General features: G+C 41.0%; 151 protein-coding genes, 1 rRNA gene and 1 pseudogene (1 of these 153 running past the window's edge). 107 read left to right on the top strand and 46 right to left on the bottom strand.

Annotation, left to right across the window (positions count from 1 at the left end):
- The 8 genes from rrf to hisC form a co-directional block, all read left to right on the top strand.
- Positions 1–107 (top strand): 5S ribosomal RNA (gene rrf, locus FTU77_RS09035); the annotation flags it as partial.
- Between the two features lie 276 nt (positions 108–383).
- Positions 384–1,838 (top strand): RNA polymerase factor sigma-54, encoded by a 1,455-nt coding sequence (locus FTU77_RS09030; protein WP_180055596.1) that lies wholly within the window; start codon positions 384–386, stop codon positions 1,836–1,838.
- A 168-nt stretch (positions 1,839–2,006) separates the two neighbouring features.
- Positions 2,007–2,339 carry a ribosome hibernation-promoting factor, HPF/YfiA family gene (hpf, locus tag FTU77_RS09025; protein WP_078191195.1) on the top strand — a complete coding sequence of 111 codons (333 nt, stop codon included), beginning with the start codon at positions 2,007–2,009 and terminating at the stop codon, positions 2,337–2,339.
- Positions 2,340–2,474: 135 nt separating this feature from the next.
- Positions 2,475–2,726, top strand: a complete 252-nt coding sequence (gene ibaG, locus FTU77_RS09020; RefSeq protein WP_078191194.1) for a BolA family iron metabolism protein IbaG — start codon at positions 2,475–2,477, stop codon at positions 2,724–2,726.
- A 6-nt stretch (positions 2,727–2,732) separates the two neighbouring features.
- Positions 2,733–3,989, top strand: coding sequence for a UDP-N-acetylglucosamine 1-carboxyvinyltransferase (murA, locus tag FTU77_RS09015; protein ID WP_078191193.1), 1,257 nt, complete (start codon positions 2,733–2,735; stop codon positions 3,987–3,989).
- Entirely contained in the window at positions 3,989–4,690 is a 702-nt protein-coding gene (gene hisG, locus FTU77_RS09010) for an ATP phosphoribosyltransferase (RefSeq protein ID WP_180021457.1), read from the top strand. Before murA ends, hisG begins: the two co-directional genes overlap by 1 nt.
- Before the next feature lie 201 nt (positions 4,691–4,891).
- Positions 4,892–6,193 (top strand): histidinol dehydrogenase, encoded by a 1,302-nt coding sequence (hisD, locus tag FTU77_RS09005; protein ID WP_180008575.1) that lies wholly within the window; start codon positions 4,892–4,894, stop codon positions 6,191–6,193.
- 181 nt (positions 6,194–6,374) lie between these two features.
- Positions 6,375–7,472 (top strand): histidinol-phosphate transaminase, encoded by a 1,098-nt coding sequence (gene hisC, locus FTU77_RS09000; protein ID WP_180055595.1) that lies wholly within the window; start codon positions 6,375–6,377, stop codon positions 7,470–7,472.
- A gap of 117 nt (positions 7,473–7,589) precedes the next feature.
- Here hisC and pabB read toward each other — a convergent pair whose 3' ends face one another.
- Complete coding sequence (pabB, locus tag FTU77_RS08995; protein WP_180055594.1) at positions 7,590–8,930, bottom strand: aminodeoxychorismate synthase component I; 1,341 nt, start codon at positions 8,928–8,930, stop codon at positions 7,590–7,592.
- A 256-nt stretch (positions 8,931–9,186) separates the two neighbouring features.
- Here pabB and FTU77_RS08990 point away from each other — a divergent pair, with 256 nt between their 5' ends.
- The 6 genes from FTU77_RS08990 to FTU77_RS08965 all read left to right on the top strand — a co-directional run bounded on the left by FTU77_RS08990 (position 9,187) and on the right by FTU77_RS08965 (position 17,567).
- The gene (locus tag FTU77_RS08990) at positions 9,187–10,197 is read left to right on the top strand and encodes a DUF6160 family protein (protein WP_180055593.1); all 1,011 of its coding nucleotides are present in this window, start codon (positions 9,187–9,189) and stop codon (positions 10,195–10,197) included.
- 197 nt (positions 10,198–10,394) lie between these two features.
- Positions 10,395–11,228 (top strand): C39 family peptidase, encoded by an 834-nt coding sequence (locus tag FTU77_RS08985; RefSeq protein WP_180021447.1) that lies wholly within the window; start codon positions 10,395–10,397, stop codon positions 11,226–11,228.
- Between the two features lie 60 nt (positions 11,229–11,288).
- Entirely contained in the window at positions 11,289–12,488 is a 1,200-nt protein-coding gene (locus tag FTU77_RS08980; RefSeq protein ID WP_180055592.1) for a hypothetical protein, read from the top strand.
- 12 nt (positions 12,489–12,500) lie between these two features.
- Complete coding sequence (locus FTU77_RS08975) at positions 12,501–14,165, top strand: OmpP1/FadL family transporter (RefSeq protein ID WP_078192369.1); 1,665 nt, start codon at positions 12,501–12,503, stop codon at positions 14,163–14,165.
- Positions 14,166–14,179: 14 nt separating this feature from the next.
- Positions 14,180–15,529, top strand: coding sequence for a putative pilus assembly protein FilE (filE, locus tag FTU77_RS08970; protein ID WP_180055591.1), 1,350 nt, complete (start codon positions 14,180–14,182; stop codon positions 15,527–15,529).
- Positions 15,530–15,551: 22 nt separating this feature from the next.
- Positions 15,552–17,567 (top strand): hypothetical protein, encoded by a 2,016-nt coding sequence (locus tag FTU77_RS08965; RefSeq protein WP_180055590.1) that lies wholly within the window; start codon positions 15,552–15,554, stop codon positions 17,565–17,567.
- Positions 17,568–17,632: 65 nt separating this feature from the next.
- On the opposite strand, the gene FTU77_RS08960 is transcribed toward FTU77_RS08965, so the two are convergent.
- Positions 17,633–18,181, bottom strand: a complete 549-nt coding sequence (locus tag FTU77_RS08960; RefSeq protein ID WP_180009934.1) for an NUDIX hydrolase — start codon at positions 18,179–18,181, stop codon at positions 17,633–17,635.
- 126 nt (positions 18,182–18,307) lie between these two features.
- On the opposite strand from FTU77_RS08960, the gene FTU77_RS08955 reads away from it, so the two are divergent.
- The 9 genes from FTU77_RS08955 to FTU77_RS08915 all read left to right on the top strand — a co-directional run bounded on the left by FTU77_RS08955 (position 18,308) and on the right by FTU77_RS08915 (position 26,667).
- A complete protein-coding gene (locus FTU77_RS08955) occupies positions 18,308–18,916 on the top strand; it encodes a CoA pyrophosphatase (RefSeq protein ID WP_078192365.1) in 609 nt (202 codons plus the stop codon).
- A gap of 36 nt (positions 18,917–18,952) precedes the next feature.
- On the top strand, positions 18,953–19,483 hold the full coding sequence (locus FTU77_RS08950) for a gamma carbonic anhydrase family protein (RefSeq protein ID WP_078192364.1): 531 nt from the start codon (positions 18,953–18,955) through the stop codon (positions 19,481–19,483).
- A 166-nt stretch (positions 19,484–19,649) separates the two neighbouring features.
- Entirely contained in the window at positions 19,650–20,315 is a 666-nt protein-coding gene (tsaB, locus tag FTU77_RS08945; RefSeq protein ID WP_180055589.1) for a tRNA (adenosine(37)-N6)-threonylcarbamoyltransferase complex dimerization subunit type 1 TsaB, read from the top strand.
- A gap of 12 nt (positions 20,316–20,327) precedes the next feature.
- Positions 20,328–21,152: an undecaprenyl-diphosphate phosphatase gene (locus FTU77_RS08940; protein ID WP_180008558.1), complete on the top strand. Its 825-nt coding sequence runs from the start codon at positions 20,328–20,330 to the stop codon at positions 21,150–21,152.
- Entirely contained in the window at positions 21,146–21,964 is an 819-nt protein-coding gene (locus FTU77_RS08935; RefSeq protein ID WP_218947269.1) for a class I SAM-dependent methyltransferase, read from the top strand. The genes FTU77_RS08940 and FTU77_RS08935 overlap by 7 nt, the downstream gene beginning before the upstream one ends.
- Positions 21,965–22,089: 125 nt before the next feature.
- Positions 22,090–23,481 carry a C13 family peptidase gene (locus tag FTU77_RS08930; protein WP_180055588.1) on the top strand — a complete coding sequence of 464 codons (1,392 nt, stop codon included), beginning with the start codon at positions 22,090–22,092 and terminating at the stop codon, positions 23,479–23,481.
- Positions 23,482–23,508: 27 nt separating this feature from the next.
- Positions 23,509–24,354 carry an S-formylglutathione hydrolase gene (gene fghA / locus FTU77_RS08925; protein WP_180055587.1) on the top strand — a complete coding sequence of 282 codons (846 nt, stop codon included), beginning with the start codon at positions 23,509–23,511 and terminating at the stop codon, positions 24,352–24,354.
- Between the two features lie 130 nt (positions 24,355–24,484).
- Positions 24,485–25,591 carry a YjgN family protein gene (locus FTU77_RS08920; RefSeq protein ID WP_180055586.1) on the top strand — a complete coding sequence of 369 codons (1,107 nt, stop codon included), beginning with the start codon at positions 24,485–24,487 and terminating at the stop codon, positions 25,589–25,591.
- A gap of 14 nt (positions 25,592–25,605) precedes the next feature.
- Positions 25,606–26,667 (top strand): M48 family metallopeptidase, encoded by a 1,062-nt coding sequence (locus FTU77_RS08915; protein ID WP_180055585.1) that lies wholly within the window; start codon positions 25,606–25,608, stop codon positions 26,665–26,667.
- 31 nt (positions 26,668–26,698) lie between these two features.
- Here the strand turns inward: FTU77_RS08915 and FTU77_RS08910 are convergent, their stop codons facing one another.
- A complete protein-coding gene (locus FTU77_RS08910) occupies positions 26,699–26,995 on the bottom strand; it encodes a DUF2218 domain-containing protein (protein WP_180055584.1) in 297 nt (98 codons plus the stop codon).
- A gap of 602 nt (positions 26,996–27,597) precedes the next feature.
- On the opposite strand from FTU77_RS08910, the gene rpe reads away from it, so the two are divergent.
- The 9 genes from rpe to FTU77_RS08865 all read left to right on the top strand — a co-directional run bounded on the left by rpe (position 27,598) and on the right by FTU77_RS08865 (position 35,093).
- Complete coding sequence (gene rpe / locus FTU77_RS08905; protein ID WP_078192356.1) at positions 27,598–28,284, top strand: ribulose-phosphate 3-epimerase; 687 nt, start codon at positions 27,598–27,600, stop codon at positions 28,282–28,284.
- Positions 28,285–28,952: 668 nt separating this feature from the next.
- Positions 28,953–29,414, top strand: a complete 462-nt coding sequence (locus tag FTU77_RS08900; RefSeq protein ID WP_180055583.1) for a hypothetical protein — start codon at positions 28,953–28,955, stop codon at positions 29,412–29,414.
- Positions 29,415–29,460: 46 nt separating this feature from the next.
- On the top strand, positions 29,461–31,443 hold the full coding sequence (locus tag FTU77_RS08895; RefSeq protein WP_180055582.1) for a multicopper oxidase domain-containing protein: 1,983 nt from the start codon (positions 29,461–29,463) through the stop codon (positions 31,441–31,443).
- Positions 31,430–32,458, top strand: a complete 1,029-nt coding sequence (locus FTU77_RS08890; RefSeq protein WP_180055581.1) for a copper resistance protein B — start codon at positions 31,430–31,432, stop codon at positions 32,456–32,458. Before FTU77_RS08895 ends, FTU77_RS08890 begins: the two co-directional genes overlap by 14 nt.
- 300 nt (positions 32,459–32,758) lie before the next feature.
- The gene (locus tag FTU77_RS08885; RefSeq protein ID WP_180055580.1) at positions 32,759–33,076 is read left to right on the top strand and encodes a multidrug efflux SMR transporter; all 318 of its coding nucleotides are present in this window, start codon (positions 32,759–32,761) and stop codon (positions 33,074–33,076) included.
- Positions 33,077–33,131: 55 nt separating this feature from the next.
- Complete coding sequence (gene sugE, locus FTU77_RS08880; RefSeq protein ID WP_111884830.1) at positions 33,132–33,449, top strand: quaternary ammonium compound efflux SMR transporter SugE; 318 nt, start codon at positions 33,132–33,134, stop codon at positions 33,447–33,449.
- Between the two features lie 37 nt (positions 33,450–33,486).
- Positions 33,487–33,969, top strand: a complete 483-nt coding sequence (locus FTU77_RS08875) for a methylated-DNA--[protein]-cysteine S-methyltransferase (RefSeq protein WP_180055579.1) — start codon at positions 33,487–33,489, stop codon at positions 33,967–33,969.
- A gap of 39 nt (positions 33,970–34,008) precedes the next feature.
- On the top strand, positions 34,009–34,662 hold the full coding sequence (locus FTU77_RS08870; protein ID WP_180055578.1) for a nuclease-related domain-containing protein: 654 nt from the start codon (positions 34,009–34,011) through the stop codon (positions 34,660–34,662).
- Between the two features lie 62 nt (positions 34,663–34,724).
- Positions 34,725–35,093: an SseB family protein gene (locus FTU77_RS08865; RefSeq protein ID WP_180055577.1), complete on the top strand. Its 369-nt coding sequence runs from the start codon at positions 34,725–34,727 to the stop codon at positions 35,091–35,093.
- Positions 35,094–35,185: 92 nt separating this feature from the next.
- On the opposite strand, the gene FTU77_RS08860 is transcribed toward FTU77_RS08865, so the two are convergent.
- A complete protein-coding gene (locus FTU77_RS08860) occupies positions 35,186–36,118 on the bottom strand; it encodes a tRNA-dihydrouridine synthase (protein WP_180055576.1) in 933 nt (310 codons plus the stop codon).
- A gap of 449 nt (positions 36,119–36,567) precedes the next feature.
- Here FTU77_RS08860 and FTU77_RS08855 point away from each other — a divergent pair, with 449 nt between their 5' ends.
- Complete coding sequence (locus tag FTU77_RS08855) at positions 36,568–36,777, top strand: cold-shock protein (RefSeq protein ID WP_067761877.1); 210 nt, start codon at positions 36,568–36,570, stop codon at positions 36,775–36,777.
- Between the two features lie 150 nt (positions 36,778–36,927).
- Here the strand turns inward: FTU77_RS08855 and FTU77_RS08850 are convergent, their stop codons facing one another.
- Positions 36,928–37,737: an inner membrane protein YpjD gene (locus tag FTU77_RS08850; RefSeq protein ID WP_078191164.1), complete on the bottom strand. Its 810-nt coding sequence runs from the start codon at positions 37,735–37,737 to the stop codon at positions 36,928–36,930.
- A gap of 138 nt (positions 37,738–37,875) precedes the next feature.
- On the opposite strand from FTU77_RS08850, the gene ffh reads away from it, so the two are divergent.
- Positions 37,876–39,279, top strand: coding sequence for a signal recognition particle protein (gene ffh, locus FTU77_RS08845; RefSeq protein WP_078191163.1), 1,404 nt, complete (start codon positions 37,876–37,878; stop codon positions 39,277–39,279).
- A 283-nt stretch (positions 39,280–39,562) separates the two neighbouring features.
- The gene (locus FTU77_RS08840; RefSeq protein ID WP_180055575.1) at positions 39,563–40,156 is read left to right on the top strand and encodes an alpha/beta hydrolase; all 594 of its coding nucleotides are present in this window, start codon (positions 39,563–39,565) and stop codon (positions 40,154–40,156) included.
- A gap of 147 nt (positions 40,157–40,303) precedes the next feature.
- Here FTU77_RS08840 and FTU77_RS08835 read toward each other — a convergent pair whose 3' ends face one another.
- The 3 genes from FTU77_RS08835 to FTU77_RS08825 form a co-directional block, all read right to left on the bottom strand.
- Positions 40,304–40,981, bottom strand: a complete 678-nt coding sequence (locus FTU77_RS08835; RefSeq protein ID WP_180055574.1) for a hypothetical protein — start codon at positions 40,979–40,981, stop codon at positions 40,304–40,306.
- Between the two features lie 225 nt (positions 40,982–41,206).
- Positions 41,207–41,935: a type III pantothenate kinase gene (locus FTU77_RS08830; protein WP_180040873.1), complete on the bottom strand. Its 729-nt coding sequence runs from the start codon at positions 41,933–41,935 to the stop codon at positions 41,207–41,209.
- A 22-nt stretch (positions 41,936–41,957) separates the two neighbouring features.
- Positions 41,958–42,713, bottom strand: a complete 756-nt coding sequence (locus tag FTU77_RS08825) for a biotin--[acetyl-CoA-carboxylase] ligase (protein WP_180055573.1) — start codon at positions 42,711–42,713, stop codon at positions 41,958–41,960.
- A gap of 29 nt (positions 42,714–42,742) precedes the next feature.
- On the opposite strand from FTU77_RS08825, the gene FTU77_RS08820 reads away from it, so the two are divergent.
- The 5 genes from FTU77_RS08820 (at position 42,743) to ligA (ending at position 51,014) form a co-directional block, all read left to right on the top strand.
- A complete protein-coding gene (locus tag FTU77_RS08820; RefSeq protein ID WP_180008514.1) occupies positions 42,743–43,555 on the top strand; it encodes a sulfite exporter TauE/SafE family protein in 813 nt (270 codons plus the stop codon).
- 147 nt (positions 43,556–43,702) lie between these two features.
- Positions 43,703–44,398: a GntR family transcriptional regulator gene (locus FTU77_RS08815; RefSeq protein WP_180021411.1), complete on the top strand. Its 696-nt coding sequence runs from the start codon at positions 43,703–43,705 to the stop codon at positions 44,396–44,398.
- A gap of 10 nt (positions 44,399–44,408) precedes the next feature.
- Entirely contained in the window at positions 44,409–47,858 is a 3,450-nt protein-coding gene (smc, locus tag FTU77_RS08810; RefSeq protein WP_180055572.1) for a chromosome segregation protein SMC, read from the top strand.
- A gap of 1 nt (position 47,859) precedes the next feature.
- Positions 47,860–48,882, top strand: a complete 1,023-nt coding sequence (locus FTU77_RS08805; protein ID WP_180055571.1) for a cell division protein ZipA C-terminal FtsZ-binding domain-containing protein — start codon at positions 47,860–47,862, stop codon at positions 48,880–48,882.
- A gap of 98 nt (positions 48,883–48,980) precedes the next feature.
- Entirely contained in the window at positions 48,981–51,014 is a 2,034-nt protein-coding gene (gene ligA, locus FTU77_RS08800) for an NAD-dependent DNA ligase LigA (RefSeq protein ID WP_180055570.1), read from the top strand.
- Positions 51,015–51,255: 241 nt separating this feature from the next.
- On the opposite strand, the gene FTU77_RS08795 is transcribed toward ligA, so the two are convergent.
- The 3 genes from FTU77_RS08795 to FTU77_RS08785 form a co-directional block, all read right to left on the bottom strand.
- The gene (locus FTU77_RS08795; protein ID WP_180021403.1) at positions 51,256–52,719 is read right to left on the bottom strand and encodes an amino acid permease; all 1,464 of its coding nucleotides are present in this window, start codon (positions 52,717–52,719) and stop codon (positions 51,256–51,258) included.
- Positions 52,719–53,753 (bottom strand): methyltransferase, encoded by a 1,035-nt coding sequence (locus FTU77_RS08790; protein WP_180055569.1) that lies wholly within the window; start codon positions 53,751–53,753, stop codon positions 52,719–52,721. The genes FTU77_RS08795 and FTU77_RS08790 overlap by 1 nt, the downstream gene beginning before the upstream one ends.
- 66 nt (positions 53,754–53,819) lie before the next feature.
- Positions 53,820–55,190 carry a uracil-xanthine permease family protein gene (locus FTU77_RS08785; protein WP_180055568.1) on the bottom strand — a complete coding sequence of 457 codons (1,371 nt, stop codon included), beginning with the start codon at positions 55,188–55,190 and terminating at the stop codon, positions 53,820–53,822.
- Positions 55,191–55,363: 173 nt separating this feature from the next.
- Here FTU77_RS08785 and typA point away from each other — a divergent pair, with 173 nt between their 5' ends.
- On the top strand, positions 55,364–57,199 hold the full coding sequence (typA, locus tag FTU77_RS08780; RefSeq protein ID WP_180055567.1) for a translational GTPase TypA: 1,836 nt from the start codon (positions 55,364–55,366) through the stop codon (positions 57,197–57,199).
- 290 nt (positions 57,200–57,489) lie between these two features.
- The gene (mscL, locus tag FTU77_RS08775; protein ID WP_078192339.1) at positions 57,490–57,921 is read left to right on the top strand and encodes a large conductance mechanosensitive channel protein MscL; all 432 of its coding nucleotides are present in this window, start codon (positions 57,490–57,492) and stop codon (positions 57,919–57,921) included.
- Positions 57,922–58,034: 113 nt separating this feature from the next.
- On the opposite strand, the gene FTU77_RS08770 is transcribed toward mscL, so the two are convergent.
- Together FTU77_RS08770 and mutM are read right to left on the bottom strand one after the other, a co-directional pair.
- On the bottom strand, positions 58,035–58,319 hold the full coding sequence (locus FTU77_RS08770) for a peptidylprolyl isomerase (RefSeq protein ID WP_086198859.1): 285 nt from the start codon (positions 58,317–58,319) through the stop codon (positions 58,035–58,037).
- Positions 58,316–59,170 (bottom strand): bifunctional DNA-formamidopyrimidine glycosylase/DNA-(apurinic or apyrimidinic site) lyase, encoded by an 855-nt coding sequence (gene mutM, locus FTU77_RS08765; RefSeq protein ID WP_180055566.1) that lies wholly within the window; start codon positions 59,168–59,170, stop codon positions 58,316–58,318. Before mutM ends, FTU77_RS08770 begins: the two co-directional genes overlap by 4 nt.
- A gap of 389 nt (positions 59,171–59,559) precedes the next feature.
- Between mutM and FTU77_RS08760 the strand changes: the two genes are divergently transcribed.
- From FTU77_RS08760 to FTU77_RS08745, 4 genes are all read left to right on the top strand, one after another.
- Positions 59,560–60,822 carry a carbohydrate porin gene (locus FTU77_RS08760; protein ID WP_180055565.1) on the top strand — a complete coding sequence of 421 codons (1,263 nt, stop codon included), beginning with the start codon at positions 59,560–59,562 and terminating at the stop codon, positions 60,820–60,822.
- An 18-nt stretch (positions 60,823–60,840) separates the two neighbouring features.
- On the top strand, positions 60,841–63,009 hold the full coding sequence (locus FTU77_RS08755) for a TonB-dependent receptor (protein WP_180055564.1): 2,169 nt from the start codon (positions 60,841–60,843) through the stop codon (positions 63,007–63,009).
- Between the two features lie 12 nt (positions 63,010–63,021).
- Positions 63,022–64,137: an NADH:flavin oxidoreductase/NADH oxidase gene (locus FTU77_RS08750; protein ID WP_180055563.1), complete on the top strand. Its 1,116-nt coding sequence runs from the start codon at positions 63,022–63,024 to the stop codon at positions 64,135–64,137.
- An 81-nt stretch (positions 64,138–64,218) separates the two neighbouring features.
- Positions 64,219–65,148: an AEC family transporter gene (locus FTU77_RS08745; protein ID WP_180055562.1), complete on the top strand. Its 930-nt coding sequence runs from the start codon at positions 64,219–64,221 to the stop codon at positions 65,146–65,148.
- A gap of 72 nt (positions 65,149–65,220) precedes the next feature.
- On the opposite strand, the gene FTU77_RS08740 is transcribed toward FTU77_RS08745, so the two are convergent.
- The gene (locus FTU77_RS08740; protein ID WP_078191142.1) at positions 65,221–66,027 is read right to left on the bottom strand and encodes a tetratricopeptide repeat protein; all 807 of its coding nucleotides are present in this window, start codon (positions 66,025–66,027) and stop codon (positions 65,221–65,223) included.
- Positions 66,028–66,276: 249 nt separating this feature from the next.
- Here FTU77_RS08740 and FTU77_RS08735 point away from each other — a divergent pair, with 249 nt between their 5' ends.
- Positions 66,277–66,522 carry a hypothetical protein gene (locus tag FTU77_RS08735; protein WP_180055561.1) on the top strand — a complete coding sequence of 82 codons (246 nt, stop codon included), beginning with the start codon at positions 66,277–66,279 and terminating at the stop codon, positions 66,520–66,522.
- Positions 66,523–66,729: 207 nt separating this feature from the next.
- A complete protein-coding gene (locus FTU77_RS08730; protein ID WP_180055560.1) occupies positions 66,730–67,911 on the top strand; it encodes a sorbosone dehydrogenase family protein in 1,182 nt (393 codons plus the stop codon).
- Positions 67,912–67,995: 84 nt separating this feature from the next.
- Here the strand turns inward: FTU77_RS08730 and FTU77_RS08725 are convergent, their stop codons facing one another.
- From FTU77_RS08725 to FTU77_RS08715, 3 genes are all read right to left on the bottom strand, one after another.
- Positions 67,996–69,246, bottom strand: coding sequence for a YgcG family protein (locus FTU77_RS08725; RefSeq protein WP_180055559.1), 1,251 nt, complete (start codon positions 69,244–69,246; stop codon positions 67,996–67,998).
- Between the two features lie 99 nt (positions 69,247–69,345).
- Positions 69,346–70,071, bottom strand: coding sequence for a folate-binding protein YgfZ (locus FTU77_RS08720; RefSeq protein WP_111884809.1), 726 nt, complete (start codon positions 70,069–70,071; stop codon positions 69,346–69,348).
- Positions 70,072–70,188: 117 nt separating this feature from the next.
- A complete protein-coding gene (locus tag FTU77_RS08715; RefSeq protein ID WP_180055558.1) occupies positions 70,189–72,288 on the bottom strand; it encodes a multicopper oxidase family protein in 2,100 nt (699 codons plus the stop codon).
- A gap of 590 nt (positions 72,289–72,878) precedes the next feature.
- Between FTU77_RS08715 and acnD the strand changes: the two genes are divergently transcribed.
- The 22 genes from acnD (at position 72,879) to FTU77_RS08605 (ending at position 92,092) form a co-directional block, all read left to right on the top strand.
- Positions 72,879–75,497 (top strand): Fe/S-dependent 2-methylisocitrate dehydratase AcnD, encoded by a 2,619-nt coding sequence (gene acnD / locus FTU77_RS08710; RefSeq protein ID WP_180055557.1) that lies wholly within the window; start codon positions 72,879–72,881, stop codon positions 75,495–75,497.
- Positions 75,498–75,579: 82 nt separating this feature from the next.
- Positions 75,580–76,488, top strand: a complete 909-nt coding sequence (locus FTU77_RS08705; protein ID WP_180055556.1) for a hypothetical protein — start codon at positions 75,580–75,582, stop codon at positions 76,486–76,488.
- A 67-nt stretch (positions 76,489–76,555) separates the two neighbouring features.
- Positions 76,556–76,786, top strand: coding sequence for an antitoxin (locus FTU77_RS08700; protein ID WP_078191134.1), 231 nt, complete (start codon positions 76,556–76,558; stop codon positions 76,784–76,786).
- On the top strand, positions 76,786–77,205 hold the full coding sequence (locus FTU77_RS08695) for a type II toxin-antitoxin system VapC family toxin (RefSeq protein ID WP_180055555.1): 420 nt from the start codon (positions 76,786–76,788) through the stop codon (positions 77,203–77,205). The genes FTU77_RS08700 and FTU77_RS08695 overlap by 1 nt, the downstream gene beginning before the upstream one ends.
- A 39-nt stretch (positions 77,206–77,244) precedes the next feature.
- On the top strand, positions 77,245–77,481 hold the full coding sequence (locus FTU77_RS08690; protein WP_306669900.1) for a hypothetical protein: 237 nt from the start codon (positions 77,245–77,247) through the stop codon (positions 77,479–77,481).
- Between the two features lie 127 nt (positions 77,482–77,608).
- Positions 77,609–78,184 carry a DUF4126 domain-containing protein gene (locus FTU77_RS08685; RefSeq protein ID WP_168378546.1) on the top strand — a complete coding sequence of 192 codons (576 nt, stop codon included), beginning with the start codon at positions 77,609–77,611 and terminating at the stop codon, positions 78,182–78,184.
- A gap of 107 nt (positions 78,185–78,291) precedes the next feature.
- Positions 78,292–78,450, top strand: coding sequence for a DUF2569 family protein (locus FTU77_RS16160; RefSeq protein WP_168378547.1), 159 nt, complete (start codon positions 78,292–78,294; stop codon positions 78,448–78,450).
- 218 nt (positions 78,451–78,668) lie between these two features.
- The gene (locus FTU77_RS08675; RefSeq protein WP_180021366.1) at positions 78,669–78,878 is read left to right on the top strand and encodes a hypothetical protein; all 210 of its coding nucleotides are present in this window, start codon (positions 78,669–78,671) and stop codon (positions 78,876–78,878) included.
- Between the two features lie 105 nt (positions 78,879–78,983).
- On the top strand, positions 78,984–79,241 hold the full coding sequence (locus FTU77_RS08670; protein ID WP_180055554.1) for a hypothetical protein: 258 nt from the start codon (positions 78,984–78,986) through the stop codon (positions 79,239–79,241).
- A gap of 1,808 nt (positions 79,242–81,049) precedes the next feature.
- Positions 81,050–81,508: a GIY-YIG nuclease family protein gene (locus FTU77_RS08665; protein WP_180055553.1), complete on the top strand. Its 459-nt coding sequence runs from the start codon at positions 81,050–81,052 to the stop codon at positions 81,506–81,508.
- 85 nt (positions 81,509–81,593) lie between these two features.
- Positions 81,594–82,259: a pseudouridine synthase gene (locus FTU77_RS08660; RefSeq protein ID WP_180055552.1), complete on the top strand. Its 666-nt coding sequence runs from the start codon at positions 81,594–81,596 to the stop codon at positions 82,257–82,259.
- A 497-nt stretch (positions 82,260–82,756) separates the two neighbouring features.
- Positions 82,757–83,692, top strand: a complete 936-nt coding sequence (locus FTU77_RS08655; protein ID WP_180055551.1) for a hypothetical protein — start codon at positions 82,757–82,759, stop codon at positions 83,690–83,692.
- Positions 83,693–83,825: 133 nt separating this feature from the next.
- Positions 83,826–84,212 (top strand): ribonuclease E inhibitor RraB, encoded by a 387-nt coding sequence (locus FTU77_RS08650; RefSeq protein WP_111884820.1) that lies wholly within the window; start codon positions 83,826–83,828, stop codon positions 84,210–84,212.
- Between the two features lie 329 nt (positions 84,213–84,541).
- Complete coding sequence (locus FTU77_RS08645; RefSeq protein ID WP_180055550.1) at positions 84,542–84,988, top strand: SRPBCC family protein; 447 nt, start codon at positions 84,542–84,544, stop codon at positions 84,986–84,988.
- A 44-nt stretch (positions 84,989–85,032) separates the two neighbouring features.
- Positions 85,033–85,401: a DUF488 domain-containing protein gene (locus FTU77_RS08640; RefSeq protein WP_180055549.1), complete on the top strand. Its 369-nt coding sequence runs from the start codon at positions 85,033–85,035 to the stop codon at positions 85,399–85,401.
- 156 nt (positions 85,402–85,557) lie between these two features.
- A complete protein-coding gene (locus FTU77_RS08635) occupies positions 85,558–85,899 on the top strand; it encodes a zinc ribbon domain-containing protein YjdM (protein WP_180055548.1) in 342 nt (113 codons plus the stop codon).
- Between the two features lie 162 nt (positions 85,900–86,061).
- Complete coding sequence (locus FTU77_RS08630; protein ID WP_180055547.1) at positions 86,062–86,424, top strand: 5-carboxymethyl-2-hydroxymuconate Delta-isomerase; 363 nt, start codon at positions 86,062–86,064, stop codon at positions 86,422–86,424.
- A gap of 273 nt (positions 86,425–86,697) precedes the next feature.
- Positions 86,698–87,033 (top strand): YegP family protein, encoded by a 336-nt coding sequence (locus FTU77_RS08625; protein ID WP_168378556.1) that lies wholly within the window; start codon positions 86,698–86,700, stop codon positions 87,031–87,033.
- A 188-nt stretch (positions 87,034–87,221) separates the two neighbouring features.
- Positions 87,222–87,905, top strand: a complete 684-nt coding sequence (locus tag FTU77_RS08620; protein ID WP_180055546.1) for a DUF2939 domain-containing protein — start codon at positions 87,222–87,224, stop codon at positions 87,903–87,905.
- Positions 87,906–87,930: 25 nt separating this feature from the next.
- Positions 87,931–88,377 (top strand): nuclear transport factor 2 family protein, encoded by a 447-nt coding sequence (locus FTU77_RS08615; RefSeq protein WP_218946117.1) that lies wholly within the window; start codon positions 87,931–87,933, stop codon positions 88,375–88,377.
- Positions 88,378–88,514: 137 nt separating this feature from the next.
- Positions 88,515–90,950, top strand: coding sequence for an AI-2E family transporter (locus FTU77_RS08610; RefSeq protein WP_257223605.1), 2,436 nt, complete (start codon positions 88,515–88,517; stop codon positions 90,948–90,950).
- Positions 90,951–91,039: 89 nt separating this feature from the next.
- The gene (locus FTU77_RS08605; protein WP_180055545.1) at positions 91,040–92,092 is read left to right on the top strand and encodes a DUF1176 domain-containing protein; all 1,053 of its coding nucleotides are present in this window, start codon (positions 91,040–91,042) and stop codon (positions 92,090–92,092) included.
- A 79-nt stretch (positions 92,093–92,171) separates the two neighbouring features.
- Here FTU77_RS08605 and FTU77_RS08600 read toward each other — a convergent pair whose 3' ends face one another.
- Entirely contained in the window at positions 92,172–92,939 is a 768-nt protein-coding gene (locus FTU77_RS08600; protein WP_180055544.1) for a hydroxymethylpyrimidine/phosphomethylpyrimidine kinase, read from the bottom strand.
- 98 nt (positions 92,940–93,037) lie between these two features.
- On the opposite strand from FTU77_RS08600, the gene FTU77_RS08595 reads away from it, so the two are divergent.
- Positions 93,038–93,709, top strand: a complete 672-nt coding sequence (locus tag FTU77_RS08595; RefSeq protein ID WP_180055601.1) for an HAD-IA family hydrolase — start codon at positions 93,038–93,040, stop codon at positions 93,707–93,709.
- Positions 93,710–93,737: 28 nt separating this feature from the next.
- Here FTU77_RS08595 and FTU77_RS08590 read toward each other — a convergent pair whose 3' ends face one another.
- The gene (locus FTU77_RS08590) at positions 93,738–94,187 is read right to left on the bottom strand and encodes a hypothetical protein (RefSeq protein ID WP_168378559.1); all 450 of its coding nucleotides are present in this window, start codon (positions 94,185–94,187) and stop codon (positions 93,738–93,740) included.
- Between the two features lie 299 nt (positions 94,188–94,486).
- On the opposite strand from FTU77_RS08590, the pseudogene FTU77_RS08585 reads away from it, so the two are divergent.
- Both FTU77_RS08585 and FTU77_RS15880 read left to right on the top strand, forming a co-directional pair.
- Positions 94,487–95,657 (top strand): annotated as a pseudogene (locus FTU77_RS08585) (low temperature requirement protein A).
- 93 nt (positions 95,658–95,750) lie between these two features.
- Entirely contained in the window at positions 95,751–96,164 is a 414-nt protein-coding gene (locus FTU77_RS15880) for a TM2 domain-containing protein (RefSeq protein ID WP_218947267.1), read from the top strand.
- Between the two features lie 40 nt (positions 96,165–96,204).
- On the opposite strand, the gene FTU77_RS08575 is transcribed toward FTU77_RS15880, so the two are convergent.
- The 5 genes from FTU77_RS08575 to FTU77_RS08555 form a co-directional block, all read right to left on the bottom strand.
- The gene (locus tag FTU77_RS08575) at positions 96,205–96,804 is read right to left on the bottom strand and encodes a DUF805 domain-containing protein (protein ID WP_078192310.1); all 600 of its coding nucleotides are present in this window, start codon (positions 96,802–96,804) and stop codon (positions 96,205–96,207) included.
- A 64-nt stretch (positions 96,805–96,868) separates the two neighbouring features.
- A complete protein-coding gene (locus FTU77_RS08570) occupies positions 96,869–97,477 on the bottom strand; it encodes a DUF805 domain-containing protein (RefSeq protein WP_180004739.1) in 609 nt (202 codons plus the stop codon).
- 169 nt (positions 97,478–97,646) lie between these two features.
- Positions 97,647–98,930 (bottom strand): ribonucleotide-diphosphate reductase subunit beta, encoded by a 1,284-nt coding sequence (locus FTU77_RS08565; RefSeq protein ID WP_078191110.1) that lies wholly within the window; start codon positions 98,928–98,930, stop codon positions 97,647–97,649.
- Between the two features lie 114 nt (positions 98,931–99,044).
- Positions 99,045–99,281 carry a CRISPR-associated protein Cas2 gene (locus tag FTU77_RS08560; RefSeq protein WP_180055543.1) on the bottom strand — a complete coding sequence of 79 codons (237 nt, stop codon included), beginning with the start codon at positions 99,279–99,281 and terminating at the stop codon, positions 99,045–99,047.
- 623 nt (positions 99,282–99,904) lie between these two features.
- Positions 99,905–102,736: a ribonucleoside-diphosphate reductase subunit alpha gene (locus FTU77_RS08555; protein WP_180055542.1), complete on the bottom strand. Its 2,832-nt coding sequence runs from the start codon at positions 102,734–102,736 to the stop codon at positions 99,905–99,907.
- Between the two features lie 588 nt (positions 102,737–103,324).
- Between FTU77_RS08555 and bfmR the strand changes: the two genes are divergently transcribed.
- Together bfmR and bfmS are read left to right on the top strand one after the other, a co-directional pair.
- Entirely contained in the window at positions 103,325–104,041 is a 717-nt protein-coding gene (gene bfmR, locus FTU77_RS08550; RefSeq protein WP_067764711.1) for a response regulator transcription factor BfmR, read from the top strand.
- Positions 104,042–104,085: 44 nt separating this feature from the next.
- Positions 104,086–105,747, top strand: a complete 1,662-nt coding sequence (gene bfmS / locus FTU77_RS08545) for a sensor histidine kinase BfmS (RefSeq protein ID WP_180039654.1) — start codon at positions 104,086–104,088, stop codon at positions 105,745–105,747.
- Positions 105,748–105,839: 92 nt separating this feature from the next.
- On the opposite strand, the gene FTU77_RS08540 is transcribed toward bfmS, so the two are convergent.
- Positions 105,840–106,196, bottom strand: a complete 357-nt coding sequence (locus FTU77_RS08540; RefSeq protein ID WP_180009319.1) for a hypothetical protein — start codon at positions 106,194–106,196, stop codon at positions 105,840–105,842.
- 567 nt (positions 106,197–106,763) lie between these two features.
- On the opposite strand from FTU77_RS08540, the gene ndhC reads away from it, so the two are divergent.
- From ndhC to FTU77_RS08460, 16 genes are all read left to right on the top strand, one after another.
- Positions 106,764–107,312, top strand: a complete 549-nt coding sequence (ndhC, locus tag FTU77_RS08535) for an NADH-quinone oxidoreductase subunit A (protein ID WP_078191106.1) — start codon at positions 106,764–106,766, stop codon at positions 107,310–107,312.
- A 6-nt stretch (positions 107,313–107,318) separates the two neighbouring features.
- A complete protein-coding gene (locus tag FTU77_RS08530) occupies positions 107,319–107,996 on the top strand; it encodes an NADH-quinone oxidoreductase subunit B family protein (protein WP_078191105.1) in 678 nt (225 codons plus the stop codon).
- An 87-nt stretch (positions 107,997–108,083) separates the two neighbouring features.
- Positions 108,084–109,871 (top strand): NADH-quinone oxidoreductase subunit C/D, encoded by a 1,788-nt coding sequence (gene nuoC / locus FTU77_RS08525; protein WP_078191104.1) that lies wholly within the window; start codon positions 108,084–108,086, stop codon positions 109,869–109,871.
- A 14-nt stretch (positions 109,872–109,885) separates the two neighbouring features.
- Positions 109,886–110,395 carry an NADH-quinone oxidoreductase subunit NuoE gene (nuoE, locus tag FTU77_RS08520; protein ID WP_078191103.1) on the top strand — a complete coding sequence of 170 codons (510 nt, stop codon included), beginning with the start codon at positions 109,886–109,888 and terminating at the stop codon, positions 110,393–110,395.
- Positions 110,392–111,723 (top strand): NADH-quinone oxidoreductase subunit NuoF, encoded by a 1,332-nt coding sequence (nuoF, locus tag FTU77_RS08515; RefSeq protein WP_168378564.1) that lies wholly within the window; start codon positions 110,392–110,394, stop codon positions 111,721–111,723. Before nuoE ends, nuoF begins: the two co-directional genes overlap by 4 nt.
- Positions 111,724–111,734: 11 nt before the next feature.
- On the top strand, positions 111,735–114,413 hold the full coding sequence (gene nuoG, locus FTU77_RS08510; RefSeq protein ID WP_180009323.1) for an NADH-quinone oxidoreductase subunit NuoG: 2,679 nt from the start codon (positions 111,735–111,737) through the stop codon (positions 114,411–114,413).
- Between the two features lie 3 nt (positions 114,414–114,416).
- Positions 114,417–115,433, top strand: a complete 1,017-nt coding sequence (nuoH, locus tag FTU77_RS08505) for an NADH-quinone oxidoreductase subunit NuoH (protein WP_078191100.1) — start codon at positions 114,417–114,419, stop codon at positions 115,431–115,433.
- Between the two features lie 18 nt (positions 115,434–115,451).
- The gene (gene nuoI, locus FTU77_RS08500) at positions 115,452–115,994 is read left to right on the top strand and encodes an NADH-quinone oxidoreductase subunit NuoI (RefSeq protein WP_078191099.1); all 543 of its coding nucleotides are present in this window, start codon (positions 115,452–115,454) and stop codon (positions 115,992–115,994) included.
- Entirely contained in the window at positions 115,994–116,512 is a 519-nt protein-coding gene (nuoJ, locus tag FTU77_RS08495; protein ID WP_171262661.1) for an NADH-quinone oxidoreductase subunit J, read from the top strand. Before nuoI ends, nuoJ begins: the two co-directional genes overlap by 1 nt.
- Positions 116,512–116,820, top strand: coding sequence for an NADH-quinone oxidoreductase subunit NuoK (gene nuoK, locus FTU77_RS08490; RefSeq protein WP_067665227.1), 309 nt, complete (start codon positions 116,512–116,514; stop codon positions 116,818–116,820). Before nuoJ ends, nuoK begins: the two co-directional genes overlap by 1 nt.
- Positions 116,817–118,706, top strand: coding sequence for an NADH-quinone oxidoreductase subunit L (gene nuoL / locus FTU77_RS08485; protein ID WP_078191097.1), 1,890 nt, complete (start codon positions 116,817–116,819; stop codon positions 118,704–118,706). The genes nuoK and nuoL overlap by 4 nt, the downstream gene beginning before the upstream one ends.
- A 1-nt stretch (position 118,707) precedes the next feature.
- On the top strand, positions 118,708–120,321 hold the full coding sequence (nuoM, locus tag FTU77_RS08480; protein WP_078191096.1) for an NADH-quinone oxidoreductase subunit M: 1,614 nt from the start codon (positions 118,708–118,710) through the stop codon (positions 120,319–120,321).
- 3 nt (positions 120,322–120,324) lie between these two features.
- Entirely contained in the window at positions 120,325–121,869 is a 1,545-nt protein-coding gene (gene nuoN, locus FTU77_RS08475; protein WP_180025852.1) for an NADH-quinone oxidoreductase subunit NuoN, read from the top strand.
- Positions 121,870–121,995: 126 nt separating this feature from the next.
- Positions 121,996–122,631, top strand: coding sequence for a uracil phosphoribosyltransferase (gene upp, locus FTU77_RS08470; RefSeq protein ID WP_168378566.1), 636 nt, complete (start codon positions 121,996–121,998; stop codon positions 122,629–122,631).
- 85 nt (positions 122,632–122,716) lie between these two features.
- Positions 122,717–123,010 (top strand): cold shock domain-containing protein, encoded by a 294-nt coding sequence (locus FTU77_RS08465; RefSeq protein WP_168378567.1) that lies wholly within the window; start codon positions 122,717–122,719, stop codon positions 123,008–123,010.
- A 107-nt stretch (positions 123,011–123,117) separates the two neighbouring features.
- Positions 123,118–123,870: an excalibur calcium-binding domain-containing protein gene (locus FTU77_RS08460; protein ID WP_180025851.1), complete on the top strand. Its 753-nt coding sequence runs from the start codon at positions 123,118–123,120 to the stop codon at positions 123,868–123,870.
- Between the two features lie 42 nt (positions 123,871–123,912).
- Here FTU77_RS08460 and gigC read toward each other — a convergent pair whose 3' ends face one another.
- Entirely contained in the window at positions 123,913–124,797 is an 885-nt protein-coding gene (gene gigC / locus FTU77_RS08455; RefSeq protein WP_078191091.1) for a LysR family transcriptional regulator GigC, read from the bottom strand.
- A gap of 85 nt (positions 124,798–124,882) precedes the next feature.
- Between gigC and FTU77_RS08450 the strand changes: the two genes are divergently transcribed.
- Positions 124,883–125,644: a ferredoxin--NADP reductase gene (locus FTU77_RS08450; RefSeq protein WP_180025850.1), complete on the top strand. Its 762-nt coding sequence runs from the start codon at positions 124,883–124,885 to the stop codon at positions 125,642–125,644.
- 68 nt (positions 125,645–125,712) lie between these two features.
- Here the strand turns inward: FTU77_RS08450 and FTU77_RS08445 are convergent, their stop codons facing one another.
- From FTU77_RS08445 to FTU77_RS08425, 5 genes are all read right to left on the bottom strand, one after another.
- A complete protein-coding gene (locus FTU77_RS08445) occupies positions 125,713–126,456 on the bottom strand; it encodes an amino acid ABC transporter ATP-binding protein (RefSeq protein WP_078191089.1) in 744 nt (247 codons plus the stop codon).
- Positions 126,453–127,136: an ABC transporter permease subunit gene (locus FTU77_RS08440; RefSeq protein WP_078191088.1), complete on the bottom strand. Its 684-nt coding sequence runs from the start codon at positions 127,134–127,136 to the stop codon at positions 126,453–126,455. Before FTU77_RS08440 ends, FTU77_RS08445 begins: the two co-directional genes overlap by 4 nt.
- The gene (locus FTU77_RS08435; protein ID WP_078191087.1) at positions 127,136–127,879 is read right to left on the bottom strand and encodes an amino acid ABC transporter permease; all 744 of its coding nucleotides are present in this window, start codon (positions 127,877–127,879) and stop codon (positions 127,136–127,138) included. Before FTU77_RS08435 ends, FTU77_RS08440 begins: the two co-directional genes overlap by 1 nt.
- A 70-nt stretch (positions 127,880–127,949) precedes the next feature.
- Positions 127,950–128,897 carry a transporter substrate-binding domain-containing protein gene (locus FTU77_RS08430; RefSeq protein ID WP_180055541.1) on the bottom strand — a complete coding sequence of 316 codons (948 nt, stop codon included), beginning with the start codon at positions 128,895–128,897 and terminating at the stop codon, positions 127,950–127,952.
- A 337-nt stretch (positions 128,898–129,234) separates the two neighbouring features.
- Positions 129,235–129,657 (bottom strand): hypothetical protein, encoded by a 423-nt coding sequence (locus FTU77_RS08425; RefSeq protein WP_078191199.1) that lies wholly within the window; start codon positions 129,655–129,657, stop codon positions 129,235–129,237.
- Positions 129,658–130,005: 348 nt separating this feature from the next.
- On the opposite strand from FTU77_RS08425, the gene FTU77_RS08420 reads away from it, so the two are divergent.
- The 3 genes from FTU77_RS08420 to FTU77_RS08410 all read left to right on the top strand — a co-directional run bounded on the left by FTU77_RS08420 (position 130,006) and on the right by FTU77_RS08410 (position 132,574).
- Positions 130,006–130,284 carry a hypothetical protein gene (locus FTU77_RS08420; RefSeq protein WP_180055540.1) on the top strand — a complete coding sequence of 93 codons (279 nt, stop codon included), beginning with the start codon at positions 130,006–130,008 and terminating at the stop codon, positions 130,282–130,284.
- A gap of 274 nt (positions 130,285–130,558) precedes the next feature.
- The gene (locus FTU77_RS08415; RefSeq protein ID WP_180055539.1) at positions 130,559–132,322 is read left to right on the top strand and encodes a mechanosensitive ion channel; all 1,764 of its coding nucleotides are present in this window, start codon (positions 130,559–130,561) and stop codon (positions 132,320–132,322) included.
- A 69-nt stretch (positions 132,323–132,391) separates the two neighbouring features.
- Positions 132,392–132,574: a hypothetical protein gene (locus FTU77_RS08410; RefSeq protein WP_180009856.1), complete on the top strand. Its 183-nt coding sequence runs from the start codon at positions 132,392–132,394 to the stop codon at positions 132,572–132,574.
- A gap of 378 nt (positions 132,575–132,952) precedes the next feature.
- On the opposite strand, the gene FTU77_RS08405 is transcribed toward FTU77_RS08410, so the two are convergent.
- The 5 genes from FTU77_RS08405 to FTU77_RS08385 all read right to left on the bottom strand — a co-directional run bounded on the left by FTU77_RS08405 (position 132,953) and on the right by FTU77_RS08385 (position 138,568).
- Positions 132,953–134,152 carry an NAD(P)/FAD-dependent oxidoreductase gene (locus FTU77_RS08405; RefSeq protein ID WP_180025848.1) on the bottom strand — a complete coding sequence of 400 codons (1,200 nt, stop codon included), beginning with the start codon at positions 134,150–134,152 and terminating at the stop codon, positions 132,953–132,955.
- A gap of 33 nt (positions 134,153–134,185) precedes the next feature.
- Positions 134,186–135,076 (bottom strand): 1-aminocyclopropane-1-carboxylate deaminase/D-cysteine desulfhydrase, encoded by an 891-nt coding sequence (locus tag FTU77_RS08400; protein WP_180025847.1) that lies wholly within the window; start codon positions 135,074–135,076, stop codon positions 134,186–134,188.
- Positions 135,077–135,206: 130 nt separating this feature from the next.
- The gene (locus tag FTU77_RS08395) at positions 135,207–136,301 is read right to left on the bottom strand and encodes an HlyD family secretion protein (protein ID WP_180055538.1); all 1,095 of its coding nucleotides are present in this window, start codon (positions 136,299–136,301) and stop codon (positions 135,207–135,209) included.
- 62 nt (positions 136,302–136,363) lie between these two features.
- Positions 136,364–138,013 carry an MFS transporter gene (locus FTU77_RS08390; protein ID WP_180055537.1) on the bottom strand — a complete coding sequence of 550 codons (1,650 nt, stop codon included), beginning with the start codon at positions 138,011–138,013 and terminating at the stop codon, positions 136,364–136,366.
- A gap of 6 nt (positions 138,014–138,019) precedes the next feature.
- Positions 138,020–138,568, bottom strand: coding sequence for a TetR/AcrR family transcriptional regulator (locus FTU77_RS08385; protein ID WP_180055536.1), 549 nt, complete (start codon positions 138,566–138,568; stop codon positions 138,020–138,022).
- 306 nt (positions 138,569–138,874) lie between these two features.
- Between FTU77_RS08385 and FTU77_RS08380 the strand changes: the two genes are divergently transcribed.
- Complete coding sequence (locus FTU77_RS08380) at positions 138,875–139,078, top strand: NF038215 family lipoprotein (RefSeq protein ID WP_078191077.1); 204 nt, start codon at positions 138,875–138,877, stop codon at positions 139,076–139,078.
- 236 nt (positions 139,079–139,314) lie between these two features.
- Here FTU77_RS08380 and FTU77_RS08375 read toward each other — a convergent pair whose 3' ends face one another.
- A complete protein-coding gene (locus tag FTU77_RS08375; RefSeq protein WP_180055535.1) occupies positions 139,315–139,773 on the bottom strand; it encodes a DIP1984 family protein in 459 nt (152 codons plus the stop codon).
- A 171-nt stretch (positions 139,774–139,944) separates the two neighbouring features.
- Between FTU77_RS08375 and FTU77_RS08370 the strand changes: the two genes are divergently transcribed.
- Positions 139,945–140,568 (top strand): LysE family translocator, encoded by a 624-nt coding sequence (locus FTU77_RS08370; RefSeq protein ID WP_180055534.1) that lies wholly within the window; start codon positions 139,945–139,947, stop codon positions 140,566–140,568.
- A 48-nt stretch (positions 140,569–140,616) separates the two neighbouring features.
- Here FTU77_RS08370 and FTU77_RS08365 read toward each other — a convergent pair whose 3' ends face one another.
- On the bottom strand, positions 140,617–140,973 hold the full coding sequence (locus tag FTU77_RS08365; RefSeq protein ID WP_067764607.1) for a hypothetical protein: 357 nt from the start codon (positions 140,971–140,973) through the stop codon (positions 140,617–140,619).
- Positions 140,974–141,306: 333 nt separating this feature from the next.
- On the opposite strand from FTU77_RS08365, the gene FTU77_RS08360 reads away from it, so the two are divergent.
- Positions 141,307–142,089: a restriction endonuclease gene (locus FTU77_RS08360; RefSeq protein ID WP_180055533.1), complete on the top strand. Its 783-nt coding sequence runs from the start codon at positions 141,307–141,309 to the stop codon at positions 142,087–142,089.
- A gap of 117 nt (positions 142,090–142,206) precedes the next feature.
- Here FTU77_RS08360 and metG read toward each other — a convergent pair whose 3' ends face one another.
- A complete protein-coding gene (metG, locus tag FTU77_RS08355; RefSeq protein ID WP_180055532.1) occupies positions 142,207–144,264 on the bottom strand; it encodes a methionine--tRNA ligase in 2,058 nt (685 codons plus the stop codon).
- Positions 144,265–144,435: 171 nt separating this feature from the next.
- On the opposite strand from metG, the gene FTU77_RS08350 reads away from it, so the two are divergent.
- Together FTU77_RS08350 and FTU77_RS08345 are read left to right on the top strand one after the other, a co-directional pair.
- Positions 144,436–145,230 (top strand): hypothetical protein, encoded by a 795-nt coding sequence (locus FTU77_RS08350; protein WP_180055600.1) that lies wholly within the window; start codon positions 144,436–144,438, stop codon positions 145,228–145,230.
- Positions 145,231–145,472: 242 nt separating this feature from the next.
- A complete protein-coding gene (locus FTU77_RS08345) occupies positions 145,473–145,871 on the top strand; it encodes a hypothetical protein (protein ID WP_180055531.1) in 399 nt (132 codons plus the stop codon).
- 49 nt (positions 145,872–145,920) lie between these two features.
- Here FTU77_RS08345 and FTU77_RS08340 read toward each other — a convergent pair whose 3' ends face one another.
- Entirely contained in the window at positions 145,921–146,244 is a 324-nt protein-coding gene (locus tag FTU77_RS08340; protein ID WP_180055530.1) for a hypothetical protein, read from the bottom strand.
- A 660-nt stretch (positions 146,245–146,904) separates the two neighbouring features.
- Between FTU77_RS08340 and apbC the strand changes: the two genes are divergently transcribed.
- Entirely contained in the window at positions 146,905–148,176 is a 1,272-nt protein-coding gene (apbC, locus tag FTU77_RS08335) for an iron-sulfur cluster carrier protein ApbC (protein WP_180055529.1), read from the top strand.
- A gap of 501 nt (positions 148,177–148,677) precedes the next feature.
- Here the strand turns inward: apbC and FTU77_RS08330 are convergent.
- From FTU77_RS08330 to FTU77_RS08320, 3 genes are read right to left on the bottom strand one after another with little or no spacing between them, the layout of a single operon-like run.
- Positions 148,678–150,690 (bottom strand): TRAP transporter permease, encoded by a 2,013-nt coding sequence (locus FTU77_RS08330; RefSeq protein WP_180048964.1) that lies wholly within the window; start codon positions 150,688–150,690, stop codon positions 148,678–148,680.
- Positions 150,687–151,181, bottom strand: coding sequence for a DUF1850 domain-containing protein (locus tag FTU77_RS08325; RefSeq protein ID WP_257223604.1), 495 nt, complete (start codon positions 151,179–151,181; stop codon positions 150,687–150,689). The genes FTU77_RS08330 and FTU77_RS08325 overlap by 4 nt, the downstream gene beginning before the upstream one ends.
- Positions 151,159–152,166 (bottom strand): TAXI family TRAP transporter solute-binding subunit, encoded by a 1,008-nt coding sequence (locus FTU77_RS08320; protein ID WP_168379308.1) that lies wholly within the window; start codon positions 152,164–152,166, stop codon positions 151,159–151,161. Before FTU77_RS08320 ends, FTU77_RS08325 begins: the two co-directional genes overlap by 23 nt.
- Before the next feature lie 436 nt (positions 152,167–152,602).
- On the opposite strand from FTU77_RS08320, the gene FTU77_RS08315 reads away from it, so the two are divergent.
- The 6 genes from FTU77_RS08315 to FTU77_RS08290 all read left to right on the top strand — a co-directional run bounded on the left by FTU77_RS08315 (position 152,603) and on the right by FTU77_RS08290 (position 160,446).
- Complete coding sequence (locus FTU77_RS08315) at positions 152,603–153,196, top strand: LysE family translocator (protein ID WP_180055528.1); 594 nt, start codon at positions 152,603–152,605, stop codon at positions 153,194–153,196.
- 112 nt (positions 153,197–153,308) lie between these two features.
- Complete coding sequence (dcd, locus tag FTU77_RS08310) at positions 153,309–153,878, top strand: dCTP deaminase (protein ID WP_005008040.1); 570 nt, start codon at positions 153,309–153,311, stop codon at positions 153,876–153,878.
- A 244-nt stretch (positions 153,879–154,122) separates the two neighbouring features.
- Positions 154,123–156,183 carry a hypothetical protein gene (locus tag FTU77_RS08305; protein ID WP_180055527.1) on the top strand — a complete coding sequence of 687 codons (2,061 nt, stop codon included), beginning with the start codon at positions 154,123–154,125 and terminating at the stop codon, positions 156,181–156,183.
- Between the two features lie 10 nt (positions 156,184–156,193).
- Positions 156,194–156,883 carry a hypothetical protein gene (locus tag FTU77_RS08300; RefSeq protein ID WP_168379306.1) on the top strand — a complete coding sequence of 230 codons (690 nt, stop codon included), beginning with the start codon at positions 156,194–156,196 and terminating at the stop codon, positions 156,881–156,883.
- Between the two features lie 30 nt (positions 156,884–156,913).
- On the top strand, positions 156,914–159,094 hold the full coding sequence (locus FTU77_RS08295) for a DUF6160 family protein (protein WP_180055526.1): 2,181 nt from the start codon (positions 156,914–156,916) through the stop codon (positions 159,092–159,094).
- A gap of 50 nt (positions 159,095–159,144) precedes the next feature.
- Complete coding sequence (locus FTU77_RS08290) at positions 159,145–160,446, top strand: hypothetical protein (RefSeq protein WP_180055525.1); 1,302 nt, start codon at positions 159,145–159,147, stop codon at positions 160,444–160,446.
- A gap of 62 nt (positions 160,447–160,508) precedes the next feature.
- Here the strand turns inward: FTU77_RS08290 and FTU77_RS08285 are convergent, their stop codons facing one another.
- The 3 genes from FTU77_RS08285 to FTU77_RS08275 all read right to left on the bottom strand — a co-directional run.
- The gene (locus FTU77_RS08285) at positions 160,509–162,224 is read right to left on the bottom strand and encodes a proline--tRNA ligase (RefSeq protein ID WP_180039693.1); all 1,716 of its coding nucleotides are present in this window, start codon (positions 162,222–162,224) and stop codon (positions 160,509–160,511) included.
- 96 nt (positions 162,225–162,320) lie between these two features.
- On the bottom strand, positions 162,321–165,425 hold the full coding sequence (locus FTU77_RS08280) for an efflux RND transporter permease subunit (protein WP_180055524.1): 3,105 nt from the start codon (positions 165,423–165,425) through the stop codon (positions 162,321–162,323).
- A 23-nt stretch (positions 165,426–165,448) separates the two neighbouring features.
- Positions 165,449–166,243, bottom strand: partial view of an efflux RND transporter periplasmic adaptor subunit gene (locus FTU77_RS08275; RefSeq protein ID WP_180055523.1) — the 3' portion only. Its footprint extends 309 nt past the window's final position; the window shows 795 of its 1,104 coding nt (coding positions 310–1,104); its start codon lies off the right edge, out of view; the stop codon is at positions 165,449–165,451.

Below are 166,243 nucleotides of genomic sequence, written 5' to 3'. Positions count from 1 at the left end.
CAATAGCAAGAGTGAACCACCTGATCCCTTCCCGAACTCAGAAGTGAAACCTCTTAGCGCTGATGGTAGTGTGGGGTTACCCATGTGAGAGTAAGTCATCGCCAGCTCATTATTCGAAACACCCCCTTCAATACGAAGGGGGTGTTTTTTTTGCAAGGAGAAAAGGGAAAGAAAAATGGAGAGGGAAATAGAGTGAAATTAATAATATATCTAATTAAATAATTCATTTATAAGGCGAATTGTTCCTAATAAAAGAATAAATTAGCTGAATAATGAGTATAAAAAAGACAAAAAATCGAGCGTTCTGTTTAAAATTATGCTATAAAAAATAAAACGGCATAAAAATTGCTTATAAAGTGCGGTTAATTATAGGGGAGTTATTAATGAAATTAGCGATGGGGTTAAAGGTTGCCAATTCCTTATCATTAACACCTCAATTACAACAAGCCATTCGTTTATTACAGCTTTCAAGTTTGGAATTGGAACAAGAAATTCAAATCCAACTCGACAGTAATCCTCTATTAGAGAAAGTTGAAGAACAAAATACCGTTGAAAGTTTAAATAGCTTACAAGAACAAGAAAGGGAAAATAAAGACTTAACCAATGAATTAAATGCCGATCATTTGCCTGATGAATTACCAGTGGATACAGAGTGGGATGATGTTTATACGCATCAACCCACAAGTTTAGGTGCTGCTGAGTTTGAAGAGCGCGAAGATAATCGGCAGGGTCATCAAAGTTTACAAGCGCATATGCTTGAGCAAGTTAATCTTTTACACTTTTCTATGATCGATAAACTAATTGCACACTGTATTATCGATGCTTTAGATAACAAAGGTTTTTTAGATTGTGACTTAAATGAAATTACCCAATCTGTTCAGCATCTTTTAGACTCTATGGATTATGAAGAAGAAGTCGAAGATGAAGAAGTTTTGGTGGTACTAAAGCATATTCAGCGTCTAGATCCTGTGGGTGTAGGCTCACGCAATCTTGCTGAATGTTTATTGGTACAAGTTGAAAATCTTCCTGAACATATCGAATATCGATATGAAGCTATTTTATTATTAAAAAATTATGAGTTGCTGATTACCAATGAATTACCCAAGTTGATTAAGCAAACCGGTTTAAATACGGAACAACTTAAACTTGCCATTTCTTTGTTAAAAACCTTAAAAGCACATCCAGGGCAAGAGTTTGAAGATAAAGATTCAGACTATCAAATTCCAGATGTTGTGGTACTAAAAAAGAATGAACATTGGTTGGTACAGTTAAATCCTGATGTAATGCCAAAACTACGGGTGAATTCTTTCTATGCCAATATGATCAAGCGTGCTGATCAAAGCGATGACAATCAATATTTACGTAATCAAATGCTTGAAGCTAAGAATTTCATTAAAAGTATTGATGAACGACATAAAACTTTATTAAAAGTGGCAACCTGTATTGTGGAGCATCAACGAGCGTTCTTTGAACAAGGGCCTGAGGCAATGAAGCCTTTGGTCCTGCGAGATATTGCGGAAGAAGTTGAACTCCATGAATCCACAGTTTCCCGTGTAACCACAAATAAATATATGCTCACACCACGTGGATTATTTGAGTTGAAATATTTCTTCTCAAGTCATGTTGGAACATCGTCTGGTGGGGAAGCGTCTTCGACGGCAATTCGTGCAAAAATTAAAAAGTTGATTGCAGAAGAAAATACACGTAAGCCTTTGTCTGATAATGCAATTGCAGTTTTGCTTAATGCAGAAGGTATTGATGTTGCTCGTCGTACAGTTGCGAAGTATCGTGAATCGTTACATATTCCATCATCTTCAGAGCGAAAAGTGTTGATCTAAATTTGAAAATCTGACTATTCTAGAGGTTCATTATGACGAAATAATGAATCTCTTTTTTTATAAGGAATGGCCGAAATGATCTGATTGTGTAAATGTATGCTTCGCATATTGAGTTGGATGATTCGGCTTGAACTTTTCCAGTCCTGAAAGAAGGTGAGGGATAGAATTATGCAGATTACAATTCGTGGCCATCATTTAACAATTACGCCAGCAATAGAAGAAAATATTCGTCTTAAATTTGCGGAAATGACCAAACATTTAGATCAGGTCAATAGTATGCAAGTCAAACTGACTAAAGATCATCAGGTTGATAAACGTTCAAAAAAAGGTAGTGATAATCATATTGCGGAAGCGATTATACGATTACCTGGGACAGAACTTTTTGCACAAGCGTGCGCTGATGATATGTATACCTCGATCAAAAAATTGTCTGAAAAATTAAAAAAACAATTACATAAACATCGAAAAATGCAGCTCATTTATATGCCTTTAACGGTTTAGATTGTAAATTGTACAAAAAGAGGTTTTTTATAACCTCTTTTTTTATATATATAATGTATGTGACTAATGAATTATTTTTTAGATTTATAGTAAAATGACGGGTTTTACACCGTTAGTCCTATATGGGGTCTTGTGATGAATAGTGAACAGCTCACTGAAATTTTAAAAGCTGCTTTTCCAGAAGCTGAGGTTGCAGTTAGTGGGCAAGGCGGCAAATTTGATCTACGCATTGTCGATGATCAATTTGAAGGCAAACGTCCTGTTGCTCGTCAACAATCTGTTTATGCACCTTTGAACTCCTACATTGCCAGCGGTGAAGTACATGCAGTAACAATTCGTGCAATGACCAAAGAAGAATGGCGCAAAGCAAGCTTATTCGGAGCTTAATAATTAATGGATAAATTTCTGATTCAGGGCGGTACTAAGCTCGAAGGTGAAGTTCGTATTTCTGGTGCGAAAAATGCTGCATTGCCATTACTCGCTGCAACTATCCTTGCGGATACACCTATTACATTAACTAATGTGCCAAATCTAAAAGATGTGAACACCTTAGTGAAATTGATCGCAGGTTTAGGTGTTCAAATCAGTTATGAAGGTGATACGGTTAAGGCTGATACTTCTAGCTTAGATAATCAATTTGCACCATATGAACTCGTGAAAACCATGCGTGCATCTATTTTGGTGCTTGGCCCGTTATTGGCACGCTATGGTAGTGCAAAAGTGTCTTTGCCGGGTGGATGTGCAATTGGTTCACGCCCTGTAGATCAACATTTAAAAGCTTTAGAAGCACTTGGTGCTGAGATCGAAGTTGAAGCAGGTTATGTGCATGCCAAAGTGGATGGTCGTCTAAAAGGTGGCGAAGTTGTCTTTGATATGGTCACAGTTGGTGGTACTGAAAATATTCTAACTGCTGCGGTTCTTGCAGACGGTGTAACGACCATTCGTAACGCGGCTCGTGAACCTGAAATTACCGATCTTGCTAATATGTTGATCAAGATGGGTGCAAAAATCGAAGGTTTGGACACAGATACTTTGGTTGTTACAGGTGTTGAAAGCCTACATGGCTGTGAATATGCCGTTGTTGCTGATCGTATTGAGACAGGTTCTTATCTCGCTGCAGCAGCGATCACTGGCGGTAAAATCAAAACCACACATACTGATCCAAACTTGTTGGAGTCTGTGCTAGATAAATTTGAAGAAATGGGCGCGGAAGTTACGCGCGGTGAAGATTGGATTGAACTGGATATGATGGGTAAACGCCCGAAAGCAGTTAGTTTCCAGACTTTACCACATCCAGAATTTCCAACCGATATGCAAGCACAGCTGATGGCTGTGAATGCAATTGGTCGTGGTTTTGCCACAATTTCTGAAACGATTTTCGAAAACCGTTTCATGCATGTACCTGAATTAGCACGTATGGGTGCTAATATTCAGGTTGAAGGTAATGATGCTGTTGTTACAGGTGTAGAGAAATTATCTGCTGCACCCGTGATGGCAACTGATTTACGAGCTTCTTTCTCATTGGTTTTAGCAGCACTTGCCGCTGATGGGGAAACGTTGATTGACCGTATCTATCATATTGACCGTGGTTATGAAGATGTTGAAGCGAAGTTACAAGGTTTAGGTGCCCAAATTAAGCGAGTAAGTTAATGAGCGATATGAGAAACGATGATCCCAATTTTGACGTAATGGGCAATTTTGATCATGGTTTAACTTTAGCATTAAGTAAGGGACGTATCTTAAAAGAAACTTTGCCATTGTTGGAAACAGCTGGCATTAACTTATTGGAAGATCCGGATAAATCTCGTAAGTTAATTTTTCCAACGACCCATAAGCACGTACGTATTTTAATTTTACGTGCTTCTGATGTACCAACTTATGTTGAAAATGGTGCTGCAGATATTGGGGTGGCAGGTAAAGATGTGCTGATGGAACATGGTGCACAAAATGTGTATGAACCATTGGACTTAAAAATTGCCAACTGTAAGTTAATGACCGCAGGTAAAGTCGGCATGGTTCGTCCGAAAGGTCGTTTAAAGATTGCAACCAAGTACGTCAATTTGACCCGTCAATATTATGCAAGCTTAGGCGAGCAAGTTGATGTGATCAAACTTTATGGTTCTATGGAACTTGCACCATTGGTTGGTTTAGGCGATTACATTGTCGATGTTGTGGATACCGGGAATACTTTACGTGCCAATGGTTTAGAGCCTTTGGAAGAAATCTGTAAAGTGTCTTCACGTTTAATCGTGAACAAAGCAAGCTTTAAACGTAAACAAACTTTGTTGAATCCAATTCTTGCACAGCTAGAAAAAGCCGTGGAAGAACGCGAGCAAGCAAAAAAAGCATAAGTTGTTAAGTTTCTAGCTATGCTGATCAAACCGCTCAAATTTGGGCGGTTTTTTTATGAAAACTGAAAAATAATGTTAAAACTGTATTTTCATCAATTTTAACGAAAGTTATTTTCAATAAAACTCCACATGAACACATGCGATAGATGTCCACAAGCTGCTGTAAAACAGGTAAACTAATCTTTTCCAATAGATTACCTTGTGGGTAAATTGATGCGACGTTTATCGACTCAAGATCAAAACTTCAAGCAAGCTTTTGCTGACTTGTTGGCTTTTGAAACTGTGAATGATCCAGAACTTTTAAAAACCGTTGACCAAATCATTGCTGATGTTCGTCAGCATGGTGATGCTCATGTTCTTAAATTGACACAGCAGTTCGATCGACATCCAGCGCATCAATTCTCAGAATTAGAGCTGACACAAGAACAGTTGAAAGCAGCATTTGAGGGGTTAAGTTCAGAAGTGCGTGAGGCCTTAGAACTTGCTGCGAACCGTGTTCGTGAATTTCACCAAGCGCAAAAGCAAGACGGCTGGACCTATGTCGATGCTTTAGGAAATACGCTTGGTCAAAAAGTCACACCACTGGACCGTGTGGGTATCTATGTGCCGGGCGGTTTAGCTTCTTATCCGTCATCTGTATTGATGAATGCTGTGCCTGCGCATGTTGCTGGCGTGCCTGAAATTATTATGGTGGTGCCTGCGCCGAACGGTGATTTGAATCCATTGGTTTTGGCGGCAGCTTATTTAGCCGGCGTACACCGTGTATTTACCATTGGCGGCGCGCAAGCGGTTGCAGCATTGGCTTACGGCACAGAAACCATCCCATCTGTGGATAAAATCACTGGCCCGGGCAACCGTTTTGTTGCGGCAGCAAAACGTGCAGTATTTGGTCAAGTTGGCATTGATATGATTGCAGGGCCATCCGAAATTTTGGTCTATGCAGAAGGTCAAAATAACGCTGAATGGCTGGCGATGGATTTGTTGTCTCAAGCGGAACATGACACTGTGGCTCAAGCGGTGTTCATTACGCCAGATGCGGATCTTTTAGATCAAGTAGAGCAATGGATTGAAAAGCATTTAGAAGCTTTGCCTAAAGCAGATATCGCGCGCACTTCAATTGAAAACCGTGGTGCATTAGTTTTAGTCAAAGACCGTGCTGAAGGCGCTGAATTGATTAACCAGGTTGCGCCTGAACATTTGATGCTGTGCTTAGATCAAGCGCAGGAAATGGCTGAAGATATCCGCCATGCCGGTGCAATTTTTATGGGTCGATATACGCCTGAAGCGATTGGTGATTACTGTGCAGGTCCAAACCACGTGTTGCCTACTTCGGGCACAGCGCGTTTTTCATCACCGCTCGGTGTTTATGATTTCCAAAAGCGCTCAAGTTTAATTATGTGCTCTGAAGATGGTGTGAAAAGTTTAGCGAAAACGGCTGATACATTAGCGGAGCAGGAAAACTTAGATGCGCATGCGCGTTCAGCACGCTATCGTTATCAGTAAGAAAATATAGACTAGGTGAAAAACTTAGTTTTCCAAAACTATAAACCTCTCCCTAACCCTCTCCTGAAAGGAGAGGGGAAATCTCATAAAATGAATATTCCTCTCCCTGAACGAGCTTTAAGGATTCCTTTAAAGCGAAGTGCAAGAGAGGTTAGGAGAGGGTGAGAAAGAGCAAAATAAAATGCCAAATATTACCGCTGAACAAATGCGTTTTTGGAGTCCTGATGTACGTGAATTAGAGCCGTACACACCGGGTGAACAGCCTAAAATCCAAAATATTTTAAAACTCAATACCAATGAAAACCCGTATCCGCCATCGCCAAAAGTGGTGGAAGCAGTTCAAAAAGTGTTGGCAAATTCTGCTGATGTTTTACGTTTATATCCAGATCCAGATGCGTCTGAGTTAAAGCAAGCGATTGCAAAACAGCAGCATGTGCCTGTTGAACAGGTCTTTGTTGGTAATGGTTCGGATGAGGTGCTGGCGCATATTTTTAAAGCCTTTTTTGTGCAAGAACTGCCGGTTCTGTATCCAGATATTACCTACAGTTTTTATCCGGTATATAGCCAATTTTTTGGTATAGCTGCCAATACTAAAATTTTGCCGCTGAACGATGATTTTGAAATTGTTATTGATGACTATAAACAGCCGAATGGCGGCATCATCATTACCAATCCGAATGCACCAACCAGCATTGCTTTAGGTTTGTCTGCAATTGAGGAAGTCCTGCAAGCCAATCCAAATTCAGTGGTTGTGATTGATGAAGCGTATGTCGATTTCGGTGCGGAATCTACTGTGGCTTTGGTTGCGAAATATGAAAACCTTGTGGTTTGTCAAACGACGTCTAAGTCGCGTTCACTTGCCGGTTTGCGCGTTGGTTTCGCGATTGCGCAGCCGCATTTAATCGCAGCGCTTGAAGCGGTAAAAAACAGCTTTAACTCCTATCCGATGGACCGTTTTGCGATTGCAGCAGCCGTGGCGTCATTTGAGGATCAAGCGTATTTTGAAGCGCAAAATGCCAAAGTGATTGCGAGCCGTGAAAAACTAGTAGAGCAGCTGTCTGAGCTGGGCTTTAAGGTATTGCCGTCTGCGGCAAACTTTATTTTTGCCTCATTGCCAAATAAAGATGCAGGTGAGTTGGCTGCTGAATTACGCGAACGCGGGATTATTGTGCGTTACTTCAATAAGCCGCGGATTAATCAATTCCTACGTATCACCATTGGTACAGATGAACAAAATCAGCGCCTTGTGGATACGCTTAAAAACGATATTTTGGTTTGATTGCTGCAAGCTACTATAAATTTAAATCTACCCTAATCTTCCTTTCGAAAAGGTGAGAAGCACTGCTTCGCAAGGGGAGGGTTATAAAAAAGCGATTCAATTGAATCGCTTTTTTGTTTAATCTGGCGTATACCACGTATTTAACAAATCCAGCATGGCTTCGACTTTATCAAAGCATTCTTGATATTCAGCATCGCAATCTGACGTGATGGTGATTCCACCGCCCGCCCACAGCGAAACCTGATCTTGGTATTTTTGAATAGAGCGGATCAAAATATTCCAAGTGCCCGTGCCATCGTGATTAAAATAACCCATCGAGCCGCAATAGGCGCCGCGCGGGGCGCCTTCAAGTTCATCAATAATTTGCATCGCGCGAATTTTAGGCGCGCCGGTAATCGAACCGCCTGGCAGGGCAGACATCAGAACCTCAAAAGGGTGTACATCTGTTTTCAGCACGGCCTCAACTTCACTGACCATGTGATGCACTTGATTAAAACTTTCAATATCAAAAAGTTTAGGTGTTTTTACAGAACCTATTTCTGCATAAACACTCAAATCATTACGCAGTAAGTCGACAATCATGACATTCTCAGCCATGTCTTTTTCAGATGATTTTAACCGTTGTTTTGACTGCGCATCTAACACTGAATCTTCATAGCGAGGCATCGTGCCTTTGATTGGCTTAGTAATAATCTTGCGTTCAGGCTTAAAATCTATAAAAAGCTCAGGCGAACAACTTAAAATTTCAAAATCATCAATACGTAAGTAGCCTGAATATGGTGCATCAGTCAGTGACCAAAATTCTTGAGCAGTATCTAAGAGTGAACCGTTTGCTTGAGCTGTGAACTCTTGTGTTAAATTAATTTGATAGCAATCGCCCGCTTTAATATATTCCTGCACTTGATCAAAGGCTTTTGTGTAGTCTGACTTGGACCATCTTGCAGTACATTTTTGCGTTAATTTAAATTGATTCTGAGTGATCTCGGTTTGAATGAACTGAACAATGTAGTCGTAAATCTTAGCTGCAGAATGATCAGAACTATAAAAATACCAACCATCATCTTCTAATTTTAAAAAACTGGAAAATTGTCCTAAAAACAAGCGAGGTTGCGCTTTGGCATGCAGGGAAATCTGTTGTTGCGCTGCATAATCATAGCTAATAAAACCAGCCCAGCCCCCAGAAAACCCGCTGCCTAATTTTGAACATAAATCTTGGAAGGCGATATCTTGCAAGGGCTGAGTATCACATTCCTCATATTGATCTAAATTAGTACGGACATAAGTTTTAAGTTCATCATTTTTAAATTGTTGATATTGATTTGCCAAAAAGCAAATAACAGGTTGTTTTTGATCTTCTAAAAAAATCACATGTGACAAGGGTGCAAGCGCTTGCAAAATAATTTGAGCACTAACAGTTTGTTTGAGAATAATTTTTTTAAAAGAAATCGGTTTTTGCATCAACAGAGAAATTAAATTTAAAGACTAAAATGGATTTTATACCATTCCTAATTCATTTGGTTTGCAAATACCGTTTATCGGTAAGAATTAGATTGCGACCAACGACAGTTGAACAAATTTCAGCTTGGATATAATTTAATCGAGCGAGCAAACAACTCAAGGAAAGATTTAACAGTTGTCACAAAATAATATTACAGCTGAATAAATCGAGTGATTGAAAATCAAAAAAAAATAAATACTCTTGGGAGAGTACCGTATGAAAAATTTCACTAAATTAGCTCTAGTTTCTTCAATCGCATTTAGTGCGAATGCTATGGCTATGCAAGCAATGGACGATGCTGCACTTAGTTCTACCACTGGTCAAGATGGTATTAACATCGGGATTGGTATTTCAAAAATTGAAATCGATAAACTTTTTATTCACGATAATGACGGTTTAAATGGGACTAAAGATGCAACTACAGGAATTGCTCCAAATGCAGGAGCGATTGTTATTAAGGGAAATGGTCAATCAGTATTGGTAGGTGGTAAAGAAACTAATGTTGTTAAAGATAAAGGTTTAGTCATTGGTGCAAACTATGATAACGGTGGTGCTTACCTTTTAACTACAGGTAATTTAGCTGATTTACGTATCGACACTGATGCAGGTACTGGTACAAATGGTGCATTCATTAATATTGCAGCAGATGTGTCTGGTTTAGATATTAATATCGGTGAAATTGGTGTAACTGCATCAGGAACTGCGAGTACGACGAGTATTCGCCGCGGTGGTGATGATAAAAACTACAACGCAATTTTATCTGGTCTTTCTTTGAAAACAGGTAAGATGACAGCGAATATTCAGTTAGGTGCTGCTCCACAAGGTGCAATGATTAAACTAAGTACGACAATGGTTGGTGGTTTAGAAATTAAAAATCTAGGTATCCTTGATGCATCAACTAAAAAAGGTTTGGGCGATGGCACAAGTGTGGCTAACCGTGCAGCGGGTGAAATCTTTATCGAAAGCATCAAAGTTGCTGATGCGGGTAAATCTGATTTAACCATTAACCAAGATGTCCGTGTTTATGGTAAAGATGGCACAAACAATGGTTATATTCAAATGGTAAGCAACTCTGGACCAATTGATAACTATGTGAGAGGTGTTCATTTAGGTAGCCGTGATGCTGGTTCAATTGGTGATATCGAGGTTCAAGGTTTGCAGACATATTATAGCCCTTCTTTAGGTGCTTATACTCGAGGTTCTGTAATTACAATTTCTAGTAAGTAATTTAGAGCAAAAATAAGGCGCGTGTTGATCACGCGCTTTTTTTTACAAAAATGTGCGGAATGACCCAATAAAGCATAAAAAAATGCTGTTTTTTTATAAAAAAAAAGGTATCTTGCATAATACATGGATGTAGAGCTTTAGCTCTAAAAAATAATGAAAAAAGGCACATCATTGCCGATAACTAAAAGTTAGAAGATATGTTAGAGATAGCTGTAGGCTCGGCATTGATGTATTACTTTGCCAAAGAGTCCTTTGATTTAAAAGAAAAGCCAGTGGGAACAGTTCACTATACCGAAACATTGGATTCACGAAATGATTCCTTTACTCGGATGCACCGTGAAACTGTAAAAATTAAACCTGCCATAGAAGATCAATTTCGAGGCATCGTTCGGCAAGCCTACGACTACAGTTGTGGTTCGGCGGCCTTAACTACTTTATTAAATGGTTATGTAGGTACACAGCTGACTGAGCAACAGACCATGAATGGTTTGCTGAAATTTGGTGAAACTGAAAAAATTATCGAACGTCGAAGTTTCTCCTTATTAGACATGAAACGTTTTGTCGCTGCTGTCGGGCTAGAAAGTGGGGGCTACAAAGGGGAGTTTTCAGATCTAGTTAAGCAAGGCCAACCTGCGATTGTTCCCATTTCATATGCTGGTTTTAAACATTTTGTGGTGTTTAAAGCCTATAAAGATGGGCGTGTTTATGTTGCAGATCCAGCACTGGGCAATATCAGTTTCGATGAAGTTCGATTCCAAGAAATATGGGAAAACAACACATTATTTTTAATCAATGTTGCGCCTGAGCAACGTAAAAATTTATTGGCTTTGCAAGATTCAGACTTGCGACATGTTGAAGATGCAACCGTGAACCGTTATGCATTGGTTGATATTCAATATCCGCAGTTTTACATGGAAAAAATTGCAGACAAGGCATCTACGATACGACTTGATAAAAATATGAATGAAGAGTCGGAATCATATGGTAAATCGAATTACAACTTTCTAAGGCTTTACTATAAGAGTAAATAATTAGATGAATGCGTATAACAAAGCGTCAGGATTAAAAAAATAAAAACGGTGGGAAGGAACATGAATCGTAAATGGATGAACAAAACACTACTAGCCATGAGTATTCAGGTGGTGATGGGGGTTGCCTATGCAGCTGAAGAGCCAAGCCTTGGAGAATATGATCCGGTTGAACAAGAGACAGCAGTAGAAGAGTCTGTATCTCCTACTGCTGTAACCCAGGCTGATACTGTACAAGAAGCTGCTGCCGAGCCAGAAATTGGACAGTATGAATCTGTTGAAGAGCCAGTACAAGCTGAGGTACCACCAGTAGAAAGTGCGACTGCCACTGAAAAGGCATCGACAGCACTTCAACAGCAAGAGGGTGATGCGAGTCAAGAAGCTAACTTACAGGAAGTATTTAGCTCGAATGAACGTCAGTATTCATTGATTAAAAAAGGTGAAATATCATCTTTTTACGATATCGATTATACCTATTACCGTGATACTCAACTTGATATGGAAATGGCACAAGGCCAACTTTATCAACTCCGTGTACAAGAGAATGCCACACACTCAATGACCAATACATTTACCGTGCAATACGGTGTAATGGACAATTTGACATTCTCTGCATCTGTGCCTTTAGTAGCAAAAACTGATTTATTAAAAGATACTTCAACTGCTGGTTTAGGGGATATTTCTTTAGGCGCACGCTGGGAACCATTCCCACTGAAGCAAGGTCGTTTGCCTCTTATTTTATTTGGTAATTTGTCCACGAAAACTGGTGATAGTCCATACGAAATTAATGCTGTAAATGATCTAGCAACAGGTAAAGGTTACTATTCTGCAGGTATCGGTGCCAGCACACGTAAATATATTGATCCCGTTGTGTTGTTTGCATCCGTCTCGGCAAACTATGGTTTCAAAGAAACTGACTTAAACCAACGTCGTGGTTCGCGAGTCATTGAAGAGTTTGAACCGGGGATTAGTGGCGGTTTTGCATTCGGTTTTGCATACTCGTTTAACTACGATGTTTCCCTTACCATGTCATATCAACAAAGTTTCAATACCGGCGCAGAATTTACGTATAGCAGTGGCGAATCCTATTCACCTGCAGACCAAACCAGTTCAACTCTAGCGATTTCTTTAGGTGTACGTGTATCTCCAGAGACCATTGTGAATGGTACGGTGGGGTTAGGTTTAACTGAAGATGCACCAGATGTGTCATTAGGGTTGTCTTTCCCGTTGGATATTCTAGGTTTTGGAAAAAAACTTCGTTAAGAGGGCTGTCGTATGCGTAAAATTCGACTCAGCCCACTTGTTAGTGCGATCGTTTTAACGGGCTGTTCTAGTGCTGCTTTTGCACAATTGGGTACCAACCTTTCAGTTGATGTAAGGTCACTTGCATTAGGTAATGCTGTGACTGCTGATCCTCCGGGGATTAGTGCCGTGCATTTTAACCCTGCAGCATTAACCAAAATTGAAGGTTTGCAAACCGATATGCAGGGGATCATTGCAAACTTTGATATTCAACGTGAATTTACCGTTCCTGCGGGTTATAACGTCTTTGGCTATTCTGATGATCCAATGGTCTGTAATGATGGCCCTGAAGTAACGGCAGATATTTGTACGGACTTTAAAGATAAGGTTTCTGGTGATGTTGAATATGCATCCCTATATGTACCTGTCTTAAAAAAGATGGTGGATTTTGGTGCTGGACAACCCATTGCCGCGCCAACGATGGGGATTGCCTACAATCCACCGGGTTCAAAAGCAACATTTGCATCAGCCGTTTATGCACCTTTGATTGCGGGTTTTGGTGCTGAAAATGGTAACCCGGGTAATTTCATGGGGCAACAAGTTGCTCTAGAGCGTATTACTTATCTATCGCCAACTGTAGGTTATCAAGTCAGTGATGAGCTATCGATTGGTGGTGGTGTCGGGATGTCCTATCAAGCCATTGGATTGAAATCTGATCTACGATTTCCTAATGAGTTGATCGGCATGTTAAGGATGATTGATGAGGTCGTCTGTACGCCATTCAAGGAAAATTCGGACATTATTACCGACATCTTGCTATTGGGGATGTGTAATACCGAAGAAGGGATGAACCCATTTGGTAAATTTGGTCAGATGGAATTGGCTTTAGAGCAGTCGCTGAGCCCAAGTTATAACTTAGGGGTTTTGTGGGAGCCACGCGAAGATTTTAGTTTTGGTATGGTGTACCAAAGCGCTGCGAAAATGCGCATGAAAGGCCGTTATCGCATTCATAATGCAAAAGCGCCTCAGGAGATGATTAAGGGATTAATGTCATCACCAACAGGTCAAATTTTAGCTGCAATTTTAGGTTTCCCAAATGCCGTGCCAAACTCGGAGTCGGGTTTAGTTTCGATGGATTTTGAATATCCACAGCATGTACAGGCCGGGATCAAATATAAGGTCATGCCTGATTTACAAATCAATTTTGATGTGGGCTGGACCGATTATCGTGCTTGGGACAAATTCCGTTTTGAATTCGACCGTCAAATTTCAGCGCTGAAAATTGCAAAATTATTATCTGAAAATGTGACCGATAATTCTTTGGCCTTACCTTTGAAATTTACATCGCCTTGGAACTGGGGTATTGGTATTGAATATTCTGCAACAGATCGTTTGAAACTACGTGCAGGCTATGAACCACGGAGTACGTCTATTCCTGATGGTAAGCGAAATACCATGGTCCCAATTAATGGTGCGCAGCTCTTTGGTATGGGGATTGGATATCGTTTTGATGCAGATACGGATTTAGATTTATCAATCGGCTTTTTACGCAGTAAAGATAACATTCCAGCGAATACTAGTAGTCTTGCAAACTTAACCGGTGTGAATAACTTACTTTTAAACCCATATGCTGGACTGAATGTAAAAACCGATACGAAAATCACCATCCTAGGATTAAATTACAGAACTCGTTGGTAGGATAAGCAGACAGAATGAAAAGGATTTTATTCATAAAAACGTTACTTGCACTGTCTGTGGTGCAAGTGTCGTATACCAACGCTGGGGCGTTTCATACCATTATTGGGCCAGATGGGCGCCCAATGGTGGTACAAGTGCAAGAAAAACCGGCAAAGAAATCTAAAGAAAGTCCAACTGCAAAAACGATTGATTCTCAACCTATACAACAAATTACTCAACCATCTGTAAGCATTAGTCCGTCTCAAACCAAGACACCGATAACACGTCAAACGAGTCCAACAGCACAGACTGTTGAATCACTGAAGTCTCAACGTTTAAGTGTACGTGAGCCGGAAAAACGGGATGAAATTAAAGCTGTCACAGTAGATAAAATTAAAAACGTCTCAGGTGATAAAGTTCCCAAATCTGAAAAGTCAGTACAAGCGTCAGATACTTCAGCAAAAGTCTTACCTTCAACAACATGGACAGAGAAGTTACAGCAATCAGAGCTAACCCAACCTCGTGAAGCGTATCAGTCCAAAGTTCTAGCTGAAAAAGATAAACCTGTCGTCGAGAAAAAGATCCTTGCTGAGAAAGTAGTCAGCACTGATCAATCCGTACAATCTTCAGGTGAAAACTTAGAAAATCATCCTTCAAAACAATCGGCTAAGGCAAAACAAGAGCAAGGCTTTTCGACCATGGCTGGTGAAAAGTATGTCAATAATGAATATCTTGAAGATAAAGAGTTTAACTTAGAAGGCAAAAAGCGCTTTTACACCATGCCCGAAGGCGTTATTGACAGCAAGATGGGGCAAACGCGGATGCAAACCATTGAACGTGAAAAAGGTGTCAGTCGCTCCGTCATTGATAATTTATTTAAACGCAATCAACCCGAAGATACAGGCCCAATCACTTTAGCCACATCGTATTATCGGGTCTCACAAGCTGACACCATTCAAGGTTTAGGTCAGCAATGTTTTTCGAATAAAAAAATGAAGAAAGCCAAAGAGCTCGACTTAGCTCAAGATATTAATTTATGGCCTCGAGCACCGTTGTCGGACGAATTTGACTATGAAGTCGTAAAACTAAAATCACCATTACAAAATATTCGTATACATTCATTTGCATCCAAAGTACAAAGTCCTACATTTTATTGGCCATTTGCGGTATTTTTAGACAGAAATGGCTGTGTCATGGAAGGCGCAGGTGGATTTAAAAATAACCAAGGTGAAGCGGATCATCTTTATCATGAAAAAATAGAAGGCGTGATTCAAGTGCCTAAAGGTAGCCAGTATTTATTCTTAACGCCTTTAGCAACAGCAATAGACGTCGATGGCCGCGTATTAACCAATCAAGGCCAACTTAAATTAACAGCAATCCGTTAAGGACATAAGAAAGAGAATTAGGATGAAAAATAAAATTTTATTACCGTTTGCTTTAACGGCATTGGTTGCAGCGCTCAGTGGCTGTGGCGGTGAAAGTGCAAATGTGAATCCTGAAATTTATGATACCAGTACGACTAATGGTACTTGTAAAAGTAATACCGAAGGCTGTGTCGAGTTTGTTTTAGATTATCCAATTGAAGGTCTGAACTTTAATTGTTCGAGCGACGTTAAAAATACCTATATTACCTTGTTTGATCTAAAAGAGGGTGTTTCGACAGGTGCTTGTAAGATTGGCGATACGGTAACTTTCTTTGTCCAAGGTGAAAAATCACGTCGAATTGATTTGGGTAAAGTGGATTTGAAGCAAATTTCAAATGTAGCCAGTGGCACGACACCCCCACGTTTGACCTTATTGGATTTGGCTGCCGGCATCGCGGGTAAACCTGCTGCAACGATTTCAAATAGCGACGCAACGGTTAAAGTGGCCATGCGTTTAGCCAAAATCATTCAAGCCTTGGCATTGAAAAATAATAGTGCAGTTACAGCTACAGACATCCAAGCGGTTTATATCAACAATGCAGATAAAGTTTTGATTGATCAAATCACGCGGAATGTCGCGACAGCAGATTTCAGTATCAGTTCAGATACGGAATTTAATGACCTGTTTATACCTTGGCTAGACCTGTCCGAAGTCAGCAATGAAAATGCATTTACCTTAGTTTCAAAACTCATGAATATCTCAACGGCTGCGGTATATCAGCCTGAGTTTGCGTTATTTTCAACTGATGGCGTGATTACCAATGCCAGTGGTTCAAATGGACTGGTCGGCTGTGACAAAAATGAATGTTTGCCGACCGATAGTTCAAAAGTCAATTTATTTGGTCATTTCATGTTAATGACGGACCGCCAAGGTATGACCTTTGGTAGTGGTTTACAGTGGAAGGGCAAAGTTGATCAACAGTTGAGTACCATTGGTGGTGTGAATGTCTTGCTCTTGACGCAGGTTCGACCAACACGTTTAACAGCAACGCCACAGGACAATTGGATCGATCCGCTTACCAAGCAAATTGATAAACCTGGCATACTGGGTTTCCGTTTTGATGCAGAAGAAGCAAACTCTGGCCCTCTGATTATTAAACAAGGGACGCTACTTGCCGACAAAATGGTGGTCGGTACAGGTGGAAGTTTATATAAAACGTTAATGGCTAAAAAAGATGATTACGTTCTGACGGCCGATGATAAGAAAAAATTAGGTCTTTGGGAGCAAAACATTAACCAAGTGCAATTTAAAGGCACGATGGATTTATACAAGCTTTATCCGTTATCGTATTTAGACAAAAAAGTCTTTAAGTCTGTTGAAAATGTTGCTACTGGACAAAATTATATCTTCCCCTTGTATGCAGATTTAACCTTTAAATTTACCGATACTTCGATTAAAACAGTGAAATTGGGTGTGGTGATTGACCGTAATGGTGATATTCGCACAAATATAAAATCTGGCGTGCCAGATGATGTATTTACTCGTCAAGATAGTCAAATTGTCGATTTGTCTACACACGCGACGGAAGGCTGTAGCGGAAAAGATGTGCTCGATCCACTGTTAATGAAAGATGATAAAGGTGTACAGCAATATCGTATCGGAACGACAACCCGTACCTTTACGCCTGAAGGAAATATCAATCCAAATACCATTTCGATTCGTATGATTTTAGCTGACCCATATTTCCATACCCTTGATGGCGCGTTAATTGGAATGAACTCAAGTGTGAAAACTTCAGCGGACACCTCAATGGTTGTGGGCGGTGCTTTAGTGCAGTTACACAATATGATCAATGCCAATGCAGGCACACGTCCCTCTGGCGTTGCTTTGACAGATTCGGATAATAAAGTGGTGAAATGGGGGAATAGTTTGGCCAGCTTTAGTTATATTTATAGCTTAAAAAATCCAAATGATACTGCAGCTGCTCAAACGGCGAAGTTAAGTGGCGGTGATATTTCCTTAGATTTAGCCCCTTGTTACACCATCAAGGCAAAATAATCGTTAAATATGAGTAAAATAAAAACCCATCTTATGATGGGTTTTTTAATCAAGAGACCAGCAAATTAACCTGTGTGATCGAGTCGCGTACCAAGGGTTTCGAGATGCATTTCAAATTGACCTGTTTTGCGGTCAGCAAAATAATGCCGCAGCGTTCTTTCCACACTTGGAAAGGCTAAATCATCCCAAGGAATTTCTTCTTCACTAAACAATCGAGATTCAATGGTTTCATCACCCGCACCAAACTCACCATTGATTAGTTCAGATTTGAACAAGGCATAAATTTGCCCAATACGGGGAATGTTATACATGCAATACAGTTGCTCAATATTGACTTCTGCTTCAGCTTCTTCGCGAGTCTCACGCGCTGCACCTTGCTCCATCGTCTCATAGAGTTCCATATAGCCAGCAGGTAATGTCCATAGCCCATAACGTGGCTCAATCGCACGACGGCAAAGTAAAACTTGATTGTCCCAAACGGCTAAAGCACCACAAATGACTTTAGGATTCACATAATGAATAAACCCACATGCGGTACAAATACGGCGTATCTGATGATCTCCAAGCGGGATCGCTTCTTTTGTTTTTTGTCCGCAGTTTGAGCAAAAGTTCATATTCATCGTCATGGATTGTGTGAACCGTCAGAATAACTTAAAAATAAAACTTTGGCATCATTTCTAACCAGCTTGGCCGAAATTCAGCTATGATGAAAACAAGATAATTATAAGGATGTAATGTGGATGGATGAGGGTTTATTGACTCAGCGATTGCAGCAAAGTTTACGTTTTTCTAAGCGTATTCAACCTGCGCATGCTGCTGTATTGATTGCGATTACCCAAGAAGATAATCCACGTATTTTATTGACCCGCCGCTCACTCTATATGAATAATCATGCCGGTGAAGTGTCCTTTCCCGGTGGCAAACGTGATGCCCAAGACACCAGTAATATCGTGGTGGCGTTAAGAGAAGCCCAAGAAGAAACCGCTCTAAATCCATTTGATGTGCAGCTTTTGGGTGATTTACCGATGCAAAAAGCACGGAATGGGATGTTGGTTAAACCGATCGTGGGGTTGATCCCGCCTGACGTAAATTTGATACCTCAACCCACTGAAATTGACCGTATTTTTTTTGCATCATTAAGACAGCTTTTAGAAACGCCACCAACGCCGTATGAAGTTCGTTTTGCCCAGCAATCGCTTTATTTTCCCAGTTTAAGAATCGAAAACGAAATCGTATGGGGCTTGACTGCACGGATGCTGATTTCCTTATTTCAATATGGTCTGAATTATCAAAAAGAATGGCCTTTTTTATTAAATTCTCCTTCATTTCATTTGGGCCGTGAGCCATAAACCTTTATTTAGAAAGTCAAAATAGGATGTTTGATCATGTTGTACAAATTTCAAGGATATAGCCCGAAAGCCACGCATCAACCTTGGGATGGTTGGGTTGCAGAAAATGCAACGGTCATTGGCCAAGTTGAATTAGGCCGAGAAGTGAGTGTCTGGTTCGGAGCCGTCATCCGAGGGGATAATAGTCGTATCAAACTGGGTGATTTTACCAATGTACAAGAAAATGCGGTGCTGCATACCGATGCGGGCATTGAAATGATCATTGGTGATTATGTCACGATTGGGCATCAAGCCATGCTACACGGATGTACCGTAGGTGATAATAGTCTGATCGGAATCAATGCCGTGGTTCTAAATCATGCTGTGATTGGTAAAAATTGCATCATTGGTGCAAATGCTTTAATTCCAGAAGGGAAGGTGATTCCGGATAACTCTGTTGTGATGGGGTCACCGGGTAAAGTTGTTAAGACTTTAGATGAACAAGCGGAAGCACGTCTAAAAATGAGTGCCATGCACTATGCCGCTCATTTTAAACATTTTACTCAACTCGAAGTCGCTGAACTTTAGAACGCTATACATGGCAAGCAAAAAAGCCTCGAAGTTTGTCGAGGCTTTTTTATGGCTTAAAGACAGAAAGCGCTGAGTCTGTGGTGGAACATCTCGCGAACTGCGATGGAGTGGAGTATTATATTCAACGTTTTTTAAGATTAAATTTAATTAATTAAGGTTGCGCATGAAATTACTGGCATTGGAAACTGCCAATGAGCAGTGTTCCGTCTCGATTGTAGATGAAACTCAAGAGCTTTATTTTCAACTCGATTTACGGGCAAAAGCGCAGACGCAAACCATTCTCCCAATGATTGAGCAAGGGCTTAATCAAACTGCTATTGAGTTAGCGAATTTAACTGCGATTGCCTTTAGTCGTGGGCCTGGCTCATTTAGTGGTGTCCGTATTAATGCAGCGGTAACACAAGCCTTGGCATGGGCCAATGACGTACCTGTTGTTCCAGTATCGACTTTGCAAGCTTTGGCTCAAGCGGCGCATCGTCTACATGGTTTGACTGAAGTAACAGCAGTCCTTGATGCTCGCATGCAAGAAGTGTATATCGCCAGTTATCAACTCGATGCCAATGGCATTATGCAAGCTGTAGATGAAGAACAACTATTAAGTTACGCAGATGCCACGCCACAGATCAAATTTACCGTCGTGGGTTCTGGTAGCGAGCTCATTCAATCAGAACAAACACAATACAAAGACTTAAGTGCAACAGCACAAGATATTGCTACTATTGCCCGCGAAGCGACGCAAAGAAAAGCATGGGTGAGTGCTGAACATGCATTGCCCGTATATTTACGAGATAACGCCTGGAAGAAAATTTCAGAACAAGGCAAGCCATAATTAGGGTTATATATGGATCTTCTACTGCTGCTCAAAGCGGCAATCATGGGTATTGTTGAAGGTATTACCGAATTTTTACCGATTTCAAGTACAGGGCATTTAATTCTGGCTTCAGAATTAATGAACTTTTGGACCAAAGAAAAAAGTGATGTTTTCGTGATCGCAATTCAAATGGGTGCGATTGCTGCGGTGATTTATGAATACTGGGGCCGCCTGTGGGGCGCAGCAACCGGTATGGTGACGGGTGAAGAAAAAGGTCGCCGTTTAGGTTTTGGCTTAATTCTCGCTTCGATTCCAATCGTGTTGATTGGTTTGACATTTGGTCAGACGGTGAAAGAACTGCTGTTCAATAACATTGCGATTGCTATGGGGTTGATTATTGGTGGTTTGATCATTATTTGGATCGAAAAAAATCCACCGCAGGTGCGTGCCAAAGAAGTAGAAGATTTAACCATTAAAGATGCGATTTGGATTGGTTTAATTCAAGTTTTATCTTTAATTCCAGGGACTTCACGTTCAGGTGCGACCATTATTGGTGCCATGTTCTTAGGTGTTTCTCGTAAAGCAGCCACTGAGTTTTCATTCTTTTTGGGTATTCCTGTTATTGTCGGTGCAGGTTTGCTGGATTTATATCAAAGCTATGATGTATTTCAAGGCACTCAAGATTGGACTGTGATTGCCGTTGGTTTAATCGTTTCGTTTGTCTCGGCATTACTTTTGATTCGTGCGCTTGTTGCTTATGTGGCAAAACGTGATTTCATGATTTTTGCATGGTATCGAATTGTTTCAGGTTTATTGATTTTATTGTTCGCATTTACAGGCTGGAAATTATGGTAAGCGAAATCCGCTTATACACAGAACAAGAGTTTCATGAGAAAGCACAGCAGTATTCTGCTGTGCTTTCTTCACGTGGCGTATCTGTAAATATTGAATTGATTGAAAAATTAAACGCGCGTTTTTTACGTTTAAACCCTGAACTCAGTTTGTGTGTCGATGCAGATGGTTTGTGGTTGGCGGCCAATGGCATGAAGATGCAACCCGATTGGAAAGCAGAAGTTGGGCGTTTAAAGCGAGCATCCTTAAAGTCTGAGATGATTGCACGTGCGTGTAATTTGGCTGAAAAACCACAACTTGTGGATGCAACCGCAGGGCTAGGGCACGACAGTTTATTGATGGCCCATTTGGGTGCCCATGTGACCCTTGTGGAACGTCATCCAATTTTATTTACCCTATTGGAAGACTCACATCAACGTGCGCAGCAAGATGCGTTTTTAAGTTCGGTTGTAGCTCGAATTGAATTGGTCTTTTCAGATTCGGCAGATTATTTGAAACATTTGTCGACGACCAATCAAATCTTTGACGTGGTTTATCTCGATCCGATGTTTCCGCAGCGAGATCAAAACCAGCAAGCCGTCAAAAAGCAAGCTCAGGTCAAAAAACAAATGCAATTATTGCATTTGCTGTTACCTGAAGATGGTGAGATGGATTTAGGTGATAATTTACTGGATTTAGCACAAAAAATTGCTAAACGTGTCGTGGTTAAACGTCCACGATTGGCGGTTTTTTTAGCGAATCAAGAGCCGCAACATCAGTGGCAAGGTGATGCTTGTCGCTTTGATGCATATTTCCAACATGATCTTGTGACTTAAAATGATATTTGCTTCAATATTGTTCAAAGATTTGTTATATAGTTAAAAAATAGCATTGCTAAAAACGACATCAGGCATAAAATTATTTGTGCAATTAAGCGAGCCAAGGCCACCATTAGAACTCTATGATTGATTTCAAACCCTCCATCAATTTTTGGCATGATTTTAAAAGCAACCAAACTGCGGGGATGTGGTTATTTTTTGGGTCTCGTCGTTCTTTACAAATCGTTCGTCCATCGATTTTACAATTGGTGTTTTGGGGGATTTTAGGTGGTTGTGCTAACAGTTTATTTAGTTGGCTGAGCACGGGGCGTATTGGTGAATTTAACGCTCAAGGTCTTATAAGTTATGCATTGTGGCCATTTATTGCTTTAATTGTGGGGATTTTCCTATCACAACGTGTAAATAATCCACGGTTAATGTTGGTCCCTGCATTGCTTTGGTTGGTGCTTGATACGCACATCATGTTGTTTCAATGTTTGATTCAATATTTAGGAGATCTCGATTTTCTCCCATACTTTCTGTATGACTACATTCCAACGTTATTCATTATTCTATTTGTTTGGCAAAGTTTGGCTGTCGTTTGGGTGTTTTCACGTGAGCTGAAATGGCCATGGTGGGAGCGTGCACTGATTATGGGTGCGACGCTATTTACTTTGGTCGTGTGGCAAGTCTCAGTCAAAGATCAGCCGATTTGGAAAGTTGAAGAAGTTCCTCCAAGCTTTGCTGAAGATGCATTTTATGCACAAAGCCGTTTACTCAATAAATCCTTGGATGCAGTGGAATATGGTGAATTTGCCCAATCCCATTGGTACTTCTTAGGGGTGGCAGGTGCGAGTTATCAAGATGTCTTTAAACTGGAAATTGAACGGATTAAAGAACAGTTTGATACACGTTTTGGCACCTATGGGCGTTCGGTTGAGCTTATCAATAACCCCGCAACGCGTACTGAAATTCCGCTGGCATCTAAAACCAGTATGGAGTTGGCGCTGCGTCGTATTGGTCAACAGATGAACCGAGAAAGTGATGTCTTATTTTTATATATGACCTCACATGGTTTACCGAATGTCTTTGAAATGGAAAATGCACCTTTGGATTTGGCGCAAGTCGATCCTAAATGGTTAAAAGAAGCCTTGGATGCATCCGGAATTCGTTGGCGTGTGATTGTCATTTCTTCATGTTATTCAGGAAGTTTTATTCCAGCACTGCAAAATGATAATACTTTAATCATTACTGCATCGGCAGCAGATCGTCAGTCTTTTGGCTGTTCGAATGAAGCTGAATACACCTATTTTGGTCGTGCGTTCTTTGATCAGGCGATGCGTGAGCAGACCAGTATTCAAGCGGCATTTAATGAAACCAAAGCGACTGTAGCGAAATGGGAAGCAGCGCAAGGTTTCGAACCTTCTGAACCGCAGTGGTCGATGGGGAAAAACATGGCATTAATGTTGCCTCAATTAGAACAACGATTGTTCCCGCCGACGACTACTTCACCGGCTACGACGGTTACGCCTTAAAAGATAAAAAAGTTTAGGATAAAGATCATGGAATTAGTACAACGAAATGCCTGTTTCTCGGGTGAGCAGCGTATTTATCAATTGGATTCTTCAAGTTTAAAAACCCCAACAAAGTTTGGTATTTTTCTGCCAGAAACAGCCTTGCAAGGCCAAGCGTGTCCTGCATTATTTTATTTGGCGGGATTAACCTGTACTGAAGAAACCTTTGCTATTAAAGCGCATGCTCAGCGTTTAGCTGCGCAGCTTGGCCTGATTTTAATCAGCCCTGATACTTCTCCACGTGGGGAACAGGTGGCGCAAGGCGATCATTGGGATATTGGGCAGGGTGCGGGCTTTTATATTAATGCAACGGAACAACCTTGGGCCGAGCATTATCAAATGGAACGTTTTATCACTGAGGAATTGTATTCGCTGGTACAGGCAGAATTTCCGGTACAAAAAGGTGCGATTGGCATATTCGGACATAGTATGGGCGGTCATGGTGCATTAACTTTAGCGTTGAAGCATCCTGACCTGTTTAAATCGGTTTCTGCTTTTGCACCGATTTGTGCGCCGAGTCAGTGTCCATGGGGCGAAAAAGCCTTTAATCAATATCTAGGTTCAGACCGTCAGCAGTGGCTTCAGCACGATGCTACAGCTTTAGTGCAAACCAAAGGGGCTTTGTTTAAAGCCATTTTGATTGACCAAGGTATTGATGATCAATTTTATAGCCAGTTAAATCCAGCTTTGTTTAAGAAAGCGTGTGAGCAAGTTGGGCAGCCACTCGAACTGCGTGAACATGCAGGCTATGATCATGGTTATTATTTTATTCAAAGTTTTATGGACGATCATTTGCAATTTCACGCTGTCCAATTGCAAACAGTAGTTCATTAATCTAAAAGCCAGTGGTTAAAATTGTTGAGGCATAGCTTGCTTTAATATACGTATAAATAAAGCATGGTGATGAGCATTGCCATGCAAATGAATAAATTCGACATACCAAAAAAAATAATTTAGGGTACTTATGCAAAATTCACAAATGGAAACGCCGCTTCCGCCAGAGCTGCCCGTGATGAATTCACCGAGTCTATTTGGTGAGACAGAACAGGCTGATGTTTTGGGACGAAATTATCATTTTAGGTTTAAAGGTAATGCGTCTGAATATTTCGGTATTTGGATTGTGAATATCTTACTGACGATTGTCACGCTTGGACTTTATGCGCCTTGGGCAAAGGTCCGCCGTTTACGTTATTTTTATGGTAATACTTGGGTATTTCAGCGTCGTTTTGACTTTACAGGTTTGCCTACAAAAATTTTAGTCGGACGAATCATTGCGTTAGTGGTCTATGGCGGTTTCTCTTTTGCTGCAAAATATTCTTGGGAAGCTTTCTTAGCGGGCTTTGTCCTGATCTTTTTCGCGGTTCCTTGGCTTATTCGATCTACGATTCGTTTCCGTGCCCGTAACAGTAAGTTCAGTAATAGCCGATTCTTTTTTTCTGGGACGAATAAAAGCGCGTATTGGTGCTTTGTCAAATGTCTTGCGGTCATTGTCTTTACACTTGGGTTGTTTACGCCAGTTGCGGTCTGGTTATATAAACGTGAATGTCTGAATCATTTGTATCTGGGTCAGTTGAAATTTAATCTGAATAATACTTGGGGCGATTATATGCGTGCCATGTATGTGCCTTTATTTCTGTTTATGGGCTTTGGTGCATTGCTGGCAGTGATCTTTGCGATACTGTTTGGTAGTTCAGATGGTTTAAATGACGCATCTTATGTTTTCATCATTTTTGGGATGTATTTGATTGGCTACATGTTCATTTGGCCACTCACGGCTGCACGTATTTTTATTACCACTTGGAATAACACCACGTTGAGCCGCAGTCAGTTTCATACGGACTGTAATCAATGGCGCTATGCATGGATTGTCTTGAGCAATTGGTTGGCTAAAGTGATTAGCCTCGGTTTACTGACACCATGGGCAGTTGTACGACTATATAAATATCAGACTGAATCTTTGCATTTAATGTTGGTCGATGATCCTGACCAATTACACAATCAAATGCAGCAAGATCACAATGCGATTGCTGAAGAATTATCCGATATTTTTGACCTAGATATTTCCTTATAACGCAGGTGAATTACATGAAAACATCAGTAGTGAATGCAACCTATTATGATGGGAAAGTGTCAAAACCCTTTGTTGCTCAAATCAGCGCAGATGGGGAACATGCTGTGATTGTGCGTTATGGTCAAGACCTAGAACAAACGCAGCATTACACCTATCAAGATATGACGCTGATCGGTGCTTTAGGTGATATTCAGCCGGTGATCGAGTTAAAGGACGATGCTCGTTTAGAGTTTCATCAGCCTTTGCCAGAGTGGTTCAATCTCGACGTAAAGTCGCGTTTGCATTCGATTTGGAAGTTAGAGCGTTCACCTTCTCTAATCATTTTTAGTGTGATTTTCGTGGTGGCGTTTGCTTTTGTATTGATTAAATGGGGCATACCTGCGGCGTCGCATGTGGTGGCTAATCAACTGCCTGAGACAGCTTTAAAGAGTTGGGGCGATCAGGCTGAAAAATATATTATTGATATGACTGAACCCACAAAATTGCCACAAGCACGCCAAGATAAGTTGAAGCAAGAATATCAACAATTGGTGGCTGAAAATCGTCCTGCGAAGTTGTTATTCCGCGGTGGTGGCAGCATCGGTGCAAATGCATTGGCGATACCCAATAACACCATTATCGTGACAGATGAGTTGGTTAAATTAGCGAAAAATGATTATGAGTTAATTGGTGTACTTGCACATGAGCAGGGGCATTTAGTTCAACGCCATAGTTTGCAGCAAAGTTTGTCAGGTTTAGGCATCAGTATTATTTTGTTGATGATTACAGGAGATGGCTCTGACATTCTTACCAGTTTGCCGGTGGCTGCGGTGGGTGCGAGTTACTCTCGAGATTTTGAATCTGAAGCAGATTTATATGCCCTAAAACAACTTTCAAAACATCAAATTCCAACGGCACATTTTGCAAACTTCTTACAACGTATGGAAGATGAAGCTGATGGTGAAACAGCAAAAGAGAAAGGTACAAGGGATGAAACTGCCAAAGATCAGAGATCTTGGACAGACTTCTTTGAGTCACATCCAGCGACGAAAGCTCGTATTGATGCAGTTAGAAATTATCAATCACATCAGCATTGAGTGAAAGGCTTTGACAATATGGCGACGTAGACTACGGTTCGCGTTGCCATGTTGCACTGAGTTCTTCTTGTCCCATGCGGATTAAATGATCTAAAACCACATGTTCCAATTGATCTAGATTTGCACTTGGATCTTGGGCTGAAATTACTACATCTAAAAATGCAGCTTGTGGTAGAAGGCTGACCTCTGCAGAGGGTAGTTGAATCTTGAATGCAGTATTTTCTCCAATGAGCTGTTCATTGACTTCAAATTTATGTTTCCAATGATTGACTAGGCGTTTAGCAACACGCGCTGCTTGGGCGGTGGTGATGTGTGTTGAACTTTTCATAGATGCAATTTTATTATTAAGCCGTCAGTCCTTTAACTTAGCAAAGTACATAGATGCTCGTTAAGTCTAAATATGCAACGCTGTGTTTCTATCCCTGAGATCTTTATCCATATTAATCACTGATGTTACGCACGCAAAAAATAATTTTGCATTTTTAAAATGATATTTAAGTCAATTCGACGGAGTCTTACATCTAGGGCTTAAATAAAGGGATTAGCCTTCGGCTGGAGGTACTCTTACGAAACGATGTTTCTCATTAGGCAAAATGAGAAGCGAAGCTTCGCAAGGAAACCATCTTGCAGAGCAATGCTCCTCACCGCAAAACTCGCTTTCTAGCGTCTATTTAATTAAAGTATTGCAAAAACATTTTTGATTAGTCGTGCTGTCTCAAACAATTGCGGATGACGTTACCGCGTATCGTTCTTTTATTTGAATCAAATTTCGGTTCTGATATTACTGCGTAACATCAGTTAATCCTAGGTTTTTTTATTATAGAGATCTCAATCATCAGTATCGAAAAAACGACTGAGGGCGTGGGCAGCGAATAGGGGGACAATTTGTTATAATGCGTCAATCACTCCCTTTTCAAAGCTAGGTTTTTCATGTCCAAGCCATTCTTAATCGCACCTTCAATTTTGTCAGCAGACTTTGCGCGCTTAGGTGAAGAAGTTGAAAATGTTCTAGAAGCAGGTGCAGATGTTGTTCATTTCGATGTCATGGATAATCATTATGTACCGAACTTAACTTTTGGTGCGGGCGTTTGTAAGGCATTGAAAAAATACGGCATTAAAGCGCCAATTGATGTGCATCTAATGGTTTCACCGGTAGACCGTATGATTGGTGATTTCTTAGAAGCTGGCGCAGATATCATCACTTTCCACCCAGAAGCGACTGACCACATTGACCGCTCTTTACAGTTAATCAAATCTGGTGGTGCGCAAGCAGGCTTGGTGTTTAACCCTGCGACACCTTTGCATTATTTAGACTACGTTTTAGATAAAGTTGACCAAGTCTTGTTGATGAGTGTGAACCCAGGTTTTGGCGGTCAAAAGTTCATTCCAATGACTTTAGAAAAGCTGCGTCAAGCACGAAAAATTATTGATGCTTCAGGCCGTGATATTCGCTTAGAAGTGGATGGTGGTGTTACCCCAGCCAATATCCGTGACATTGCTGAAGCAGGTGCAGATATGTTCGTTGCAGGTTCAGCGATTTTTGGTAAGCCTGATTATAAAGCTGTGATTGATGACATGCGTTCTGAATTGGCAAAAGTGCATGCTCAAGAGGCTTAAGCCTTTGGGTATAAGTTATTCATGGCTTGTGGATAACTTTATGGATAACCGTATGGATATCTGTGTAGATAAGTATATGGATAACTTGAATAAATTATAAACGATTGTGCATCAATGGTTTAATAATTAGACGTATTAAGTATAAAAAGGACTCAATTGAGTCCTTTTTATATGGGTCAAAGTATTTGAAATATTGTGTATTTATTAATCTGTGGTAAATAATTAATCAGTTTAAAAAATAACTTTTATGTTTTAACTGGACGATATACGCTGATTTTTATGACAGCGCAATAAATTTAAAACTGTTGTGAATAACTGCACAATTAATTATGCTGTTAGCAACTATTGAGATAAGCTGCGACTGGCAAAACACATCATCGATCGCACTGGATAATGCTTTTAGATATTTCTGAATGTATTTTTCATGATGGATAAATCGGTCCAGCTGCATGTCATGTTGATACGAATGTCATGTAATTGCATTTGAATCGTAAATAACTTCATCATGGTGTTTCATGCAGATTTCGGCTGAGCCGATCGCGTGATGTTTTTAAAGATGTGTTAATAGGGACATGTTGTCACAGTGCATCATTGGGTTGAATTAGGGTACTAAATTGTTCAATTTTTTGCGTAAGCATCTTGGCTTTGTTTGGCTCATGGCGTTCGTCATGGGGTGGAGCAGTGTGGTCAGTGCACAGCAAAATTTTCAACATCAACAAATGATGAACGCAAATGCCCATCAGGCATCATTTCATGCAGCACATACTGATCCTTCACATTTAACTATGGCAAATTGCCATCAAAATCAGCGGCAAGCTGTTCCTGAGCATGCAGCACATCATGGCAAGCAAGCAACACCTGACGTCATTTCAATGATGGACTGTCATCAATCTTTAGATGCGACATCTGCACTGCAAGATGGTCAGGTGCATCATTCAACAACACAAAGTACAGACTGTCAGGACTGTACACTCGCACATTGCCAAATCAGTACCTCTTATGTCGATAGCGCCTTGGTCGCATTGCAGACCTTCCATGTGCATCACTATGCAGAACCTCCTCGTTTCATTTTTGCTGGACAGCATTTAAAAGGCTTTTGGCAAGAAATTCTAAGACCTCCGCAAGCTTAACCTGAGTATTAAATACGTTTTTTCGTTATTTTATAAAGGTTAAGTCATGTCTAATTTATCTAAATCATGCCTCGTGCTCGGGGTGTGTCTGCTGTCTCCAACGTGGGCGTTTGCAGCCATTAAAGAATATCATCTGAATATTGATGAAAAGACCATCAATTTGACTGGTAAAGCGGTCAAGAAAATCAGCGTCAATGGTCAGTTTCCAGCACCTTTACTGGAGTTTGAAGAAGGCGATGATGCGGTCATCCATGTACATAATCAGCTCAAAAAACAAAATACCTCGGTGCATTGGCATGGTCTATTGCTGCCCGGCTTAATGGATGGTGTACCCGGCTTTAATGGTTTCAATGAAATACAGCCTGATGGTAGCTTTACTTATAAATTTAAAGTCCGTCAAAGCGGAACCTATTGGTATCACGCGCATTCCAAAGGTCAAGAACAAGACGGATTGTATGGCGCTTTGGTAATTTATCCGAAAGGTAAACAAGCACTTGCCGCACATGAACAGACACAACGTGATTATGTGGTCATGCTGTCGGATTTTCATGAATCATCTAGCGCTCAGATTATGGCAAATCTGAAAAAGTCTGCCGAATACTATCAAAATCAGCGTGAAACAGTTTCAGATGTATGGACACAAATTCAACGAACAGGTTTAAAAAACACTTGGAAAGATCGTTCGATGTGGAATCAGATGCGAATGCTGAAAACGGATTTGTCTGATGTCACGGGTTATACGTTTTTAGTGAATGGCAAAACACCACAGCAGAACTGGACGGGGATGTTTAAGCCCAATGAAAAAGTCAGACTTCGTTTTGTAAATGCTGCGGCCATGTCGTTTTTTGATGTGCGTATTCCTCAGCTCAAAATGACGGTGGTCAGTGCAGACGGCCAAGCGGTCAAGCCGGTCGCTGTGGATGAATTCCGAATTGGTGCTGCGGAAACCTACGATGTGATCGTAGAGCCTAAATCTGCGCACTATCAGATTGAAGCTGAATCGATTGATCGGACAGGATTTGCGATAGGCACTTTACATGATGAAACGCAGCCTCAGCACTCAGGCATTCACATGCCAAAAGCTCGACCACGCGCTTTGTTGACCATGGAAGATATGGGGCATGGTTCAATGGCAGGTATGGATCATAGCAATATGGAGCATACGGCTACAGGTTCAACCCAAACTTCAGCAATCCAGCAAGCGAATGCTCATGAGTACAGCGCGCATACTGTCAATCCATCAAAGATTCAGACGAATCAAGCACATGACCATGCCGCTATGGGACATGACATGGACCATTCTCCAGTGACTGCGCATACTACTATGCAGCATCCAGATATGCATAAACAGAATATGTCTGATTCAGCGCATGCCAATATGGATCATAGTATGATGGATCATTCATCTATGAACCACTCCTCAATAAACTCATCCATGAAACATGATATGCATACAGCGATGGAGCATGCACAGTCTAAAGAGGAGAAGCAGGCAGTTGAAAATTCAGCAACGGTTATGGGTTGGGCCAATGCATCAACACCTATGGGTGATAAGGCACTGCAATATAGTGATCTAAAAGCGTTAACCCCGCAGCCTGATACACGTGAACCGACGCAAGATTTGGTCATTCATTTGGGAGGAACGATGGAACGCTATATGTGGACCATGAATGGCAAAAAATTCAGTGAAGCTGAACCACTAAAGGTGAAATATGGTGAGCGAATTCGACTGAAATTTGTCAATGACAGCATGATGGCGCATCCGATGCATTTACATGGCATGTTCATGCAATTGGAAAATGGGCAAGTGTCTTCTGAAATGCCAAATAAACATACGGTGATTGTGCCGCCGGGGAAAACAGTGACGGCTCTGTTAACGGCCAATGAATTAGGGGAATGGGCGATTCATTGTCACTTGCTGTATCACATGTCTGCAGGGATGATGAATAAACTTGTGGTCGCAAATGTCGCAGAGAATACGAAAACGGCATCTGTACCGCAAAAGGAGGTGTCTCATGCGCATCATTAAACCATGCACATATACAGTACTGGGTTTAGCTTTGGCATCTGTCACTCAAATGACCATGGCGCAAGATGCACATCACAGCATGCTGATGTCAGCTCAACATGAGTCGCATTCCTCACATGATTCGTCGCATCAAGAGATACAAACAGCGATTGAATCGAGCCAGATAGAGCATACTGCAGAACATGCAGAACATGCAGAACATGCAGAACATGCAGAACATGCAGAACATGCAGAACATGCAGAACATGCAGAACATGCAGAACATGCAGAACATGCAGAACATGCAGAACATGCAGAACATGCAAATGCATCATCTATTGCGTCACGTGCTGCTTCTGCGCAGCATCCTGTTGATCATAAGCGTGAACATGGTGGACAGATTTATCAAGCGACTGAGATCGACAGTCGATGGCTCAATAATGCCGATGGTCGTGGAAGTTTAAAGACTGAAATTGAGAGTCGAATCGGGACCGATGAAAATAAGCTCTTCATCAAACTACATGCCGATAAAGCAGAATCTCAAGACGCTGATTATGCGGCTCAAGTGATGTATAGCCGTATGATCTCCGACTTTTGGGATGCGCAAATTGGTGCGCGTTATCGGGTCGATGAACATCAAGTGACGGACAAAGAACAGTTAGATGCTGTGGTGGGTTTGCATGGTCTGGCACCGTATTTCTTTGAAACCGATGCTTATTTATATCTTGGTGCAGATAAACAGGTCAGTTTTTCTTTAGAAACCGAACGTGATTTGCTGCTGACGCAAAAATTGATTTTAAAGCCGTATCTGAACCTAGATGTGGTGCTGAGTGATGATTCTGCCTATGCACAAAAAACAGGACTCAGTTCTGTATGGTTAGGGCTAGAAACACGCTATGAAATCAATAAAAAGTTGATGCCATTTATTGATGTTGCTTACAGCTATGAAAAAGGAAATCAGCATTCGGCACGGCAAGCTGAAACTGGAAGTGAAAAGCAATGGTGGTATGGCGCAGGACTTCGTCTGAAGTTCTAATCGGCGAATAGACCAAATAAAGAGGGCATCATCAACTGGTTTTGGTGGTGCCTTTTTTATCTCTGAATCTGTCCTTTGAAAAGATATGCTATGTTTTGGCGCAATTCATCTGCACAAGTTTTTTCCTTAACTGAATAACGCCCTGAATTTGGTCAAAAAATGTAAAGACTGCACTAAAATTCAGCATATTTGCTATACTGAGACAATATTCGGAGGAACGACCTCCCTTACATCTTTGTTCGAAGCCAGTAAGAAAAATCGTCAGGACGACCTGACTCTACTAATATGGAGGAAGGCATCATGGCCTGGGTTGTTCTAGTATTCGCTGGTATTTTTGAAATCGTTTGGGCCTATTCGATGAAGCTCTCAGAAGGCTTTACAAAACTTGGCCCAAGTTTAGTTACTTTATTTTTTATGATCCTGAGCTTTGGTTTATTGGCCTATGCCATGAAAACGTTGCCTCTGGGAACAGCTTATACCATTTGGACAGGAATCGGCGCGATTGGCTCATTCCTCGTGGGTATTTTTATACTCGGTGAGCCTGCAACTGCCATGCGGATGTTAGCCGCAGTACTGATCATTTCGGGTCTAATCTTGATGAAATTATATTCAAGTTAATATGTTCTAAAGCACAGCGGTCATTGATCCCTGTGCTTTTTTTATGGGTAAAAATATGGCTTGGGTTTTATTAATTGTAGCGGGATTACTTGAGGTGGTTTGGGCCTATTGTATGAAAGTCTCTGAAGGCTTTAGCAAACTGACGCCAAGTATTTTGACCATTATTTTCATGATCGCAAGTTTTGCTTTATTGTCTTATGCAATGAAATCCTTACCGCTGGGTACAGCCTATACAGTGTGGACAGGCATTGGTGCAGTGGGTTCATTTATCCTCGGCATCGTTGTATTGGGTGAGCCTGCAAATGCCATGCGCATGCTAGCTGCGGTACTGATTATTTCAGGACTGGTCTTGATGAAATTATCGTCCTCCTGAATAATGAAGTGCTGCGATTTTGAGCTTGGAGTATCTCATGCAACTTTCTTATCAGTTTTTAGATTCACCCGTTGGACAATTAAAACTTGTTGCACATGAAACCGCATTGGTGGCTGTCCTTTGGGAAAATGAAAATCCAAATCGTGTGCGATTGGCGGCTTTGGTTGAAGATCTACAACACCCAATTTTGCTCAAAACCGCACAGCAATTAAATGAATATTTTGCGGGTAAAAGACAGCAATTTGACTTGCCGCTAGACTTTGAAGGTACCGCATTTCAGCAACAAGTTTGGCAAGCTTTATTGACGATTCCTTTTGGAGAAACTCGCAGTTATAAACAAATTGCAGCGCAGATCGGCAATGTCAAAGCCGTACGTGCTGTCGGTGCAGCCAATGGTAAAAATCCAATTTCAATTATTGCACCCTGTCATCGTGTCGTGGGCGCAAATGGAAAATTAGTGGGTTTTGCTGGTGGTCTAGAAAAGAAAGAAATATTGTTAAAAATTGAGAAATTACAATAAAATAGAAAATATACTTATTTAAAATAATGAATCAAATCGATGAATATTTCTCAATTTTTTGCACCCCTCATTTCGACGTTGTGGTGGTTAATTCCATTGTTACTGATTGTGGGGGCAATCAAAGCATTTAAACCTTATTTAAAGGGGAAAATGGGGGAGTTTGCTGTCGCTGTTCATGTCAAACTTTATTTGAAAGACCATTATATATTGTTAAATGATTTGACCTTACCAGATGGTGAAGGAGCTACGACTCAAATTGATCATCTTCTGTTAAGCCCATTTGGTGTGTTTGTGATTGAAACTAAAAACTATAAGGGCTGGATTTTTGGGGGCGAGAGACAAAAACAATGGACGCAAAAGATTTATAAAAAAAGTTTCAAATTTCAAAATCCGATTCACCAAAATTATAAACATATGAAAGTGTTAGAGCAGGTGCTGAGCGATATTGTGGATAAAGACAATATGCATTCTGTGATTGTTTTTATGCCTGAAGCGGTGTTTAAAACAGAGATGCCGTCGAATGTTTTTCGGGGTACAGCTTGGGTGGACTATGTTCAAACTTTTCAGCAACCCGTGATCTCTGAAATGAAACTTAAACGAATACAGTTACGTTTAGAAAAAGAAATTTTAGAAAAGTCGTGGAAAACAAATCGACAGCACATTGAGGATTTAAATCAACGGCATAATTCATAAACTTCCTGTATGCTGTGGATTGTGAACAGTATCTGACTGATAAAAATAGACGGACAATAACAATGAACGACACGCTGCAACATCTTTATGAATCGACTTTAGATCATCCTGAGCAATACCAAGACTTTTATCAGCAACTTTTAGCCAGCCAAGTGTATTGTCTGGGTGAGCGTGATGCTGAGCAGCATCTGCATTTTCAATTGATGGAAACGGAGCAGGGCGAGCAAGCCATTCCATTCTTTCTGAGTCTTGCGATGCTTCAACAGGATGTTGGCGCAGACGCAGAATTTGTCATGATCAGTGCTGAAAAATTGTTTGCCATTACCAAAGGCGCAAGCTTGGTGATGAACCCGACTTCGGAACATCCGAAAGAGTTTTTGGCAGATGAGATCGATGCAATTTTAGAGTTTGCCACACAACAAAGCCTTTGAACACTGTAGGTGTAATCAAAGGCTCTGCGGCTACGCTTAGATAGCTGTTTTCACACTTTTTCGTTTTCATATTGGGCGATGTGCTTTAAAACTTACATACCGGCTTTGAGTTTTTGCACGATTTCATCAAGTGGTTTGACACGTTTTACTTCATCCCAAAGGACTTTGGCTTCTGGATAGTGCTTCGACATCATGCCGAGCCATTGTTTATAACGACCGACCATATTCATTTCTTTTTTATACGAGCCATTTAAGAAACGAATTTGTAATCCAAGTAGTTCATGCCATGTAATCAGCGGTTCATCGGTATTACGACGGATACACTGTGTAATGTCAGGAGTGGTCACCGCAGCACGACCAATCATTAGGTCTTCACAACCTGATTCGAGTTGGCACTGTTTGGCATCGGCATTATTCCAAATTTCACCGTTGGCAATCACATTGATTTTCAATGCTTCACGAATGGGTTGCAACTGATCCCAAAAGGCAGGCGGGGTATAACCATCGGCTTTGGTTCGCGCATGGACTGTAACCCATGCAGCTCCGGCATCTTCGATGGCATGCGCATTTTCCATTGTGAAGTTACGGTCCATATAACCCAAACGCATTTTTGCTGATACAGGAATATGACTCGGAACGGCGTCACGCACAGCTTTGACTAGCTCATACACCACTTCAGGTTCATCTAGCAGAACTGAACCACCACGGTGGCGGTTGACGGTTTTTGCAGGGCAACCAAAGTTCATATCAATCGCAGGTGCACCAAGTTCTACTGCGCGTACAGCATTTGCCGCGAGCATGGTCGGATTGTTACCTAAGAACTGCACATGAACCGGTGTTCCTGCTGCAGTTTTGCCGTCATTGTTCAGTTCGGGACAATAACTATGATAAATATGGTCGGGCAGGACAGAGTCCGTGACACGGATAAACTCGGTTACACACCAGTCAAAACTCCCAACATGCGTCAACACATCTCGCATAATTGGGTCGGTTAAGCCTTCCATCGGCGCAAGAACAAGTTTCACGGTCACACAGCCAAAAATTGAAAAACGGAGTTATACGTGGTTTTGAAAGGGATGTCTAGGTTTTGTGCTTCTGGTGATGCGGAATACGAAATCACAAGATTTTATGTAATTATTTGGTGAAATTAGGACCAAAGTCGTAAAGTCTTGACTGACATAAAACTTAAACAATAAAATGAGTAAATACAGATGGATAGTAATAATAAGAAGATGGCTTTTACTGTTGTTTTTTAATGGAATCAACAACATATACTGTGCTTGAATCTTTTAAGATTTCATGTATGATGGCTGCAACTAGAAAAAAAGTATTGTTTCGTAAATTTTCTTTAAGTATCGCAGTGTTAGTCATAATCCTTCGTTTTTTACAGAAATGAAGTTCAATTCTTTATTATTTTCCAAGTTATAGTCAGTCATCATCCAATGGCTAAATCAACAAATTAATAGGTATTATTATGTCTAATACAGTTACTGGTACAGTTAAATGGTTCAACGAAACTAAAGGTTTCGGTTTTATTGCACAAGACAACGGTCCTGACGTTTTTGCTCACTTCAGCGAAATCACTGGTTCTGGCTTCAAAACTTTGCAAGAAGGCCAAAAGGTTTCTTTCAGCATCGCTCAAGGTCAAAAAGGCCCGAATGCTGTAAACATCGTTGCTCTATAATTTAGACGTAATGAAAAAAAAGCGCTGTATAGCGCTTTTTTTATGCCTGTTATTTCTGTGTGAATAATCAAGCTATAAAAAAGAGAGCCTTAGCTCCCTTCGTAATAAAACTTACTTCTTAATAAAACTTAAAATTGTTTCATCGTCGACTTAGCGGCCCAAAACCATTTCTAAAATAAACTTAGAACCAATAAAGCCAACTGCCAAGAGACAAAAACCAATAATGGTAAAGCGAATGGCTTTTTGACCACGCCAACCAAATCGATAGTGTCCAATGAGCAAAGCTCCATAGACGAACCATGAAATAATGCTAAAGGCAGTTTTATGCGCCAAATGCTGTGCAAAGAAGTTATCGATGGTGAAGAAACCAAACCCAAGTGCCACGGTCAGTAGTGCAAAACCAGCAATCAATAAATCAAATAGTAAAGATTCCATGGCTTGGAAGGATGGAAGCAGGCTCACCCATACACGTTTTTTCTGCTTGTTTTTCAGTTCACGGTCTTGTAAACGCAAAATGACCGCTTGAATAGTTGCCATCAGTAGGACGGCATACGCGGAAAGCGACAAAATAATATGGATGTCTAAACCCAGTGAATGTTGCTCTATGAATTGATTTTGTCGACTAAATGCAAAGCCTAAAATCAACCCCGTTGCTGCCACAGGAATGCCCAACAGGTTCATCGCAAGCACAGGCCGATAGGTACTAAATAACACACTGAGTAATAGCATGAGACCTGAAGTAAATGACATCAGGTTGAACACGTCATAGTTCACACCCATAGGCGTCAACATGTCGTTATATAAAACACCTGCATGCAATAACATGCCTAAACCAAGTACAACACCAATAAACCAATGGTTCGGCGCACGTTTAGACATTAAATGGCTGAATAAATACCAAAAAGACGTGGTATAAGCGATTAATGCTAGGATCGTGTAAACCAAGGGGAGACTGATCATGTCAAACCTTTTTCAGGATGTTGAATATTCATTTATATAAATTCTGCAAGAACTAAAGTATCCTATAGCATTCTATGCATAAATTTTCTATTTTAAGAAACAATTTTTTGCTCATGGCTATTTTAAGCGGATTTTGCAATGTTTGATACCTTAACAGAACGACTCACGCAGAGTTTAAGAAATGTTACTGGCTCAGGGCAGCTAACCGAAGACAATATTAAAGATACGTTACGCGAAGTACGTATGGCACTTCTTGAAGCCGATGTTGCGTTACCTGTAACTCGTGAATTCATCGCGAAAGTTAAGGAAGAAGCATTGGGCCAAGAAGTGATGACTCAGTTATCACCGGGGCAGGCTTTCGTCAAAATCGTTCATGACGAATTGACCAAAATGATGGGTGAGGCGAATGAAAGCCTAGACCTAGCGGCAAAACCACCAGTTGTTGTGCTTCTTGCAGGTTTACAAGGTGCGGGTAAAACAACTACTGCGGCAAAACTTGCACGTTTCTTACAAGAGCGTCAAAAGAAAAAAGTAGCAATGGTGTCTGCCGACGTTTATCGTCCAGCGGCGATTAAACAGCTACAAACGGTTGCAGGTGAAGTTGGCGCGATTTTCTTTGAATCAAGCGCAGACGAAAAACCGATTACCATCGCAAATCGTGCGATCGAGCAAGCAAAAATTCAATTTGCTGATGTCTTGATTGTCGATACAGCAGGTCGTTTACATGTAGACGACGAAATGATGGATGAAATTAAAGAGCTTCATGCAGCAATTAAGCCGACTGAAACATTGTTCGTGGTTGATGCCATGACCGGTCAGGATGCGGCGAATACGGCAAAAGCCTTTAATGATGCCTTGCCTTTAACCGGTGTGATCCTGACAAAAACGGATGGTGATGCACGTGGTGGTGCAGCACTTTCTGTTCGTGCCATTACTGGCAAGCCGATTAAATTCTTGGGTATGGGTGAAAAACTCGATGCCCTAGAGCCATTCCATCCTGAACGTATTGCACAGCGTATTTTGGGTATGGGTGACGTACTTTCTTTGGTCGAAGAAGTTGAACGTAAAATCGACAAAGAAAAAGCCGAAAAAATGGCGAAAAAACTGCAAAAAGGCGGTAGCTTCAACTTTGAAGATATGCTGATGCAGTTTGAACAAATGAACAAAATGGGCGGCATGATGGGCTTCCTGGATAAACTTCCAGGCATGAGCAACTCAGGGATTCAAGATGCAATTGCACAAGCAAATCCTGAAAAGCAAGTGAAGAAAATGGAAGCAATTATTCAATCGATGACCATTAAAGAACGTCGTAACCCAGACTTGATGAATCCAAGCCGTAAAAAACGTATTGCAGCAGGCTGTGGTATGGATGTTGCGGAAGTAAATAAACTCATCAAGCAACATGCGCAAATGGCGAAAATGATGAAGAAATTTGCCAACCCAACGGGTATGGCAAAAATGATGAAATCATTAGGCAATATGCAAAAACAATTTGGCGGCGGTGGCATGGGTCCATTGTTCGGCAGTAAAGATCCGAAGTAATTTGGACTTAAAAAAAGGCGCATTTAGCGCCTTTTTTTATGGCTGCAATTTGACGAGACTGTGCGTTCAAGTAAAGTGGTAGGGTACATTTGATAGCAAGTACTGGATGAAGGAATCTTGCTATACCAGCAGATAGATACCGAACTGAGCTAAATCATTACAAAAAGATGCCAAATTGACATTGAGACCATGTTGGTGAAAGGTTTAAAACAGAGGTGAAAATTTGCCGAACTGCAAATTGAAAGCTTCACTAAAAATAATCACCTAAAATAAGAATCAAATCATGAATACACCGCATACGCCAGAAAGCCAAAAGATCTATATTGTTCATGGTCATGATGCATCGCCGAATGATCATTGGTTTCCTTGGTTAGGACGAAAGCTGCAAGAAGCAGGACATTATTCTCGACGCATCGTGATGGCAAATGCGGCACAACCTGATTTTGACCATTGGCAGAAATTTCTAGCGTTGCAAATGCCAGATTTGGATGAAAATACCATCGTGATTGCACATGGTTTGGGGTGCTTAACCACGCTGCATTATCTCAATCAATATTTTGAACAGCATAGCACACGGATTAAAGCGGGCGTTTTTGTGTCAGGTTTTAAAAGTAGTTTACCGACACAGCCTGAATTAACCGCATTTATTCAACGTGCAAAAATGGATAGCGGTGTTTTACAGACCTATATGCCGATTTGTATCAGTCTGATTTCATCCAATGATCCAATCGTGCCGCCACCGGTTGCGATTCAATTGGGCAATTTTATAAATGCACAAATTTATGAAGTGAAAGAAGCAGGGCATTTCACAGCAAAAGATGGCTTTTCTGAGATTCCACAACTGTGGCACGTGTTAGAGCCGATTTTAACGGCTTAGGTAGGTTTTGAGCGCGTGTTTTATAGATCGCGTGTTTTGTCGATAAGGTATTTAGTGAAGACTGAGATTACAATCATGCAATTGGTGCAATTGAAGAGAAAAAAGGCGCAATCTGCGCCTTTTTTGTTTGTTCGAACTGTTGAAAGATCAGTCGAGTTCTAAAGCAACACGTTCACGAATGTCGTCAATATCATCATTGGCTTCGCGACCATCTTCCTGCCATGCTTTATAAGCACCAACATATTCACCATCGGTATCGACGACATATTCAGCCGCAATTTTTCCTGAGGCATACCATAAGCGATAGGCATCATTGCCATTTTCATCGACTTTATACGCTGCGCCACGTTGTCCTGTTGGATAAAACTCTTCGCCGTGGATGCTCACGCCATCTTGGTTCACAAAGGTTGATTCTACTTTGCCGTTTTTGCGATAAAGCGTTACTGGGCCTTCGATGTCACTGCCACTGAAACTAAATAGTTTCATCGGATCTTTGACCCAAGCAGGTGAGGATTGAGGGGTTTTGGTTTCTTGGTAAAAATCTTGGACTAAAAAATCACCTGTCGCATTACGACCTAAAAGTACACGGTAATAGCCGTCTTTGACTGGAGTCATGTAATAGCTTGAGTCAATATATGATACGCAGCCGCAGTAATCAGGATTATCTTCATCTCCAAAATAGCCCAAAACTGCTTCAGAGGTGCTGAGCTGTGATTTGATTTCGGCAGGGATTTTAGAGTTGGCTAGATTTTGTGTGGTGGTACAACCGCCGAAGAATAATGTAGAGGCGAGCAGGCTTAAACCCAGTAAATTCTTAAATTTCATATCTATACTCTTCGTCTTATATTCTATCTTGAAAGACATTTTTAAATTATAAAGTTGCTGATGTATCTGTCGATCATCGCAGGCTATTGTAATTCCTTGGACGAAAAAAGGTCATGAATCGCGATACAATTTGTAACCACGCTTATATGAAATGACCATCAATAAAAAAGCGTGATCACCATTGGTCATCACGCTTTCACAGTTTGCTATCAAAAAATGGCTAAATTACACGCCATTTACATAACTTTGTAGGCCTCGAAGCAGCAAATCTGCTTCGACAGCTGGCTGATATTGTTCTAAATAACGTGCAAATAGCGCAGCATCGCCACCGGTTAAAATTAACCGACTTGGATATTTGTCGAGAACTTTTTCAATGGTGCTGACCAAGCTGAGCAAGATGCCATGATGAACAGCGTCTATGGTGTTTTTACCAGGAGACAGCTCATCAAAGGTGGCATCTGGAATTTTAATGCCTTTTGTGTTTTGGATGAGCGAATCACGTTGTAAATACAAATTTGGCAAAATATAGCCGCCTAAATGTTGTAAGCCATCTGTTAAGTCAATGGTGAGTGCCGTGCCACAGCTAATGACACAGTATTTTTGTGTAGGGTCTTTGACCACAGCCAGCATTTGCAGCCAACGGTCGATCCCGAATTTACTGGTGTCTTCATATGCACAGCGTAAGCCCGCATATTCGGCATGTACTTTGGCAATAGTGACAGGAACGGCTAAAAATTTAAGAATTTTTTGAATCCGATCATTATTTTTCTTGTCGAGTACTGAAGAAATCCCGACCTGATCTAAGTCCAAACTTTTAAAGTGTTGGATCAAACCGAGAAGTAGTTCGGCAGGCGACTGTAAATGTAGTTCCGCAGCATGCTCTATGATTTGATCGTATTCGGTAATCCAGTATTTCAGCCGGGTATTACCGACATCGAGCCATAATTTTTTCATCAGTAGGCCTTTGCAATCCTGTTTATGATTGATCTGCTAAACGTAAGCGGCCTTGGAAATAATTTTCTAAGCGCTGCGAGGTTTGGATGTTGATCGAACCATCATTTTCAATGCCGAGAAAGCGACCTTGGCTTTTGCCTTGCAGGTGTTCAAGTTCAACGGGCTGTTGCATAAATGCAGCATAATGGTTGAATCGTGCAGCGAGGTTGTAGCAGTTATGATCGAACCATTCACCTGCAAGTTGAATCGCGGCATAGAGTTCAGCAATTAACTGCAAACGGTTTGGCGAGGGAAGTCCGAGTTCAGATAACGAGGTTGCACGTTGCTCAATTCCTGCAGATGGAATCGGAAATAAGTTCATGCCCACGCCGACGATCGCTTGATGTGGCGAAATCGGTTCAATCAAAATCCCGCCCCATTTGCCTTGTGGGCTATATAGGTCATTGGGCCATTTCACTTGTAAAGGGAGATTTTGCAAACTTGGCATTTGCAAGATATTTAAGGCAATTTCAAGTGCAAGCCGTCCATCTATTGCTGTCTGTAAATTCAGCAATGTGCTTAAATAGATATTACCAACGGGTGAGACCCATTGATGATCGCGTTGCCCACGGCCTTGAGTCTGTTGTTCACTGCATACCAAAACATCTTGAATGCCTTTTTTGGCAATCTCACGGACATCGTCATTGGTCGATGTGGTAATGGGCTTCAGTAATAAAACTTCAGGCGGTTGAGGTACTGTGCTCAGCAATTGCTGTAAGTGTCTGGTCTCTAAATCCATTTGAATCTGAGAGTTGTGGAATAATATTGATGGAGTTAATCATATATTTACTGATTGGTGCAATCGCTGGTTTCGCTGCGGGGCTATTTGGTGTGGGCGGTGGCCTGATTATTGTGCCAATTTTATTCATTGTCTTTACCCAACTTCAGTATGACCCCAGTGTGATTATGCACATGGCAGTAGGCACGTCTTTGGCCACGATTATTGTGACCTCACTCAGTTCGGTTTCGGCTCATCATAAAAAAGGTGCAGTGCTGTGGAATGTCTTTCGGAATTTGGCACCGGGTTTGGTGATCGGTTCATTTCTCGGTGCAGGCATTGCAGATTATCTCTCAGGGCAGGGTTTGCAACTGTTAATCGGCTTTTTTGCAGTCTGGGTGGCCTTTAAAATGTTTCGCGGTGCTGCGACACCTGTCGATCCGAATAAACATTTACCCTCACAAGCCATGCAAATGGCAGCAGGCGGTGGCATTGGGATTGCCTCTGCGATTTTCGGTATTGGTGGTGGCAGCTTAACCGTCCCGTATTTGAATAAAAATGGCGTCATTATGCAAAAAGCAGTCGCAACGTCTGCTGCATGTGGTTTACCGATTGCGATTGCTGGGGCACTCGGCTTTATGTGGTTTGGTCATCAAGCCGATATCGTGGTTCCCAATACCATTGGTTATATCCATATTTATGCATTTATCGGGATTAGTGTAATGAGCTTCATCACTGCGAAATTGGGTGCGAAAGTGGCTCATATGTTGTCGCCATTTATGCTAAAGCGTTGTTTTGCATGTTTATTAACAACAGTTGGTTGCTATTTTATTTACCAAGGTGTGCAAGCCTTTGGCGCTTGATTGTCCGTTTTGACTGACAAAATTGGCTTTGTTGACACAAGATTGTCAGACAATGTCATGTTCAATTAGGTTGCTTATCGTTTCTAATGCAAATAGATTGAGTGTAAATCTGAACATTGCATCTTATAAAAAAAAGATAGGAACAGTATGCAACAACAAGAAGCGGACAGTTTATCAGAACAAATTGCCAAACACATCGGTGAACAAATCATTCGCGGTGAGTTGGTCGAAGGCGAGCGTATTCAGGAACTCAGAATCGCGGCCGAATTGGATGTGAGCCGTGGCTCTGTTCGTGAAGCTTTATTGATTTTAGAACGGACCCAACTCATTGAAATCTACCCGCGACGTGGCGCCTTAGTCTCTGAAATGTCGGCTTTACAAGTGCGCTCATTATTTGATATTGCAGCATTATTGTTGGGTCAAATTGTGCATCGTATGGCGGAAACGTGGCGTAGCCATGAAGCTGAGCGTATTCAGTTATTACTTGAACAATTAGACGTAGAAACTCGCCAAGGCAATACCGAAAAGTTTTATGATCTGATTTTTCAGGGCATGGCTCGTCAGCATGAAATGGTGGGAAATACCTACCTGATGCGTTATTACCAAGAATTGTTGCCATCACTCAGACGTAGTTATTTCCTGACACTGAATATTTCACGACGTGAAATACAAGAATCTTTTGATTTGTTTAAATTGGTGACTGATGCAGTTTTAATCAGAAAATCACATCAAGCCACTTTATTTATGGAAGATTTTTGTCGACACTTACGCAACCTTGTGTTGGAATCACTAACACGGATGAAACAAATCGAATTAGCGTGGGCGAGACGTTCACGCCGCTGATCAGGACATTATGCGTTTAAGCAGTTTAAAACTTTCCGGCTTCAAATCTTTTGCCGATAGCACAACTCTAAAATTTGAAGGCAACCGTAGTGCGGTTGTTGGACCGAACGGCTGTGGTAAATCCAATGTGATTGATGCCATTCGTTGGGTTATGGGTGAATCCAGTGCCCGTCAATTGCGAGGTGCCACCATGCAAGATGTTATTTTTACCGGAACGGCAAAGCGTAAACCAGTCGGGATGGCGAGTGTTGAACTGCGTTTTGATAATACCTATGGCAAGTTAGGTGGTGCTTATAATGCATATACTGAACTGGCAGTTCGCCGTCAGGTCAATCGTGATGGTAAATCCGAATATTTCCTCAATGGCACCAAATGCCGCCGTCGTGATATTACCGATATTTTCTTAGGTACCGGTTTAGGTCCGCGTTCGTATGCGATTATTGAACAGGGCATGATCAACCGTTTGGTCGATGCCAAACCTGAAGAAATGCGCGTGTATATTGAAGAAGCCGCAGGGGTTTCTCGCTATCAAGCCCGTCGTCGTGAAACTTTACAGCATCTTGAACACACCACTCAAAACTTAGAACGTCTCGAAGACATTGCATCCGAACTAAAGTCTCAGCTGAAAACCTTAAAACGTCAGTCTGAAACGGCGGTGCAGTACAAAGAATTAGAAACCCAAATTCGTACTATTAAGATCGAAGTGCTGTCTTTCCAATGTGAACAAAGCACGCGTTTACAGCAAGAATACACGCTTCAGATGAATGAGCTCGGGGAAACCTTCAAATTGGTTCGTTCTGAGCTGAACACCTTAGAACATGACTTATCTTCCACCAGTGCTTTATTTCAACGGCTTATTCAACAGTCCACCCCATTACAAAGTGAATGGCAACAGGCGGAAAAGAAACTGTCTGAGTTGAAAATGACGCTGGAGCAAAAGCAGGGTTTATTTGCACAAAATTCGGCAAGTTTGGTGGAGCTTGAAAAGCAAAAAGCGCAAACCAAAGAACGTTTACAGCTATTAGAGTTACAACTGGAAACGCTGCAAGAACAGCAAGATGGATTTGTTGAACAATTACAGCGTCAAGAAAGCAGTAGTCAGGAACAGACCCAGCAGTTAGCCGATTTGAAAGCTCAGCATCAACAAGCGGTTCAACAATTTGAACAATGCCGTGGGCAAGTTGAAAAGCAGCAACAGCAAAAGCTACAGATGTTGGCGCAAAGTGAACAATTGACCAAAAATATTGGTCGTATTGAGCAACAGCGTGAGACTCTGCAACAGCAACGAGGTCAAATTCAGCATCAGGCGCAGCAAGATGAGTTGGAGCAGTATCAGCAAGATAAGCAACAGCTCGAACAACAAATTACGCAACAAGAGCAGGTGGTTGCCGAAACTCAAGCACAGCTTGCAGCTGCACAAGAACAGCAGGCACAGCATAAAAATATGGTGCTGCAGCTAAAGTCAGAAATACAGGTGCTGTTGTCCGAGCAGAAAAACCTAAACCAATTGATGATTAAAGCCAGTCCAAAGCAGCAAAGCCAGCGTCAACATTTAATGCAGCAGTTGCAGTTGAGCACGCAAGGCAAACAGCATGCGCAACTGGTCGAGAAATTTTTGTCTAAATGGCTGAGTGCCCAAGTTTTAGGACACAGTGATAATTTTCAAGATAGTATTGCACGTCAGGTCAAAGGCAGTCATCACACCGCAGCACAAATCGTTGGATTAGACGCTTTGGCGACGTGGATTAAAGCACCACAGCTTTCGATCTGGCAGCAGGTCGCGATTGCCGAAACATTGACGGTGGCATTGAGTCATCAGGCTAAACTGGCCGCTGGTGAGTCAATACTCACGCTCGATGGTTATCATGTCGGTGCAGATTGGGTGATTGGTCTAGACTATGATGAGGACAGCCAAGCAGGGCAAGGTGCATTGAGCCACCGTATTCGCTTAGATGAATTGACTGAATTACTTGCAGAGCAGCAGCCTAAACTGACACAACTAGAAGGCCAATTGCCTGAGTTGCAAAATGCCATACAGGCTTTACAGCAAAACCTGCAACAGCAACACAGCCAATTAAAAACTTGGCAAAAAGACATTCAAAATGCTGATGTTGCCATTGCGAAGGTACAAAGTTCCAATCAGGCTTTTGCCTTACAAAAGCAGCAGTTAGAAGATCAATTGCAGCAACTTGAAGCACAGCTTGAAGAAGATGCCATGCAAAAAGACGATTTGGAAATTGATCTGCATGCGCTGACGATGAAGCTTGAGCAAGCTTTGCCCAATTATAAAACCTTGCAATTCCAAGTTGAAGAGTTGAGTCTAGCACTGGAAAGTGCTCAGCAAGTGGCATTACACAGTCAGCAAGAATTGGAAATTGTGCGTCGTCAGTCTGTACAGACAAAACAACAGATTGAATTATTAGAAAAAGACACGGTCTTTTTGAAAGCGCAAACTCAGCAAATTATTGGACAGATGGAGCAGGCAAAGAAATTTGTCGATCCGGTACAGTTAGAATTGCCTGCGCTTGAGTCACAGTATTCAGAGCAGGCTCAAGTCACTGAACGTTTACAAAAAACCTGGAATGACTGGCAGCTTGAACTGAATAACGTACAGAGCAAACAACAGACATTGACGGAACAACGCCATTCACATCAACAGCAAGATGAAAAATTGCGTACGCAATTGGAAGAAAAGCGTTTGGCTTGGCAATCCGCGCAGTCTGATTTTCAGCATTATTCTGAACAGCTGAAAGAAATGAACAGCGAAATGCTGACAGGTTTAAGCATTGATGTGGTATCCCATCAGCAAAAACTAGAAAAAGCACAGCAGCAGTTTGATAAATTGGGTGCAGTCAACTTGGCTGCGGCAGAAGAATATACTGAAGTTTCTAAACGCTTCGATGATTTAAGCCACCAAATTGATGACTTGCAAAAGACCGTTGAACAACTGCAAGCCGCGATGAAAAGCATTGATCAGGAAACGCGAAAGCTGTTTATGACCACCTTTGATAAGGTTAATGCTGAACTTCAAGAGTTGTTTCCGAAAGTATTTAATGGTGGTGAAGCAAGTTTAAGCCTTGAAGATGGTTGGCAATCGGGTGTAAAACTGATGGCACGACCACCGGGTAAACGAAATAGCTCTTTGGCATTATTGTCAGGTGGTGAAAAGGCATTGACCGCATTGGCTTTGGTTTTTGCGATTTTCCGCCTAAATCCTGCGCCATTTTGCGTTTTAGACGAAGTCGATGCACCTTTAGACGATGCAAATGTAGGAAGATTTTGTAATCTTGTAAAAGAGCTTTCAGAACAAGTGCAATTTATCTACATTACACACAATAAACTGGCAATGACAATGGCAACTGACTTACTTGGTGTGACCATGCCAGAACCAGGAACTTCAAAATTAGTGACTGTGAATATTGAGCAGGCCAAAGAATACGGTTTAGCTGCGGAGGCATAACATGGAAATCACCACTATAGCTGGGATTGTAATCGCTGTAATTATCATGGTTGTGGGCATTCGAATGATGTTTCGTAAACCTGCGGATGCAGCGCCATCACTCGACACCGAATTACATATTGACCCTGATAGTCAGCAACCTGTTATTCCGCGCCATGTACGAAATCAGTTAAATACACCTGAAACCACGCAACGTGTAGAGCCGACTTTGGCTGAGGAAAAAGTCACAGCGGTTGAAACGACTGAAGCTGTTCAAGCGAATGTAACGCAAGAAGCAACGGCAACGGAACAAGCAGAGCAGAGCGTTGAGGCTACGGCAAAGACTGAGACGACTACGACGGATCCCGTTTCAGTTGAAAATGCTCAAACTGCGACAGAATCTACAACGGTTACATCTGTAGCAGATGTAGCCAATGAAATCGCGATTCCTGTGACGGATGTTCAGGCTGAGGTTGTCCCTGCAGAAAAAGCACCAGAATTTAGTGTAAATAGTGCAATTGAAAAAGCTGAAATTAGCGATTTTGATGAAGAAAGCAGTATTTTGGATGCTCATTTACATGAACAAAAAATTGTTGATGAAGAAAGTGCTTTAGCAACTGCGGAAACTTATATCGCCTTAAATGTGTTCCCGGATAGCCGTGCCTTGTCAGGTGAAAAAGCATTAAAAGTGTTGCTGAAGTACGGTCTGCGTTTTGGCGAAATGGCCTGTTTCCATCGCTATGATGAAGAAGGGACAAAGTTATTATTCTCTGTATTACAAATGAATAATGATGGCGCTGCGCAAGGTTTTGATCTTGAAACTTTATCGACTGAAGAAGTAAAAGGTTTGGCTTTCTTCTTAGCGCTGCCACACAGCGATGTACAAAATGCCTTTGATACCATGGATAGCATTTCACGTCTAATTGCCCGTGAAATTGACGGTACTGTGTATGATCAAAATAACCAAGAATTTACACCGCAGATGCGTGAACATTGGCGTCATCAAGCGATTGATTATCGTCAAGGTCAAGCCATCGAAGTCTAAGCGTCTTTGATTGAAACTCACCGAGTGGGTTTCTATAATAGCAACAGATAATGAAATTTGAGGGCGGAGCATGAACCGCCCTTTTTTATGGTGAATGTATGACACAACAATCCACTGTCGTTGCACAGATGCGACAACTGATTCAACTCTTGGCGAAACATAACCATGCCTACTATGTCATGGACACGCCAGAAATTGAGGACAGTGAATATGATCAACTTTTTCACCAATTAAAAGCCTTAGAAGAGCAATACCCTGATTTAGTACAACCTGATACACCAACCACAAAAGTGGGTGGAAAGGCCTTGTCTAAGTTTGAATCTGTAACCCATGCAGTGCCTATGTTGTCATTAGGTAATGTGTTTAATGCAGAAGATTTATTTGCCTTTGCCCGTCGTGCGGAAGAACGCTTACCGAATCAAAAAATTGAATATGATGTCGAATTAAAATTTGATGGGCTGGCCATTTCTCTTTGGTATGAAAATGGCATTTTAGTCCGTGGTGTGACACGGGGTGATGGTGAAACAGGGGAAGACATTACCCAAAATGTAAAAACTATTCGTAATTTACCTAAAGTACTGACTTCTACACAGACTGAAATTCCAAGTCTGCTTGAAGTTCGCGGTGAAGTCCTGATGCCAAAGTCAGGCTTTGAAAAGCTCAATGCTGAAAACGAAGCCAAAGGTGAAAAAACCTTTGCCAATCCACGAAATGCAGCAGCAGGAAGCTTACGTCAACTCGACCCTGCAATTGCGGCTTCACGTCCATTGGCTTTTTATGCCTATGGCATTGCACAGTGCGAACCACATCATGGTCAAACCACCATGTCTGATAGCTTAGAATGGTTGACGCAGTTTGGTTTTGCTGTCGGTGAACGTCACTTTATTTGTGATAGCATTCAGGACGTACAAGCTGCGTATGAGCAAATGATCATTGATCGTCCAAGCCTGAGCGTTGAAATTGATGGCATGGTGATTAAGGTAAACAGCCTAATGCAACAGCAAACATTGGGTTTTTTAAGTCGTGAACCACGTTGGGCAACGGCATATAAATTCCCTGCAGTCGCAGCGCTCACGACGGTTGAAAATATTGATTGGCAAGTGGGGCGTACAGGGACTTTAACTCCAGTCGCACGTTTAAATCCAGTGGCAGTCGGTGGCGTAACGGTTTCCAATGTCACTCTACATAATATTGGTGAAATTCATCGTTTAGATGTACGTGTAGGAGATACGGTCAGTGTCTACCGTAGTGGCGATGTGATTCCAAAAGTGGAAAAAGTATGGCCTGAATTCCGTCCTGTAGATACGGTAGAAGTTCAGTTGCCTGCATGTTGCCCAGTCTGTGCATCTCCAGTGGTAATGCCAGAAGGTGAAGCTTTGGCACGTTGTTCAGGTGGTTTGTACTGTGCTGCACAGCGTATTGAGGCGATTCGTCACTTTGTATCACGTAAAGCTATGGACATTGAGGGCTTAGGCGACCGTTGGGCGGAATCACTTTTACATTTGGATCTGCTCAAAGATGTTGCTGATATTTATAGCTTGCATGCGCATCGTGAAAAATTACTGACCATTGAAAAAATGGGTGAGAAGTCGGTTCAAAACCTTATCGATTCCATTGAAAATAGTAAGAAAACGACACTAGGTGCATTTATTTATGCACTCGGCATTCGAGGCGTGGGTGAAACCACGGCACGCATGCTCGCCAATACCTTCCAAACCTTTGATGCGATTCGCCATGCAGATCTCGAATCCTTGAAAAAAACGCCAGACGTTGGTGATATTACCGCAGAATGGATAGTCGACTTTTTCCAAGCGCCGCATAATCTCGAAGTGGTTGATCGTTTGTTGGCAGCAGGGATTCATTGGGATGCACCGGTTGCGCCAAGTCGTCAGCCACTGAATGGCGAAAGTTGGGTGATTACAGGGACTCTGAGCACCATGGGGCGTGATGAAGCGACGCAAATGCTACAAGCTTTAGGCGCACGTGTCAGTGGTAGTGTTTCAGGTAAAACCAAATGTGTAGTTGCGGGTGAAAAGGCAGGTTCTAAATTAGAAAAGGCTGAAAAGCTGGGTGTACCTGTGATGAGCGAAGAAGAGTTCATTGCCTTTGTACAACAGCATAATGCTTCTTAAGTATTGAAAATCAAACCTGAAAACGTAGTTACTTTTGAACAAACGCCTGATGCATTGCATTGGGCGTTTTTATTTTGCTGCTTAACATGATTGCGTCAGCCTATCAGTTGTTGATGATAGATCAGACATCATTCCTCAACATTACTCACTAAGCATTTTGTTAAAGCGTGAATGTATTGAGATACAATTTTAGCCATAAAAAAAGCAGCTTAGGAGCTGCTTTTTTTATTCAGTGATCACATTATTCTTGATCAACTTTCATTGGTTTTACATCCATTTCTTGATATGAAACTAACTTGGTTTTGTGTTTCCACTTATAACCGAACCAAATGGCAAGGAATAAGAAAATACCAATATAGGTAGAAACAACGGCTAACCACTCACCATCTAAAACGGCTTGATAGTTCTGACCAAGGACCACGATGGCACACAAAATAAAGGCAAACCACGGTGCAAATGGGAAGAATTTTGCACGGTAAGCAAGATCTTCTAATTTATTGCCTTGAGCCAAGTAGCCTTTACGGAAGCGATAATGTGAAACTGCAATACCGAGCCACACAATAAAGCCACACATACCTGACATGTTCAGTAACCAGTTAAATACCGCTTGTTCACCGATAAAAGTGGTTAAGAAGCACAGTGCCGCAATCGCCGTTGTTGCATAAAGCGCATTCATCGGTACGCCACGTGCATCTAAGCGACCAAAGACTTTCGGCGCACTGCCTTTACGTGCCATATCAAACAGCATACGAGTAGAGGAGTACATACCAGAGTTACCCGCTGATAAAATCGCAGTCAAGATCACCGCATTCATCACCGATGCAGCAAAAGCAAAACCTGCTTTTTCATACAGTAAGGTAAATGGTGAAAGTGCAATATTTTCAGTAGATGCTGCTTGTAATAAACGTGGGTCATCATAGGCAATGAGAGTGCCGATAATAAAGATACACACGATATAAAACAACAAGATACGCCAGAAAATTTGCTTGATGGCAATAGGAATGGTCTTTTCAGGATCTTTCGATTCACCTGCAGCCACACCAACCATTTCAGTCCCTTGGAAAGAGAAACCGGCAATCATGGCCACACCAATCAAGGCAGATAAACCGCCGACAAATGGGGCTTCACCCTTGGTCCAGTTGGCAAATGTTTCTACGCCCGGTGTCAGCATGATTTTACCAATCATAAACAGGCCGATAATGATAAAGGCAACAATTGCGAGCACTTTAACAAGCGAGAAGAAGAATTCGGATTCACCGAAGCCTTTTACGGTCAGCGCATTAATGGCAAAGACGATTGCGAGGAAAATTGCACTCCAGTAAAAGCCCGGAATATCTGGAAACCAGAATTTCATAATGAATTGGACTGCAACCAATTCAAATGCCACGGTAATCGCCCAGTTGTACCAATAGTTCCAACCCAAAGCGAAGCCGAAACCACCCTCGACATATTTAGTGCCGTAGGTAAAGAATGCACCCGAAGTTGGATTATGTGTTGCAAGCTCACCTAGACTGGTCATCAAGAAGTAAATCATGATACCAATTAAGCAGTATGCAAGCAGGGCGCCACCCGGGCCTGCATTGGCAATGGTTGCACCTGAGGCAAGGAATAAACCTGTACCAATTGATCCACCAATTGCAATCATGTTGAGATGGCGAGCACCCAACTTACGCTGAAGCTGAGCTGGTTTTTGAGTTTCGCTCATCATTGTTCCTTAAGATTTTTTTGCGTGCTCGCAAACAAGACTTTAAATCCTTGTTGGTCGGCTTTGATTGTACATTGACCATAATGCTGCTCAATTAAAGTCGGATAATTGAGGAATCGGTTGGCAACAATCCAAAGCTCACCCCCAGACTTCAAATGTCTGCGCGAAGTTTTGCATAGATTTTCACTGGCATTGTAGTCGGTTTGAATCCCTTGATGGAAGGGTGGATTGCTGACTACGGCATGTAAAAATAGTGGTGCATCCTCGATTCCTGTGACCGCTTTAATCTCAAGTTGTTCAGGTTCAAGCAAATTTTGTTCAAATGTCATTTGTGTAGAAGCCAGTGCAAAAGCATCTACATCCATGGCAAAGATACGATTTTTAGGATTCAGTTTGGCTAAATAAGCACTGATGACACCCGCACCACAGCCGAAATCAGCAATTTTGCCCGAAGTGACTTGTGATAAATAAGGCAATAAGGTAGCCGTACCCACATCTAAACGGTTCTGGCTAAAGACACCCGGCAATGCGCAAATCGTAAGCTCACCATTTGGAGTCTCAACTGGATATTTTTGCACCCAATCTTGTAGTGGCTTGAGTGTTACAGTTTTTTCTAAGAGGGTTTGCCACATTTGACAGTGACGCGCACTATCAATTTTTAGGGTTTTACCAAAGGGTTGTAATTGTTTTGCTGCGCGTTCAACACCGCCTTTTTTCTCACCCACGAGGAAAATAGACGCACCTTGAGCAAGGTGACTTGCCACATTGTGTAATAAATAATTTAGCAGTTCTTTTGATTTTGGAACAAAAATAACCGCTTGATCAAACTGACCTTCAGGAAAATCGACACCAAAATGGACGTTTGACTGTTGATTTTGAAAGTACTGAAAATCATTAAAATTCCAGCACCAAATCGATGGCTTAATATTGTCATTCAATTGACTGAGTAAGTCATCTGTCGGTGCATTTACGAAAAGCACGCGATCTTGTAATAAATCGATCTGTCGTATAACGACTTCACTTGTGAGATCCATAGATTTCTCCATCATAAAAAACACTGCCTAGGACGGAACCTAGGCAGTGTTCTTTGACAAATGAACTTACTTCTTCACTTCAGGAAGAACAATATTCAAAATAAGGGCAGCAATACCACCAGTTGCAACACCTGAACTAAAGATATTACGGAACAATTCTGGTAAGTGTTCTAGAATTTGTGGCACTTGTGCAACACCTAGACCCAATGCCAGTGAAATTGCAATGATTAATAGTGCACGGCGGTCTAAATGAATGCCTGACAAGATATTAATACCAGAGGCAGCAACTGCGCCGAACATTACCATCACAGCACCACCCAATACGGCTTGTGGAACCGCTTGAATAACACCAGCAACTGCAGGAAGTAAACCTAAAATAATTAAAAGGGCTGCAATCCAAATACCTACGTAGCGGCTTGCAACACCTGTTAACTGGATTACACCATTATTTTGTGCAAATACAGAGCTTGGGAAAGTGTTAAAGATACCTGCAAGGAATGAGTTTGCACCATTAACTAACACACCGCCTTTAATACGCTTCATCCATTCAGGACCATCAACAGCTTGGTTTGACAATTTAGATGTTGCGGTGATATCACCAATCGCTTCTAAAGACGTTACCAAGTAGATAAATGCCATTGGAATGAACAAGCTCCAAGAGAAGCTTAAGCCAAAGTGCATTGGAGTTGGGATTTGCACCAGTGGTGCATCTTTTAGACCGTCAAAGTTTAAATGACCCATAAAGCCTGCAAGGATATAACCAACCACAAGTGCGATCAGGATAGCAGAGCTTTTTACCCAAGTAATTCGCACACGGTTCAGTAAAATGATTAAAGCCAAAACAGTACATGACATGATGAGGTTGTCAGCATTGGCAAAGGTTTTATCGCCCATGGCTTGATAACCACCACCCATACTGATCAGACCTTCTTTAATTAAGGTCAGACCGATCAAGAGCACCACAATACCTGTGACAAGTGGGGTAATTAATTTTTTCACCCAAGGTAAGATTTGTGACACACCCATTTCAATAAATGAACCCGCGATCACCACACCAAAGATAGATGCCATCACTGCTTCTACTGGTGTACCTGCAGCAACCATTGCTGAACCAATACCAATAATTGGACCAATAAAGTTAAAACTTGTACCTTGTACAATCAGAAGACCTGCCCCAAATGGACCGACTTTTTTACATTGTAAGAAGGTTGCGATACCAGAGATCACCAATGACATCGAAAGAATCATATTAGTATCTTCTTTTGATACACCGAGTGCCAAACAGATCAGTAGACCCGGCGTCACAATTGGGACAATAATGGCGAGCAAATGCTGGAACGCAGCGAGAAAAGCAATAAATGGTTTTGGTCGATCATTCAATCCATAGACTAAATCGAGTTGATCTTTTGCTTCGGGAGATTGGTTTAAATCAGACATGCGGCACTGAAAATTAAGGCTAGGTGACGCTATTCTAATCTGTTTACACAGCTTTACAAAACCTAAACCGTGTCAGTCGTCAAAAAAAATACCATTGTCAATAAACTGTCACTACTAAAATCTATATTTTTTCTGTATAATTTGCCCTCAAACTTTAGGCGTATCGAATTCACATGTCAGATATTAAAACTCTCCGTAACATTGCCATCATCGCGCACGTCGACCATGGTAAAACTACTCTTGTAGACAAACTTTTACAGCAATCAGGTGCTCTTGGTGATCGTGCAGGCGAGATCGAACGTGTAATGGATTCAGGCGCGATTGAGTCTGAACGTGGTATTACCATTCTTGCAAAAAACACTGCAATCAAATGGTTAGACAAACGTACTGACACTGAATACCGTATTAACATCGTGGACACCCCGGGACACGCCGACTTCGGTGGTGAAGTTGAACGTGTAATGTCGATGGTTGACTGCGTACTTCTTCTTGTTGACTCTCAAGAAGGTCCAATGCCACAAACTCGTTTCGTAACGCAAAAAGCGTTCGCACGTGGTTTGAAACCAATCGTAATTATCAACAAAGTAGACAAGCCAAACGCGCGTCCTGACTGGGTAATTGACCAAGTATTTGACTTGTTTGACAACCTTGGTGGTACTGACGAACAGCTAGACTTCCCAGTTGTTTATGCTTCTGGTCTTCGCGGTGTAGCGGGTCCTTCTCCAGAAGAACTTGCTGAAGACATGACTCCATTGTTTGAAACAATTGTAGACATCGTTGAGCCACCAGCAGTTGACGTTGATGGTCCATTCCAAATGCAAGTGTCTTCACTTGACTATAACAGCTTCGTAGGTGTTATCGGTGTTGGTCGTATCCAACGTGGTTCAGTGAAATTAAACACTCCTGTAACTGTAATCGACAAAGACGGTAAAACACGTAACGGTCGTATCTTAAAAATCATGGGTTACCATGGATTAGAGCGTATCGATGTTGAATCAGCTTCTGCTGGTGACATCGTTTGTGTAACGGGTATTGATGAACTTCATATCTCTGACACAATCTGTGATCCAAAAGCAGTTGAAGCTTTACCTGCACTTTCTGTAGACGAACCTACAGTATCGATGACTTTCCAAGTAAACAACTCACCGTTTGCTGGTAAAGAAGGTAAATTCGTAACTTCACGTAATATCCGTGAACGTCTAGATCGCGAATTGATTCACAACGTAGCATTACGTGTTGAAGATACTGACAGTCCTGACCGTTTCAAAGTATCTGGTCGTGGTGAGCTTCACCTTTCAGTTCTTATTGAAAACATGCGTCGTGAAGGCTTTGAAATGGGCGTATCACGTCCACAAGTAATCATCAAAGAAATTGATGGTGAAAAACAAGAGCCATACGAAAACGTAACGTTTGACGTTGAAGAGCAGCACCAAGGCGCTGTAATGGAACAAATGGGTCACCGTAAAGGTGAAATGACCAATATGGAAGTTGACGGTAAAGGCCGTATCCGTATTGAAGCAACAGTTCCTTCACGTGGTTTGATTGGTTTCCGTTCTGAATTCTTAACTATGACTTCAGGTACAGGTATCATGACTTCAAGCTTCTCGCACTACGGTCCTATGAAACAAGGTACTGTTGCGAAACGTCAAAATGGTGTGTTGATTTCTATGGTTCAAGGTACTTGCTTGGGCTATGCACTATTCAGCTTACAAGACCGTGGCCGTCTATTCGCTAAACCTCAGTTAGAAGTTTATGAAGGCATGATCGTTGGTATTAACTCACGTTCAGACGACATGACTGTTAACCCAACTAAAGCGAAACAGCTAACTAACGTACGTGCTTCTGGTACTGATGATGCGTTGACTCTTGTTCCGCACATTGAATTTACGCTTGAACAAGCGCTTGAATTTATTGAAGACGACGAATTAGTTGAAGTAACGCCTAAGTCAATCCGTATCCGTAAACGCTGGTTGACTGAAAACGAACGTAAACGTAACCGTAACGTTTAATTTTACAGTTTCAAAAAAACCGCTGACTTAGGTTAGCGGTTTTTTTATGCATGGGCGTTTTGAATAAAAATGCAAAAATTGAATGACTTTATTCATTTAATTCGACATGCATAATTTTGATAAATCCTTTTTAATAGAATGTATTACCAAAATCAAAAATGTTTTGTGTGAATTTTTATACATGGTATTTAGAATCTAATATAAACCAAGTAAATTAGGTGGAAATAGTTATACAGATATAATGTATACTTCGTCACAAAATTAAAGCTGAAAAAATTTCTGGAGATCACATGAGTATTATTCAAGAATTTAGAGAATTTGCCGTAAAAGGCAACGTGATGGACTTGGCTGTAGGTGTCATCATTGGTGGTGCTTTCGGTAAAATCATCGATTCCATGGTAAAAGACATTATCATGCCTTTTATTTCTTGGATCCTTGGTGGTGACGTTGATTATTCAAATTGGTTCTTAGTATTGGGCGATAATCCAAATAACCTCACCACGCTCAAAGCAGCACAGGATGCAGGCCTTAATGTGTTGGCTTACGGTAACTTCTTAACTATCTTAATCAACTTCTTGCTTTTGGCATGGGTCGTATTCTGGTTAGTGAAATTGATGAACAAATTGCGCCGTCAAAAAGTTGAAGAGCCAGCTCCAGAGGCGACTCCAGAAGATATCGAATTACTTCGTGAAATTCGTGATGAATTAAAACGTAAAGGTTAATCCTTTAGCATTTAAAATGGCACTTTGAAGTGCCGTTTTTTATTGAATCCCTTCCGACCTCCATTTTAAAAAGGGAGGAGAATTCCTTCTTTTCAAAGGGGGGATTTAGGAGATTAAAAATCCATCCGAAACTTAATTTCTAACAAATGCCAGCCAAACTGGCTTTTGATCGGGCCATGCAGTTCACGTTCGGGCAAAGTAAAAACTGCCTTATCAATTGGACCAACCAGTTGGCCTTTTTTAATGTCGCCAAGCTCACCGCCTTTTTTACCCGAAGGGCATGTCGAATGCTGCTTTGCAATTTTGGCAAAGTCCGCACCGCCTTTGATTTTCTTTTTCAGTTGCTCACATAGTTCTTTATCTTTAACTAATATGTGGCGAACAATCGCAGACTTCATGCGTTATTTCCTTTCACGGTTTTCTTACTCAGCATTTTAACCTTTTTTAAAGGCTGACACTCTGGGCAAAACACCGATGCACGTTGCCCTAGTTTGATATTTTGCAAGATGGTTTCACAGTTGATGCACATTTCACCGGCACGTCCGTAGGCGAGCAGAGTTTGTTGGAAATAACCATTTTCGCCCATCGCATTGCTGTAATCACGTAACGTCGAACCGCCTAAATCAATTGCCTGTTTTAAAATGCGTTTGATTTCGATGACCATTTTTTCAACTTGTTCAAAACTCAAACTTGATGCAGGCTGCGCAGGGTGTATGCCTAAGTTAAATAAGCTTTCCGTTGCATAGATATTGCCGACACCAACCACAATATGATTGTCCATGATCGACACTTTGATACCGGTCTGTTTATTTTTAAATTTTTGGAATAAGTATTCAGCATTAAACGCATCACTCAGCGGTTCAGGGCCAAGCGTGTCAATCAGTTTGCTTTGAGATGATGCATCTAACCATAAAATACAGCCAAAACGGCGCGGATCATGATAGCATAATTGCATATCTTCAAAATGAATCACCAGATGATCATGCTTTCGTAATGCTTCATGACCTTCACAAATCCGAAAACTGCCAGACATGCCCAAATGCCATAGCATGCTGTCCTGTTCAAATTCAGCCAAAATATATTTTGATCGACGGCTGAGCTGAAGCAGCTTTTGTCCGACGAGTTTTTGAATGTCGTCAGGAATAGGCCAACGCAGGCTCGACTGAAAAACCTCAACTTTGAGAACCTTTTCATTCAATAATGGCAATAAACTGGTTTTAGTGGTTTCTACTTCTGGTAATTCAGGCATAAAGGTCGAAGCAATGGGTCATTCAAGTTATGCATACTATTGGGTCTAGCCCAACAGAATGCAAGTTTCATCGCGGTCTGAGGGGATGTTTGAACAGGCTATTGATTATTAATTGTGAGAATAGTAAACCAATAAGTCACAATAATGAGTTGGAATAATAGATTGGAAGTAGATAGTTTGAATTATTAAAATTATAAAATATTGAAAAATAATAACTAAAAATATTTCATAACAATAGATTTATTTAAAATCACTTATTGATAAATTAAAGTTTTGTGAATGATAAAAATAATGCTGAGATAGAACGTGAAAAATTATGTAATTTTTGTGACATTAGATTTTAAGCCATGTGGCTTGTCTAGAGACTCTCTCCAGATTTAGGTTTTACCATGAAAAAATACAGTCTAGCTTTTCTACCTGCATTTGTTGCAGCAGCCATGACACATGTTCACGCCGCAGAAGCATTCGACACTAAAGGTCAGTACATGCTCGGGGATTGGGATGGTAAACGTACCGAACTTGCACAACAAGGTGTGAAGTTTGAGGCCAATATTGCTGCTGATGCTGCCTATCTTGCCGATGGCGGTCGTAATCCGGGACATTCAGCAACGGTAGCCAGCCAATTGTGGTTAGGTACACAGCTTGATATGGAAAAACTCGCAGGTTGGGATGGCGTGACTGTGCGTGCTGTAATGACTGCTCGTCAAGGTCAAAGTACCTCAGTTCGTGATTTGCAAGGGGATGTTCCTCAATTGGCAAATGCACAAGCCAATTTTGGCCGTGGTAATCAGAAAACTCGCTTATCTGAACTGTCTATTGAAAAGCAATTTAAACAGCAAGGCTTAAGCATTAAAGCAGGCCGTTTAGGTCTAGGTATGGACTTTAACGTGATGGCGTGTGATTTTGCCAGCAATGCCTTTTGTGCTGCACAAATGGGTAAATGGCAAGGTTCTATGTGGATGAATACCCCAGTTTCACAATGGGGTGGACGTGTGAAATACCAAGCGACACCAGAACTTGCGGCACAAGTCGGTGTTTATGAATTTAACCCTGACAATGGTAATGCCAAAGCAGAAGGTCAAGGTTGGAGTCTAGATACAGATCATGCTGATGGCGTAACCATTCCCGTAGAATTGGTTTGGACACCAAAATCATTGGTCAATGGCTTACCGGGCAGCTACCGCTTTGGTGCGATGTACAACACTGCAGATAATGTAAAAAATCAAAAAGACATTATTTCGGGTGAAGCTGAAGATCGTACCTTTGGTGGTTGGGTAGCGATTGAGCAACAGTTAACGTCTACAGGTGAAGGCAAACGTGGCTTGCATAGCTTTGCTAATTTTACTTGGCATGATCGTGTCACCACAAAAGTTGATAACTCACAGCAGCTGGGTTTGAAATATATTGGATTGGCCGATCGTTTACCAAACGATATGGTTGGCTTGGGCGTGAACCGTGTGCATGTCAATGATCGACTTTCTGCTGAGAAATTTGATGCAAGCGCAGAATATAATGTCGAGTTGAACTATAGCCATAACCCTACGAAATGGTTGATGATTCGCCCAAGTTTACAATATGTGATTAACCCAGGCTCAACAAATCGGGTTGATGATGCTTTCCTAATTGGTTTAAGCTCTAAGGTAATATTCTAATGTCAAAATAGGTGCTCTATGCAAAGTAAATTTAACGTCACATCATTTAAGACACATTTACTTTGCCTGACGGCATGTATTAGTCAACAGTTGTATGCAGAAACAGGTTCTACGGAACCTGTTTTACTTCCTGAGATTACCATTGAAGCACCACGAACCAATACCACATGGTTAAAAACACCGGCATCGGTATACCGGGTACAGCAAGCTGAAAATAATAACAATACGGGTGTGAATCTGTCTGAAACCTTAAAAGGTGTGCCCGGACTACAACTGAATAACCGTGAAAACTATGCACAAGACTTGCAACTGTCTATGCGAGGCTTTGGCGCTCGTTCAACATTTGGTGTGCGTGGTATCCGTTTATATGTTGATGGAATCCCTGCGACCATGCCGGATGGTCAGGGACAGACGTCAAATATCGATATGAGTAGCTTAAATCATATCGAGGTATTGGGCGGGCCATTTTCCTCTTTATACGGTAATTCTTCGGGTGGGGCAATCTTAACAACAACCAAGCAAGGTACTGGAAAAGACTCTATCGAACTCGGCTATTCGGGCGGCAGTCATCATAAAAGTCGTGCTGATATTGTGCTGCAAGGTGGCTCAGAACGGGCCAATGAGCCTAGCTATGTTGTCAGTTCTTCTTATTTTGAAACTGATGGTTACCGTGATCATAGTGCTGCAAATAAGGTACTCAGCAATGCAAAACTGACTTGGGATCTGGATGATGGTTCCAAGGTTAATTGGATTGTGAATCATGTGGATATTAATGCCGATGATCCACAAGGGTTGAGTCAACAAGAATGGAAAGAAAATCCTAAGCAAGTTCAAGCAAATGTTTTGAAATATGATGTACGTAAAGAGATTCAACAAACACAAACAGGTTTAACTTGGACTAAACCAATCAATGATCGTCATGAAATTTATGTAATGGGTTATGTAGGACATCGTGAAGTCACTCAGTATCAAGGTATTCCAAATACTGTGCAAAGAAATCCCGAGCATGCAGGTGGGGTGATTGATTTTGATAGGGATTATTATGGAGCAAATTTCCGTTGGACAGGTAAGGATTTATTGCCAAATACACGTCTTAGCTTAGGCTTGGCTGTTGATCAAATGGATGAAGAACGACGTGGTTATGAAAATTTCAAAAGAACTTCTGTTAATACTTCTGCAACAGATTATGATTTTGGTCATAAGGGAAATTTACGCCGAGAAGAAAATAATACCCTTTGGAATATAGATCCTTATTTACAAGCTTCGTGGCAATTTTTACCTACAGTTCGATTAGACACTGGCTTGCGTTATAGCAATGTTCGTTATGAATCTAAAGATCGCTATTTAGCTAATGGTGATGATAGTGGTAAAAATAAGTATGATAAATTTTTACCATCAGCGGCATTATCTTGGGAAATTACTCATGATTTGACGAGTTATATCAGTTTTGCGAAAGGTTTTGAAACACCGACCTTTACAGAAAGTGCCTACCGTTTAGATCCAGTTGAACCGAGTCAAATCATCGGCGGAATAAATAATGATTTAGATCCATCTTCAAGTGATAACTATGAGTTAGGCTTTAAGGCGCAAAATGATTATGGTTTATTCACTTTGGCAGGTTTTTATATAAAAACGCATGATGATATTGTTTCATACCTGAGTGATGCAGGTCGCACAGTTTATAAAAATGCCGATCAAACATTGAGAAAAGGTATTGAGTTTTCTTGGCAACATAAGCTTTGGAACGATTTAACTGCACAAGCGAGTTATAGCTATATTGATGCAAAATTTGATTCTCCCTATTCAAATTCTGATGGTATAGCAATTGAAAAGGGTAATTACATCCCAGGTATTGCAAAGAACCAAGCTTATGCTGCGCTAGGATGGCAACCTGAAGCTGGTTTTAATGCGGGTGTTGAAGTGCGTTATATGGACAAGATTTATGCCAATGATGCTAATTCTGAAACAGCTCCAAGCTATAGCGTGACGTCTGTTAATGTTGGCTATTTGTGGAAAAACAATGATTGGAAAGTACGTAGCTATGCACGAATAGATAATCTTTTTGATGAAGACTATGTGGGTTCAGTTATCGTCAATACATCAGGATCACAAGGCGTCTATCGTTATTATGAGCCTGCTGATGGTTTGAATTGGAGTGCAGGATTAAGTGTGACCAAAGCCTTCTAAAAGGAGAGTAATGTGGCGTTGTTATTTCAACCAATTCAGTTTGGAACATTGGGGCTGAGTAATCGAATCGTGATTGCACCCATGTGTCAATATTCTGCCAATGAGCAAGGGGAGTTAAGCTATTGGCATGAACAACAATGGGCGAATTATGCCTTGTCAGGTGCCGGACTTTGTATCGTCGAGGCAACGGCTGTACAGGCAGAGGGACGCATTAGCTATGCAGACCTCGGTCTTTGGAATGATATGCAACGCGCACAGATGAAGGCACTATTGGCCAAGGTGAAATCACTTTCACCTATGCCATTTGCTATCCAACTGGCACATGCGGGTCGTAAGGCATCGACAGATAAACCATGGGCAGGACATGGACAATTACCCCCAGATCATCCTCAAGGATGGCAAACTGTTTCAGCAAGTGATTTGCCCTTTAATGCCACAGATCATGCCCCCCATGCTTTAAGCCGAGATGAAATCCAGCAGATCATTCAAGACTTTGCCGATTCAACAAAACGTGCAGTAGATGCGGGCTTTGACTTAATTGAGCTACATGCTGCACATGGTTATTTGCTGCATCAATTTATGTCACCATTGTCGAATCAACGTAGCGATGAATATGGTGGCAGTCTGGAAAATCGCATTCGGCTGACGCTTGAAGTGTTCCAAGCCATGAAAAATGCCGTTCCTGAAGATTATCCAATTGGGGTACGTATTTCCGCAACCGACTGGATGGAATATACTGAAGCACCGAGTTGGGATCTAGACTCGGCTGTTGGCTTGTCAAAAGCGCTTGCACAACTAGGCACAGCCTATATTCATGTCTCTAGTGGCGGCTTAGATGTTGCGCAAAAAATTCAATTACAAGCCAGTTATCAAGTGCCTTTTGCTGAAGCCATAAAGCAAGCCGTTCAGGTTCCCGTAATTGCTGTGGGTTTAATTACCGAAGCAATGCAAGCCGAAGGCATTTTACAATATGGCATGGCAGATGCGATTGGTCTTGCTCGTGCAATTCAATATGACCCGCGTTGGCCATGGCATGCCGCTGCTGAACTCGGTGAAAACCTAAAAATTTCTCCGCAGTACTTACGCTGTCAGCCGCATGCACAAAGAAGTCAATTTACGGCTTTCTAATTTTCAAAATTTATAGCGGTCCGATCTACACTCTCAGGTTGAGGGTGTGGATGGAAGAGTCTATTACACAGGATATTTCGTATGGTCTTTGAGGTGATTGGTCCAATCTTTTTTCTTTTGGCCTTGGGATATCTGTCGGTAAAATGCAGTTTATTGAGTAAAGAACAAGTTGGAACCATTGGCGCATTTGTGATTAAGATTGCACTGCCTGCTTTGTTTTTTCAGTCATTAGCTTCTAAAGATTTGCATCAAATTTGGTATCCCGGCTATTTCTTTGTTTATACCGGAGTCACATTTTTATTGTATGGCATGGCCTATTGGCTATTGTCGACACATTTTAAAAATAATATGTCGCAAACAGCGGTACTTTCATTAGGCGCTGGTATGTCAAATACAGGTTTAATTGGCACTGCAGTCCTAAGCTTATTGGTCGGTCAAAATGCGATGACCTATACCTCATTAATCGTCATCATTGAAAGTGTGCTGCTGATTCCAACGGTGCTGGTCCTTGCGCAATTAGGAAGTTCACAGCAAAAAGCCAATATTGGCGACATCATCAAAAATACCTTATTGACCCTGTTAAAAAATCCACTCTTTGCAGGGGTAATGCTAGGGATTGGTTTTGCAATTTTCCAAATCCGTTTGCCTCATCAAATCAATGATGTACTGGCGATGTTAGGTCAAACGGCTTCACCATTGGCGCTGTTTGCAATTGGTGGTGGGATTGTCGGTATGAGCTTAAAGTATGTGAATGCTCAGAGCTTCTATTTGGTGATTTCAAGCAACTTGGTGATGCCTTTACTGACTTATTTAGGCTTACGTTATTTGACCGATGTCAGCCAAGAGATGTTATATGCAGGGACGATTATTGCCGCATTACCGATGCCGACGATTTTTGCCATGCTTGGACAAGTTTATGGCTTAAATGAAAAGACCTTAACGCCTTTGTTGATGAGTACTATCTTGGGCTTTGTCGTAACAGGTGTATTAATCAGTCTGTGGTGGGCGTGATTTTGATCAGCTCAAGATTTGCTTAAACCCATGAAAAAGCCCTGCATGTGCAGGGCTTTTTTTAATGCTCAATTAACTCTTTTTCGCATTGGCTTTAGGTGCTTTGGCTTGTTCAGCAATCATTTTATCCACGGTTGCCAAAGATTCTTTGGCTTGTGGAATATTTTCTTTGGCTAATGCACTGAATATTTTTTTAGCTTCAGGCAAATTTTGCGGGATGATATTGCCATTTACAAACATATTGCCCACCGCCATCAATGCAGGGACATAGCCTTTTTTTGCTAACTCTTGAATGCTATTTAGACCTTGCTGAATAGGCTTTTCATTTTTAGCTTTAAAGCCCGCACTGATGTCATAAAGTGCTTTGGCATGAATCGCAGGGTAGTTGCCTTTTTTAATCAGCGGATCAAGTTTGCTGAGTGCCAATTTATCTGACTCAGGTTTATTTTCTGCAAAAAGTAAAATGGCATAGTCGATGGAGGCATCGTCAAAACCTGCCGAAGATGCGCGTTCTAAATATTGTTTGGCCTTATTGGTGTCTTGTTTTAAGCCCAGTGTGCCCGTTGCATAATTTTTACCTAAAACATAGTTAGCAACAGGGTAGCCTTTGGCTGCAGCCTGTTCATAGAGTTGGATGGCTTTTTTCTCATCCTTCGCTACGCCTTGACCTGTTTGAGTAAGATAGCCCAAATTATAAATGGCCTGAGCATTACCTTTTGCTGCAAGCTTGCTCAGTGTTTGGTAGGCGCCATTCATATCTTTGGCCTTGACCATGGCTTCCACTTTAGCAAATTCAGGATCGACGGCATCTGTTTTAGTTTCAGCAAAAGCGAATTGAGTGCTCATTGCCAAAATGCTTGCAAGTAGGATTTTTTTCATCTTAAAACCTTTTGTAAATCATGCACATAATTCCGTTTATGTGTTTTGGTGGTTATTTTTGTCGGTTTTTACATCATAGGTAGATTTACGTAAATGTAAAGTGAGGAATTGTGATTTAAAGCGTTTTTATAAAATAATGTTGATTGCCCTTAGCGCTTTAAAAGCCATGACTTTATTGCATCAAAAGCCTTTGCAAAAAAGCAGGACTCTGATTTAATCGCGCATTGTTATTTTCTCTGAGGCAGCGCGATGTTTATTAAAGGCATTAAACGCAATTACGATAAAATTAATGCAGATGAATCGATTGCAGATGAAGATAAAATTGATGCGCTTTTGATGAAACTGGGTGCAGAGTTTTTAGTCAGTAAAGAGGATCGTGTTTATATTTTCAAAAAAGGCGATTTGGAAGCTAAATTTGATGCTAAACATGCGCGCACCTATCATTTTAAAGAATATGTATGCAAAGATATGAATAAGTTATTTCATGGATTTTGATTAAAATCATGATTTAAAAACGAAAACGTGAGGGGGAATAAAGTTCCTCCTTATTTTTGTTTGTTGTGTACTGCACCAGCGTATGTGATTTAAAAAACCTTAATTTTCAAAAGTATAATATTTTCTAAAAATATAAATTGAATAAAATAGATACAAGGCATCTATGATGAATACAGATATACATGATTCATTGAGATGTATTTAAATATGATAAAAATAAGCGCCATCTTGATCCTTGGTTTCGTCTGTTCAATGACCAGTTGGGCTCAACAACCCAAGCTTGTTCCGCATCCAATCCATTTAAAAAATGGCAAGCAGTTTTCATTAAATTTGCCTGCGCAGTATGAAATTATTCCTGCTGCCGAAGGTCTCAAACGTGTTCGTTTTTTTGCGCAAGCACCTGATCGGAGAATATTTGTCTCGGATATGTATGATCTAACAGATAATAAAAAAGGTACTGTCTATATATTGGATGATTGGAATGCTGACACAGGTAAATTTGGCAAAATCATTCCTTATCTGACCGGTTTGAGAAATCCAAATTCAGTTCAGTTTTATACCGATGCTCAAGGACAGGATTGGCTTTATTTGGCAGAAACGCACCAACTGACACGGCAAAAATTTAGTAGAGGAGAAACTCAGCCTTCGAGTAAGGCTGAAGTTTTAGCGACATTTCCAGATTATGGTTTGAGTTATAAATACGGTGGTTGGCATCTGACGCGGACGATTGCTATCGGTGGAAATGGAAAAGTTTATGTGTCGGTTGGTTCGAGTTGTAACGCCTGTGTTGAAAAAGAAAAAGTACGAGCCTCCGTCATTGAGATGAATCCTGATGGTTTAGAGCAACGGATTTATGCGACAGGTTTGCGTAATGCTGTTGGGCTAAAATGGATCGGAAAATTTCTATTTGCGACCAATCAAGGTTCTGATCATTTGGGAAGTAAAAAGCCTGATGAAACTTTTTATGCGTTAAAGCGGGATGCCGATTATGGCTGGCCCGCATGTTATTCATGGCTGGGCAAAGTCTTGGCGGATGCTAAATTTAAACGTGCATCAGGCTGTAAAAATGTTCCATCGCCCTATGCTTATTTCCCTTCGCATTCCTCAGCACTGGGTTTTGATTATTTTGATCATCCAGACACAGATGCCACCATTAAAAATGCATTTTTAGTGGCCTTGCATGGCTCTACCGACGAAGCGATTGGCCATGGCTATCAAATTGCAATTATGCGTAAAGGACAAAAACTTGAAACCTTTATGGATGGTTTTTTAGTCGGTAAAAAGGTGTATGGGCGACCTGCTGATATTTACCGAATTGATGCAAATTCCTTTTATTTTTCGGATGATCGGGGTGGGGTGGTTTATTTTGTGAGGGAAAAAAATGAGTGATTAAAAAGCCAAAATTTTTAGGCTTTGGCTTTGAGTGATTGGATTTTAAAAAATTAATCTTTAATCGTCACGTCGTTTTAGGTATTACCATGAACCCGATGCGCCGCCGCCTGAGCTGCCTCCTGAATCTCGTGAGGAAGATGAGGAAGAACTACTTGAGCTGCTTCCTGATGAAGAACTGCTGCTTGACGATGAAGAGCTGTAACTAGAGGAAGAAGACTGACTTGATTCGCTCGTTTTATTGAAAGGATTTAAACGCTCATATTGTTCATCCAACATTTTTTGACGTGCTTTTTCTTGTAAATATTGATTATAAAAAGCGGTGAGATAGGTATTTTCAGTCCCTGCTCTGAATCGATATAAAAACACTGCATATCTTAATAAAAGTAAAATAAAACAATTGGTTATGGATGTTAATATAATGAATGATATTTGAGGATAGAATTCGATGAAGTAAAAAATGCCGAAGCCAAATAAAGCAAAAATCTGAAGTGGTAAGCTGTATAAAATAGTTTTAAGTAATCTGTATGGTTCATTGAAGGGAAGAAATATAGTCAACATAAAAGGGGCATAAAGAGGAATAGATGCGCAAAGTAAAAATGCAATTTTTCCAAAATTTAAATAACCAAAAATCAAAAGATGAATAAAAATTTCAAAGATAAGGAGTCCAATAAAAGCACCTAAGGCACCATTAGTACCAAATTTAATAATCACTTTTGTGTAACACCAATAGAGTGGGATACACAATAAGAATGATAGAAATATTCCAGCTATTGTTTTTAGAATGTGATCTATTTTTTGATCTTCGTTTTTAGGTTTACCAAGAGTAATTGATTTATCTAGTAACTTTTTTTGTGTTTCTTTAAAGCCATTAAAATAGTCATTATTTTGGAAATTTGGAGCGAGTGTGTGTCGAATTATGCGCCCAGCTTCTAGATCAGTGAAATCTCCCTCTAAACCATAACCTACCTCGAACCGCATTTTACGATCATCTTTTGCAACCAAAAGTAGTAAGCCGTTATCGAGCTTTTCATTGCCAATTTTAAGTTTATTGAATATCTCAAGTGCATATTGATCAATAGGTTTTCCATTGGTCGAGGGAATCATCAAAATTTTAAAGTCGATATGCTTTTGCTGATAAAGCTGCTCGTTTTGCTTTTTTAACTGGACAATTTCATCGCGGGAAAGCGAGTTGGTTTGATCGACCACATTGCTATTTTTTAGCTCTTCCAATACCGCTGAATTTATCTCGGCATAAATATTTGGCGATATAAAACAACTGAAGAGAATGAGGAAATTCAATAAGAAAAAGCGAAATGGGAAAGGGATGAGCATTTTTATAAATCTTTATATTTTGTTGTAATTTTAAATAGTAATCAGAATAAGAGCCAAACAACTTTTGTAATTTGGCTCTTATTTTCAAAATTAAGATGCTTAAGCAGGACGTGCCACATCACCATTCAATGCATCAGGCAAGGCTAAAACTGTCACATCTAACTCTTCTAAAGCTTCTGGGCGTGCCACAACTAAAGCTACATAACCATTTTCTACAGCCGCGCTATTGACCACTTGTACGCCTTTATTCAGCTGTTCGCCTTGTGCAGGAGTAGCGCCTGTACCTGAAATCGCATGCAGCCAAGCTTTCGGTTTGGCTTTAAACCATAAGCGTGCAATCACTTCCTGACCCAAATAACAGCCTTTGTCATAGTGGACGCCTTCACGCTGATGTAGACGTAACTCTTGCGGTTGGAACACATGTTCAATGGCTTGGTCAATATAGGCCTGACCCGCTTGAATGGCTTGAACTTCCCATGCTGCAACATCCGTCGGTTCCGAAGTAAATGTCGTTTCATCAGCCACTAAACTTGGAAAAACTGTACCAGTTTCTTCAAGTTTCATCTTAGAAAATGCACCAAATTTTTTAATATGTTTGGCAAATTCTTCGGCTTGATCTGCTGTAGTGACAATAGAAAAACTTTCAGCACTGTGTTTGGTGAGCCATAAACCAAAGTGAATACGGCCTTTGAGGTCGCAGATTGCAGTATAACGTGTTGCATTTTCTTCAAGGCGTTCAACATGCAAAGTCACTTGCCCTTGTAGAAATTTTTGTGCATCGACACCGTTGAGAGAAAAAGATGTGAATGCCATAGACGTTGTCATGACCAGCCTCAGTATAAATTTTAGATATCATTAATCATGTTATTTTGCAGCAAGCCGCAGTGTTAGGCAAACAAAAAGCCCATATTGATATGGGCTTTTGTACAGCATAGATCGGTCTTAGTGACTGTGTGTCGGCATATCGCTTGCAGTCATATCTATAGTGGAATGATGTGAAGGCGGTTCACTATTACAATCATATTGGTCGCCACAAATACGCACGGTTTCCATCATGCCTTGATCTTCATGGTCTAAAATATGGCAGTGCAGCACGAAGTCGCCTTCAAATTTTTCGTACTTGCTGCGCACAAAGATTTTATAGCCCTGTTTGACGAAGAGCGTATCTTTCCAAACGCCTTTCATTCCATGATATTGCGAGTCAATATTTCCTGCACCATCTTTATCTGAGCTGCCGATGGCACTGACATCGACACCATTTTCATTCAATATTTTCACGACTTGGAATGGATTGACATGAATATGGAAGGGATGACTTGCAACATTACTGCTCAACTCCCACTCTTGGGTTTGCCCGATTGGAAGCTTGCGGACATAGCTATGGTGGGTATGGTCTTCATCGTGGTAGGCATCGCCAAAGCTGATCAAGGTACCTTCTTCGGCATGACGAATACCAAATTTAAAGCTGCCATCTGCATTGAACAGAATGTCAAAGTTGGTGATTTGCTTCGCCATCGTTTTGAGCATTTCATCGACTTCAGCAGTCATTAAACTCGCATGAGAGATAAAGGCTGATAAATCACCCTGTTCGAGCTGTGCAATCACTTCTGGTGCCAGTTTTAGTTGGGTGGCCTGAATTTTTAAGAAGTTAAACGGCGTTTGCTGCGGTAGTTGAGTTGCTTGCACATTGACCCAACCGAGGAGCTGTGTATTGAGTTTTTCTTCTGGTGCGCGACGAAGTAATGGACTTGATTCAGGCGCATTAATTTCATCTTCCAGATTGAGCTTGGCATCGTATACACAGTATTTATTGGTGGTCGGGAAGGCGAGCATGGCATCAAAGCGATAACCCGGTTGAAAAATTTCAATCCCTTGCTTTTGGATTTTCCCCATGGTCAAGCCGTCTTGTGCAAGGGTATATAACGGTAATGTTTTCAGCGTTTTAAACTGTGAAGACATTGACTTACTTTGATATTTTTGACATTCGCTAAGGGTTTGCTCTGCGGTAAAGAGCGCAGAATCAGGCAGTTCTTTGATGGTCAAACCAATGGTGTCACGGATACCGCCATGAATCATACGCCAGCGGTGGTATTGGTTCTGATCCACCTTAATTTCACCAAACATTTTGCCATTGATACTGGTGAAACGATTTTCATCTGCCCATGAGGTCGGTATATCGAGTTTTGAATAATCTTCTAAGCTATAGATACAGGGTGTACCATTTACTTGGCTTAATTTGCTGTCGCAATCTTCATTGTATTGAATTTGCTGGAACAGCATGATTTTTTCATGGTCATACTGCTGGGTTTTTTGATTTTTCCATAAGATGTCTAAATCTCCAGTCTGCTGAATTTGTCCATTACGAATGACTGGTTTTCGCTCTCCCTCAATAATCAAAGGGCCAGCCATGCCGCTTGAGACCTGAATCGCGGTTGAACCATGCACATGCGAGTGATACCAAAATGTTCCCGCAGGATGATTCGGTTCGATCTTAAATTCGTAATGAAAATCTTGCTGAGGTTTTAAGCTCAAAAATACGTTGTCACTATTTCCTTGCGGGCTAACCCAGAGACCATGTGTATGTAAATTTGTGGTGTTAAAACAGTTCCCTTGGTTAATATTGGTCACTGGACTTGGACAGGTCTCCGTCGATTCAACAGGGAGATGATTGACCAGATGAATTTTTAAATTGTCACCTTGTTTCGCACGAATTTGTGGGCCAACCAGTACATCAGAAACACTGCCATCGCTATTTTTCGAGTTCCAGAGTTCAGGTTTAGTCAGATAGCCTCTGACCTGTAATAGGTCATTTTCACCCGTTTCAGGGTCGTATAAGGCTTGGCGTTTATAGGCAATCAGCAGTTCATGCTCACCTTGTGCATTGGCTTTCAAACGTGGTGGATTCGAGACGACAGTCGGTGAGTCTACTTCCTCTTCTTGAATCGTCGAATCTGTTGTCGATTGGTCGTTGTCGCCACAGGCAATGAAGCTGAGACAGCTTAAGAGGCAGCCAGCCCCAATGATGGTTTTAAATTTTGTCATGATCTTTCCCCAAAGCATAATGACGGTAGAACAGTAGTTGCTGATTTTTTAGCTAAAGTTTTGTAAATATTGTGATTATTTTGGCGAATACAGCGAGTTACTGTCCTTGTGTGTCGTGCTTTTATTATCTGAGAGTGGGGTGATTCGACGCTATCCCTGCAAATAGGGATAAATTGAGAATTAAGATAAAATAAATAATAAAACCGTGCTTTGATTCACATTGTGGCTTTAAGGAGCAATGAGCTAATGAAGTAATTTAATGCCTTGATTATTAAATACTAAAATTGATAAGACTGATTTTTAATCAATTTGGTTGATATTTAGATTAATTATTATGCAGTGCAATTTTCCTTAGACTAAAGAATGAGGCAGATTTGCAGCTATTTTTCAAAAAAATTCACATTTAGAGCGAATATTCCAAAGTTAGTGTAACTAAATATTTCAAAAACCCCTGTTTTTATATTTAACTCTATGAAATATATGAGATTTGGGAAATGGGTTTTCGGCAGTGTAGTATGCCTATCGAACAAAGATGAATTGTCTATGAAAAAGACAACGCAAAAAAATGAAAGACCGAGGGCAGGAACGCTATGAACAACAACTACCGTAAACCGCTGCAAGGCACCCAGCTAGAATACTTCGATGTACGCCAAGCCGTAGAAGATATTCAGCCAGGCGCATACGCAAAACTCCCATATACATCTAAAGTCCTTGCAGAGCAGTTGGTTCGTAAATGCGACCCTGCAATCTTAGAACAATCTTTAAAAGAGCTGATTAACCGCAAACAAGACCACGATTTCCCTTGGTACCCTGCACGTGTGGTGTGCCATGACATCCTCGGTCAAACCGCATTGGTTGACCTTGCAGGCTTGCGTGATGCGATTGCAGACCAAGGTGGCGACCCGTCAAAAGTTAATCCTGTTGTTCCAACGCAGCTCATCGTTGACCATTCTCTTGCTGTAGAGTTTGGCGGTTTTGACCCAGACGCTTTTGAGAAAAACCGTGCGATTGAAGACCGCCGTAATGAAGACCGCTTCCATTTCATTGAATGGACTAAAACAGCCTTTGAAAATGTCGATGTGATCCCTGCGGGCAACGGTATCATGCACCAAATCAACTTGGAGAAAATGTCTCCGGTGATTCAAAACCGTGATGGTCTAGCATTCCCAGACACTTGCGTGGGCACAGACTCACATACGCCGCATACTGATGCATTGGGTGTGATTTCTGTCGGTGTCGGCGGTCTAGAAGCTGAAAATGTCATGCTCGGCCGTGCATCTTGGATGCGTCTGCCAGACATCATTGGTGTAGAACTTGTTGGTCAGCGTCAAGCGGGCATTACCGCAACTGACATCGTGTTAGCACTTACTGAATTCTTGCGTAAAGAACGTGTAGTCGGTGCATACCTAGAATTTTTCGGTGAAGGTGCTGACAGCATGTCAGTGGGTGACCGTGCAACGATCTCGAACATGACCCCTGAATATGGCGCAACGGCAGCGATGTTCTACATCGACCAAAACACCATTGATTACCTGACTTTGACAGGCCGTGAAGCGGATCAAGTGAAATTGGTTGAAGGCTATGCCAAAGAAATCGGTCTTTGGGCGTCTGATATGACCGCTGCGGAATACCCGCGTGTACTGCGTTTTGATTTGTCGAAAGTAACCCGTAACATTGCAGGGCCATCGAACCCGCATGCACGTGTATCGACGGCTGACCTAAAAGCCAAAGGTATTGCAGGCAACTTAGAAGCAGCGCGTGCGCAAGAAGCAGAAGGTTTAATGCCAGATGGCGCTGTGATCATCGCGGCCATTACCTCTTGTACCAATACCTCTAACCCCCGTAATACCGTTGCGGCAGGTTTGTTGGCACGTAAAGCAAATGAATTGGGTTTAGTGCGTAAACCTTGGGTGAAATCATCATTTGCACCGGGTTCTAAAGCTGCGGCTTTATACCTAGAAGAAGCAGGTGTACTCGGTGATTTAGAAAAGCTGGGTTTTGGTATTGTGGCATATGCATGTACCACGTGTAATGGTATGTCAGGTGCTTTAGATCCAAAAATTCAACAAGAAATTATTGATCGTGATTTGTACGCAACTGCGGTACTTTCAGGTAACCGTAACTTTGACGGCCGTATCCATCCTTATGCAAAACAAGCGTTCTTGGCTTCGCCTCCACTCGTTGTGGCGTATGCCATTGCAGGGACAATTCGTTTTGATATCGAAACCGATTCATTGGGTAATGACAAAGATGGCAATCCAATTTACCTGAAAGACATTTGGCCGTCTGATGAAGAAATTGATGCGTTGGTAAAAGAAGCGGTGAAGCCTGAACAGTTTAAGAAAGTGTATATCCCAATGTTTGACTTGGGTGAGCGTGAAAAAGCGGCAAGCCCGTTATACGACTGGCGTCCGCAAAGTACTTATATCCGCCGTCCGCCGTATTGGGAAGGGGCTTTGGCTGCACCGCGTACACTTGCAAATATGCGTCCGCTTGCGATCTTACCTGACAACATCACCACAGATCATTTATCGCCTTCAAATGCGATCATGATGGATTCGGCTGCGGGTGAATATCTGCATAAAATGGGCGTGCCTGAAGAAGACTTTAACTCATACGCAACCCACCGTGGCGACCATTTGACTGCACAACGTGCAACATTTGCTAACCCGAAATTGTTTAATGAAATGGTGGTTCGTTCTGACGGTACGATCAAGCAAGGTTCAAAAGCGCGCGTAGAGCCAGAAGGCGAAGTGATGCGTATGTGGGAAGCGATCGAAACTTATATGAATCGTAAGCAGCCGCTGATCATCATTGCAGGTAAGGACTACGGTCAAGGTTCGAGCCGTGACTGGGCTGCTAAAGGTGTGCGCCTTGCAGGTGTAGAAGTGATCGTGGCAGAAGGTTTTGAGCGTATTCACCGTACTAACTTAGTAGGTATGGGCGTGCTGCCGCTTGAGTTTAAAACGGGTACAGACCGTAAAACTTTGAAGCTGGATGGTACTGAGCTGTATAGCGTGATTGGCAATATCGCGCCGCGTTCTGACCTGACTTTGGTGGTTGAGCGTTCGACGGCAGACGGCAAAAATGAAATTATTAAAGTGCCTGTGACTTGCCGTTTAGACACTGAAGAAGAAGTGCATGTGTATGAAGCGGGTGGTGTATTGCAGCGCTTTGCACAGGATTTCTTGGAAGGAAATGTGGCGTAATTTAAAATAAGTCCTTTTAATACTTGAAATAATTCAATAAAGCCATATGTCAGATATGGCTTTATTTTTTGGAAAATGAAAAATGTCTCTTTTAAGAGAAATTCAGAACGATGCAGTAAACTCTAATATTAAAGTTTCTGATTTATTAAGAAGATGTAAAGTTTTAGCTTATCGATTGGGAAATGAAGATTTTAAAACATGGGGTGATTCAGAGCTTAATGGATATGAATCGTTGGATGGTATTCCTTCTTATCGAATTTATAACGATGTTAATTCAAAAGGTCATTTTTCAGGTGCATTTGGATCTGGGCTAAGAAATGCTGACATTCCATCAAATTGCTTTCCTAAAGAATTTCGAAAGAATTTAACAACGGTTTCATTAACTGCTCCAATTGCTGAATTTGAGTCACTAGTAATAAATGCTAAAAAGGGTAAACTGTTACAACAACCGTGGGACGCAAATTTTGTGGCTATGTTTAGCAATAAAATTTATAAGAATATGGTGTGTGTACAGGCTTGGAAAGTTATACCTTCTACAAAATTAGAGGGGATTATTGATATTGTAAAAACAAAAATATTAAATTTCGTATTAGAAATAGAAGTTATTAATCCTGAAGCTGGAGAAGCAAAATTGAATACGAATCCTATCCCACAAGATAAGGTGAGTCAGATTTTTAATATAAATATTTCAGGAAATGTTGGGAATTTAGCTTCAGGGAATAGCAACAGCGGTATTCAACAATCTACAAATAATGAAATTCCAAAAGAATTCTTGGAGATAATTACTAAGATTCAGGAAGAAAATAGTGATGAAAACTCTGTTTTACAAGAGCTAGAGAATAAAGTAGAAGAGCTAGGACGGAATGTTGGAACTGTAAAATATAGTGAAAAATATAAGGAATTAATAAGTTTTATGTCTGATCATGCAACTGTTGTTAGTGGATTAATTTTGCCTGTTTTGCCATATTTAAGTTCATTATTAAATATATAGTATTGATTGAAAATTATTCAAAAAATACCCATCATAAGGTATATATCAAAACTTATGGAGTCGCTTTATGACTACAGCAAAAGTTTTTATGACAGGTCGCAGTCAAGCTATTCGGTTACCTAAAGAATTTCGCTTTGAAGGCAAGGAAGTTGAAATCTTCCGCCGTGGTGACGAAGTCATATTGCGTGAAAAACCGGTCACAGCAGATCAGTTATTTAAGGTTTTGGCACAAATGCCAGACGACTTTTATGCAGAAACAAGAGTGGATGAACCACCGCAAGAACGAGAAGAGTTCTGATGCCAACACAATATTTATTGGATACAAATATTTGTATCTATATCACCAAGCATCAACCCGAAATTGTACGTCAGTATTTTGAAAGACATTTACCTGACGGCAATATTTTTATTTCAGTGATTACTTTAGGTGAACTTCGCTTTGGTGCGGAAAAAAGCCAATGGAAAGACAAAGCTTTCAAAGTGATTGATGAATTAACTTCAATCATTCCTGTTATAGAGTTAGATGAACACACCGCCGTACACTATGCTCAAATTCGAAAACAGTTAGCGCTTCAGGGGCAAATAATTGGCAATAACGATTTATGGCTAGCTGCTCATGCACGATCAAATAATTGGGTCATGGTCACAAACAATGAAAAAGAATTTCTGCGTGTAGACGAACTGCAAGTAGAAAACTGGCTCAGCAAATCGCTGTAAACCCACCAAAATTTCCATTCGAAATTATGCTTTGCCTAAATGCCATTATCAATTGTCGAAATGACCAATAGACATTCATCACAAGAGGGTTATACTGAATCTACCATTTCTAAAAACATATGGAGAACAAAAATGGTTACTGCTGGTCAAAAACCCGGAACAGGCTTCTATTTTTGTGTTCAATGCGGACACCGCGTCTACTTAGAAATTGGTACTGATCGTTTACCACCGTGTACCAAATGCCAAGGCAATCAATTTAACAATAAGAATGCCTAAGCTGCAAAACACTAACAGTTATCCGCTGTTTAGAAAGAAAAGCCCTATCACTCGATAGGGCTTTTTGCTAACGTATAACACTGCATATATAAAAACAAATTGCACATTTAACTGTTCGGAGAAGCCCATGGAAACAATATTAGGACTGTGTATTGGTATTGGCTTAAGTGCTGCTTGTGGCTTCCGTGTCTTTGTACCTTTATTGGTGATGAGTGTTGCTTCCATTTTAGGACTATTCGAACCAATGAAAGGATTCGAATGGTTGTCTATGCCTGCGGTTTGTATTGGCTTAGGAATTGCGACGGTTTGTGAAATTGCCGCGTACTATATTCCTTGGGTAGATAATGCGCTCGACACCATTTCAACACCCGCAGCAATGATCGCAGGGACGATTGCCACAATGGCAGTAAGCTCAGGTGAAATGTCACAGTTTGCCAGTTGGGCGGCAGCAATTATCGTGGGTGGTGGTACAGCAACAGCAGTGCAAATGAGTACCGTCGCAGCGCGTGGCGTATCTACCGCAACCACAGGTGGCGTTGCAAATCCAATCTTATCTACAGGGGAATGGATTGGTGCTGCAGTCTTGTCAGTATTGGCCTTTTTAGTCCCATTTTTCGTGGTGATCTTAGTGATTGCAATCGTGATCTGGTTGGTTCGCCGCATACGCCAAAAACGAACTGTACAGGTCGATACCCCTTTATAAACCAATCAATATTTCACTCTAAAATGAATCCATCTTTTAGAGTGAGTGATCTGCGTTTTGTTTAATAAATATAGAAATAAAAATCCGAAACTGAGTATTAGCAAAGTTTGATAAAGATTATAAAAATTATAAGAAGCGCTACTGATACACAGACCATCATACAGTTAGCGACGAGTACTATGGGTTGTCTGATTTGGACGCCGTATTTGTTGATGTCAGTTCGAGTGAAAAATACCTTTACTCAACATTCAAAGCACTCGGCTTAAGCGCAAAAAATACTATCGAGCAATTTCACCTATCCGTCCTAAAAGAGCACTTCATTCTGCGTTTAATGCATCCAAGAGACGGCTAAAAAAATCTTTAAAATATGGTTGATTTTTAAACAATAAAGGCATAATTTTAGTATGTGATTATAAATCACATACTTTTCATATGGATTTATTTAATCTTTGAATTTTATAAAAAATAATGAGGGGAATGGTAGATGATTAAATTTATAGTCGATGAAAATGCCTTAACGAATGGCTCGCATTTAATTCACAATGGTACGCAAGGATGTGTAGACATGCCGCAGTTTGAGCAGCAAATATTGATTGGTTATTTTGCCAATTTCGAACTCGCTTATAAGCGTGCACGTATGAGTTGGCCAACAGAAAAAGTTGTCGGTTGCGATAAATGCTGTAGTCAAAGCTAGAAATTCAACATGCATTAACCTTGAAATAAAGCTGTATATCCAAGAAAAATGGCGCAGAAATTGCTAACTAAAACAGGTAATCGCGTTATGAATAGGATATACAGCATGACTACAGAAACCATCCGCTCTACAAAATATCCAGCACAGGCACATGCCTATTCAGCATGGCCTTTGATCTTGATCATCATTGGTGGTGCGATTGGACTGGTATATGCCGTGATTGCATATCAGATCAATCTCAAAATATATGCATCAGACCTCAGCCGAATGAATAAAATTTTGGCCAATTTACTCTGTGGTATGGCGGCATGTAGTGGTTGGTGGTTTAGCGCACAGTGGATACAAAGCTATTTAGTTCATTGACCAATAATGCGTTGAATAGATCATCCATTAAATAACAGATGTTACACACTTAAAAGTAGTTTTGCATTTTTAAAATGATTTTTAATTCTATTCGACGGTGTCTTATATCTAGGGATTGAATAAAAGGATTAGCCTTCGGCTGGAGGTACTCTTACGAAACGTTGTTTCTCATTCGGCAAAATGAGAAGCAAAGCTTCGCAAGGAAACCATCTTGCGGTGCAATGCACCTCACCGACAAAACTCGCTCATTACCGTCAAATTATTCACAGTATCGCAAAAACATTTTTGATTAAAAGTAGCCCTGTCTAAAACACTTGCGAATGACGTTACCGCGTATCGTTCATTTATTTGAAGCAAATTGCGCTTCTGATGTTACTGCGTAACATCAGTTCAATAAGTAGAACAAAGATAGATCTAGATCATTAGTTACTCACTGAGCGGTGTTTTGTGAGTCATAATCAATGTAGATAATTGAAGCGGAGGGGGAATGTTCAGCGGCGATATATTTTAATTTTGACCCTGTGTTTGCACGTTTGGTCTGTTGTGAAAGAAAATTTTCTTAAAATTGACCATATCTGCAGATAAAAAACGCTGAAATGAGCTGAAAAGATAAAATATCCTGCCAAACCTAAAATGGCTGAAAAAATTTGCTGAATTTGCAGAAAATTAGAAAAACTTAGGAAATTAATCCCGATGCCCTTTGGTTAAAGTATATCTCAAGGGTGTGATAGAGATTGAAAAGAGTAGCATGCTGTCAGTGGTGCAAAACACGCGTACAGTACTCACCCAAAAGGTCTCGATTCAGCTTAGGACGCTATAAACCAGAAGTTTATAGGCTATAAGATCATGACTTACAAAGTGATGATAGTTGAAGTAAACAACATTGTTTTCTCTTATACCACCCCAAAAATTTAAGCCAAAATAAAAAACAATAATAAATCATTACTTCTTTAATCCGCACAAAACAAACCACACCAGTTAAATCAGCACAAGCTCAAAGATCGTCAGGCATCTCTCTTGCAAATTGTCCTAATCCAAGCCTTAACTCTCAACGAACTTCATTTTCATCATATTGAATAGCTTCTGTGCTTCTTACTACTTTTTTCGAACAGATCACGATTTTTCAAATCTCGCTGTGGCATAGATTGTTGACTCTGAATCCAGTTGAAACATTCATTTCAATATATGTTCTCATTGGCTAACCGTCTTGTTTGAAATTCAAATGAACTCTGTGTTTGAACGCTAGGTTGTAGCGTAAATTTTCGTAAAAATTCATTTATAAGATGGAATAAATGTTAAAAAACCCTTGTTAAGGGAAATATTTTCAATATATCTTCAAATATGAAAAATATTTTTAAAATAAGATAAAAACAGTAATTTTCAGGGAAACAATCCCTCATCGAAATCATTACTATATATCTCAAGGGTGTTACAGAGATTGAAAAGAGTAGCATGCTGTCAGTGGTGCAAAACACGTGTACAGTACTCACCCAAAAGGTCTCGATTCAGCTTAGGACGCTATAAACCAGAAGTTTATAGGCTATAAGATCATGACTTACAAAGTGATGATAGTTGAAGTAAACAACACTGTTTTCTCTTACACCCTAAAAATTTTTAAGAATTCAATCGAATAATAAATCCATCTATCTTTTTCAAAATTCCAAACTTCGCATATATTCCCAACAAACTTTGATCATTGCTGATGTAATAAATATCACGCAGAACAACTCAAACTTAATCTAAGCTTCAGATTGTCCTTTTTCACAAAGTTGTTATGCTTAACTGTCTAAATTTTAAATAATTTTGTTATGGGTTATCTGGATCAATTGATACAGGATTGTCTGCAGGCACAGCAGACTAAAGCTGAGCGTATATTTGAGTTTTCAAGCTTTGATGATCTTGCTCAACATACACTTTATATTTATGTTATAGAGCTAGTCGGTGGCGATATACAGCAGACATATCAAGACTATGCCGCATTTAAGGCATTGAAAACCCATGCCTGTGCCAAGTTAAATCAACCCAATCACATTCTGTATGTTGGATCATCACGAACAGGTATAAAGAGCCGTTTAAAACAACATCTAGGTTTCGGGCCTAAACAAACCTATGCATTGCATTTATCGCAGTGGTTTCAGGGCGAATATCGCATCACACTACATCAGTATCCATCGACCACGAGTGCAAGCATCTTACAGTTACTGGAGGATGATTTATCTCATTCATTAGCGCCAGCCTTTGGTAAATTGGGGACCAATAATCGTTAGGGTTAGACCTGATCGGCCAAAGTCGATTGACAGCGAATTAGTCAGTTGTTATTTTGCCGACATTCTCCCAGTACACAGTCTGTCCATGCCTTTAGATCCCAACTTTGTCTATGCGCCGCCTCAAGGTCCTCTACGTATTTTGTATGAAGATGCAGACTTGGTTGTCATCGAAAAACCAGCGGAATTGTTGTCGGTTCCGGGACGTTTGCCTGAGCATCATGACAGTGCCTATCTTCGTGTTTTGGAGCAGTATCCTGCTGCAAAAATTACCCATCGTTTAGACATGGCAACATCAGGCATTTTGATGTTTGCGAAACACCGCGATGCAGAAGTGGCGGTGAGTAAAATGTTCCAAGCGAGGACGGTTCAAAAGCAATATGTGGCTTTGGTTCAAGGCAAACTCGAAGGTGAGGGTAGTGTTGAAGTGCCCCTCATTACGGACTGGGAAAATCGCCCACGACAGATGGTGCATTTTGAATTGGGCAAACCTTCAAAAACCTTGTATCAAGCCATCAGCTATGACGCAAGCAAGGATATTAGCCGAGTATTATTAACACCAGTGACTGGGCGTTCTCATCAGCTACGTGTACACATGATGCATATTGGGCACCCAATTATAGGGGATCAACTGTATCACCCGAATGCAAAACAGAGCTCACTCGGACGGATGGCGTTACATGCTTGCGATCTGGCATTTACCCAGCCTTTAACTCAACAAGCTGTTCATATTCATTGTGCGGCAGAATTTTAAAGCATATTCATGTGAATGCTCATTGTTCATAAAAACTGCTGCATTGAATTAAAACCTTTGGGACTCGTAAAAAGCGCAGAATATCTACAGCTTTAAATAGGTTTTTCTGCTTAAAAATGATTCATGATATACACTATATCCCCAATTCTGGGGATATATAAATAATTTAAATATCTCTATAAAGTATGTGAAAAATTTAGAAAGATTGATATTAAATTTCTTTGTAGCTTTTAGTAAATAAACGCCATTTTTAAGGTTTTATTATATTTTCTAATGAATATTGAATGATTACTTTTTTAATATAAAAATATTTTATTAAAATGATTTAAAACAGCATTTTAGTTAAATTGTGTGCAAGTGTGTATTTGGTCAGATAAATACAGTTTTTTGCATTTATTCTGCTAATATGAAATAAATTATTGATTTTAATTTTTATAAATTAGGTTTGTTTTGGGGAATAAACTTAAATTATTGAAGCTTATTTTGAGGATTGGCAAATGATCAATATTGCTTTAATCGTCCTTATCATCCTATTAATTGTGGCTCTCCTTTTTGTTTATAACCGCAAATTGAAAAATGATAAAACCCTACGTTCACTGCAGGAAAACTTCGATCGTGCGCGGTTAAAACTAGCTGAAACAGAGTCGCAACAAGATGAACTGAATTATGAAATCAGTCAATTACGCATTCAAAACAGTGGCTTAAAAATCCAAGTCGATAAAGTAGCGAAATATCAACATATTGTGGATATTGAACAATATGTTGAGTATCGAACTTTACAGGCTGATGGTTTGGTGGAAGTCACCAAAGCCAATGCCGATATCATGTTGAATGATATTCGCGCACAGATCGAACAAGTGCGCCAGTATTTGAGCAAATATCAAGAAAGAGCTAAATCACAAATACAGGAACAAGCCCGTGCCGAGTTAAAGGGTTTGTATAGCCAAGCGCTGGATCAGCAGCATTTGGAAAACATCAACCGTGCTTTGGACAACAAAATACGGGGCTATCAGTCAGCATTCTTTTTACCTTTACAGAGTATTTTAGATCAGCTGATGGATGGCATGAATGAATCTGCGGCAAACCAAAATTTGACTGCGGTACGTTGCAAAATGATTGATGCAATGGAGCAGCAATCGACTGCAAAATGTAATTATGTTGATGAAGAACGTCGTTTGGCTGCGATGCAATTATTTACATTGGTGTTTAATAGTCGTGCTGATTTGTATTTAGCCCAATTAAATACCAAAAACTTAGGTGAGCTATTGCAGGCTTTGGCGGATGATTTCACCTTGCTCAATGCGCATGGTGTACATTTTAGTCAGGCACGGGTACTCGACAGTTATCTACAATTACGCTTAGAAGAATTGAAAATGGCAGCTTTGGTTTTACATCTTAAAGAAACTCAGGCCCACATGGATGTTGTGGTTTAATTTGAATTGTTATCAGAAAGATCACTTCGGCGGTCTATTTCTGATTAAAGAGATTTAGCTAATGCAAATTGCAACAATTATCCGTTAATCTAAGTCAACAGAATAAAATTCATAAACGATAAGGGAAAGTACAATGACTCGTGATTTTAAACAATTTCCAGATGATGATAATGGCAATGTGCTGTGGCAGATGCAGCAAGATGGTGATGATTTATCTGTGCCGCACGAAATCGAATATTCAATTGCCTTTTCGAACGAAGCGCAGGCTGAACAGTGTGCATTGTATTTATTGAAAGAAGAGCAAAAAATTTCGTTGTTCCAAGATGAAGAATCAGATCGCGTGGAATGGATTATCACGGTCTATGTTTATATGGAGCCTGATTATGAAGATATTGTCGATTTAGAGCAGTGGTTTATTAAAATTGCAGAACAACATTCAGGCGAATATGACGGTTGGGGTTGTATGGCTTATATCTATGAAGATGATGATCTGGATGAAGATGAAGCACAATTGAGCTAAGTCTCAGTATTACATCGAAAGTGACAAGAACCCAGTGATTCAACTGGGTTTTTATTTTTTAAATTGTAGGAATATTGGGTTAAGTATTTATTTTTAAAAAATTTAAATTCAAGTTAATATGAATGCAGCTCACAAAACATAACAAGGCATTGCGTTAAAGTGATGGGATCAATCTGTAGGATTCACTATAGTATTGAACAGCAATGACCTTTCTCGCATGTCTCAAAGCTGTTTCATTTAGAACGTTTCAGTGTGATAAAAATTGACGATAAAGCGAGGGTGAATGCATGTGGATGATTCAGTGAAAACAATGACAAAAGGACATCATCATGAGCAATACTGTTCGATTACATCGTGTTTTTAGTGCGCCTGTAGAGCGCGTTTATCGTGCCTTTGTGGAGCCAGATGCTTTGGTGAAATGGATGGCACCGCATGGATTTACGGCCCATGTGGAACATTCGGATGTGCGTGTAGGTGGCTCGTACCGCATGTCATTTCAAAATTTTTCAACGGGAACCACACACGCTTTTCATGGCGATTATCATGAAGTCGTGCCGAATCATATACTGCGTTATACAGACCAATTTGATATGCCAGAGTTAGCTGGTGAAATCGAGGTCACTGTTGAGTTTAAAGCGGTATCAGTAGGAACCGAAGTGACGATTGTACAGGCAGGGTTGCCGAGCGTTATTCCACCTGATGCCTGTTATTTGGGTTGGCAGGAATCTTTACAGTTGCTGGCTTTTTTAGTGAATCCTACGATCCCCGATGAATAATTTGAAGAATGATCGAAAACTATAAATAGGCGAAGGAGGGCTTAATGACTGTACACATTAAACGTATTTATGATGAGATAAGCCCAGACGACGGTAAACGCATATTAGTCGATCGCTTGTGGCCGCGTGGTATCAGTAAAGTGAGCGCAGAGCTAGATTTGTGGCCGAAGGCATTGACGCCATCGACAGATTTACGTCGTTGGTATCATCAAGACGAGGCAATGGCTTCTCGTTGGGACGAATTTAAACAGCGCTATTTGCAAGAAATACAACCCAATCAAGCCGAGTTAGAACAACTGCGCGCATGGGAAAAAGAGGAGCCACTGACCTTACTCACAGCGGCCAAACATATGGATAAAAATCATGCGCATATTTTAAAAGCGTTGATATTAAACACCTCATTAGAGATCTAAAATTTAAACCGCTAAGTGCTGTGGCGTTGTGTTATTTACATCGTCATAACTTCACTAAACCATAAGATATTTATGGTTTTTAAGTTTATGAAATACATAAAAATGTTATATTAAGATTTTATGGATTTTTGCATCCATCTTTTTTTGAGGTCTTTTATGTCTTTACCCAATTGTCCCCAATGTAATTCTGAATATACCTATAATGATGGCGATTTACTGATTTGTCCTGAATGTTCACATGAATGGCGTGAAGGCGAAGGCGCTACAGATGAGCAGGTGGTGATTAAAGATGCCAATGGCAATGTATTGGCCGATGGCGACACGGTTACTGTGGTGAAAGATCTTAAAATTAAAGGCTCATCGTCAGTGGTGAAAGTTGGTACCAAAGTTAAAAATATTCGCCTTTTAGTCGATGCAACAGATAGTCATGACATTGACTGTAAAATTGATGGTATCGGGGCTATGAAACTCAAATCTGAGTACGTGAAAAAAGTTTAAGTTTCGTTTTTGTTCGGTCTAAAGCAACCTTCAAGCACCCTAAGCGAAGTCAACACTTGGCTTGGGATGTCTACTAAAACATGAAATTGATATCTAATCCGCTATAGATTTTACTTTTCAGCCTGCATAATAGAAGCATTACAGGTTTGAAATGTCTTTACTATGCCGCATATTCATTTGGAATATTCCAATAACCTTGAGCTTGAGCCTCGTCCTTTACTTAAAGCGCTGAACGCTGCCTTATTTGAATCGGGTCATGTCAGTGCCATCAATGATATTAAGAGCCGTGCTGTCGCTCAACAAGATTTTGTTGTGGGTTTTGATGAACACGCTCAACATGCGTATATGCATGCCAAAGTTTCATTATTGACGGGTCGAACGGTTGAAGTTCAAAAGCAAATTTCATTGTTGTTATTGGACGTGTTGAAACAACATGTCACAGCTTCAGCAATAGAAGTGCAACTTTGTGTAGAAATTTTAGAAATGAATAAAGCAACCTATTCGAAGCAGATCGTGAGTCCTTAAGGCCTTTATTCAATGCGTTGAGCAATGTACCGCTATTCACAAATACAGCATGATGAAAGAATGATGAAATCCGACTTCGGTCGGATTCTTTTTTATTGTAATTATTTATTAAAAATCATTTTCTTAGTGATTAAATTTTAAGCCTTTACACTGATCAAAAAAGACATTGAAAAATGTGACCGAGTTCATTTATATTCTGTAGATCAGGTTGAATTTCCAACAACAAATCCTGATCGAATAATAGATAAAACAATGAAAATGAAGGGGTAACATATGTCGGGATGGTACGAGATCAGTCATTCTAATGATCAGCAGTTTCGTTTTGTATTAAAAGCAGGGAACGGTGAAATCATTTTAACGAGTGAATTATATAAAGCGAAAGCATCAGCCCAAAACGGGATTGAGTCTGTACAAAAGAACAGTTCAGATGACAGTCGTTTTGAACGACTGACGGCCAAAAATGGCAAACCATATTTTAATTTGAAAGCGGCAAACCATCAAATTATTGGGACCAGCCAATTTTATGCCAGTGAGCAATCACGCGATAAAGGCATTGAATCAGTTAAAACCAATGGTGCAAGTACCCAAATTAAAGATCTAACTGCTTAAATTTGAAACAACCTGATCGAGACAGTCAACGCGGGATAAACAAAACCTGAAGGCTCGTCAAAATCACAAGATCAAAAGCAATATGGTTCTCAAATAAGCGCTGTTGGGTTGGATGCTCTTCAATCTAGATCAGGCTTATTTGACGGTACAAGGAAGTACCACAACTTCACTGGCTAGAGTGGTGAACGATGAATAAGCAGAATCATATTTTGTATTATAGGCTCATTACGATTTTGATCATCGTCATGGGTTGGATGATTGCGTCTCCGTATTGGGTGTTGTATCAAATACGTCAAGCCTATGAGCACAATCAACCTGAAAAAATTGCTCAATATATCGATTTTGCGGCAGTCAAATCGAGTCTAAAACCACAAGTTGAAGACCTCATACAACAGAAAACTGGGCTACAGCATTTACCCGAATTTGCCCAGTCTTGGGGTGGGCAGCTCAGCACAGTCCTCAGTGCAACGCTGGTCGACAGTCTGGGCAATCCAAACAGTATCATGCTGCTTTTACAAGGCAAAGCATTAAAAGAGTCGATCCAATTACCAGAAATAACCCAACTAACCAATCCGAGCATGATTAGCTCAGGGATTGAACTATTCACTCATGCTGAAAATAAGGTCGCAGAACAACCTCATACATCAACATCATCCAAAAAGGATGCAACTACAACCGCTGCAGCTTTAAAGCAAAGCCAGCCACTTGAACCCAAAGCAAGCTATAGCGCTTGGAATCGATTTGATCTGTATGTGCCGCTCCAAGGCCTAAGCGAAGAAAAATATACCGTATTTATTATGCAACGCCGAGGTTGGAGCTGGAAGATCGTTGAAATTCAACTTCCAAACGCCTCACAGAATAATACTTCATAAAAAATAAAAGAAATAGGCGCCAGAGATGCAAGATAAAATCAAAATAGTCGGTGACCAACAGGCCGCTGACGAAATTCTGCAATTTTTAGCCAATTGGGATGAGGTTATCTGCCAATTGAAAATTGAGAATATTGCTGAATCCTGCGCAGCAGATGTGTACTTTTTTGATGCCAGTTGTGAAATGCGTGGCTTAATGGCATATCAAAAAATGTGGGAATTTTATCGGGAGTATTTTCGTGAAGGCTTAAAGGTATTTAGGCGGGAACTGGTCATCCATGCAGATCCTGATATTGCCTTTCTGCATTGTTATTCTAAAATTGATGATCAGAGCGGGATACCGACACCGGGGATCTCGTGGTGTCGTAACACCATTGGGATGAAAAAAACGCAGTCTCAATGGAAGATCGTTCATCAACATATTTCTGTTCCAGTGGATATTGTGACTCATCAAAGTAAAGTGATTACCTTTTAATTCTTCTCAAAAAGCAGTATGAAAACAGAGCTATGAAGCTCTGTTTTTTTCTTTGCAAATCATTACATGAAATGCGTATGCAGCCCTAAAACTTCAGCCTAAATTAAAAAATAATGACCATCGTTCAGGATAAGAAAATGGATCATAAAAATAATAAATTAGCGCAAGATTTTGAATCATCACCATCAGGTCAAAAGCAAGGCTTGCAAGATCTGAACGCATCGAAGCAAATGCCCCCTGCAGATTTACATAAAGTGATTCGAATCACGGCAGGATTCATCATCGGCAGTTTGCTGATTGCAGCCTTATATCTTGGCAAAGATATTTTTATTCCATTGGCACTCGCAATTTTATTGGCTTTTTTAGTTGATCCTTTGGTGATGAAACTCCGTGGTTGGGGACTTCCGCAGATGCCATCTATATTTATTGTGGTCGGTTTGGCTTTGGCGATTTTATCCGGCGCGGCCTCTTATTTGGGTTATCAACTGGGGCAATTAAGCCAAGAATTACCGCAATATCAGGGCACGATTCAAAAGAAAATGGATTCTATTCGTCAATTTGCACGCGGCCCGAGTGTTTGGGATGGCGCAAAAACCACCATAGATACCGTTGAAAACTCGATAGATGATGTGGTGCCAGAAGAGAAAAATCCTAAAGTTCAGCAAGTTAAAGTAGTGGGGCAACAACAAACCACGGCTGAAGCGGTCATGGCTTGGAGCGAGCGGGTGCTCAATCCCTTGGCAACCGCAGGTATTGTATTTTTGTTTGTGATTCTGATTTTGGTCAATCGGAAAGATTTGCATGACCGTTTCCTCAAGCTGCTGGGCGGCAATTTAAATATCGGTACAGATGCACTAGATGAAGCGGCCAATCGTATCGGTAAATATTTACGTATGCAGCTGATGGTTAATGTGACCTATGGTATTCCGATGGCCTTGGGACTTTGGTTTATTGGGGTGCCGGCAGCAATTATGTGGGGAATGGTGGCGATAGTGATGCGCTTTGTTCCCTATGTCGGCCCAATGATTTCTGCGATTTTCCCCATTGCATTGGCTTTTGCGGTAGATCCCACATGGAATATGGTGCTATGGACAGTGGGTTTAATTTTGCTCTTGGAATTGGTCAGTAATAATATTTTTGAGCCTTGGTTATATGGGGAAAGTACCGGACTTTCAACCTTAGCCATTATTATTGCCGCCATGTTTTGGACGGCTGTGTGGGGGCCGATTGGTTTAATTTTATCGACGCCTTTAACCGCATGTTTATTGGTGCTTTCGAGCTATGTACCATCCTTAGGTTTTATTAAAACCCTGATCGGTAGTACGCCTGCATTGGCACCGCATGAGCGCTTCTATCAAAGATTAGTCGCTGATGATGTGCAAGATGCCATGGATGTTGCACAGACTTTTATTGCTGAAAAGTTACCGAAGGATGCGACGGATGAAATCAAGGCACGGCGGGTTAATGCGTTTTATGCCAAAGTCGCGATTCCAGCCATACGGATTTTTTCGAGAGGCCACAACACCGAGGCCAGTGCTGAACATCGACTACGTTTACATCAGGGATTAAAACTGTTTAATCATAGTTTTCAACGGGCATATCCAGTTGCACAGCAGGATCAGAAAGCAGCGGTGTTATGTATCGGGGCACGTTGGGAAATTGATGTTCAAGTATCGGCTATGTTGGCGCATAGCCTAAGCTTAAGCAGTATTCCGGCTCAGGCTTTTAGCGACGTATTGATACAAAATCAGCATCAAAGTATAGATGATATCCAAGAGGATATTCAGATCGTATGTATTTCGATTTTCCATACGGCACCAGAAGCTCAAATTCGCCTTTTAAGCCATGTTTTTAAGGCACAGTTTCCAGATAAAAAACTGATTTTTGCACTGTGGAGCTGTGATGAGATATCCCAATTAGATGCGATCAAAGAAAATTTCACCGTCGATGCAGTGGTCAATAATATGAATGACTTGTTATTAACCATTGAAGCTTTTCAATTGAAGCAGGGTGAATCTTGGTTGGATGAGCCTGATCCTAGCGTTGAAGCACAGCGCTTAAAAGCATTAGAAGAACTGAATGTTTTGGATGATCGGAATTTACCGATTTATGAACAATATATTGAAGAAGCCCGACAAGCCTTCGATGTGAAATATGCACAAATCTCTTGGGTCAAGCAAGACTGGGTCTATACCCCAGGTAGCCCTTTGGCTCAGGCTACCGAGCAACCGATGCAGGTGCGCCAGTCCAAGCAAGACTCGATCTGCAGCCATTTGGTGTATCAAAATGAACGCTTGATTATTGAAGACCTACAACGTGACCCACGCTTTGCGCATTTACCTGAATTGATGCATAACCGCATTCGCTTTTATGCAGGCGTTGCACTTAGAGACCGTAATGGGGTGGCCCTGGGAAGTTTCTGTGTTTTAGATCGGCAGCCGAATCAAATGACCGATGATGATATGAGTCTTTTAAAAGGCCTAGCGGCAGATTTGATGAATACGCTCAGTGATGAAAATGCGAAACGAAAAAAATGTGAAGAGATACAGCAACTGAATGATTCATCTCTATAAATTTAAATCATGTAGCAGATCCATTTAAACTGGAGTTTCAGTGAAAAGCATTCTAAGATGGCTCTAATATAATTATTCGAGCCAAAGACATGAACAAAAATAATGTCATCTGGCAACTTTTATTGGGCTACGTTGCTGCATTGGGTTGTAGTGTGAGTTTTGCTCAAATTCAAGGAAATTATTTTTCACATAAGGATTGGGAAATCGCTTGTGATAATACGGGGACTTGTCGCGTTGCAGGTTATCAGGCGGAGGGCAATCAGCCCGCTATTTCTGTATTATTACAACGTGCTGCGGGCGCTCAAGCGCAAGTCAGCGCACGAGTGAAACTCGATCCTGAAACGTTAAGTGCGGCAAATAAACCACTTCAACTTTACACTTTAGGTAAAAATCAGGGAACTGTGCAGCTTGATGCCAAAACTGCGGAAGGTCAGTTAAGTGCAGCTCAAACTCAAAAACTGATTCAAGCCTTACAAGCCAATCAACCGATTGTGTGGAAAGGCAACAACAAAACATGGTTATTGTCTGTGCAGGGCGCTAGTGCAGTTTTACTCCGTATGGATGATTTTCAAAAGCGCATAGGGACAAATTCGGCATTATTGCGTAAAGCCAATAGCAGTTCGGCCAATGTACTCAAACCTAAAAGTATTCCGAAAGTGTATATTCAAAATTATAGTAAGGGTTTACAAACGCGGTATGCCGTCAATGCTCCCACAGCCAAACAATTATTTGGATTGATAAAGAAAAAAACGACAGTGGAAGATTGTCCTCAACTCTTTGATGCAAATTTCTTAGAGGATGATCGAGTCGTGGTGTTTCCAATCAATGGAAAAAATGCCTTGGTCGAAGTGCCATGTTGGCGTGGGGCATATAACAGTGGTAATGGCTATTGGCTGATGGATCGTAACTTAAAGCAAATCAAACAACCCGTGACCTTTTCTGGAAGTGGTTTTAGCGAAGGGCAAATTTTTTTCAATCAACGTGGGCGAGGCATTGGTGACTGTCATAGTACGGGGGAGTGGTCTTGGAATGGTCAGCGTTTTATCCAAACCTATATGGCAAAAACCACACAGTGCAAAGGATTTGCTGGTGGTGCATGGGAAATTCCAACCTTAGTATATCGCGTTCAACTCGACTCTTAATTTGAAAAAGCCCTGATATTCAGGGCTTTAAATGATGCAGCGTTTTATTCTATCGGGTTTAAATAAATAACCAAGAACTTTAAAAACGTTTTGGAATTTTCTGTCCTCCGACAACTGGTGATTCAGCGATTTTCAACACACCAAATAGCCATGTTTCGGCATGATGAACAGCCGTTTTGAGCTCATCACCTAAGGCTAAACGCCCTGCAATAAAACTCGCCAATGAACAGCCCGAACCATGATATTCCCCATCCAGTCGTGGACAACGGGTTTCAGAGACTAATTCACCCTGAACATATAACGAGTTTTGGATATAGTCAGGCGTATTTTCATGCCCACCTTTTACTAATACCGCTTGAGCACCCATCGCAAAAAGTTGCGCAGTTGCTTTAGAAATATCCTCTTCACCTGTGAGCGCACGTAATTCTACGGTATTGGGTGTAAGCACCGTGGCAAGTGGAATCAGTTCTGCAAAGGCTTTGACCAAAGTTGCTTGATCGCCCAAAGAACCACCACTATTGGCAACTAAAACGGGGTCGAGAACATAATGATATTCGGGATGTTCACGTAAAAACTCAGCGAGAGCCGCGATATTTTCAGTCGTTCCTAACATTCCTGATTTTACACAGCGAATAGGGAGGTCACCGACGACAGCATATGCTTGAGCCAGCAATAACTCACGTGAGGTTGCTTCAAATGAATACACTTGTTGTGAGTTTTGAACGGTTAATGCTGTACACGCAATGGCAGCATGTGCGCCACTTTGACCAATGGCTTCAATGTCCGCTTGCAGTCCTGCACCACCTGAAGGGTCAAGACCTGAAAAGCACAGTACAGTAGGGCGCACAATGATGTCCTTATTACACAAAATTTGCGATAGTATAGGCAACTTTGAGCGAACACTCGATAGTATTTTTGCAGAAGTGAATGGATAAGGTAAAAGCTGTGATTAAGAATATATTGATCGATCTCGATGGAACATTAACAGATCCAAAAGTTGGCATTACCACTTCAGCACGCTATGGACTGGCGAAAATTGGACATCCCATTTCGGATGAGACCAATATCGATTGGATCATTGGACCACCTTTGAAAGCCTCTTTGGCCGAAATCCTCAATGTCGATGTGCATAATGTACTTGCAGATCAGGCTTTACTTGGCTATCGCGAGCGCTTTGCCGTTACCGGTTTATTTGAAAATAAAGTGTATCCTGCGGTTGCCGAAACTCTAGCAACTTTACAACAGCAAGGCTTTCACTTGTACGTCGCTACAGCAAAGCCGACGGTCTATGCCCGCCAAATTTTAGAACATTTTGATTTGGCACAATATTTTACTGTGATCTATGGCAGTGAACTGAACGGTGAGCGCACCAACAAAGGCGATTTAATTGAATACATTTTGCAGCAAGAACAGTTGGATGCAAAAGAATGTGTGATGGTGGGAGACCGTGAGTACGATATTTTAGGCGCACGCCGTAATGCAGTGCAGAGTATTGCTGTGAGCTATGGTTATGGTAGTGCAGAAGAAATTCAAACGGCTGCACCGGCACTGGTGATTGATCGTTTTAACGATTTGATTTCGAGTATTGAGCAATTGCAGCAGCAGAAAGTGTCGTAGTTGCACCTAATCAAGAGAATGATGCTGATTATTTAAAGATAATCAGCAAAATCAGAAAAATCAGCCCACAGAAAAACCATTTGAGCAAAGGTGACTCATCATTTTTGATGGTTTCTGCTTCGAGTGCGATGCCATGTTTATCGTAGACAAATACAAAATGTGCATTTGCGCTTAGAGCCATTTCTTGAATGGCTTGTAGCTCGAGTGCGCTGACTTCTTCACTTAAGCGTTCTTTTAACTGAATAAAAATAACCGGCTGTCCAAACTCATACCACTTGAAGTGGATCTGTTGTATGAGTTGGTTGAAGCACTGTTCTGCAACATGATAGTTTCGGACAAAACTTCCACGTTCTATAAAAGCCAGAGGGCAGTTTTGTTCAGCTACAATTTGATGATCACGCGTTAAAACTTGCATTTGATCATAATGAATCTGTACCCAAACTGCGTCAGGAAAAGACGCTAATTTTTCTTCTAACATTATTTTTAGGTTTCATTATTATTTTAGTGGATAGCAGTATGTCATTAAAATTTAGAGAAAAATATAGCTGAGATATAAAAAACACATCGATCTATCGAGTTTTTATCTTAAAACGTCTTTCGCAGTTTTGTCACTTTGAATTTTTACTTCCATGATTGAAATATCAAACGCTTAAGTAGGTTTTTAAAGCCATTATCCTTTTTCTAGAAAACTGTTTCTCATCTGATTTATGTAATCGATCTTGTAACTGTTTCAGGCTTTTGAAAAAATTCAGACAGAAAACAATAAAGCTGAATGCTATGTCCAAATCATTTTTATTCCCTAGTCAGTGGCTCAAACCTTTGCACCCACGTGATCCACATGAGCATCATCGTGTCGCGACCTCTTTAGAATTGCTTTTTGACTTGATCTTTGTCGTGGCGATCGCAACAGCAGGGCAGCAACTGCATCATGCCATTGTTGAAAATCATTTAGCTCAGGGTTTAACGCTGTATGGCATGGTGTTTTTTGCCTTGTGGTGGGCGTGGATGAACTTTAGTTGGTTTGCTTCGGCGTATGATAATGATGATGCGCTCTATCGAATCTTAACTTTTGTTCAGATTATTGGCTCTTTGGTCATTGCTGCAGGTATTCCAAACGCTTTACAAAAGCAGGATTTTGACGTAATTGTGATTGGTTATGCCTTTATGCGTCTGGGCTTAGTTACAGCAGTGGTTTCGCGTTGCAAAGCATGATCTGTCCCGTCGGAAAACAGCATTACGCTATGCTTTTGGCATCATACTGGTGCAAGTGGGGTGGCTGTTCTTTCATTTTTCACCGCTGCATTTCACAGTTTATCTTTTCATTTTGCTCGCAATTGCTGAACTGTCTATCCCAGTTTTTGCAGAAGCTGCAAGCCGTACACCTTGGCATGCGCATCATATTGCAGAGCGATATTCACTGCTTACCATTATCGTTTTAGGCGAATCTATTGTCGGATGCTCGATTGCGATGACTGATGCATTAACAAATCAGCGTTTAAGTACTGAACTGATTTTTCTGATGGTGGGCGGCCTGATGATGATGTTCACCATGTGGTGGTCTTATTTTGATACCAGTATTGCAGAGCGTCTAAATAGCCGAAAAATGGCATTTACTTGGGGTTATGGACATTTCTTTGTCTTTATTAGTATCGCGGCGATTGGTGCAGGTTTAGCTGCCGCAGTCGATGTAGTTTCGCATGAGGCACTGATTAGTTCTGAAAAAGAAAGCTACTTTGTAGCGATCAGCCTCGTGATTTATACAACAAGTTTATATTTACTCCATGAGTTGCATCATCAAAGCGGCTTTAGAAAACTTTTATATCCTTTAACCGTGGTGATTGTTTTGTGTATTCCGTTGTTTATCACTCCCGCAGGTTATGCAATATTTGCGATGGCAGTGGTATATGCATTGAGATTGATGTTTACAAAATGCTATTTGGCAAGATAAGTTAATGATATGATATTCATCAATAATTCGTTATATTGCTGATGAAAATAACGTCCAAGAATCATCAAATAAAGATAAAACATAGAGGATTATATGAAAGGGCAAATACTCGATTTTTCTGTTCAAAATAATACAGGCATCATCAGTGGAGATGATCAGAATCGTTATCAATTTTCTGGAAGCGATTGGAAAGGACAAACTGTTCCTGCTCGTGGACAATTTGTTGATTTTGAGACAAGTGGATTGGGTTACGCAACCGATATTTACTTAGTCGCTGTGCCGAATGCTTTAGGCACGCAATACGGTCAAAAGAGTCGTATTGTTGCTGCACTCTTAGCATTCTTCCTTGGTGGATTTGGTATACATAAATTCTATTTGGGTCGTATTGGATGGGGGATTGTGTATCTGCTATTCTGTTGGACCTTTATTCCATCCATTGTTGCTTTTATTGAATTTATTGTTTATCTATGCACTTCAGATGAAGATTTTGCGCGTAAATATGGCTAAAGTTTCTTGTTAAAAGATAAGGCGCATTGTGCGCCTTATTTTATTGTTGCAGATCTCTAGCGGGTTGACCCCATTGGTTGTTCTCGGCTTTGGTGTCTGTAGCCCACCATATAATCAGTGGAATGATCCCGATGATTGTGAGCATTAAAAGTTGCCACCAACCTGAACGTCCCGTGTCATGTAGTCGACGTGCGCCAACAGCTAAGCTAGGAATAAGTAAAACGATATTGGTAATATTTTCTAGCCAAGGTTCACTGCCAATAACGAAATCGCAAACAGAGGCGAGTATAGTGACCAATATACAAAATAGCCAAAAGAACCAGAACTCTTTACGTCGAGCACGTCCTTCAAATTCAGCAAACTTTTTCAGTGGTTTGAATGACCACGCGAAAAAGTCATAGTTTTCCTCTTCTTCACTGTAGTTTGTTCGCGTATTCGTGGAAAAACTTTGTTGGCGTAATGCAATGTAGACTTGAATCGCTTGCCCACTTTCATCCAAAGCAAAATCAACCTGTTCTCCACGTGTAGGTGGTCTTTGACCTCGCCATTCATGACCAGCAAATTGATAGTGTTTTCCATCTTCAGCACTAATCACCCCAGTATTAGTTTGAATCGAAAAATCTAGTATTTGTCCTTTCATATTTTTCCTGAGTTGATGTGCTGTTGATAGGGCGGCTACATAAATAGTAGCCACGATTTTTTATTTATTTTGCAGGTTGTCCCCATTGGTTTACTTCAGGTTTGGTTTCCGTTGCAAGCCAAATTAGAACCAGAATTGGTCCAACGAGCGGAATCATTTGTATTAACCAATACCAACCAGATTTATTAATATCATGCAAACGGCGTACTGCAACAGAAAGGGACGGAATAACCATTGCTAAGATGAAAATACCTGTGAATATTCCTCTGGTTCTAAGCACTGAATCGACAATCAGAGTAATAATCATTGCGATAAGATAGACCAAAACAAAAAACCAATATTCTTTACGGCGTGCACGTCCAGTAAAGTTGGCATAATTTTTTAGACATTTGACAAACCAATCAATCATGTTGAATTTTGATTCAGCTTGGTCTTGGTTTGAAATTTTATCGAGGTGCTGTGAAATTTGTTGAATAGGATTACTGCTGCCAAGTGCATTGAATACTTGAACCGCTTGACCTTCGGGACTGATATCGAAATCTACATGATCGCCACGTTTAGGTGAGTTTTGGCCACGCCATTCTGCACCTGTAAACTCATAACGGTTTTGATCATCTCCACTGATGATGCCTGAATTGGTTTGTACTGAATAATCTAATATCTGACCTTTCATTCTGTCCTCTTTTATTATGTGATTTTTATTAATTGATGTATTTTTATACCGTTTTATATTAGCAGAATATGAATTAAATTAAATGCATAGATTTGCTTGGGTGAATGAAATTCTTCATAAAAAAAGCGGAACACTTGGTTCCGCTTTTGATATTTCGCTGAAAAATTTATTACCAGCTTAACGCACCACCAGTTTGGTAATCCGTTACGCGAGTTTCAAAGAAGTTCTTCTCTTTACGTAAGTCCATCATTTCTGACATCCACTGGAATGGGTTATTCACACCAGCAAATTGTTCAGGTAAACCTAATTGGCTTAAACGACGGTTACAGATGAACTTCAAGTATTCTTCCATCATGCCTGCATTCATACCCAATACACCGCGTGGCATAGTGTCACGAGCATATTCGATTTCAAGCATTGTACCTTCAAGAATCATTTGAATGATTTCTTCTTGGAACTCAGCAGTCCATAGGTGAGGGTTCTCGATCTTGATTTGGTTGATCATGTCGATACCAAAGTTCAAGTGCATGGATTCATCACGTAAGATGTATTGGAATTGTTCAGCAACACCATTCATCTTGTTACGACGTCCCATAGACAAGATTTGGCTGAAACCACAGTAGAAGAAGATACCTTCAAGGACGCAGTAGAACGCGATCAAGTTGCGAAGCAAGATTTGGTCGTTTTCAGGTGTACCTGTTTTGAAAGTAGGATCACTTAAAGATTGTGTATATTTTAGGCCCCAAGCCGCTTTACGAGCCACTGAAGGAATTTCACGGTACATGTTGAAGACTTCGCCTTCGTCCATGCCTAAAGATTCGATACAGTATTGGTAAGCGTGCGTGTGAATCGCTTCTTCAAATGATTGACGTAAGATGTACTGACGGCATTCAGGGTTGGTAATGTGACGGTAGATTGCAAGAACCAAGTTGTTTGCAACCAATGAATCCGCAGTCGAGAAGAAACCTAAAGAACGCATAACAATGGTACGCTCATCTTCGGTTAAGCCATTTTCAGACTTCCAAAGTGCGATGTCATGGTTCATGTTCACTTCTTGCGGCATCCAGTGGTTTGCACAACCGTCTAGATATTTTTGCCAAGCCCATTCGTATTTGAACGGTACAAGTTGGTTTAAGTCAGCGCGGCAGTTGATCATCGCTTTATCGTCAACTTGAACACGCTGAGCACCCATTTCTAGCTCTTCTAAGCCAGGTGCAACGTCTAGATTTTCTAGAGCGTTAGATGCTCTTGCCAACGGATCGGTTGGATCTGTTGGTCGATTTGTACTGGTTCGAGCGGGTTGTGCAGCTGCCAAATTCGGCGATGAGTGCTGTGCATTAGATACCACTTGCGAATCAGTCGTTTTTTGCGGTTCGACGGGCGCAGGCTGGTGAGCTTGTGCAGCTTGTTTCGGTTCATCATCTTCGAAATCGTCCCAACTTAGGATAGACATGGGATTCTCCTCACTTTATTTAAAAAGCAATGAACCCCACTGAAATAGAGAAGAGATTATAAACCTCTCTCTATTTCAAAACCATTTATTGTGAACAATAAATGGTCGGGGTATTTACTCCTTTAAAATGTTTAATAAATTTTGGTCAATTGGGAAAACCGCAAAACGGTCATCTTGATCAACGCAATGCCTAAAATCATTTATGATTTCATCAGAAGATTTAGTTGTATTTAGCAACCAAATCGACTGTTGTAATCGAGTGTGTTCATATTGTCCAAGAGTTTGGTAAATTCTTGAATAATTTGAACTTGGTTTGTTTTTAAGATCGTAGCTTAAGCACCATTGGCTCATAAAAATCTCCTGTAACTTTGTTAATGATTAACTGTAGTTTGATACTCATTTTTAAAACTTCTAAAAACATAGGTTTAGTTTAAAAGTGATAATTAACAGTTGACTCAAAGCCCAAAGTGAACGAAGATTTCGTTACTTTCTTAGACGAAAGCTTTCAGTCAACCGTATTCTCGGTTATCTGAGATTTATGGAGGGGATACGCCAATATCCCCAACATTTTCCCCAAATCCTTTCTAAATCTCCAATTACTTTTTATCTTTCATAATCTTTGATCTAGGTTTGATTGTGTATTTCTACATTATCAAAAGAAGTAATTCTGTCTATAAAACTACTTATTTTGATTACGCGATTTATATGCCTTGAACCAGAAATAGGCGATCGGGACATAAAAAGTCAAAATAAAGGAAACCACCAAAGCAATAAGCCCTAACTGATAGTTATGCGTCATATGTGGCATGGAGTTTTCCTTTAAGATCTGTGATTTTGGCAAAAATCTATGGGTTGAACAAAAGCCTCTAATGCAGAGGCTAATGTTCTAGCATATTTTTATCCTTTGATTGCTACTACAATTAGTAGTAGTAAAATCATGAATATTATTAGCTCACCCATAGAAACTTTTTGCATTATTGACAAGCCTCACAATCAGGATTATCAATTGAACATGCTTGTGGCACTGGCGCTGCATTTGCAAAACCGTCTTCCTCTGCAGGAACTTCTGGTTTTGCTTCAGGTGCTGCGACCGCGGCAACAGGAGCTGCTACAGTTGCAGGTTTAACTGCATTTAACGCACCTGTGTTAATGGTTGATTTCTCAGCAGAAGTCGCACCCAATGCACGTAGGTAGTAAGTGGTTTTTAGACCACGTAACCATGCCATTTTATACGTCATGTCGAGTTTCTTACCGTTTGCACCAGAGATGTAAAGGTTAAGAGACTGAGCTTGGTCGATCCATTTTTGACGACGTGATGCAGCATCAACAATCCAACGTGGCTCAACTTCGAACGCAGTCGCGAAGATTGCTTTAAGCTCTTCAGGAATACGTGCAATTTTTTGAACCGAACCTTCGAAGTGTTTCAGGTCGTTCACCATTACAGAATCCCAAAGACCGCGATCTTTTAACGCACGTACTAGGTACGGGTTGATCACTGTGAATTCACCAGAAAGGTTAGATTTCACATACAAGTTTTGGAAAGTTGGTTCGATTGATTGAGACACGCCACAAATGTTCGAAATGGTTGCAGTCGGTGCAATTGCCATCACGTTTGAGTTGCGCATACCGTCTTTTTGAACTTTAGTACGTAAACTATCCCAGTCCAAACGTGTTGTACGGTCAACTTCGAACATACGGTCAGGACGTGCTTTTTGTACGATATCTAAAGAGTCAATTGGCAAGATACCTTGATCCCAAAGTGAACCTTTAAATGTCTCGTAAGTACCACGTTCAAGTGCCAAGTCGCTAGACGTTTGGATTGCGTAGTAAGAAATCACTTCCATAGATTCGTCAGCGAACTCAACCGCAGCATCAGAACCATAAGCCAATTTCATTTCGTATAAAGCATCTTGGAAGCCCATGATACCCATACCCACTGGACGGTGTTTCAAGTTCGAGTTACGAGCTTGTGGAACAGCGTAGTAGTTGATGTCAATTACGTTATCGAGCATTCGAACAGCAGTTTTAACTGTACGAGCAAGTTTTTCACGATCTAACACACCGCCTTGAACGTGTTGTACAAGGTTGATTGAACCTAAGTTACATACTGCGATTTCATCTTCGTTAGTGTTCAGCGTAATTTCTGTACACAAGTTAGAAGAGTGAACTACACCAACGTGTTGTTGTGGTGAACGTAAGTTACATACGTCTTTGAATGTGATCCAAGGGTGACCAGTTTCAAACAACATAGACAACATTTTGCGCCATAAGTCTTTCGCACGGACTTTCTTATGTAGCATGTTGGTTTCTTTCGCAATGCCTTCGTAGTAAGCATAGCGTTCAGCAAATTCTGCACCTGTTAGGTCATGCAAATCAGGTGTTTCAGATGGTGTGAACAGAGTCCATTCAGCATCTTCGAATACACGTTGCATAAACAAATCAGGAACCCAGTTTGCTGTGTTCATGTCATGGGTACGACGACGGTCATCACCTGTGTTCTTACGAAGCTCTAGGAATTCTTCGATGTCCAAGTGCCAAGTTTCAAGGTATGCACATACTGCACCTTTACGTTTACCACCTTGGTTAACTGCAACAGCAGTATCGTTGGCAACTTTAAGGAACGGTACAACACCTTGTGACTTACCATTTGTACCTTTGATGTACGAGTTAAGCGCACGAACTGGCGTCCAGTCATTACCTAAACCACCCGCCCATTTAGACAACATTGCGTTATCACGCATTGCGCCATAAATGTTGTAAAGGTCATCTGAAATCGTTGTTAAGTAACAGCTAGATAACTGTGGACGTAAAGTACCAGAGTTAAATAGAGTAGGCGTAGATGCCATGTAATCGAAGCTAGACAATAAGTTATAGAATTCGATTGCACGTTCTTCACGGTTTGCTTCGTTCAATGAAAGACCCATTGAAACACGCATGAAGAATAATTGTGGTAATTCGAAACGTACACCATCTGAGTGGATGAAGTAACGGTCAAATAAGGTTTGTAGACCTAAATAAGTAAATTGGTTTGAGCGTTCTGGTTGAATCGCAGCAGCCAATTTTGCAAGGTCAAAGTTAAGTAGTTCTGGAGAAAGAAGATCAAGCTCGATACCTTTCTTCAAGAAAGTTTCTAAAGCGTCGCCTTCATTCGTGTCAGTATCTAAACCTAAGAACTCTAACCCTGTAGCAACAAGGTCGTTACGTAATAAACGCGCAGTCACATATGTATAGTTTGGTTCTTGTTCGATACGTGTACGAGTAGCCATCATCATGGTCGTTGAGATGTCTGACTCTTTTACGCCGTTATAAAGGTTTTTTACAGTCTCATCGATAATCGCTCGAACATCGATGCCTTCTAAACCTTCAGCTGCTTTGACAATATTTGCCTCAAGTGCGCCAAGATCAAGCGGTTTAAGCTGACCGTTTGAACTTGTCACTTGTAAAGTAGGGTGGTGGTGAGCACCAGTTTGTTTACGAGCTTCGGCACGTTGTTCGCGGTAAATCACGTAAGAGCGAGCAACTTTTTGCTCACCTGTACGCATAAGCGCAAGTTCAACCTGATCCTGAATTTCTTCAATATGAATGGTACCGCCAGAAGGTAAGCGACGGTTAAAGGTATTCAATACCATCTCAGTTAATTGAGAGATACGGTCATGAATACGGCTGGAGTCAGCGCTTTGCTGGCCTTCAACGGCCAAGAACGCTTTACCAATCGCCACAGAGATTTTTTCTGCATCAAAAGGTGCAACGTCACCGGTGCGTTTAATCACCTGAATTTGACCAGGGGTTGAATTCGTTACGCTCATGCTAGCATAGCTCCATTTGTCATCTATTTTTATGTTAGGACCGTTTGAACTGGGCAATTTTTATGCCACAGTGTTTGAGGTTTAAACACAAGACCTAGTGGTTTAAAAATTTATTGAACACAAGATACGGGAAAATTCAGGGTATATCAATATTGACATTTTACTAAATGCTTTGAACTTTTCTGGCAGAAATCCATCTCAAAAAATCCCTATTTTTTATCTTTGTTATATATGCCTTATCCGACAAGGGCATAGCATAGCAAAGTCGAAAAAGAGTGCTTATAGATAACATTGTGGATAACTTCAGAAAGCCTAAAAAGTTGTGAATTAATCAGTCAGTTTTTATTCGATGAAAATGTATCCAAATTTATAATTGTTGGTATTGTGAGCAATAGGGCATGGAAATGATTGGTAAATACGGCTGCAAAAATGTAGCAGGTTAAAATTTATTACAAAATACGATATTGATGTATCAGTTTGGTGAATGCCATCTTGTTTACAATGTAAACGTGTGTATATTGCAAACTATGTTTAAGCGTATCTATCGGATTTCAAATAGGATACGCCCAATCAAATAAGGGGCAATCAATGAGCCAAGAAGAAAAGTTACCTAAAATTTTAATTGTTGAAGACGATGAGCGTCTTGCTCGTTTAACTCAAGAATACTTAATCCGTAACGGACTTGAAGTTGGGGTAGAACCAGACGGTAATCGTGCGATTCGCCGTATTATCGCTGAACAACCAGATATGGTATTACTCGACGTGATGCTTCCGGGTGCAGATGGTTTAACCATTTGTCGTGAAGTTCGTCCACACTACCATCAACCAATTTTAATGTTGACTGCACGTACCGAAGACATGGACCAAGTGTTGGGTCTAGAAATGGGTGCAGATGACTATGTTGCAAAACCTGTTCAACCTCGCGTTTTACTTGCGCGTATTCGTGCATTATTACGTCGTACAGACAAAGCACCAGAAGATGAGGTTGCACAGCGCATCGAATTTGATGATCTTGTAATTGATAATGGTGGTCGTTCTGTCACACTCAATAATGAGTTGGTTGACTTTACCAGTGCAGAATATGACCTTTTATGGTTGTTGGCATCTAATGCAGGTCGCATTCTTTCTCGTGAAGATATTTTTGAGCGTCTGCGTGGTATTGAATACGATGGTCAAGATCGTTCAATTGACGTGCGTATCTCGCGAATTCGTCCAAAAATTGGCGATGATCCAGAAAACCCGAAACGCATTAAGACCGTACGTAGTAAAGGTTATTTATTCGTAAAAGAAACCAACGGCATTTAATGTAAAATACCGTCCCTTAGTTTGGCAAAGTAGGACACTTTTACGTGTTTAAACACAGTATATTTTTGCGCGTTTATGCGGGGCTACTGATTTTAGTCTTTTTAGTCGCTACATTTGGCTATTTGCTGGTGCAAATCATTAACTACCAGCGCGCGCAAGAATATCGTGAATCGCTTACTGACGGTTTGGCTTTCATTATAAGTGAAGGTATTGCACGTCAGCCAAATGAACAACAAAAGTCAGATTGGGTGTCAGATGCATCTGATCTACTTGAGTTGCCTATTTATTATGTAAAAGCTAATCAGGTTGATTTAACCCGAGCGGAAACAAAACGTATAGAAGAGCGTAAAGCTGTAGTGCGTTGGGATGCACAAACTACGGCAGCCTATATTATTATTGGCTTAAAAGATGACCCTGCGCATCTGCTGTATATCAAAGCCGATAATATTTCAGAACGCCAAATGAAGGCGTTGCCTGTCTTTATACTGGATTATTTGGTTTATTACCCAGGTCAAGAAAAACAATATCTTGAAAAAATTCAGCATCATTTTTCATATCCAATTTCAATTCAAAATGTTCAGAGTTTACCTTTAGATTCTGAGCAAATCGGCCGATTACGCTTAGATCACAGCATTATTTTGTATCGTGACAGTGCGACGGAGCGCGGCACGACCATTTCGATTGTATCGCCAATTCCAAGTTCAACTTCAGAAGTCTTGGTCATGGGGCCGGTACCATTATTTAATTGGATGCCTTTCCAGTTGGCAGCCGGTATTACGCTACTAAGCTTATTTGTCTTGAGCTTGGGTGTTTATGGTCTATTGGTGCCGATGCAACGTAAGTTACGTGCTGTAAATTATGCGTTAAATAAAATGAAGGGCGGGGACTTATCTGTACGTCTGCCTGTCGAAAGTACCGATGAATTTGGTACCTTGGCATCGAGCTATAACTCAATGTCAGATCATATTGAACGTTTAATTGAAGCACAGCGTGAGTTGATGCGCGCGGTATCGCATGAACTGCGAACACCTGTGGCGCGGATTCGCTTTGGTGTAGAAATGATGGCGGATGAAGACGACTACGACTACCGTCAGCAGCAAGTTGAACAAATCGACAAAGATATCGAAGCTCTCAATACCTTGATTGATGAGATCATGACTTATGCCAAGCTCGAACAGGGCATGCCATCTTTAGAGTTTGAAGATGTCAGCTTGTTTGAAGTTTTAGATCAGGTCTTGATTGAAACCGAAGCCTTAAAGACTGGGAAAACTTTGGAATTGCAAGCACCACCGATTGGGGTGATTGTGGAAACCGAGCGTCGCTATTTACATCGCGTTGTACAAAACTTAGTGGGCAATGCAGTGCGTTATTGTGATGATAAAGTGCTGATCAGTGGTGGTGTGAATGATGAAGGTATGGCTTATATCTGTGTTGAAGATGATGGTCCCGGCATTCCAGAAGAAGATCGTAAGCGTATTTTTGATGCCTTTGCACGTTTAGATGATAGTCGTACCCGTGCTTCAGGGGGCTATGGTTTAGGTTTATCGATTGTTAGCCGTATTGCTTATTGGTTTGGTGGAACAGTTGGTATTGATGGAAGTCCAACATTGGGTGGGGCGCGTTTTACCATGACATGGCCTGCGACACGTTTTAAGAAAAATAAGCCGAAGCTAGATGGTAAAGAGCTTAGTGCCAATGAAAGCTAAACAGCCTAAGAAATCTAACTCAGCTGTATTTAGCGAGTGGTACATATAAAAAGCCATTCAATTTGAATGGCTTTTTTACATCAGGTTTTTATTTATTCGGTAATCGTTGCATCAGGTTCAATAATGGGTTTGCCATTTTTCAGAGCAGCAAGGGCATCTGCATTGAAATCGATGAGTAAAGAGTTGTTTTTAGCATCGATAGAATAATTGCTAATGAGTTTTTGGTCGCCGTTTAGGGTCTCAATTTTATATTCATCTACAATATTCATAATCCCGCTAAGGTTGGTGGTTGCAGAAGCTAAATCTTGACGTAATAACTCATAGATATCACGTAAATCAAAAATGGCATTTTGAGCATCAGGATGCTTATCTAAGTAGTTTTTAATATGGTGAATCACCAATTGCGCAGATAGAAAATAATCAGGTTTATGCGTAAATTCTAAAGTCATTATTGTCTCTCCGTTGTGATTGCTTTTTGTATTTTAACTACAAATATCACACTCTTTATAGGTCGTGTCAAAGAATTGCAAAAAAGCCACAAGAAGCTAAAAAAAGGTCTTTTTACATAGACTCAATACGGTTCAGTTTTCAGTTGAAGAAAAGACCAAAATCAGAAGAAGTGAATAAAGAAACAACAAAGTTGAGGTGGGGGAGTATTTATTTAATAAATGACGCAGTTGATAAAAATACGGCAATTTGAATGTGTATGCTGAGAAATGAAGGGTTTGTTGATGAAACTGAACAGTCATAATTTTCTGATAAAATCACATAAATGTAATAATTAATAAAAAAATGCAATCTAATCTAATTAAGCGATTAATCCTAATTTTAAGGGAGTAAACCCAATTTAAATGCTGAAATGATTAAAAAATCATCCTAAAGACGAATACCGATAAGCTAGCAAGAAGCCTCCTCAATCAGGTACAATTGGCGGGATTAATTTTGTGTTTGGTGTATTTGAAGGCCAATACATACATTCTTTGTTAATAAATAGGCCTGCCAGGAGTTATCCCCGCATGAGTGCCATTACTCCATACGATTGGGCAATTATTGCCTTCGTGATCGGCGTTACATTCCTTTGCGTCTTTATGCTGACCGTCCCTTTACTCCTTGGGGGTAAATCATGGGGTCGTGCTAAGCAAGAGCAGTTTGAGTCAGGTGTAGTAGGTGCTGGTGGTGCACGTATTCGCTTGTCTGCGAAATTCTATTTAGTTGCAATTTTCTTCGTCGTGTTTGATATCGAAGCACTTTATCTTTATGCATGGTCTACTTCTGTTCGTGAAGCAGGCTGGTTTGGTTTTACAACCGTGGTTATTTTTGTGGTCGATTTATTGATTGCTTTAATTTACGCGGTAAAAGTAGGTGCATTAGATTGGGCGCCTTCTGATAAGCGTAAAGCTGCAGGTAAAGCGTTGAAAATTGGTTCACCAAATATGGACATCGCAGAAATCACACGCTTTAACTCTATTGAAGAGTTGGTTATGGACCCTACAGGTCAAATTCCAGCGCAATCATCTGGTCGTGTGAAATCTAAGTCACCGACTGCATCATCTGACAAGGAGTAAGACGGGATGAAATATACATTAACCCGTGCGAATCCGGATGCTGATCAATATCCACTTCAAGAGCGTCAAATCGTTACCGATCCGCTTGAAGAAGAAGTGAATAAAAATGTGTTCATGACTCGTTTAGAGGATGTTGCACATACAGCAGTAAACTGGGGTCGTAAAAACTCAGTTTGGCCGTTCAACTTTGGTACATCTTGCTGCTACGTAGAGTATGCAACGACTTTAACAGGCGTGCATGACTTGTCACGTTTCGGTGCCGAGGTTATTCGTGCTTCACCACGTCAGGCTGACTTGATGATTGTTGCAGGTACATGCTTCATGAAAATGGCGCCTGTAATTCAACGTTTGTACGAGCAAATGCTTGAGCCTAAATGGGTAATCTCAATGGGCGCATGTGCAAACTCTGGTGGTATGTACGACATTTATTCAGTTGTACAAGGTGTGGATAAAATCATCCCTGTCGATGTGTATATCCCGGGTTGCCCACCACGTCCTGAAGCTTTAATTCAGGCATTGATGTTATTGCAAGACCAGATTCAACTTGAGCGCCGTCCTTTATCGGCCGTGATTGGTGATGATCTTAAGCCAGTGTATAAGCCAAAGATGATGCCAGAACGTGACCGTAAGAACGCACAGCGTATTGCAGTGAAAAACTTACGCTCAATGGATGAAATTAAATAATCACTGCGACGAAATATTGATACACCCGGACTGGGTGTAATTGTCGTTTTGATTGACTGAATTTGTATTAAATAGGAAGCCAAGCCAATGGCTGAAACTGACATTGCTATGCCAGAATCAACTCCAGTTGATTCCCGCCCTGCATTTGCAATTGTAGAAGAGCTCAAAACCAAATTTGGTGAGAACTTCTACGTGCAAACGACTTTTGAAGACTTTCCAACAGTCTGGGTTGAGCGCGCACGTGTACAAGAAGTTTTAATGTTCTTGCGTACGGTGTCACGTCCATACGTGATGCTGTTTGACTTGTCTGCGGTTGATGAGCGTTTACGTACACACCGCGATGGTCTGCCTGCATCTGACTTCACTGTGTTCTATCACTTGTTATCGTTAGAGCGTAACAGTGATATTCGTATCAAGGTTGCATTAGCTGAGAATGATGTAAACATTCCAACGGCAACGAATATTTGGCCTAATGCCAACTGGTACGAACGTGAAGCTTACGACATGTTCGGTATCAACTTCGAAGGGCATCCAATGCTCCGTCGTATCTTGTTGCCAACATATTGGGAAGGTCACCCGTTACGTAAAGAATATTCTGCGCGTGCGACTGAATACACGCCTTATCGCCAAAACCAAGCGAAACAGGATTACGAACAAGAACATCTTCGTTTCGTACCTGAAGATTGGGGTATGAAGCGTGGGAACGATGATGAAGACTTCATGTTCCTAAACTTGGGTCCTAACCATCCATCTGCGCACGGTGCCTTCCGTGTAATCTTGCAATTGGACGGTGAAGAAGTGAAAGACTGTGTTCCTGACATCGGCTATCACCACCGTGGAGTGGAAAAAATGGCTGAGCGTCAAACATGGCACTCATTCATTCCATATACAGACCGTGTTGACTACTTAGGTGGTTGTGCGCAAAACATGCCTTACGTTCTTGGCGTAGAGCAAATGGCAGGGATTACCGTTCCTGATCGTGCACAATGTATCCGTGTCATGATGTCTGAATTGTTCCGTATCAATAACCACTTATTGTTCATTGGTACTGCGATTCAGGATGCCGGCGGTATGACCCCAGTATTCTATATGTTCGCTGACCGTCAAAAAATCTATGACGCGATCGAAGCGATCACGGGTTACCGTATGCACCCAGCATGGTTCCGTATCGGTGGTACAGCGCACGACTTGCCAAACAACTGGCAGCACCTCATTCGCGAAATCCTAGATTGGATGCCGAAGCGTATGAACGAGTACTACACTGCGGCACTGAAAAACTCAGTGTTTATCGGTCGTACCCGTAATGTTGCTCAGTATGATGCAAAATCAGCATTGGCTTGGGGTGTAACAGGTACAGGTCTACGTGCTACAGGTATTGATTTCGACGTTCGTAAATACCGTCCTTATAGCGGCTACGAAAACTACGACTTCGATGTGCCTTTAGAGTACGAAGGCGATGCTTATGCACGTGTTCTTGTTCACTTCCGTGAAATTGAAGAATCACTGAAAATCATCAAACAATGTTTAGACAACATGCCTTCTGGTGCATACAAAGCAGACCATCCATTGGCTGTTCCACCACCAAAAGATAAAACTTTACAAGACATCGAAACATTGATTACGCACTTCTTGAGCGTGTCATGGGGTCCTGTAATGCCAGCAGGCGAAAGCTCTGTAATGGCGGAAGTGGTAAAAGGTGCGTCGAACTACTACTTGACTTCAGACAAGTCAACGATGAGTTACCGTACACGTATCCGTACACCAACCTTCACGCACTTACAGCAAATGCCTTCTGTGATTAACGGCAGCTTAATGTCTGACTTAATCATTTATTTAGCGACAATTGACGTCGTAATGGCTGACGTGGATCGCTAAGGGGTAATCGCATTATGATGATTTTGACTGACAAAAAACCACGTGTGAACGTTGAAGGGATTTTAACTGCGGAAGAAATCCACGATATCGAACATCACATTGGTCACTATCCGTACCCACGCGCAGCATGTCTTGATGCGCTGAAGTGTGTACAACGCCGTAATGGCTGGGTAGATGATGCACAGATGAATGCTATTGCTCAATTGCTTAGCATGAGCCTTGCAGACTTAGAAGGTGTTGCTACTTTCTATAACCGTATTTACCGTCAACCAGTTGGTCGCCACGTAATTTTATTATGTGACTCGATTGCTTGTTTCTTGATGGGTGCGGAAACACTTGCTGAAGCATTCCAGCGTGAATTAGGCATTTCATTTGGTCAAACGACTGCAGATGGTCGCTTTACTTTATTGCCAATTTGCTGCCTAGGTAACTGTGACAAAGGTCCGACGTTAATGATTGACGAAGACACTCACGGTTTAGTTGAAGTGACTTCAATTAAACAGTTATTGGAGAAGTATGTATGAATACTGAACCAAAACCAATTTATGGCGACGGTAACCCAGAAACTCACCCATTAACTTGGCGTTTGAGCAAACAGGAACACGTTCGCAGTGCAGATGATTACGAAGCACTTGAAGGTTATGCCGGCTTTAAGAAAGCTGTTGGCATGCAACCGAAAGAAGTGCTTGAAGTGATCAAAGCTGCGACTGTAAAAGGTCGTGGTGGTGCGGGCTTCCCAGCAGGGATCAAATGGTCGCTTATGGCACCAAATGATAACTCAGGTCCTCGTTACCTCATCTGTAATGCCGATGAAATGGAACCAGGTACCTTTAAAGACCGTCTGTTGATGGAAAAACTTCCTCATCAGTTGATTGAAGGTATGTTGATTGCTGCTTATACATTAGAAGCAACACAAGGTTATATCTTCATCCGTGGTGAATATATCGAAGCGGCTCAATACTTAAATGAAGCATTGGACCAAATTCGTGCCAAAGGTTACTTAGGCGAAAACATCCTAGGTACTGGTTGGAACTTTGAGTTACACGTGCATACCGGTGCGGGTCGTTATATCTGTGGTGAAGAAACTGCATTGATTAACTCGCTTGAAGGTCGCCGTGCGAACCCTCGTACTAAACCGCCATTCCCACAAGTTGCAGGTGCTTGGGGTCGTCCTACGATTGTTAACAACGTAGAGACTTACAACAACTTACCCGCAATTATGCTTCGTGGTCCTGAATGGTATATCGGTTTATCTGAAGGTAAGTCGAAAGATCCAGGTACTAAAATCTACGGTGCATCAGGTAAGGTAACTTTCCCAGGTCTTTGGGAACTTCCATTTGGTACAACTGCGCGTGAAGTGATTGAAGATCATGCTGGTGGTATGCGTGATGGTTTAAAACTCAAAGCATGGTTACCGGGTGGTGCTTCTACAGACTTCCTTGCTGCTGAACACATTGACCTTCCTATGGATGCTGAAAGCATCATGAAAGCAGGTTCACGTTTAGGTACGTGTTTGCTCATGGTGGTTGATGAAACTCAGTGTATGGTTTCTGCGACACGTAACTTAGAAGAATTCTTTGCGCGTGAATCTTGCGGTTGGTGTACACCATGCCGTGATGGCTTACCTTGGGCGGTTAAAGCGCTTAAAGCCTTGGAAGATGGCACAGGTAAGAAAGAAGATATCGATCACTTACAAGAACTTACTCGTAAGCTTTGGATTGGTAAAACTTTCTGTGCGCATGCTCCAGGTGCGATGGAACCGTTAATGGGCGCACTCAAACATTTCCGTGGCGAATTTGAAGCTAAAGTCGTAAATGCGGCAGCTCAAACTAGCAACGTTGAACAAGCTTAAGGAATTCGACTATGGCTACAATTCATGTCGATGGAAAATCGTATGAAGTCAACGGCTCAGAGAACTTGCTACAAGCATGTCTTAGCCTTGGCATCGACATCCCATACTTTTGTTGGCATCCATCCTTAGGTTCTGTCGGTTCTTGCCGTCAATGTGCTGTGACTCAATACGCGAATCCTGAAGATACTCGCGGTCGTTTAGTTATGTCATGTATGACGCCTGCATCTGACAATACCTACATCTCGATTGAAGATGACGAAGCAAAAAATTTCCGTGCTTCTGTTGTTGAATTCTTGATGACCAACCACCCACACGACTGCCCAGTCTGTGAAGAGGGTGGTCATTGTCATTTACAAGATATGACTGTAATGACTCAGCATGACCGTCGTCGTTACCGCTTCACAAAACGTACGCATTACAACCAAGAGCTAGGCTCTTTCATTTCTCATGAAATGAACCGTTGTATTGCGTGCTACCGTTGTGTGCGTTACTACAAAGATTATGCAGGTGGTACAGACTTTGGTGTGTATGCAAACGCTTCGCGTGTTTACTTTGGTCGTCCAGAATCAGGTACTTTAGAATCTGAATTCTCTGGTAACTTGACTGAAGTGTGCCCAACAGGTGTATTCACAGATAAAACTCACTCTGAACGCTATAACCGTAAATGGGACATGCAGTATGCGCCAAGCGTATGCCAAGGCTGTTCTTCAGGTTGTAACATCTCTCCAGGTGAACGTTATGGCGAACTACGTCGTGTAGAAAACCGCTTTAACGGTGACGTGAACCAATACTTCCTTTGCGATAAAGGTCGTTTCGGTACAGGTTATGTGAACCGTGAAGATCGTCCACGTCAACCACAATTCCGTTCTGGTGCAAATGTAACTACAGTTTCTGTAGACCAAGCATTGGATACCGTAATTGAAAATATCCAAGGCAAAAAAGTATTGGGTATCGGTTCACCACGTGCATCACTTGAATCAAACTTCGCGCTTCGCGAACTTGTAGGTCAAGACAACTTCTCAACGGGTATGTCTCAAAAAGAGCAAAAACTTGTTGAACTTGCAGCTTCTATTATGCAAACCGAAGGTGTTTATAACCCTGGTATGCGTGAAATCGAAAGCTACGATGCTGTGTTGATTTTGGGTGAAGATCTGACTCAAACTGCGCCTCGTATGGCTCTATCTGTTCGCCAAGCTGCGAAAAATAAAGCTAAAGAAATGGCTGCAGAGCGCCGTACGCAAGAGTGGTTGGCTGAACCTGTACAACGTATTGCTCAAGATGCCAAATCTCCGATTTACATCCTTGCTGCAACTCAAACACGTTTAGCTGATGTTGCAACAGGTGAAGTTGTTGCATCACCTAACGACATTGCACGTTTAGGTTTTGCGGTCGCTGCTGCTGTCAAAGGTGAAGTGATCTTAGGTTTGGATGACGATGCAAAAGCATTTGCACAAACCATTGCTGACACTTTAAAAGCTGCGAAAAAACCATTAATCATCTCTGGTACAAGCTTGCAAGACGCATCAATCATGGAAGCTGCTGCACAAGTTGCACAGAACCTTGGTAATGCGGGCTTAACATTGACTGTTCCAGAAGTGAACTCAATGGGCTTAGCGATCTTTGGTGGTCAAAGCTTAGAACAAGCATTTGCACAAGATTACGATACCGTGATCGTGGTGGAAAATGACCTTTATCGTCGTTTACCAGCCGCTCAGGTGAATGCTGCACTTTCTGGTAAAGAAGTGATCGTACTTGATCATTCTGAAACTGAAACTGTGAAGAAAGCCAACATCGTACTTTCTGCTGCTTCATTTGCTGAAGGTGACGGTACTGTTGTCTCTCAAGAAGGCCGTGCACAACGTTTCTACCAAGTGTATGACCCAAGCTACTATAAACCTGAACTTGCGATCAAAGAATCTTGGCGCTGGTTACATGCCATTGAAACTGGCGTGAAAGGCAAAGCCATTTCTTGGACACTTCTTGATGACGTGATCGAGTCAGTAGCGAAAAACGTTCCTGCACTTGAAGCGATTCAAGATGTCGCACCAGATGCTGGCTTCCGTGTACATGGTCTGAAAGTGGCACGTGAACCACGTCGTTACTCAGGTCGTACAGCGATGCGCGCACCACTTTCTATTCATGAACCAAAACAACCAGTCGATAAAGACTCTGCGTTGACGTTCTCTATGGAAGGTTATGTAGGTAACCAAACTCCAGCTTCACTTGTACCATTTGCTTGGTCTGCAGGTTGGAACTCTCCACAAGCTTGGAACAAATTCCAAGACAACGTGGGTGGTCACTTAAAAGGTGGTGATGCAGGCGTTCGTTTATTCGATCGTTTAGCGAAACGTCCAGCACGTACTTTCGTTGCACCTGCACCTGTTGCGGTTAATGGTGAAAGCTTCCGTCTTGTGCCGATGCATCACATCTTCGCTTCTGGTGAATTTACAGTGAAAACACCTGCGATGGAATCACGTATTCCTGAAGCAATGTTTGCTGTGGGTGAGCAAGATGCAGCACGCTTAAATGTTCAAGATGGTCAACGTATCGCTGTGAAAGCAGGGGATGCAGAAATCATCCTTCCAGTTCAAGTGATTGAATACTTACCTACAGGTTATATCGGTTACCCAGTGGGTCTTGCACCTACAGTATCGCTTGCAGAACCTGTTTCAGTCGCGGTAGGAGTGTAATTCATGGAACAAGAATTAATCCGTCAAACGCCGCTGTGGGCTGAAAACTGGCCAATCGCCTATTCAGTTCTTCAAGCAATTGTGATCTTACTGGTTGTGGTATTGATCGCTGCGTTGATGTCTTTTATTGAACGTCGTTTACTCGGCTTGTGGCAAGACCGTTACGGTCCGAACCGTGTAGGTCCGGGCGGTATGTTCCAGATTGTTGCCGACATGCTGAAAATCATGTTCAAAGAAGACTGGACACCAAAATTTGCTGACAAATTGACTTTCCGTATGGCTCCAGCAGTGGCGATGGCAACTGCGGTGCTATCGTTCATGGTTATTCCTGTTTCACCTTATTTAGGTGTTTCAGACATGAGCATCGGTCTATTGTTCTTTATGGCAATGGCTGGCATTGCGGTATACGCAGTATTGTTCGGTGGTTGGTCATCAAATAACAAATATGCATTACTTGGTGGTTTACGTTCTGCTGCTCAAACCATTTCTTATGAAGTGTTCTTGGGTATTTCACTAATGGGTGTGGTTGCGATTGCAGGCTCATTCAACATGCGTGAAATTGTTGAAGCTCAACGTGATGTTTGGTTTGTTATTCCTCAGTTCTTAGGTTTCTTGATCTTCGTGGTTGCGGGTGTTGCGGTAACTCACCGTCATCCATTTGACCAACCAGAAGCAGAACAAGAATTGGCGGAAGGTTACCATGTCGAATACGGCGGTATGAAATGGGGTATGTTCTTCGTTGCGGAATACGTCAACGTCGTACTGATCTCTGCATTAATCGTGACTTTATTCTTCGGTGGTTGGTTAGCGCCTTTCAACCTAGATATTCCATTCATTCCAGCTGCGTTCTGGTTCATTATTAAAACAGCATTCTTTGTAATGATGTTTGTCTTGGCTCGTGGTTCTTTAATGCGTCCACGTTATGACCAAGTTATGAACTTTGGTTGGAAAATTTGCTTGCCATTGGCGTTGGTTAACCTTCTGGTAACTGGTGCTGTGATTCTGATGAATCAGGCCTAAGACAGCAGGGAGAATAAAATGTTTAAATTTCTAGCTGGATTTGGGTCAATTGTACGTTCGTTGTGGATGGTATTCTCACACGCGACACGTAAACGTGACACCATTTTATATCCAGAGGTTAAAGCGGAAGACATCGTACCACCACGTTTCCGTGGTCGTATCGTGTTAACGCGTGACCCTGATGGCGAAGAGCGCTGTGTAGCATGTAACCTTTGTGCGGTTGCATGTCCAGTCGGCTGTATTTCACTACAAAAAGCTGAAAAAGAAGATGGTCGTTGGTATCCGGAATTTTTCCGTATCAACTTCTCACGTTGTATTTTCTGCGGTATGTGTGAAGAAGCATGTCCTACGACTGCGATTCAAATGACACCTGACTTTGAGTTAGGTGAGTATGTTCGTCAGGACTTAGTATATGAGAAAGAAAACCTTCTTATCTCAGGTCCTGGTAAATACCCAGACTATAACTTCTACCGCGTAACAGGTATGGCTGTTGCTGGTAAAGATAAAGGTCAGGCTCAACGCGAAAGCACACCAGTTGATGTACGGAGTCTATTACCATGATGTGGCCATTTTATTTGATGGCGCTTGTGGCCATCGTCTCTACCGTTCGTGTTGTAACTAACACGAACCCAGTACACGCTTTATTAAGCTTGATTATCTCTTTACTTGCAGTTGCAGGTATCTTCATGATCGTGGGTGCGCCGTTTGCCGGTGCTCTCGAAATTATCGTTTACGCTGGCGCAATCATGGTGCTATTCGTATTCGTCGTGATGATGCTGAATCTTGGTCAAAATACAGTTGAACAAGAAAGCAAATGGCTGACTTCTTCAGCGTGGGCATATCCTGCGTTGATGAGCTTCCTGATGGGTCTAATCCTTGTTTGGATGTTGAAGTCAGACTACACAACTGCTGGCACTGTCATGGGTGCTCAAGTTGTCGGTCCGAAAGAAGTGGGTACTTCACTCTTTACTCAGTACTTATTGCTGGTTGAAGTTGCTGCGATGTTATTGCTTGGCGCACTTGTCGCTGCATTCCATCTTGGCAAACGTGAGCCAGGTGCAGAAGAGGACAAAGAATAATGGGCAACATCCCTTTAGAACATGGTTTGATCGTTGCAACCATTCTTTTTGCACTGGGTTTTTACGGTGTGATGGTTCGACGCAACCTACTATTTATTTTAATGAGCCTTGAAATCATGATGAACGCTGCTGCTTTAGCGTTCGTTTTGGCAGGAAGCGCATGGGCACAGCCAGATGGTCAAGTGATGTTTATCTTGATCTTAACGCTTGCTGCAGCAGAGGCTTGTATCGGTCTTGCGATCGTCCTTCAGTTCTATCATCGCTTCCATCATCTGGATGTGGATGCTGCTAGTGAGATGCGCGGATGAGTTATTTATATTTAACAGTACTTTTCCCGCTAATTGGTTTTATCCTGTTGGCGGCAGGTCGTAAAAATCTTCCTGAATCAGTTGCTGCAATTATTGGTGCAGGTTCAGTTGGTCTTTCAGCTTTATTTGCATTAATTGCCGGTATCGACTTTGTTAATAATGGTTCAGTTGCAACAACTCAGCATCTTTGGACTTGGTTCAGTGCAGGTAACTTAGCACCAGGCTTCACGCTTCATTTAGATGGCTTATCATTATTGATGATGGGCATGATTACAGGTGTGGGTTTCTTAATTCACATCTTTGCAACATGGTACATGCGTGGCGAAGAAGACTTTGCACGTTTCTTCTCATACTTCAACCTATTCGTGGCAAGCATGCTGCTTTTAGTGTTGGGTGACAACTTAGCGTTGTTATTCCTCGGTTGGGAAGGTGTAGGTCTATGTTCATACCTATTAATTGGTTACTACTACCAAACACCTGCAAACGGTTTTGCTGCAATTAAAGCATTCACTGTGACACGTGTGGGTGACGTATTCTTACTGATTGCATTGTTCTTGATCTACCAACAATTCGGCACTTTAAACATTGCAGAAGTTGTGGCTGCTGCGCCAACAGTTTTGGCTCAGAGTTCTTCGATTGCAATTTGGACTGCATTGATGTTGTTCTTGGGTGCTGCAGGTAAATCTGCTCAGATCCCATTACAAACATGGTTGGCAGATGCGATGGCTGGTCCTACACCAGTATCTGCATTGATCCACGCAGCAACAATGGTAACAGCAGGTGTTTACCTATGTAGCCGTATGTTCAGCGTGTTTGAACAAGCGCCAGAAGTGATGATGTTCATCTCAATCACAGGTGCGGTAACATTGTTGGTTGCGGGCTTTGCTGCATTGGTACAAACAGACATCAAACGTATTCTTGCTTACTCTACTATGAGTCAGTTGGGTTATATGTTTATGGCTGTAGGTGCTGAAGCTTACCAAGCCGGTCTATTCCACATGCTGACTCACGCATTCTTCAAGGCATTATTATTCTTGTCTTCTGGTGCTGTGATTTTGGCTTACCATCATGAACAAAACATCTTCAAGATGGGTGGTCTATTCCACAAAAACAAATTCTTGTTTGCTTGTTTCGCGATTGGTGGCGGTGCATTGGCAGCGATTCCATTCATCACTATCGGCTTCTTCTCGAAAGATGCGATTCTTGGTGCGGTATGGGTGAAAGGTCAAGCGATTGCAGTTTATGACTGCTTGTACTGGACTGGCGTAGCAGGTGCGTTCTTAACTTCAATTTATACATTCCGTCTTATTTGGGTTGTATTCTTTGGTAAAGAAAATACGCCTTACCATGAAATCAAAGGTGTTACTTACTGGGGTCCATTGGCGATTCTTGCAGTGCTTTCAACTGGTTTAGCTTATGTCTTAAAAGCACCAGTAACGAATATTTTAAATGCTGCACAAATCCCAGCATTTAATATTCCAGAAGCACTAGAACACGGTATGCATAGCGCTGAATACACAGCTGTTGGTATTGCACTTGCGGGTCTTGCAGTAGGTGTGGTGTTATTTGCCTTTGCTTATGGTGCAGTGAAATCGTTCGCGAAAACTTCACTGGGCGCGGGTCTTGCAAATATCTGTCGTAATGCACTTGGTTTCGATGCTTTGTACAACATTGTTTTCGTTAAGCCTTATTTGCTACTGGCTAAAATCTTTGGTCGTGATCCAATTGACGGCTTATGGCTTGTATTGCCTGCACTTGTTAAAGGCGGTAATAGCTTTACAAGTTCACGTCAAACAGGTTCATTGCGTGAATACGCATCTAGTATGGCATTCGGTACGTTTGCATTACTATTGATCCTGGTCGTGATTCAGGTCGTGGGGAAATAAAATGGAAACTCCAAACAATTTAATTCTACCCGCTCTGATCCTTATTCCGTTCATTGCAGGTTTTGTATGCTGGCTTGTCGATAAACTCGACAAGCACTTACCACGCTATATTGCCTTAATTGGTATGCTATTAACGTTGGTGCTAACCGTCGTTTTATGGCAAAGCGGTACTTATAACTATGAGTTGGGTACACAAGCTCCACAGTGGGCTGCTCAATTTAACCTACCGTGGATTACCACTTTAGGCATTAACATTCACCTTGCGGTGGATGGTCTTTCACTGCTTATGGTGGGTTTAACTGCATTACTGGGTGTACTTGCAGTTGGCTGTTCATGGGGTGAGATTCAAAAGAACGTTGGTTTCTTCCACTTAAACCTACTTTGGTCTTTAGGTGGTGTGATCGGTGTATTCTTAGCGATCGACATGTTCCTATTCTTCTTCTTCTGGGAGATGATGCTGGTACCAATCTACTTCTTGATCGCACTTTGGGGTCATAAAGGGGCAGAAGGTAAGTCACGCGTTTACGCTGCAACTAAATTCTTTATCTATACTCAGGTTGCGGGTCTGATCATGTTGATCGGTATCTTGGGTCTAGTGGTTGTTGGCTTCCAACTTCACGGTCAAATCAGCTTTAACTATGACTTCTTGATGAGTGTTGCACACACTGTTGAGGCAAAAGCTCCAGCACTTGCGTATGCATTCATGATCTGTATGTTTATTGGTTTTGCGGTAAAACTTCCAGTTTTCCCATTACACGGCTGGTTACCAGATGCACATGCGCAAGCACCTACAGCGGGTTCTGTCGACCTTGCAGGTATCTTGATTAAAACTGCGGCTTATGGTCTTTTACGTTTCGTTATTCCATTCTTCCCAGTAGCATCTGCTCAGTTTGCTGACATCGCGATCATTCTTGGTCTAATCGGTATTTTCTACGGTGCATGGTGTGCATTCCAACAAACAGACATGAAACGTCTGCTTGCGTACACATCTATTTCGCACATGGGCTTCGTACTTCTTGCTTTGTATGCAGGTAACATCCTGACATTCCAAGGCTTGATGATTATGATGCTGGCTCACGGTCTATCTTCTGCTGCATTGTTCATTATGTGTGGTCAGGTTTACGAACGTCTGCATACACGTGACATGCGTTTAATGGGCGGTATCCGTGGTCAGTTCCAATACCTTTCATTCTTCTTAATGTTCTTTGTTGCGGCACTTGTAGGTATTCCAGGTCTAGGTAACTTCATCGGTGAATTCCTAATCTTGATGGGTTCTTATGACAAGTTCCCTGTGTACACAATCCTTGCTGCAGTAAGCTTAGTATTTGCCGGTCTTTACGGTTTAATCCTGATCCACAAAGCATTGTTTGGTACACCAAACGAAGAACAAAAACAGCATTACGCAAATCCGTTGAAAGACTTAAATGCGCGTGAAGTTGTGATTCTTTTAATCTGTGCTCTTGGTCTAGTATGGCTTGGTCTATTCCCACAAACCTTCCTTGATATTTCAAATTCAAGCATGGCGTGGATTGCAAATAGCTATATCCCAGTTCAAGAAGTCGTTGATGTTGTGCAGCAGATTGCTGTACAACCTGAAAATGTGGAGATGCAATAAGCCATGGACTTCACAATGTCATTTTCTGAGCTTATGCCATTAGCTCCTGTGATGATCGTGGCTTTAACTGCGATCGTCGTGATGTTGCTAATTGCAATCAAGCGTAACCACAATTTAGTTGCAACGACTTCCGTTATCGGTCTGAACCTTGCAGCCTTTTATATTATTTTTGTTTTCGTTGTAGGGCAGTATGCTCCTGCAAACGTAATGAATTTGTTCATCGTAGATCCATTTACGATGTTGTACCAATTCGTGATTTTGATTGCAGCACTTGCTTGCTGCACATTGTCACATGCGTATATCGAAACCTATAAAGATAACCGTGAAGAACTTTATATCTTGATGCTGTGCTCTGTAACAGGTGCATTGTTAATGGTTGCAAGTTCGCACTATGCGTCTTTCTTTATCAGTCTTGAGTTAATGTCGATTCCTGTATACGGCCTATTGGCTTATACACACCAACGTTCACAGTCGCTTGAAGCGGGTGTGAAATATTTGGTGCTTTCAGCAACCGCTTCTGCGATGTTGTTGATGGGTATGGCTTATGTATATGCGTACACAGGTACAATGGCATTCGTTGCTGAACCAGGCAAAATGTTCACAACATTCAGCCAACCGGGTGTAGTCCTTGGTCTTGCACTGATTGTCTTTGCTGTTGCATTTAAATTGTCTCTTGCGCCATTCCATAAATGGACACCGGACGTGTATGCAGGTGCGCCAGCGCCAATCGCGACATTCTTAGCGACTGTGGCTAAAGTGGCAATGATCGGTCTATTCGTTCGTTACTTCTTGGCTTCTGGTTTAATCCTTTCTGATAGCTTCATCACGATCGTGACCATCATTGCAGTATTGTCTATCCTTGCGGGTAACTTGCTAGCAGTACGTCAAGTGAACTTGAAACGTATCCTTGCATACTCTTCAATCGCTCACTTTGGTTACTTACTTGTTGCGATCGTTAGTGCACGTAATACTGACTTTGTTCAAGTACAAGGCTTTGCAACATTCAGCAGCGTCAACGTGTATGTGATTACTTATGTATTAACAACGATTGGTGCGTTCGGTGTTGTGACACTGATGTCTAGCCCTTACAACAACAAAGACGAAGCAGGTAGCCTTGCTGAGTACCGTGGTTTGTTCTGGCGTCGTCCAGTGTTGACTGCAACACTGACTGTCATGATGTTATCTCTTGCAGGTATCCCATTAACAGCAGGCTTTATTGGTAAGTTCCTTGTGATCAAAACAGCGGTTGCTGGTGGTTCATGGTTCTTAGCTGCGATGGTGATCCTTGGTTCAGGTATCGGTTTGTACTACTACCTACGTGTGATGGTTGTGATGTACATGACTCCACCAGAAAACCCACGTATCGATGCTGTCGATCATTGGGGTCAAAAAGTGGGTGGTATTATGGTGCTTGGCGCAGCTGCTCTTGTGTTGTTGATCGGTGTATATCCAGATCCAATCATTGCAGTATCTCAAGTGGCATACTTTGCGATCTCACCTGAATTACAACAGTTCATTTTTAGCTTAATTCAAAGTGGATTTAACTAATGAATTAAGCAATTAATTTGCTTATTACAAAAAAGCCTCCTGTAAAGGGGGCTTTTTTATTTTTATCATTTGTTAAATAGCTTTATAATGGTTGAAATTTTATCTTAACCTTTTAGGTGTTCTCCCGTGGCTATCCATGAAATCCGTCATCCTTTAATCCGACATAAACTCGGCTTACTTCGTCGTGCAGATATTAGTACTAAAAACTTCCGTGAGCTTGCTCAAGAAGTGACTATGCTTCTGACTTATGAAGCAACGAAAGATTTACCAATGGTCGATCATGAAATTGATGGTTGGAATGGTAAAGTAATTGTAGATCGTATTGCCGGTAAAAAAATAACAGTTGTACCGATTTTACGTGCAGGTATTGGTATGTTGGATGGTTTCTTAAACCTGATTCCAAGTGCGAAAGTATCTGTATTGGGTTTAGAGCGTGATGAAGAAACTTTAGAAGCGCGTACTTACTACAAAAAATTAGTACCAGACGTACAAAACCGTTTAGCGATGATTATTGACCCAATGCTTGCAACAGGTTCATCGCTCGTTGCTGCTATTGACGTTCTAAAAGCCAGTGGTTGTAAAGATATTCGTGTCATGGTGCTTGTAGCAGCTCCAGAAGGCATTAAACGTGTGAATGAAGCTCATCCGGACGTAACGATTTACACAGCATCTGTAGACCAAGGTTTAAATGAAAACGGTTATATCGTTCCTGGTCTTGGCGATGCAGGCGATAAAATTTTCGGTTCAGTTCAAAAAGACTAATTTTTGCATCATGAACAGAAAAGGGGCTTTTATAGCCTCTTTTTTATATACTAAAGACATTGGCATAAATGGAATAGGGTACTTTATGAAGTCCGAACAATATAAAGGTAAAGTGAAGCAGTACAATCCTGAAAAGGGCTTTGGCTTTCTTTCATGTGAAGAAGGTGATGTATTTTTCCATATCTCTGACTTTCCCGCAGATGGTGTCGAACCAAAACGTAATGATCGCGTGAAATTTAATGTGGTGGAAAATGGAGATCGTTATAAGGCCATTAACATTGAGCGTGAAGAAGACAAATCTGCAAAAGCTAAAAAATCTAAAGTCGTGGCAAATAACCAGTCGATTACTTCAGCTTTGCTTTCAAATTTGCGTAAATAATGTGATTTTAAGATTTCGTGGAAATCATTGAAATCGAAAAGAGGTCTATAGGGCCTCTTTTTTTATTATCATAAGAGTATTAAAAGAAAAGATGAGAGACAATTTTTATGTTTAAAGAGGGGAAAATCAAAAGCTATAATGTTGAGCGCGGCTTTGGATTTATACAACAAGATCAAGCAAAGGATTTATTTTTTCATATTCGTGATTTTCCTAGCCGACACATCGAACCACGTGTTGGAGAAAATCTCAAATACAGGATTGAAGCAGATCAAGGTAAATTTAAAGCTGTAAATATCATCCGTTTAGATTTGAAAAAAGAGCAGTCCACTCATGAACAGATAAATCCGTCATTTGAATCAATGCCAGATCGAGTAAACGATCAAGTTACTCCTCACGATATAGCCAAAGGCACAGTTTGGGGCAGTAAAATCATCAGCATGATTGGACTCATTGTGATTCTAGTTTTAGCTGTGGCCGTCTATAGTAAATATCAGCAGTACCAAGAACAGAAGCAACAACATTTACAACAGCTCATGCAAGAAAATGAAAACATCGTAAAAGAACAACGTAAAGCTCAGGGGGATTTACCCGATCGGGTGCTGTCTGAGCAAGGTGAAAAAAATCTATATGGCACAGGTTCAACGCAAGCTCAGTCTGGTGTTCAAGACACTGCGCAGGCACCTTCTTCAAGTGATACGCCAAGGGCAGAAGAAAAAGCTCAGTTTAGTTGTGATGGACGACAGCATTGCAGTCAAATGCGCTCAAGAGATGAAGCTCAGTGGTTTATTAAGAATTGTCCAAACACGAAGATGGATGGTGATAATGACGGTATTGCTTGTGAGAATGATTCTAGGTGGTAATGGAAGCATTCACAAAAAAAGCGCCATTAGGCGCTTTTTTATTTATACAGATTTTTCACAAAATTGCATAAAGGCTTTGAGCCCTGGTCCTTGGTATTTCTGACGATGTACCAACATGAATAATGGACGGGCAAGTTGCCAGAACGGTGTATCTAAAACCACCAATTGACCTTTTTCACGTAAAGGCTCAATCGCCAGTTTAGAAATACATGACATACCAAGACCACCTGCCACGATTTTTAAAATGGCTTCGTTATGACCCAAGGTTAAACGAATATTGGCATCTGGCAGGTCTTTTAAAATTGCGTTGTCAAATACTTCACGTGTGCCTGAACCTTCTTCACGTAAGATCCATTCCACGTTATCAAAGTCAGCTGCAGTGAGTGCACGATCCAACTTCGCTAAAGGGTGCTCTGGTGAACAGCACACGGCAAGTTCATCGTCACGCCAGTGAATACATTGCAACTGTGGCAGATGGCATGAACCTTCAATTAAGGCCAAATCCAACTGAAATTGGTTTACCGCTTCAATCATTTGGCGGGTATTGCCGACTTGAAGTTGTAAATGTGCTTGAGGTTGAATTTGTAAGAAATCTGCCATGAGGTCTGGCATCAAGTAGTCACTGATGGTCAGGGTCGCGCCCAAACGTAGATCAATACTTTGTAGTTCGCCTTTGGCTGCTTGTTCAAAAGCTTCACAGCGCCCTAAAATTTCCAAAGCTTGTGGCAATAAAAAACGACCCAAGTCATTCAATTGCAAGCGTTTACCAAGTCGGTCAAACAGTGGAGCACCGAGACCATCTTCGAGGTCTGCCAATGCCATACTTGCTGCACTTTGAGTAAGTTTGACAGCATCACTGGCTTTGGTAACGGTACCTTCTTGAGCGACTGCTACAAAAACAGCCAACTGGCGTAAAGTCATGCGCATGAATCAGGCCTTAACATTTAAAAAATATTAATAAATTATGCTGTCATGCTAACATGAGCACAGTCTGTCACGCCACGTTCAAATCATGTCAATTGAAAAATTTAGCTTAGAAAAGGTTTTATCTGTACACCGTTGGACCAATACTTTGTTCAGTTTTACCATGACACGCCCTGCACATTTTAAATTCACCGCTGGTCAGTTCGCACGAATTGGCTTGAAAGTGGGCGATGAATTGGTGGTTCGTGCCTATTCTGTGGTGTCGTCACCCTTTGATGAAACTTTAGAGTTTTTCTCTATCGTCGTTCCAGATGGTGCGTTTACCTCGAATTTACAGCATCTACAAGTGGGTGATGAGCTGTATTTAGAAAAAGTCCCTTATGGCTTCCTTACCTTGGCACGTTATCAGTTGCCATTGCCGAAGGACTTATGGCTGTTGGGGACAGGAACGGGTCTTGCACCATTTTTATCAATGCTACAAGACTTTGAAACGTGGTCTAAATACGAAAAAATTAATCTAGTCTACAGTGTGCGTACCGTATCAGAATTGGCTTATATCGAGCGTATTCAAGAAATCGCCGAGACCTTTGGTGAAGGGCATACGGGTTTTAAATTTATACCTATTGTGACACGTGATCCAAATGCACCGCTGCATGATCGTTTACCAGTTTTAATTGAAAATGGCGAGCTAGAACAGGCGGCGGGCTTAGCGTTTAATGTGGAAACGACGCATGTCATGTTGTGTGGTAATCCACAAATGGTTGATGACACCAAGGCAGCATTAAAGGCGCGTGGTTTGACCATGAACCGCCGTGGTGAAGGTAATATTGCTGTAGAAAACTATTGGTAAGGTGCCATGAAAAAAGCTCATCGATGGATGAGCTTTTTTTATTTTTGAAAACTAAATACGTTTTGATGTTAATGCAGAATTTTATTTAAGAACTGCTGCGCTCGTTCACCACGAGGGGCATTAAAGAAATCATCTTTACTGCAGTCTTCCACAATTTTTCCTTGATCCATAAAGATCACACGGTCCGCAACCTGACGCGCGAAGCCCATCTCATGGGTTACACACATCATGGTCATACCTTCTTTGGCAAGACCCACCATCACATCAAGTACTTCGTTAATCATCTCTGGATCAAGTGCCGAAGTCGGTTCATCAAACAGCATGGCAATCGGGTCCATACTGAGCGCACGTGCAATCGCAACACGTTGTTGCTGTCCACCTGATAACTGTGCCGGGAATTTAGCGGCATGCGCACTCAAACCCACACGATCTAAATAAGCCAAGCCTTTTTTCTTGGCTTCGGCTTCTGATCGGCCCAAGACTTTAACCTGCGCAATGGTCAGGTTTTCTGTAATGGATAAATGTGGAAACAGTTCAAAGTGCTGGAACACCATACCAACACGACTACGCAATTTATTTAAATCGGTTTTTGGGTCATTAATGGAAATACCGTCGACTAAAATCGTACCGGCCTGAAAAGGCTCAAGTCCATTAACGGTTTTAATGAGCGTTGATTTACCTGAGCCAGAGGGCCCACACACGACAACCACTTCACCTTGTTTAATTTGAGTCGTGCAATCGGTAAGCACTTGAAAATCTTTATACCATTTACTGACATTTTGGAGGTCAATCATCGTTTTTTGATCGGTCATACACTTAACCTCCGTTGTAATTTTTTAACTGCATAGGTAGCGATCATACTAATAGTGAAATACACCAAACCGGCAAACAGAATGTATTGAGTTAACAATGACATGAGGTCGCCTCGAACATAGTTGGTGCGGAAAAAGTCTAACAGTCCGATGGCATAAACCATGGTTGAATCTTGGAACAGAATGATGGTTTGCTGTAAGAGCAGTGGCGTCATTTTGCGAAAGGATTGCGGCAAAATAATTAAGCGCATCGCTTGGCTATAACTCATACCGAGAGCATAAGCTGCAGAGGTTTGACCTTTAGGAATCGATTGAATCCCGGCACGGACAATCTCTGAAAAGTAAGCAGCTTCAAATAGCATGAAGGCCACGATACTCGATACAAGGGCAGTATCAATCGTTAGATAGTTACCTGTGATTCCTGTGTAGATAAAGGGTACGGCAAAGTAGAACCACATTAGCACCAAGAGCAAAGGTATAGAACGAAAGAGGTTCACATAGCCTTTAGCAAAAATATTAAAAGCCTTAATCGAGGACAGGCGCATCAACGCCAATAAAGTCCCAATAAAGACACCACCAATGGTTGCCGTGATCACCACTTTGAGTGTGATGCTGAAACCATGCCATAGTGCAGGGCCAGACGCTTGGAGGTCTTGAATAAAAGAACTGAGCCATTCCATTATTTATCTCCTGCAATTAAGCCAGGAACGCGTAGGCGTTTTTCCAGAAAATTCATGAAACCAATTAAACAGATGTTGATCACGATGAAAATAATGGTGACGTAGGTATAAATTTCGATGGTGTTTTGCGTGTATTCACTGATGGTTTTCATCTGTGAAATGATTTCTGCAACACCGACCAAAGACGCAACTGAGGTGTTTTTGACACAGTTGGTCAACTCAGAGCTGAGAGGTGGCAAAATCGTGCGGAATGACTGCGGTAAGATCACATAGCGGTATAGTTGAGCCGTGCTAAATCCCATGGCATAACCTGCATTGGTTTGCCCCAAAGGAAGCGCTTCAATACCAGTCCTGACTTGCTCACAGACCCGTGCAGCTGTAAAAAGACCCAAGCCGACACTTGCGGAAATTAAGGCGGTCGTATTTGCCCCAAGGTCATTCATCCACCAGCTTTTAATCGCAGCAGGGAGGAAGTTAGGTACAACATAGAACCAAATAAACAGTTGAATCAATAAGGGTACATTTCGGAAAATAGTCACGTAGGCCGTACCAATACCTCGTGCTACAGGACTCGGTAGGGTACGCATAATACCCAAGATGCTGCCAAGCACCATCGCAATGCTCCATGCCACCAAAGCGATGACAAACAGCCAGCCGATCCCAATTAAAATCCAATTCAGGTAGGTCGAATCACCTACACCTGTAGATTGGAACAGCACACCCCAATTCCAGCTATAATTCATAGGAACTCCCTATAATGAGCTTAAGCCAAAATCTGTTTGGCTTAAGCATCTTTAGAATGTTTAGGGAAAGTTATTCGTCACGGTCATGTGGATTACTAATCAATGCTTTTAATTGATCAGACATCGGGAAATTCAAATTGATATTTTTTGGTGGAATTGGCGTTTGGAACCATTTTTTATACATGTCATTGATTTCACCAGAGCTATAGGTCGCTTTGATTGCATCATCAACCACTTGTTTAAAACCAGTATCGCCTTTACGTAGCATACAACCATAGATTTCATGAATCGGTGCTGTACCCACGATTTCCCATTTATTAGGATCTTTGGCTTTCGATTTTTCACCCGCCAGCAAAATATCATCCATCATAAATGCCGCTGCACGACCATTTTGTAGCATGAGGAAAGACTCAGCGTGGTCTTTGGCAGAAATGACTTCACCAATACCTAACTCTTTTTCATGTTGACGAATATAACGCTCAGATGTAGTTCCTGCCGTGGTGACTAATTTTTTACCTTTAAGGTCAGCGAAGTCTTTAATCCCAGAGTCTTTTGCAGTAAGTAAGCGTGAACCCACTTCAAAGAAACCTGTTGAGAAATCAACTTGTTGTTGGCGTTCTTTATTGTTGGTGGTTGAACCACACTCTAAGTCGACGGTGCCATTAGAAACTAATGGAATTCGGTTTTGGCTGGTCACTAAGTTATAACGGATTTTTAAATCGGGAAGATTTAATTGTTTTTTTACTGCTTCAACTACTTTTAATTGAAGATCATGCGCATAACCCACAGGTTGGTTTGGATTATCTGCGATATATGAAAATGGAATCGATGAATCGCGATAGCCTAAAACAATCGTGCCCGATTTTTTGATCTTATCTAAAGTCCCTGAGTCAGAAACAGCAGCTTCACTTCCTGCAGCTTTATCCGTTGTAGGTGCTTTATTGTCACTACATGCGCTAAGCCCTAAAGTGAGCGCACTTGCACAGAACAAAGTTGCTAAATGTTTTTTTGACGTCATCGTTAAAACTCCTTTTACCCTGATTTAATATCCACTTTTTATGATCTTGTTACGTATTTAGTTTTATTGCTTTGTTTTTAAGAATGTTTCAACAATAAAAAAGAGATCATTTTCTACATCTTAGGTGATAAATCGAACAAGGCTCAAGCAAAATTTATTGCCGAATTGTTACTAAGAAATGGGATAAGTTATGAAGATTTTTTATAAGTAAATTTGTTATAAGCGATTGAATATTAAATGAATTATATTTATTGTGAAATAGATAATGAAAATAAAAGGGCATAAAAAAACCTCCAAATGGAGGTTTTCGGGATTAAACTTTAGTTTAATCTCCGTGTTAATGCACAAACATATCCATAAATTCACGAATTTCTTGAATCGCTGTGTCTACGTCGGAAGTCAACCAAGTCGGTTCAAAAAAGCCAGCATAATGCTCCAGTCGATCTTGGGGAACAACTAAGCGAATCGGGCATTCTTCTTCGAGCAAGCGCCAAGGAATAATAGGCACTTCATTATCTAAAAAAGCCGCAATATTTCGAATATCAATCACCATCGCATTGATGCATTCAGGGAATGGCATCACTGAAAACTCTTCAGTACGTCGGCGGAAATATTCCAAATCACCCCATTTCAACACATAACTTGGCTTACTAAATTCAATAATGCCAATAAGATGCTGATCACGAGTGTAATGAAGGGAACATTGATGAGTGACGTCAGTGTCAAGATCAAGCGTTACACCTTGTTGATGGTACGCCATAGATTTGATAACAGGTGAAAAATAAGGTGCATGATTATAGCTCATTTCATTCATCAAAAGCAGAGAATTCCATCTAGCTCAAAAAAGCATTTATTTTTGCAACACTTGATACTCTGAAAATGAATACGATTGAAATGGTACATTCATTTCATGCTCCGATATTTTTACCTTAGCGATTGATTTTAAATCTAAAATTAAGGGAACTATCTAAACAGAAAAACGGATGTAAATTGAACTGATCTTTTAAGTTACATGTTTTCACGGATTGTAATTGTTCTTCACACAATACAGGATATTGTATTGCTAGTATAAAAATTCAACTATGAACAACAAAATAGCGAGGGGAATATGACACACGATTTTAATAAACCACCCCATACCACCAGTACGGAAGAAACAACACAAAAAAAACGTATCCCTGTGTACATACTGATCTTAGTGGGTATCTTTTTAATCGCATTATTATTTTATATGTTTGCAGATATGAAACCTTCTGCTTCGGATGCACCGCCTGATCATCCTGCACCCAATGCACAAACTGCGACAGCCAATGATACGACTAGCGGTACAGCGGGGGATGAAGCTGTTGCCAATGATTCAAATACTGCAACTGCGACAGATCATTGATGATAAATACATGAGTCAGATTTACATGATTGCAAGATCTGAACCTTAAGCATCTCATCAGAATGACACAAATAAAGCCTTGGTTATGCCAAGGCTTTTTTACATTCAATTGTGAGCTTTTGTTGGAGTTATGCATACTTTGGTTGATTAAAAAATACGCAAAAACTAAGGTGGAAAAGAAAGCTCAAGTTTAAAGCACCAATGCTGTGTGATATCGCGGCATACGTAAAAATGCACATAACAACAGATCATGTATAACAATGAGGGCGAACGTATGAATGATTATCTGGGTGGTCCGCGTGGCCGTTTTGATGCCATGTATTATTGGGAACAGTTTCACCCCATTTTAAGTGCAGTAGCAATTCTCCTGATTGGTTGGGTCATTGCTTTATTGATTGCTGCTGGCGTCAAAAAAGTTCTGCAACAATTAGGTACAAATCAAAAACTTTCAAATGCAACTGGGCACCGTTCCAATGTTGAAAATATAGTCTCCAGAGTAGTGTTCTGGATTATTTTGATCATTGCCGTCATTGGTGCGCTCAATGTGCTGAATTTGACCAGTGTCAGTGGCCCATTCAGTAATATGATTCAGCAGTTCTTGTTATTTATTCCACAGCTCTTGGCTGCGGTAGCTGTAGGTTTTATTGGTTGGATCGTGGCGAGTTTGGTCAAAGTCGGTTCAAAGAAACTGCTTGATAAAACCCAACTCGATGAAAAACTTAGTTCTGAGGTTGGTGTCAGCCCTATCAGTCAAAATATCAGTGAAATTGTATATTGGCTGATTTTGTTACTTTTCCTACCGATTGTTTTATCGATCTTGGGTTTGAACGGTCTATTGTTCCCAATCCAAAATATGGTCACTGAAGTTGTTTCTTATCTTCCCAATATCTTTATTGCCGGTGTCATCGTCTTTGTGGGTTATATTTTGGCGAAGATTGTGCGAGGTATCGTGGAAGGCTTGGTGAACAGTTTGAGTTTGCAGCAGCAAGTCGAAAAAGTGGGCATGTTTAAAAACGCAAAACTTGCTCAAGTTTTGGGTAATTTTGTCTTTGCTATAGTCATTATCACTGCATTAATTGTGGCTTTCGAAGCACTTGGTATCGAGGCGATTTCTCAGCCTGCAACAGCCATGTTACATGAGATCATGTATGCGATACCGAACATCATTGCCGCAGGTTTAATCTTAATCTTGGCCTATGTGGTGTCACGCTTTGTAGCGCGTCTAGTTGTGGATGTGATCTCGGGTACAGGTGTTGATACTGTGCCAGAAAAATTAGACATTCAACGCTTTTTGGGCAAAACCAAAGTGTCGGATGTTGTCGGTTGCCTCATTGTATTTTTCACAATGTTGTTTGCGGTATCTGAAGCTGCTAACCGTTTAGGCTTTGAGCAAATCAGTGCCTTAATTGCGATGTTTATCCAGTTCGGTGCAAGTATTTTACTTGGTGCTGTAATCTTGGTGGTGGGTTTCTGGCTTGCCAATATTGTGGCAAATGTGGTGCAACGAGGGGAATATAACAGTTCACGTTGGTTAGGTAATTTGGTCCGTGTGCTGATTATGGGCTTGGTTGTAGCCATGGGCTTGCGTGCCATGGGTATTGCCGACTCGATCGTGAATTTGGCCTTTGGTTTAACGCTTGGTGCGGTTGCAGTTGCTTTCGCTTTGGCCTTTGGTTTAGGTGGTCGCAATCCGGCGGAACGATTGTTATCAGATCTTATTGATAAAGCAAAACGTGAAGCCAACGAACCGAATCCAGTACAGGAACAGGCGAAGGCAAAAACCACCTTTAATACGCCTACATCGTCTGCAGCGAGTCCAACGCCATCAACATCTGTGATGACTTCTGAAGTGAAAACCGATGATGGCTATCCAAACATTCAACAGGCTGCTCCCGGTGTCAGTGAAAAAGAAACGGCCACGCCAGATCAGTTGGATGTAAACCCAAGTGATCAACCACAAAATAATCCATTTGGATCGACAGGCGAGGCTGAAAATTCGGCACCTTTAACCCCGCCAAAACCAGATGATCCAAATTAAACTATTCTGTCTTTAAAAAAATCGGCCACGCTTAAGTGGTCGATTTTAATGCTCTATAAGGAATATTGTATGGCAAAAGCACCGAATAAATTTTTAGCCCCAGTGATTATTGCAGGGATCACGGTGGGTTTTTTGGCGAGCGCACGACGCTTTATTTTTGCAAAATCAGAACGCACTGATTTGGAGCAGACAGAACAATCACCGCCAGAAAGTGAAAAAAATTATACCAATCAGTCCAAAAATAATGATTGAAATTTACTCGAAAATTGGTATTTTAAGTAATAGTGATATATGGAATATTACTTAAAATATAAAAACTTAGGATTCATATTGCTGTCATGAATGACACCTATGATCCGTGCAAAGGAATGACAAAATGGGGGTAATTTCAATGTTCAATACTTTAGTTTCGACACTCAAACAAACAGCAAGCGTGCAACCACAACATATTTCAGTTGCCGTTGAAAAAATGGATCTGACAATTCAACGAACTTCGTCGTCGTCAGTATCATTATTTAAAACCGACTATCTTGAATAAGTCAGATCGGGCATAAAAAAAGGGCTGAATGAATCAGCCTTTTTTATGCAGAGATCATCTGCAGATTATGATTAATTCATTCTATGTCGAGATCAGACGTATTCAGAAGCCGCATGTGCAGAAGCCCATGCCCATTGGAAATTGTATCCACCTAAATGACCCGTTACATCGAGCACTTCGCCAATAAAGTACAAGCCTTTCTGTTTTTTACTTTCCATGGTTTTTGATGAGACTTCAGTGGTATCCACACCACCGAGTGTAACTTCAGCAGTACGGTAACCTTCAGTGCCTGATGGCTTCACTTCAAAGCTTTCTAAACGGCTTGCAATAAGTTCTAGTTTTTCATCACTAATATTGCCAATGGCTAATTCAGCTTGTTCAGGCCAAATCAGATTTTGTAATTCTATAACTACACTTTTCGGTAAGTGTTCATTGAACAGTGTACGCAGTAACACTTTGGGTTGACTAGATTTCTTAGATTTGAGGAAATCTAAAACATCTAAAGCTGGAAGGAAATTGATATTAAAGCGTTGGCCGACATCCCAGTAGTTTGAAAGCTGCAATGAGCTTGGGCCACTTAAACCACGGTGAGTAAAGAGTAGAGCCTCAGTAAAACTGTTTAACTCATTCGATAACGTGGCTTCAACAGCATTGCCGCTCAAGCGTGTGGTGACTTCTTTAAAACTATCGGAGAAAGTGAAGGGTACTAAGCCAGCGCGAGTGGGGTAGACAGAATGACCAAATTGTTTGGCAATCTCATAGCCAATTCCTGAACCACCTAAAGTAGGAATAGAAAGACCGCCACTGGCAATAACCACCGATTCTGCTTCAAAATAGCCTAGATTGGTTGCCACTTGAAAGCCTTGTTCTGGCAAGGCATTGACTGCTTTTACTTCACAGTTGGTTTTAATATCCACCAAGCCTGTTTTGTCACATTCTGCCAATAGCATGGCGAGAATTTCTTTTGCACCATTTTGGGTAAATAACTGCCCATGTTTGCGCTCTTCGTACTCAATGCCATATTCGCAGACCATACCAATGAAGTCCCAGTTGGTATAGCGAGTTAATGCTGAAATAACAAAGTGCGGATTATGTGAAATATAATTTTCTGGTTCGACATATAAATTGGTGAAATTGCATTTACCGCCGCCAGACATTAGGATTTTTTTGCCAACTTTATTAGCTTTTTCAACCACCAAAACTTTGCGTCCACGCTGCGCCGCTTTAAATGCCGTCATTAAGCCTGATGCGCCAGCACCTAAAACAAGGACATCATATTGATTTTGCGACATGGTAAGTTTCCGCGTGGAAGAAAGGACGCAGGATTATACGCTTTTTAGCGCTTCGGTTGAACCTTTCAGGCGACCTTGTAGGCCACCAGTATGAATCACTAAAACACGTTGATGGCTTGTAATTTGACCCCGCTCAATCATGCAGAAAATACCTCGCAGCATTTTAGCCGTATAGACCTGTTCTAATGGAATCGCATAGCGTTGCTCAAAGTCATGCATAAACTGTAAAAGTTCCGGCGTTGTTTTGGCATAGCCACCACAGCAAAATTCATCACTGATGCTCCAATTGGTTTTCTGCGTCAGCTGAGCAACATCGTCGCAAAGAAAATTGCCTTTGAGCGCTGAAAAGCCAAGAACATGTTGATGTTCAGCACTGGCTTCAATCAAGCCCGTTATGGTTCCACCTGTACCGACTGCACAGCAGATGAGATCAAAATTTTTTTGATTTTCATGGCTTAAGATTTCTCTACAGCCACGGATAGCCAATGCATTGGTTCCACCTTCAGGAATGACATAATGTTCGGGAAATTCCTGTCGTAATTGCGCTAAAGCGTCTGCTTGTTTCTGTTCTCGATACTGTTGGCGTGTGACAAAACTGAGCTGCATACCAAACTGTTCGGCGGTGGCTAAAGTAGGATTTCGGGCTTGATGTTGTAATTCTTCTCCACGAATGATGCCTAGACTACCGAATCCAAATAAATGTGCAGCATATGCTGTGGCTGCAATGTGATTTGAATAAGCACCGCCAAAGCTAAGCACCTGTTTAAACCCTAATTTCTGCGCCTCAATAAAATTATATTTGAGTTTATAAAATTTATTGCCTGATATTTGTGGGTGTACCAAGTCCAAACGCTTAATACACAAATCAACCCCTTGATATTGAATAGTCTGCTCAGGAATGGCGTGGGCGATAGATTCAAACATGTTGGTAATCGTTATCTTGGTGGTTAGAGGTCAAATAGGTAGGCATTGTAAAACGGTAGGTGCGGAAGATGAAATCCTTTACATCTTGTTCAGCTCAACTTTACTTAATGCACTTCACTACCAGCATCCGCTAACTAGCAACATCAACAGAGGTCACGACAGACATACCGGGTCTGGGATCAATCGCAATTTTCACGGCAATGCGTTGCACGACTTTGGTGAAATTTCCTGTGGCATTGTCAGGTTTCAATACACTAAATTCAGAACCAGCCGCAGGGGAGATTTGCTCAACTTTGCCGTAAAATTTTTGATGTTTCATGCCATCGACGCTGAACCACGCTTTTTGACCAATATGCATATCTGCAATTTGCGTTTCTTTAAAGTTGGCAGTCACCCAGCGCTGCTGTGGAATCAAATACATCAGTTGAGTGCCTGCCGCAACATATTGACCAATACGCGGGCTGACTTCGCCAAGTTGACCATCCATAGGTGCCACAATCGTGCTGTAGTCTTTGGTGGTCACTGCCTGATCAAATTGTGCTTTAGCACTATTCACTTGCGCTTTAAGCCCTGTCGCTGCAACTTGTGCAGTTTTGAATGATTCTCTGGCAACCAGCAAATTGGCCTCTGCTTGATGAAGTTGGGCCAAACTATTTTTAGCGTCTGCAGTGGCTTTATCTTGTTCTGATTTCGATGCAGCGCCAGTATTGCCGAGTTGTTGGTAGCGCGTCATTTGTGCAAGAGCTAATTCATAGGCCGCACGTGATTGGTCCACTTTCGCTTCGGCTGCCGTAATATCTGCTCTGCGTTGTTCAATGGCCTGGCTTTGATTGGCAAGTGAGTTCTGTGCTTGTTCCACCCCAGATTCAGCCTGTGTGACTTTTTGATCATAGGTCGTTGCATCGATATGCATAAGCACTTGACCTTTTTTCACATGATCAAAATCCGTCACCAAAACATCTTTCACATAACCATTAATTTGTGATGAAAGCACCGTGGTTTTGCCTTTGACATAGCTATTTTCAGTCGACTCGATACTGTTATGAAATGGACCAATCCGCCACGCCCATAAGATCAGTGCAATCCCCAACAAGAGGATAATCAACATGAAAACCAGGGTACGCTGCGGCGTAGAAATAAGCTTGCTCGATGGCGCAGGCATAGCGGTTGCTGTTTGTGGTTGCTGCGGTGCTGCTTGCTCAGTGGGTTTATGGTCTTCGGTCATGTTGTTCTCAATATCAATTAGGTCATTGGGCGGTTGCTTATGTTGTTTAAGTCGGGAAAATTTTAACTACTATCCGTGCGTTGCTGTTGGCGTAATTGATATTTATTTTTGCCCATCAGCAATAAACCCCAAAGCAACAATAAAACGGCGAATATGCCATTTAAAAAAATCACATCGTTATAGGCTCGAACTTGGGCTTCTCGAGTGATGGTTTGATTAAGGCTACGTATGGCTTGTTGTTGATCTAAATTAGGGTCTAAAGAATATTGATGCGCACTTTGCGCCAATTGTTGTAGGCGCTGTTCGACTATAGGGGAGGTTTGCGATAAATCATTATAAATCTGTGCCTGATAAGTTTGGGTACGCATTTGCTGATAGGTCGAAAAGAACGATGATCCAACCAATCCCCCAAAGGTTTGCGTTGCAGAAAACAGCACGATAAACGTCACCATGTGAGATGGGCCTTTTTGCAAAGCACTGACAATGCCAGTAAGCAAAAGTGGGCCAATAAACATGCCACTGGCAAAGCCCACCAAAAACTGACTCCAATAAAAATCATGCGGTCGTACATCACTGGTCAGGTGGTAATCCAGCGCACAGGCAAAGAGCACGAGACCTGCTGCACCGAGTAGATGAAGCACGATTTTTTCTTTGGAAAAGGTCAGGGCACTAAACACTGTACCTAAGACAATCCCGATCAGCACGACGGTATAAAAGGAAACAAATTGGTCGGGTCCCATGCCCATGGTTTTCAAAAAATTCACGGCTGCATAGCTTTGTTCTGACATGAGAAAGCGAATGGCAAAGGCACCGATAATAAAACTCACGGTCGACGATGTTCCGAGCCAGCGTGTGACAATCAGGGGATTGACCCGAAAATGTTCATAGGTCAGACCGACGACTAATAGAATCAAAGCTGCAATGAGTAAATAGGCCAACCATTCAGCCTCAAACCACCAAAGAATCGGGCCTTGAGTCAACACGATACATAGCAACGCAAAGCCGGGTGCTAATAATGCAAAGGTGAATAAATCTTGCTTTTCAAACACTTCTATACGTAGGCTTCGTGGCAGTTTTAGAGAGACCACCATCGCCAAACAACATAAGGCTAAACCTAATTCAAAGGTGTAAAAAATAGACCAATCGTTGACATCGACCAGATAGGGCGACATGATCCATGCCAGCGGTATCCCCAACTGCTGAAAGCCTAAAGCTAGATAAAGCCCACGACCAAAATGAGCACGTTTAAAGGCTTGCATGATGTAATACATCCCAAGCGAACTGAGTGGAGCTGCAAGTAAGCCGCTGATCACCCGTGCAAAAATTGCCATTTCATAGGTATGGACAAATAAATGCAGCACCATCACCGCGATAAATAATACCAAGCCAATTTCTGAAAATAGCCTAAGTCCATATTGTTGGCGGGCTTTAAATAAGATTAGGTTGGAGCTGACATTGGCCATAACAAATGCCGCAGGGATCCATGCCGCTTCAGAAGGAGTTAAGGCATATTCACCTTGTAGAAGGGGTAAATTTGCCGTGATAAATCCATTACTTAAGCTGCCCGAGATCGCAACAAATAAACCGATAAAGAAATACAAAAAACGCTTATAGGTCGGATGTGCAATCGCAGCAGGAGAGCCGGGCAAAGTCGGTTTTTCTTCGGGTGTCCAATCCGGAGCAGGTTCCAATAAACGCGGTGATTTGGACATGACGTGTTACCCGCAAATACCATGTAGTAAAAATTCCACGGCACGTTTGGCGAGTTTTTCCTGATCTGCTTCGGTATGGCCTTGCAAAGCTGCACGCAAAATGGAGGTGACCATGGCATAGTCCGCCGGTTTAAAGTCTGCTCTGCAGCGACCATTTTGAATGGCCTGATCAATCATCGGTTGTAAAATGGCATCACGTCGTTGGTATATTTCAACCATGGCAGGATCATCTCGATCGATCACACGCCAATATTCCATTAAAGCCGTGAGATAGGGAATATTATAAATATGGTCTTGAATGAGGCGAATAAATCCATCATCGAACTGTGCATAATTAAGCGCACGCTTTTCAAGTCGGTTCAAGGCAGCTTGCATTAAGGCAAGTACCAACTCACGACGGTCATTAAAATTACGATAAAACGTCGCACGTCCAACTTGAGCCTGATCGATGATGAGTTGTAAAGGCGCATTGATTCCGTGACTACGGAATACCTCAATCGCAGCTTCTAAAAGGATTTCACGATTTTGTGCAGCGAGTTGTTGACGTGTGGACATTATTCTTTGGCATCATCATTTTAAATTTATCTAGCTATTAAACGGACAAAAGTGTCCGAAGTAAAATCGTATTCGATAGCAGTTTTGTAACTTGTCTTCTATGTAGTTAAATAAAATGAATCAATTATTTATTTTTAAAAGGAAATATTTTTCTATCGGCATCAATCTGCATACGCATTGGTAAGACCGTCGAGACATAATTCCTGACAACTGACCCTAAATCGGCAGATAAATAAGGTGAATATCTGCACAAAAATGTTATGCTGAATTTATAAGCAAGATAATTATAAAAATGGAGGGCATCCAATGAGCAAATTAAGTCGGGCTGTGCTGCCTATGCTGTGCCTGTGCAGTTTTTGGATGGTGGGTTGTGATACGACTGACGAATTGCATCGTCCTCAAAACGAACATCGCACCATGATCATTGGTGGTGTCCCTGTAAATGACCATGATTATAAATTGCCCCGTGAAGATGTTGCACTCAATGAAGCTGCTGCGGATGACGACTAGCAGATAGATCCGTCAAAAATAGGGTGGACATACTGTCAGTACACGGTAGTGAGACGTGACATGTAAAGAGTCACAGATGCAGTGTGCTACGTCAGATGTGTGAACATTTTGAAGTAGACGTCTTACTTCTGCAGTTTAGTTTGTTGGATTAAAGCCTTACAAACGTTTAAAAAGGCTCTGTACTCGCCCAGTATGCCCGAACTGGAATGAACCGTGGTTCAAATGACTAAATCATGTCAATCTATCAGGTCTATTTGCCAATTGGATGCCTGAATTTCTAAATTATTTTGTCTAAGTTGCTGACTAATACTGTCAGCCTGTTTCTGTAAATCTGCCACTGCAATGGTTTTAATCCAACGGATTTCACTCGAGCTATAACGACCATTTTCACGGCGTGAGCTGTCAATTGCTTGTTGCAAGATTCGATGCTGCTGGGTCAACAAATCACGTTCATTGAGCACTGAAAGCATGGAGCGTCCTGAACTGGTTTTAGCTTGTGCATTGGTGGCGTGAATCTTTTCAATTAAGCCATAAAGTTCTGTATTTACAGCAAATGCTTCTTGAATTAAAGCATTCGGTTCTTCGCTAGGTGCATCACCTTCTTGAATGAGCACGTTGTTATTGATTCGTTGTTGCAGCGAGGCCAATTTAGTTTGTAAGTCACTGCGTAAAAGTAGGGCTTCGGCTAATTTCATTGTCTTGATATTAATTTGTACTTTTAGCGATCATGCGATGGATTAATGCGGTATTCAAGTTATTTATAGTGAAAAATTTGGTCAATTAAAATAAACACTGCAAATTATAGGGAGAAATTCAGAGATTCTATCTGTAAAATTGCCACGAATTTAAGTGAAAACGGTGTGACAGTGGAATCATTTTGGATATTAGGCTCGATTGCGGCAGCACTATTACTTGGTGCAATGAGCCCGGGGCCAACGTCAATTTATGTGGCGAAGAATTCCATTGCGATTTCACGTAAACACGGTTTATTTACTGCACTTGGTACAGGTTTAGGCGCTGCAATATTTGGGCTTTTAGCGGTATTGGGTTTGCAGGCATTTTTATTGGCTGTACCTTCTGCTTATTTGGCTTTAAAAATTTGTGGTGGTTTATATCTGCTTTGGATGGCATTTAAAATTATAAAACATGCCAAAGAACCCATCGAAGCAGGCAATTCGAGCAGTTCGCAAATGTCACTCCATCGTGCATTTACCACTGGTTTAATTACCCAGTTGTCGAATCCGAAAATTGCAATTGTGTTAGCCAGTATTTTTACGGCACTTTTACCGAAAGAGATTCCGACGTATTTTTACTTTGTACTGCCAGTTTTGTGTTTCTTTATCGATGCAGGGTGGTGCTCATTGGTCGCTGTGGCTTTATCGGCAGAAAAACCACGTAAAGTCTATTTGAAGTTTAAAGCGGGTTTTGATCGGGCAGCTGGGGCAGTGATGACAGTGCTGGGTTTAAAGTTGATTTTTGGTATGAAGTGATTGAACGAAAAAAAAAGCCTCTACGAATAGAAGCTTTTTTATGCAATTTTATTTGTTGCATTCTGGTTGTGAACGGTCAATAACTTGTGTACCTTCAACGCGATAGCCAATTTGACCAACAAGGAATGCTTGGTTTAGTTGAGTGATAACAACGTCTGAAAGTGCAACTGCACAGCGGTCTTTTTCGATAGCACGGTCAATTGCTGTTTTGAAATTTGGAATACCTAGTGGGAATAACACAACTGGTACTTTATCTTCACCAGTAACGCGCTGACCTTTTACGAATTGATTTGAGTTTAAATTATAGTTTTTTGTAGAAGCTACAGTCATATCCGCCATACGGATTGAACAGCCAGTGAAAGCCACTGTCGAAACTGCTAGTGCTGCAACCAATAATTTTTTCATGTTGTACCCCTAAGATTAATAAATTATAAAAAGCGAGCACATTTTATATAAAGATAGTGAAATATCAATAAATTAAATTTACTTTAATTTTAATAAGTAGTTTTTTTCATAGAGCGATTTGTCAATATTTTAGTTTTAGCTCTTTTTAGCATAGTGAATGCTTAAAGTTTTTAGTTGTTTGGAATGAATGGTTTCATTGGGGTCACAATGAATTTTCCCTCTCCTTTTAGGAGAGGGTTAGGGAGAGGTATATATTTGAAAGAGTTAAAATTTGTATGCGGGTTTGATTAAAAAATATAATCTATAGTAGTACATATTTAATAAATTGAAAAAATGGCGAAAGATTGGTTTGATTTTCAGGAAAAAATAGCACAGCATTTTCGTAGTCTAGGAGTAAAGGCTGTTACCAATGAGACTATTACTGGTGTTCGAACCGAACATGATATTGATGTTTATGTTACTTCTAAATATTTAGGTACAAATATCAAATGGGTGATAGAAGCAAAATATCGGAAAACAAAAGTTCCAAAAGAAAAAGTTTTAGCCCTACGCACTATAGTCGATGATATTGGAGCAGATAAGGGTTTTATTATCTCACAAATTGGTTTCCAATCTGGTGCAATAGAGGCTACTAAAAATACAAATATTGAACTCTACACTTTAGATGAATTAATTTTTAAAACTAAAAGTTATATTCAAAATGAAATTTTAGAAACATATATTCAAAGAGCAAGGCTACTTGAAATAAGGTATTTTTCACATGAAAAATCTATACGAAAAGAATATGGATTAAGAGAAGAAATTTATGACACTCCAAAGTTCTCAGTTGCTTGGTTATTGTTAACAATATTTGACGTATTAACAAAAGCTAAAAATAATTTGTATCCAATTGACTTAAGAACACATTTAATTGAAAAGGTTGGACATGATTTAGCAGAAGATTTTATTGAATTAGTTCAATGGTTAAACTTGAATCTTAATTGGTTGGATCAAAAGCTATTAAATGCTGAATATCAAATGATAATGGATGGTGTTTTTAAGCCATCTTTAGTTGCACCTAAAGCAGATCAAGAAGCTATATATGAATTAATTCAAAATATTAGAACTAATGAATAAAATCATCTCAAATTTATAAGAAGACCTCTCCCTAACCCTCTCCTAAAAGGAGAGGGAACTTTTAGGCATAAAAAAGCCCCTACAACGTAGAGGCTTTTCTTATCTTAATCTAAAAAATTAAGAAACTTTATCACCAGCTTTAGCACCAGTTTCAGGTGAAATTACCCAAACACCTTCGCCATTACCCGCAGCTAAAACCATACCGTTAGAAATACCAAAACGCATCTTACGTGGTGCAAGGTTAGCCACCATCACCACCAGTTTACCTTTAAGGTCTTCAGGTTGGTAGAACTCACGAATACCGCTAAATACGTTACGCGGTTCAGCTTCACCAACATTTAAAGTCAATTGAAGCAGTTTGTCAGAACCTTCAACATGAGCTGCTTCTAAAACTTCAGCCACACGCAGGTCAACTTTCATAAAGTCTTCGATACCGATAATTTCAGCTTCGCCAACTTTAAGCTCAGGTTTCTTTTCAGCTTTCTTCTCTTTTTTCTTCTCAGCTTTTGGTGCTTCGGCAGGTGCAGCTAAAGAATCTTTAGATGCATCAACCATAGCAGCAACCGCTTTCGGGTCTACACGCTGCATCAATGGTTGGAATTGAGCAATTTCATGATCCACCAAAATCGTTTTACCAGACGCAAAGTCGAAAGATTCTAATTTTAAGAAGCTTTGAACTTCTGCTGCCAAGGTAGGAAGTACTGGTGCAAGGTAAACCGCCAATTGACGGAACAAGTTAATACCAACAGAACATACATCATGAACTTGCTGTTCCTCGCCTTCAATTTTCGCAAGTGCCCAAGGCTTTTTCTCGTCGATGTATTGGTTGGCTTTATCTGCAAGCGCCATGATTTCACGGATTGCCGCAGAGAATTCACGTGCTTCGTATTGCGCTGCGATTGAAGCGCCTGCATCAATAAAGCTTTGTACCAATTCAGGTTCAGCACATGTTGCACTTAGTTTGTTATCAAATTTAGTATTGATGAATTTCGCACAACGGCTTGCGATGTTAACCACTTTACCAACCAAGTCAGAGTTTACTTTCTGAACGAAATCATCAAGGTTCAAGTCAGAATCTTCAACTTTGTCAGAAAGTTTAGACGCGAAGTAGTAACGTAAGTATTCAGGGTTTAAATGCTCAAGATACGTTTCCGCTTTAATGAATGTACCACGAGATTTAGACATCTTCTGACCATTTACAGTCAAGAAACCGTTTACGAATAGGCTTGTAGGGGTACGGTAGTTTGCACCTTCAAGCATTGCAGGCCAGAACAACGCGTGGAAGTAAACGATGTCTTTACCAATGAAGTGATACACCTCATTTTTAGAATCTTTTTTCCAGTAGTCTTCAAAGCTTAGGTCAGGACGTTTAGTCTTGATGTAGTTTTCAAAGCTCGACATATAGCCAATTGGCGCATCAACCCAAACGTAGAAGTATTTGTTTGGCGCATCTGGAATTTCAAAACCGAAGTAAGGCGCATCACGTGAGATGTCCCAATCAGACAGACCTGCTTCAAACCATTCATCGAGTTTGTTGGCAATCGACACAGGCAGACGACCTTCGTCACGTGTCCATTTTTGTAGGTAATCACCAAAATTCGGTAGCTTAAAGAAGTAGTGATCTGAAGATTTTTCTACAGGTGTCGCACCGCTTAAAGTCGATTTTGGATTCAACAATTCAGTTGCGTTGTATGTTGTACCACACACTTCACATGAGTCGCCGTATTGGTCTTCCGCTTTACATTTCGGGCATGTACCTTTAATGAAACGATCCGACAAGAACATTGCTTTTTCAGGGTCAAACAATTGCGTCACAGGGCGTACAGCAATGTTGTCCGCTTCACGGTTCTTAATGTAAATCTCTGAAGCGCGTGCTTGGTTTTCAGGGCTATTAGTTGAGTCGTAATGGTCAAAGTCAACTCTAAAGCCAGCAAAGTCACGTTCATGTTCTTTTTGCACATTGGCAATTTGCTGTTCAGGCGAAATACCATTGGCTTCCGCACGTAGCATAATCGCTGTGCCGTGAGCATCATCCGCACATACATAAGTCACGTTATGACCCATTGCACGCATGGCACGAACCCAAATATCAGCTTGGATATAACCGAGTAAATGACCCATATGAATTGGGCCATTCGCGTATGGAAGGGCGTTAGTAACTAAAATATTACGCACGGATATGACTCTCTCATTCGTATTTATGCAATGGGCTGTAATTTTACATGAGATAGCCAGTACTTGCACAAGGGAATAGGTGAAATCTTTGCAAAAGTAAAAAAATCTATATTGCTGACACAATTACAGTGATAATAGGGCATAACTGTGATGCCTAAGAGTAACAAGCCCATGTATGAAGATGACTATGAAGACGATCAGCCAATCACTCGTATTCCTCAAAATGAACAGCGTCATAAATTGGGGCATCACATTATTAAAGATGCGCAGCAATATTTAGAACAGATTTCTGCAGATGAGCATGCCTTACTGATTCAAACCCTGCGTCATTTGGCACAAGATGAGCCTTATTTCGATATTTTGGCCGATGAACTAGATCAGCCTATAGAAATGAAAGTAGCGAATGATGCTTTAAATTTATTGTATTTTTGGCAACTGCTTCATCAACATGAAGATCAAAAACAGTTTCATTTACTCGATGCGATTAACACCGAGTTTTTTCAGACAGAAATGTTGAAAGCCTTTGATGCCTTAGAGATTGGTGAAAATAAAGCGCAACGTCGTTTGGTTCTACTTGAAGCTTTTAAACTGTATAAGCTGAATTTCCATGCCGGTTGTATCCCTGTCTTGTATGCACAGTTAGAAGGCATTTTAACTGATGTACTGATTCAAACGGGCTTTTTAAAGCAGAGCGGTACCAAGTTTGTCGATGTCTATAAAATTGTACCGGGGCTTAAAGGCAGCGAAATTAAAAGCCTGTGGCACAAATCTAAAATCGCTAATGAGTTGAATCCGTATTTTGCCGAATTGGCGGCCTATCAAATGGATAACAGCTCTACCGTAGCGATGACCCGTCATAATATTTTGCATGGTACCGATGTCGCGCATTTTAATCAGGGACGGAGTTTTATCCTGTTTATTTGGCTGTTTTCCGCAGTGAGCTTTATGAGTACGGTCAGCAAATAAGTTTCATTTCAAGAGATCAATGCATCAGAATGGTGTTGGTCTCTTTGCATTACATCACCCTTTAAAATTAAAAGCATAGAGTAAAATCGACCATGCATATTTGCATCAAGCCATTGTGAAAATAGGCAATCACATGGCGTTTTCCTGTGGTTGATTTGTTTCTAAATGCGTCTATTTCAGGTATCTGCTTCAAATCGCGTTATAACTATTGTTAGGCAATAACTGAGAATAGGGTGAGCGAGATGACAACTGAAAATAAAATTGATCAATTGAAAGATAAAGCGTCAGAGTTGGGTGATGATCTAAAGCTCAAAGCCAAAGAGGCGCAACTAGAAGGCGAAAAAGCACTCGATGGTGCAAAGCATAAAGTTGAAGAGCTCAAGCTTGAGGGTGAAAAAGCCTTAAATGACGCCAAACATGAACATGCAGAACAGCATGCAGAAACCAAAGACCGTCTAGAGCAGTTAAAAGCAGAAGCCAGTCACAAATTAGATGAAGCCAAAGTCAAAGCCTCCGAACTTAAACATGAGGCTGTCGAAAAATTTGATGAACTCAAAGTGCAGGCGACAGAGAAATTTGACGAGTTAAAAAAGAAAGCCACTGACACACTGCATAAGTTTAAAAAAGATGATCAAGCTTAATTGGGGCTGATCAAAAAAGCCGTTCTATCAAGAGCGGCTTTTTTAGGATTCATTGTTTTAATCCATCTAAATTTTCAGTCTTAATATTTTTGACTTGATCATCGACTACGGTAATCACGTAGCGCATATTGGCAATTTCATAGGTGTAATCTACTGCTAGTTTCGCAGGCAGATTTTTCTCTTGCAGCGGATAGGACAGCATTTTCATCGGAGAAGCTTGCATACGCGAGCGCATGAGATCGAGGCTATCACCAATTGCTACAGTTTGTCGGTCAGGTGTTTGAATGGCTTCAGTCGCAATTTCTGCATAGGCTGCTGAAGTCAGGAGCATCAAGGCGCATAAAGTCGTTTTATACACAGACTTCTTATACATAGTCTTCCCCATTTTTAAAATTAAAAGTACAAAATGTGCCTTTAGATTGCACATCCATCGCTTTGATTATTCTGTTGAAACGATTGAAATATAGACTGAAATTGCTCTGAAAATGTATGGTTGATATGTAATCAATTTCAAATTTAGTGCCTTTGGTTTAGCCGCATAGATCAACTATAAGGGCATTTTAAGTGGCACACGCTTGAAAACTTGCTTGAAAGCTGACTAAATTACTCACTGATGTTACGCAGTAACATCAGACGCACCGTTTGCTTCAAATAAAAGAATGATACGCGGTAAGGTCATCCGCAAGTGTTTGAGACAGGACTCCTTCTAATCAAAAATGGTTTTGCGATACTTTGAATAATTTGACGCTAGTGAACGAGTTTTGCGGATGACAATGGTTTTGGGTACTTTTGCCAAAACAAAAGTACCTCCAGCCGAAGGCTAATCTCTTTATTCAAACCCTAGATATAAGACTCCGTTGAATAGACTTAAAAATCATTTTTAAAATGCGAAATTACTTTTAGGTGCGTAACATCAGTTACTCAACTTTATAAGCTTATAGGGATAAGTCATTCATCTCCCTCTTACTCTGTGGCAGATGAACAGGTAAACTATCGCTATTATCTTTTGATGTTCCTGTTTGGAGACAACATAATGTCGTGGCTTTCTTCTCTAAAATCTGTGTTTTCACCCTCCCAAGAGGTGAAAGAAGAGGAAATCCAACAGGTTTTACAAAACTATGTACTTCCCAATTCGAATAATGCCTTAAAAGACCGTATTACACAGGTAAATGTGCAAGGTCAGATCTTACAGATCACGATTAATACCTTTCCTTCAGAAGCCGATGACTTGCAAAAAATCCATGACGATTTGGCTGATGCGTTGGAAAAATGCGGCATTAACGAACTGAATATGCATGTGATTCAACAAAAAACAGGGCATAAATCTGAAGGTGGTTGTGGTCATCATCATGCAGAAGGCGAAAGCTGTTCTAGCCAAGAAAAAGCAGAGAGTTCAGCAGCCAAAAGCCAGTTACCTCCAGTTGTGGATGCGTCTGCGAAAACACCTGAAGCACCTGCTGAAGTTGATCCGAATAATCCGCCGATTCAAAAAGCGGCTCCTCTGCAACGTGATGTACCGAAACATCCACGCATTAAAAATGTCATTTTGGTGTCATCTGGTAAAGGCGGTGTGGGTAAATCGACCACCACTGTGAATTTGGCGCTTGCATTACAACAGCTGGGTTTAAAGGTTGGGGTATTAGATGCAGACATCTATGGTCCAAGTATTCCAACGATGCTTGGTAACGCAGGCCGCACGCCGATGATCGAAGCTGAGCAATTTGTTCCTATCGAAGCATATGGTATGGCTGTACTTTCAATTGGTCACTTAACTGGGGATAACAATACGCCAGTGGCTTGGCGTGGGCCGAAAGCGACGGGGGCGTTAATGCAGCTCTTTAACCAAACTTTATGGCCTGATCTGGATGTATTGGTCATTGATATGCCGCCAGGCACAGGTGATATTCAGTTGACGCTTGCACAGCGTATACCAGTGACAGGTGCTGTGATCGTGACGACACCACAAAACGTTGCATTAATGGATGCGACCAAAGGCATTGAGTTGTTTAACCGTGTACACATCCCTGTAATGGGTGTGGTTGAAAATATGTCGACCCATATCTGTTCGAACTGTGGACATGAAGAGCAAATCTTTGGCACAGGTGGTGGCGACCAACTTTCAGCCCAATACGACATTCCACTCTTAGGTCGTTTACCGCTGAACGTACAAATTCGTGAAAATGCCGATGCAGGGAAACCGTCCGTGATTGCTGGTGATGATGCTGCAGAAAGCTATATGGCGATTGCGCAAAAAATTGCAGACGCATTGCCTCAGGCTGAAAAAGATAAAAACCGTATTTTCTAAGGGTGAACTGAAATTTAAGTTGACCGTATTAAAATCTGGCCTCGTGCCAGATTTTTTATAACGTGGTATTGGGAGTGTTTGAAAATTATGAGTACTGAACTTTAGACATTCAACGATGTCTATGAATTACACATCTAAAAAACGATTTGCACAATTTCTTATTTGCCTTGCGATTATAAGCCGTCTGCCAAGGATAAAATTCTTGAGGCATATCAAAGGATGTCGCGTTTGTACTTAGTTTTTACAAAATAGCTTTCACGATATTTCTATTATTTTGGCTAGGATCAATTCTTTGAACGGCAGTAACTGTACAAACGCATTGTGTCTTAGATTTTTTGCCAAATGTCCTCTGTTACAAGGGGCTTAGCATTGAAAAAATATAGAGGAACAAATAATTTTAAATATTATTTGAAGTCATTAAAACCCACCCATCAAATGAGGGTACGCCTTAGTCTAAGAAATTAAAAAGCCCGGTAATTACCGGGCTTTTTAATTGGTTTTTTAGGAGGAAAGAGACGGGTTTGCTTTACGTTTAGCAGTGATAATATTCACCGTAATTGCGATGATGACCATGATAATGCCTACAATATCTGTAATGGTTTCTGGAATAATCATACACAGCGCACCCACACCTAAAAAAATACGCCAGAACCAGTTGAGATAAGTCTTGAAATAACCTTCAACTGCGGAGCCTAAAGCGAGAATTCCTATCACTGAAGTGACAGTAATACTCACTATAGTTGTCCATGCAGGAAAGGCAAATTCTCGAGCATTGACTGCAACATTGGTGGTATCAATCATCAGCATGGCAGGGTTATAAACGAATAAAAATGGAACAATAAAACCAGCAAGAGATAGTTTTAAGGCCTGAAACCCAGTGCGCATTGGATCACCGCCTGCAATTCCTGCACCAGCAAAGGCGGCAAGGGCAACTGGTGGGGTGATGTTTGCAAATAAACCAAAATAGAACACAAACATATGCGCGACTAATACAGGAATATCAAAGTTTGCGAGTGCTGGTGCTGCCATAGTGGCAGTAATGATATAGGCCGGAATAGATGGAAGCCCCATGCCTAAAATCATCGATGCAATCATGGTCAAAAATAAAGTGAGAAAGAGACTACCTGCACCTAAACTCATAATTGAAGAAGTCATTACTGAACCAAAACTTGTCAGACTTACTACGCCGATAATAATACCAACGACAGCACAAGCAGCCATCACAGATAATGATTGTTTGGCTCCATCAACGAGCGCATCTAAAATATCTTTTACACCCATTCGTGTTGATTTTCTTATAGCTGCTACAAAGATGGTCAGGACGATGGTGTAGACAGCAGCATAGCTCACAGGAATATTTTGAAATAAGAAAAAGACCAGTGCCAAAATTGGAATAAGTAAATGTCCACGCTCTTTTAGAACTTCTTTTACTTTTGGTAAATCAGCTTTAGGTACGCCTTTCAGATCATCTTTACCCGCACGGAAATGAACTTGAGCCATGACGCCAAGGTAATACAATAAAGCAGGTAATAAGGCGGCTAGTGCAATTGTGCCATAACTCACGCCAGTTGTTTCGGCCATAATGAAGGCACTCGCACCCATGACTGGTGGCAAAATTTGTCCACCAACGGATGCACTGGCTTCAACGGCACCAGCAAAATTCTTGTGATAACCAATCTTTTTCATCAATGGAATAGTAAATGAGCCTGTACCAACAACATTGGCAACAGCAGTGCCATTAATACTGCCCATAAATCCACTTGAAATTACAGCAACTTTGGCAGGCCCACCTTGTTTATGTCCAGCCAGCGCCATGGCAAGATCATTGAATAATTTCCCCATACCTGATTTTGCAAGAAAAGCACCAAAAAGGATAAATAAGAAAATAAAGGTGACGGATGCACCAATTGCCGAAGAATATAAGCCTTCGGTTTTTAAATACATATGTCCGAAAATGTCGCTGATTGTATAAGGGCGAGTAAGTAATCGATCTGGCATCCAATCAAAGTGACTGATAAATGTATAGGTCAGGAAAATTAAACTTAAAATGGGCAACATCCACCCCATGACCCGGCGAGTTGCTTCTATGACTAATACCACACTCATAATTGCAAACGCGATATCTAAGGTATTTGGAATACCACCTCGAGTGGTCATAATAGATTGATATTCTTTCCATAAATATAAAAAACTGAAGATGGAAAGCAAAGCCAAGAACCAATCGAGAAGTGAAATATGCTGTCGGGAGCTTGTTTGACGAGCTGGATAGAGTAAAAAAATGAGTGCTAGGCCAATAGCGACATGGGCTGCACGCTGTATTAACTCAGGTAAAGGATTAAACGTAATAAATAAATGAAATAATGAATAAAAGATCGCTACAAATGCAACAAAGTAGGTAACAGATTTGCTCATATTGATTCGAGTAACAGATTCCCGATCAAATTTTTCTAATATGGCTTGTTGTTGTTTCTCATCGAGTTGTTCTAATACAACTTTATCTTCTTTGGAATTCATAGGCATTCTCCAATCCACCAAGACTTCCATTTGGGTTGATATTGAACCGAGATGTTGACCAAACTATAGTCTGGGTAACTTTGAAAAATAGACCAAATTTTTTGGTCAGCGAGGATCGTGCCTTGCATATTTCTAGAAATCACCCAGTTGATTTCATCTATATTTTGATTGACCCGCATTCTAATCACACCATTTTTTTGAAACTCAATGGGATAATTTGAGGGTGTACCTGCACCAAATGAAATCAAATCGGTGTGGCGCAGTAAAAACGTATTCTTTTGACGCTGATATTGGTCAGACCAAGCCGTCTTTTCTACTGAATGCTTCCACTGTAAATCAAATTGATCAGTTGAAATTTTGCATATATCAGTTTCAACTCTAACCTGCGTATACAGTGTTGGATAGCTAGCATAGATTAAGAAGAACAATATAAAAAATGCAGTATAAACTGCATTTTTTTGAAGCTTATTATTTTTTAGCCACTTCATCATAGTAGCGTTTCGCGCCTGGATGTAGAGGCGCTACAAGGCCTTGTTGAGCACCTTCAAGCGTGATTTCTGTTGCTGCTTGGTGTGAAGTTGCCAATTGAGGCAAACTGTCAAAGAAAGTTTTTGTTAGTTTGTAGACATCATCATCCGATATATCTGTGCGAACAACTAATGCATTTTTAATTGCGGCAGTTTGAATGTCCGCAGTATTGCCATATGTGCCTTTTGGAATAATCATCGGTAAGAAATAACTTTGATCTTTAGCTATTTCTTTGACTTTATCTGCATTGATTGAAACTAACTGTAGATCAAAGCTTTGTTGAAGTTCCATGAGTGATGAATTTGGAATGCCACTAGTCAGGAATGCTGCATCAAGCTTGCCACCTTTTAAAGCATCAGCGGCTTCAGCATAGCCTAAATAATCAACTTTAATATCTTTATAGGTGATTCCAAAACCATTCAACAGTGTACGTGCATTTACTTCTACACCTGAATTTTGTGCACCTACAGCGATACGTTTACCTTTCAAATCTTCGATATTTTTGATCCCTGATTTTTTAGAGGTTACGATTTGTACGTAGTTGGGATAAAGCGCTGCGACTTGGCTGACATTCTCAACTTTACCATTTGCGAAACTTCCTGTTCCGTTCAGTGCTTCTGTTAAGCTGTCACTCATAACAAATGCCATTTCAACTTTATTCTGTTTCAGAAGGTTTAAGTTTTCGACGGATGCACCTGTAGTTTGAGTCTTAGAATTTACACCAAAGGTTTTGTTATAAATTTCTGCAAGACTTGTCCCAATCACATTGTAAGGTCCTGATGCCCCACCAGTTGCAATGGTTACGAACTTGGTTTGAAGTTTGTCAGATGTAGCAGTTTCTGCGCTTTTTCCTTCCGTGGTATTTTTTGAAGTAGATTGATCATTTGAGCAAGCAGTAATACACGCCAAAGTAACCGAGAGTAACGTGAGTTTTGTCCATTGGTTCATAGAAACGTCCTTTTACACATAAATTTTGAATATTGATTTGATGAGTTTTAATTTTAATTTCCACTACTCAATTGAACATAACTTAATCAATTATTTTTGAAAAGTATTTTTTTTTGATTTTTTAGTCTTCAATAAATAATGGCTATGCGTAAGAATGGCATGGAGCTATATCGTTTATTTTAATAATATTTTGTTACGTGTAAAAACTGTAGGGTATACATGGAATCATGTGAAATTTCTTTTATAAATATAAGTTCAAGATATTTCTTTGAATTGTAAGGTGCTCTGAATGACTGTTCAGCTAAGGTTTTGTTTTTCTATTTAAGTTACTGAATTTATAATTAAATAAGGAGTTTTTTATAAGCGTTTCTATTTTTTATTTTGCTAATACGAAACAACTGAATTAATCTTCGCGGATTAAGTTTGAGGTCAAAGTATGATTTCATGGTTTTTTATTGGTCTAGTTATCAGTATTTTGTTAACGCCGGGACCAACCAATACGTTACTCGCATCTTCGGGTATTCAAGTTGGGCTACGTAAATCATTCCGACTCATTCCAGCGGAAGCCTTTGGTTATCTTATTTCGATTAGCCTATGGGGTTTTCTCATTGGTAAAATTTCCGTACATCTCCCTTTACTGCCGACCATTTTAAAACTGTTTAGTGCTAGCTATATTCTATTTCTGGCTATGCGATTATGGCGTACAGCAACTGTCGCTGAAAATTTTAATCAAAAGGGCATTCGTGCACGCGAACTTTTTGTTGCGACGTTATTAAATCCTAAAGCACTATTATTTGCATCTGCGATTTTTCCTGCATTGGCTTGGCAAAATGCGCAGTATTATGTAGCTCACATGCTGATCTTTTTGTTGTTGATTGTTCCAATAGCATTCTTTTGGACCTTTCTTGGTTCCGTTTTGGCATCGAATAAAATTAGTTGGCTCAATCAAGCCAATCTACAACGAACAGCATCGCTAGTCTTGGTCAGTTTTTCGATTCCACTGAGTTATTCTGCGATTTTAAAACTCTAAATTGATTTGAAAATGACTAAATCCGCTTAGTTCCGCAAAGCTTATTTTCATTAAGTCGGATTTCAGTTAAAGTACCACGCAATAATTGATTTAAGTTTTTGGATAGAGATAAATGGCTATTAAGTCTGATCGTTGGATTCGCGAAATGAGCGAAAAACACGGCATGATTGAACCGTATGCAGAAAACCAAGTCCGTTATGATGAAAATGGCGAAAAGCTTATTTCGTATGGCGTGTCGAGCTATGGTTATGACGTGCGCTGTGCTCGTGAATTTAAAGTCTTTACCAATGTTCATTCAGCAATTGTTGACCCTAAAAACTTTGACGATAAAAGCTTTATTGATATCGAATCAGACGTTTGTATCATTCCGCCGAACTCGTTTGCACTGGCACGTACAGTCGAATATTTCCGTATTCCCCGTAATGTGTTAACCGTTTGTTTAGGTAAATCAACCTATGCGCGCTGCGGTATTATTGTCAATGTGACGCCTCTTGAACCAGAGTGGGAAGGTCACGTGACTTTAGAATTTTCGAATACAACCAACTTACCTGCACGTATATACGCGGGTGAAGGTGTCGCACAAATGTTGTTCTTCGAATCAGATGAAGTGTGTGAAACCTCTTATAAAGACCGTGGTGGTAAATACCAAGGTCAAACCGGTGTGACATTACCGAAAGCTTAATCCTTCGGATTGAGTTTAAAAAAGCGGGCGAATTAGCCCGCTTTTTTGTTGGGTCATTCATCGGAAAATAGACCATTCGGTGGGGAAGTTTTTGCAATTGAGTAATTATTCAGCATAATAAAAAATTAAGTGACTGGTCTATCACAAGTCTCCATTTAAGGAATAAATGGACAATAACATCAAAGCCAGTTCTCAGGAATAAATATAAGAGAGATGCAGAGCATCTGATAAAAGGAAGGTCGAGATGACTCAATTCACCCAGGCTAAGTTATTCCGCCAGAGTTGCTTAGCAGCCGCAGTCAGCATGTTCGCTGCACCATCTGTTTATGCGCTTCAAGATTTATCAGATGAAGCACTTTCAGCCACAACGGGTGAAGGTGTTGCACTCACTTTAGAAAATTTCAAAATGGTCTTTCAAGGGCCAAATGACCGTTCTACGGCTTCTAGTTATGCGTCTGGTATGGTTGATCCAGGGAAAAACGATACAGGTTTTATTCGGATTATTCCTACTGGTGAAAACTATGAACAATTAGGCCAGCGTGCTTACGATAAAATCTATAAAGCTGCATATGTTGATGCCTATCAGCAAGGCCGAGTTACGGGCTATAACGGTGTTTATGACTCCACTTTCTTAAGTTCTAAAAGCACCTATGAGACCAATAATGCTACACGTATAACCAATGAAACCATAGCAACATATTCAACAGAATATCGTGGCCGATTAGTACAGTCTTATCTTGAATCACCAACGATGAAGGCATATTACAATCAGCGTTATGATGATTATTATGATGGTTCATCGTCTGGTTTGAAATTAGAAGATGATGGTACAACGAAAGAATCAATTACACCGTGGTTAAAAGAAAAGTCTCAAGCTGCTGCTTTAAAAAATACCTATGAAATGATTGAGTTACTATACGGTAACAATAGTACGGGTAATTTACCTACTGGGTCTACGTTTTATAAAAATTATGTCTCAGGAAAAATTACACGTTCAAATCTTATTGATCCAACAAAAGATGCTCAGTTAAATGCCAAAGCTGCAGAAACCCTCAATCAGTTGGCAACGGACTATGCCAAGCTTGAAGCTCAAAAGGCGAGTGATTCAGCATTAGCAACGGTGAAAAAAAATGCTGAAATTACAGCAAAACAAATTGCCTCGACTGCGACCGTATCGAGCCTCAGATCGAAAGCAGATGTATTTATATATGGCTTAGCCCTGTCCAATAGCAAAGATAAAAATGGAAAAAGTTCATTAGCAACGCGCTATACAGACCAAGGATTTAATTGGGGTACAGCAGAAAACCCATGGCTTTTCCATGCGGGTAATCAAGATGTTGAACAATTTGCGAAAGATAATAAGGGGAATGTTGGTTACTTAGCGATTGAGGCACCATTAAAGAAAATTGCGGCAGATGATGCATCTAACAACATCAAACTTGGTTTGTGGATGGATGTATTTTCACGGTCTTTAAATTCAAGTAATGTTGTTGATCCTATCACTGGTGCGCCCACCAGCGGCTTAGATAAAGACTATCGTTTACGGACTCAAATTGTTGCGAATGGTTTGAGCTTCAATGGTTCACAAGTTCGAATTTTTCAAACCCTAAAATCAACCAATACCAATTACAACCAAACCTTGGGTTTAGCCAGTTTAATTCGTATTAATACCAATGATCGTGCTGAGTCACTGAGTATCAATGATGGAGATTTGGATGCTCGCGGCATGCGTATCAGTACAGCTGCACGCTCTGAATTGGATGATGGAACAGCAGCGACACCAGCGATGGATCGTTCTGCAGCTCCAATCTTTCATGAAACTGAAGGTCTATATTTATATAGCCCAAATATCAATTTAGTTTTAGGAAATATGTATCAGCCCTTTATTGTGGGTTCAGAAGGTCGAAATATTATTTTGGAAGTGACACGTATTCCAAATGTACCTTCTATTTACAGTAAAATTTATACTTACTATACGGATATCGCTGGTAATACCACAGGTACATCGGGTTTAACTGCTGCAGACTTTAAAGGTTCAACCTGTAATGTCTATAGTTGTGGCACGGAGTTAAAAGCAAACTCTTCAGATGCGACAGCACTATATCAAGGACGTAATGCAACACACAGTAGCATTGCGATCGGTACAGTGGAGCGGTTGCCTGGTAATCTGTTGAATGCAAAAAGTACGGATACTGCGACAGGTGTAGTTTTTAAAGGTGTCAATGGACAAAGCACGAACTTAGGATCTGTTGCCATAGATGGCGTCTTGATTCAGCACTTAAAAATAAGAACAACAGGGCTGTAGGAGAAATCACATGTATAAAATTTTATGCGCTGTTGTTTGTGCTGCACTGACACAAACTCATGCAGGTTTAGTGTCTATGGATAATAGGGAACTTACCGCTGCAACCGGTCAAGGCGGTGCAGATCTCAGTTGGACGCTTTCATTAAACCATCAATACGCCAATGATATGTCGAAAAACAACATTTCTATCATGGATGCGAATGGTAAAACTACTCAGGCTTTTTATGGATATCAATGTTCATCCAATGAGTTTTGTCGCTTAGCTCTTGCACCCAATAATCATGTGGATGCAAATGGTAATAAGAAATGGTTGGTGTTTAAACAGTTTCAAGGAACGTTACAGATCGATCAATTTTCACTAGATGGTGTGACGATTATCAATCGTGAAGGCAATCCACAAACGGCTATGCAGTTGACATTTTATGATGATAAGCCATTAAAAATTAGAAATTTAGGTTTTGCTACGTTGGCGGTGGAAACAGGGACGACAGGTAAGGAAGGTTATGAGAATACCAGTACTTATACGACCTATACCGAAAAGAAAGCTGATGGAACAACTTCAACTTTAGCTGTGCCTGATTTTGATCGTGGTTCAGAACAAGGATTTATGGGTGTTAATGTGCACGGCAACATGCACATGAGTGGAAAGTTAAACATCTTCAGTTTTAACTGCACTGGAAATGGTGCAGGTCGCTGTTAATCAGCTGTGACTGAATATAAGGATATAGTGATGAAAAAAATAACAACTTTAACGGCACTCGCAACCAGTATTTTACTTGCTCAACATGCATATGCTTTTGAAGCGATGACCGATGAAAGCTTGGGTGCAGTTACTGGCCAAGATGGTATTTCGATTACCCATGAAGTTTCTAGAGTCAAAGTTGATCAGTTAAATTGGGTTGACCCAACTGACCAAAATAAGATGAAAATGGGTTTGCACAATGTACAAATAGATGGTGTTGGGCAAAGCACCATTAGATCAAAATTAGATTTTGATGTTGGGACTACGGATGCTGGTGTAGGCATGCGTATAGCTGCAAGTGTCAGTCCATTTACGGCTGTTGCACAAAATATTATGCTGCTGTGTCAAGGTGCAACGTGCCAAACGCCTACGCAAAATTTAGGTTCACTTACGATTGCAACATCTTCACCTTTAAAAGTATTACTTGAAACCAGCAATGGTCTATTTAACCGTAATGATACGGCGTATATGGAATTTCAATTGCAAAATGCCAGTATTAGTCATGGTATGAATGGACATAGCGTAACCTTAAAGGACTTTAACTTTAACTTTGCTGGTTCAGGTTATATGTATGTTGCAGCTGATGAAGGCATTGTTCTCACCACAAAATCCACAGGGAGCAAAGATCATACGGTCAATTTGGGGCGGGTCAAGGACACATCAGATGTGCATAGCTCACGTAGCGATGCCACAAACCCCGGCGTTAATATCGATCTACGTTACGGTACCGATGGTGGTGCACAGCGCAATTTAATTCGTATGGGAGCATCGGGTGCTGTCACTAATGCACGAGTGGCCTTAAATGCCAATCAAGACGGAATTAAAGATTTTGGTCTAGCAACGAAAGCTTCAGGATATGAGTCTGTTGGTTCAGGTGGTTTACATTTAGGAGTGCGCGCGGATTTTACTTCAAAGGATGATCCGAGTCTTGTTGCAGGTCAAGCACCGACAACCTTAGAAATTGGCCATACGGGTATTGGTAGTTATGCCATTGAATTTTCTAATTTAACGTCTTTAGTTGCTGATAAAAATGCCTATATTGATTTTGGCGATATTTATATCAATACCATTCAAGCAAAAAGCCTTGATTTTCTGGTAAATGATAAATTAAAAGCGACATTAGGTTTAACCAATAATGTTTTAACCCAGAATCTGTCAAATCAAACGGCGGGTGGAAATTTTGCACTTGTGGCGATTCGTGGTATGGATTTTCAGTCCATCGCGCGTACCGCACGATTTATTTCGGATAACTCAATTGCTGCAATTGCAAGTAATGACAACAGTTGGGGGATTGGTATCCCGATTTATAATATGAATGCCAACGTTGCATTATCAGAGAAAAAATACAGTTATAAAAATACGGCTGAAAAATCAGGTATTGGCTATAACCTTGTAATGAGCACAGATGGTTATGGTGTTGATAAAAAAACAGGAACACCAAGTACAACTTCCATTATTTTGATTGATGGTAAAAAAGGTATTAATGGTCAAGAAGTCAATTATTATGCAGGCTTACGAAACATCAATGCACTTATTCAATCTGATGGTGTGATTGGCTATGAAAATGATGGCATCTATGTACGTGCAGATAATTTATTGATTGCAGCCAATGCCGAGTTAGCGATTGGTCAACTTCCGGGTTCAACCTATAACTGTGCGACTACAGCTTCTGCCAAATGTGGGACTACAGTACCTTTAGATAATTTCTCTAAACGTGATGATGTGTTGACGAATATTGCGTTTAAACTCGATGGTAAGGGTGAGCTATTTATAGTGCCGGGCCTAAATGACAGTGCAGAAAATAACTATTTGTCTTTCCGTGGAAGCTTTGAATTTAAAGCATTAACAGATGCTGAAAAGAAAGATCAAAAAGTTATGGGAAGCTATTTAAGTTTGATGAATGAAGATGTAAATGCCAGCGGTGTCGTTTCAGCTTCAAGTATCAATATTAATAAAATGCAGGGCGATCTAGGCTTTGATGCTCGAATTAAAATGAAACAAGATTCGGTAGAGTTTGATAATCAGGTAAAATTCAATCCAACCAATAATATGTCTAAAGCGTTTCGTGCAGAAGTTTCGATGTTAACAAATGGCAATATGCAAAAGATGGCGGATATTGCCCTAACCGGTGGAACAATGCGAAGTACGATGGGGATTACTCCACGCTAGTAAAATTAAATCAATAACAAATAAATAAAATAACGAACAGGGAATTTGTTATGAAAAAGAAGTTAATCAGAGGTTTGATATTCTCGACATTTGCGATGAGTAGCTTATCCCATGCAATGATGGCTTTAGATGATGAAAGCTTATCAAAAGTTGATGGTCAAGCTTTACTCTCCATGGAATATACGCAGGGGTATAATTCTGTGGATGAGAGTGGACAAGCCGTTGACCAATCCAAAGTTGGCTTTTATAAACTTGGTTTGGAAGCTGAAATGGAGCTCAATGCCAATATTAAAAAGCTGCAATTGGGTTGTGGTGGTGCAAATGGCTCAGGTGCTTGTGATATTGATATCGATCATATTTCACTGAGTGGCTTGCCTGCAAATAGCAATTATACGTCGGATGAACGTGCGGCAACTTCAGCTTTACTGACCAATCCTTTTATCGAAATTGCAATTAAAGATCCGAAATCAGCGGCAACACGTGAAGTGATGGGCTTTCGTTTGAGCGCTGAAAAAATTTCTGGATTAATGACATTAGGTACAGAAAATAGCAATACACCCAATGGTATCAATACCTTTAGTGGTTATATGAAAACAAAAGCGTCTGCGGGTGTTGCAACAACTGCCGAGCGTGTGATGGACTATGCTTCTACGCAGCAATACATTGAAGGGGCTGTTAAGGGAACATTATTTGGTGCTGAAGTTGATCTACCGCTTCACTACAAATCAGATAATTATTCTTTTAATTTAAAATCAACCACGGCTCCTTTTACGATTCCAGCCACTGTTGTAAGTGGGAATCGAATGACAGATGTACAGTTAAAGGGTACAGGAACTGTTGATCGTCTAGATTTTAGTGGTCCATTAGAAGCTCAAATCTCTTTACTCGGTTTAAACATTAATTTGAATAAAGATGTGACGGGGTATCTTACTGGGCTAAAAACCGATATTACGGTAAATCAAAGTTTAGGTTTGATTCACGCACTTTATCTAAATAACCCTGCTTCGCTATCTTTACAAGCTCAAAAAATACTCTGGCCTGGTGCTGCAGTCGCAGCAGAAAGAGGGTGGTGGCTGGCGATGGAAGATGAAGTCGATTTGGGCAGTATTACACCATCAGACAAAGTGGCGATTACGGATGAAGTATTGAAACAAACGATCGCCGGAATTAACCATGACCTAAGTACCAATGTTCGTAACTGTGGAGATTTACTCTTTGGTTGTGTTGCAGGTTCTTCTTTGGATGTTAAAGAAATTAAAAACCCGTCATTAATTGATTTCCCATTAAACAATTTAAAACTGTCTGGACAGGAGTTTCGTTCTAACTGCTTCGGCGGTCTGAAATTCTGTTAAGGCTTAAAATATTTCATATAAAAAATCCCGCACTTAGCGGGATTTTTTATGTTTAGCGCAAATTATTTTGCAATTTTCGCTAAAAGGTCTTCTTTACTGAGGTTGCTTGATTCTTCATCACGGCGACCTTTGTACTCAAATGTACCAGCATCCAAACCTTTCTCGCCAATGACAATACGGTGTGGAATACCTGTTAACTCGATATCAGAGAATTTAACACCAGGACGCTCATTACGATCATCAAGAAGAACATCATAACCAGCAGCAGTTAATTCTGCATACAGTGCTTCAGCTGCTTCCATTGTACGTGGTGACTTATGTGCATTCATTGGCACGATAGCAACTTCGAAAGGAGCAATTGCAGACGGCCAAATAATACCTTTGTCATCGAAGTTTTGTTCAATCGCAGAAGCAACAACACGAGTTACACCAATACCGTAGCAACCCATAGTCACAACGAGAGGTTTGCCATCTTCACCTAAAACTTTGCAGCCAAGCGCTTCAGAGTATTTTTGACCCAACTGGAAGATATGACCAACTTCGATACCACGTTTAATCAAGATTGTACCTCGACCATCTGGAGAAGGGTCACCTTCAACAACATTACGCAGGTCATAAACTTCGGTGTATTGTGCATCACGTTCCCAGTTTACACCTACAGCATGTTTATCAACTTGGTTTGCACCAGCAACAAAGTCTGAAAGTACAGACGCTGCACGGTCAACAATAACGGTAATGCCTTTTTCGGTTAAGCCTTGAGGGCCACAGAAACCAGCAGTTAAGCCTAAGTCAGCTAATTGTGCTTCAGTTGCAAAAGTTAATGGAGCAGCAATTAATGGGTGTTTTTCTGCTTTAATTTCATTCAGTTCATGGTCGCCACGTAGGAATAAGGCAACCACTGGTGCAGCTTTACCTTCTTCAGCAACACCTTGAACCAATAATGCTTTGACAGATTGAGTAGGGTCTGATTTAAGGAATTCAGAAACCTCAGCAATGGTTTTCTGATTTGGTGTATCAACAATCTCAAGTGCTTTAGTCGGAGCAGCACGTTCACCTACTAATACTGCTTCCGCCATTTCTACGTTAGCAGCATAATCTGACTCTGTAGAGAATGCGATGTCATCTTCGCCGCTAGACGCAAGGACGTGGAATTCGTGTGAACCAGAACCACCAATTGAACCTGTATCCGCTTGAACTGGACGGAAATTTAAACCTAAACGAGTGAAAATCTTGCAGTAAGCTGCATACATCTTGTCATAGGTTTCTTGTAAAGAAGCTTGGTCAACATGGAAAGAATAGGCATCTTTCATGATGAATTCACGTGAACGCATCACACCGAAACGAGGGCGGATTTCGTCACGGAATTTAGTTTGTACTTGGTAGAAGTTTGCAGGCAATTGCTTATAGCTTTTCAATTCATTGCGAGCAAGATCTGTAATTACTTCTTCATGTGTAGGGCCAAGTACAAAGTCATTGTTATGACGGTCTTTAAAACGTAAAAGTTCTGGACCATATTGTACGAAACGACCTGATTCTTCCCATAAAGATGCGGGTTGAGTGACAGGCATCAGGACTTGAAGTGAACCAGCACGATCCATCTCTTCGCGGATAATCGCTTCAACTTTATTTAATACGCGAACGCCCATCGGCAGCCAAGTGTATAAACCTGAAGCCAATTTACGAATCATCCCAGCACGAAGCATAAGCTGATGTGAAATAACTTCAGCATCGTTTGGGGTTTCTCTTAACGTTGCAAATAAAAAGCGACTCGCGCGCATGGAAACTGTCCTAAAAAATTAAGCGTTAAAGTGGAGAGTATACAATAAAAAATGAGGTGAACATTTTCCAAAGTCACCTCATTTTAGATTTTGTCATTATGACATGATTTTTTTGGCCTGACGTGCAAGGAAGTTTCGGAAATCATCCAAATAGGTAAAAATCACCGGCACAACCACGAGTGTCAGTAAGGTAGAGGTAATCACCCCGCCAATCACGGCATGTGCCATTGGTGCACTTTGTTCACCGCCTTCACCTAAACCAAGTGCAAGCGGAACCATACCCATCACCATTGCACTGGTAGTCATTAAAATGGGACGTAAACGGGTTTTACCTGCTTCAATAATCGCTTCATAACGATCTACACCATGATCCATGGCTTTTTTAATAAAGTCGATGAGTAGAATTGCGTTCTTTGTCACCAAGCCCATGAGCATAATAATCCCGATAATGGAAAAGAGGTTCATGGTTGAATTAAATAAGAATAGGGCTAAGAAAACCCCAATCAATGATAAGGGTAATGAAGCCATAATGGCTGCAGGGTGAATGAAGCTATTAAATTGTGAACCCAAAACAATATAAATAAACACAATAGAGAGCGTAATCGCTGTCATTGCATAACCCGCAGACTCAGCCATATCTTTATTGGCACCTTGCGTGACAAAACTATAACCCGGTGGCAAGTCGAAATTTTTCTCAATCTCATTGATTTCGGCTCCAATATCACCCGCGGGACGACCTGCCGTGTTGGCTTCAACCATCACTTCACGTGCCAGATCACGACGGTTAATTTGTGAAGCACCAAGTGTTTCTTCAAAGCTAGCCACACTTGCCAATGGAACCAAGATAGGTAAGCCTGTGGCATCGGTTTTTTGCGATGTGATGTACATGCTTTGAATGTCTGTTGGTAGTCGACGCTGATCTTCAGTGAGTCTTAAATTTACATCATAGGTTTCGCCTTTATCATCCTTCCACGTTGTTACATTATCACCCGCAAGAAGAGGGCGTAATACATTGGCGATTTGATTGACGGATAAACCTAAATCACTGGCTAAAACGCGATTGATATGTACACCTAATGTCGGTTTAGGTTCTTTGAGTGAGCTTTCTAAGTCGACAATACCGTCGACTTTCGAAATTTCTTTCATGAAGCGGTCAGAAATGCGTTGTAACTCATCTAAGTCTGGTCCTTTAATCGAGATCATAACCGGCTTTTGGCCGCCCGATACTGTTTCATCAGCTGAGGCAATCGAGGTAATAGTAATACCTGCTATATGTTTTAAGCGGGTACGGAATTCATTGTTGAGATCCGTTAATGTTTGACTACGCTCCGTACGTGGTGAAACAGTGACACGAATGCTGGCATGGTTTTTACCCCGATCAGTGGCACTATTAATTGCACCATAAGTGGCTTTGACTTCTGGATGTTGGCGAATGATACGATCTACTTGCTTAAGCTTCGCCTGCGAATATTCAAGGGTTGCATCAACGGGTGTTTCAAATTTGATCCGAATTTCACCTTTGTCTGGTACGGGTACAAATTCAGTTCCGATCATTTTGGATAAAGCTAATGCGCCAAATAAAGACGCGACGGCGATTAAAAGGGTAATGAGCCTAAATTTTAAAGCAAGCTTGAGTAATTTTTCATAATGATGGCTTAGGTTGTCGAGCTTGCCCGAAATCCAGTTAAAAAAACGTTTAATTTTACCCGGCTTTTTATTTGGATCGTGGCGCTCTGCCCAGTGAGCAGACAACATCGGGTCAAGGGTGAAACTTACAAACATTGAAATCAGTACAGCAGTACTGACGGTTACACCAAATTGATAGAAGAACCGCCCAATAATACCGCCCATAAATGCCACAGGTAAAAATACCGCGACAATGGTCAAGGTCGTGGCCAATACAGCTAAACCAATTTCTTTCGTGCCGTCGAGTGCTGCGGTGACGTGGTCCTTGCCCATATCGGCATGGCGGACAATATTTTCACGGACCACAATGGCATCATCAATCAGGAGACCGATACTCAGCGAGAGAGCCAGTAGGGTCATCATGTTGATGGTAAAACCAAAAATCCAAACAAAGGTGAGGGTGCCCAGTAGCGAAATCGGTAGGGTTAAACCTGTAATGGCTGTCGAACGAAATGAGCCGAGAAATAACAATACAATGAATACCGCAAGTACAGCACCTTCAATTATGGTACGTGCCACATCTTTAATGCTGCCACGAATACCTTTAGATGAATCAACCACAATTTCTGCGGTCGTGCCCTGCGGCAATTGCTGTTGAATTTTACTTAAGGTTTTACGGGTATTATCAACCACCTCAATCACATTAGAGTCCGAACTTCTCAGAATGTCGACAGCAACGGCAGTTTTGCCATTCAGATAGGCACTCGACTCCATTTCGGCTTGACTATCTTCTATTTCGGCAATTTGTTTGAGATAAATCGGCGCGCCATTTTTATTGGCAACCACTAAATCTCCGAAAGAATTTGGGTGAATAACTCGAGATTTAATTTCGACCACCAATTCTGAATTCTTTTGTTTTAAGGTTCCTCCCGGAACTTCAATATTTTCAGATTTTAAGGTGTTTATAACTTGATCGATCCCAATCCCGAAACTTTGTAATTTTTGTGGATTTACTTGTATTCGAATTTGTCGCTGCGCATCGCCCAATAAATTGACCGTACCGACACCAGGAACTGTTCTAAGTTGTGGCACAATCCGTTGATTCAGATAGGAACTCAAATCACGTAAAGACATGTCCTTCGATTCAAAAACAATCGACATAATCGCACTGGCAGTAGGGTCGTAGCGTTCTACAATCGGGTCATCAATTTCATCACGAAATTGTGCGGTTACTGGTGCAATTTTATCTCGAATATCTTGTGCAGCTACCGAGGATGAGACATCTAGATTAAATTCGACAATGACCGTGGATAAACCTTCACTGGATTGAGAAATGACTTGCTTGAGGCCAGAAATGGTATTGATCTGATCTTCAAGTTTCTTAGTGATTTCAGATTCGACAGATTCAGGAGAAGCACCTGGATAGTTGGTGTAGACCACAACAAAAGGGAAGTCGACATCAGGAAATTCCTCAACGCCCATACGTTGCCAAGAAGCGAGTCCTAGCACCATCAGACAGAACATCATCATGATGGTGAAAACAGGATATTTCACACTAATTCGGGTTAACCACATAACAACTGTCCTGCCTTATTCTTTTAATTTTGGCTGATACTTACATCTTGTTTGACATCTGAATCATTAAATTTAATTCGGCTGATCAGATCACTATTTTGTAAGCCCTGAACAATCGCGGTGTTATTGCTATAACTCTGATTCAAAATTTGTACAGGCACTTTGGCAATTTTATTTTGACGTATGACCCAGACATAAGGTTGGTCTTTTAAACTTTGAATGGTGTCGAGTGGAATTTTTTGGCCTGAAATGTTATCTGTACCTAAGATGTGACCTTCGACAAAAGCACCAATACTTAATGATGTAATGGTTTCATTTGGGGCTGCAAAAAATTCAATTTGACGACTGGCTTGATCGGCAATCGGTGAAATTCGGCTGATTTGTGCTGTGAGTAAATTGCTATTGCCTTGGATGTTATATTCAATCTTTTGTCCAATTTTCAGCGCTGCCTGCTGATCACTTGGTAATTTGGCTTGAATTTCTAATTGGTCTGGATTGATAATTTCAAAAAGGGTTTGTCCGGCAGCAACCGTTTGTCCCGGTTCAACATCACGTTTGGTAATCACGCCTTGGATAGGACTATAAATGGTGCCGTCTTGATTGGCTTTACGTGCAATATCGACATTGGCTTGTTGGGCACGAACATTTTCCATTTGAGCTTGGTAATCGACACGACTTTGTTCAAACTCTACTTTGGAAATAAAGCCTTGATTCAGCAAACGCTGTTTGCGCTCCATCATTAGTTTGGCTTGATTGGCTTGAGCTTGCGTGGATGCGAGGTTCGCTTGAGATTGAGCAAGACGTGCTGCGTTGTCTTG

Source organism: Acinetobacter sp. YH12142 (assembly GCF_013418435.1).
In the GTDB taxonomy this organism is placed as follows: Bacteria; Pseudomonadota; Gammaproteobacteria; order Pseudomonadales; family Moraxellaceae; genus Acinetobacter; species Acinetobacter amyesii.
This window is presented reverse-complemented; position numbering and strand designations above follow the sequence as displayed.

Coding starts and splice junctions, on each gene's coding strand:
- FTU77_RS09030 (WP_180055596.1), top strand. CDS start 384: ATGAAATTAGCGATGGGGTTAAAGGTTGCCAATTCCTTATCATTAACA.
- hpf (WP_078191195.1), top strand. CDS start 2,007: ATGCAGATTACAATTCGTGGCCATCATTTAACAATTACGCCAGCAATA.
- ibaG (WP_078191194.1), top strand. CDS start 2,475: ATGAATAGTGAACAGCTCACTGAAATTTTAAAAGCTGCTTTTCCAGAA.
- murA (WP_078191193.1), top strand. CDS start 2,733: ATGGATAAATTTCTGATTCAGGGCGGTACTAAGCTCGAAGGTGAAGTT.
- hisG (WP_180021457.1), top strand. CDS start 3,989: ATGAGCGATATGAGAAACGATGATCCCAATTTTGACGTAATGGGCAAT.
- hisC (WP_180055595.1), top strand. CDS start 6,375: ATGCCAAATATTACCGCTGAACAAATGCGTTTTTGGAGTCCTGATGTA.
- pabB (WP_180055594.1), bottom strand. CDS start 8,930: ATGCAAAAACCGATTTCTTTTAAAAAAATTATTCTCAAACAAACTGTT.
- FTU77_RS08990 (WP_180055593.1), top strand. CDS start 9,187: ATGAAAAATTTCACTAAATTAGCTCTAGTTTCTTCAATCGCATTTAGT.
- FTU77_RS08985 (WP_180021447.1), top strand. CDS start 10,395: ATGTTAGAGATAGCTGTAGGCTCGGCATTGATGTATTACTTTGCCAAA.
- FTU77_RS08980 (WP_180055592.1), top strand. CDS start 11,289: ATGAATCGTAAATGGATGAACAAAACACTACTAGCCATGAGTATTCAG.
- FTU77_RS08975 (WP_078192369.1), top strand. CDS start 12,501: ATGCGTAAAATTCGACTCAGCCCACTTGTTAGTGCGATCGTTTTAACG.
- filE (WP_180055591.1), top strand. CDS start 14,180: ATGAAAAGGATTTTATTCATAAAAACGTTACTTGCACTGTCTGTGGTG.
- FTU77_RS08965 (WP_180055590.1), top strand. CDS start 15,552: ATGAAAAATAAAATTTTATTACCGTTTGCTTTAACGGCATTGGTTGCA.
- FTU77_RS08960 (WP_180009934.1), bottom strand. CDS start 18,181: ATGAACTTTTGCTCAAACTGCGGACAAAAAACAAAAGAAGCGATCCCG.
- FTU77_RS08955 (WP_078192365.1), top strand. CDS start 18,308: ATGGATGAGGGTTTATTGACTCAGCGATTGCAGCAAAGTTTACGTTTT.
- FTU77_RS08950 (WP_078192364.1), top strand. CDS start 18,953: ATGTTGTACAAATTTCAAGGATATAGCCCGAAAGCCACGCATCAACCT.
- tsaB (WP_180055589.1), top strand. CDS start 19,650: ATGAAATTACTGGCATTGGAAACTGCCAATGAGCAGTGTTCCGTCTCG.
- FTU77_RS08940 (WP_180008558.1), top strand. CDS start 20,328: ATGGATCTTCTACTGCTGCTCAAAGCGGCAATCATGGGTATTGTTGAA.
- FTU77_RS08935 (WP_218947269.1), top strand. CDS start 21,146: ATGGTAAGCGAAATCCGCTTATACACAGAACAAGAGTTTCATGAGAAA.
- FTU77_RS08930 (WP_180055588.1), top strand. CDS start 22,090: ATGATTGATTTCAAACCCTCCATCAATTTTTGGCATGATTTTAAAAGC.
- fghA (WP_180055587.1), top strand. CDS start 23,509: ATGGAATTAGTACAACGAAATGCCTGTTTCTCGGGTGAGCAGCGTATT.
- FTU77_RS08920 (WP_180055586.1), top strand. CDS start 24,485: ATGCAAAATTCACAAATGGAAACGCCGCTTCCGCCAGAGCTGCCCGTG.
- FTU77_RS08915 (WP_180055585.1), top strand. CDS start 25,606: ATGAAAACATCAGTAGTGAATGCAACCTATTATGATGGGAAAGTGTCA.
- FTU77_RS08910 (WP_180055584.1), bottom strand. CDS start 26,995: ATGAAAAGTTCAACACACATCACCACCGCCCAAGCAGCGCGTGTTGCT.
- rpe (WP_078192356.1), top strand. CDS start 27,598: ATGTCCAAGCCATTCTTAATCGCACCTTCAATTTTGTCAGCAGACTTT.
- FTU77_RS08900 (WP_180055583.1), top strand. CDS start 28,953: ATGGGGTGGAGCAGTGTGGTCAGTGCACAGCAAAATTTTCAACATCAA.
- FTU77_RS08895 (WP_180055582.1), top strand. CDS start 29,461: ATGTCTAATTTATCTAAATCATGCCTCGTGCTCGGGGTGTGTCTGCTG.
- FTU77_RS08890 (WP_180055581.1), top strand. CDS start 31,430: ATGCGCATCATTAAACCATGCACATATACAGTACTGGGTTTAGCTTTG.
- FTU77_RS08885 (WP_180055580.1), top strand. CDS start 32,759: ATGGCCTGGGTTGTTCTAGTATTCGCTGGTATTTTTGAAATCGTTTGG.
- sugE (WP_111884830.1), top strand. CDS start 33,132: ATGGCTTGGGTTTTATTAATTGTAGCGGGATTACTTGAGGTGGTTTGG.
- FTU77_RS08875 (WP_180055579.1), top strand. CDS start 33,487: ATGCAACTTTCTTATCAGTTTTTAGATTCACCCGTTGGACAATTAAAA.
- FTU77_RS08870 (WP_180055578.1), top strand. CDS start 34,009: ATGAATATTTCTCAATTTTTTGCACCCCTCATTTCGACGTTGTGGTGG.
- FTU77_RS08865 (WP_180055577.1), top strand. CDS start 34,725: ATGAACGACACGCTGCAACATCTTTATGAATCGACTTTAGATCATCCT.
- FTU77_RS08855 (WP_067761877.1), top strand. CDS start 36,568: ATGTCTAATACAGTTACTGGTACAGTTAAATGGTTCAACGAAACTAAA.
- FTU77_RS08850 (WP_078191164.1), bottom strand. CDS start 37,737: ATGATCAGTCTCCCCTTGGTTTACACGATCCTAGCATTAATCGCTTAT.
- ffh (WP_078191163.1), top strand. CDS start 37,876: ATGTTTGATACCTTAACAGAACGACTCACGCAGAGTTTAAGAAATGTT.
- FTU77_RS08840 (WP_180055575.1), top strand. CDS start 39,563: ATGAATACACCGCATACGCCAGAAAGCCAAAAGATCTATATTGTTCAT.
- FTU77_RS08835 (WP_180055574.1), bottom strand. CDS start 40,981: ATGAAATTTAAGAATTTACTGGGTTTAAGCCTGCTCGCCTCTACATTA.
- FTU77_RS08830 (WP_180040873.1), bottom strand. CDS start 41,935: ATGAAAAAATTATGGCTCGATGTCGGTAATACCCGGCTGAAATACTGG.
- FTU77_RS08825 (WP_180055573.1), bottom strand. CDS start 42,713: ATGGATTTAGAGACCAGACACTTACAGCAATTGCTGAGCACAGTACCT.
- FTU77_RS08820 (WP_180008514.1), top strand. CDS start 42,743: ATGGAGTTAATCATATATTTACTGATTGGTGCAATCGCTGGTTTCGCT.
- FTU77_RS08815 (WP_180021411.1), top strand. CDS start 43,703: ATGCAACAACAAGAAGCGGACAGTTTATCAGAACAAATTGCCAAACAC.
- smc (WP_180055572.1), top strand. CDS start 44,409: ATGCGTTTAAGCAGTTTAAAACTTTCCGGCTTCAAATCTTTTGCCGAT.
- FTU77_RS08805 (WP_180055571.1), top strand. CDS start 47,860: ATGGAAATCACCACTATAGCTGGGATTGTAATCGCTGTAATTATCATG.
- ligA (WP_180055570.1), top strand. CDS start 48,981: ATGACACAACAATCCACTGTCGTTGCACAGATGCGACAACTGATTCAA.
- FTU77_RS08795 (WP_180021403.1), bottom strand. CDS start 52,719: ATGAGCGAAACTCAAAAACCAGCTCAGCTTCAGCGTAAGTTGGGTGCT.
- FTU77_RS08790 (WP_180055569.1), bottom strand. CDS start 53,753: ATGGATCTCACAAGTGAAGTCGTTATACGACAGATCGATTTATTACAA.
- FTU77_RS08785 (WP_180055568.1), bottom strand. CDS start 55,190: ATGTCTGATTTAAACCAATCTCCCGAAGCAAAAGATCAACTCGATTTA.
- typA (WP_180055567.1), top strand. CDS start 55,364: ATGTCAGATATTAAAACTCTCCGTAACATTGCCATCATCGCGCACGTC.
- mscL (WP_078192339.1), top strand. CDS start 57,490: ATGAGTATTATTCAAGAATTTAGAGAATTTGCCGTAAAAGGCAACGTG.
- FTU77_RS08770 (WP_086198859.1), bottom strand. CDS start 58,319: ATGAAGTCTGCGATTGTTCGCCACATATTAGTTAAAGATAAAGAACTA.
- mutM (WP_180055566.1), bottom strand. CDS start 59,170: ATGCCTGAATTACCAGAAGTAGAAACCACTAAAACCAGTTTATTGCCA.
- FTU77_RS08760 (WP_180055565.1), top strand. CDS start 59,560: ATGAAAAAATACAGTCTAGCTTTTCTACCTGCATTTGTTGCAGCAGCC.
- FTU77_RS08755 (WP_180055564.1), top strand. CDS start 60,841: ATGCAAAGTAAATTTAACGTCACATCATTTAAGACACATTTACTTTGC.
- FTU77_RS08745 (WP_180055562.1), top strand. CDS start 64,219: ATGGTCTTTGAGGTGATTGGTCCAATCTTTTTTCTTTTGGCCTTGGGA.
- FTU77_RS08740 (WP_078191142.1), bottom strand. CDS start 66,027: ATGAAAAAAATCCTACTTGCAAGCATTTTGGCAATGAGCACTCAATTC.
- FTU77_RS08735 (WP_180055561.1), top strand. CDS start 66,277: ATGTTTATTAAAGGCATTAAACGCAATTACGATAAAATTAATGCAGAT.
- FTU77_RS08730 (WP_180055560.1), top strand. CDS start 66,730: ATGATAAAAATAAGCGCCATCTTGATCCTTGGTTTCGTCTGTTCAATG.
- FTU77_RS08725 (WP_180055559.1), bottom strand. CDS start 69,246: ATGCTCATCCCTTTCCCATTTCGCTTTTTCTTATTGAATTTCCTCATT.
- FTU77_RS08720 (WP_111884809.1), bottom strand. CDS start 70,071: ATGACAACGTCTATGGCATTCACATCTTTTTCTCTCAACGGTGTCGAT.
- FTU77_RS08715 (WP_180055558.1), bottom strand. CDS start 72,288: ATGACAAAATTTAAAACCATCATTGGGGCTGGCTGCCTCTTAAGCTGT.
- acnD (WP_180055557.1), top strand. CDS start 72,879: ATGAACAACAACTACCGTAAACCGCTGCAAGGCACCCAGCTAGAATAC.
- FTU77_RS08705 (WP_180055556.1), top strand. CDS start 75,580: ATGTCTCTTTTAAGAGAAATTCAGAACGATGCAGTAAACTCTAATATT.
- FTU77_RS08700 (WP_078191134.1), top strand. CDS start 76,556: ATGACTACAGCAAAAGTTTTTATGACAGGTCGCAGTCAAGCTATTCGG.
- FTU77_RS08695 (WP_180055555.1), top strand. CDS start 76,786: ATGCCAACACAATATTTATTGGATACAAATATTTGTATCTATATCACC.
- FTU77_RS08690 (WP_306669900.1), top strand. CDS start 77,245: ATGCCATTATCAATTGTCGAAATGACCAATAGACATTCATCACAAGAG.
- FTU77_RS08685 (WP_168378546.1), top strand. CDS start 77,609: ATGGAAACAATATTAGGACTGTGTATTGGTATTGGCTTAAGTGCTGCT.
- FTU77_RS08675 (WP_180021366.1), top strand. CDS start 78,669: ATGATTAAATTTATAGTCGATGAAAATGCCTTAACGAATGGCTCGCAT.
- FTU77_RS08670 (WP_180055554.1), top strand. CDS start 78,984: ATGACTACAGAAACCATCCGCTCTACAAAATATCCAGCACAGGCACAT.
- FTU77_RS08665 (WP_180055553.1), top strand. CDS start 81,050: ATGGGTTATCTGGATCAATTGATACAGGATTGTCTGCAGGCACAGCAG.
- FTU77_RS08660 (WP_180055552.1), top strand. CDS start 81,594: ATGCCTTTAGATCCCAACTTTGTCTATGCGCCGCCTCAAGGTCCTCTA.
- FTU77_RS08655 (WP_180055551.1), top strand. CDS start 82,757: ATGATCAATATTGCTTTAATCGTCCTTATCATCCTATTAATTGTGGCT.
- FTU77_RS08650 (WP_111884820.1), top strand. CDS start 83,826: ATGACTCGTGATTTTAAACAATTTCCAGATGATGATAATGGCAATGTG.
- FTU77_RS08645 (WP_180055550.1), top strand. CDS start 84,542: ATGAGCAATACTGTTCGATTACATCGTGTTTTTAGTGCGCCTGTAGAG.
- FTU77_RS08640 (WP_180055549.1), top strand. CDS start 85,033: ATGACTGTACACATTAAACGTATTTATGATGAGATAAGCCCAGACGAC.
- FTU77_RS08635 (WP_180055548.1), top strand. CDS start 85,558: ATGTCTTTACCCAATTGTCCCCAATGTAATTCTGAATATACCTATAAT.
- FTU77_RS08630 (WP_180055547.1), top strand. CDS start 86,062: ATGCCGCATATTCATTTGGAATATTCCAATAACCTTGAGCTTGAGCCT.
- FTU77_RS08625 (WP_168378556.1), top strand. CDS start 86,698: ATGTCGGGATGGTACGAGATCAGTCATTCTAATGATCAGCAGTTTCGT.
- FTU77_RS08620 (WP_180055546.1), top strand. CDS start 87,222: ATGAATAAGCAGAATCATATTTTGTATTATAGGCTCATTACGATTTTG.
- FTU77_RS08615 (WP_218946117.1), top strand. CDS start 87,931: ATGCAAGATAAAATCAAAATAGTCGGTGACCAACAGGCCGCTGACGAA.
- FTU77_RS08610 (WP_257223605.1), top strand. CDS start 88,515: ATGGATCATAAAAATAATAAATTAGCGCAAGATTTTGAATCATCACCA.
- FTU77_RS08605 (WP_180055545.1), top strand. CDS start 91,040: ATGAACAAAAATAATGTCATCTGGCAACTTTTATTGGGCTACGTTGCT.
- FTU77_RS08590 (WP_168378559.1), bottom strand. CDS start 94,187: ATGTTAGAAGAAAAATTAGCGTCTTTTCCTGACGCAGTTTGGGTACAG.
- FTU77_RS15880 (WP_218947267.1), top strand. CDS start 95,751: ATGAAAGGGCAAATACTCGATTTTTCTGTTCAAAATAATACAGGCATC.
- FTU77_RS08575 (WP_078192310.1), bottom strand. CDS start 96,804: ATGAAAGGACAAATACTAGATTTTTCGATTCAAACTAATACTGGGGTG.
- FTU77_RS08570 (WP_180004739.1), bottom strand. CDS start 97,477: ATGAAAGGTCAGATATTAGATTATTCAGTACAAACCAATTCAGGCATC.
- FTU77_RS08565 (WP_078191110.1), bottom strand. CDS start 98,930: ATGTCTATCCTAAGTTGGGACGATTTCGAAGATGATGAACCGAAACAA.
- FTU77_RS08560 (WP_180055543.1), bottom strand. CDS start 99,281: ATGAGCCAATGGTGCTTAAGCTACGATCTTAAAAACAAACCAAGTTCA.
- FTU77_RS08555 (WP_180055542.1), bottom strand. CDS start 102,736: ATGAGCGTAACGAATTCAACCCCTGGTCAAATTCAGGTGATTAAACGC.
- bfmR (WP_067764711.1), top strand. CDS start 103,325: ATGAGCCAAGAAGAAAAGTTACCTAAAATTTTAATTGTTGAAGACGAT.
- FTU77_RS08540 (WP_180009319.1), bottom strand. CDS start 106,196: ATGACTTTAGAATTTACGCATAAACCTGATTATTTTCTATCTGCGCAA.
- ndhC (WP_078191106.1), top strand. CDS start 106,764: ATGAGTGCCATTACTCCATACGATTGGGCAATTATTGCCTTCGTGATC.
- FTU77_RS08530 (WP_078191105.1), top strand. CDS start 107,319: ATGAAATATACATTAACCCGTGCGAATCCGGATGCTGATCAATATCCA.
- nuoC (WP_078191104.1), top strand. CDS start 108,084: ATGGCTGAAACTGACATTGCTATGCCAGAATCAACTCCAGTTGATTCC.
- nuoE (WP_078191103.1), top strand. CDS start 109,886: ATGATGATTTTGACTGACAAAAAACCACGTGTGAACGTTGAAGGGATT.
- nuoF (WP_168378564.1), top strand. CDS start 110,392: ATGAATACTGAACCAAAACCAATTTATGGCGACGGTAACCCAGAAACT.
- nuoG (WP_180009323.1), top strand. CDS start 111,735: ATGGCTACAATTCATGTCGATGGAAAATCGTATGAAGTCAACGGCTCA.
- nuoH (WP_078191100.1), top strand. CDS start 114,417: ATGGAACAAGAATTAATCCGTCAAACGCCGCTGTGGGCTGAAAACTGG.
- nuoI (WP_078191099.1), top strand. CDS start 115,452: ATGTTTAAATTTCTAGCTGGATTTGGGTCAATTGTACGTTCGTTGTGG.
- nuoJ (WP_171262661.1), top strand. CDS start 115,994: ATGTGGCCATTTTATTTGATGGCGCTTGTGGCCATCGTCTCTACCGTT.
- nuoK (WP_067665227.1), top strand. CDS start 116,512: ATGGGCAACATCCCTTTAGAACATGGTTTGATCGTTGCAACCATTCTT.
- nuoL (WP_078191097.1), top strand. CDS start 116,817: ATGAGTTATTTATATTTAACAGTACTTTTCCCGCTAATTGGTTTTATC.
- nuoM (WP_078191096.1), top strand. CDS start 118,708: ATGGAAACTCCAAACAATTTAATTCTACCCGCTCTGATCCTTATTCCG.
- nuoN (WP_180025852.1), top strand. CDS start 120,325: ATGGACTTCACAATGTCATTTTCTGAGCTTATGCCATTAGCTCCTGTG.
- FTU77_RS08465 (WP_168378567.1), top strand. CDS start 122,717: ATGAAGTCCGAACAATATAAAGGTAAAGTGAAGCAGTACAATCCTGAA.
- FTU77_RS08460 (WP_180025851.1), top strand. CDS start 123,118: ATGTTTAAAGAGGGGAAAATCAAAAGCTATAATGTTGAGCGCGGCTTT.
- gigC (WP_078191091.1), bottom strand. CDS start 124,797: ATGCGCATGACTTTACGCCAGTTGGCTGTTTTTGTAGCAGTCGCTCAA.
- FTU77_RS08450 (WP_180025850.1), top strand. CDS start 124,883: ATGTCAATTGAAAAATTTAGCTTAGAAAAGGTTTTATCTGTACACCGT.
- FTU77_RS08445 (WP_078191089.1), bottom strand. CDS start 126,456: ATGACCGATCAAAAAACGATGATTGACCTCCAAAATGTCAGTAAATGG.
- FTU77_RS08440 (WP_078191088.1), bottom strand. CDS start 127,136: ATGGAATGGCTCAGTTCTTTTATTCAAGACCTCCAAGCGTCTGGCCCT.
- FTU77_RS08435 (WP_078191087.1), bottom strand. CDS start 127,879: ATGAATTATAGCTGGAATTGGGGTGTGCTGTTCCAATCTACAGGTGTA.
- FTU77_RS08430 (WP_180055541.1), bottom strand. CDS start 128,897: ATGACGTCAAAAAAACATTTAGCAACTTTGTTCTGTGCAAGTGCGCTC.
- FTU77_RS08425 (WP_078191199.1), bottom strand. CDS start 129,657: ATGGCGTACCATCAACAAGGTGTAACGCTTGATCTTGACACTGACGTC.
- FTU77_RS08420 (WP_180055540.1), top strand. CDS start 130,006: ATGACACACGATTTTAATAAACCACCCCATACCACCAGTACGGAAGAA.
- FTU77_RS08415 (WP_180055539.1), top strand. CDS start 130,559: ATGAATGATTATCTGGGTGGTCCGCGTGGCCGTTTTGATGCCATGTAT.
- FTU77_RS08410 (WP_180009856.1), top strand. CDS start 132,392: ATGGCAAAAGCACCGAATAAATTTTTAGCCCCAGTGATTATTGCAGGG.
- FTU77_RS08405 (WP_180025848.1), bottom strand. CDS start 134,152: ATGTCGCAAAATCAATATGATGTCCTTGTTTTAGGTGCTGGCGCATCA.
- FTU77_RS08400 (WP_180025847.1), bottom strand. CDS start 135,076: ATGTTTGAATCTATCGCCCACGCCATTCCTGAGCAGACTATTCAATAT.
- FTU77_RS08395 (WP_180055538.1), bottom strand. CDS start 136,301: ATGACCGAAGACCATAAACCCACTGAGCAAGCAGCACCGCAGCAACCA.
- FTU77_RS08390 (WP_180055537.1), bottom strand. CDS start 138,013: ATGTCCAAATCACCGCGTTTATTGGAACCTGCTCCGGATTGGACACCC.
- FTU77_RS08385 (WP_180055536.1), bottom strand. CDS start 138,568: ATGTCCACACGTCAACAACTCGCTGCACAAAATCGTGAAATCCTTTTA.
- FTU77_RS08380 (WP_078191077.1), top strand. CDS start 138,875: ATGAGCAAATTAAGTCGGGCTGTGCTGCCTATGCTGTGCCTGTGCAGT.
- FTU77_RS08375 (WP_180055535.1), bottom strand. CDS start 139,773: ATGAAATTAGCCGAAGCCCTACTTTTACGCAGTGACTTACAAACTAAA.
- FTU77_RS08365 (WP_067764607.1), bottom strand. CDS start 140,973: ATGAAAAAATTATTGGTTGCAGCACTAGCAGTTTCGACAGTGGCTTTC.
- FTU77_RS08360 (WP_180055533.1), top strand. CDS start 141,307: ATGGCGAAAGATTGGTTTGATTTTCAGGAAAAAATAGCACAGCATTTT.
- FTU77_RS08350 (WP_180055600.1), top strand. CDS start 144,436: ATGTATGAAGATGACTATGAAGACGATCAGCCAATCACTCGTATTCCT.
- FTU77_RS08345 (WP_180055531.1), top strand. CDS start 145,473: ATGACAACTGAAAATAAAATTGATCAATTGAAAGATAAAGCGTCAGAG.
- FTU77_RS08340 (WP_180055530.1), bottom strand. CDS start 146,244: ATGTATAAGAAGTCTGTGTATAAAACGACTTTATGCGCCTTGATGCTC.
- apbC (WP_180055529.1), top strand. CDS start 146,905: ATGTCGTGGCTTTCTTCTCTAAAATCTGTGTTTTCACCCTCCCAAGAG.
- FTU77_RS08330 (WP_180048964.1), bottom strand. CDS start 150,690: ATGAATTCCAAAGAAGATAAAGTTGTATTAGAACAACTCGATGAGAAA.
- FTU77_RS08325 (WP_257223604.1), bottom strand. CDS start 151,181: ATGATGAAGTGGCTAAAAAATAATAAGCTTCAAAAAAATGCAGTTTAT.
- FTU77_RS08320 (WP_168379308.1), bottom strand. CDS start 152,166: ATGAACCAATGGACAAAACTCACGTTACTCTCGGTTACTTTGGCGTGT.
- FTU77_RS08315 (WP_180055528.1), top strand. CDS start 152,603: ATGATTTCATGGTTTTTTATTGGTCTAGTTATCAGTATTTTGTTAACG.
- dcd (WP_005008040.1), top strand. CDS start 153,309: ATGGCTATTAAGTCTGATCGTTGGATTCGCGAAATGAGCGAAAAACAC.
- FTU77_RS08305 (WP_180055527.1), top strand. CDS start 154,123: ATGACTCAATTCACCCAGGCTAAGTTATTCCGCCAGAGTTGCTTAGCA.
- FTU77_RS08300 (WP_168379306.1), top strand. CDS start 156,194: ATGTATAAAATTTTATGCGCTGTTGTTTGTGCTGCACTGACACAAACT.
- FTU77_RS08295 (WP_180055526.1), top strand. CDS start 156,914: ATGAAAAAAATAACAACTTTAACGGCACTCGCAACCAGTATTTTACTT.
- FTU77_RS08290 (WP_180055525.1), top strand. CDS start 159,145: ATGAAAAAGAAGTTAATCAGAGGTTTGATATTCTCGACATTTGCGATG.
- FTU77_RS08285 (WP_180039693.1), bottom strand. CDS start 162,224: ATGCGCGCGAGTCGCTTTTTATTTGCAACGTTAAGAGAAACCCCAAAC.
- FTU77_RS08280 (WP_180055524.1), bottom strand. CDS start 165,425: ATGTGGTTAACCCGAATTAGTGTGAAATATCCTGTTTTCACCATCATG.